This is a genomic window from Niastella sp. OAS944 (assembly GCA_024809215.1).
In the GTDB taxonomy this organism is placed as follows: domain Bacteria; phylum Bacteroidota; class Bacteroidia; order Chitinophagales; family Chitinophagaceae; genus Niastella.
The window spans coordinates 20,337-222,595 of record JANUBW010000014.1 but is presented as its reverse complement, the minus strand read 5'-3'; the positions used below and the strand labels follow the sequence as shown (position 1 = coordinate 222,595).

At 43.7% G+C, this 202,259-nt stretch carries 136 protein-coding genes and 1 rRNA gene; 72 read left to right on the top strand and 65 right to left on the bottom strand.

Going from position 1 to position 202,259, the window contains the following annotated elements; all coding sequences use genetic code 11:
* The 4 genes from rrf to GGD38_RS36090 all read left to right on the top strand — a co-directional run.
* Window positions 1-90, top strand: a 5S ribosomal RNA gene (gene rrf / locus GGD38_RS36105); the annotation flags it as partial.
* Between the two features lie 126 nt (window positions 91-216).
* Entirely contained in the window at window positions 217-1,209 is a 993-nt protein-coding gene (locus tag GGD38_RS36100) for an FAD:protein FMN transferase (protein WP_375303693.1), read from the top strand.
* A gap of 117 nt (window positions 1,210-1,326) precedes the next feature.
* Window positions 1,327-2,529, top strand: a complete 1,203-nt coding sequence (locus GGD38_RS36095) for a Gfo/Idh/MocA family protein (RefSeq protein WP_375303692.1) — start codon at window positions 1,327-1,329, stop codon at window positions 2,527-2,529.
* Window positions 2,530-2,547: 18 nt separating this feature from the next.
* A complete protein-coding gene (locus GGD38_RS36090; RefSeq protein WP_375303691.1) occupies window positions 2,548-3,915 on the top strand; it encodes a DUF1080 domain-containing protein in 1,368 nt (455 codons plus the stop codon).
* Window positions 3,916-4,362: 447 nt separating this feature from the next.
* Here the strand turns inward: GGD38_RS36090 and GGD38_RS36085 are convergent, their stop codons facing one another.
* From GGD38_RS36085 to GGD38_RS36045, 9 genes are all read right to left on the bottom strand, one after another.
* On the bottom strand, window positions 4,363-4,740 hold the full coding sequence (locus tag GGD38_RS36085) for a carboxypeptidase regulatory-like domain-containing protein (RefSeq protein WP_375303690.1): 378 nt from the start codon (window positions 4,738-4,740) through the stop codon (window positions 4,363-4,365).
* A complete protein-coding gene (locus tag GGD38_RS36080) occupies window positions 4,719-5,756 on the bottom strand; it encodes a trypsin-like serine peptidase (RefSeq protein ID WP_375303689.1) in 1,038 nt (345 codons plus the stop codon). The genes GGD38_RS36085 and GGD38_RS36080 overlap by 22 nt, the downstream gene beginning before the upstream one ends.
* Window positions 5,757-6,358: 602 nt before the next feature.
* Complete coding sequence (locus tag GGD38_RS36075) at window positions 6,359-7,234, bottom strand: universal stress protein (RefSeq protein ID WP_375303688.1); 876 nt, start codon at window positions 7,232-7,234, stop codon at window positions 6,359-6,361.
* A 64-nt stretch (window positions 7,235-7,298) separates the two neighbouring features.
* Window positions 7,299-8,675, bottom strand: coding sequence for an HAD-IB family phosphatase (locus GGD38_RS36070; protein ID WP_375303687.1), 1,377 nt, complete (start codon window positions 8,673-8,675; stop codon window positions 7,299-7,301).
* Between the two features lie 662 nt (window positions 8,676-9,337).
* Complete coding sequence (locus GGD38_RS36065; RefSeq protein WP_375303686.1) at window positions 9,338-9,706, bottom strand: RNA recognition motif domain-containing protein; 369 nt, start codon at window positions 9,704-9,706, stop codon at window positions 9,338-9,340.
* A 374-nt stretch (window positions 9,707-10,080) separates the two neighbouring features.
* Complete coding sequence (rplI, locus tag GGD38_RS36060) at window positions 10,081-10,527, bottom strand: 50S ribosomal protein L9 (RefSeq protein ID WP_375303685.1); 447 nt, start codon at window positions 10,525-10,527, stop codon at window positions 10,081-10,083.
* Between the two features lie 12 nt (window positions 10,528-10,539).
* Window positions 10,540-10,806, bottom strand: coding sequence for a 30S ribosomal protein S18 (gene rpsR / locus GGD38_RS36055; protein ID WP_014221276.1), 267 nt, complete (start codon window positions 10,804-10,806; stop codon window positions 10,540-10,542).
* A gap of 4 nt (window positions 10,807-10,810) precedes the next feature.
* A complete protein-coding gene (rpsF, locus tag GGD38_RS36050) occupies window positions 10,811-11,164 on the bottom strand; it encodes a 30S ribosomal protein S6 (RefSeq protein ID WP_375303684.1) in 354 nt (117 codons plus the stop codon).
* A gap of 208 nt (window positions 11,165-11,372) precedes the next feature.
* Window positions 11,373-15,686 (bottom strand): T9SS type A sorting domain-containing protein, encoded by a 4,314-nt coding sequence (locus GGD38_RS36045; RefSeq protein WP_375303683.1) that lies wholly within the window; start codon window positions 15,684-15,686, stop codon window positions 11,373-11,375.
* 676 nt (window positions 15,687-16,362) lie between these two features.
* Here GGD38_RS36045 and GGD38_RS36040 point away from each other — a divergent pair.
* The 13 genes from GGD38_RS36040 (at window position 16,363) to htpG (ending at window position 46,129) form a co-directional block, all read left to right on the top strand.
* The gene (locus GGD38_RS36040; protein ID WP_375303682.1) at window positions 16,363-16,902 is read left to right on the top strand and encodes a hypothetical protein; all 540 of its coding nucleotides are present in this window, start codon (window positions 16,363-16,365) and stop codon (window positions 16,900-16,902) included.
* A gap of 354 nt (window positions 16,903-17,256) precedes the next feature.
* Window positions 17,257-18,681, top strand: a complete 1,425-nt coding sequence (locus tag GGD38_RS36035; RefSeq protein WP_375303681.1) for a hypothetical protein — start codon at window positions 17,257-17,259, stop codon at window positions 18,679-18,681.
* A gap of 65 nt (window positions 18,682-18,746) precedes the next feature.
* Window positions 18,747-23,444: a hypothetical protein gene (locus GGD38_RS36030; RefSeq protein ID WP_375303959.1), complete on the top strand. Its 4,698-nt coding sequence runs from the start codon at window positions 18,747-18,749 to the stop codon at window positions 23,442-23,444.
* A gap of 5 nt (window positions 23,445-23,449) precedes the next feature.
* A complete protein-coding gene (locus GGD38_RS36025; RefSeq protein WP_375303678.1) occupies window positions 23,450-25,636 on the top strand; it encodes a hypothetical protein in 2,187 nt (728 codons plus the stop codon).
* Window positions 25,637-25,645: 9 nt separating this feature from the next.
* Window positions 25,646-29,335, top strand: a complete 3,690-nt coding sequence (locus GGD38_RS36020) for a hypothetical protein (protein ID WP_375303677.1) — start codon at window positions 25,646-25,648, stop codon at window positions 29,333-29,335.
* Window positions 29,336-29,402: 67 nt separating this feature from the next.
* A complete protein-coding gene (locus GGD38_RS36015) occupies window positions 29,403-31,670 on the top strand; it encodes a fibronectin type III domain-containing protein (RefSeq protein ID WP_375303676.1) in 2,268 nt (755 codons plus the stop codon).
* Window positions 31,671-31,681: 11 nt separating this feature from the next.
* Entirely contained in the window at window positions 31,682-34,921 is a 3,240-nt protein-coding gene (locus GGD38_RS36010; protein WP_375303675.1) for a hypothetical protein, read from the top strand.
* Window positions 34,918-35,967, top strand: a complete 1,050-nt coding sequence (locus GGD38_RS36005; RefSeq protein WP_375303674.1) for a PQQ-binding-like beta-propeller repeat protein — start codon at window positions 34,918-34,920, stop codon at window positions 35,965-35,967. The genes GGD38_RS36010 and GGD38_RS36005 overlap by 4 nt, the downstream gene beginning before the upstream one ends.
* Window positions 35,968-36,000: 33 nt before the next feature.
* Window positions 36,001-37,338, top strand: a complete 1,338-nt coding sequence (locus GGD38_RS36000) for a PKD domain-containing protein (protein WP_375303673.1) — start codon at window positions 36,001-36,003, stop codon at window positions 37,336-37,338.
* Window positions 37,339-37,446: 108 nt separating this feature from the next.
* Window positions 37,447-39,135, top strand: a complete 1,689-nt coding sequence (locus tag GGD38_RS35995) for a hypothetical protein (RefSeq protein ID WP_375303672.1) — start codon at window positions 37,447-37,449, stop codon at window positions 39,133-39,135.
* Window positions 39,136-39,178: 43 nt separating this feature from the next.
* The gene (locus GGD38_RS35990) at window positions 39,179-43,462 is read left to right on the top strand and encodes a PKD domain-containing protein (RefSeq protein ID WP_375303671.1); all 4,284 of its coding nucleotides are present in this window, start codon (window positions 39,179-39,181) and stop codon (window positions 43,460-43,462) included.
* 310 nt (window positions 43,463-43,772) lie between these two features.
* Window positions 43,773-44,129 (top strand): hypothetical protein, encoded by a 357-nt coding sequence (locus GGD38_RS35985; RefSeq protein WP_375303670.1) that lies wholly within the window; start codon window positions 43,773-43,775, stop codon window positions 44,127-44,129.
* Window positions 44,130-44,251: 122 nt separating this feature from the next.
* The gene (gene htpG, locus GGD38_RS35980; protein ID WP_375303669.1) at window positions 44,252-46,129 is read left to right on the top strand and encodes a molecular chaperone HtpG; all 1,878 of its coding nucleotides are present in this window, start codon (window positions 44,252-44,254) and stop codon (window positions 46,127-46,129) included.
* A 187-nt stretch (window positions 46,130-46,316) separates the two neighbouring features.
* On the opposite strand, the gene GGD38_RS35975 is transcribed toward htpG, so the two are convergent.
* From GGD38_RS35975 to GGD38_RS35950, 6 genes are all read right to left on the bottom strand, one after another.
* On the bottom strand, window positions 46,317-47,732 hold the full coding sequence (locus tag GGD38_RS35975; RefSeq protein WP_375303668.1) for an efflux transporter outer membrane subunit: 1,416 nt from the start codon (window positions 47,730-47,732) through the stop codon (window positions 46,317-46,319).
* 55 nt (window positions 47,733-47,787) lie between these two features.
* Window positions 47,788-50,970 (bottom strand): efflux RND transporter permease subunit, encoded by a 3,183-nt coding sequence (locus GGD38_RS35970; protein ID WP_375303667.1) that lies wholly within the window; start codon window positions 50,968-50,970, stop codon window positions 47,788-47,790.
* A 207-nt stretch (window positions 50,971-51,177) separates the two neighbouring features.
* Entirely contained in the window at window positions 51,178-52,359 is a 1,182-nt protein-coding gene (locus GGD38_RS35965) for an efflux RND transporter periplasmic adaptor subunit (RefSeq protein ID WP_375303666.1), read from the bottom strand.
* Window positions 52,360-52,675: 316 nt separating this feature from the next.
* The gene (locus tag GGD38_RS35960) at window positions 52,676-53,593 is read right to left on the bottom strand and encodes a helix-turn-helix domain-containing protein (RefSeq protein WP_375303665.1); all 918 of its coding nucleotides are present in this window, start codon (window positions 53,591-53,593) and stop codon (window positions 52,676-52,678) included.
* 241 nt (window positions 53,594-53,834) lie between these two features.
* Window positions 53,835-55,577 (bottom strand): single-stranded-DNA-specific exonuclease RecJ, encoded by a 1,743-nt coding sequence (gene recJ, locus GGD38_RS35955; RefSeq protein ID WP_375303664.1) that lies wholly within the window; start codon window positions 55,575-55,577, stop codon window positions 53,835-53,837.
* Window positions 55,578-55,765: 188 nt separating this feature from the next.
* Complete coding sequence (locus GGD38_RS35950) at window positions 55,766-56,728, bottom strand: polyprenyl synthetase family protein (RefSeq protein ID WP_375303663.1); 963 nt, start codon at window positions 56,726-56,728, stop codon at window positions 55,766-55,768.
* Between the two features lie 204 nt (window positions 56,729-56,932).
* On the opposite strand from GGD38_RS35950, the gene GGD38_RS35945 reads away from it, so the two are divergent.
* The 8 genes from GGD38_RS35945 to GGD38_RS35910 all read left to right on the top strand — a co-directional run bounded on the left by GGD38_RS35945 (window position 56,933) and on the right by GGD38_RS35910 (window position 64,235).
* On the top strand, window positions 56,933-58,591 hold the full coding sequence (locus GGD38_RS35945; RefSeq protein WP_375303662.1) for an OmpA family protein: 1,659 nt from the start codon (window positions 56,933-56,935) through the stop codon (window positions 58,589-58,591).
* Window positions 58,592-58,743: 152 nt separating this feature from the next.
* Window positions 58,744-59,559, top strand: a complete 816-nt coding sequence (locus GGD38_RS35940; protein WP_375303661.1) for an outer membrane protein assembly factor BamD — start codon at window positions 58,744-58,746, stop codon at window positions 59,557-59,559.
* Window positions 59,534-59,875, top strand: a complete 342-nt coding sequence (locus tag GGD38_RS35935; protein WP_081198487.1) for a DNA-directed RNA polymerase subunit omega — start codon at window positions 59,534-59,536, stop codon at window positions 59,873-59,875. The genes GGD38_RS35940 and GGD38_RS35935 overlap by 26 nt, the downstream gene beginning before the upstream one ends.
* A 159-nt stretch (window positions 59,876-60,034) precedes the next feature.
* Window positions 60,035-61,231, top strand: a complete 1,197-nt coding sequence (gene coaBC, locus GGD38_RS35930; RefSeq protein WP_375303660.1) for a bifunctional phosphopantothenoylcysteine decarboxylase/phosphopantothenate--cysteine ligase CoaBC — start codon at window positions 60,035-60,037, stop codon at window positions 61,229-61,231.
* Complete coding sequence (locus GGD38_RS35925; RefSeq protein ID WP_375303659.1) at window positions 61,224-62,147, top strand: DUF4835 family protein; 924 nt, start codon at window positions 61,224-61,226, stop codon at window positions 62,145-62,147. Before coaBC ends, GGD38_RS35925 begins: the two co-directional genes overlap by 8 nt.
* Entirely contained in the window at window positions 62,144-62,737 is a 594-nt protein-coding gene (locus GGD38_RS35920) for a DUF4296 domain-containing protein (RefSeq protein ID WP_375303658.1), read from the top strand. The genes GGD38_RS35925 and GGD38_RS35920 overlap by 4 nt, the downstream gene beginning before the upstream one ends.
* Before the next feature lie 68 nt (window positions 62,738-62,805).
* Window positions 62,806-63,507: a CoA transferase subunit A gene (locus GGD38_RS35915; protein ID WP_375303657.1), complete on the top strand. Its 702-nt coding sequence runs from the start codon at window positions 62,806-62,808 to the stop codon at window positions 63,505-63,507.
* Between the two features lie 65 nt (window positions 63,508-63,572).
* Window positions 63,573-64,235, top strand: coding sequence for a 3-oxoacid CoA-transferase subunit B (locus GGD38_RS35910; RefSeq protein WP_375303958.1), 663 nt, complete (start codon window positions 63,573-63,575; stop codon window positions 64,233-64,235).
* Window positions 64,236-64,278: 43 nt separating this feature from the next.
* Here the strand turns inward: GGD38_RS35910 and GGD38_RS35905 are convergent, their stop codons facing one another.
* From GGD38_RS35905 to GGD38_RS35890, 4 genes are all read right to left on the bottom strand, one after another.
* The gene (locus GGD38_RS35905) at window positions 64,279-65,004 is read right to left on the bottom strand and encodes a hypothetical protein (protein WP_375303656.1); all 726 of its coding nucleotides are present in this window, start codon (window positions 65,002-65,004) and stop codon (window positions 64,279-64,281) included.
* Window positions 65,005-65,142: 138 nt separating this feature from the next.
* The gene (locus GGD38_RS35900) at window positions 65,143-65,799 is read right to left on the bottom strand and encodes a response regulator transcription factor (protein ID WP_081167365.1); all 657 of its coding nucleotides are present in this window, start codon (window positions 65,797-65,799) and stop codon (window positions 65,143-65,145) included.
* A 146-nt stretch (window positions 65,800-65,945) separates the two neighbouring features.
* On the bottom strand, window positions 65,946-66,791 hold the full coding sequence (locus GGD38_RS35895; RefSeq protein WP_375303655.1) for a sensor histidine kinase: 846 nt from the start codon (window positions 66,789-66,791) through the stop codon (window positions 65,946-65,948).
* Window positions 66,792-67,540: 749 nt separating this feature from the next.
* Window positions 67,541-67,927, bottom strand: a complete 387-nt coding sequence (locus GGD38_RS35890; protein ID WP_375303654.1) for a hypothetical protein — start codon at window positions 67,925-67,927, stop codon at window positions 67,541-67,543.
* A gap of 909 nt (window positions 67,928-68,836) precedes the next feature.
* On the opposite strand from GGD38_RS35890, the gene GGD38_RS35885 reads away from it, so the two are divergent.
* Window positions 68,837-69,496: a response regulator gene (locus GGD38_RS35885; protein ID WP_375303653.1), complete on the top strand. Its 660-nt coding sequence runs from the start codon at window positions 68,837-68,839 to the stop codon at window positions 69,494-69,496.
* Window positions 69,497-69,578: 82 nt separating this feature from the next.
* Here GGD38_RS35885 and GGD38_RS35880 read toward each other — a convergent pair whose 3' ends face one another.
* Window positions 69,579-70,241, bottom strand: coding sequence for a response regulator (locus tag GGD38_RS35880; RefSeq protein ID WP_375303652.1), 663 nt, complete (start codon window positions 70,239-70,241; stop codon window positions 69,579-69,581).
* Window positions 70,242-70,282: 41 nt separating this feature from the next.
* A complete protein-coding gene (locus tag GGD38_RS35875) occupies window positions 70,283-71,071 on the bottom strand; it encodes a sensor histidine kinase (protein ID WP_375303651.1) in 789 nt (262 codons plus the stop codon).
* A 306-nt stretch (window positions 71,072-71,377) separates the two neighbouring features.
* On the opposite strand from GGD38_RS35875, the gene pdeM reads away from it, so the two are divergent.
* Both pdeM and GGD38_RS35865 read left to right on the top strand, forming a co-directional pair.
* Window positions 71,378-72,034: a ligase-associated DNA damage response endonuclease PdeM gene (gene pdeM, locus GGD38_RS35870; RefSeq protein ID WP_375303650.1), complete on the top strand. Its 657-nt coding sequence runs from the start codon at window positions 71,378-71,380 to the stop codon at window positions 72,032-72,034.
* Complete coding sequence (locus GGD38_RS35865; protein WP_375303649.1) at window positions 72,031-72,954, top strand: histone deacetylase; 924 nt, start codon at window positions 72,031-72,033, stop codon at window positions 72,952-72,954. Before pdeM ends, GGD38_RS35865 begins: the two co-directional genes overlap by 4 nt.
* 192 nt (window positions 72,955-73,146) lie before the next feature.
* On the opposite strand, the gene GGD38_RS35860 is transcribed toward GGD38_RS35865, so the two are convergent.
* On the bottom strand, window positions 73,147-75,654 hold the full coding sequence (locus GGD38_RS35860) for a DUF5916 domain-containing protein (RefSeq protein ID WP_375303648.1): 2,508 nt from the start codon (window positions 75,652-75,654) through the stop codon (window positions 73,147-73,149).
* A gap of 478 nt (window positions 75,655-76,132) precedes the next feature.
* Window positions 76,133-76,882, bottom strand: coding sequence for an XRE family transcriptional regulator (locus GGD38_RS35855; protein WP_375303647.1), 750 nt, complete (start codon window positions 76,880-76,882; stop codon window positions 76,133-76,135).
* Window positions 76,883-76,989: 107 nt separating this feature from the next.
* Between GGD38_RS35855 and guaB the strand changes: the two genes are divergently transcribed.
* The 6 genes from guaB (at window position 76,990) to GGD38_RS35825 (ending at window position 85,021) form a co-directional block, all read left to right on the top strand.
* Window positions 76,990-78,492, top strand: coding sequence for an IMP dehydrogenase (gene guaB / locus GGD38_RS35850; protein ID WP_375303646.1), 1,503 nt, complete (start codon window positions 76,990-76,992; stop codon window positions 78,490-78,492).
* Between the two features lie 97 nt (window positions 78,493-78,589).
* Window positions 78,590-79,822, top strand: a complete 1,233-nt coding sequence (locus GGD38_RS35845) for a DUF4105 domain-containing protein (RefSeq protein ID WP_375303645.1) — start codon at window positions 78,590-78,592, stop codon at window positions 79,820-79,822.
* Between the two features lie 9 nt (window positions 79,823-79,831).
* Window positions 79,832-80,632, top strand: coding sequence for an alpha/beta fold hydrolase (locus GGD38_RS35840; RefSeq protein WP_375303644.1), 801 nt, complete (start codon window positions 79,832-79,834; stop codon window positions 80,630-80,632).
* 35 nt (window positions 80,633-80,667) lie between these two features.
* Window positions 80,668-83,298: a PKD domain-containing protein gene (locus tag GGD38_RS35835; RefSeq protein ID WP_375303643.1), complete on the top strand. Its 2,631-nt coding sequence runs from the start codon at window positions 80,668-80,670 to the stop codon at window positions 83,296-83,298.
* Between the two features lie 278 nt (window positions 83,299-83,576).
* Window positions 83,577-84,329 (top strand): SDR family NAD(P)-dependent oxidoreductase, encoded by a 753-nt coding sequence (locus GGD38_RS35830; protein WP_375303642.1) that lies wholly within the window; start codon window positions 83,577-83,579, stop codon window positions 84,327-84,329.
* A gap of 386 nt (window positions 84,330-84,715) precedes the next feature.
* Window positions 84,716-85,021, top strand: a complete 306-nt coding sequence (locus GGD38_RS35825; RefSeq protein ID WP_375303641.1) for a hypothetical protein — start codon at window positions 84,716-84,718, stop codon at window positions 85,019-85,021.
* A gap of 318 nt (window positions 85,022-85,339) precedes the next feature.
* Here the strand turns inward: GGD38_RS35825 and sprA are convergent, their stop codons facing one another.
* Both sprA and ruvA read right to left on the bottom strand, forming a co-directional pair.
* Window positions 85,340-92,452, bottom strand: a complete 7,113-nt coding sequence (gene sprA, locus GGD38_RS35820) for a cell surface protein SprA (protein ID WP_375303640.1) — start codon at window positions 92,450-92,452, stop codon at window positions 85,340-85,342.
* Window positions 92,453-92,535: 83 nt separating this feature from the next.
* On the bottom strand, window positions 92,536-93,120 hold the full coding sequence (gene ruvA / locus GGD38_RS35815; RefSeq protein ID WP_375303639.1) for a Holliday junction branch migration protein RuvA: 585 nt from the start codon (window positions 93,118-93,120) through the stop codon (window positions 92,536-92,538).
* Window positions 93,121-93,518: 398 nt separating this feature from the next.
* Here ruvA and GGD38_RS35810 point away from each other — a divergent pair, with 398 nt between their 5' ends.
* The 5 genes from GGD38_RS35810 (at window position 93,519) to GGD38_RS35790 (ending at window position 99,870) form a co-directional block, all read left to right on the top strand.
* Window positions 93,519-94,508, top strand: a complete 990-nt coding sequence (locus GGD38_RS35810; RefSeq protein ID WP_375303638.1) for a beta-ketoacyl-ACP synthase III — start codon at window positions 93,519-93,521, stop codon at window positions 94,506-94,508.
* A gap of 189 nt (window positions 94,509-94,697) precedes the next feature.
* Complete coding sequence (locus GGD38_RS35805) at window positions 94,698-95,930, top strand: trans-sulfuration enzyme family protein (protein ID WP_375303637.1); 1,233 nt, start codon at window positions 94,698-94,700, stop codon at window positions 95,928-95,930.
* A 132-nt stretch (window positions 95,931-96,062) separates the two neighbouring features.
* Window positions 96,063-97,742, top strand: coding sequence for an amidohydrolase family protein (locus GGD38_RS35800; protein WP_375303636.1), 1,680 nt, complete (start codon window positions 96,063-96,065; stop codon window positions 97,740-97,742).
* A 94-nt stretch (window positions 97,743-97,836) separates the two neighbouring features.
* On the top strand, window positions 97,837-98,286 hold the full coding sequence (locus GGD38_RS35795; protein WP_375303635.1) for a GNAT family N-acetyltransferase: 450 nt from the start codon (window positions 97,837-97,839) through the stop codon (window positions 98,284-98,286).
* 267 nt (window positions 98,287-98,553) lie between these two features.
* On the top strand, window positions 98,554-99,870 hold the full coding sequence (locus tag GGD38_RS35790) for a S41 family peptidase (RefSeq protein ID WP_375303634.1): 1,317 nt from the start codon (window positions 98,554-98,556) through the stop codon (window positions 99,868-99,870).
* A gap of 137 nt (window positions 99,871-100,007) precedes the next feature.
* Here the strand turns inward: GGD38_RS35790 and fabD are convergent, their stop codons facing one another.
* The 4 genes from fabD to GGD38_RS35770 form a co-directional block, all read right to left on the bottom strand.
* Window positions 100,008-100,898: an ACP S-malonyltransferase gene (gene fabD / locus GGD38_RS35785; protein WP_375303633.1), complete on the bottom strand. Its 891-nt coding sequence runs from the start codon at window positions 100,896-100,898 to the stop codon at window positions 100,008-100,010.
* 153 nt (window positions 100,899-101,051) lie between these two features.
* Complete coding sequence (gene folE / locus GGD38_RS35780; RefSeq protein ID WP_375303632.1) at window positions 101,052-101,648, bottom strand: GTP cyclohydrolase I FolE; 597 nt, start codon at window positions 101,646-101,648, stop codon at window positions 101,052-101,054.
* Between the two features lie 39 nt (window positions 101,649-101,687).
* Complete coding sequence (locus GGD38_RS35775) at window positions 101,688-102,101, bottom strand: 6-pyruvoyl tetrahydropterin synthase family protein (RefSeq protein ID WP_375303631.1); 414 nt, start codon at window positions 102,099-102,101, stop codon at window positions 101,688-101,690.
* A gap of 17 nt (window positions 102,102-102,118) precedes the next feature.
* Entirely contained in the window at window positions 102,119-102,529 is a 411-nt protein-coding gene (locus GGD38_RS35770) for a 6-pyruvoyl tetrahydropterin synthase family protein (RefSeq protein WP_375303630.1), read from the bottom strand.
* Window positions 102,530-102,724: 195 nt separating this feature from the next.
* Here GGD38_RS35770 and mqnB point away from each other — a divergent pair, with 195 nt between their 5' ends.
* From mqnB to GGD38_RS35745, 5 genes are all read left to right on the top strand, one after another.
* Window positions 102,725-103,378, top strand: coding sequence for a futalosine hydrolase (gene mqnB, locus GGD38_RS35765; RefSeq protein WP_375303629.1), 654 nt, complete (start codon window positions 102,725-102,727; stop codon window positions 103,376-103,378).
* Between the two features lie 128 nt (window positions 103,379-103,506).
* Window positions 103,507-104,337 carry a 1,4-dihydroxy-6-naphthoate synthase gene (locus GGD38_RS35760; protein WP_375303628.1) on the top strand — a complete coding sequence of 277 codons (831 nt, stop codon included), beginning with the start codon at window positions 103,507-103,509 and terminating at the stop codon, window positions 104,335-104,337.
* A 62-nt stretch (window positions 104,338-104,399) separates the two neighbouring features.
* A complete protein-coding gene (locus GGD38_RS35755; RefSeq protein ID WP_375303627.1) occupies window positions 104,400-104,855 on the top strand; it encodes a hypothetical protein in 456 nt (151 codons plus the stop codon).
* Window positions 104,856-105,089: 234 nt separating this feature from the next.
* Window positions 105,090-106,085: a phosphotransferase enzyme family protein gene (locus tag GGD38_RS35750; RefSeq protein ID WP_375303626.1), complete on the top strand. Its 996-nt coding sequence runs from the start codon at window positions 105,090-105,092 to the stop codon at window positions 106,083-106,085.
* 69 nt (window positions 106,086-106,154) lie between these two features.
* Window positions 106,155-106,652: a hypothetical protein gene (locus tag GGD38_RS35745; RefSeq protein ID WP_375303625.1), complete on the top strand. Its 498-nt coding sequence runs from the start codon at window positions 106,155-106,157 to the stop codon at window positions 106,650-106,652.
* A gap of 7 nt (window positions 106,653-106,659) precedes the next feature.
* Here the strand turns inward: GGD38_RS35745 and GGD38_RS35740 are convergent, their stop codons facing one another.
* From GGD38_RS35740 to GGD38_RS35725, 4 genes are all read right to left on the bottom strand, one after another.
* Entirely contained in the window at window positions 106,660-107,973 is a 1,314-nt protein-coding gene (locus tag GGD38_RS35740) for a cryptochrome/photolyase family protein (RefSeq protein ID WP_375303624.1), read from the bottom strand.
* A complete protein-coding gene (locus GGD38_RS35735) occupies window positions 107,954-108,814 on the bottom strand; it encodes an aminotransferase class IV (protein WP_375303623.1) in 861 nt (286 codons plus the stop codon). The genes GGD38_RS35740 and GGD38_RS35735 overlap by 20 nt, the downstream gene beginning before the upstream one ends.
* Window positions 108,815-109,148: 334 nt before the next feature.
* Entirely contained in the window at window positions 109,149-109,820 is a 672-nt protein-coding gene (locus tag GGD38_RS35730; protein ID WP_375303622.1) for a response regulator, read from the bottom strand.
* An 806-nt stretch (window positions 109,821-110,626) separates the two neighbouring features.
* A complete protein-coding gene (locus GGD38_RS35725; RefSeq protein ID WP_375303621.1) occupies window positions 110,627-113,362 on the bottom strand; it encodes a ligase-associated DNA damage response DEXH box helicase in 2,736 nt (911 codons plus the stop codon).
* A 337-nt stretch (window positions 113,363-113,699) separates the two neighbouring features.
* On the opposite strand from GGD38_RS35725, the gene GGD38_RS35720 reads away from it, so the two are divergent.
* Window positions 113,700-115,319, top strand: a complete 1,620-nt coding sequence (locus GGD38_RS35720; protein WP_375303620.1) for a T9SS type A sorting domain-containing protein — start codon at window positions 113,700-113,702, stop codon at window positions 115,317-115,319.
* 110 nt (window positions 115,320-115,429) lie between these two features.
* Here the strand turns inward: GGD38_RS35720 and GGD38_RS35715 are convergent, their stop codons facing one another.
* The 7 genes from GGD38_RS35715 to GGD38_RS35685 all read right to left on the bottom strand — a co-directional run bounded on the left by GGD38_RS35715 (window position 115,430) and on the right by GGD38_RS35685 (window position 123,957).
* Window positions 115,430-116,812: a hypothetical protein gene (locus tag GGD38_RS35715; protein WP_375303619.1), complete on the bottom strand. Its 1,383-nt coding sequence runs from the start codon at window positions 116,810-116,812 to the stop codon at window positions 115,430-115,432.
* Between the two features lie 355 nt (window positions 116,813-117,167).
* Window positions 117,168-118,802 (bottom strand): ATP-dependent DNA ligase, encoded by a 1,635-nt coding sequence (locus tag GGD38_RS35710; RefSeq protein ID WP_375303618.1) that lies wholly within the window; start codon window positions 118,800-118,802, stop codon window positions 117,168-117,170.
* A 128-nt stretch (window positions 118,803-118,930) separates the two neighbouring features.
* Window positions 118,931-119,935, bottom strand: coding sequence for a ligase-associated DNA damage response exonuclease (locus GGD38_RS35705; RefSeq protein WP_375303617.1), 1,005 nt, complete (start codon window positions 119,933-119,935; stop codon window positions 118,931-118,933).
* 126 nt (window positions 119,936-120,061) lie between these two features.
* Entirely contained in the window at window positions 120,062-121,312 is a 1,251-nt protein-coding gene (locus tag GGD38_RS35700; RefSeq protein WP_375303616.1) for an amino acid ABC transporter substrate-binding protein, read from the bottom strand.
* A gap of 152 nt (window positions 121,313-121,464) precedes the next feature.
* Window positions 121,465-123,003 (bottom strand): glutamine-hydrolyzing GMP synthase, encoded by a 1,539-nt coding sequence (gene guaA / locus GGD38_RS35695; protein ID WP_375303615.1) that lies wholly within the window; start codon window positions 123,001-123,003, stop codon window positions 121,465-121,467.
* Window positions 123,004-123,166: 163 nt separating this feature from the next.
* On the bottom strand, window positions 123,167-123,538 hold the full coding sequence (locus GGD38_RS35690) for a hypothetical protein (RefSeq protein ID WP_375303614.1): 372 nt from the start codon (window positions 123,536-123,538) through the stop codon (window positions 123,167-123,169).
* Between the two features lie 44 nt (window positions 123,539-123,582).
* Window positions 123,583-123,957 carry a hypothetical protein gene (locus tag GGD38_RS35685; RefSeq protein ID WP_375303613.1) on the bottom strand — a complete coding sequence of 125 codons (375 nt, stop codon included), beginning with the start codon at window positions 123,955-123,957 and terminating at the stop codon, window positions 123,583-123,585.
* A 193-nt stretch (window positions 123,958-124,150) separates the two neighbouring features.
* Between GGD38_RS35685 and GGD38_RS35680 the strand changes: the two genes are divergently transcribed.
* Window positions 124,151-124,876 carry a head GIN domain-containing protein gene (locus tag GGD38_RS35680; RefSeq protein ID WP_375303612.1) on the top strand — a complete coding sequence of 242 codons (726 nt, stop codon included), beginning with the start codon at window positions 124,151-124,153 and terminating at the stop codon, window positions 124,874-124,876.
* A gap of 31 nt (window positions 124,877-124,907) precedes the next feature.
* Window positions 124,908-125,630 (top strand): head GIN domain-containing protein, encoded by a 723-nt coding sequence (locus GGD38_RS35675; RefSeq protein WP_375303611.1) that lies wholly within the window; start codon window positions 124,908-124,910, stop codon window positions 125,628-125,630.
* Window positions 125,631-125,671: 41 nt separating this feature from the next.
* On the opposite strand, the gene pbpC is transcribed toward GGD38_RS35675, so the two are convergent.
* The gene (pbpC, locus tag GGD38_RS35670) at window positions 125,672-128,059 is read right to left on the bottom strand and encodes a penicillin-binding protein 1C (RefSeq protein ID WP_375303610.1); all 2,388 of its coding nucleotides are present in this window, start codon (window positions 128,057-128,059) and stop codon (window positions 125,672-125,674) included.
* Window positions 128,060-128,452: 393 nt separating this feature from the next.
* Between pbpC and GGD38_RS35665 the strand changes: the two genes are divergently transcribed.
* The 4 genes from GGD38_RS35665 to GGD38_RS35650 all read left to right on the top strand — a co-directional run bounded on the left by GGD38_RS35665 (window position 128,453) and on the right by GGD38_RS35650 (window position 140,810).
* On the top strand, window positions 128,453-133,870 hold the full coding sequence (locus tag GGD38_RS35665) for an alpha-2-macroglobulin (RefSeq protein WP_375303609.1): 5,418 nt from the start codon (window positions 128,453-128,455) through the stop codon (window positions 133,868-133,870).
* A 233-nt stretch (window positions 133,871-134,103) separates the two neighbouring features.
* Window positions 134,104-137,316, top strand: coding sequence for a SusC/RagA family TonB-linked outer membrane protein (locus GGD38_RS35660; RefSeq protein WP_375303608.1), 3,213 nt, complete (start codon window positions 134,104-134,106; stop codon window positions 137,314-137,316).
* Between the two features lie 18 nt (window positions 137,317-137,334).
* Window positions 137,335-138,972, top strand: a complete 1,638-nt coding sequence (locus tag GGD38_RS35655) for a RagB/SusD family nutrient uptake outer membrane protein (RefSeq protein WP_375303607.1) — start codon at window positions 137,335-137,337, stop codon at window positions 138,970-138,972.
* 113 nt (window positions 138,973-139,085) lie between these two features.
* On the top strand, window positions 139,086-140,810 hold the full coding sequence (locus GGD38_RS35650) for an ABC transporter ATP-binding protein (RefSeq protein ID WP_375303606.1): 1,725 nt from the start codon (window positions 139,086-139,088) through the stop codon (window positions 140,808-140,810).
* Between the two features lie 23 nt (window positions 140,811-140,833).
* On the opposite strand, the gene GGD38_RS35645 is transcribed toward GGD38_RS35650, so the two are convergent.
* Both GGD38_RS35645 and GGD38_RS35640 read right to left on the bottom strand, forming a co-directional pair.
* Window positions 140,834-141,376 carry a DUF1415 domain-containing protein gene (locus GGD38_RS35645; RefSeq protein ID WP_375303605.1) on the bottom strand — a complete coding sequence of 181 codons (543 nt, stop codon included), beginning with the start codon at window positions 141,374-141,376 and terminating at the stop codon, window positions 140,834-140,836.
* A 51-nt stretch (window positions 141,377-141,427) separates the two neighbouring features.
* Window positions 141,428-145,333 carry a TraB/GumN family protein gene (locus GGD38_RS35640; RefSeq protein WP_375303604.1) on the bottom strand — a complete coding sequence of 1,302 codons (3,906 nt, stop codon included), beginning with the start codon at window positions 145,331-145,333 and terminating at the stop codon, window positions 141,428-141,430.
* 644 nt (window positions 145,334-145,977) lie between these two features.
* On the opposite strand from GGD38_RS35640, the gene queA reads away from it, so the two are divergent.
* Window positions 145,978-147,027, top strand: coding sequence for a tRNA preQ1(34) S-adenosylmethionine ribosyltransferase-isomerase QueA (queA, locus tag GGD38_RS35635; protein ID WP_375303603.1), 1,050 nt, complete (start codon window positions 145,978-145,980; stop codon window positions 147,025-147,027).
* Window positions 147,028-147,205: 178 nt separating this feature from the next.
* On the opposite strand, the gene GGD38_RS35630 is transcribed toward queA, so the two are convergent.
* Window positions 147,206-147,631, bottom strand: coding sequence for a hypothetical protein (locus GGD38_RS35630; protein WP_375303602.1), 426 nt, complete (start codon window positions 147,629-147,631; stop codon window positions 147,206-147,208).
* Between the two features lie 180 nt (window positions 147,632-147,811).
* Here GGD38_RS35630 and GGD38_RS35625 point away from each other — a divergent pair, with 180 nt between their 5' ends.
* The gene (locus GGD38_RS35625) at window positions 147,812-148,732 is read left to right on the top strand and encodes an alpha/beta hydrolase (protein WP_375303601.1); all 921 of its coding nucleotides are present in this window, start codon (window positions 147,812-147,814) and stop codon (window positions 148,730-148,732) included.
* A 219-nt stretch (window positions 148,733-148,951) separates the two neighbouring features.
* On the opposite strand, the gene GGD38_RS35620 is transcribed toward GGD38_RS35625, so the two are convergent.
* The 3 genes from GGD38_RS35620 to GGD38_RS35610 form a co-directional block, all read right to left on the bottom strand.
* Window positions 148,952-150,277: an aspartate kinase gene (locus GGD38_RS35620; RefSeq protein WP_375303600.1), complete on the bottom strand. Its 1,326-nt coding sequence runs from the start codon at window positions 150,275-150,277 to the stop codon at window positions 148,952-148,954.
* A gap of 183 nt (window positions 150,278-150,460) precedes the next feature.
* Window positions 150,461-151,540: an Ldh family oxidoreductase gene (locus tag GGD38_RS35615; protein WP_375303599.1), complete on the bottom strand. Its 1,080-nt coding sequence runs from the start codon at window positions 151,538-151,540 to the stop codon at window positions 150,461-150,463.
* 994 nt (window positions 151,541-152,534) lie between these two features.
* On the bottom strand, window positions 152,535-153,941 hold the full coding sequence (locus tag GGD38_RS35610; protein ID WP_375303598.1) for a Gfo/Idh/MocA family protein: 1,407 nt from the start codon (window positions 153,939-153,941) through the stop codon (window positions 152,535-152,537).
* Between the two features lie 326 nt (window positions 153,942-154,267).
* Between GGD38_RS35610 and GGD38_RS35605 the strand changes: the two genes are divergently transcribed.
* Both GGD38_RS35605 and GGD38_RS35600 read left to right on the top strand, forming a co-directional pair.
* Entirely contained in the window at window positions 154,268-155,593 is a 1,326-nt protein-coding gene (locus tag GGD38_RS35605; protein ID WP_375303597.1) for a hypothetical protein, read from the top strand.
* Window positions 155,594-155,912: 319 nt separating this feature from the next.
* Window positions 155,913-156,287 carry a winged helix-turn-helix transcriptional regulator gene (locus GGD38_RS35600; RefSeq protein ID WP_375303596.1) on the top strand — a complete coding sequence of 125 codons (375 nt, stop codon included), beginning with the start codon at window positions 155,913-155,915 and terminating at the stop codon, window positions 156,285-156,287.
* 3 nt (window positions 156,288-156,290) lie between these two features.
* Here the strand turns inward: GGD38_RS35600 and GGD38_RS35595 are convergent, their stop codons facing one another.
* From GGD38_RS35595 to GGD38_RS35585, 3 genes are all read right to left on the bottom strand, one after another.
* A complete protein-coding gene (locus GGD38_RS35595; protein ID WP_375303595.1) occupies window positions 156,291-157,166 on the bottom strand; it encodes an NAD(P)-dependent oxidoreductase in 876 nt (291 codons plus the stop codon).
* Between the two features lie 164 nt (window positions 157,167-157,330).
* Window positions 157,331-157,780 (bottom strand): single-stranded DNA-binding protein, encoded by a 450-nt coding sequence (locus tag GGD38_RS35590; protein WP_375303594.1) that lies wholly within the window; start codon window positions 157,778-157,780, stop codon window positions 157,331-157,333.
* A 200-nt stretch (window positions 157,781-157,980) separates the two neighbouring features.
* Window positions 157,981-160,572: a M14 metallopeptidase family protein gene (locus tag GGD38_RS35585; protein WP_375303593.1), complete on the bottom strand. Its 2,592-nt coding sequence runs from the start codon at window positions 160,570-160,572 to the stop codon at window positions 157,981-157,983.
* Between the two features lie 376 nt (window positions 160,573-160,948).
* Here GGD38_RS35585 and mnmA point away from each other — a divergent pair, with 376 nt between their 5' ends.
* The 3 genes from mnmA to GGD38_RS35570 all read left to right on the top strand — a co-directional run bounded on the left by mnmA (window position 160,949) and on the right by GGD38_RS35570 (window position 164,928).
* Window positions 160,949-162,043 carry a tRNA 2-thiouridine(34) synthase MnmA gene (gene mnmA, locus GGD38_RS35580; protein ID WP_375303592.1) on the top strand — a complete coding sequence of 365 codons (1,095 nt, stop codon included), beginning with the start codon at window positions 160,949-160,951 and terminating at the stop codon, window positions 162,041-162,043.
* Window positions 162,044-162,182: 139 nt separating this feature from the next.
* Complete coding sequence (locus GGD38_RS35575) at window positions 162,183-162,959, top strand: hypothetical protein (protein WP_375303591.1); 777 nt, start codon at window positions 162,183-162,185, stop codon at window positions 162,957-162,959.
* 13 nt (window positions 162,960-162,972) lie between these two features.
* Window positions 162,973-164,928 (top strand): S8 family peptidase, encoded by a 1,956-nt coding sequence (locus tag GGD38_RS35570; RefSeq protein ID WP_375303590.1) that lies wholly within the window; start codon window positions 162,973-162,975, stop codon window positions 164,926-164,928.
* A gap of 5 nt (window positions 164,929-164,933) precedes the next feature.
* Here GGD38_RS35570 and GGD38_RS35565 read toward each other — a convergent pair whose 3' ends face one another.
* Both GGD38_RS35565 and GGD38_RS35560 read right to left on the bottom strand, forming a co-directional pair.
* A complete protein-coding gene (locus GGD38_RS35565; RefSeq protein ID WP_375303589.1) occupies window positions 164,934-166,091 on the bottom strand; it encodes an Fmu (Sun) domain-containing protein in 1,158 nt (385 codons plus the stop codon).
* A gap of 120 nt (window positions 166,092-166,211) precedes the next feature.
* On the bottom strand, window positions 166,212-167,621 hold the full coding sequence (locus GGD38_RS35560; protein WP_375303588.1) for a TlpA family protein disulfide reductase: 1,410 nt from the start codon (window positions 167,619-167,621) through the stop codon (window positions 166,212-166,214).
* Between the two features lie 193 nt (window positions 167,622-167,814).
* Here GGD38_RS35560 and GGD38_RS35555 point away from each other — a divergent pair, with 193 nt between their 5' ends.
* Both GGD38_RS35555 and GGD38_RS35550 read left to right on the top strand, forming a co-directional pair.
* Window positions 167,815-170,856 carry a two-component regulator propeller domain-containing protein gene (locus GGD38_RS35555; protein WP_375303587.1) on the top strand — a complete coding sequence of 1,014 codons (3,042 nt, stop codon included), beginning with the start codon at window positions 167,815-167,817 and terminating at the stop codon, window positions 170,854-170,856.
* Between the two features lie 51 nt (window positions 170,857-170,907).
* Window positions 170,908-171,534 (top strand): response regulator, encoded by a 627-nt coding sequence (locus GGD38_RS35550; protein ID WP_375303586.1) that lies wholly within the window; start codon window positions 170,908-170,910, stop codon window positions 171,532-171,534.
* 275 nt (window positions 171,535-171,809) lie between these two features.
* Here the strand turns inward: GGD38_RS35550 and odhB are convergent, their stop codons facing one another.
* Window positions 171,810-173,051 (bottom strand): 2-oxoglutarate dehydrogenase complex dihydrolipoyllysine-residue succinyltransferase, encoded by a 1,242-nt coding sequence (gene odhB / locus GGD38_RS35545; protein WP_375303585.1) that lies wholly within the window; start codon window positions 173,049-173,051, stop codon window positions 171,810-171,812.
* 57 nt (window positions 173,052-173,108) lie between these two features.
* Window positions 173,109-175,865: a 2-oxoglutarate dehydrogenase E1 component gene (locus GGD38_RS35540; RefSeq protein ID WP_375303584.1), complete on the bottom strand. Its 2,757-nt coding sequence runs from the start codon at window positions 175,863-175,865 to the stop codon at window positions 173,109-173,111.
* A 317-nt stretch (window positions 175,866-176,182) separates the two neighbouring features.
* Here GGD38_RS35540 and rpsT point away from each other — a divergent pair, with 317 nt between their 5' ends.
* Window positions 176,183-176,440: a 30S ribosomal protein S20 gene (rpsT, locus tag GGD38_RS35535; protein ID WP_375303583.1), complete on the top strand. Its 258-nt coding sequence runs from the start codon at window positions 176,183-176,185 to the stop codon at window positions 176,438-176,440.
* Window positions 176,441-176,837: 397 nt separating this feature from the next.
* The gene (locus GGD38_RS35530; RefSeq protein ID WP_375303582.1) at window positions 176,838-178,556 is read left to right on the top strand and encodes a M14 family metallopeptidase; all 1,719 of its coding nucleotides are present in this window, start codon (window positions 176,838-176,840) and stop codon (window positions 178,554-178,556) included.
* 20 nt (window positions 178,557-178,576) lie between these two features.
* Here GGD38_RS35530 and GGD38_RS35525 read toward each other — a convergent pair whose 3' ends face one another.
* Window positions 178,577-179,347, bottom strand: a complete 771-nt coding sequence (locus GGD38_RS35525; RefSeq protein ID WP_375303581.1) for an AMP nucleosidase — start codon at window positions 179,345-179,347, stop codon at window positions 178,577-178,579.
* Window positions 179,348-179,520: 173 nt separating this feature from the next.
* On the opposite strand from GGD38_RS35525, the gene GGD38_RS35520 reads away from it, so the two are divergent.
* Window positions 179,521-179,961 carry a type I restriction enzyme HsdR N-terminal domain-containing protein gene (locus tag GGD38_RS35520; protein ID WP_375303580.1) on the top strand — a complete coding sequence of 147 codons (441 nt, stop codon included), beginning with the start codon at window positions 179,521-179,523 and terminating at the stop codon, window positions 179,959-179,961.
* Window positions 179,962-180,011: 50 nt separating this feature from the next.
* Window positions 180,012-182,291 carry a DUF2339 domain-containing protein gene (locus GGD38_RS35515; RefSeq protein ID WP_375303579.1) on the top strand — a complete coding sequence of 760 codons (2,280 nt, stop codon included), beginning with the start codon at window positions 180,012-180,014 and terminating at the stop codon, window positions 182,289-182,291.
* A 78-nt stretch (window positions 182,292-182,369) separates the two neighbouring features.
* Here GGD38_RS35515 and GGD38_RS35510 read toward each other — a convergent pair whose 3' ends face one another.
* The 5 genes from GGD38_RS35510 to GGD38_RS35490 form a co-directional block, all read right to left on the bottom strand.
* A complete protein-coding gene (locus GGD38_RS35510) occupies window positions 182,370-183,779 on the bottom strand; it encodes a Glu/Leu/Phe/Val dehydrogenase (protein WP_375303578.1) in 1,410 nt (469 codons plus the stop codon).
* A 118-nt stretch (window positions 183,780-183,897) separates the two neighbouring features.
* The gene (locus GGD38_RS35505) at window positions 183,898-184,116 is read right to left on the bottom strand and encodes a CcmD family protein (protein WP_375303577.1); all 219 of its coding nucleotides are present in this window, start codon (window positions 184,114-184,116) and stop codon (window positions 183,898-183,900) included.
* A gap of 8 nt (window positions 184,117-184,124) precedes the next feature.
* Window positions 184,125-184,811 (bottom strand): cytochrome c biogenesis protein CcsA, encoded by a 687-nt coding sequence (gene ccsA / locus GGD38_RS35500; RefSeq protein WP_375303576.1) that lies wholly within the window; start codon window positions 184,809-184,811, stop codon window positions 184,125-184,127.
* 224 nt (window positions 184,812-185,035) lie between these two features.
* Window positions 185,036-185,686 (bottom strand): heme exporter protein CcmB, encoded by a 651-nt coding sequence (locus GGD38_RS35495; RefSeq protein ID WP_375303575.1) that lies wholly within the window; start codon window positions 185,684-185,686, stop codon window positions 185,036-185,038.
* Window positions 185,687-185,739: 53 nt separating this feature from the next.
* The gene (locus GGD38_RS35490; RefSeq protein ID WP_375303574.1) at window positions 185,740-186,312 is read right to left on the bottom strand and encodes a thymidine kinase; all 573 of its coding nucleotides are present in this window, start codon (window positions 186,310-186,312) and stop codon (window positions 185,740-185,742) included.
* A gap of 72 nt (window positions 186,313-186,384) precedes the next feature.
* On the opposite strand from GGD38_RS35490, the gene GGD38_RS35485 reads away from it, so the two are divergent.
* Entirely contained in the window at window positions 186,385-187,236 is an 852-nt protein-coding gene (locus tag GGD38_RS35485; RefSeq protein WP_375303573.1) for a hypothetical protein, read from the top strand.
* Here the strand turns inward: GGD38_RS35485 and GGD38_RS35480 are convergent.
* Window positions 187,209-188,636, bottom strand: a complete 1,428-nt coding sequence (locus tag GGD38_RS35480; protein ID WP_375303572.1) for a 3-deoxy-D-manno-octulosonic acid transferase — start codon at window positions 188,634-188,636, stop codon at window positions 187,209-187,211. The two genes, GGD38_RS35485 and GGD38_RS35480, sit on opposite strands and share 28 nt — an antisense overlap.
* 262 nt (window positions 188,637-188,898) lie before the next feature.
* Between GGD38_RS35480 and GGD38_RS35475 the strand changes: the two genes are divergently transcribed.
* The 7 genes from GGD38_RS35475 to GGD38_RS35445 all read left to right on the top strand — a co-directional run bounded on the left by GGD38_RS35475 (window position 188,899) and on the right by GGD38_RS35445 (window position 198,881).
* Window positions 188,899-190,032, top strand: a complete 1,134-nt coding sequence (locus GGD38_RS35475; RefSeq protein WP_375303571.1) for a DegT/DnrJ/EryC1/StrS family aminotransferase — start codon at window positions 188,899-188,901, stop codon at window positions 190,030-190,032.
* A 36-nt stretch (window positions 190,033-190,068) separates the two neighbouring features.
* Complete coding sequence (locus tag GGD38_RS35470) at window positions 190,069-191,397, top strand: UDP-glucose dehydrogenase family protein (protein WP_375303570.1); 1,329 nt, start codon at window positions 190,069-190,071, stop codon at window positions 191,395-191,397.
* Window positions 191,398-191,408: 11 nt separating this feature from the next.
* Window positions 191,409-192,392, top strand: coding sequence for a UDP-glucuronic acid decarboxylase family protein (locus tag GGD38_RS35465; RefSeq protein ID WP_375303569.1), 984 nt, complete (start codon window positions 191,409-191,411; stop codon window positions 192,390-192,392).
* A 77-nt stretch (window positions 192,393-192,469) separates the two neighbouring features.
* The gene (rfbB, locus tag GGD38_RS35460) at window positions 192,470-193,543 is read left to right on the top strand and encodes a dTDP-glucose 4,6-dehydratase (protein ID WP_375303568.1); all 1,074 of its coding nucleotides are present in this window, start codon (window positions 192,470-192,472) and stop codon (window positions 193,541-193,543) included.
* Between the two features lie 68 nt (window positions 193,544-193,611).
* On the top strand, window positions 193,612-194,172 hold the full coding sequence (gene rfbC, locus GGD38_RS35455) for a dTDP-4-dehydrorhamnose 3,5-epimerase (RefSeq protein WP_375303567.1): 561 nt from the start codon (window positions 193,612-193,614) through the stop codon (window positions 194,170-194,172).
* A gap of 9 nt (window positions 194,173-194,181) precedes the next feature.
* Window positions 194,182-195,060, top strand: a complete 879-nt coding sequence (gene rfbD, locus GGD38_RS35450) for a dTDP-4-dehydrorhamnose reductase (RefSeq protein ID WP_375303566.1) — start codon at window positions 194,182-194,184, stop codon at window positions 195,058-195,060.
* 362 nt (window positions 195,061-195,422) lie between these two features.
* Window positions 195,423-198,881: a T9SS type A sorting domain-containing protein gene (locus tag GGD38_RS35445; RefSeq protein ID WP_375303565.1), complete on the top strand. Its 3,459-nt coding sequence runs from the start codon at window positions 195,423-195,425 to the stop codon at window positions 198,879-198,881.
* Between the two features lie 197 nt (window positions 198,882-199,078).
* Here GGD38_RS35445 and GGD38_RS35440 read toward each other — a convergent pair whose 3' ends face one another.
* The 4 genes from GGD38_RS35440 to GGD38_RS35425 all read right to left on the bottom strand — a co-directional run bounded on the left by GGD38_RS35440 (window position 199,079) and on the right by GGD38_RS35425 (window position 201,402).
* Window positions 199,079-199,759, bottom strand: a complete 681-nt coding sequence (locus GGD38_RS35440) for a hypothetical protein (protein WP_375303564.1) — start codon at window positions 199,757-199,759, stop codon at window positions 199,079-199,081.
* A gap of 146 nt (window positions 199,760-199,905) precedes the next feature.
* Window positions 199,906-200,418 (bottom strand): hypothetical protein, encoded by a 513-nt coding sequence (locus GGD38_RS35435; protein WP_375303563.1) that lies wholly within the window; start codon window positions 200,416-200,418, stop codon window positions 199,906-199,908.
* Window positions 200,415-200,753 carry a hypothetical protein gene (locus GGD38_RS35430; protein ID WP_375303562.1) on the bottom strand — a complete coding sequence of 113 codons (339 nt, stop codon included), beginning with the start codon at window positions 200,751-200,753 and terminating at the stop codon, window positions 200,415-200,417. Before GGD38_RS35430 ends, GGD38_RS35435 begins: the two co-directional genes overlap by 4 nt.
* A gap of 64 nt (window positions 200,754-200,817) precedes the next feature.
* Window positions 200,818-201,402, bottom strand: a complete 585-nt coding sequence (locus GGD38_RS35425; RefSeq protein ID WP_375303561.1) for an RNA polymerase sigma factor — start codon at window positions 201,400-201,402, stop codon at window positions 200,818-200,820.
* Window positions 201,403-202,259: the final 857 nt, after the last annotated feature.

Genomic DNA, 202,259 nt, shown 5'->3' with positions numbered 1-202,259 from the left:
TTCACCTCTTCCCATCCCGAACAGAGAAGTTAAGCCCCTCATGGCCGATGGTACTGCACAACAATGCGGGAGAGTAGGTAGCTGCCATATTTATTACAAAAAGCCTCTTGACTTGTGTTAAGAGGCTTTTTGCTTTTATACCTGCCCCAGCCGGACTGAATAATCAGCTTAATTATAAGCCAAAATCCACAACTTCTATTTCCATAAATTTGTAGCATGCGATACTTATGCGTGCTGTTAGTAATCTGTACCGCTTTCATTCAACAACCAGCGTGGCGAAAAATACAGATCAATGGTAAGGCCCAGGGCACTACTTACCATATTACCTGGTATGCGCAAGACAGCACTATAGGTCAACCCCAAATCGATAGTATCCTTGCAAGGATCGACACTTCACTTTCTATTTATAATCCCCAATCACTTATTACTAAATTCAATAATGGCAATAGCGTTGTAATGGATAACCATTTCCGCACCGTATTGAACAAATCACTCGAAACATATCACCAAACCAATGGCATCTTCGATATTACCGTTCTGCCCCTGGTTCAGGCCTGGGGCTTTGGACCCAAAAAAGTAAACGCATTGCCCGACTCGGCTACTATTAAATCAATAAAGGGCTGTGTAACCTCCTTAAACCTCTATACAAAAGGAAATACCCTGTATAAAAGGAAAGCCTGCACTGGCATTGACGTTAACGGAATTGCACAGGGATACAGCGTTGATGTAATTGCCGGTTTCCTGGAAGCACATGGCATAAGAAATTACCTGGTTGAAGTAGGTGGTGAGATCAGAGTGAAGGGACATAAACAACCCGGTAATGAAAAAATGAAAATTGGGATAGAAGCGCCCGGTGAAAATGATTTTGAGCTATCGATGATCAGTAAGATCATTTCGGTAGATAGTGGCGCCATAACTACATCGGGCAGCTACCGGAAGTTTTATGAAAGCGAAGGCAAAAAGATCACACATCTCATTGACCCACGCACCGGTTACCCGACCCAAAATGAATTGATCAGCGTTACCGTATTCGCACCCGACGCCATTACCGCCGATGCCCTTGATAATGCATTAATGGTTATGGGGCTAAAAAAAGCATTACAGTTTACCGAGCAGCGAACAAATATCGCAGCCCATCTTATATACCGTACCCCCGATGGCAAAATTGCCGATACGGCATCGAGCCGGTTTTACAAGCTATTACAATGATAATTGTATTAAATTGTTAGGGGGATGCAGCCGATAAACGGAATTTTTCAACTTATAAAAGGATGGGAGATCTGGTTCCATTTATCGATCAAATAAAAAAACTTTTGCATTTGCTTTATGAGCAGACGTCATTTTATTAAACAGTCTGGTTTACTGGCCGGTGGATTGTTGCTCAACAACCAATTGTTACAGGCCTTTTCCGGTACTACAGAAAAAATAAACATCGGCATAATAGGATGTGGCGACCGTGGCACGGGCATTATGAAAATGCTGGGCGAAATGCCAGACCGCTTTACCGTAACTGCTATATGCGATGTACTCGATTTCAGACTTGAAAGCGCCAAAACCGCCATTCCTTCCGTAACTCCAAAAGCCTATAAGGATTACCGTCAGGTACTGGATGATAAATCTGTACAGGCGGTGGTAATTGCCACCACGCTAAGCGAACATTATCGCATAGCCAAAGATGCATTGCTCGCCGGCAAACACATCTATCTTGAAAAGGCAATGACCTACGCCATCGATCAGACACTCGATTTGGTAAAAACGTCAAAAGCGCGGCCCAGTCAAACGGTACAAATAGGCCATCAATACCGGTCAACTCCCTTGTACTTTAAAGTAAAGGAGATGATCGATAAAGGATACCTGGGTAAAATTACACAAATTGATTCCCGCTGGGACCGTAACTGGAACTGGCGACGCCCTGTGCCTGCAGGTTATACCGATAAACAGGTGAACTGGCGGATGTACAGAGAGTACTCGGGAGGTTTACCTGCTGAATTGTTATCGCACCAGATGGATTTTGTGAACTGGGCTTTCAATACCCATCCCGATGAAGTGATGGGTACCGGTGGTATCGATTTTTATAAAGACGGCCGGGAAACCTACGATAATGTACAGGTGATGTTGCGTTATACAAAGGCAAACATGATAGGCAACTTTGGCGCAACCTGTGGCAATGCGCACGATGGCTATATCTTTAAAATAAAAGGTACAAAAGGCGCTGTGCACCTGCTGATGCACGACGGTATTTATTATCCCGAGGCAACAACCAAAAAAGACTTGCAAACAGTTGACGGTGTTACCGGTGCTACAAAAATAGAATGGAATAAAGAAGGCGGTATCAACATCATGAACGAACCAATGAAAGATGGCACCTGGTATGCCCTGCTTGAGTTTCATGATTGCATCAACAATAAAAAAACACCAGCCTCCAATATTATAACCGGGGCCACTACAGCTATATGTGTTGCCCTGGCCAACAATGCCATATTCAATCATAAAATTGAAGAATGGAAACCTGCATATAACTTAACGTAATCATTTTTTAACTGACATATGAAAAAACTTTCCTGCGCGCTCCTGGCATTATTTTCTGCAACAATTGTTACGGCACAGTCAGACAAAGGCTGGACGAATTTATTTGATGGAAAAACCTTTAATGGTTGGAAGAAGATCACCGGCACGGCTGAGTATAAGATCGAAGATGGTGCTATTGTGGGTATTACCGTACCTAATTCTCCCAACACATTTCTGGTTACCGAAAAAGATTATGGCGATTTCGTACTGGAACTGGAAGTAAAGATTGAGGACACTACCTCCAATTCTGGCATTCAGTTCAGAAGCCATTATGATCCTAAATTAAACAATGGAAAAGGCCGGGTATTTGGTTACCAGTTTGAACTGGACCCTTCTTCGCGCCGCTGGACGGGTGGGGTATATGATGAAGCCCGCCGCGACTGGTTATATCCTCTTTCATTAAACCCAGCTGCGCAGGATGCATTCAAACCCGGAGAGTTCAATAAAGTTCGGGTAGAATGTATTGGAAACAATATCAGGACCTGGGTAAATGGTAAAGCCGCTGCTTATGTTGTAGATACGGTTGATAAAAGCGGTTTTATTGCATTGCAGGTGCATTCTATAAACAAAGCTGAACTGGAAGGCAAAAGAATTCACTGGCGTAATATTCGTATTAAGACCGGCGATCTTAAACCAGAGCCTTTCGCAAAAGGCGTTTATGTCGCCAACTATATTCCCAACAGCCTGGCCACTTACGAAAAAAGCGATGGCTGGAAATTACTGTTCGATGGAAAAACTACCAATGGCTGGGTAGGAGCGTATAAAACCAGTTTCCCTGCCAAAGGTTGGGAAATAAAAGATGGTACCCTTACTGTGCAGTCTTCAGCCGGTGCAGAATCAACCAATGGCGGTGATATTGTTACCAAAGAGCAATACAGTGCCTTTGATCTGTCGTTCGATTTTAAACTTACAGCAGGCGCCAACAGTGGTGTAAAGTACTTCGTAACCCTGTCGGAGAAAAATTCAGGTTCGGCAATTGGTTTAGAATACCAGGTGCTTGATGATACGTTGCACCCCGATGCTAAACTGGGTCGTGACGGTAACCGCACCATGGCTTCTTTATATGACCTTATTAAGGCCGACAAACAAAAACGCTTCATACATCAGCCTGGTCAATGGAATACCGGCCGGGTAGTAGTACTTCCCAACAACCATGTGGTGCATTACCTGAACGGAGTTAAAGTACTGGAGTATGATCGCGGCTCGGCAGCTTTTAGAGAGCTGGTAGCCCTCAGCAAATACAAAGTATGGAAAAACTTCGGCGAGGCGCCTAAAGGGCATATCCTTATACAGGATCACGGTAATGAAGTAAGCTTTAGAAGTATTAAGATAAAAGAACTGAAATAGTAATACAAGCTTTAATGCTGGCACCCTGGTAAGCTATTGGTTTGCCGGGGTGTTTTATTTTGGGGAAATGTCGCTTTTGACGTTCAGGGGAGAAGTTACTTAAAAAAGAAAGGTCGCCTTTTTACAGGCGACCCTACACTAATCAAATACCATTAACCATTAAACCTTATCCTACTGCAAAGTTGCAACTTAAAACTCAAACAAAAAATAGTTGGGCATAAGATTTTGCCGGAATAAATAAATACTCCTAGAAAAAGGTGGAAAAAATTAGGATAATTACGATACTAAGCGGGTAGTTAAGCAAAAAAGAGGTACAAAATTGAGGGAGATTTGTGTGTGCTAAATAGTGCTAAATAATTGCAGTCGCATTTTACTGGTTAAAAAATGCGGGCAACCTTAGAGAAAGTAATGTTGTGAAAGCCTTGTGGAGAGTAATAAATGTCTGTTTTACAATGGTATTTTCAAAACACTGTCTTTGGCGACGTTAATTGTTACTCTTTTCGACTCATTGCTATAGTTAATTAGCAATGTATAGGTGCCCGGAACCTGTATATTAGGCAAAGAAAAATTGCCTTGCTCATCGGTTTGGGCGGCTATATCGGAGTGTTGATAACTTCCTTCGGCGATCATCACTATGGCGCCTTCAACCGGGTTACCGGTGGCTGATTTATATACAACCCCTCGTACACTGGTAGTGCTTTGTGCAGTCATATAAAAATTATTGCTTTTGATCACCCAGTAAGCGATCAAAAAAATGGAAAGGAGGGCTGAGATCAACAGCCATCCTTTCCTGTTTTGTTTATTTACATACCCTGATTTTTCCATGCCTGAATGTTGTTGAATACAGGCTGAACAATTCTGGTAGCTGAATTTCCTGAAACCAATCCGTTTGTATGGATGCCAACTGCATAGCGGGCATTGCCAACTTTTACCCAAACCGGTGAACCACTTTGTCCACCCATAGTGTCAATTTCATAATAAATAACTCTTGGGGCAACAGATTTTGCCTTGCGGGCCATAAACCATTGCTGATTGCCACCTTTGTCGCCTGGGTAGCCACTCAGGTTCAAATAAGCGCTAAGCAAATATGGGTTGTCTTTCACTGCAAATCCAAACACACCCGTTTTATCGCCTGGACGTGATGCGGCTGGTAAAATGATGCAACCATAATCGTATTCTCTTTTCTTATCGTTCACCCAGCCCGAAACGCTTCTGAATGAAGTGCCCACATAAGAACCGTATGGACGTGCCGCATCATTTAAACCAGGTATTACTTCTATGCTCTTTGGCCAACCGCCCTGGTCGTGCATATAAACACAATGGCCGGCAGTAATAACGGTGCGTGGAGCAACCAGCCAACCGGTTCCAATAAAGCGATTACCGTTTTGTGCTGTAATGCGTAGTGAACAAATAGCGCGCCATGGGAATGTTGTAGTTGGGGAAATGCGAACGCGGTCATCGGTCCCGATTATTACTTCAGACAAACTTTTCTCATATAATTCGGGATAGCTGGCAAAGAAAGCGTCACGCATGAATGCACCTTCTCCTTCATTTTCAGAAACCTCAGTACCTGATTCTTCCAGTCGGGATGAAGTAATAAAAGAAGATTCTGATTCATTTTCGGTACTCAGCCTGTTATACATTTCTTTATCTGATTCACCTGGTTTCGACATTTTAAAACCTTCTACCTGTTCAACTTCTGTTTCTGTATCAGATTCCATATATGATTGCCCAGGTAAATTCTCAATCAGGCTTGGATTGGGCGCACCGGGTAATAATGATTCTTTTTCATTGCCATTCTTGGGTGCCCGCAGTGTTTCAGAGAAAGTCTTTGGCTTCATAAATTAATTTTTTTGGTTATTGTAATGAATAGCTGAAGCGGGTAGGGCAAAGCAGTATACCTACGTGCCGGTATAGCGCATGCGCTATGACATCGCAAACAATCCTGTATGTACAGGAGTATGCAACACAAATCCAATAAATGATCGTTCTTAACCTTTCATTACAGTGAAACCTAACCTATAGGGATGCGGGAGATGATTTGTTGAGAGGTAATCAGTTTTTAACAGTTGCCATTACCCGAAATTATTAATTAGCGTGAGAGACTATTCAGAGCTGATATGTATTTCGGATAATGATGGGAGGTGCTTACCTCTATAATACCCCATAGGCCTTAATATGAGGTGAAATCAACACTTTGGACGGTTATGGTTTTCGTAAACTTAATATGCCTTGCAATAATACTACTACCCTCCACTTCTACCATTTAAAGATATAGAGTATATTTTATATTCTTTTGCTTTTCATATAAAATAATTGTGAACCGTAATCTTTTATAACATGTATTAAGTACTATATGGTTTGTGCAATCCTGTTTAAACACGAAAGCCTCCCGATAATTCAGAAGGCTTTCTATATCTAAAAAAACAAAACGAAGAAAAAATTAAGAGGATGGCTGTGATTGTGATGTTTGCTCACTGTTCTTGTCAACCGTAATGACGGGGATCTTTGATCCGTACGACAACAGCTTACGGGTAATTCGGTTCCACCAGCCCGGCATATGGAACTCTTTTAATGGATTGGCCATTATAAGATCGGCATTGATGCGTTTCGAAAAATCAAGCGTGCTCTTGGCCAGGTTCTTACCTTCTAATAAAAAACATTGAACGGGAATGGTGCTTAGGCTTTGTATCACTTCCAGCGTTTTATTCACCACCTGTTCAGCAGCGTTACCATCTTTACGTAAGCTAACAAGGTATACCGTGCTTTGGAATGTACGGGCCAGCAAAGTGGCAAACTTAATGCGGCGTACAGGTACTTCATCTGTTAATGGTAATACGATCTTTTTAAAGTGGCTTACCAGTCCGCTCGATCTGATGGCCAGGGCCGGTACGTTTGTTTTACGCGCCAGCTGGCTAATGGACACGGCTGATAGTATGCGATGTATGAGATTGAACTTCGACAACCCCACTACTACCAGGTCCATATCGTATTGCTCAATGTATTTTACCAATTGCTGACTTGGGCGGCCTTGCAATAAACTGATCTCGATCTTTCCTTCGCCACATAAATGATGTTGATAGGTTTCTTTCAGTACCTCCAGTTTTTTGCGGGCATTGTTAAGGTCGGCAGTAATATCGTAAGGAAGCAGCATACTGGCGTCAACTGGCACCAGCGGCAACAGGTTCTTCGATACCACGTGTACCAGGTGAATATTGCACTGGAATGTATTAGCCAGTTCAATAGCCTTGGAAATAGCCCATTTGCTGCGGCCGGAGAAATCAACCGGCACCAGAATGTTATATAATTTTCCTGGCATAGACGTTTGTTTTAGGTTTACTGATTAGAAATGTGGTTTAAATCGGTTGCTTCCTGCGGCTGGTTTAGGCCAGCGCCAGAAGCGATTGAAAACTGTTCTCCTTTATATTAGTCCCTGCTATCGTTCCAAGTAAATCATCTTTTGTGCGAAAGGCAACGCCTTTGCCGGCATGGCCTACCATACACCGGTCGTCGCGGCTGTCGCCAACCACTATACAACGTTGTAAGGGCACATTGTACTTTTCGCAGGCATATTGCAGGGCATTGGTCTTACAGTAAGAATGCCCGCATACGCTTTCGGGTGAACCAAAGAAATAAGAAGGGAGGTTTATTTCACCTGTTACCTTTCCTTCAAAGAATTCAAGTTGATTGGCATAAGAGAAATCGGCGCCTATTTTTTGCCGAACGAAATTGGTGATAAGCGTATAACTATTGCTGATAATACCAATTACGTAGCCACGGTTCTTTAATTCGCCTACTACTTCTTTAATATCGCTTACCATTTCTATCTGGCTGGCTACATGAAGCAGCTCATCCATTGTTCGGCCCTTTAAAAAAGCACCAATACGTTTCGTTAGAATGATGGCATCTTTTTCGCGGGCGCGCAGGTCTTCGAGCTTGGCAGTGAAACCAAAGGCGGCAGCACACGCATCAATGAAGCGGCCCTGAAGAATAGTATCATCCATATCGAATATGGCCATTTTATGAAAACCCGACAGCTTTTCGCGCAGGGTCTTGTTCATTTCACGGTTAATGGCTTCCAGCGAATGGATCTCTTCTTCACTGATAACATCAGAGTGTTGCAGCTGGGCTTTGCTGATGATGGCCTTGCTCACCTCTTTACTCATTTTACCCAGAGCCTGCCAGGGTTTACTTTTATTTTCTATATAACCAATGTTCACTTCGGTCACCCGCGCCTTCATCAAATACATATCTATCAGGATGCCGATATCGACCCCATAATCATTAAAGAATTCGATCTTTTTGAAATATGATTTTTTACCGGCGATCATACCGCTGAGCGGCTGAGCGAAATGAGAAAGCCCGGGGTAAAAGATGTTGAGCAATGGTTTGGCAACCAGTTCGGTTACCCGGCCGGCATTGCGGGCAAAGCTGCCTTTTACAAAATCAGCTTCGTCGGCCAGCAGTGGCGCTGCCAGATTGCTGATAGTGCCATCGGGATAAGGATCAATATCGCCATCGAGGAAAACGATCAGCTCATTGGTGGTTTTGGCAATACCATCTTTCATGGAAATTCCCTTCCCGCGTACCTGGCTGATTATTACCTCGGCACCGGTTTCCTCAGCTATTTTAACCGTATCATCTTCCGACTTGTCATCTACCACAATGATCTGCGTTACCAGCGGAAATTGCTGGCAAAAGCGGATTACATTGCCAATTGTTTTCCCTTCGTTTAAAGCAGGTATAATTACAGTTAGCATAATTTTCTCCGGTTTATTAAATTTCTACAATGTGTGTAAAGCGTTTGGGGAAAAATGTCTGTGAATGAAGCCTATCAGTATGTGCATGCCAATGCCGCACTAAAAAGGCAAAAGATGTGCCTTTGTTTTAATCAGGCATTAAAATCTGCTTATGTGGGGAAAAATCCACATGTGTGGGCATGGGCAACATAATTTTTCCTATGGTTGAAGGTGCAGTATAGATATTGACTGGGCGTTAAACTGCTATTAAAAGAGTATTAAATAAAAATATATGCCATGTTAACACGCTTTGGGGAGAAATTGTCGGTAGGGGTGGCGATAGGCGTTTTAAGGGGTTTTAAAGGTGGCTGGTGGGTAGTTTGACGAGTTAACAGGTTAACTAGTTGACAAGGAAAGGCAAATGAGTTGTTCAGTAATTGAGTTATTCAGTTCTTAGTTCCTGGTTCGCAGTTCATAGTTCATAGTTCTCAGTTCGGGGTTTCAAGTTCGCGAAGCTGTATTTGCTTACGGTTTGCAGCTGTTTTATTTTACGTTTCACGAAAGCAAGGCTCTGAAATAGGGAACCATTTGTGATTGCCGCCATGGGGGAGGGGTAGACACCACAAATAAAAAATCCTTCCCGACGCGTCGGGAAGGATTTATATAAGTCGATGCGTAGTGTATTAATAATCTCTGTTATATCCACCGCCGCCACCGCCGCGATTGTAGCCACCTTTTTTGTAGCCACCGCCGCCGCCGCTACCGCCACCGAAGCTGCGTTTTTTGAATCCGCCGCCGCCGCCACCTTGTGGTTTTGGTTGTGCTTCGTTAACGATAATCTTACGGCCTAAAACTTCAGACTCGTATAAGCTGGTCAGCGCGTTTTGTGCTTCGCCGTCCTCAGGCATTTCTACGAATCCAAAACCTTTGCTACGACCGCTAGTTTTGTCTTTCACAATTTTAGCAGAAGTAACTGAGCCGTACTGCTCGAACAGGGTTCTTAAATCCTCATCGGTCATTTGCCAGGAGAGGTTCCCTACATAAATGTTCATTGTAACGAAAATTTTAGTGTTCTGAAAAAAAGGATAATGGCAATAGTTGCTACAATGAACTGAGGAAACCGAAAAACAGGTAAGACACTGCAGAACATGAGAACTAAGACATTAATCTAAACATGAAGATAGGAGAAATAATTTGATTTAAACAATAAAAAAAATCCCGGTTCCAGCAAGGGTGCGGGTTTGCACAAAATACTGACATTATCAATGACAAGTACTTACAACCCAATAGGGGTATTTTCTAAAAACCGTATGGGCAACGGGTTTGGGCGCAAATATGGCGAATTTTGAGATGTTCAACTCCTATAAAAGAAAAAGCCTTTTCTACCCGAAGGCAGAAAAGGCCAATTTTATTGAAGCGGGAACAATTACTCAGCTACTACTTCAAATTCCAGTTCGGTTGAATGACCGTTACCGAAATCGATGGTAGCTTTATAAGCACCCAGTTCTTTTACTTCATCAGGCAGAGTGATCTTTTTACGATCTATCTCATAACCCTTTTGCTCGCGGATAGCGCGGGCAAGTTGTAATGAGGTAACGCTACCGAAGATCTTACCGCTGGTACCGGATTTAGCTCCGATTTTCAGGGCACCTTCTTTCAGTTTGGCGATTACTTCATTGATAGCAGAAAGCATTTTCTTTTCTTTCTTCTCTATCTGTTTTCTTCTTTCCTCTAATTGTTTGAGGTTAGAAGGACTGGCCTCTACCGCAAATTTGAAAGGAATAAGATAATTACGGGCATAGCCATTGCGTACTTTAACTACCTCATTGGCTCCACCCAGATTATCTACGTCTTGAATCAGTATTATGTCCATGGTGTCCTCCTCTTATTTTAAAAGGTCAGTTACGTACGGTAATAAAGCCATTTGACGGGCTTTCTTACATGCCTGTGCTACTTTACGTTGGTACTTCAAAGAGTTACCGGTAATGCGGCGGGGCAATAATTTACCTTGCTCGTTCAGGAATTTTTTCAGGAACTCAGCATCTTTGTAGTCAACGTACTTAATGCCATATTTCTTGAAACGGCAGAATTTCTTCCGGGGTTTCTCGGTTTTAATGGCGGTCAGGTACTTAATTTCATTTGCTTTTGCCATAGTACTATCCCTCTACTTTTTCAGTTCCTGTAGGTACACCACTTCTCTTTTTGTTATTGTACTCGACGGCGTATTTATCGAGCACAGTGAACATGTGACGCAACACATTGTCGTCACGCAGCAATTGAATTTTCAATTGCTCATTGAGGCTGGATGGCGCTTTGTATTCCATAACCCAGTACAGACCAGTGGTCTTTTTCTGGATCGGATACGCCAGTGATTTTAGTCCCCAGGGATTTTCGTGCACAATTTCACCGCCCTGACCTTTGATCAAATCGGTAAATTTTTTCTGAGATGCTTTGAAATCATCGTCAGACAGCACAGGGGTAAAAATCACCATCAATTCGTAATTGTTCATTGATCCCTGTTTGTTGGTTAAAAAATTAATTTGGGCTGCAAAAGTATGACAATTATGTCATAAGGGCAAAGAAGAAAGTTGATAAGTTGACGGGGTTTACGAGTTGACAAGGTAACAGGCTGATAAACATATAGATACATTTTTGCTTGTATGAAGAAAACCCCGTTCCGGCAAAGCCGGAGCGGGGTTTTATGAGAAACAATGGTTTTTATTGCACCATTATCTTTTCAGTATACTTTCCTTTGGAGGTGGTGAGTTTTAACAGATAGATGCCTTTACCCAAACCCCTTACATGAATTGGGGTAGAAGCGGTGGCGGCAGCCATATTCACCTGTTTTATAAGCCGGCCATTTACATCCATCAGTTCTATGCGTACCGGTTCGGTATTGTTTTGGCGGTAAATGGTTATGGTTGAATGGGCCGGGTTGGGGCCTGCAACAAAGCCACCCTGTTTATCGGTTATGATCTTAACAATACCCGATAAAGTTGCTTTTTCATCAATATCAACCTGTTTCAGACGATAATAGTTAATACCGTATACAGGTTGCTCATCGGTATAGTTATAATTTGTGGGGCGGTTTGAATTACCGGCGGCAGCTACTTTGCCAATGGCTGTATAAGTGCGGCCATCATTGCTTCTTTCAACAACAAACTCCCTGCTGTTACTTTCCTGCGCGGTGCTCCAGGTTAAATAAACTTTATTGGCAGGGCGATCATACGCTCCCTTAAAGCTGGTTAATGTTACTGGCAATGCGGCATCGTTACGTGTATACCAAATGGGGGCCGTAACTGCTTTATTACCGTCTTCCTGGGTTACCACTGCATAGTAATAAAAGGTGGTATTATCGGGTTGAATGTTATTGACGTCGCCGGCAGTAAAGGTGAGTGAATTACCACTGCCGGTTTTCAAAGTGGCAGCTGGTGATGCGGCGCCTACTTCGCCGCCCCATAGTTCAATAGCAGTTGTGGTTTCAGCGTCGAGGTCGTTAATGCTTAACATCAGGCTGGGTACACCGGCATTTACAACCTGGCTGCCCATTGGCTTACTGTTGTTTTTAAAATCCAATTTCAGATTACAATCGTTCGATGCGTAATAACGCATAGATCGTATGGCTTCCATCAAGCCTTCGCGAGTGTATGTTGAGCTTAATACTACCATGCGGTTTGAGTTGGCCGTACCAAACGTCATGTTATGGTTATCCTGGTCCATTTGCGGCGCTATGTGATAACCCTTCGACAACATATTGCGGTAATAGCTGAGAAAGCTTAATGAAGATGGAAAATCATTATAGGTAGTAGATATTGAAAAGGCAGGGCCGCTTTCAATGGCCTGGCCAACAATAGCGGCATCGGCGGCAGCATTGTATACCGAAACCAGTCCATTGTAATCAGAATTTTTAGGGTGGGCCAGTGTAGCAAAGGCGCCACTGTGATCATTAACCGTACTCCACAATGAACCATAATTGCTTTTTTCTACATAAACATCATAGTTGCCACTTTCCCAACCCAGCAGCTGATCATCGAAACCATAAACCAGTACATGACCACCGCCCGAGATGGTGCCCCATTCCATACCCCATAAGGTTACAAACGGATTACCGCTGGTGCCTATAGAGCCGTTAATAGTATTGGCATCTGCATAACCCAATGCATAATTGGGTTTGCTCATTCCTGCACCGGCATGGTTATGTTCACTTATACCCAGAAAGTCCATACACAAGGCATCGCGTGCAAATGTAAAATCGTCAATAGGCTTTTTGCTGAGGTTATCTTTATTACCATCTGAATAGGATGAGTGTGCATGCAGGTTACCAAACATATACACATAGCCCGATGCCGGGTCGTAAGGTATAATGGTTATTTGTACACCGGCTGAATAACTGGTGCCTTTACGGGTGAACGCTTTGAAATAATAGATGCTGCTGTTGGTAAGCCCGGTAACGGTAACTGTTGGTCCGGTACCACGGTATACAACCTGTTCGCCGCCGGCGTAAGCTGTATTGGCTGGTGCGGTATATGTATCGCCTGTGTTAACTACAGGTGCATTGGAGGCCACTACAATAATTTCATCAAAGCAGGAGGCTGAGGCAGGAAGCGCCCAAAAAACAGTAGCCTGTTGATTACCTGCCGTTCCTGATAATGCAGAAACATTTACCGGGTTGGTGCAAAGCGTTGTGAAGTTACCGGTAAGGGCTGGCGTGAGGTAACAATTATCGGCGCTGTTATATTCATACAACGCCAGGTAATAGGTAGTGTTCTGGTTTAATGAACCATAGGAAAATGATGCTGCCGGCCCATTATAAATGACTGAATTGCCGGTGCCTATTGTTGTTCCTGCCGGGTATGCCACACTGTTGTAGATAACTGCATCTACCGGTGCACCGGTACGCGCTATCACCAATATATTATCACCGCTACCGCGTGTCCACGACAGGTCCAATGAATTGCCGGTAATGCTATTGGCTGCCAGATTGGTAGCCTGTGTAACCGGTGATGTACAGGCAGGTGGTGTGGTGGTTGTGGTATTACCGGTTAATGGCGATATAACATTGTAACAGGTGGCGCCGCTGGTGCTGAATACATAAAAGTAATAAGTAGTAGAAGGTGTAAGCCCGTTGGCATTGAATGACGTTCCGCTTATTGAAACCACTTTTGCATTACCCACTTCATCGTCTATGGCATATACGGTACCGCTGGCGGGCATATCGATAAGGGAAGCTGAAGCAGACATTAATACCAGGTAGTTGTCTGCAGGTGTAGTGCCGCTTGCTGCTGCTGTAAAGCTGCCGCTGATCGATTGTAGCGAAGGTGAAAGATTAAGTGTAGTAGGCTGGTTGGTGGGCGGCGTACAGCCAAGCGTCATAGTGAAATCATCAATACCAAGCCCATCTTCACCCTCAGTGCTTATTAGATCATAGTCCTTCCAGCGAATGCCAAATGACGTTCCGTTAGGTATGGAAAGTCCACTGATCGTATACGTATAAATCGTGTAATTGCCAGGGGCATTACCATCCAGGTTGCTAATGGCACCTGTTGAATGGGGGGCAATAAAGTCAAGCCCGTCAATATCGGTCCAGGTGCCGGCAATCAAACTGGTGGTGTTCAGGTTTAATTGAAAATCGAGCCGGTCTGTTCTGTTAAGTCCGCCCAGTCGCCATTGTTCACCTTTATAGGTAATGGCCAGCGACGTAATGGTTTCGCCTGTATTGTTTATAAAGAACCCGCCTATAAGTGGAATAAGTGTATTGGATTGCAGGGTGCCGAAACTACGTTCTGTTGCTGATGTAATTCCGAAGCTGTAGGTATTACCGGCATTATTAGAACCGTTTGCTGCTGTATACATGCCGTCATTATTACCGCTGATACCCGTTTCCCGCAACGCCCAGCCTGCCGGTCGTGATGCTGAAGTGCCCGATGCTGCCAGCGTATTGAAATCCTGTGAATAACTGCCAGTGAAGGATACAGGCGTTACGTCATCATCGGTTAAAGTGGTTGCGGCAGCAGCTCCATTTACTATATAACCACCTGCAGGGTTCGAAATGGTGAGTGTAATACCCTCTGTTACTTCAACCGTGTTATCATCGGTAGGTATCAATGTAAGTGTAATTGTAGTTGTACCTGCCGGAACTGTAATAGTACCGGTAGCAGAAGATAAAGGAGAAGGTGTACCGGTTGAAAGTGTCGCTGTATAATCGGTTGAAAATGCAGCAGTGCCGGTGAATGCATAATCAAATGTTGTAGCGGTTGTTGTGGCCGGACTGAACGTAAGGGCAATACTGCCGTTAGTTACAGGTTCGGCAGCCGCGGTTGTACTGGTATTTACTGTAACAGTGCTAATGGGTGTATTATCGGCAGAGATAGAAAAATCATCTATGGCCAAACCGTCATCGGCGCCGCTGGCATCCAAATCATTCCACCTGAAAAAAATAGTAGCGTTATCAGGGATGGAAAGCCCGGTTATAATAAAAGAGGTGGCTTTGCTGTTTGCTGCAAGATTTCCATCTAATGCACCGGCAGTACCGGTTGTTATGGGTGCCGTAAAATCGAGGTTATTAACATCAGTCCAAACGCCGTTGGCAAGTGTGGTGGCATTGAGGCTATATTGAAAATCGAGCCGGTCAACGCGGCCGGCGGTGCCTAAGCGCCATTGCTCGCCGGTATAAGAAACGGTAAGTGTAGTAATGGTTGAACCAGTGTTATTGGTAAATGAAACGCCAAAAACAGGAGTAACGCTGTTTGATTGCACACTTCCCAAAGCACGTTCTGTGTTACCGGTAGCTCCATAACTATATGTATCGCCTGTGCCACTTGCGCCGTTATTGGCGGTATATGCGGCCCCGGCAGCGCCGTTCTCAAAAAAGAACCAACCTGTAGGAACTACAGCTGAAGTAGAGGAGGAGACCAGGGAATTAAAATTCTGGTTATACGGCGTATTCAAGGCCGTTATACCAATAGTTTGCGCGTATGTAACAGAGCAAAAAAAACTGGTTACACACACCAATAGAAAGTACAATTTTCTCATTGTGTATTTAAGTTTTGAAGAAACAATAAAGCTGTGTTATGATCAATGGTTTATCAAGCGGAAACTGGGGGCAAGCTGGTATCTGCCAGTTAAAGGATTTATGGGGTGGTGCGGTGTCAAAGGTAGAAGCCCTGTATTATGCAAATGTTACGTTTGTGGGTGCAAAAAAATTATACCAATAAACGTATGCCTAAATATAAGATATAAAAATTAATCTTGGTGTTTTTGTCGGCATTGGTCACTTATGGCGTATTTGTGCATTATTGATTTAACTTTTTTCACACTTATTGGCGAAAACTACACGGTTATTCTTATTTAGTCACGTCTATTCATTTTATTTGGTTTGTGTACTTACTTGTAATTATCTTTATCGAATAATAACTGATACATCTACGTTACAGTTATTTTTTATCAAATATCCTTTACTGAGAGGCCAGATACTACCCCAATTATTAAAACCCAACCTAAATCTGTTTTATGATTTGTAGTCTGGACAAACGCGCCCGATCACATCTGCTTCTATCAATTCCATTTTTTTATTTGCTCAGATAGCATGCTTCAAATAGCATGTTTAACTGTATAGCATATTATGCAATACAGCAAATAATACTATTGTTCAAACTTGAAATAGTATTATAAGGATATTACTTTGCCAAGCAGTTAACTCCATAATAGTATGAAAAGATTTCTATTTTTTGCTTTGTTGATATGTATTGTAAATGGCCTCAGGGCGCAGACTGAATACATATTGAAAGCAGATAGTGTAAAAGTAAAGGCCGGTGCACAGCCCGCAGAATTGATCATTGAAAACAGCACCCGAAACGTTAATGGGTTTTTATATAACAAAGGAGCCGGACGTACTGAGTTCAGAAGGGTTATAAAACTAAATGATTCAACGTTAATATTTGGAGGTGATACCATTGTTATAAAAGGCGCGGCTTTGCCCGCCGGTGCCCGACGGATCACCACGGTTACTACCAGTAGCTATACTATTGCGCCAGATGTGGATGTTGTATTTGTAAGCTATGCTGGCCGGGCAATTATTACTTTGCCAACCGGCATAACCGGCCGCGAAATAACTATCAAAAATTTAAATACTACTAATGACTTAAATATAGTCGGACTGGATGCCAGTGAGTTGAACTATATTAGTGCCCGTCGTGCAATTACTGTAATGTATACAGGCAGCGAATGGGTTGGTATTAGCAGATATTAAGCAATGTTAAAAAATGAGATAACAGGGATAGTAGAAAAATTTTTAAACATCGAGCGGGAATTAAATCTCCCTTAACCAAACTAACCGTTGAGAATACTTAATTCATCTACGTTTAGCAGTTGAATCTCGCCGGTTAATAAATCTTACATATAAGTTTGATCCTGTTTTATCGGATGATAGCTGCAATGGCCTGCAATGCTATTCAGGGGCTGCTGTGCTATGCTATCAGCTTTACTGGAATCAAACTACACTATATTATTATTGTTGCGCAGCTGAGTTTGTGCCACACCGTCAAATTGTGCCCGGTAAACCGGGTTCAGGGTATCTATTATTATATAAAAAGTCGTTATTAATATGTTTTGTAGAAACACCAACCTGCTCGCTAAGTCTGAAAGTTTGATGGCAAATAAAAAAGCCGGTAAAACAAAACTGATATCAGTTTTATTGTTTACCCTGTTGCTGTGTATCGGCAGCACTTACTCGTATGGACAAACTGACGACTCAGCAATTGTTGATTTCAAAACTGACACATCACATCATCTGGTTGTTACAAGAAGTGGCAAGGTTGGTGTAGGAACAGACAAGCCACAAGTGCAGTTTCATACAACTGGATATGCAAGATTTGCCAAGTACAGGAACAATATCCAGGGCGACTCTGTACTTACAACTGATCAGGATGGAAACCTGCGATTTGTTTATATGCCATATGGCAGCAGCGGTGGCGGCGGGGCCTCTTACAGTTTTCAAAACGGTGTTACACAAAACAACGGTAATGTAGCGCTTGGTGGTCAGCTTCAGGATTCTGTAAAAATTAACCTGAGTGGTAACCAGTTCAGTTTCAATAATGGAGCCGATAAGGTTATGCATATGTCGGCTGATGGCAATGTGGGTATAGGCGTCAGGGCACATGCGAACTACAAATTGGATGTATTTGGTGATCTGAACCTGGGGCACCGTTATGATAGTCTTGGAGGTAATGAAAAGTTGGTATTTGGTGGCACCAGCAATACAGACGCCCTGTATTTTCAACGATTCAATACTGCCTTTAATGCAACTGATCTGCGGCTGAATATTGGCGATGATGGCGGCTCAACAGACAGATTTATTGTTGGATATACGCCCTATGGGACAACCAATTGGGTAAATGCCATGGTAGTAGAAGCTGGCGGTAAAGTAGGTATTAGCACCGATCAGGTGACCAGCGAGTTGGCGATTGGAAGAGACCATGGTACTAAACTATCTGTTGGTAATGGTCAATGGGCGCAGGCGGCGATTATAAAAACTGCTTATGGCGAAGGTACAGGAGATTATACTGATATTCTGGTTCCCGGTGCTGCTGCCAATTCAGCTTATATGCGTATAACCCAGGCCGGCAATGTGGGCATTGGTGTACTTGTTCCAGATGCGCAATACAAGTTATCAGTGAATGGCCGCATCCGCGCCAAAGGCTTGCGGGTACAATCTGCCGGCTGGAGCGACTTTGTATTTGAGCCTGACTATAAATTATTATCTCTCCCTGAACTGGAAAAATTCATAAAAGCAAATAAGCACCTGCCTGAAATTCCTTCTACAAAGGAAGTAATGAAAGACGGTCAGGAAGTTGGAGAAATTCAATCAAAGCTGCTGCAAAAAATTGAAGAGCTTACCTTATATACCATTGAACTTAATAAGCAGGTAAAAGCGCTTGAAGATAAAAATAAAAAGCTGGAAACGCAGCAGCAACAAATTAGTACGCTTCAACAACAGTTAGATGAGTTGAAAAAACTTATCGGCAAGTAATAACCTTAATGCGGTAACCTGTCCCTGAAAAAGTATTGTGAAAGAATCCAAACCACACAGCCCCAATGCAGCGAACAGCAATATATAAACGTTTTACATTTATAATAATATTTGTCCTTTATGGATTGGTGTCACTTGCAACGGGTGGCGATTCTTCAGGAAGAACGGGAGCGCCGCTACCGTTTAACGAGATCCTTAAAGGGTATGCTCCAAAGCCTGCCAATATAGGTAACACAGCTAATGCAACCAGCCGGTCGTTTGCAAAGCTTGATGAGTATATAGCTGGGGAGCAATTTTCCTTTCAGGCAACCGGTACTGAGTTTACCGATCAGTATTTTGAAGAGGTAAATACTGCCAACACAACAGCTGAAGAGTATAAAGCGAAGGCCAGGGCTGTGCTGGCTGAGATAGAGAGCAGCAACAGCTATATTGATTACCTGGAGCCTTCGGATATCAATAAATTGCCGATCGGTTTGCGTAAAAGAGCGGGTAATTCCGAAATAACGATTGCCATCAGCAATGCGACTTTTACTGACAAGTATGCAAACCTCACCGTTTTTGCGCGGGTAAAAATTCCGCAGGCCCCCTATGAATTATTGTTTGGAATAAGCGGATTAAAGCTCTCCTATAAAGGCGGTATCATTGGTAACGCCAGCCTGGTGCTGTTGGGAGATGTTGCTATACCCATAAATGGCGATAATGCAGCATTGATCTTAAAAGGCAGCATGGATATGGCAACAGGTGGGTCCACATCAAAGACCTTTATAACTGTTAGTTGTAATGGATTTGAGCAGTTGGGTGTGAATGGAGAAATTCAGTTCTCCAGAAATATGATCGTGCCAAGTGATGCCGCCGGAACAATATTGAACGGGCGGGTAACAGCAGCGCTAGACCAGATATTAGTAACCAACTGGAATGATATGATCATCGATCTTACTTTCCAATCGCCTTTTCAGGTAAACGGGTTGCAGGGATTCAATTTTACTGTAACAAGAGCCGTTTTTGATTTCAGTGATCTTCACAATAGTGAGCATGTGGTGTATCCACAGGGATATCAGCAAAAATACCTCAATGCAGATAATCTTACAGCCTGGCGTGGTGTGTATGTTGAGAAGTTAAGTATTGGTTTGCCAAAGGCAATTAAGAACAGGGATAATCCAAATGCGATCGTAAGTTTTGGGGTAGATGATCTGCTTATTGATAACAATGGTATTTCCGGTGTATTCTTTGGTGAGAACGTTTTACCTATAAACAAGGGAACAGCCAGTGGCTGGCAGTTTTCAATAGACAGTATAAGAGTAGCCTTCGAAGCCAATAACCTGATCCGTGCCGGCTTTGGAGGGAAAGTAGGGCTGCCGGTAAATCAAAGTGATGATGGAAATAATAAAAGAAAGTTTCTGGGTTATTCTGCAGTTATATCGGCCAATTCCGAATATGTACTTCGCGTAACCACACTCGATGAAATGGATTTTGATGTATGGAAAGCGAAAGTATTCTTACAGCCTAATTCATGGGTTCAGATCTCAGGTAACTCCACTACGTTTAAACCGGAGGCCATGCTGCATGGCAAAATGGGGATAGTAGCCCTGGCTACAGATGAAAACCCTGGTCGTGATGCTTCCAAAGCGCCTGTGGCCGATTTTCAGGGTATTACTTTCAGATCGTTGCATTTAACGGTAGATAATCCATATATAGATGCTGAGTATTTAGGTTACGAAGGAGAAGTGAGGCTGGGTAATTTCCCGGTTTCCATCTATAACATTGCCATGGTGAAAGACCAGTCCACCAACAGGGTAGGTATTGGCCTGGGACTGAAGGTGAACCTGCATGAAAATGAATTCAGCGGCAACGCCGGTTTTAAGATCTGGGGGAAATTAAATACTGACCGCGAGCTTACGTCATGGAAGTATTCCAGTCTTGAGATCGGAGAAATAGCGATCAGTGCTAAGATCAAAGAGGTGATAAAACTCGATGGCAGTGTTAAATTCCTCGATGATCATCCAGTATACGGTGATGGTTTCATGGGGCATATAAAATGTGTAGTTGAAAAAGGACTGGGGCCCGACCCCATTACTGTTGAAGTGAATGCTACGTTTGGGAAAACAACTTTCCGTTACTGGTACGTTGATGGGCTGGCTGATTTAGGTACAGGTATTGGCGGCGCTGTTAAGATCCAGGGATTTGGTGGCGGCGCCTATTACCGAATGAAGAAAGAAGGTTTCAGTACTTCATTCTCTGCAACGGGCGCCAAGTATGTACCAGACGAAAACTCCGGCCTGGGTATAAAGGCTGCTGTGATATTCAGTGTAGGATCGAAAAAAATAGTTAAAGGCGAGGCTTCTTTTGAAGCGGCTTTCAACAAGAGTGGTGGCCTTCGTTATTTAGGCCTTTTCGGTTACGCCAAATTTATGGGTGATATACCAGGCCTGGAAAATGTGGCTGACTTCGCAAAGAAAAAATTTGAAGCTGTTGAAACGAAGTTGAATAGCCTTAATATAGAAGCGCTAAACAACATGAAAATAATGCAGCCTTCCAATGCTGCAAAAGAATCTTATCCAACTACGGAACGGCCAGGGCAAAACGGTTTGGCTGCCTATATAGGTATACAATATGATTTTGAAGCCAAATCATTACATGCCACGTTCGATATGTATGTTAATGCTGCAAAAGGGTTGATAACAGGTGCTGCTTCTGAGAACCGTGCAGGATGGGCTGTATTCCACGTCGATCCTAAAGAATGGTATTTGCACGTAGGAACGCCAACTGACCGGCTGGGGATGAAAATCGGAATTGGCAAATTTAACTTAAAAACCGGTTCCTATTTAATGGCGGGTTATAATATGCCCAAATTCCCTGATCCTCCGTCAGGTGTGGTATCTGCTTTACGCAATGCAGGGATTGATTACGAGAATAATATAAACAAGGGAGATGTTGAAGGCGGCCGAGGTATTGCCTTCGGAACAAGTCTCGAATTGGCTACCGGTGATGTACGCTTCCTGTTCTTCTATGCTAATTTTGCCGCCGGACTTGGTTTTGATGTAATGATCAAAGACTGGGGCAATGCGCATTGCGCGGGAAGTTCAGAGCAGATAGGTATCAATGGTTGGTATGCGCAAGGTCAGGCGTATGCTTACCTGCAAGGAGAGTTAGGGGTGAAGATCAAGATACTCTTCGTTAAAAAGAATATTTCCATCATTAAAGGAAGCGCTGCGGCCTTGTTACAGGCAAAATTACCCAACCCAACATGGGTGGGTGGCTACATGGGCTTCTCTGTAAATATTCTAGGGGGAGCTATTAAAGGCCGGTTCAATTTTAAATTCAGCTTTGGCAGTGATTGTGAGATTGTAAGGGATGAAAATATTAGTGAGTATGAGGATCTTGAATTTATTTCCAATATAACACCCGACGATCAGGCTTCAAACGTGAGTGTATTAGCTGCGCCGCAGGTGAAGTTTACGATCAAGCCAGGTGCAACATTAGATGCACCACGTGAAGATGGCAGTGGTAATGACGTGTTCATGCCAATGCTGGAAGCATTTAAGCTGTATGAAGGCAGTACAGAAGTTGCAGGTAGTACTTCATTTAACACAGGTGGAGATCTGTTGACCTTTAAGCCGGATGCTGTATTAAAATCAAAAACAAGTTACAAAGCAGTAGCCCGTATATCTATTCGTCAGTTGATAAATGGTTACTGGGTTCCAATAACAGAAAATGGCCAGGCAGTTGAGCAGATCAAAGAGGCGACATTTACGACCGGTGATGCACCTGATTCAATTCCATATACTTTATTGGACAAGTTATATCCATTCTTCAATCAACGTAATCTGTATAAGAATGAGAACAATAAAGGAGTAATATCTCTGAAAAGCGATTTCCATGAGTTTTTTGAGAAGTTTGGCCGCTGGAAGATAAGGGTGGAAGACCTGAGTGGAAATATGGTTACTACAGTTGATGCGACACATAATGGTTCTACGGTATATAATTTCACTGTTCCAACAGGTTTACAGTCTAATACTACGTACCGAATGAAGTTGATGGGTGAACAACCATTAAAGCCCACTTCTGATGTTAATAAACCGGGTCTTGTGCTTACGTTCACCACCAGCCGATTCAACACCCTGGCGGCTAAAATCCAATCGCTTCATGTAAATCAGGCTATTGTAGAAAAGGTATCATCAGATGTAATCAATCTGCAGGCTGCTGTTGACAAATATGAAGGGTTTGAATTGTATGAAATAACAGGTACTCAATATACAGGCAATAAGGGAATGATAGAAGGCGAGGCAGATTTAACAGATGATGTCTATTATCAGAACTTAATTAAACCAGTGGTCTATCCAAATATTCCTTTGACTGGCGATGACAAGACATTCAGAATTGAAGGTACAGAGGCGTTGTTATATGGTCTCCCTCCCACCAAAGCAATAACCCCAGCCTGGTTCTATATCAATATGCTTCAGTCGAAAGAATACAATGAAGTGCTGAATATGCGGATGCCTTTTGTTCATAATACTAATAAGTATATCAACCTGCAGTTCCTGGAGTATAGGAAGAAGATCATTGCAACGTACCTGGGTGCGAGTTATGGATTCTGGGTCGATCGTACTAAATACATCCAAATAGCCGAGCCATTTAGAAAGTTATGTAATGAAGGCTTCCCCTTTATGTTGAAGGGAAAATATAAAGTTCGCTTTACGCTGGTTCAACTGGATGGCACAAGAGGCACTACATCAGAATTCGTTTACGAAAACCCCATAGAATAATTGATATGAAAGCGTTAGTGAAAATTACCACGTTTATGATAGTGATCGGCAGCTTTGGGGTTAACGACCTGACAGCCCAGGTGAGAAAATCACCAGCAAAAGCCACCGTTCCGGCTCCTAAGAAAACAAATGCGCCAGGAAAAAAAAGCCTGGCGCCTATAAAGGCAGCACCACTCAAGTCGAAAATAGTTTCTGTAGCAAAAGCCACAAAAAATGAAATACTTATTCGTTGGGCTCCCGGCGATGAAGGCGCCTGGACGTTGGGTAACAAATATGGATATGCTTTAGAAAGATTCACTATAGCGCGTGACGGAAAGGTTCTGGACAGAATTCAGGTTAATGTTTCAAAAATGGTATTCAAACCACGCCCATTAGCTACCTGGGATACCATAGCCACTAAAGATGATTATGCAGCCATTCTGGCGCAGGCTATTTATGGGGATGATTTTGAGGTAACAACACCTGATACAAAAGGTGTTACCAAAATGATAAATAAAACCCAGCAGCTTACCCAGCGGTTTAACATGTCGATGTATGCAGCAGATCATAGTTTTGAAGCTGCAGAATACGCTGGTCTTGCCTTTCGCGATAAACAGGTTAAACTAAATGAGAAGTATTTCTATCGAATTTATTCTCTTATACCGGGCAGCCAGCGTATTACTGATACTTCCCTGTTGTATATAGGGCTGGCAGATTATGCGCCCTTGCCAAAGCCTTCTATGATCATTCCCGAGTTTGGCGACAAAACCGCTATTCTTAAATGGGACTTCGATGGGTTTAAGGAATATTATACTTCCTATATTATTGAGCGGTCGGCCGATGGTGGTAAAACATTCCAATCAATTTCTGATAAGCCGGTTACTAATCTAAACGAAACAGATCCAAAGAATGGTAACGGAAGTATGATGTATATAGATGGTTTGCCAGGTAATGATACGGTATATCAGTACAGGATAGCCGGTTTGTCGTTGTTTGGCGAAACAGGGCCATATTCTGATATTGCTCAGGGAAAGGGGAAGACAGAGTTGGCATTGACACCTCATATTTCCGGTGTTTCGCTTGATGAACAGGGCACGTTTCAGCTTGCCTGGGAGTTTGAAGATAGCCTGAACAACGCTGTGAAAGAATTTCAGATAAACCAGGCGCCCAGCATTGAAGGGCCGTATACCGTACAACAAACAGGTATTGCGGCGGGTTTAAGAGCAACAGAAGTGAAGAGTTTGTTTAGTTCCAACTATATAACTATTACGGTGGTGCCAAAAGAAGGCGAAAGCCGCACTTCACAACCCTATTTATTGCAGCCCGAAGATTCAATTGCGCCCGCAATACCAACTGGCTTTAAAGGCACTATTGACAGCAATGGAGTGGTGGTATTGAAATGGGACGCCAATACAGAAAAAGATCTGGCAGGTTATAAAATATTAAAAGCAAATGTAAAAGGGCATGAGTTTACTCCAGTACAGGATTCATTATGGAAAACAAATGAATACCGGGATACTGTAAATCTTAAAAACCTAAACCCTAAAGTGTACTACACTATCAGGGCTGTGGATACCAGGTATAATCAATCTGATTTTACTCGTACGTTGGAAGTTATAAAGCCAGATGTTATACCGCCATCAGCACCTGTATTGGCAGCCTATGATATAATGGAGAATGGTATTCGCCTGCAATGGGTGAACAGCAGCGATTCGGATGTGATTGTACACAAATTGTATCGCCGGTTGATCGCAGATACAGTAACTACCTGGATCCTATTACAGGAATTCAGGCAGGCCGCCACCACCGAGTGGACTGATAAAGACGGGCAGGAAGGCCGCCTGTACAGTTATACGATTATTGCAATGGACAGCTCAAAGCTGGAGTCAGAGCCGGCAAAACCATTAACCGTAAGAGTTCCTGAAAAGCGGGTGAAAGAGGTGGTTAAGAATATGGAAGTTGAGGTTGATCGTAAAGGCCGTACGGTGACCATTACCTGGGAGCAGCTTAAGACGGTAAAGAATATCCGCCGGTTTGAGTTGTTCAGGGGGGAGGCTAAAGAACCCATGAGCCTGTATAAACAAGTGGCTACTGCTGCCAGTAGTTTCATTGATACCGATTTGAGGGTAAATACTAAATATAAGTATGCCATTCGGGCGGTGTATACAAATGGCCAGTATTCCGATTTCGTAACCAAAAGTGTTATTTATTAAACAGTACGTATGCGAAAAGTTCTGCAAGCTATATTATTCTTATTGGTTACTGCACAATGGGCGCAGGGGCAGAGGATCAGGGTAGAACAGTATACTGTACTGATCGAAAGACATGTGTCCAAAACACAGAATCCTGCATATTACCTGAAATATGTATATCATCCGGATGATCCAAATACACCATGGGATGATGGTCCTCCTGATGCCTGGGCTTGTTTGAGATATCCAGGCGTTAGTGCTCCGCCTGAAGATCCCGCTATTGTAGCAGCGTGCCAAGACTATTGCGCAGTCCCGGATCTTGATCGTACAGGAGCTTCGCATAATGCTTTAATTAAATTGTCGTATAAACCAACGGGCAGCTCAAATGAAATTAACATAGGTTCGTCTGTTGAAATTCCTTATGAAACAATTAATGCGCTTCCATGGTATGAAAGCATTGACTATTATGATACACTTCATTTGGTGCAGGGGTTTAATATCGATTATTTTCAATCTCTAGTATTTGAAGAGACCTTTTATCTCTACGAATACTATAATATGTATCAATTAGAGCCCGGTTTCACTGTAAATAAATCCTGGTTAACCGGTAATCAAAACTATAGTAAGTTATATCCCCAGGGAGAGATGGGAGAATGGGTAAATTATTCTAATTCATATGATAATACGTATGTCGTTGAAACAAGAATACGGGTCGTTCCTGCCCAGGATGTTTCATTAAACTTGCCCAGTCACGACAAAATACGTATTGCCTGTACAACAGGTGAACGGGTGGGTTTATCTTTTCATTTTATTCCGGTTCAATGGCAATACCAGGATACAATTGACGCCAAAACAAATACCTGGCGTAATGTACCCAGTAATCTTAAATTGAATGATACTACGTTATTAGTTTCTGGTTACGACCTGTTTGGTGATAATTATGTAAGCCGCCTGAATTCAACTATTAACTTTAGAGCTACAGGCTTGTTAAGTTCAGTTTCTGAAATAGGTTCGTTTACCTTACGTCTCTCTTCACCACATATTACAGGTGTCACTAAAACCGATTTGAATTGTTATGAAAGGCATGAAGGAACTATAAAAATACAATTCGATCGTGCCCTGTTGCCCCAGGAAAAACTAAGTATACTATTATTAAATACCGATAAGCGACTTAACTACTCCGCTTTAAACCTTACTTCGCTGGCCAGTGATAACACATATACATGGCCGAATGAGTTAAGCAAGGGAAACTATTATGTTTCGTTGCTTGGGAAATATGCCAGTGGCATGTTATATGATCTGGATGTTAATACACGTGGGGCTGAAACAAAATATTTGGCCATGAACAGTGTGAATTTTCAGGACGGATTTGTTACACCTGAAACCGACGATTTTGAGTCATATACCGATTATACAGGTTATTCTATGGCCACTTACACCGGCTCTATATACCATACAGCGTTTCCGGAGCTTACACAGCCACGAAAGATCAATTTTGTTGCAGGGGTCCAAAACAATGTACTCTGTAAAGGCAGTGCTACAGGGGCTGTTATGATATATGCAACAGGTGGATTTAATCATAGAACCGGGACCGATATAACTAATTACGTTTATACATCAACATTTAAGTATAGCCTTAAGCGCGAAGGAGACACCGATTATTCACCATGGGTGGAATTTACAAACCACAATCTTACTTCTGGTTATATTGGTAATGTTAACGTAAATCTTACAACACAACTAGTAAATGGCTTAAAAGGTGGTAAATACACGCTAAGGGTACGTGATGAAGTTGATTGTTATGCGAAAGATATCGACGGTAATGAATTGACCTTTAGTTTTACCATCAAAGAACCCGAAAAAGGCATCACACTCGATCTGTATGAGGTTAGTCCAATTACAAGACACGATTTGGCAAATGCGCAGGTAAAAGTGCAGATAAGCGGCGGTACTCCATTTGTAACCACGCCCGAGGTTGCACGTAATCCATATATAGTGACCTTTACAAATAAGGCTACCAATGAAGAACTGCCTGTTACCAATACTATTTTAGAAGCTAACAAACGAATGCAATCTGTAACAGGCTTATTACCTGAAGGCGATTATATCCTACGCATTTATGATGCTTATTATGCCACAAATTCGGCTGATCCTGGCGGATGTAAATTCGAAATGGAAATACCCATTCGCAAACCTCAACCATTGTTGGTTACCATTAAAGAAAAGAAACCGGTAAGTTGTTACGACAGTACTGATGGTAAACTATTAGCAGATGCCACCGGAGGAATAAAGCTTGATAGTCCAAAGTATATGTTTAAATGGTACAAGGTTACCAACGAAGGAAATAGTGTACTCACTGATACTGATAGCCTGCTTGATAATGTAACAGCTGGTACGTACCTGGTTGAAGTAACAGATAAATATAATAACACAAAAGCATCTGAAACATTTGTGTTTGCCCAACCATCGCCATTGCTGCTTAATCCTACTGCTGTACCTACTAATTGCTATTCCGATAGTAATGGGGTACTGAAGGTGACGGTAACAGGTGGTACGCCTTTCGGCGATGGAAGTTATAAATACGAATGGAGCACCGGCGCCCGTACGCCAGTTGTAAATAAAGTACTTGGTGGCGACTATATAATAGTGGTAACAGATAGTAATTTCTGTATGGCACGTGGTAATGTAAGCGTAACCTCGCCTGTAAGAATATTGCCGAATGCGGTAGTTGCTCAGGTTACCTGTAAGGGTAAATGTGATGGACAGATTGCATTGAGTGCAACTGGTGGACAGGGTGTGTATACCTACGCATGGAGTACAGGCGCTACAACTGCAACTATCAGCAATCTATGCCCGGGAAAATACTGGTATAAGGTTACAGATATTGGTGGCTGCTCAGAAAGCGATACCATTGAAATAACCAACCCCGATGATCTAATAGTGAATATAGGACCTGATAGAAAGATCTGTATAGGTCAAACAATTAAGTTAGATGCTACCGCTGCCAGCACGCCGCCGTTAACCTACAATTGGCAAAGTGATAATGGCTTTACAGCAAATATAGCTAAGGTTGCCGTTACACAAGCTGGAACGTACCAGGTATCTGTTAGCAACACTCGGGGTTGCGTTGTGCAGGATGCTGTAGTGATCAGTGCACAGAACAGCATGATAAATACTGAATTTATTGTGAGTACCCAGGCATTCGTAAATGAGAGTGTAACACTGGTGAACTTAAGTCAGCCGCGTACTGATAGTGTTAAGTGGTTAATTCCGTCTGCGGGTAATGTAATACGGCCGGTGCTTGAAACAAATGATAAATGTGAATTGATCTTCTCCGATACAGGCAGGTATGCTATTACGATGCAGGCTTATTATGCCAGCGGTTGTGTAGACGATACTACCAAAAATGTGATTGTCTTAAATCGTAGTGGGGCCGTTACCAGTGGCAGTCAGTCCGATGCCTATTTAAAAGCAGCGGTGATTCGTCCAAATCCTAATAATGGAACGTTCAAGGTTGACCTGAACTTCAGTGAGATTACCAGGGCTCGTTTACGTTTAATAAACTCACTAACCAATGCAATTGTAGACGATAGGGTGATACTGGGACTAAAGGATTATAGCCTGGATTATAATGTAAATGCATTGAATTGGGGCGTATACATGCTGGTGATCGATTCTGCCAAGGGAAGTTTTGTGTATAAAGTAATTATTGCTCAGTGATGATGCAGAAATAAATGATGACCGGATTAGTAAAACAATTAATTAAAACCCGAGACCTTAACTGTTCATGAGACGAATACTCATAATAGCCGCCTTCTTATTATTGCCTGGGATATGCCTGGTGGCGCAACAGTATCCTGTTCAGGTTACACCGCAGCTGGTGCCGCCATATTCGCTACAGGTAAGCGATTACTATAGTGCAATTGGCAGTCCTAAACTGAATTTGTTATTGTTATTGCGTGACTTTAATAAGCCATCGTTACAGGTGCGGTTGCGCATGAGCATTACAAGCCAGAGCGTAGCTATTGTTACAAGGGAAGATGTTTCCTTTACAGCAATCGAAATATTATCGGGGCAGCCGAAGTATATTCAACCAGCCGATTTAACGGAATATTTTAATTCCAACAACCTTACGTTTAGCGGAATTACACAATCACAATACCAGCAAACGGGTAAGCTACCCGAAGGGTTTTATACTTTTTGTTTTGAAGTGGTTGATGTGGCTACCGGCCAAACGGTAAGTAATAAGGGCTGTACAATTGCGTGGTTAACGCTTAGTGAGCCACCATTGTTGAATTTGCCTCGTAAGTCAGAGGCATTGATCCCTGTTATTGAACCGGCGGCTCAGAACGTTTCATTTCAATGGACGCCACGTCATACAGCAAGCCCAACTGCATATACGATCGATTACAATTTCAAATTAGTTGAACTGCCGCTTGGGACTACAACGCCAGAGGCGGATTTTGCGAGTTATCCCGCTATTTATGAAGAAAGTACGGCTATAACTACAATATTGTACGATGGTATTGGCGCTAAACCAAGATTGAAACCGGGTTACACCTATGCCTGGCAGGTACAGGCCAAAGCGAAGAGCGGTACGCAGGATGTTGCTATGTTCCGTAATAATGGGTTTAGTGAAATATTTTGGTTTGTATATCAGAATAATTGTCCTGCTCCAACAAGTATTAATGCAACGGCCCAGGGGCAAAGGGTGAATATTACCTGGGCAGCCAATGCACAACACCTGGAATATAAAGTGGAATACCGGAAAATAAATACTGCAGGTGCTGAGTGGTTTGAGTTGGGTAACACCACCCCGAATGTATCAATAACAGATCTTGAACCATCGACAACATACGAGTATAGAGTTGGAGCAGCCTGTGAAATGGGAAAATACATTTTCTCTTCGTTGCAGCAGTTTTCTACTAATAGCGCAACTGCTACTACTGTTCCTCAGTGTGGCTTTGATCCTAATCCTGCTCCGACTACCGAGCCGCTTTTGCAGCAGTTGAACGTAGGTGACATTGTGAAGGCAGGTGACTTTGATGTGGTGGTTACGCAGGTAAGCGGAAGCAGTAGTTTCAACGGTCAGGGGTATGTAGTAGTGCCATGGCTGGCGAATATGAAATTGGGAGTAAGGTTTGAGAATATTGGGGTGGGTACTGATATGAAGTTGAAGGTGGGAGAGATTATGACGACGTATGATCCTACCGAGGCTGGAATTGTTGATGTGGATGAGGTCATTGCAAACATCCAAGGGCTGGCTGATCTGCTCAATGAATTAATAACAGTGAACATAACAGCTCAATCTTCATATATTAAAAAATTGACGGAGCAGGTAAACGAAATTATAAATGAAGAACTGCCATACAATTTGAAAAATGGGTTTGCTGCTGCCACCAAAACTATTGACAGTGCTAAAAATGCATATGATGCATTAGAGAGTACATTTAATTCATTACCTAACGGCCCTGAAAAAGACGCTGTAAAGGCAGATATGGATTTAGTAAAGAGCAATTTTGAAAATGCGCAAAAACAATTGTCCAGTTTAAATGCGAAAAGAGAAAAATTAGTAACAGACATTGTACAGGTGATTGTTACATCAGTGAGGGAATTGGAAAAAGATTATACGTACACAAGTACATCAAAACTGAAGTCAATTTCAGATAGCCTTAAAACAGAAATATACACTGAGCAGCAACTGGATTCTTTACCCAATACAACCTGGGAATACATACAGCTGGAATCGTTTGCCGACGATTTAAATTCTTACGATGAGGATTATGCTGAATTTAACAGAAAAGCCAACGCCTATCTGACAGAGAAGAAAGCGCTGACCAGCAAGAAATTATATGAAATGTTGTTTAACATTTTTGGAACTAATACTGCTGTTGAAGAAAATGCTAAAGATGATGAACTCTTTAACGGTAAACTACTGATACGGGCCCTGATGGAAAAGTTGGATAAAGGCGAGGAAACCGCTTCCCTGGTAAAATATTCAAAAAAATTCCTGATAGAAGCAATTAGCGAATCCGCTCAGTTATTAAATGATTAAATGAATCAAATATGAGGATAATATTAACGCTGTTATTTTGTTTGGGCGTATGTAATTATGCTATTTCGTCTGATAGCACAATTGTAAAGTATGGCAATACCCTTCATCGCGATATATTAGAACAAATAAATAACAAGGATGCAGGTAGTGGACGTATCATCCGTCTTTCCTATAACGAAAAGTATCGTGATGAAGTTAATGGGCGGGTTCTTGGTTTATTTAGAAGAGAGAGTGATGCAAAAACCTGGAACCAGGATAATATGGGGGTGGCCAAAACTTATTTGAATAAGTTTAAAGATAATAGTGATATAGATTTTTATGTAGTTCTCGCTTCTGTATATAAGTATTTCGATGTAAATGATAAGCCAGAGAATATATACGAGTATCAGGCTCTTAACACTCAAAAGAAATTAAGACAACAAGAGATTAAAGAACTAAAGTTAACCGATGATCTTGAAAGGGGCCGGGCAGGTGATTCAGCCGGATCGTCGAGGAAATTTAATGCGTTTGCAGATAAGGTGTCAAAAAAATATGGCGAATACTTTACTACTAATGCTACAAGCGGAAGAAAAGTTTTTGTACTCATTGTGATTTCATCATTCTATCCTAATGAAAAAGATGGGTCGGTAGGTAAGGTGCTGCATTCGTTTGGTGTTATGCACGATAGGTTTAATTACAATGGATATGAGTTTGAGGAATTTTCAGGAATGTTTTTGGGTACAAGAACAGACTTTAACCTGGGTGTTGTTAACAAAGAAGAAAAGTTGGGAGAGTACATCCGCCTGATGTATCAAATTAAAATGGGCGAGATTGTTCCTGAAAATGGTACTTATAAAAAGTTGGGTTACAGTATTCCTAAAAAAGAAATTTTACCCGGATCATATATCCAACAACTAAAAGATAAAGTTGGCAATCCCCATAATTACAAACCACATCCCCAACAGCCCAATGATATTAATCCTAATTTCTTTGATTATACAGGAGCCGTATCGCCAGAGGAAATAAGTAAAGCCTTAGAGGTATTTCAGCAAGTAAAAACAGACCGCGGATACATTTTGAAGGTATTTGTTACTGATTATGAAACGCCCTATAATATATTAAAGATAATAGATGATTATGTAAAGAGTCCGGGTGATAACGATATGATTATATGGCTGCATTTTAACAAATATGTGGACCCGGTATTTGATTTTTTTTATGGAAAAAATGTTCCTAATCAGGAGGAGTTGAACTGGCTGCAGCAATTTATGGTTCAACTTATGGGTGGGAGTGGGATACAGGTTAACCTGTTGACAATGATTTTGGATGGTCTTGCTCATTTAATAGGCGAGTTGAATATTCCCGCGCGTTATTATGATCCGGAAAGTAAAGACGAAAAAACACAAAAGGATAACTTTAATCCGGTACCAAGTGGATTATTCAACATAATAACCTTAAAGGTAGGAGTTCCTCCAATTCGTTTAGCATTACAAAGTATTCCAGGTTTGGATCCAATGGAAGATCCATATCAGCCTTACAAATGTGAATTTGCTTTTTACTGCGGAATCGCTAATGGGGTAGTAGATGTGCTTAAGGGTGTTCCCGAATTTTCGAGCTTCCTTATAAAATTATTGACTAACGAGAAAGGGAAGGTGAAAGGGGCGCGGACAGAATTTCTTGAAGGATGGAAAGCTATGAAGGATAATGGGATTTGGAAGTCTATCTGGCAAATGACTGTTAAAGCGCATACTGGTAATGCATGTAAAGTGTCTGCGCAAATAGGACATGATGTTATTGATGTAGTATCAGTGGCTATAGCATTTAGTAAAGCTGGAGTAGCAGCCAAAATAGCTACGTTTCTTGAAGTGATCGACCCTACAACTTATGCCATTAATTTCGCAACCAAAGCACTGTTAAAATTACCCAAGGTTGTTGTTGCTTCAGTTGACTACACGAAGGAATTTATCTTTAAGCTGAAAAATGGTTTCATTAAGTTGACTATCATAGACGGAAAGGAATTCATTCAGATTGCAAACGATGCCCTCCAACAGTGGCGAATCCCAAATTGGAATGATTACCCACCGTTAGCGATGGCAGGACCCGGTGGAACCAATTACAATGCAATATTAGATCCCGTAAACAATACTCCAGGAAATGGGGAGTATATTTCAATGATAATTGATGATGGAGCAGGTGGAGGACCTATGGCGGATGCAAATAATATTGTATGTGCTGTGACAAATGAAGGAAACCTTGCATTGCTTCAAAACGCCACTGAAACATTTCTGAAAAATGAGCTTGACAATCTTAAAGAAAGATTCCCTGCACTTATTGATCATTTGAATAATTTAAGAAGTACCCTTAATGAAAGTGATGAATTTTTTCAAGAATTTATAAAAGATTTCAAAAACAAGGATGACCTTTTGCGCCGTTTTCAAGCTGGACTCACAAACCCAGATGAATTACAAATTGATGCATGGGTGATATTATATAATGCAGGGCGGGGAAGACTTAGAAGTAATCCAGATATTCTTAAAAAACTTGGTGATTTATTGAAGGTTAATGAATTCGCTGGTCCCGGGCAGGCTTGGGGAAAGGCGGACTTTGAAAAATTATTTGTTAATCATGCAGAATTGGGCAGGTCTGGTACCATTAAAGATGAATTCGGTATAGCCGTCTCTAAGGCACGATCTACACTCAGTGCAGAAGCTCTTTTAGATGTGTTAATTCTCGCAAAGAAGGATCCCAAGCCTGGTATACAAGAGGTACTTAAAAGGCTGGCGGGTAATGATAAAAAATATTTAATTGGTTCAGAATGGCAACTCAGATATGCAAAAAGCATTTGGAATGATATAGAAAGGTTTGAAGTTAAACTTCCCCCGGAAGCAACCTCTGGTTATAGGATTGTTGATATCCTTTTAAAGAACGGAACAAGGGTAGAAGTAAAATCATGGGACGATTTTTTAACCTCATATGTGCCAAATTTTGTTGAGCAGTTTGCCAAAGACTTAAAAGATGGGGTTAATTTAGATAAAATTAAATGGGTATTTGATAGAAAAGGACAATTTGCTTTGGGTGATAAAATTGGAATTGGTTATTTACATAGTATGGTAATTTCTGCTTTGAGAGAGGAAAATAGTAAGAAATTATTTAAAGATATTCTCACTCCTGAAAAGTTAATTTCACGTTTTGGGACGGATAATATAGATGAAGCTATCGATATCCTTGAAAAGGAAGGGGAGTTTCTAAAAATGTTTAAATTAGCAGAATGAATTATATAGAAATATCTCAATTTAATAATGTTAGGTCTGAATATAAAGTCAGTGGAGATGACCTTTATTTCGTATCCATAGCCAATAATAAGCAATTGCAAAAACTGAATTTAAGTTCACTTGAAATAACTCCTGAATTACTGGAAGGTGTAGATGCTTTTCGAATTGTAGATGATTTGATACTTGCAGGACAGAATGATTGTAAAATCATGTCAGTATATGAATTCAAAAACTCGCGTGTGATTCAGAAAGTTGAGAACGTTCACGTCCTGCTTTCTGTTTTTATAGATAAGTGCAAGGTGTTATATCAAAATAATGTTGAAAAGGCGCTATATATTAAAGATACATGTTTAAGTTCTGATGTTTTTGTAATGCCTGGCAGGTTAGATTATTTTAGCACTTTATCTGAAGATATTTTGATTAGTTCATCGCCTGCTCCTTATCGCCGATCTATTATAGCTTACAACATAAATAGTCGTGCACTTGCATGGGAATTTAATTTACAGGAAATTGGAAAATATTACAGTACAATTGATAAGGAATGGGTTGTAGGTTATGCAATTAATGTTACTATCGCGAATGATAGAGTGTATGTATTAACTTACCCTAGATTAATATGTTTGGATATAAAGACCGGTAGCTTAATATGGCAGGTTGACGTAAAACCTGATACAATCTCAAAGTTTATATATTTAGAAGCCACGAAAGAAATTCTATTATTCGATTCTCATCAATTTCATTTTATAAATGCTATCTCCGGAGCTGTAGTAAGAAGCAGCATGTCAATTTACGAGATAGTTAAGGAAATGGGAATGACCACCTTCAATTCAACCAGTCCTGTTTTAGACGAGAAATACATTTATATCACATTGTGTTATTCTCATACAATGTTAATTTTTGACAAGTATACATTCGAAATGGTGCATGTTATAAATATGAATACCTGCAAAGATGCCATTTCCCCAAGCGATACACCCGTTATTTATGGCAATAAGGTATTACAAAGAAGTTCAGATGGCGTAATGCACGTTTACGCTGATATATAAAATGTTTAATAGAAAGTTATAACCCCCAACCCCTTGACCAAAACCCTAATAACCCTGGCCCTCCTCCTCACCGCCTGTCACCGCCCTATCACAAATGTGGAGGTCACAGCCGATTTCACCTACGAGGTACTGGATAATGATTATTCAGTACCCGTGCGTATTGCTTTCGATAATTCAAGCAAAAACGCGTATGGGTTTAAGTGGACTTTCGAAGGCGGTAACCCTGAAAGCTATGATAAAAAAGATCCGGGGTATGTAGAGTTTAGTAAACCGGGAGCGATAAAGATAAAGCTGGAGGTCTGGAACGATGAGCAGCGTAAGGAAAAAGAGATCATTATTGATCTGGATTCGGTTGTAGCTGCCGGGTTCGATATTCATCCGGTTGTTAACAACTACGGTCCTACGCAGTTTACAATTACCAATAAGTCTGTTGGGGTTAATACCTATAGCTGGTCATTTGAAAATGGAGTTCCGGCAACTTCTGGGGAAAGAAATCCTACGGTGCAGTTTAATACGCCGGGACAGTATGAAATAAAATTACAGGCAGCCAACAGCAGGGGCGAAAAGCAAACCATTTCTAAAAAGGTGTCGGTGCTGCCGGCACTTGAAAAGGCCGAATTTGATATCGTTCCTTCTTTCGATGATGAAGATTATGAAGCGCCGCTGCTTGCTACGCTGGAAAATCATACCACCAGCGCAACTTCTCATAAGTGGACTACAACCGGTGGTGCCATCAGTAACGCTGCTGATTCTATACCAACTGTATCGTTTACTAACCCCGGTACTTATACCATTACTTACGAAGCCAGCAATGGTAAGCAAACGAAAACTAATTCTCAAACCATAACAGTTAAACCCAATAGCAGGCTGCGCAGCTTTACCGATGTACACCTGGGTATCAATACGGCGCATGCCGCCATCGGTTCTTTTTTCAGCACCCAATTGCGGAAGGTTTTTAGGAAAGCCAATGTAACCGTTGCCAATGGGCCAGCCATTGATATTGTTTATTTCGGACTAAGCGAATCATTCAGCTATAACCAATTTATTTCACCTGGCGATGCACAGTCGTTTACATTTGGCGCCATTCCCGGCGCTACCAGAACCAGTTGGGTGAATTTACAGGAGAAATGCAGTTGCTCTTCAACTCTTTCTCCGGCCGCCTTTGACGCTATTACCAATGGTGCGGCATTGGACCCAATATCCTACACAGAAACCACTGCAGCCAACAATTCATTTAACAACAGCAATTTGCCGCGGGTTATTTTATTTCAAAATGCCAGTGGTAAAAAAGGCGCCATTAAAGTTAAACAAATGGTGCAGGCCGGTCAACAGAGCTATTTAGTTTGCGATATAAAAGTGCAAAAAGATTAGCACACACCCATATTATTAAACGTTATGAAAAAGCTAACTGCATATTGGTCCGGGATATCCTGGCGTGCAACGGCCTTGGGCCTTTGCTTTCTTTTGTTTACTTCCAGTATGCAGGCACAGCAGGTTGACCTTGAAAATGTGGGGAAAGACTTTAAGGGAAAGCTGAAAGAAAAGAAACCCATTAAAATAACAGGCGGTATAAGTGCCAATTCAATTTTCTATAAAGGAAATGCCGGCACCGGGCGCGACCCATTCAGCTATTTTATAAATGGTAATGTGAACGTGAATATCTATGGCATTAGTGTGCCTGCTTCGTTTACTTATACCAACCGTGGCTTTTCTTACAATTATACTTTACCAAGAACCCCTAACCGCCTTAGTTTACATCCCAAATACAAATGGGTAACAGCCCATCTTGGCGATGTGGCCACTACTTTTTCGCCTTATACATTAAACGGATTGTTATACACGGGCGGCGGTCTCGATCTTACACCCAAAGGAAAATGGAAATACAGTGTAATGGGGGGGCGGTTACAAAAGGCCGTAGAGTATCGCCCTGATAACGGGCAAACGCTGGCCACCTATAAACGATTCGGATATGGCGCCAAGGTTAATTATGATAACAATGGTTATAAATGGGGCTTTTCTATTTTTAAAGCAAAAGATGTGTTGGGTAGCCTTGAGTTTAAACCCGATAGCCTGCAAATATATCCACAACAAAATACCGCGGTAAGTATAGAAGAGTCTATGCCGCTTGTCAAAAACCTGGTTCTTACCAGCGAATACGCCATCAGTGCGCTTACCCGAGATATAAGAGCGCCAAAGTATGCCGATAGCAACAAGGTAGACTGGCTGGTAAAATTATTTAACGGTACCACAGCTACTAATATTTATAAAGCGTACAAAACCCAGCTCAATTATACAATAGGCAGTTCAATGGTAGGGGTGGGGTATGAACGCATCGATCCCGGTTACCAAACCTTAGGCGCCTATTATATGAACAACGACCTGGAAAATATAACGGCTAATTTTGCCCAGGCATTCTTTAAAGGCAAAATTAACCTGGCCGGCAACGTGGGGTTACAACGTGATGATCTGGATGGGAAAAAAACAGGTGGCAGCCGCCGTACTGTATCGGCAGTTAACCTTAATTGGAATGCGAGCCAGCGCTTTACTTCCAGTGTGTCCTATTCGAACTTTCAAACGTATACAAACGTAAAACCGCAGTTTCAGTATATAAACCAGCTTACTCCATTCGATAACCTCGATACCCTTAATTTCCGGCAACTGAGTCAGAATGGAAATGTAAATGTCAATTACGTGGTAAGCACCAATAAAGAAAGGCCACAAAATTTGAATGTCAATCTTAGCTTTCAGGACTCTTATGATATGCAGGGCGGAATAATAACCGAGGCAAGCGCATCACAGTTTTACAATTTTGCGGGATCTTATAATTTCAACAATATAAAAAAGGCCATGAGCATTACCGGGGCCATGAATGTTACGTATAACACCATCGGTAAAAATGAAATGATCACCCTGGGACCCACTGTTTCTGTAAGCAATCAGTTCTGGAATAAACAGATCAGAACAAACGGTTCCGTTTCATACAATACAACTCCGGCCAATGCTGTGAGTACAGGTCAACAGGTCATAAGCGTTCGGCTTACCGCCGGCTATGTATACAAAAAGAAGCATAATGTAAATATCAGTGCCGTAAGCATGAACCGTACAGCTGGTGGACAAAAAGCTATATACGATTATACGGGCACCATTGCATATAATTATAATTTCTAGCAGGAATATGAGGCGTGCGTACCTATGTATATGGTTGTTATTAATGCAAACAATAGCAGAAGCACAGGATTTTTCAAATAAAGGAAAAGATTTCTGGCTCTGCTTTCCTTCACATGTACCTAATGAAAAGGATGGCGTTTTCTATTATGCCAATATGAGCCTGTTCATTACTGCCGATAAAAATTCTTCAGGCACTGTTTCTATTCCCGGTATTTTTAATACTACGTTTACTGTTACCGCTGGGCAGGTTACTGAAGTGAATGTACCCTATAACCTGGCGCATATTACTTCGGCTGATGCCGCAAAGGTCATTCGAAAAGGTATACGGGTAAAGGTTGATGCAGGAAAGCCTCCTGTAGTTGTATATTCACATATCTATGCCGGCTATCGTAGCGCCGCTTCTCTTATATTGCCAGTGGCTGTACTGGGAAAGAAATATTACAGCATGAATGCACCGCAGGTAAGCATCAGTGGTTCAAAATCGCAATTTGTAATTGTAGCTGTAGATACCAACACTACTGTACTTATAACCCCGGTGCGGGACGGCGTTAAAGGAACGCCCATTACCATTCAATTGCCCTTGCCTGGCGATCTATATGAATTGCAGGATGGTCTCGATCTTAGCGGATCATTAATTGAATCTGTTTCGCCCAATAGCGAAACCTGTAAACCCATCGCCGTGTTCTCTGGCAGTTCGGCCATTCATATTATTACCAATAATCAATGTACGCCGGGCGACTCCTACGATCCGCTTTATCAACAACTGTATCCTGTTAATGCCTGGGGTAAGAGCTATGGCTTTATTCCATTTGAAGGGTATGTAGGTGGTAATCCTTACAGGGTAATAGCCTCGGAAGACAATACAAAAATTACGGTGAACGGTAACCTGGTTACTACGCTCAATGCTGGTCAATACTATCCGGCAAAACCATTGTTTGGCCAGGTTACAACGAACCCCGTTTTCATAAATGCCGATAAACCGGTAAGCGTGGCCCAGTATGCGCAAAGCTCAAGTTGTAGCGGCGCCAACATTCCTGTTGGCTCCGGTTATGGCGACCCCGATATGGTGTTATTGAACCCCATTGAACAACAGGTGAATGATATTACGGTGTTCTCATCCCAAAAAGAAAATATTTACAGCGATGCCAAATTCATAAATGTACTTATAAAGCAAAACGCAACAGCTTCCTTTACCATAAATAGCGTTGCGCCGGCAGCCGTATGGCAACCGGTATTGCCCGCCGGTTCTGGCTATGCCTGTGCTAAAATAAAACTGCCTGTTAACCTTAGTGCCTGTACGTTGAAGGCCGACAGCGCCTTCAATGCCATAGCCTATGGCTTTGGTAATTTTGAATCGTATGCTTATTCTGCCGGTACCAATGTAAAAGACCTGTATAGAACGCTTACGGTAGAAAATGAATTTGGCGCCGGCTCCATTCCCATAGGTTGTAATAACAGTGAGTTTTATATTTCTGTTACGTTCCCTTATCAACCGCAGGCGATCAGGTTTCTTTTCTATGGCCTGTTTGCCGATAAAACCATAAATAATCCGGTGCTAACCGAAACTTTTATGATGAACGGGCAGCTGGTATATCGCTACAGAATAAATGATGCATTTCTTGTAAACCAGGCCGGCAGTTACCCCGTTACCGTAATTGCAACAAACGCAAACAATACAGGCTGTAATAATGGACAAGATGAAATTGATTATGAGCTTACCATTCTTGAACGCCCGAAGGCTGAATTTACGGTTAACCACTCGGGCTGTATTACAGATGCTGTGCAGTTTACCGATGCATCGACAAGTAATGGCCCTATTACTAAATGGTATTGGGAGTTGGGCGATAATAATACCAGCGCACTTTCTTCGTTAACTCATACTTATGCTGTCAGTAATGACTATGTTATAAAACACCGGGTTATCAATGATATTGGTTGTGGCAGCGATACGGCTATCAAAACTATTGCCATTACCAATATACCGGTTGCTGATTTTCAAAGCCAGCTCCCATCTGTTTGTGCCGGTACTGCATTGCAGTTTAAAGATGCTACTACTTTTTCGGGCAATGGCTCAGTGGTTTCCTGGGCCTGGGACTTTGGCGATTTGCAGAACAATATCACCAATAGTGCAACCGATCAAATACATACTTACCAAAGAGAAGGTACATTTACCGCATCCTTATATGTGCAAACCAATTCCGGGTGTAAAAGTGCGGTAGTACAAAAACAAGTACAGGTGTATGCGGTGCCTCATGCAGCTTTTGAAGCCCCGGTATTTTGTTTGCCGGGCGGCACCGGGCAGTTCCTCAATACATCTACTATAAATAACAATGCAACGTTAAGCTCGCAATGGAATTTTGGTGATGGCTATTCTTCTAATATTGCAAGTCCGGTTTATCAATACAATAATGTAGGTCCTTATACGGTTACCCTTACTGTAACTTCACCCGACGGCTGTATTGATGATTCGGCTGTTGTAATAAATTCCATTTACCCTAAAGCGCCGTTGCAATACAATGCTTTGTCTGAAAATTGTTTGAACGATCCCACATCAATAGTGGTTACAACCCAATCGAATGCTTATACTTCGTTAAGTCATTTATATTGGAGCGAAAGCGTTGCGGGTGTTTTTAACGATACAGTACCCAATGTTGTGCTGAGCGAATGCCAGTTGCCGGTGGTTTTCAATACGCCGGGAAATAAAACAGTACGCGTGTTTGGCACTACTGCAACAGGTTGTAATACCGATACGGTAAATATACCAGTGTATATAAATCGATTACCTGTTGCCAATTTTCAACCATCCGCTCCTTTGTGCGCTGGTAAAAATATTTACTTTAATGATCTTTCTTCGGCTATTGATGGTACAATACAAAAATGGAGTTGGGATTTTGGGAATGGTATACTGTCTTCTGAACAACATCCGCAGCTTGCTTTTGGTACAGGTAACATTACAGCATCTTTAATAGTTGAAAGCAGCAAAGGATGTCGTTCAACAACTGCAGTTCAGGCGCTTCCCGTTGCACCCTTACCTGTGGCTGACTTTGACGCCCCGGTAACTTGTGTAGCAGATCCATATGTATTATTTACCAATAAAAGCGCGGGCGGATTGTTATATAAATGGCATTTTGGCGATGCTAATGCCACGCCGGCCAATCCTGATGTTAGCCTTTTGCAACAACCAACGCATAGTTATTCTATAGCGGGCAATTATAACGTTCGGCTACAGGTTACATCTATAGAAGGCTGTGAGGCAGATACAACTATGATTGTAAAGGTGAATGGGGCCAGCGTACAGGCTGCGTTTAGCAGTCAGGCATTTCCTGCCATTTGTAATGATAAGCCTGTTTTGTTGCAAGATGCTTCTTCTGTTGACGCAGGCAGCATTATTCGCCGGGAAATATATTGGAACTATGATAACGATCCTCTGCAAAAAACAACAGATAACAACCCGCAAGCTGCCAGTGGTTATCAATTTCAATACCCCGCAACTACTACAGATATTGCATATCACATTAAGTATGTAGTATATTCAGGCGCTGCCTGTTTACATCAGTTAGATAGCATGGTGATCATCAATAGAATGCCATCTATACAGTTTGACCCTTTAACAGGTGTGTGCGAAGATCACGCTGCTTTTTATGTAAATACGGCAAAAGAGACTTCAGGTATTAACGGCAATGGATGGTATGTTGGTAACGGTGTTTCTGTTGAAGGATTATTTACCCCTGCCCAGGCAGGCGCCGGTGTTCACCCCCTTTCCTATAGCTTTACTGCCAATAATGGCTGCAGTACTGTTGCCCAACAGCCCATTGAGGTATATGCTTTACCGATATTAGATGCGGGACCCGATAGAACAGTGAAAGCCGGAACGGCTATTCAGTTACCGGGCGTGGGAAAAGGGGAACAGTTACAATATCAATGGAGCCCGGCCTTGTTTATAGATGACGTGCATATTGCCCGGCCAATTGCTATTCCCGAAACCGATATTACCTATACACTCACCGCTACCAGCGGCAAAGGATGTATTGCTAAAGATGAAGTTACCATAAAAGTAATAGATAAAATTCCGGTGCCCAATGCCTTTACGCCTAATAACGATGGTAAAAACGATACCTGGAAAATCCCTTATCTCGAAATGTTTGAGAATTGTTCAGTACGGGTATATAACCGTTGGGGCGAATTAGTTTTTAATTCAAACGGATATTTCCAACCTTGGGACGGCACCCGTAATGGTCAACAATTGCCGGTAGGAACATATACCTACATAATTGATTGTAAAAATGGCGCGCAGCCGCTAAAAGGCGTTGTAATGTTGATACGTTAGTAAATTTTCCTTTAAAAAACAGTGCGATATTCGTTTGCACGTTGTTCCTGCAAACGAAAACGGTATGAAAATCGTTTGCACAATATAGCTGCAAACGAAAAACAGCGTGAGATCGTTTGCACAGTGTCCCTGCAAACGAAAAACGGCCTGAAATCGTTTGCACGGTGTCTCTGCAAACGAAAAACAGCCTGAAATCGTTTGCACGGTGTCTCTGCAAACGAAAAACGGTCTGAAATCGTTTGCACGGTATCGCTGCAAACGAAAAATGAGATGAATTCGTTTTATTTTTATCGAATTCTCAACCTATTCTATGGCTTTATTTAAATCGGGCGACCCGGAATACGACCAGTACTCCAGCTATACTACAGAACAACTAATTAAGATTGTTACAGATACAGACGGGTTTTATAATCAGGGGCCATCTGCTGAAACCGCACGTAAAATTTTGCTGGCGAGAGGGTTCGATTACCGCACCCAGGAACAAAAAAATGCGGAAAAGCAGGGAGGAGATTTTGTTCGGGAAACACAATGGGCGCAACAACAAACGCCGCGCGTAAAGCTAAACCGCCCCACTTCGGCCAGTACCGGGTTAAAGTGGTGGCAGTGGCTATGGATAATTTTAATAATTGTACGTGTAATCAGTTGCCTGGCCCGCAACAGACATTAAAAAGCTGACGTTCAACAGGCCCCCAGCCTGACAATTTTGCCGATTTTAAGGTCGTCGGGGCCAATGGCACTCTCTTTGGTGAGGTTCCTTCCATACTATTAAACTGCCAAAAAACGACAAATATGCAAAAAGGGACCATACAGGTACATACCGAGAACATTTTTCCGATCATTAAGAAATTCCTGTATAGCGATCACGATATTTTCCTGCGCGAGCTCATCAGCAATGCCGTAGACGCTTCACAAAAGCTGAAAACGCTTTCGTCAATTGGTGAGGCCAAAGGCGAATATGGCGATCTGCTTATTGAGGTAAAGCTCGATGAAGAAAAAAAGACCATCACCATTTCTGACCGTGGTATTGGCATGACTGCCGACGAGGTGGAGAAATACCTGAACCAGGTTGCATTTAGCGGCGCCGAAGAGTTTGTAAAGAAATACAAAGGTCAGAACGAGAATGCCATCATAGGTAAGTTTGGTTTAGGCTTTTACTCAGCCTTTATGGTGAGCGACAAAGTGGAGGTGTTCACTAAAAGTTTCAAAGAGGGGGTACCTGCTGTTCGCTGGGAGTGTGATGGTAGCCCTGAGTACACTTTAGAGGAAACTGAAAAAGGGGAACGTGGTACCGATATCGTATTACACATTAACGAAGATAGTGCCGAGTTTTTAGATGCTGAGCGCATTCGTGGCATCCTGAACAAGTTCTGCCGCTTCCTGCCTGTACCTATTTACTTCCGTCATAAAGACGAAGAAAAAGAGGCTGGGCCTATAAACAATACACAACCCGCCTGGAAAAAGAAGCCATCTGAGCTTACTGCTGAAGACTATCAAAGTTTTTATAAAGAACTGTACCCTTACAACGAACCGCCGCTGTTTTGGATACACCTGAATGTTGATTATCCGTTCAACCTTACCGGTATACTGTATTTCCCTAAAATAAAACAGAGCTACGAAATACAGAAAGATAAAATACAACTGTACAGCAACCAGGTGTTTGTTACTGAAGAAGTAAAAGATATTGTTCCTGAGTTCCTGATGTTGTTGCAAGGTGTTATTGATAGTCCGGATATTCCATTGAACGTTAGCCGTAGTTACCTGCAGGGCGACCCAAATGTGAAGAAGATCAATAATCACATTACCAAAAAGGTGGCCGACAAGCTCGAAGAGCTGTTCAATAAAGAAAGACAGGAGTTTGAAGGCAAATGGGATAGCCTGGGCTTGTTTGTGAAGTATGGAATGATGACCGATGACAAGTTCTTTGAAAGAGGTAACAAGTTCCATTTGTTTGAATTGGTGAGCACTGATGGTGGTGAAAAGAAATTCAATACGCTGGAAGAATATCGCATGGCTACCGAAACCCTGCAAAAGAACAAAGAGGGTAAACTGGTTATATTGTATACAACCGATATAGTTCAGCAGGATGCCTATATTAAAGCAGCCGAAGCAAAAGGTTTTGTTGTAACCAAACTCGATACCATTATCGATCCTTCGTTTGTTAATCAAATTGAAATGAAATGGCAGGATGTTCATTTCGTTCGTGTTGATTCTGATATTGCCGATAACCTTATTGACAAACAAGAAGACCAGGAAAGTGTGCTAAGCAAAGATGATGAAGCTACGCTTAAAGGATTGTTTGATATTAAAACACCCGGTCTTACCACAACGGTAGAAGTAAAAGGCTTAAGTGCCGATGCACCGCCTGTTGTAGCTACGCGTCCTGAGTTTATGCGTCGCATGAAAGATATGGCGGCTATGAGCGGCCCTATGGGTAGCTTTTATGCCAATATGCCCGATGAAGTAACGCTTACCGTAAATGGTAACCACCCCATTTATCAGCAGGTGTTAAAGAATGATAATAAAGATACCCAGGCTAAACTGGTGCATAACCTGGCCGATCTGGCTTTATTGTCGCAAGGATTACTGAAGGGAGGCAACCTGACCAACTTCATCAACCGCAGCGTTGATCTGTTGGGTACTGAGCAACCCACCAATGTAAAAGCCTAAGTTCAAAAAGCAATACAAACAAAGAGCCCCGACGATTACGCCGGGGCCTTTTTATTTTACCTACTAATCCAATTATCCTTTCGTTACAATTCCTTTCTATAATACTACATCTCCTTTCTATAAAAATCTTAACTGCCGGAACTGTATTTCATTATCACATTAGCCAATTATCACATTATCACATTGACTATTTCCAGCCGCCACCCAGTGATCTGTACAACTCAACCATTGCACTCAGCTGATCACGTTCTACGGTTACCTGGTTTAACTCTGCCTGTAACAGGTTGCCCTGGGCCGTGATAACTTCGAGGTAGTTGGCCATACCACTTTTGAAAAGTAATTCTGCATTGCCGATAGCGCTGCGCAGGGTATTTACTTTATCGGTAGTGAGTTGGTACTGGGTTTTCAGTTTTTCGAGGCTAACCAGTGCATTCGATACTTCGCCCATAGCTGTGATTGCCGATTGGCGGAAGGTGATGGCTGCCTGATCGCGTTGAAGTTTAGCTACTTCAAAATTTGTTTTTAAAGCCTTGCGTGCAAAAATGGGTTGGGTTAAACCTGCCGCGCCGGTTGCAAATAATGAAGCTGGTATGTTAAACCATTTGCTGAACTGGTAAGCATTGATACCGCCATTGGCAGTAATGCTTATGGTTGGGTACATACTTGCTTCGGCAATGCCTACCCGTGCATTGGCAGCTACCAGCGCCATTTCATTGGTACGCACATCGGGACGGCGGCTTATCATAGCTGCGGGTACACCGGTTGGTAAACTTTCCCAAACTTTATAATTGCTCAGTTGTGTACTGCGGGCAATAGTGCCAGGTTGATCACCACTTAAAATACGAATGGTGTTTTCCTGAATAGTTATTTGTTGTTCTATCTGTGGTACCAGTATAGCCGCTGTTTGTTGTTGTGCGGTTGCCTGTTGTACGGCCAGTTCGGTCACCTCGCCGGCTGTTTTTTGCAATTTGATGATCTGCACAATTGAATCGCCCAGGTTCAAATTACGTCGGGCAATGGCCAGTTGAGCATCGAGCATCAGCAGGTTGTAATAGCTGCTGGCGATGTTGGCCACCACGGCTGTTTGTACTGCCCGGCTGGCTTCATATGCCTGCAGATAACTGGCGCTGGCTACTTCACGCTGGCGGCGCAGTTTCCCCCAGATATCAATTTCCCAGTTCAATCCGGCGCCTAATGAATAGTCTTCGATATGGCTTTTGCCCAAAAAGTTCTTCAGGCTTAAACCATTCAAACTGTTCTCTGAAGGGAATGAGGAAGAAACGTTGAGCTGTGCCTGTATGGTTGGCGCCCAGTTCACCTTTGCCTGGTTGGCGTAGGCGCGGGCTTCATCAACCCGTTTTGCTGCCAGCTGTACATCAAAGCTGTTTTGCAATGCATGTTCTATAAGTGATTGCAGGGTAGCATCGGAAAAGAATTTTTTCCATTCCATATCTGCCACGCTGCTATCAGACGGTGCTGTGGTATTGGCAAACTGAGCCGGTAAAGCCAGGTCGGAACGCTGGTAATCTTTACCCATGCGACAGGCTGCCAACAGCGCCATTAATGCCAGGGTGGAATAAATAGTGATATTACTTTTTCGCATTATCTCCTTATTTAGGTTATTAAGTGTGCCGATTGGTATCGGCACACTTTGGTCGTTAATGTTTTACAGTTGCTACTTCAGCATCGGGTAAATTGGTTTGGTCGAACACGGGCCTGCTTTGAACCTTTTCCTGTAAGTACTGGAAGATCACAAACAGTACGGGTATGAGGAACACACCAAGTATTACCCCGGTAAGCATACCGCCAATGGCACTTACACCAATTGAGTGGTTACCAAGGGCGCTGGCACCGTGCGTCCAAACCAGTGGCAACAGCCCTACGATAAAGGCAAATGAGGTCATAAGGATAGGACGAAGCCTGAGCCTTGATGCTTCCAGCGCGGCGTCAATAAGTCCCATACCGCTTCTTCTGCGCTGTACTGCATATTCTACTATCAGGATCGCGTTCTTGGCCAATAAACCTACCAGCATTATCAAACCAATTTGAACATATATGTTGTTATCGATGCCTGCAAAACCAATGAATGCAAACACACCTAAGATACCGGTGGGTACTGTTAAGATAACCGCCAGTGGCAGAATGTAACTTTCGTATTGGGCTGCCAGCAGGAAGTAAACGAACAATACGCTCAACAGGAAGATGAACACCTGTTGGTTACCGGTCTTGATCTCCTCACGCGTTACACCCGTCCACTCATACGAGAAACCTCTTGGCAACACTTTTTGTGCGGTTTCTTCAATAGCCTTAATGGCATCACCGGTGCTATAACCTGGTTTGGGTGAACCGTTAATGGTAACGGCGTTGAACAGGTTGTTACGGGAAACGGTTTCTGGTCCGTATACGCGTTTAAGCGATACCAACGTGTTGGCCGGAACCATTTCGCCCTGGTTGTTCTTTACATATATAGATTGTAATGAATTTGGATCATTACGGAAGGCTGCATCGGCCTGTGCCATTACGCGATAGTATTTACCAAAGCGGTTGAAGTCGGTAACGAAGCTACTACCGTAATAGATCTGCATGGTTTGCATGAGGTCGGTAACCGATACGCCCAATTGCTTGGCCTTTGCATAATCTACATCAATGGTGTATTGCGGGTTATTAGCTGCAAAAGTGGTAAAGGCAAATCCGATCTCAGGTCTTTTCATCAGTTCACCAATGAAATACCAGGCGGTTCCACCCAGTTTATCGAGCGGGCCGTTGGTACGGTCCTGCAACATGAACTCAAAACCGCTCACGTTACCAAAACCCTGTACGGTGGGGAAGTTGAAGAAGAAGGCCTGTGCACCCTTTACCTGCGAAACTTTTCCTACCAGGCCGGCAGCGATCTGGTCGGGATCTTTAACCGCGCCTCTGTCTTTATAATCTTTCAACCGCATAAAACCAGCAGCATAAGGCGATGCGTTCGCATTGCTGATGAAGTTCAAACCGTCGATAACATACAGGTGATTATAAGCGGGGTCTTGTTTAATGATACTGTCAATTTGCAGGGTTGCCTCGTGTGTACGCTCAAGCGAACTTCCGGGCGGGGTATTCACTGCAAACAGTACAAAGCCCTGGTCTTCTGTAGGTATAAAACCGGTAGGGGCGTTTTTAACCAACATGAACGAAGTAGCAGCAATAAGTACCAGTGCGGTAATAGCTACCCATTTGCGGCGCACCAGGAATTTCAAACTGCGTACATACCTGTTGGTCATACCATTAAAGGCTGCATTGAAACCTGCATAAAAGCGGCCCATAAAACCTTTTTTAGGAGCATGTGCATTGCCTCCATTATCGTGTGGATTTTTCAGGAACAAGGCACACAATGCAGGGCTCAACGTTAACGCGTTAACGGCTGAAATAAGGATGGCGATGGCCAGGGTAAAGGCAAACTGCCTGTAGAACACACCGGCAGGGCCTTGCATAAAGCCAACCGGAATGAACACCGCGGCCATTACCAGTGTAATGGAGATGATGGCGCCGGAGATCTCGCTCATTGACTGAACGGTTGCCGTACGTGCCGGCAAGTTGGTTCGTTCCATTTTTGAGTGTACCGCTTCCACTACCACAATGGCGTCATCCACTACCACCCCAATGGCCAGTACAAGGGCAAACAGGGTAAGCAGGTTGATGGTAAAGCCAAACAGCTGCATGAAGAAGAAAGTACCTATAATGGCTACCGGAACTGCTATGGCCGGTATAAGTGTTGATCTGAAATCCTGCAGGAAGATGAACACAACAATGAACACCAGTATAAAGGCGATCACAAGTGTCTCTGTTACCTGGTCAATAGAGGCATCGAGGAACTCTTTCGAGTTGAACATTACGGTTGTTTTGAGCCCTTTAGGTAAGGTTTTCTCAAACTCTTTCAACAACCGCTCTACTTCTTTAAGGATATCATTTGCGTTTGAACCGGCTGTTTGGAATACGGCAAAACCCGATACGGGTGTGCCATCCATTCTGGCGTTGGTAGAGTAGGTATAAGAACCGAATTCAACGCGGGCCACATCTTTTAACCGCAACATAGATCCGTCGGCGTTGCTTTTAATGATCATGTTCTCGTACTCTTCGCCCTGGTTCAGTTTACCCTTGTACTTCAATACGTACTCGTATACTTCTTTGCTGCTTTGACCCAAACGGCCCGGAGCTGCTTCGATGTTCTGATCTTTGATTGCACTCAATACATCCTGCGGCGACAGGTTGTTGGCGATCAAACGGTCGGGTTTCAACCAAACACGCATAGAGTAATCCTTGGTACCGAATACCTGCGCCTGACCTACACCCGGTACACGCTGTACGGCTGGTATCAGGTTGATCTTGATATAGTTTTCGAGAAACAGTTCATCGTATTTGTCTTTATTGTCGCTCGAAAGCGCCACGAACATGATGATACTGTTCTGTACTTTTTGGGTTGAAATACCTGCCTGCACTACTTCTGCAGGTACCTGGCTGGTAGCTTTAGATACACGGTTCTGTACGTTTACAGAAGCGATATCGGGGTCGGTACCCTGCTTAAAGTAAACAGTAAGCGTCATACTACCGTCGTTGCTCGAGTTGGAGGTCATATAGGTCATATTCTCCACACCGTTGATGGCCTCTTCGAGCGGGGTAGCCACCGAACGGGCAACTACCTCGGCATTGGCGCCAGGGTAGAGGGCTGTTACCTGCACACTTGGCGGTGCAATGTCCGGAAACAGCGTAACTGGCAACGTGTACAACGATAGTGCTCCCAATAAGAGCAGTATTATAGAAACTACCGTTGACAGAACCGGTCTTTCAATAAATCTTCTTAACATGAGTGAATGAGTTTGAATGAGAAGAGTGAAATCTGAAGTCTGAGGTCCGAAATCAGAAATCCGAAGTCAGCTGTCTGAGATTAGAAGTCTGAAATCTGGATCCGAATTCGCAAAACAGAAACCGGAAATTTTTAAAGGAGAAAAAACACCCCTTCAGGCAGAGCCGATAAAGGATCTGACTTCTGACTTCCGACGTCCGACTTCCGATTATAATGGTTTCGCTTTCAACAAGCTGTCGGCCGACATTGGTTGTGGCGCAATGGCCATACCTTCCTGCAGGTTGCCAACTCCCTGGAAAACAATTTTATCACCGGCTTTAATGCCATCTTTTACAAAGTAATAGTTGGTTGATTTGCCGGTAATGGTAATTGGCCTGCTGGCTACTTTATTACTGTCGCCCACAACAAATACGAACACTTTATCCTGTACGTCGAAAGTCGATTCTATTGGTACAATAAGCGCGTTATTGTATTGTTGCGGAATACGCACTTTACCTGTATTGCCGGTACGAATGATTCCGCCGGGGTTAGGGAACGTAGCACGGAAAGTGATGGCTCCGGTTGTTCTGTCGAATTGTCCTTCAATGGTACCGATCTTTCCTTTGGAAGGATAGATGCTATTGTCGGCCAGCGCCAGTTCTACGGCAGGTACTGCTTTCACTTTTTCTTCGATAGTGTTACCGGGAAACTGGTTTTTGAAAGCGATAAAATCGGGCTCGCTCAGTGAAAAGTAAGCGTACATTTCACGAATGTCTGAAAGAACGGTAAGCGCATCGCTCTTGCTTACAAGGGCTCCGGTTTTAAACGGAATTCTTCCGATGTAACCATTAGCGGGTGCTTTTACCACGGTAAACCCAATGTTGATCTGTGCATTGCCAATGGCTGCTTTTGCCTGAGCTTCTGCTGCAACTGCTGCATCATAAGCGGCACGGGCAGTTTTAAGCTGCACCTCAGAGATCACCTTGTTATCAACAAGCGGAATAAGGCGGTCAACATCTACCTGTGCTTTAGCAACATTGGCTTTAGCAGCAAGCAGGTTTGAGTTAGCCGCATTCAATTGTTCGTTATAAACACGGGCATCAACTTTGAAGAGAGGTTGACCTGCTTTAACCCAGGCGCCTTCATCAACATAGATCTTTTCGAGATAGCCTTCCACCTGTGGCCTGATCTCAACGTTCACTTTTCCTTCCAGCGAAGCCGGATATTCTTTAAAAGTAGTAGCTGTTGTGGTGGTTACGGGTACTACTGGTAATGGTGGAGCCTGCTGTGGCCCCATTTGGGGGTTTGCTGTGGTATTGCCGCAACTGTATAGAACTGTTGCAACACTGATTGCTGTGATCATCTTTACCCAGCCGTAATTAGACCGATTGGTATCTAAAGGTTTCATCATACATGGTTTAATAGACATACAAATAAATCGTTAAAGACAAGCAAATCGTTCGTTCTGTAATAAACTACAGCGTGCGTCAGCATAAATCTGCGCAGGTTCAGAAAGGCGTAGCAGTATACCGGGATCAGTTGGCGTCAGGTACGTTGAACGATTCCAGGTTTCCGGAGATAATAGATTGTAGAATATTAATAATAATTACCAGATAGCCATAGCCATGCTGTTGGTTAATGCTAAACTAAGATCATAACCTGCCCATTTAAATCATCCAGTAAAAGTAATAACGATTGAGAAGCTGGGGATTTACCTTATTGGGGGATTAATTGTACTTTTCCCGGATTGTCTTTTGGAACAGGGCAGGTGTATTTCCAGTATGTTTTTTAAAGAACCGGTTAAAATAAGCGTCGTCTTCGAAGTTAAGGCGGCCTGCAATTTCTTTTACTGAATGTTCACCCCAGAATAATAACCGCTTAGCCTCTAATATTCTTCTTTCATCAATAATTTGTTTGGCCGTTTTACCGGTTACTGTTTTTATGAGGTCGTTTAAATGCCCTGGTGTAACATACAACATATCGGCATATTGCGTTACCTGGGTAGCGTTTACGAAATTTTCATCAATAAGAGATTTGAATTGACGTACTATGCGGTTTTGTGAGTAGTCCATATTGACAACAGTAGGCACAGGAGGTGCTGGCGCTGTTGCTGTTGTAGCCCTTGTTTCATTTTTACAATTTACCAAACGGCCGGCACAAATAATAAATGCATTTAAAAGGTTCTTGAGGATAAGGCCTTTTTGTGGCTTGTTATCCTTGAATTCCTGATACATCAGTTCAAGATAAACTGATATCTCACGCATTTGTTCGGTGTTCAATACAGGCAATACTACCTGGCTGAACATGCATTCCCAACAGGCAAGAACACCCTGAGTTTCGGTAAGCAGGAATTCTTTATTGAAAGAGATATGCATCATTTTATAATAGGAGTTACCTGTTTGCTGATGCACCTGATCGGGGGCCAGCATTAATAAAGCCGGCGCTTTTATAGTATATTTTTCAAAGTCGGTATAATGCGTTACTTCGCCTTCCTGCAAAAAACTGATCTTATAATCAGTATGACGATGCGGAATAGCCATATAGGATGGTACTGAATTACCTTCGGTTCTTTTAATAATAAAGTTGGTGCCTGGTATACAGGCTGCCATATCATATACCGGAATAAGTGCCTGGTTATTTTTCATACAATCACAACATTGGTAGCAGTGAAAACCAACCCTAAGGGTGGATAGTAAAAGTATTATAATAATGGCAAACTCTTAACGGCTAAAATATTATTGTACCATAAAATTTTAAACAGTAAACCTTTTGCGGGGATGGATTGTTAATGCGGATAGTTAGTGATAGATGGCTAAAAGCCAACTTGATACCTTAAAATCCAAACGAATGTTCATAAACAGGCTGTAGTATTACCTATGGGTAAAGTTACGAACCATTTGCCGGTTTTTGCAAGGTTTCCTGTTGCCCGGCCAGCCTGAAATCTATAACCCGGAGCTGTAAGTGTTTTTCATTGTTCCATTCGTTCTCGTCTAACGTAAATACAACATCAACGGGTTTCTTCGATTCCAGTATATGAAATTTTCGGGCCATACCAAAGCCAATACCATTGAAAAGGATGTTATCCTGGCGCAATGAGAACTTGATATGCTGCTCTTTTACCACGCGCGAATAACCAGAGTCGGTAACATTTCTTACTACGAACAATGGCCTCATATTCTCCGGGCCAAAGGGTTCCATTTGGTGAATGATATTGTAAAAAGGTTGCTTCAGGTCTTTGAACTCCACTTCGGCATCGATGATTATTTCGGGTATAAGCAGTTCTTCCGTTATGGTTGCTGCTACTACTTCTTCAAAGCGTTCGCGAAAGGCTTCTACTTTATCGAGTGCCATCGTCATACCGGCAGCATAAAAATGGCCGCCATAACCTAACAGCAGATCTTTACATTGATGTATGGCTTCGTATACATTAAAGCCGGCTACACTTCTGGCCGAACCGGCCACGTACTCACCGCTTTGCGTTAGTACAATGGTAGGGCGATAATAGTAATCAATAAGGCGTGATGCTACAATACCAACCACTCCTTTATGCCAGTGCGATTGAAAAACAACGGTTGATTTTCGCAGGCGAAGTCCATCGTTGTTCTCTATAATAGCAAGAGCTTCTTCCGTTATGTTCTTATCGGCTTCTTTTCTGTCGGTATTGTCGCTATGCAGCATTTCTGCAAACTGCAGGGCTTCCTGTGGCGTATTGGCAATGAACATTTGCACGGCTTTACGGGCATCGTCCATACGGCCGGCTGCATTGACCCGCGGCGCTATCATAAACACCAGGCTGTTGATGTATAACTCTTTTTGTACTCCGCTGAGTTCCTTTAAAGCCAGTATACCGTAGTTAGGGTTTTCATTGGCTTTCTTCAGTCCATAGAAGGCCAGCACCCGGTTCTCGCCGGTCATAGGAACAATATCGGCTGCTATGGCAGTAGCTACCAGGTCGAGGTATTCAAATGCAATACTATCGTCGAGTTGTAAATGCCGGGTGAGTGCCGAAATAAGTTTGAATCCAACACCACAACCACATAGCTCTTTATAAGGGTAGGGGCAGTTTTTTTGTTTTGGGTTAAGAATGGCTACTGCCGAAGGCAAAATGTCATCGGGCATATGGTGGTCGCATACTATAAAGTCAATACCGTTTTCACTGGCATATTGAATAAGGTCAACTGATTTAATGCCACAGTCGAGCGAAATAATAAGCGTGAAACCATTTTCAATGGCAAAGTCGATGCCCTTTTTTGAAACGCCATAGCCTTCGCGGTAACGGTGGGGGATATAGAATTCAACTTTTTCGGGGTTATATATTTTTTGCAGAAAGCGAAGCATACAGCTTACTGCAGTAGTTCCATCTACATCATAGTCGCCAAACACAAGTATCTTCTCCTGCCGGTCAAATGCGGTGGTAATGCGGGCAATGGCCTTGTCCATATCCTTCATAAGCCAGGGGTCATGAAGGTCGGTAAGTTGGGGGCGAAAGAATTGTTTTGCTTTATCGTAATCGTTTATAGTCCGTTGGGCGAGTACTTTACAAAGAACAGGATGTATTTTAAGGCCGGCATACAATTGCTGCACTTTATCTTCATCTGCGGTCAATATGTTCCATCTCTTTTGTAGCATAAATTGAATAAAATCTCAAATCCCAAATCTCAAATAACAAAAAATAAAATTCCAAATTTCAAATCGCAAGAACCAAATTGAATACAAATTTCAAATCCCAAAAACAAATAATCTCAATGGTTTAGTAGATGCCTGGTGTTTGGATTTTGGTTTTCTTTTTTTGGTTCTTGGTGCCTGGTTCTTGGGATTTAGTACTTTCTATCTGTAGTATACCGAACCAATTCTTCGAGGCCATTACGTATTTCTATATTATCAAATTCGTGTAAAATGGCCAGCGCTTCATCCCTGAAGCTAAACATTTTTTTCTCAGTATAGCTAATGCCGCCGGTTTGCTTTACTACATTAATGACTTCCTGAACCTTTTGGGGATCTTTATTTTGATTTTTGATAATATATATAAGTTTTCGCCGGGTGGCTGCATCTGTATTTTGTAGGGTATATATTAATGGTAGGGTAAGCTTTTTTTCCCTGATATCGTTACCGGTAGGTTTGCCAACATCTTCGCTGCCGTAGTCGAACAGATCGTCTTTTATTTGGAAGGCCATGCCTACTTTTTCGCCGAACAACCGCATTTTTTCAGTGATGGTCTCATTTTGAGTGGTTGACCATGCGCCGGAAGCGCAGGCTGAGGCGAGCAGGGAAGCGGTTTTACCTTTTATGATCTCAAAGTAAGTGTCTTCTTCGAAATTAAGCGACCGTGCTTTTTCCATTTGCAACAGTTCGCCTTCACTCATTTGCCGTATGGCGTTAGATAGTAGCTTTAATATACGATAGTCATCATGGTCAAGTGAAAGCAGCATGCCTTTGGCCAGCAGGTAGTCGCCAACCAAAACCGATACCTTGCTTTTCCACAGCGCGTATGTAGAGAAAAATCCCCTACGTTCAAGGGATTCATCTACCACATCGTCATGTACAAGAGTGGCTGAATGTAGTAGTTCTACCAGCGAAGCAGCACGGTAAGTGGTATCGTTAACGGGCCCGCACAGTTTGGCCGAAAGCAGCACAAACATGGGTCTTAATTGCTTACCTTTTCGGTTCACAATAAACCGCATAATCCTGTCCAGGAGCGGGACCTGGCTCTTTACCGCCTCATGGAATTGCTTCTCAAATTCGGGTAATTCTTCTCGTAATATTGCTAGTGATAACTTCATGCGGTTTATAAGGTGAGCAAATTACTATTTATTAATGTATAACGTAAGAGGCATTTAATTTGCTCTACAATGATCTTACTGTGTGAAAAACAGCAAGATAATGCACATTGTGTTGGGGAAAAAAATTTGGTAGTTAGCTGTCAATTAATATTTTTGCACAGATTCTGAGTTCAGGTTACTTAATCCTTCACATAAAATTTAGTTATGGCAAGCAAAAAGTACGTAAGTTTTCTAAGCTTATTGCTCCTGTTATCTGCTGCCTCCCATGCACAATTGGGAAGTGGTTCGTATGATGTTCAGGACTCTTCAGTTGTACCGTCTAAAAGACTCCCACAGCACACCGAGTTCATGGCAAACAACTATCCTTACCCTGCTAAACCCCGTAATCAATGGGAGATAGGTTTACAGGCAGGTGCGTTCAGCATTTCCGGTGATGTTCGTAATCGTTTCCCTGGTCTTGGTGCTGCATTACATGTACGTAAGGCCTTGGGTTATGTTTTCTCATTAAGAGGTCAATTGGGCTTTGGAACTACCAAAGGTTTGAACTTCCAACCATCTCAAAGCTACTCTAAGAACGATGCTTGGGCACAACAAGGTTATGTAGCAGGTACCGACCCTGTATTCTACAACTACAAAACCAATGTATACGACCTGAGCCTTCAGGGTGTAATAACACTGACAAATATTCGTTTCCATAAATCAAAAAGCAGCTTCAATGTATACGCATTTGGAGGTTTGGGTGGCATGATCTATGACGCCAAAATCGATGCGTTAAAAGATGGCAGTGGCACTTATGCGCAGGATTTCAAAGATGTTATTGCGCAAATCGGCGGCGGCAATCTTAATTACAAGAATAGAAAAGACATCAGAAAGGCTTTGAAAGACAAGTTGGACGGAAAATATGAAACTAAAGTTGTTCCAGATCCAGGCCAACCTACATTATTCGATAAGCCTTTCCGCCCGATCATCAACTTTGGTGCTGGTGTTCAATTCAAATTAAACAAAAAATTCAGTCTTGCACTGGAAGACAAGGTTACCATTCCTAAAACCGACCTGTTAGACGGTCAGCAATGGCAGGAAAATGGTCCTGGTCAACAAACTGCTCAATCAAGAGATTACGATACTTATAACTTCCTGTCTCTTGGTATCAACATGGCAATCGGTAGCAAATCAGTTGAACCTTTGTGGTGGCTGAATCCTTTGGATTACGCTTACAACGAGGTTAACAAACCACGTCACATGAAGCTCCCCAAACCAGTATTGGATGACGCTGATGGCGATGGAATCACTGACCAATTCGACCAAGAGCCAAATACACCTGCTGGTGCTCCTGTTGATAGCCATGGTGTTAGCCGCGATACTGACGGTGATGGTGTTCCTGATTACAAAGACAAGGAACTGGTTACTCCTACACAATGTCAACCTGTTGACGCTGATGGTGTTGGTAAATGTCCTCCTCCTGCATGTTGCGATTCTCTTGCTAGCATGCTGGCACATCAAAATGATTGTGGAATTGGCGACTTGCCAAGCATCACTTTTAAAGCAAAATCAATTACATTAAGCAACGACGCTAAAGCATTACTGGCTTCAGCTGCTACTAAGATCAAAGAAAATCCTAACTGTAAAATTGCAGTTATCGGTTACTGCTCTTCTAGCAAAGCTGAACAACAGTTAAGCTGGGATCGTGTAAATGCCGTTATCAGCTACCTGGTTGATAAAGAAGGTATTGGCCAAGATCGTTTCATCTTCAAATATGGTGAAACCGGTGGTGATTGCAACACAGTAGACCTCCGCGATGGAACTAAAGAAGAAGGTCCTACTACAGTGCCTGCTCCACACCCGAACTTGCGTCGTGGCAGATAAAAAGTACTTTAGCTTAAATTGCTTTAACTAATAGTATAACCTTCCCCCGTTTTGCCGGGGGAAGGTTTTTATATTTATCTTAACGCCTTGTTTTTGGGTTACCGCACCTTTCCATACATATTTGCAGGAAAACCTTAACTTTGCCCACTTTTATGCGTTCAGCTTTACTAATTGCAATAATTGCCCTAAGCGTAGTGTCATGCTCCAAATTTGCCAAGGTGCAAAAGAGTACCGACTATGACTATAAATTGCGCATGGCCGAAAAGTATTATGTAGCAAAGAAGTACAACTATGCCCAGCAATTATATGAGGAACTTTTCCCATTGATGAAAGGGCAGCCACAGTTTGAAGATCTTTTCTATAAATATGCTTATTGTTCCTATTATTTGCACGACTGGCTGCAGGCCGAAAACCTTTTCAAGCAATTTGTTGAGGTATTTCCCAACAGCCCCAAGGCAGAAGAAATGGAATATATGCGGGCTTATACGTATTACAGGCAATCGCCCAAACCCGAACTCGATCAAACAAATACACAGAAAACGATCGGGTTAATGCAAACCTTTATCAACACGCACCCCAATTCACCCAAGAATAAAGAGGCGTCGGAGATAATGGACAAATGCCGGGCAAAACTGGAAGAAAAGGAATACAGCAGCGCCACCTTATATTATAATATGGGGCATTACCGGGCAGCGGCTATTGCTTTTACCAGCCTGATGAACGATTTTCCTGATTCGCAAAAAAGCGATGCTTATAAATTGCAGATCATAAAATCATACTATTCATTTGCTATGAATAGTATTGAGGAAAAGAAAATAACCCGCTTTGAGCAGGTAATTACAGAGTGCCACGATTTTACTGACCGTTTTCCTGAAAGCACTTTTAAAAAGGAAGTGGAGAATTACGAGATATTATCTAAAAACAATATTAAAGCCAACAATAATGAGCAAATTACGAAGACAAATTAGCGCCAACACCGCTAACACGGCCGAAACAAAAGATTTGAATGCCATTAAAGCTAAAACCGGCAATGTGTATGAGTCAATTGCCATTATTGCCAAAAGGGCTAACCAGATCAACATCTCTTTAAAAGAGGAATTGCATAACAAACTGGAAGAGTTCGCCAGCCATACCGATAGCCTGGAGGAGATTCATGAGAATAAAGAGCAGATTGAAATTTCAAGGGCTTATGAGCGTATGCCTAACCCATCGTTGCTGGCTACTCAGGAATTTTTCGATGATAAAATATATTATCGCAAAAATGAAGATGACCTGTTCAGTTAATATGTATTGGTAAAAAATGTATGGAAAGCGACGGTGAACAACCTGTCGCTTTTTATTTTTATAGCGTTTCTCACCTTTGTTGTATTAATGTTATTGTTGAAAAACAGGCCCGGTAGCGAACCATATTGTTTAACCTAAATGACCTAATTTTAACCAATTATGTTCCAGGATAAAAAAATATTGCTGGCTGTTACCGGAAGCATAGCTGCTTACAAATCAATTTTACTGGTACGCCTGCTGGTAAAGGCCGGTGCCGAAGTAAAAGTGGTAATGACACCAGCTGCCGGGGCATTTGTTTCGCCGCTTACCCTGTCAACATTATCAAAAAATGCGGTGGTTACCGAACTGGCTAACAACGAATCCTGGTCGAATCACGTTATGCTGGGGCGCTGGGCCCATGTTATGGTAGTAGCCCCTTTAAGCTGCAACACGTTGGCTAAAATGGCCAATGGCCTGTGTGATAATATGTTATTGGCTACCTGGCTCTCCGCTACCTGCCCGGTAGTAGTTGCCCCTGCTATGGATGAAGATATGTGGCATCACCCCGCCACCCAGGCTAACCTGCAAAAGCTGGAGTCGTTTGGCAACCGAATAATTCCGGTTGAAAAAGGCGAGCTTGCCAGCGGTTTATATGGCGATGGACGTATGGCCGAACCCGAAGCCATTATGCAATACCTGCACGACCATGTTTTCGGTAAAAAAGACCTGGCTGGTAAAAAGGCGCTGGTAACGGCCGGCCCTACCTACGAACCTATTGATCCCGTGCGTTTTATTGGTAATCATTCTTCAGGTAAAATGGGTGTGGCCATTGCAGAAGAACTGGCCAACCGGGGGGCCGAAGTACACCTGGTGCTGGGACCATCGGCAGTGAAAACCACCATGCCCGGCATATACGTTCATAAAGTGCAAACTGCTGGTCAAATGTATGATGCCTGCCTGGCCGAATTCCCAACAGCCGATATTGCCGTGATGAGTGCTGCGGTAGCAGATTATACGCCGGTAGAAACGGCACCCGAAAAAATAAAGAAAACAAGTGGTAGCCTGGTTATAGAGCTAACAAAAACAAAAGATATATTGAAAAGCCTGGGGCAGGTGAAGAAGAACGGTCAATTGCTGGTAGGCTTTGCCCTGGAAACTGCCAACGAACGGCAATATGCACTTGATAAACTGGCTTCAAAGAACGCCGACCTCATTGTGTTAAACTCATTAAATGATGAAGGGGCCGGTTTTGGCTACGATACCAACAAGGTTACTATTTTTGAGAAAGGCGGTAATGAGCATGCCTATGACCGCAAGCCCAAACAACAAGTGGCTAAAGATATCGTTGATAGAATCGTAAACCTGCTATATGTGTAGAAAGATCGTATATACACTTTGCCTGATGATTTTGGCGCCGGTAATACTGAGCGCCCAGGAGCTTAAAGCCCGTATAAGCGTTAACACCCAGGCAGTGGGTACACCCGCTGATAAAAAAGCGTTTCAAACCTTACAGGCGGCGCTCAATAATTTTTTGAACAACCGCAAATGGACAAAGGAAACTTTTCAAAACAATGAGAAGATAGAATGCAACTTCTTATTACAAATTACTGAAACACAATCGGGTAATGTTTATAAGGCCAAGCTTACCGTACAGGCCGCCCGCCCTATTTACAATACCAACTATGAATGTCCGCTGATCAATTTTTTAGATGAGAACGTGACATTTAAATATGTAGAATACCAACCCATTGAGTTTAATGAGAACCGGGTATCGGGGTCAGATCCAATGGTAGGGAACCTGCCTGCCATTCTTGCCTATTATGTAAACGTTATAATGGGACTCGATTTCGATTCTTTTTCACTGCGTGGTGGCGATTTGTATTTTCAGAAAGCCATGAACATTGTGAACAATGCTCCGGAAGGCCGCGATATTTCGGGCTGGAAAGCATTTGATGGTTTGCGTAACCGGTACTGGTTAACTGAAAACCTTACCAATAACCGCTACAATCTTATGCATGATGCTATTTATAGCTATTACCGCCTGGGTATGGATTATATGTACGAGAATGAAACAGAGGCCCGTAGCGCTATACTCAATTCCCTGAGCCTGATCAATACCATGAATAATGATATTCCCAATACCATGATAGTGCCGTTCTTCTTTCAGGGAAAGTCAAGCGAACTGATCCGTATATTTAAAAAAGCTACTCCCGAAGACAAACAAAAGGCAAGGGAAATACTGCAAAAGATAGATATCTCCAATTCCAATACGTATAAACAGGAATTAAAATGAACCGGCTATTACTGGTATGTTTGAGCGCTATAGCATTGTGTGTGATAAGTTGTACAGATAAAGACAAGATCCCTTCCGGTGTGTTACCGAAGGACAAAATGGAAAAAGTGTTGTGGGACATGATACAAGCCGAACGCTACAGGGATACCTTTGTACGCGATAGTGCCAACGACCTCAAAAAAGAGACCTTTAAATTATACGCCCAGGTTTTTGAGATACATCAAATTTCAAAGGACGAGTTTGTAAAGAGCTATAAGTTTTACATGAGTCGCCCCGACATTGCACGCGCCATGTTCGACACCCTGGCCACCAGGGCCAATCGCCGTCGCGAAGAAATGAATAAGCCTCAACCGCTTGATACTGCCACTGCGCATCCTAAGGTTGATTCACTTACTAAAAAAGACTCAACAAATAAGCCTGCAGTTGATACCACAAAGACTGTAAAGCCTGTTAGTACAAATACTGCCAATCCACTATCGCCGTTGACGCCACGTACGTCGACTGAGGAACTTCGTAAAAGATTCAAGCGTGGCCCCATGAGGCGTCTTAATGACGATAGTTTACACCGCATTCAATTAAAGAAGCCGTAAAAAAATCCCCAGTACCATTTTGGCTTGTTGAGGGGTAGTTGCTTATTTTTATCAATAAATTGCTTGCTATGCAAAAAGTTGTTGCCAATGCTGATGAAGCCATTGCCGACATTCAGGATAATGCTACCATTATGCTGGGTGGATTCGGTTTATGTGGTATTCCTGAAAATTGTATCGCTGCCCTTGTACGCAAAGGTGTTAAAAATCTTACCTGTATCTCCAACAACGCCGGTGTCGATGACTTCGGATTAGGCTTACTTTTAAAGACCCGCCAGGTAAAAAAAATGATGAGCTCCTATGTAGGAGAGAACGCCGAATTTGAAAGGCAGTTGTTAACTGGTGAACTGGAGGTTGATCTTATACCCCAGGGTACACTGGCAACCCGTATTCAAATGGCTGGCATGGGCATACCTGCTTTTTATACTCCGGCTGGGTACGGAACCGAAATAGCCGAGGGAAAAGAAGTGCGTGAGTTCAATAATAAAATGCATTTGATGGAGCATGCGCTGTACGCCGATTTCTCCATTGTAAAGGCCTGGAAGGGCGATCGCTATGGCAACCTGGTATTCAGGAAAACAACCCGTAATTTCTCCACCTCTATAGCAAAGGCCGGTACAGTTACCATTGCCGAAGTTGAGCACCTTGTTGAGCCGGGTGAACTTGACCCCGATCATATTCATGTTGCCGGTATATATGTACATCGCCTGTTTCAGGGAACAAACTATGAGAAGCGCATTGAACGCAAAACGGTAAAGATCGAAGGGAAGTGAGCATACAGTCGCGAGTTATGAAGTTCAACGGAACTAAAAACTAAGAACTTAAAACTAAAAACTACATGGCTTTAGATAAATACGGTATAGCAAAACGCATTGCGCAGGAGTTACGTGATGGTATGTACGTAAACCTGGGCATTGGCATTCCCACCTTAGTGGCAAACTATATACCCGATGGCATAACCATTATGCTACAATCAGAAAACGGTATTCTGGGCATGGGTCCTTACCCAATTGAAGAAGAAATAGATGCCGATCTTATTAATGCCGGAAAAGAAACGGTTACCGTAATACCTGGCGGCGCCTTTTTTGATAGTGCAGAAAGCTTTGGTATGATTCGCGCGGGCAAGGTTGACCTTACGGTACTTGGCGCCATGGAAGTATCGGAGAACGGTGATATTGCCAATTGGAAAATACCTGGTAAAATGGTGAAGGGTATGGGAGGCGCTATGGACCTGGTGGCCAGCGCAAAAAATATTATTGTGGCTATGATGCATACCAACCCCAAGGGTGAATCGAAATTACTACCTGCCTGTACCTTGCCTTTAACCGGTGTGAAGTGTGTAAAACGTATAGTATCTGAATTGGCGGTGCTCGATGTATTGCCCCAGGGCGGCTTTAAGTTAATTGAGCGGGCGCCGGGAATAAGCGTTGAAGAAATTCGCAATAAAACATTAGGCAAACTTGTTATTGAAGGCGACATACCGGAAATGTCAATTAGCTAATGTGATAATTAGCTAATGTGATAATGAAATACAAGGGAATGGGTTAATATTTTATTTTGAAGGGTGGCCTGGTAGAGATTGGCGGAAGTGGAGGCGGCGCTTCTTCTATCTTATTGTTGTCTTCTTTATTGTTTTTTCCCGCCATAGTAGCTGCCACAATAAAGAACGCCATTCGTAACATATCGGCAATAGTAATGATCATTTCTTTTTCCTGTTGTATTTGTAAGGGCAGGCCTGTTGGGTTGCCGGCTACCGCTTCCATAAGCACTACCATTCCGTTATAACACAATAAGCCACCCGCGATCCAGAAACCGGGTTCATTAGCTATCATTATTTGCCGGTTGCTAATGAGCTGATACAGGGTTACAATTGCCAATACGGTAAGCAGGCTACTTTGTATTAATGTGATAATACCGGCATAAGCCGCTATGCCTTTTAACGCATAAATAGTTATGATCACTGAAAGAAATGATACCAGCCCCATTTTCATCAGGTCTTTTGTTTGGGCCGAGGTCATCAGTAATTTGAATAAATAAAATGCGAGGGTAAATTCTGCCAGCTTGAAGGCAGTTTGTAATGCGGCAACACCGGGTTGTATAAAGTAAAGAGTGAGGTATTGAAGAAACACAAAAAGACAGAGAGCCCTAAGTACGTTAAGTATGGCTGAAACAGTTACTTTACGAACAAAGAGAATGTACACGGGTAGTAATGACAGTAGCATTACTACCAGCGGAAGGGCAATAAATATACTTCCACCGGTTTTTACCATGGTCAAACAGTTCAGGGCCAAACCGGTTCTTCATAGGGGGCGATGGTGTTCTTAACGCTGTTAAGGGTATCAACATAATGCCGGCTGTTATTCGTTATACAAATTACATTTCATCCCTGGTTAAGGGTTGCCGGGAGTTTAATCAATCAGGTTATTTTTAACTGCAAAAAATACCAGGCCTGCCGTGTTCTTTGCTCCAAAACGTTCCATCAATCGGTCTTTGATGGCTTCAACAGTACGCGGACTCACCTCTAATTTTTGTGCAATTTCATGGGCGGTAAACTCCATGCAAATATATTTTATCACATCGCGTTCGCGGTCGCTCAGGGTTATTTCATTGTTTAAGCTTGGTACAACTTTTACCCGGGCGTGTGATTTTTTTAAAAGGATCCTGTTTACAAAGTTATTCAGGTAGTACCCCTTGCTCATAACCTCCATTATTGCTTTCTTTATTTCGGAGGGGTCTGCACTTTTAAGTAGGTAACCATTAGCGCCAATTTCCATCATATGGCTCACAAACCTTTCATCTTCATACATGGTGAGGGCTATAACGTGGATGTTGGGATACTGGCGGGCGATAACTTTAGTGGTTTCAATGCCGTCTTTTAAAGGCATACGTAAATCCATTAAAATAACATCGGGTTGTTCAGGGGCAGTTGGTAAGTTATCCAACAGTTCCTGACCGTTTTCTGCTTCGAGTACGAATTTTATGTTTGTATAAGGCCTTAACGACAATATTACTCCTTTACGGAATATTTTGTGGTCATCAGCTATAGCCACTTTTATAGGTCCCATCTGTTTATGATATTGGCAAAACTAAATTACTAAAAATCTTCAGTGTTTAGGCATTCAGGGGGTATTGCATCCGTACGTTAGTATAAACACTTAATCCGCCCCACTAATTTACGTTAGTAGCCCTTATCAAAATATGAACCAATTATTTATATCTGTGGTGCTACCGGTTCTTCCTCTACGCGGGGAATTTCGATAGTAACCTTATAATACGTTTGTGAAATATCCTTTTCGAAATAAATGCGTCCATGCAGGAGTTTCAACCTGCTTTGAATATTCTTTAAACCCAGGCCCACATTGCTTTTATTCAGTTTATCAAAATCGGCCTGGGTAATACCCCGGCCGTCGTGATGGAGGCGAATATACAATTTATTACCACTCAGGTTCTGGGTAAGGTGAATAAAACTGGCATTACTGTGTTTCAATATGTTGTTTACCAGCTCCTGTATCACCCTAAAGATGATCAGCTCCTGGTCTGCGTGCAGGCGTTCGCGGTAATCGTGAAAACGGCAGCTGGCATTCATACTACCCGAGCCGCTGATCTTTTGAAAAAGGTCGTTCACGGCCGATTCTAACCCAAAGTTCTTAAGGGTAGGGGGCATCAGGCTATGCGAAATATTACGAATGAGTTGAATGGTATCATCAATGATCTGTTTGGCATTGTAGATACTCTGCAGTTGGGTTGTTTTGTCGAGGTTTACCAGGTTTTCGTTCAGGTACAACCGCGCAGTGGCCAGTAGGGGGCCCGCATCATCGTGCAGGTCGGCGGCAATGCGTTGCCTTTCTTCTTCCTGCAGGCGAATAGAAGCATTGAGCAACATTTTTTGTTGTTCCTGCTCCATATGCTGCAACTGCATTTGATAGCGGATCACCTTTCGTTGGTGAAAAATAATAAAAACAATGAGGCCAATGGTGAGTACCAGCATACCTATTGTACCAAAGTAAAGTACCATAGGGAACTGACTGGTGCCATGATTGGCTTGCAGCAAGATCATTAGTATGTGAGAAGCGGGGTTTATAATGGGTTAAATGGGGTTTTAAAAAAATTATCATATGAGGACGACAGGCTGGAGCTGTTTTTATCCTTTGCTTCTCTCCGCGAAAAAGCTATGCTAAAGAAAATGTTTTTAATGGTATTAAAGATGAATGGGATGAACCAAAATTTTACCCGGTCATCTCTATCCAGATTATCAGCGAAGGTATATATAAAAAAAGACCCCGCTAAATACACCAGGAAACCAAGAATAATCCAGAACATGGAGGTATTATATATAAATAGCACTCTGGGTTTGTTTATTTGCTCGAACAGATAATAAAGGGAAAACGTAAAGATCAATATTGATTCACAGGCTACTGGTACCGAATCGAAAAAATTCCATTTTGTGGTAAAGAAGTAATAGCAGATAAATATAATAAACAGTGTTGAAACTGCAGCAATGACTTTTTTAAACTGCCGGTTGTCAATGATAAGCCAGATAAAAAAGCTGAAAAGGAAAAATTCAACCAATGTGTATGTACTAAGCAAAAGTCTCGTTGTGCTTTTATTGGCCAGGTAAAGTAATATTATATCATTTAAGAAAGAGTAAATAGAGTAAATAAAGATTACCCATAATTCCTTCCTTTTTGTATGCCTTAAAAAGGCGAGAAAGAGAATTACGGGTAATAATGAAGAAAATGTACTGATATGTATGAAATAACTCTCTATATCAGGCTATTTACCTCAAATATAGAGATTCAGGTTTATTTAATCAATATTAAAAAACCAGTCGTCGCCGAAACATGGATCGTCGCCAGAAGGCACAGCTCTGTCGGCAACAATACCTTTTTCAGTTTGAAGTTGAGCATCAGTTGTAACTACAGAATAGTTAACCAGTTGTTTTCCATTTTGATCGAGGCCTACGTAAACCAGGGTTTTTTGGCCCATTTCGTTGATGGCATTGAAGAACTGAATACCAGCGCAACCGGGTTGAGCCAGAATTTGGCTAAGGATCTCTTTTCCAACGATGAATGCTTTAACATCGTTCGGGTGAGCCTTGCGGTAGTTGCTAACAAGTTCAGCGCCTAATTCGTGAGTAATTTCTTCACCAATGGTAGCAATGTTACATTTAGTGGTGAGTTTCGTCTGCATCATAGTAGTAAGTTTTTAGAGGTTGTAAATAGTGGTTCCGGTTAGTAAGAAACCTCCAAAAAAAAAGATATACAACGGGTTGCGTGCAGGCATAAATGGTGTAATTTTGCCCGGAATGCTCTACGGGCCTGCGTTTCGGGGAAATTTACTAGGAAATATTACGATTTAAAATGGGGGAAAATTTCTCGTAGTTTACCGTATATTTACTATAGTGAAAGTTCGTGTGACTTCCGTTTACAGGACGTTTGTTCACAAATGTGGATAAGTGAAAATGCTTAAGTTATGCAGAATTAATGCTTAAGTAGTGTTCGGATTTTAAAAACGGGGCGCAGTTTGTAGCAGCTCTTGCAAAAAATTTCCTTTTCTTATTTACGGCTAACAAGATTGCAAATACAACTGATCAAAACAGTGATCAACTGTACTATATTTTTTACAAGGGTATGATTTCGTTTTGTAGGATGAGGTGGTTATTTGAAACAGGTGTGAATGATACAAAAAGAAGAAGTTGACTGATATTGGATTTGACAGGCGGCATTCATAAGATCGTTGGAAATTATTTTTTAGGACGGTAATCAGAATATTGGATGTTTTAAGGTTGCCATTCCTTACCAATCAACTTCTGAACAAAAGTAGTAGGCCACCCGCCAGTTCGCAATAGCGGAATTGCTCTTTTTTAAAAATTCGGGATTTACCGGTAAACACGTAAAAGCGTCGTAGGTAAAACTGGTACAATTTCTATTGATCCTGGTAAACTAACGTTTACAAAGTGAGTGGAATCGTTTTTTTATACGATATTGCCTGAAGGTTAAGGCCCCGCTAAGATCATACATTGATCGAGGGGTTAAGCGGTAGGGCGTATTGTACCAAAAACGGAACAACTTATAACCCATTAATAAGCCAACCTTACCCATTATGAGCACTGAACTGGTTATTAAAGTAGCACTTGCCGACGATCATAAGATATTTCGCGACGGCATTAAGATGGCTTTGAAAGGTAAAGAGTACCTGAAGATCCTTTGGGAAGCCGAAGACGGTAAAGATCTGATGCATAAGATGCAGATCAAAAAACCTGATGTTTTGTTGATGGATATTCGTATGCCCGAAGTAGATGGGGTGAACGCTATTGGTATACTGCGTAAGGAATACAGTGATGTAAAGATCGTTGTACTTACTATGTACGATGAACAGGAAATGATCACCAAGATGATGGAAATGGGCGCCAATGCTTACCTCACCAAAACCTCTGACCCTGAAGAGATATATCAGGCTATACTTACCTGCATGAATGATGACTTTTACTTTAATGATCTTGTTAATAAAGCTGTACTATCGAAACTGCAAACCAAGAAACAGGTACGGCAGTTTTACCCCAATCCCATAAAATTCTCCGAAAAAGAAATTCGCATACTAAAGCTGCTGGCTGCAGATAAAACCACCGAGGAAATTTCAAAAGAAGTGTTCCTCAGCCCCCGCACTATTGAAACCATTCGCCAGAATATGAAATCAAAAGTGGGCGCCAAAACCATTGCCGGTCTTATTATGTACGGCATGCGCAATAAACTCATTGATTAATAATGAATACTGAATGTTGAATTTCCAATGTTGAAGTAAAATCCCCTTCTACATTCATCATTTAATATTGGATATTCAATATTTAAAAGCTCACCAGCCCATGCCGTATGGCATACATGGCCAATCCTACCCTGCTTTTTACATCTAAACGATTGAATAACTGATCGCGCAATGCATCAACCGCCCGTGGGCTAAGCTGCATTTCAACAGCTATTTCTTTATACGTCAACTCTGAACAACTTAGTTTCAGAAATTGCAGTTCCTGCGTATTCAACAGGTTCTTTTTTTGCGAAAGATCTTCCAGCGTATTACGGAACAGGTTTACCAATTTGCCGGTAACATTATGTGAGTAGTAGTAACCCGATTCCATAACCGACCTGATGGCGAATTTTAATTCATCGGGGTGAACATCTTTTTTCAGAAAGCCCCGTACGCCTGCCTGTAATAGCCTGATGAGTGTAAGGTCGGTATCGTACATAGTGAGCATCAATACATGTATGTTGGGGTAATGCTTTGTTAACCAAACTGAAGTATCGTGACCATCGAGCAGGGGCATATTGAGATCGAGTATAAGTACATCGGGTATTTGATTGCTTTTGATCTTGGTAAGCGTTTCCTGTCCGTTCGATGCAGTAAAGATCACCTTGCAATTATCGAACGTGTTTATTAATGATGCCAGGGCATCGCGTAAAAGAATATGGTCATCGGCCAATGCTACCTGTATGGGAGAATCCTGATTGATCATAATAATATATCGGTCAAAGTCGCTTTAAAATTGTGCTCTTATTAATAAGGTATTTTCAATAGTACCGTAGTGCCTTTACCCGGAAAACTGTTTATCTGACAGCTGCCATCGATATATGCAGCCCGTTTAACAATGTTCATTAATCCTGTGCCCTTGCCGCCCTGGCCATCAGTAGGCCTGCGCGAGAAGCCCACGCCATCATCACTCAATTCAATTTCAACCTGGTTGCTTTGATAATGCAACAACAACGTAATTGCGGTTGCTTCGGCATGTTTTATACAGTTGTTCAATACTTCCTGTATGATCCTGAATATTACCAGTTCTTTTTGGGTTTTCATATACACCGGCGAGCCGGTAACATCGTACCGTATATTGTATATACCCAGTTTTTGAATTTTATTTATTTCCAGTTCAAGCGCTTTCAGTAATCCATTCTCTTCAATAAAGCCCGTATGCAATGCCTTGGAAATATAACTCAGATCTTCAATTGCCCGTGAAATAAAATTTATTGACCCAACTACTTTTTCTTGTGAGTGGGCTGTATTGTTCCAGTCAATGGTATTCAGGTTCAGTTTGGCAAGCGTAAGTGAAAGCCCGATGTTGTCGTGTATTTCGCGCGAGATGCTTTGAAAGGTTTGTTCCTGTATTTCGAGCTGGGTAGTAAGTAAGGTTTTTTCGAAATCAGATTTCAGCACTTCAAGTCCTTTTTGATAAGAGATATGCCGGCGTTGATACAGGAATAAAATGAATACAATAAAAAAGATGAGGATGAGAATAAACAGGCTGGTTATAATGATAAATATAATAATGTTATGTTTCTCCCCGGGCATATGCTGCTGGCTTGGTTAATTACATGTTTGTAACAAAGAAAATTAATGACTCACACATATTCTACCGTACAACTACTGATTTTACGATAGGATTGAGCGATCGTTAGCGGCATGGAATAGAATGACTTATCAAATTCAGTAAGCAGGTTGTCAATATTCAGCTTGATGAGGGCCATTAATAAAGTAAATTGCGGCCCTTAAACTAAGCTGATTTTTAAATTAAGAAATGTGAAAAAGCACAATACGTACTGTTGTTTTTCACACTAATATTGGATTTGCATTATATATTTAATTTTTTAGAAGAGTATGCAGGCGCCGGTTTCATATAAATTATTACGGCAACAACTTTGGTTGTCGGCTCACAGGTGTGTTTTTTGGGAAGAAGAGAAAGCATTGATCGTTTCGGACCTGCACTTTGGCAAAACCGGGCACTTCCGTAAATCGGGCATTGCTGTGCCCCAAGCTGTATATAAAGAAGATCTGCAACGGCTGGTACATTTAATACAATATTTTCAACCACAACAATTGATAGTGGTGGGCGATCTGTTTCATAGTCATCAAAATAAAGAACTGGAGCTTTTTCAGCGTTGGCGCGAAGATTTTTCGGGCCTGCCCATACATTTGGTGAAGGGTAACCACGACATTCTTCACGAAAACTGGTACCGCCAATGTGCTATTCATGTGGCCGATGAAGAATTGCATATAGGTGAGTTCAGGTTCAGGCACGACCTCGATGATGTGGCGCCCCGCAGAAGAGAATATTTTTTTTCGGGCCATATTCATCCCGGTGTTCGTATCAGGGGCGCGGCTAAACAATCGTTGAGCTTTCCCTGTTTTTATTTTGCGAAAGACTTTTGTGTGTTGCCTGCATTTAGCCGTTTTACCGGCATTGCCCTGGTGCAACCCGATTATGAGGAAAATGTATTTGCTATAGTGAACGATCATATTGTACAGTTACAATGAACCCAACGCCGCCTTTATTGAAAATAGCATTTGATCCTATTTATGCGCACCCGTTGCCCGAAGGGCACCGGTTTCCCATGCTTAAATACGAATTGATCCCCGAGCAATTATTATACGAAGGAACCATTACCCCAAACAATTTATTTACACCGTCTGCCTGTGCCGATGAAGTGGTGTTGTGGACGCACGATAAGGAATATGTTCAACGATTGCATCAGCAAACATTATCGGCACGTGAACAACGGCATATTGGGTTTCCGCAATCGCCCCAGCTTACCCGCCGGGAGTTTGTGATAACCCAGGGTACCATCGATTGCTGTCATTTTGCAATGGAGCATGGAGTTGCCCTTAATGTAGCCGGTGGTACACATCATGCTTTTGCCAATAGAGGAGAAGGGTTTTGTTTGTTGAACGATTTTGGTGTAGCGGCTAACTACTTACTTAAAAAAGGCCTTGCACATAAGATCATCATAATTGACCTCGATGTTCATCAGGGAAATGGCACGGCCAGTTTGTTTGAAAAAGAACCGCGGGTGTTTACCTTTAGTATGCATGGGGCACATAACTATCCGTTCCATAAGGAAAAAAGTGACCTTGATATTGGTCTCAATGATGGTACTGATGATAAACTTTATTTAAGTCTGCTTCAAAATACCCTACATACTTTGCTCGATCAGCTGCAACCAGATTTTGCATTTTATTTATCGGGGGTAGATATTTTATCGACCGATAAATTCGGTAAACTGAACGTGAGTATAGCGGGCTGCAAACAGCGCGATGAAATGGTGCTCGCTCAGTTGAAAGCAAAACGAATTCCCTGTGTGGTAGCCATGGGCGGAGGTTATTCACCAGATATTAAAACAATTGTTGAAGCGCATTGCAATACGTTTAGGGCGGCTAAGGACATTTTTAGTTGGTGAGTTGTTACATAGATACTGCAAGGGAGTTGCTATGGAGTAACCATGGAGTTGCCATGGTGCTGCCAGCTGGTTGAATCGCTATAAGGTCGCTATAACATCGCTATAAGGTCGCTATAAGGTCGCTGTAAGGTCTCTATAAGGTCATAGGGAAAATTCCCCCCAACAATTAATAACGAGTGCCGACCCCTATACTCACTTTTTATTCTTCATTCTTATACCGAGCTGCTGATAATTTAAGAAATAAATAAACCTAATAGTAAACTCATTGCCATGCGGCATGCTGAACATTCGGTGAATATTGGTTAAATAGAAGCTGTATACAATGCCATTGATGGCAGTTTCATAGTCTTTGCCCAGCCAGTTCTTCCAGCCAAGAATTAACCGGCTGCCTAACCGAAAATCCCAGGTATAAAACACATCTAAATTAAAGGCATTGTAATTTATATTGTATTTGGGAGGCAGCAGATCTGTTCTTTCCGTCCAGGAGCCATCGGTTTGAATATTATACAGGTTGGTGTTAAACAGGTTGTTCCAAAAGTGGCGGGCCCTGAAGGTAAGGTTCATACGCGAAGTGAAATTGTACACACCACTAAAAACCGTTGTTACATCGGCATATTTGCGCCGGGCCAGTATAGGCGATTTGGTAACCGGATCGCGAACGAACGCATAGCCAAACTGGCCATTATCATATTGGCGTCTGTAACTCAGTTCAAGCATCAGCCGGTCGCTGAACCGGTAGCGAACAGCGCCCTGAAGTGCATAGAACGGATCGTTGGGCAACGGCCCTTCGGCACCACCTATAAGCCAGCTTACGATCAGGGGGTTGCGGTTATCGGTACTGCCATCGATAAACAGACTGTAGTAAGACGAGCGTTTTAATGGTTGCCGTGGGGTTTCGAACAAACTCGATGGTGTTTGCATTTCAAAGAAATCGTTGAACCACCGTGGGGCAACATCGGCGCTTAGTGAAAGGCTCCAAAAGTTTTTTAATAACCACGAAGCGGAGGCTTCAATATTTGTTTTTTGCCAGGTAAATGGTTTAAACAGGTAATCCTGCCTGTACGCGACTTTATACACCTGGTTTAAAAAACACCGGTTGGCCTGGTAAATATTATAACTTACTGCCGCCGTATTTGAAAAAGCGTTTGGTGATAACTGAAAGCCCAGATCGTTGGGATCATATTGCGCCGAGCGTAATTCATTAGTAAAGGAATACTGTAGTTTGCCGCTTACTTTTCCTGCTTCAAAAAAATTGGCAAACCCATCATAGCGGCCCAGGCCTTCGTATACCACACTATACCGGGGTTTTATCATCAGTCCAAACCGGTTGGCTTTATCGTACAATGCCACATCTACAGCTGTAACATTGGCATCGCGTTCATAACCGTTGCGCAGCACATTGGTATTGGTAAGGGTTATATACGAACGGTTCTTTAATGCCTGGTCCAGCACAATAATATTGTAGTTGGTAAGGGGCTCGGTTGTTACTGTTGAATCTTTGCCTGTGTAGCGGTTACGTAGTTTGGCTTTGACATTTTCGGTAACGGCGTTAAAGATACCAATACCCAGTTTATTGCCTGTTCGCCCCGAAAACTTAACGGCATTATATAACCGGGTTACCGATGGGTTCTTCAGTAATTGATAACCATCTAATTCCCCTGAAGTTATTTTGTCCTGTATTGAGTCATAGTAGTCGGGCATTTTACCAATACGGCGCGAATAAAAGATGCCGGCTTTATTGAACAGTTCTGTGCCTTCGGTGAAGAAGGGGCGGTTTTCGCGAAACCTTATTTCAAACGGGCTTAGGTTGTTCACTACATTATCCGAGATCACCTGGCCAAAATCGGGTATTAAGGTGGCGTCGAGGGTAAAGCTTTCGTTAATACCAAATTTAACATCCATACCACCACTTTTCAATGTTTCATATTGCTGGGTACTGTTAATGTGTGGTGTTTGGCGATAGCCTCCGCTTACGTAGGGCGAAAAGCTAAGGCGTAAGGGCGGCACCAGGTTATTAAGGCCTGAAATATTGCCAAACTGGTTGGCAAAGCCATTTACGGCCGGGTTAACAGAATTCCAGAAAGAGGTTTCATTAAACCGGCGGCTAAAACGCATGAACTGTATGCCCCAGTCGTTTTCGGTTTTGCGCGAGAAGCGAATTGAAAAAAGCGGTATACGCATTTCAACTATCCAGCCATCGGTGCGCATTCCTACTTTACTATTCCACACCGCATCCCAGGTTACATCGCCATAAGCTCCATCTTCACCAGAGTAACTGGCGCTTACCCGTGCATCTGTTTGAACATTACGGGCGGTTACCAAAAACTGAAAAGCATTTTGCCGGTCTTTATATGTATCTAAGAAAACAGAGAAGAAGTCAACGTTCGCCCGTTGCTGATTATCGCGGGTTGTGTATTGTTGCCGTATTTCAGCAGGGTCATCGTATAAGTATGCGCCAATGTAAATGGCGTTATTATCATACACAACCTTTACAGCAGTTTTTACTGATGCGGGGTCGCCAAACACGGGTGTATTGGTAACAAAGTCGAAAGCTATGGGTGCCTGTTGCCAGGCGGCATCATCGAGGCTGCCATCAATGCGGGGCGCCTGGGCAACCTGTATGGCCTGCGTTCGTTTGGGCTGAGCATAAAGCCCGGCATAGGCAATTAGTGGTAATATAACAACCAGCCTTTTAAGCATAGGTTATTTTAAGGGGGGCAAAAATAGCCGAATTTAGATTTTGAACCAGAGTCATAAAAAAATACATACACTAACATCATCACTCGCCTGGTGATTGGTAGTCATTCTAATGTTTCATTGAATTTTACGCGCAGGCGGATTAACATACCTTTTTTTGCTAACCATTTTAAAGGGAAAGAATATGTATGGCAAATTACTGGCGGGAATGTCTGGTCGCGCGTAGACAGCCCTTGAATTATTTCCCAAGATAAGAAGTCGTGGCAAATTTGGCAAGGAAATAGTTGCCTGTGAGGGTTTTATTGTACCAACAATCGGGGAGAAGTTATTACTGCAAAGCGAAGACTGGCTGGGCAGATAGCCATTAAGCATGGCTCAGATTGAATGTGACCGGGATCAATCTGGGATTAGCGTCTCGTGAAAGTCCCTTTCAACAACCGGCATACGCCTATTAATTAGGCGTATGCCGGTTGTTGAAAGACTAATTTATTTTCTTCTTTAAATAGCTTACCTGTTCCTGTAATGTATTTACCACATTGGCAAGCTGGTTTACATTCCAGTGTGGTTGGGCGTTGGCTTTACCCAATATCATGGCAGCTTTCCATACTTCAATTATGTCTTCGCCATTTACCTGGTAGGGTTGGTAAGTGGGGTTATCGCTTACAAGTGTGTATTTGTTCTTTGAGCGATTGTTCTTCATTACCCTTTTGTACACAATGCCTTCATTGCGCGATACTACTATATATGTAAAGTTGTTCTTTACATCGTTGATGTCATCTACTTTTTCGCCCACAATAATTGAACCGCTTGGGGTGGGCAGCATAGAGTCTCCCACTATCTCAAATGCGCGGTACTGGCCCGGGGCCAGCATAGGCAATGTGAAGGTGTTCAGTTCATCAATAAATTCAGGATCGGCATAGCCGGCCAGATAACCGGCCGCAGCTTTTACCGGTACAAATTGTATCTCATTAGTGCCTGCCGCCAGCTTTTGCGCTCGTCGTTTGGCGAGGTAGTTACCTTTGGTATCTGCCAGATCTTTCAGCAACAGCTCATCGAGCGTGAGCTTAAACATTTCACCAACTGTTTCCAGTACTTCAATGCGAGGCTCTGCCCGCTCTTCTTCATAAGCGCCCAGTAGTGAACGTTTGATCTGCAATTTGGTGGCAAACTCTTCCTGGGTCCACCCGCGCAGTTTGCGAAGGTATTTCAGATTTTTACCGGCAGTAGACATAGACTAATAAGTTTAGCGCTAAAATACTAATTATTTTATCATTGCGCGCTAAAATGGTCATTAAAATTTCATTTGGAGCGTATTATTTAGCTATTATATCTTTGCACATGGCAACAAGAAATAGTGCTCCACAGAAGAAATCCCCCAATTCAAGTAAGTTTTTTGGTGAAGGCTTAACGTTTGACGACGTTTTACTGGTTCCCGCTTATTCGCAGGTACTGCCCCGAGATGTAGAAATCCGCACCTGGCTTACCAAATCTATTCAATTGAATATTCCCATGTTATCGGCCGCCATGGACACGGTAACGGAAGCCAATCTGGCCATTGCCCTGGCCCGTGAAGGCGGTTTGGGTATTCTGCACAAGAATATGAGCATTGAAAAGCAGGTTGAGCAGGCACGGAAAGTGAAAAGAAGTGAAAGCGGCCTTATCCTCGAGCCCATTACTTTACACGAAGACGCTACTATTGGCGATGCCCAGCGGTTGATGAAAGAAAATCGCATTGGTGGTATTCCCATTGTTGATAATAATAAGAAGCTGGTTGGTATTTTAACCAATCGCGATCTGCGTTTTGAAACTGATAACAAACGCATTGTAAGTGAGGTAATGACCCGCGAAAACCTCATTACCGCTCCCGAAGGCACCAACCTTAAAAAAGCGGAAAAAATTTTACAACAGCATAAGATCGAAAAGCTGCCGATAGTTAAAAAAGACGGTACCTTGTTTGGGCTGATCACCTATCGCGACATTCTGCAGGTGCAAAATTACCCCAATGCAGTAAAGGATTCAAATGGTCGTTTACTGGTTGGCGCAGCGCTGGGTATTACCCGCGACCTGCTCGATCGTGCCGCAGCCTTACAACAAATAGGGGTAGATGTGGTGTGTTTGGATAGTGCACACGGTCATAGCAAAGGTGTTATTGATGCATTGAAAACCCTGAAAAAGAACTTTAAAAAACTACAGGTCATTTCTGGTAACGTAGGTACGGCAGCAGGTGCAAAAGCTTTAGCCGAAGCTGGCGCCGATGCGGTGAAGGTTGGTATTGGTCCCGGTTCTATATGTACAACACGTATAGTTGCTGGTGCTGGTGTTCCACAGATCACTGCCATTATGGAAGCTGCTTCTGTACTGCATAAAATGGGTATTCCATTAATCGCAGATGGTGGTATTCGCTACACTGGCGATATGGTAAAGGCCCTGGCTGCCGGTGCAAACCTGGTAATGATGGGTAGCATTTTTGCAGGTACCGAAGAAAGCCCTGGCGAAACCATAATTTACGAAGGAAGAAAATTCAAACAATATCGCGGTATGGGATCTCTGGGTGCTATGAGCCAGGGTAGTGGCGACAGATACTTCCAGGATGTGGAGGCCGATATTAAAAAATATGTACCCGAAGGTATCGAAGGCCGGGTAGCATTTAAAGGAAGCTTAAGTGAGATCGTTTATCAATATGTAGGTGGCCTTAGATCGGGTATGGGTTATTGTGGCGCCAAAGATATCAAAGCCTTACAGCAGGCTCAGTTTGTACGCATTACCAATGCCGGTATTAAAGAAAGCCACGCGCACGATATTGATATTACCAAAGAAGCGCCGAATTATAGCAGAAGATAGATTCTGTAACATGTTACAAGTTACAGGTTACAGGGCTGCTATTTCTCCTGAAACTTGTAACCTGAAACTTGTAACTTGTATTTTTAAATTCTTGCCGATGAAGCTAAAGCTCCGTTGCATTTTATTGTTTCTTTTTCCGTTCTTCTGTTTAACGGTTGTAGCCCAATCCGGTTCAAGTCGTTTGCGCATTAGTTTACTTACCTGCAGCCCCGGTGCTGAATTATATACCACATTTGGACATACTGCCATTAGAGTTACCGATAGTGTAAGCGGTAGAGATATGGTGTATAATTATGGCACCTTCGATGATCGCGATCCCCGGTTTTATGTAAGGTTCACTGAAGGAATAATGGTGTATTCCCTGTCAAACTATTCCTTTCAGGATTTCCTGGCCGAATACCAATACGAGCAACGGTATGTTTTTGAGCAGAACCTGAACCTTACCAACGAAGAAAAACAGCGCTTATATGCCGCCCTTCGCGAAAATGCACGGGGGCAGAACCGATATTATAATTATTATTTTCATACCGATAACTGTACCACCCGCGCCCGCGATATAATTGTACAGAAGTCGGGCGCCCCGGTAGTTTTTAATAATATTTTACCCTCAGCAATTCCTTCATACCGTAATTTAATTCATTCCTACCTCGATAAAGGCAACCAGCCCTGGAGCAAACTGGGTATCGACTTTTTATTGGGAAGTAATCTCGATAAAAAGGTTACCAATGAATCGGCCATGTTTTTGCCCGATTACCTGATGAAAGGCATTGACAGTGCAACTGTAAATGGAAGACCTTTGTTAGAACAAAAAAGCGTTGTGCTGGCAATTACGCCTGTATCCCCACCGGCTACTTTGTTCACCCCCATTTTTGTTTTCGCAGCTTTGTTCACTTTGATCACTTTGCTTTCGTTTAGCGACAATAAATTTGCGCGGGGTTTTCTGAATGTTTTTGATGCTGTCTTTTTTTTACTTCTGGGTATCCTCGGGCTGGTAATGGTAACCTTATGGGCCATACGCATTGATACTGTTTGCCAAAATAATTATAATCTTGGCTGGGCATTGCCAACGCACTTCTTTATTGCCTTTGTTGTGTATTTAAAAAGAAACTGGATACAGCAATACTTCAGAGTGGTATTTGTGCTTACGTTGTTATTTGCCATTTGCTGGTTGTTCATTCCGCAGAAAATAAATATGGCGGTATTGCCAATACTGGGTATCGTATTAGTTCGCAGTAATTTCCGTGGCAATCTTTTTAAAAAGAAATTAAAATCGAAAAATACCACCAATGTGGTCTTAAGTACTAATACAACGAATATAGAACTTAAGTAACTTCAGGGCATGGTAAAAGAAAGCAGTATTGTTTTGAATGGTGAGCCGGTATATTACCGTGTAGAAGGGAATGGGCGGCCTGTGGTATTGGTGCATGGTTTTTCGGAAGATGGTACGGTATGGGAGAACCAGATAGCTGCGCTGAAAGATAAGTTTCAGTTTATTATTCCCGATTTGCCCGGAAGTGGCCAATCCCCTTTAAACGATGCTGTGTGGTCGATGGAGTATTTTGCCGATTGCATTCGCCTCATTCTTGACCAGGAGAAAATAGAAACTGTTAGTATGATCGGTCACAGTATGGGTGGGTACATTACACTGGCGTTTGCCGATGCATGGCCCAACCGGTTACAATCGTTTGGGTTGTTTCATTCTACTGCTTTTGCCGATAGCGAAGAAAAAAAGACAGCCCGCCGCAGGGGTATTGAGTTTATTCAGCAAAATGGCCCGGCTAAATTTCTTGAGCAATCAATTCCCAATCTTTTTTCAGAAGAAACAAAAAAGCACCAGTCCGAAATGGTGCGTAAAATTCTTGCCCGCTACACCAACTTTATTGGTCAATCTCTCGTAAATTACTATCAGGCCATGATGGTGCGGCCCGATCGTACGCATGTGCTAAAAAACTTTCCCCGCCCAATATTGTTTATTTTAGGAAAACATGATGCTGCAGTGCCCTATGAACACGGGATGCAACAGTGTTATATGCCCGGGTTTTCATATATTAATACACTTGAACATTCCGGACATATGGGAATGTGGGAGGAACCTGTACTTAGTAACAATTTTATTGATGCCTTTTTGATGCATGGTTAATTGGGCTAACGTAAATAACCTTGTGTACCAGCCTAATGAGAAAAGCAATTGCGATAGCTACATTGTTATTCTTTGTAACGATCCAATCCCTGTTTGCTGAGCATATTAAGGGGGGAGAAATGTTTTATGAGTACCTGGGGCCTGCTTCTTCCAGCACTTCGTTTTACCGGGTAACGCTAAAATTATACATCGACTGCAACGCCCAAAGTTCGGGCCAGTTAGATACTGAGATCAAATTAACTGTTTTTGATAAAGGCAATAACAGTCAGGTAGGGGGGAGCCCCTTTAATGCACCCACCATTGGCGACGAATGGTTACGATTTGATCCCGCTTCAAACCCCTGTATCAGTAACCCGCCCCACGATGTATGTTATCGTGTACGTTCTTTTTCCAATACCATCACGCTGCCTGTAAATAATGCGGGTTATGTTATTGCCTATCAACGGTGTTGCCGTATTGACAATATTGTAAACCTGGTACCACGCAGTAATTCGGCAGGTGCTACTTATATGTGTGAAATTCCGGGCACCAATACATTACCCGATGCTTATCAAAACAGTAGTCCGCGGTATTTGCCAAACGATGCCACCGCCATTTGCCGCGGCAGCAATTTTACTTTAAGCTTTGCTGCTACTGAACCCAATGGCACCGATTCACTGGCATATACATTTTGCAGTGGCTTTGTTGGAGCATCAACCAATTCGCCCAATCCGCAAACAACTTCAACTCCACCATTTTCCAATTTAAATTATCAATCGCCATACAATGGTAACTCGCCATTGGGCGGGCAGGTAACAATTGATCCTAAAACCGGTATTATCAGTGGCATTGCGCCTTATTCAATAGGCCAGTATGTAATTACAGTTTGTGTATATGAATACAGGCGGGGTGTACTTATAAATATACATCGTAAAGATGTGCATGTGAAAGTGTCGGATTGTATTCCGCTGGAGGCGCTGTTAAAACCAAATTATTCTTACTGCGACGATTTTCTGGTAACATTTAAAAATGAACAGGTGAACCCCAGCGGTTCGGTGTACACGTGGGATTTTGGTGACGGAACTGCACCTGTAACTACAAATGATTTAGAAGGCAGGGTACAACACCAATATGCCGATACAGGAACGTATACCGTAAAATTAAAAGTAGTGCTGGCTGGGCAGTGTGAAGATGAAACCGTGACGCTGGCAAAAGTATATCCTGGTTTTTGGCCTGCATTTAAAATCACAGGCACATGTGTGTTATTGCCGATACAATTTACCGATCAAACAACTTCGCGTTATGGCGCACCGGCAAAATGGACCTGGGATTTTGGCGATGAAACCACCAATGCCGATGTATCAAATGCACAAAACCCCGGTTGGAAATACAATACCACCGGTATGAAAACGGTGACCCTTACCGTTGAAAGCGATAAGGGCTGTGTGGGAACGGCCACCGCTATAGCCGATGTGCGCGATAAACCACCGATATATGTTCCGTTTAAGGATACATTGATCTGCAGTATAGATACGTTGATGCTTCAGGCAGGCGGGAACGGAATTTTTTCATGGAGCCCCAATTATAATATACTTAATGCAAATACGCCAACGCCGTTGGTATACCCTAAAACAACATCAATATATACCGTTACATTAAATGAAAATGGTTGTGTGAATACCGAAAATGTACGGGTGCGTGTAGTTGATTTTGTAACATTGGATGCGGGTGCCGATAGCACCATTTGCCTTACCGATACATTTCAATTAAACCCCCAAACCGATGGTTTAAAGTTTGAATGGACAGCCAGTTTGCCCGGCTATATCAGTAACCCCAATATAAAGCAGCCCTGGGTTACACCAACAGCAACTACCACCTATCATGTGGTTGCGCATATTGGTAAATGCTGGGCCGAAGATATTGTCACTTATCGTACCATTCCATATCCTACTGCCAGGGCAGGCGCCGATACACTTATTTGTTATCAGGATACTGCCAGTATTAATGCCAGCATGATAGGTTACCGGTTTACATGGAGCCCTGCCAGTACGTTAAGCGATCCCTATAGTTTAAACACCCTGGCCTGGCCATTGCGCACCACTTCGTATGTGCTTAGCGTGTATGATACGTTAGGTTGCCCCAAACCTGGGCGCGATACTATTGTGGTGAATGTTAAAAACGAGATCATTGCCAGGGCAGGAAGGGATACTTCCATTGTGGTTGGTCAGCCGCTACAATTAAATGGACAGGGCTCTGATTTTTATGAATGGCAGCCTGCATTACACCTTAACCGGAATGACATTGCCAATCCCATTGCCATACTTGATGATAATTTCTCGTACGAGTTAAGGGCATATACTGCAGAGGGTTGTTTCGACCTGGACACAATCAATATCAAAGTATTTAAAACTGCGCCCGATATTTTTGTTCCCAATGCATTCAGGCCGGGTAGCGGCCGTAATAATATGTTGCGGCCTATACCGGTAGGTATTGCTACCCTCGATTATTTCTGCGTGTTCAACCGCTGGGGACAAATGATGTACCGGGGCTATTCTTCTGAAGTGGGGTGGGATGGCACCATTAATGGAAAACAACAGGATGCTGGTACCTACGTATGGATGGCGCGTGGAACAGATTATACTGGCAAGCTTGTTATGAGAAAAGGAACGGCTATTTTATTGAGGTAGGGGGAATGGGCTAACAAGTTGACGAGTTAACGAGGTAGTTGAAAAGTTGATGGAGGTGATATCGTTGATAAAGGAATACAACTTGCAACTTCAGCAGGTTAACTAAATCTAGCTTAGTAAAGAGCCCCTCCTCCGCCAGCTGGCGGAGGAGGGGTTGGGAAGGGGGCTGTTTGCCGTTTCACGATTTGCGAGCCATTGCCGATTGCCGATTCACGATTCACGATTGCCGACTCACGTTTGCCGACTTTACTTAATTTTGCGGCCAAATAACCAGCGAAATGAGAACTGTATTAATCACCGGAGCTACTTCAGGGTTTGGAAAAGCTATGGCCGAAAAATTTGCCGCCAATAATTTCAATGTAATTATAACCGGACGCCGCGCAGACAGGCTTAACGAACTGAAAGCGCAATTAACTTCAACTTACAAAATACAGGTGCATACACTTGAATTTGATGTGCGTGACCGTGCTGCTGTTTTTAGCGCTATTGAACAACTGCCGCCGGCTTTCAAAAAAATAGATATACTTATCAATAATGCAGGTCTTGCGCTGGGCCGCGATTACTTCGAAGATGCCAATATCGATGATTGGGAAACCATGCTCGATACAAATGTTAAAGGTGTTATGTATGTAACAAAGGCGGTAATACCGGGAATGATAGAACGAAAAGAAGGGCACATTATTAATATGGGTTCCATTGCAGGCAAAGAAGTGTATGAGAAAGGAAACGGGTATTGTTCTTCAAAATATGCGCTCGATGCTTTGTCGCAATCGATGCGTGTTGATCTGTTGCGGCATAAAATAAAAGTTACCGGTATTCATCCCGGCGCTGCTGAAACAGAATTCTCGATGGTGCGCTTCAAAGGTAACGCTGATGCCGCCGATAAAATTTATGAAGGGTATAAACCATTAAGTGCCGGGGATGTTGCTGATGTTGTGTTTTTTGCGGCCTCATTACCTGCTCACGTGTGTATAAATGACCTGGTATTAACTTGTCTTGCTCAGGCGAATTCTTTCTATTTACACCGGTAAATTCTTTGTTAAAATTACTTAGCTGCGCTAGTAGATTTCCTGTACTGGTATATAAATTGTAATAAGGAATATAGGAATGCGATACATAATTCATTTAGATTATGCGATTTGTTGGTGAAACCATTTGCATCTACCATCATTTTGTGTAGTTTTATGATAGCTATCGAATTCCAGATCCCTATATAAAGCCAATTACTATGTACAAACCCCTATGCGCATGCCTATTAGCATGTTTTTGCGTCCTGTTTTCTTCGTCATTGCACGCGCAAAATGATGTAATAAAACTACAAAATTGCGAAGGAAATCCCTACCAGCACGCAGTTGACAGTATCAAAAAAGCCAGCTCAGAACAAGGATATGTACTACTACGCGAAACGTCGATTCAGATGGAGAGCGAGTATGAAATGCCTGTTGTTTTACCAATGACGGCCGGAACCGTATATCAATTTGTTTTTATTGGTGATCCTTCATCAAAATTGTACGAAGTTCGGATGTATGATTTCAACGAACGCCAGGTAGTGTATAAAAAAAATCAATGGGGCGATGTTGATGGTAGTATTATCAGCTATACTTACACACCTCAGTTTAGTGAATACCACATGATAAAACCCGTACAGGTTAATAAGAAGAAAAAGAATTTATGCGGTTATGTAATGCTGTTAAAGAAACCGGAACCTACAGCAAAGAAATAATTTAGAAAGCTTTATAGTTGAGGGTGAGTCATTCTTTATAGATGGCTCGCCTTTTTTGTTTGGTGCCTTTGCGTGAATCGGCAATCGGCAATCGGCAATCGGCAAACGTGAAACGGCAAACGCCAAATTTCGACGCTCGCGTTTTGTTGGCGATTAGCTATAAATTTAGGGCTGCGTAAGTTCGTAAGTAAGCATAGGAAATTAGCGAGCTATTTCACGTTTCACGTTTGCCGTTTCACGATAGACTGCTTAAAACAAAAAAGCCCTCCCAACCGGGAAGGCTTTTTTTATAACGATCATTAACATTCAACTTTCAAACTACTGCGCCAGTGAGATCCTTATCTGCACCCCGGCTCTTGTTGTGGTTATCGGCGGTGAGGTTGATATTTTCGGTTCTACTCTTCGTTGTTCAAAGTATAACTTAATGTTCACCCGGTTGCTGATAACGTAATCGACCGTTGGATTTATGGTGATCACTTTTTGTCCGTTTGTTGGTAGTGCCTGTGTTTGCTCTAAGCGGCTGTTGGCAGTAATGTCGTCGCGCAGGCCAAGGTCTAACCTAAAGCTGGCATCGTTTTGCAAGGGCTTGCCCTTTATTCTGATCCACGAGAATGCGCCCCGCTTTCTAAACCCGGCGCCAATAGTGAACTCGGTCGACCGTGACTCACTCAATTGGAAGTCGATCAAACTCAAACTCACCGTTCTTGATTTCTTATATTCAAAACGTGCAGTGAGCTGATTGGTGAATTGCATATCCAAATCGATCAACGGAACAAACTGCTCACTAATAGAAATGTTTGGTACCAGGAAGTAAGGAATATAGTTTCCTGTGAGCGAATCAACAAACGCCGGATAACCCAGGTTAAACGAGTCGCGGTACAACAGCGCCGAAGAATAGTTGTTCATACTCAACGTACCTGTATAACCATGCGTAATGGTAAAGTTGGTGAATATCTTTTCCATTCCTTTTATCCGGGTCAATCCATTATAGGTCAGTCGCCAGTTTGGTCTGGGCAGGAAGCCTGAGAACGGATTGGAGCGGATGTTCGGGTTATCCTGTTTTATTAATGAAACGCCCTCGGGGTTCTTACCCGTATAGGCTGCAATAAATGCTGGTAATAATACATCCTGTGCATAACGGCCATAACCCGCATAATAACCATCGGCGGTCATCTGTTTGTTAGGATCAAGCTTTTGCCAGTAAGGGTTTTGTTCTGCCAGCCGCTTCGATAATACCTCCCGATAACTCTGGAACTTCAGGAAGGTACTTGTTACCTCGTTTGGCCTTACCGGTGTGAACATCGTCTTCAGCGCAATATAACTTACACTAAAGCTACCTGACGTGTATGGGTTCAACCGCGCAAAGTGTTGACCGGTACCGGTAGTGTCTTTATATAACTCGCTGTACATTTTACCAAACGTTTTATCCCACGTAAGGTCAATGGTAAGGTCGCGTATGGGATTAAGCGTAGCTGTGATGTTTAACCGCTGCTGGTAATCCTGCCGGTTTTGGTAGTTGAAATTTGAATCGGCAGTAAGCCAGCCTTTGCTTGCCATCATGTTCACAAAGTTGGTATCGGGCTGGCGGCCGAATATAAAGCCAAGACCCGGTGCCATCGATCTAAAGTTCATACCCAGTATGCGGGTGCTATCGGTATAACCATAAATGGTAGCGCTGGCATTTTCTGAATATTGCACGTTCACCCGTTTCAACATGGTGAGTATACGGCCACCGAATTTTACAGGACCGCTTAATTCAAGCGGTGCGTTTTTGTCGCGTTTCTTCTTCTTGCCTGTTGAATCGGTTTTGGCGCCCGGCACTGGTGGCATTCCACCTTGCCCTGCCTGCGGGTTATCTTCATCAAAAGCCCGTAGTAATCGCGATTTTGCGTACAACCGGGTAAAGTCAAATTCGGCAGTAACGTTCTTTTGCTGCGTGTTTGAAAGCGTGTTACCCAATTCCCTGGCAATTAACGAAGCTGCTAACCAGTCGAAGGTGGCTGTATAACCTGCCCTAACGGTTGTCCAGTCGAGCGCAGGTATTTTACTCATGGGCAGCGTATAGGACATTGTTGCCTTGTGGTTGTATTGAATGGTGCGGCCACCTTTCCAGAAGTTATGCCACATACGTTTTTTCTCAGCTTCATCTAAACGACCACTGTCTTCATCGACCCACGCGCGGTTTAAAGCAGTGAAGTCGAGGTTTAGCGAACGGGTAAAGTCCCAACGCAGGTTGTATGTACGATCAAAGGTGAAGTACTTGTCGTAGGTTTCCGGTATCAGGTTTTTAGGTGTACCTACACTGCGTGGGCGGTAGGTGCCAAACTGGCGATTTACATCGGCCCTGAAACCAAGCAGGGTAGGCATGGGGTTAATGTTGAAATCTTTCACGGCCGTTACCCATGGCGATCTTGTTTTGATCATCTTCTTGGCCGGCTCCCAAAACTTAGGCGTGCTGGTATAGTTATAACCCAGGCCGGCACGGTGACGTACCACCTCATTGCTTTCAATAAGCGGGTTGTGCTGTTCTTCTTTATAATAAGAATAGCTTACATCCCAGTTCTCAATACTCCATATCTGCTGCTTTTTACCATTGGTATTGTTCTTCTTCACGTTGGTGAAGTTTATCGTTTTAATGGTTTTTACGTCAATAGCATCGTTACGTATTGAGTCTTTGGCAGCGCCGGAAGCGGCGTTAAGTTTGTCTTTCAGTTTTATATCCAGGTCGTATGGATCGTACTCTGGTGTGGTAACCGTTTTTGAATAACTGGCATATACTGGAATTGATATACCGGCTTTAGCAGGTAACAGTTTACCCAGCTCAAGGTTAGTAGCCACGTCTAACTGGGTGAACGATTCGCGTGAGCGTTCGTTTACACGTTGCTCTAATGTACCCCAACCTGCGCTGCGGGCGCTGGCTGAAAGATACAGGGTACCCAGGTCGGCCAGCTTAATGTCTAAGCGACCGGTAGCAGCCCAGGCGCCATGTTCATCGAGACCCGATAAGCGAAGCTCGTTGAACCAGATCTCTGCACACGCATCGGGACGTTTTACGTTTTGCACCCCAATAAAGAAGGTGCGTACTTCGCCAAGGTTGGGGTTACCCAGTATTGAAAACTGTTTACCGTCGCCATCGGTTTCCTGGTAGTATTGATAAGTGTTGCCATTGGTGTTGCGCGACACTTTTAATTTGGTCAGTCTGTCGAGCGAAAGGTCAAGGCTATTGTTTGCCGGCCATATAAGATCATCGTCAGCTGTTCCCCAGGGGGTCATTTCCAGCGGGATCTTTATTTCATAGAAGTTGCTGATAAGGTCGTTACCCAAACGAACAACAGCATATAATTCGCCATTCCTTACATCGCCGGTGCTTTTCACCGACTCGGCGTGTACATACATCTGCATTTGTTTGTATTGACGCAGATCGAGGTTCAGGGTTTTGAATACACCTCTTGCGTCGTTCTGTGCCAGGTTACAAACCTGCATGCTCAGAGATTGCTCGTTCTGCAACAGGTTCACGTTGTTGTTGCTTAACTGTTGCTGACGAATTACACCTGGCGGCGTTTTGTAAGGAACGGGGTAACGCGATGAATTCTCTTCCACATTCACAGCCAGTTGTTTCACTGTTGTTGGCGTGCTGGCAGGAATGGGAACGTATTGATTGGTAGTATCGAGCAGGTAGTTGAACTGGCGCCATTGGTTACGTACCAGTTCCAGTTTTGCAAAACGCAACACTACCGAATCTTCGAAACCGGTAAGGTACATACGAATGAACCGGATACTCTTAAAGTCGGGAATATTACCAACTTTTCCGTTATACTCCCTGATGGGAATGCGGAACAGGTACCAGGTTTCGTTTGTGCCCTGAACCTGAACACTATCAGTAATGTAGTTGGTGCCCACCTGAAAGTTGCTTTTCCTCAGCTCTACCTTGTATTCGAAATACTCTTCCAGCTCGTTCAATGTATTATCACGGTTAAATTCTTCCTGGTCGGGATACAATGTAAAGGCGCTTACAAATTTATCGCCGCTGCTGGCAACGGGTGAGTTGCCCTGCGGGTTGTTGATGTTCTTGTAACGGGCAAGAATACCGTCGGTTGCGCCGAACTGCGCATTACGGTAGTTGATGTAGTCGTCGCTCGATGGATCGGCAAGGGCCCGTTGATATGCGCCGGGAGCTACAGCTTGCAGCTGGTTTAGATAAGCCTGGAATTTTATTTGCTCGGCTTCATTTGTTAAACCATCAAAACCAGCATCCTGTAAAGGCCGGTCGGCGGGGTCGTTACTAAATGCCTGGGTAACCTGAATGGGGTTGGCAGGCACCTTTCCCCAGCGGGTAGCGGTATCTTCAAGTGCAGTTGTCACTGCACCACTGATACCGTTCTCAAAAAAGCGTTTGCCATCTTTCAGTACGTCTTCTGAAACGTTACCCAGGTTAAAGTATAATTGACCACCCGAGCTACCGGGGTTCAATATATATGGGTCCTGCATCCAGAACTCAATAAATTCTACGTTGCCTGTTTCAAAATCAACCTGGTCAATACCGCGCATAATACCACCCCAGCGTTTTTGCGGGTTCAGTAACCGGCCGTTGGCGTCAATGCTACCTGGTTGTGCATCGTAGTTGTAAGGACCTCTTTCGGTAGGGTAGTAGGCCATGTCAAAAGTTACCAGGCTACCCTGACCCAAATCGGGCGTTTTGTTCTTGAAGATATCTTTAACGTTTACCGAACGGGTGCGGGGGTCAATGGGTAAACCTCTTATTGGGTTATCGGCACTCGATTTATCCTGCAATACAGGCTCAATGTTATACCAGGCCAGCTTGGCGCGGTTGTAACCATAGTTTACGGTATCGCGCATGGAAGCTTCGGGAAACAAATTAGTACTGCTAACAGGCGTTGATGCCAGCCCCCAGCTTACCAGTGGAAAGCGCAGGTCAATGGCATTACGTGCACCTTCAAAATCATCGATGAACACCTGGCTGTTGCTACCCTTACCTATTTGTGGCGGGTGGCCTGGTTTTAGATAAGCCGCTTCGCCATATGCCGTAATGGTACTCATTTCGGTAGTATGGTAAAAGGGAAGTTTATCTAACCAGCTTGTAATGCGGGGCGCCTGGGTCATATAGTTAAAGTCGACGCCGTACATGGTATTGCGAATAGGATCTTCGTTGTAACTCGTTTTGGTAAAGAAGGGGCGTTCGCCCAGCCGTACCAGTGAGGCGCCTATCGACAATTGTTCGCGGGCCGTTTGTTTGGCCATATAGTCGAGCCGCAGTCCCATAAAGTTTCGCTGCTGCATGCCATAGCCGGCATTATTCTCAAACTGCACATTTACAGGCAGGCCGGCATTCAATATGGCCTGGTTAATGATCTTAACGGTACCCAGATTGTAATCCACCACATAATCCTGGTTCTCTACAAGTACCTGGCCACCTGCCGTTACGCTTACTGAACCCTGGGGTACGTTAAAGGCGCCCAGTGATATTTCAGATGTGCTTTGGCCTTTTGCATAACCGCTGATGATATACCTGTCGAGGTTGGCGTAGGTTTTTGCGATTTCTTTAATGGTATCGTAAAGCGGGTAGTAGATGTACTTCTGCTTAATATCTGGCGTACTGGTTGAAAAGGCAACAGAGTCCAGGTCGCGCCCGAACGGTTCAAGGTAAGGGAAAATGATACGTGCCTGCTGCGATTGTATGGTAAAGCCTTCAATATAGTCAAACACCCCATCGGGCAAAGGATCGTTTCGTGCATTTAACCGGTCGAGGTTTAACAGAGAGATTAAAGGAACACCCGGTTGATTGCCTTCTGGTAAAAAGCGTTTCTGGCCTAAGCTGGGTTCTTCGTACAATACGTTCAACTTAAAATCTGCCGGTTGTACTCCCGATAAGTAGCTGCCATCTTTTGTTTTGAGCGTGTACACGTTCTTCATCATCAGGCCCCACAAAGGCAGGTTGGTACGTTGCGAAGTCGCTTTCAATAATTTCAGGAACAGTACTTTTTGCGTTCCCGCAGTCCTATTGGTAGTATCGGGTGGTACATCCTGCGAAAACTCACCCACCTGGTATTGTCTTCCGTTATACGTGTATTGATAGGCTACCGCCAACACCTCATCGGGTTGCAGCGGTTGGTTGATAGATATGAAACCAACCTGCGGGTTGAAGTAGTAATCGCTGGGGTTGAGCTTACGGGCAAATGTTTTTTCAAAATCCTGCACCGGGCGCAAATTTAACGACGATAACTTGCTGGTGATGGCAGAAGGGCTGCGGCTGCTGGGGTCGTTAACGATACGGCGGTACAGGTCGTTGGCGTCATTATTTGGCAGGCCATTGGGGTTGCCCGGGTTGGGGCGTTGGTAATATGGACTTGGCTCGCCGAGGTCCATCAAACCTACCACGTCCCTTGTTTCGGTTGTGGAACCATTACGGTTAGTAACCCATACTTCCATGCGCAAGATCTGCACCTGTGACGAAACCACCGGCAGTTTCGACATGGCCTTATTGAAGTTATTCTTGAAATACTGTGCTAACAGGAAGTGCCGGTTCTCCTCATAGTCGTTGGCCTTGAACTCGAAATAGGTATTGGCCGAACCGCCCTGCAAACCAAGCGACTGTCGTTGCGAACGCTGGTTGGCAAGTACGCCGGTGATATAGAGCTTGCCGAACTGCAGCTGGGTCTTTATACCGAATATATTTTGGGCGCCGGGAATGAGCGTACCTTTTGATGAGAAGGAGATGTTCCCCGCCTCAATTTTTTTGATGATCTCATCATCGTTACCGGTATAATCGAGCTTGAGCTGGTTATCGAAATCGAAGTTGGCCAGGGTGTTATAGCTGATGGGTAGTTTTAGCTTATCGCCAATGTTGCCAATCACGCTCAGGTTGGCATTCATGTCGAAATCAAAACCACCATTGCGTCGGGCCCTTTCGGGTAGTGCGGGGTTTTTGATATTCTGACCCTGGTAGCCGGCAATGATGTTTACTTCCCCCTGGGGTTTGATCTCAATTTTACCATTCCCAAAAATGCGGTTGAACAAATTATCGCTCATGGACATCTTGGGCCGCAGCATTTTGCGGTTCAGTCCACTAAGGATATTTGCCCTTTTCTTAAAGTAGTCTTCTTCCTGCCTACGGGCCATAATAGCCATGAACTCATCAAAGGTGAGATAGGTAGGCTTACGATAGTAAGTATTACCTATTTTTTCAATGATGAAGTACTGTCTTGTTGTGGGATCGTAAACAATGGAGTCACGAATGTTGGCCGGGTCTTTAAGTCCCAGTGAATTTCGTTGAGGAAAGGTAAATTTATCGCCCCGTCTGTCGTGCAGGGGATACTTCAAAGTGTCAGAGCCGTGCTGTTGGGTAGAATCCTGCCTGGGAGCCTGAGCTTTTACGGTAGAACACATACCTACGCATGCAGCTACTACGAACACAATGGGTGTTATTCGGTTTCTGTAAGGTGCGCGTAACAATCTTCTCTCGAGAATTAGTTAGGTAGAGTTCCGATCCGATAGGCTTAAATGGTTTTTAAAGCTTTCTTAATAATTTCTTCAACTGCACTAAGAGAAGGTTCCGCTTTTATTACGCGTTGAATAGCCTGTTCTGCAGCTGAGCGGGCTATTCCCAGTGCAATTAAGGCATTTAACGCATCCTGCTCCAATGTATTGTTTATCAGGGGCGAAATATTCAGGCCTGGCTTGCCTTTGCTGAGTTTATCCTTCAGTTCCAGGATGATCCTTTCGGCCGATTTTTTTCCTATCCCCTTAATTGATTCCAACTGCTTCGTATTCCCCTGTACGATGGCCCGCGATAACTCATCGGGCTTCAAACTAGACAGCATCATACGTGCAGTAGCTGCACCTACCCCCGATATGCTTATCAGTTGTAAAAACAGCTCTTTTTCAGCCACTTCATAGAAGCCATACAACGTATGGGCATCTTCCTTTATGTGCAAATGCGTATATAGCAGCCCTTTGTCGAGCCCCTGAATGAATGAATAGGTATGCAGACTAATTTGGAGCTCGTATCCCACGCCGTTAGCTTCAATATGTACAACAGCTGGTGTCTTCAATACGAATTGTCCCCGTACGAATGCGATCATAAGGCGAAAATAATGAAAGGTTTCTGCTTTCTAATTGAAGATTATGGAATGTGATTAAAAGGTTGAAGTTGTTCCGCCGCCAACAGGTGGGTATATAACAATTACTTAATGAGAGCGTTATAGGAATACAAAATACAGCTTAAAGCTATAAGCCGAAAGCTGAAAGCAAATACAGAATGCACGTCAGTACGGCAACCTGAAACTTGAAACCTGTAACCTGTAACTGGTTTTCGCGAGGTTGGCAACGGGAAACAGGCGACTGGTACCCGGCTTTGCTTCGCTGAAGCTTCGCGAAAGCGCAGTAACCGGTAACTCCTTATCTTTGCCAGCTTATTTGCTCTTTTAGTAATGACTTTGAACTCAAAAATGATTCAATATCAAACTTGTATAATAGTAGCATGATGCAAAAAATTACTGCTGCCATCACAGCTGTTGGCGGCTTTGTTCCTGAAGACAAGCTGACAAATGCAGACCTCGAGAAAATAGTAGATACCAACGACGAATGGATCAGGAGCCGTACCGGTATTGAAGAAAGAAGGATTTTGAAAGGTGAGAAAGGTACTTCAGACCTAATTACCCCAGCCGTTCTGGAAATATTAAAGAAAAGAGGCGTTGCTCCCGAAGAGATTGACGCTCTGGTAGTTGGAACCGTTACCCCCGATATGATGTTCCCCTCTACCGCTAACCTGGTATGCCACAAAGCCGGCCTTAAAAATGCATTTGGCTTTGATATGCTGGCAGCCTGCAGTGGTTTCCTGTACGCACTTACCGTTGGCGCTTCCCTTATCGAAAGCGGCCGCTATAAAAAGGTGATCGTTGCCGGTGGCGATAAAATGAGCGCTATTGTTGACTATAGCGATCGTACCACCTGTATCATCTTTGGCGATGGCGGTGCAGCTGTATTGCTTGAAGCCAATACCGAAGGTTATGGCGTACTCGATAGCATCTTAAAAAGCGATGGCAGCGGATGCCAGCACCTGCATATGAAAGCGGGCGGTTCATTACGCCCCGCATCAGCTGAAACTGTTGCCAATAAAGAGCACTTCATATACCAGGAAGGCCAGCCCGTGTTCAAAGCTGCGGTAAAAGGCATGGCCGACGTAAGCGCCGAACTGTTGGAAAGAAATAAACTGACCGGTGATGATATCGCCTGGCTGGTTCCACACCAGGCAAATAAACGCATCATCGATGCTACAGCCGATCGTATGGGCCTTACCCACGATAAAGTAATGCTGAACATTATGCGTTATGGTAATACTACCGCAGGTACGCTTCCCCTGTGTTTGTGGGATTGGGAAACCAAACTGAAAAAAGGCGACAACATTGTACTTGCGGCTTTTGGCGGTGGCTTTACCTGGGGCGCTACCCTGTTAAAGTGGGGATACTAAAGAGTAATGTGATAATGTGATAATATGCTAATGTGATAATGCTTCAATTTCGGGGCTCGCTACTGTTGGCGGGTGCGTGATTTTGCGGGTGCAATAGCAATTACTAAATATTCTTCCATGCCGGATAATGAAGTAAAGAAAGTACTTCATTATTCGGCATTTTTCATTCTATATTCAATATTTTTAACCATGGCAAAGAAAGAATTCCCGTTCACAGGCTTTACCTCACTGGCCATTCATGCCGGTCATGAACAAGATCCCAAATACGCGCACCTTACGCCCATTTACGCTTCTTCAACTTTTGTATATGATAATGCTGAACAGGGCATGCGCCGTTTTAGCAAACAGGAAGAAGGATACATTTACAGCCGTTGGGGCAATCCTACATTTACTGAGGCCGAAAAAAAGATAGCGGCCATGGAGTGTTTTGGCGTTACCGATGCTGCCGGCAAGCCATTGGTGGCAAAAGCATTGTTACATGCATCGGGCATGGCGGCTATTTCAACGTTGTTTATTTCAAACCTGAAAGCAGGCGATCAAATATTGTCGCATTATTCGTTGTACGGCGGTTCGCAGGAAATGATGGATAAGATATTACCGGGCCTGGGTATTGAAGCCGTAATTGTTGACTTGCGCGATTTAAGCAAAGCCGAAGAAGCTTTAAAGGCGAATCCCAATATTAAGATGGTGTACCTCGAAACACCTGCCAACCCCACATTACAGTGCGTAGATATAGAAGCGCTTACCAAACTGGCCCGCAAATACGGCAAGCTGGTAGCCTGCGACAATACATTTGCAACACCTTACCTGCAGCAACCATTCAGGTTTGGTGTTGATTTTATTATTCATTCTACTACCAAGTTCCTGAACGGTCATGGTACAGCGATCGGTGGTGTACTTATTGGCCGCGATCTTGAATTCATGACCAGCAGGGCCGAAAAAACAATTCAACTGTTGGGTGGTAACAGCAATCCCTTCGATGCCTTTTTGCTTATCAACGGTATGCGCACATTAGAGGTTCGTATGGAAAGGCATTGTAATAATGCTACAGAAGTTGCCAATTACCTCCAAGGGCATAGTGCTGTTGCCAAAGTAAACTATACCGGTTTACCATCGCATGCAGATCACCAGCTTACTTCAAAACAAATGCGGCATCCCGGCGCTATCATGAGCATTGAACTGAAAGGCGGTTTGCAGGCCGGTATTCAAATGATGGACCGCTTGCAACTATGCACCCGTACAGTGTCGTTAGGTACCTGCGATACCTTGTTGTGTCACCCGGCATCTATGACGCATTATGGGGTGCCAAAGGAGCAACGGGAAAAATATGGTATTACTGACGGCCTTATACGCATGAGTATTGGCATGGAGAATGTGCAGGATATACTTGTTGATCTGGAACAGTCTTTAAAAGGGCTATAATTCAAAATAAAATTCCAGTTGCAGGTTTCAGGTTGCAGGGCTTGTACTCTGAAAGCGTTTGTTTCCAGTTGTATTCCCTGCAACCTGCAACTTGTAACCTGTAACAGTTTAAAATCTGTAACATTTTCCAATATGAAGCACTTTCTTTGGTTATCCGCTGTTTGTTTTACAACGTGCCTTTCATGCAAACTTTCATCCGATAATAAGTATGAGCTTATCATTCGCAATGGAATGATCTTCGATGGCAGTGGCAAAAAGCCTTACAAGGGCGATGTGGCCATTAATGCCGATACCATTGCTTTTGTTGGTGATTTAAGCAATGCATATGCGCAAAAGTTTATTGATGCCAAAGGAATGGCTGTTGCCCCCGGTTTTATAAATATGCTAAGCTGGGCCAACGAATCGCTTGTACAGGATGGCCGCTCGCAGAGCGATATAAAACAAGGTGTAACCCTGGAGGTAATGGGCGAAGGAGAAAGTATGGGGCCATTAACACCAGCCATGAAGAAGGAAATGGAGCAGTACCAAACTGCTGTTAAGTATAAAGTAGAATGGAGTACATTGGGCGAATACCTCAACTATCTGCAACATAAAGGCGTAAGCTGCAATATCGCTTCTTTTGTAGGCGCCACTACAGTTCGCCGTTATGTGGTGGGTGAAGTTGACCGGGCGCCTACGCCTGCCGAATTGGATAGTATGAAACAGCTGGTAGCGCAGGCTATGCAGGAGGGGGCACTGGGTGTTGGTTCTTCCCTTATATACCCACCTGCATTTTTTGCAAAGACCAATGAGCTGGTAGCATTGTGTAGTGAAGCATCGCGCTATGGCGGTTCGTATATTTCGCATATGCGCAGCGAAGGCACGCAATTATATGAGGCGTTGGAAGAACTGGTCACCATTGCCAAACAGGCTAATATTCACGCTGAAATATATCACCTGAAAGCAGCCGGTAAAAGCAACTGGAATAAAATAGACAGTGTCATTAGCCGCATAGAAAAGGCGCGCGCCGATGGGTTGGATATTACCGCCGATATGTACAATTACGTTGCCGGTGGTACCGGACTAACGGCTTGTTTGCCACCCGCGTTACAGGATGGTGGTTTTGGAAAACTGCGTACCCGCCTGCAAGACCCCGCCATTAGGCAACAAACTATTCGCGATATGAATACGCCTACCACGGCATGGGAGAATTTTTATGTAGCTGCCGGTTCGCCCGATCGTATTTTGCTGGTTGGCTTTCGCCAGGATAGTCTTAAAAAATATACTGGTAAATCGTTGGCCGATATTGCCCGCATCAGGAACAGGCAACCCGAAGAAACGGTGCTCGACCTGGTGGTGCAGGATAGCTCACGTATTGAATCAATATATTTTTTAATGGATGAGGCCAATATTAAAAAGCAACAGCAGTTACCGTGGATGAGCTTTGGCAGTGACGAAGGTAGCTATACACCCGAGGGCGTTTTTCTGCAATTCAACTGTCATCCCCGGGCCTATGGCAATTTTGCACGTTTGCTGGGAAAATATGTACGCGATGAAAATGTGCTTTCATTGGCAGAAGCCATTCGCAAACTCACCAAACTGCCGGCAACAAACTTACGTATTGTCCGCCGTGGCGAACTGAAAAAGGGTAATTATGCCGATGTGGTTATTTTTGACCCTGCCACTATTGCAGACCACGCCACCTTTGATAAGCCGCACCAGTTTGCAACAGGCATGGTGCATGTACTGGTAAATGGGGTAGTGGTATTAAAAGATGGCGAACATACCGGCGCCAAACCTGGCCGGTTCGTGAAAGGTCCCGGTTACCGGTAAGCCGGTTACCAGGCCCCGGCAACTGGAAGCCGGTAACTGGTAACGAAAGACTCTTTAAAACGAAAAATGTCTAACATTCACTATTAAAACATATATGGATATAAAGATTCGTCGTGCTGTAAAAGAAGATTGTCCCCGGTTATTGGAGTTAATAAATGAGCTGGCTGTATATGAAAAAGCGGCTCATGAAGTAACGGTTAGTATGGAGCATTTTGTTGAAAGTGGTTTTGGAAACCAACCGGTTTGGTGGGCTTTTGTGGCCGAAGCCAACGGACAGGTTGAAGGATTTGCCATGTATTACATTCGCTATAGTACCTGGAAAGGACAGCGTATGTACCTCGAAGACCTGATTGTTACAGAAAAAATGCGGGGCAAAGGACTGGGTAAATTGCTTTTCGATCAGTTGATCGTAGAAGCTAAAGAAAGGAATTTCAACGGTATTACCTGGCAGGTGCTTGAATGGAACGAGCCGGCCATTAACTTTTATAAAAAGTATAAAGCCAGCTTCGATCCTGAGTGGATCAATTGCAGTATTACGGTTTAATTTAATAGAAGTAAGAAGCAGGAGATACGAAGTCTGAAGATCCTGAATTTTTGTATTTCCTACTTCTTACTTCCTACCTCATACTTCGGCCTTCTGCCGCCACCTGTTTTCCCATATAAAACTTAACTTTCACTTTTCACGCTGTTCCCCTAAATATTTGTAACTTGTTAAAGTTATCTGGTTTATGTTTTCCGCTCTATGAAATGTTCCATTGAATGATCATCTTTATAGCAGATAAGGTCACATAGAAAAAGTTCGGGTTATTGTATGAAAGCTATTGTAGCAGGAGCTGTAATTTTTATAGGGCTTTCTGTGGTAAGCTGCAGAAAAGATCACGACATAGTTAGCAGTGAAGTGAAGAACGACACGGCGGCAAACTATGCACGGGATATTTACCTGTGGCACAATAATATTCCCGGAACCTTCAATGCACACAGTTTCACAGATCCTAATGGCGTTATGCAGGCAATACGGGCCTTTAGTACTGAGCCCGGTTTCAATATGCCGGTTGACCGCTGGAGTTTTGCCATGCTTAAACGCGATTGGGACGCTCTAAGCTCAGGCGTTGGTGGCGATTTTGGAATGAACATCTTTTTTCTTACCAATACCGATCTGCGGGTGTCGTATGTTGAACCTGAGTCACCTGCAGGCAAGGCAGGTATCAGACGTAGTTGGCATATTAAACAGATCAATGGTAACCCCAATATAAATTCCACCAATGCCGATGGTATTGTACAGGCGGTTTATAACAGTTCCGTTGGTTCGTTTTTGTTCGAACGGCCCCATGCCACCGATACTACCATTACACTAAAAGCGTCTTCATACAAAGAACATCCCCTGTTGTTTGATTCAGTATATACAACAGGCGCCGGTAAAACCGGTTATTTTGTATTCAACTCCTTCCTGGGCGATACTGTTGAGATCAAAAATGAGTTTACCCGTATTTTCAATAAGTTCAGCAGCGAGCATGTGAATGACCTGGTAGTTGACCTTAGGTATAACGGTGGCGGATATGTTTCGGTACAAAATATGTTGGCCAATTACCTGGCGCCGGCAGCGGCAGACCATAAGGTAATGTTGACCGAGGAGTTTAACGATCACTATAGCTCCTACAACGTTACCCAGAACTTTACAAAAAAAGGTACGCTCGATCTTAACCGTCTTTTCTTTATAGTAAGTCAGAATACCGCTTCGGCCAGTGAATTGCTTATAAACAGTTTAATGCCTTATATGGATGTTCACCTCATAGGGCCATCGAGCACACATGGTAAACCTGTGGGCTTTTATCCTATTTCGGTATTCGATTGGTATATATTCCCCGTATCGTTTCGTACAGTAAATAAAAATGGCGAAGGCAATTATTTTAATGGGTTAAGTCTTAGTCACCAGCAAGCAGATGGTTTAGATAAAGACTGGGGCGATCAAAGTGAAGGATGCTTGAATGCCGTATTGTTCTTTATAAACAACGGCAACTATGCGCCCCGCATGGCGGTGAGCCCACAACAACGCATGGCATTAACCGAAGAAGTGCTTGGGTTGAATGAACGGGTTGGGCGGCCCAGGTTTAAAGGAATGATTAGATAATAGATATATTATAAAAAAGAAAAGAGCCGCGATTGTATCGTGGCTCTTTTCTTTTTAAGCATTTTAGGGGGTAACGATCTGTAAAGCTGTTATATTTCCTAGTTAACTCGTCAACTAGTTAACATGTCAACCAGCCTTTAACTTACTCCGTCGGTAGTTACTTTTTTGTCGATCTTGCCTATAAGGCCTTGTAAAACTTTACCGGGGCCGCATTCAGTGAAATGAGTGCCCCCATCAGTGATCATGGTTTTAATACTTTGGGTCCATTTTACTGCGCTGGTAAGCTGATCGATGAGGTTTTGTTTAATATCTTCTTTGTTGCCCACGGCTTTAGCCACAACGTTTTGATAAACAGGGCAATTAGGATGATAGAAAGTGATAGCTTCAATAGCTTTTGATAATTCGGCTTTGGCAGGTTCCATCAAAGGAGAGTGAAAGGCGCCGCTTACTGGTAATACCAGGGCGCGTTTGGCGCCGGCAGCTTTCAGCCGCTCGATGGCAACTTCAATACCTTTATTGCTACCACTAATTACCAACTGCCCGGGGCAATTGTAATTGGCCGGCACAACCACTTCATTGGTTTCTTCCTGAACAAGTGCGCAAATTTCTTCTACTTTGGCATCTTCAAGACCTAATACTGCTGCCATGGTCGATGGATTGCTTTCGCAGGCTTTTTGCATGGCCTGTGCCCTGATGCTCACCAGTTTTAATCCATCTTCAAAGCTTAATACTCCGTTGGCCACTAATGCCGAAAACTCACCAAGTGAATGACCGGCAACCATTTCGGGGCGTGCATTATCAATACTTTTAAACGCAATAACGGAATGAAGAAAAATGGCGGGTTGGGTTACCCTGGTTTGTTTCAAGTCTTCTTCAGTACCGTTAAACATGATATCCGAAATACGAAACCCCACAATCTCGTTCGCCTGTTCAAATAATCTTTTCGCAAAAGCACTGTTTTCATAGTGGTCTTTTCCCATCCCCGGAAACTGAGAGCCTTGTCCCGGGAACACAAAAGCATGTGTCATAATGTTAAAAGGGGTTTAAAAAACAAAAATGCCACAAAGGTTTTAACTATCCAAAAAGAATAAAGAAACCTTCGTGTTAATAATATGTCCTACTTTTTTTCTTACGCGCTGTGGCTGATTTCCAAAGGCGCACCGCTGACTAATAAATAATTATTAATGTAAGCGCGATGATATAAGTTTCATAAACTCACTTCGGGTTTCGTTTCTTTCAAACTCGCCCCAAAATGCCGATGTGGTGGTTACGGAATTTTGTTTTTGTACTCCACGCATCATCATACAAAGGTGCGATGCCTCAATAACCACTGCTACGCCAAGGGGTTGCAGGGTTTCTTTTATAGCATCCAGAATTTGAGTAGTAAGGCGCTCCTGTACCTGCAAACGGCGGGCATACACATCAACTACCCGGGCCAGTTTGCTAAGACCGGTAATATACCCATTAGGAATATAGGCAATATGCGCTTTTCCAAAAAATGGTAATAAGTGATGTTCGCACATGCTATATAATTCAATATCCTTCACCAATATCATTTCACTTACACTTTCCTTAAACTTGGCCGAAGCTAAAATAGCCCTTGCATCCATTTCATACCCTTGTGTAAGATATTGCATAGCCTTGGCCATACGTTCAGGCGTTTTTACCAGGCCTTCTCTGTTAGGGTCTTCACCCAGCAGCGATAATGTTTCGCGGTAATGATGCATCAGCTCCGGCATTATCTTTTCATCGTATTGGTCAACTTTATTATAAGCCATTTCCGTTGTTTTAAATATTTTCTTAACGTTTATGCGGAACTAAGCAGGATACTCTACAAAATTTCTTTCCGTTTCATACAACCGCACCTGCACATCGAGCCGGTGATCAATTTTTTCCCTCAGCAGATCATAGATCACCAGACAAATATTTTCTGCTGTTGGATTCAGGTTCCTGAAGTATTCAGTATCCAGGTTAAGGTTCTTATGATCGAACTTTTCAAGCACCTGGTCCCTGATAAGCTCACTTAGTATTTTCATGTCCATCACATAACCTGTTTCAGGATCGGGCTCACCGGTTACTTTAACCACTACTTCATAGTTATGGCCATGAAAGCTGGGATTATTGCATTTGCCAAACACGGCATCGTTTTTAGCCATATCCCAGGCAGGATTATATAAGCGATGGGCCGCATTAAAATGTTCCTTACGGTAAACAGCTACTTTTCTGCTCATGTTATTTTTAATAAAACTTATTCTCCAAAATACTCCACAAAAATGCGTGGTGTTTCATACAGTTTAATACCATGTAATTGCGCACCAGCCGGTATATGTGGTTGTAGTTGCTTCCAGATGGCAATAGCCAGGTTCTCGGTTGAACAAAGCTGGTCCTTCATGAAAGGCACATCTACATTAAGGTTTTTATGGTCTAATTGTTCTGTTACGTATTGGTTTATTATACGGCTTAATTCTTTTACATCACACACAAAACCGGTATCGGGGTTGGGCCTGCCTTTAACGGTTACATAAAGTTCGTAATTATGGCCATGCCAGTTCTGATTGGCACATTTTCCAAAAACCAGCTCATTTTGTTCCTTGGTCCACTGGGGGTTATACAATTTATGGGCTGCATTAAAGTGTTCAACACGAGTCAAATACACCATTGTTGTCGTGAAAATTTGCCGCAAAGGTAACGCTTACTTTAGTTTGGCAGTACTATTATAGGCAATTCTCCGCTTTGCAGGGTACCGGTTACCAGTTGCCAGGTAATAAGCCTGCTATTAATTGGCAGTCCTGGAGTTAAGGCCAGGCAACCGGTAACTGGTGACCGGCAACCTGTATTCCCTTAGTTTTGCACCATGGATATTTTGTTAATAGCTGCAACGAACTTTGAAATTCAACCTACTATAAACCTTTTGGCCGAACGGGACAGCATAATTGGCAACAACCGGTTCAATGTGCTGATAGCCGGAATTGGCAGTATGAGCACCACATACTGGCTTACAAAGACCATAGGCAATAAACGGCCCGATATGCTGATTCAGGCAGGTATCGGCGGCAGTTTTTCTGCCAGTTATCCACCGGGAAGCATTGTATTGGTAAATGAAGAAGTGACCGGCGATCTGGGGGTAGAAGAGAATAATGAATTTAAAGATGTATTTGATATGGGGCTGCCACAGATCACCGGCCCATATACTGGCAAAAGCCTTGTAAATAATAATCCTGAATTACTGCAACAACAAAAGCTGCCATTGGTGAAGTCTGTAACCATAAGTGAAATAAGCACCCGTCCCGAACGTATTCAACAATTGCAACAAAAGTACCAGCCGGTTGTTGAATCGATGGAAGGCGCTGCTTTTCATTATGTAGCGTTAACAGAAAAGATCCCATTTATACAATTACGCGCTATTTCTAATTTCGTAGGCGAACGCGATAAAACTAAATGGAAGATGAAAGATGCTATAGGAGTGCTTAATGAAAAATTAGCACAGATTGTAACTGAGAATTTTTAATTGACTATTCAATTGTTACAAGTTACATGTTACAGGTTGCAGGGAAAGAAAAAAAAGTTAAGAGAAAACCTGTAACCTGAAACCTGTAACAGATTATTAGAACCACATAATAAAGTAATTATACCGCTATGACCTTTAAAATAGGCTTTTCTCCGTGCCCGAACGATACATTTATCTTCGATGCACTTGTGAATAATAAGATCGATACTGAAGGATTGAGCTTTCAACCCGTGTTGGAAGATGTGCAAACGCTTAATGAATGGGCATTGCAGGGTAAGTTAGATGTTACAAAGATCAGTTATGGCGTATTACCGTTATTGCTAAATAAATATATAGTATTAAATGCAGGTGGCGCGTTAGGCAAAGGGGTAGGGCCTTTGTTAATAACCAAACAGACCGGTGCTGAAAATAAAGATGTGAATGAAATGACCATTGCCGTACCGGGTGAACATACGACCGCACATATGCTATTTTCACTGGCGTACCCCAAAGCCATAAAAAAGAAATTCATGGTGTTCTCTGCCATTGAAGATGCTGTGCTCAATGACGATGTTGATGCCGGCGTTATTATTCATGAAAACCGTTTTACTTATCAGCAAAAAGGGTTACATAAGCTGGTTGATTTGGGCGAATACTGGGAACGACAAACAGGTAATCCTATTCCATTAGGGGGAATTGTAATGAAGAGATCGTTCGATAGTGCCCTGCAACAAAAAGTAGATGGCTTAATAAAGCGCAGCCTCGAGTATGCATTCGAAAATTACCCGCTTATTACTGATTATGTAAAACAACATTCGCAGGAAATGAGTGAAGCGGTAATGCGCCAGCATATAGATCTGTATGTTAATAACTATTCTTTACAATTGGGGGCCGATGGTAAAGCAGCAGTGAATACTTTTCTTGATATTTACAGCCAATTAAAACAGGTAAATCCAACTACCGAAAATATCTTTCTATAGGTTGGGGAATATGGTATACCCTTTGCAGAATTACCGGGTTGCCATACTGTAAAAGTTATAATATGAAAAATGTTTCCCTTGGTTTAGCGTTTTTAACAATGGTCTCTTGTAGCAGTATCTCACACAAAAACAAAGGCAAAAAATATTTTGCCGACCTGTTAAAGGATGTAGATAAAGTTCAATTGAAGTTCTTTAATCATGGCGATACTCTGGCTGAAGCAGTTACAGATGAAACAGAAATTAATATTTATAAAGATCTGATCACAGGTAAGCGCGATCCCAAACAAAGGGTTAAATGTGATTCTACCGGCGAAATACTTTTCCTCAACAAGAATGAAATTATTTTGCACGCTTATTTTTCTTCCCGTGCATCGGGCAGTAAATATGACAAAGCCTGTGTTACTTATTCAGTTGAACCCGATAATTACGGTTCTGCACTAACGGTTAGGTCGGGGCAGGATATTGACGACTATTACTATAAGCTGCGTAGCACTGCCAATAGAATGGCGCAGCACTAGAAAATATCGAATGTCGAATACTAAATGTCGAATGTAGAAGTGAAAAACACTTTTGCATTCGATATTTTTTTGTTAGAATGATTATACTATTTATATTCGCGCCCCGATTTTAGTTCCCGGGAACAACCACTAATCGGTCTTCTGCACGCTGCCTATTCTTTATCAGCCTCTGCTCCAGATCCCGCTTCAAGGGATTTTTCTTTTCAATTAGCTGATATTAAAAATTAAACAATTATGCAACCTTTTCCCGTTGTGTGCTCAACACTGAGTGCCTCACATTTAGCTGCGTACCTGCAGCAACAATATCATTTGGGGGCAGGCACTACCTGTCGTTTATTGCGTGCAGCCATTAACCATGTTTATTTGGTAACAGATGATTTACAGAAATATGTTTTTAGGGTTTATAGTTTAAACTGGCGGTCTGAAAAGGAGATCGCCGAAGAACTCAGGTTGTTAGATCTGTTAAGGAAAAATGATATCCCCGTTTCCTATGCTTTGCCCGATCCGCAGGGTAATCTTATTCAATACATAACTGCACCTGAGGGTATGCGTATGGGTGTTTTGTTCTCCTATGCAAAAGGCGAGAAGACGCTTAATTTTTCTGAAGCGCTTCATTATAAGCTGGGCCAAATAATGGCGCGTATGCATCAGGTAACATTGGGCCTCACGTTAGAGCGGGTGCAATATACACCCCGGGTAATGCTTATCGATTCTTTTGAGTTACTAAAACAATACCTCCCCCCCGATACCGAAGAAGGGCAATGGATGCAAAAGGTGCAACCATATTTGTTACAGCAATACCTAAACGCACCGGCGCATTTATTACGGAAAGGTGTCCTGCATCTTGATATATGGTTTGATAACCTGAATATTCATAACAATGAAGAGGTTACCATCTTTGATTTTGATTTCTGTGGTAATGGCTGGCTGGTGCACGATCTGGCTTATTATATAATGCAGATCTACAATACCGAAAGAGAGCCTGGAATGTACGAGTTAAAGCTCGATCACTTTTTGAAGGGATATGAATCTATTACACCTATTCCCGAAGAAGAAAAGAAACTGATACCTGTTATCAGCGTAAGTTTTTATTTCTTTTACCTGGGGGTTCAATGCAGCCGCTTTGAAAACTGGACCAACTCTTTCCTGAACGAAACTTACCTGAAGCGGTATGTTAATTTGGTAATAAAGAAACTGTATAGTTTTCATCAGTTGCCCGAACCGGTATAATAAATTAGCGGCTCTCTTTGCGGAGAGCCCACCTTTTTTATTATAGCCTGGATTAATATATAGCTATTCATGTTGAAAACTACTCTTAGCTGGACAATGCATATAAACACTGATAAGCGGCGGTTTGAAGATGCGTTATATAAGGAGATTAAATACCGGAACTCTTTCCATAGTTTCGAGCATAGCGCTCATTACGAGGGGCGGATGTTTTCAGAGTCTTCATTCTTTATTAGTAAACAAGAAAGCTATAATAAAGTGGACCGGCTAAATGGGAAAATAATAGAGGATGCCGAGGGGCTTTTAGTTGAACTGGAGTTGCGTCCTTCATTTCACCGCGTTGGATTCTATACAGCTACTTTTGTCTTTTCTGTGCTCGCATGCTATGGAATTGGTGGGCTTATATCAGATTTAATACAGGATTTTTTTCTTTTAAGTATTGGGGTTATGCTTTTGCCGGTGTTCCTTGGTATTTTATGGTTGGCGCAAAAAGTAAGACGCATTACCGACCTTGGTTCAAAAGCCATTTTCATTGATATGCTGGCCGATATTGAAAAACAGGCCTTATAGGTATTACTTACTCCCCCTTCAACGCCATTTTATACGTCTTCAAACAACGCTTGCGCGCCATTTCATGATCAACCATTGGTTGGGGGTAGGTGAGCTCCTCAAATTCAGGTACCCATTTTCGTATATACTTTAATTCGGGGTCAAACTTCTTTGTTTGTAAATACGGATTGAATATTCTGAAGTAAGGCGCCGCATCGCAACCGCAGCCTGCCGCCCATTGCCAGTTACCATTATTGCTGGCCAGTTCAAAGTCGAGCAGCTTTTCGGCAAACCAGGCTTCGCCCCAACGCCAGTCAATTAGTAAATGTTTGGCCAAAAAGGAGGCTGTTATCATACGAACACGGTTATGCATAAAACCTGTTTCGTTTAACTCACGCATACCCGCATCTACAATAGGATAGCCGGTATTTCCTTTGCACCAGCGCGCAAATTCATCTTCATTGTTCCGCCACTTTATAAAATCATATTCTGCTTTAAATGCCAGCCCCTTACCTACATGCGGAAAATGCCAGAGGATCATTTGAAAGAAATCGCGCCAGATAAGCTCACCCAAATAAGTTTCATTCAATTTCATGGCTTTTTGCGCCAGCGCTCTTACACTAATAGTGCCAAACCGCAGGTGCATGCCAAGGTGGGTAGTGCCTTCAATGGCCGGAAAGTCGCGTTGTTTGTCGTATTTTTTAATGATGCTGTTATCAATGTCATCCGGAGGAAATAAGGCAGCTGTTTTATTAAACCCCATCGCTTTTAATGAAGGTATTGCCTTTGCTGCCACCTTATAAAAATTGTTATGATACTTTTCGGTAGGGTAGCTTTTCAAATAGAATTTATTCAGTGTGGCCTTCCACTTTTTACTATAGGGAGTGAATACAGTGTAAGGTTTGCCATCATCTTTCACTACTTCATCTTTTTCAAAGATCACCTGGTCTTTATAGGTATGAAGCGTAATGCCGTTCTGTAACAAAAAGCCGGCAATAGTATTATCGCGTTCAAGGGCGTAGGGTTCATAATCGTGATTGGTGAATACCTTTTCTATTGTATACTGCTGCACCAGCTTTTTAAAAGCATCCATGGGTGTACCATGAAATACCACAAGGGTTGAACCCAGTTCATTCAATTGTTGTTGTAGCGTAGTAAGGGTATTATGAATAAACTCAACCCGGCGATCGTCCTGTGAAGGCAGCTGATCGAGGATGTTGGTATCGAAAATAAAAATGGGCAATACCGGGTTGCTGCTTTTCAGTGCATGGTATAAACCCGCATTGTCAGTTAATCTCAGATCTCTTCTAAACCAAAATATATTAATGGGTGTGTTGGCCATTGTTCAATGGATTGATTATCTCTTTAAACAACCGGGCGGTAAGTTGATTGGAATAGGTTTTATTACGGAACTCACTTACCCATCGAATACCATAGAGGGCATTGGTAAGAAAAATTTCAGTGGCGGCCTCCAGGTCTTCGGCGGTGCATATTTTTTCCTGTACCGTATAGCCGGCCTTGGATAATTGCATAAGCAAATATCGCCTCATTACGCCGCCAACACCCCCTTCGGTAAGGGGCGGGGTGTAAATAGTGTTATTGTGTATGCGAAAAACGTTTGCAATGGTACCATCGCATATGCGGTTATGTATGTTCAACACCAGGCTATCGTTCAATTGATGTTGCCGGGCGTGTTGTGCAGCCATAACATAAGGCAGGTAGTTGTTAGATTTAATGTTGGCCAACTGATCGCAGCTTTTTTGTATACCCGGGCAAACATCAATCTTCAATCCGGTTAAATTAAAGGCCAGGTACTCGCTTGCCAGTGGTTCGGCCTGAATAACTATTGAAGCATGTGCATCATCAGTGGTGAACAACGTACCGTTACCCCGTACAATGGTTATACGAACCCTGGCGGCGCCATTGATGTTGTTTTGACTACACAGGTCGAGGATCATTTGGGAAATATAATCTGGCGTATAATGCTCTTGTAGCTTCAAACCCAAAATAGCCATTCCCTGGTTCATACGCTCCATATGTAAATCGAACAGGGGCATTCCTCCATGTACCACTTTAATGGTCTCAAACAATCCATCGCCAAATCGAAGGCCGCGGTTGCCGGCAGTAAAAATGGGCGTGCTATCGGGTATTATTTCCTCATTGTAAAACAGCCAGTTGTTCATATGGTGAAGTTCTGGAAAGAATACAAATGCACAAAAGGACAATATGTCTTATTTGTTTGATTAAGGTCAGCTTCGGGTCTTGTTATTGCCAGTATGCAGACAAATACATTTTTAACGAGTATGTTTCACATACAAAACAAAGCTCAAACAGAACGTTTCCCTGGGCTTGGTCTGCGTTTGGTCTGGGTTTGGTATGGGGTTGGTCTGCGTTAAACTATAAGAAGACCCAAAGAAAACTGCAAGGAGGTATGAAGTAGGGGCAAAAAAAATCCGATCCCGAGAATATCGAGACCGGACTTTTACAGACATTTTGACTGATGGAACGTGAGCTATTTTAGTCTTGGGCTATTATACCATTTTTAACCGCGTACATAACCAGGCCGGCCATTGATTTGGCGCCGGTTTTGGTTTTGAGTTTGTCACGGATAGCTTCCACGGTACGGGGGCTGATCTCTACGATATCAGCGATTTCCTTGGTGGTTTTCTCTTCGCACATCAACTTAAGCACTCTGATCTCTTTTTCGGATAAGTTTACATCCTGGGGCCCGGCCACATCAGTGCGTTTTGTACGCAAACCGGTGAGCAATGCCTTGTTGGTAAGCTCATTAAAAAAGAACTCCTGTTCGAAGCACGTTTTAATGGCCTGGTAAATGGTTTCCGAATCAGAGTTTTTGGTGAGGTAAGAGTTGGCACCAATTTCCATAAGCTTACTGATCATTGAATGATCATTGTGCATGGAGAGAATGATAACTTTTGCTTCTGGCCGAAGTTTGCGAATCTCAGGCAGTGTTTGAATGCCATCCATAATAGGCATTTGAATGTCCAGCAAAATAATGTCTGGTTCGATGTGTCTGAGCAGGTTTAAGAGCTGCATGCCGTTGTCGGCTTCGGCTATCAGCTCTACATCCCTTTTAGCAGCCAGGGCTGTACGGACTCCTGCCCTGAATAGGGCATGGTCGTCGGCAATGGCTACTCTAATAACGCCTTCGGTGTCAGGTTTTTTCATGCGGGTTGTATTTTTTTATAAGATAAGGGATTGAAAATGTCTGTTTACACCTTTCCAATTTCGCCCCCAAAGTCTTAAATTTTCGTGACAAATACTATAGCAGATTTACGAAATTATATTATTTCGGAATATACGTAAAACAAATTGCAAGGTAAGTTTACGACGTATATGTGTATTTCACCTGCTGCGAGTATGTGAATCTTACTAAATCCTTCGGTAAATACTGAATAAATTAAATAGGGCGTTTCTGCTCTTGTCCACATAGTTATACACACCTATTTTTGGATAGAAGTTGATTGACGGGGATTGGCAACCTCGTATCGTCCAAAGTCCTTATAATTCAACCGTCCAAAAGTCATTCTGATATCCAAGAAAAACCGGCAAAATCCAATGTCAATCAACTTTTTGCCTTTTACTTTTAGTCAATATAACGTCCCTGTAAAAACACGCGCACATCCGTTCTCTCTTTATCCTTCGTAAACCTTTGAAAACAGCGTACCCGTAATCAATTCCTGGAAAGGCCTGGCTGTTTTTGGCTCGTATTAATCCCTAGCTTATGGAATCAATTTCAGAGAACCTTGTCGAGAACCTTTTGATCCTCTGAAAAGTATTTTAACTGTTGTTGGTTAGAGCTGTGTGTAAAATTTACTATGCCTGCTTTTTTTTTCGTGCATAACGGTACGGCAAAATAAAGGCAGGCATTTTTCTTTCCTTTTGTGGGAAACGCTGTGAATAACGTTGAACGTCATAGATTTATTTAGAATAAATGTAAATGTGTATAAATATCAGGGTTTCATGTTTCACCGCTATTGGGAATTCAGCTGGGCCTGCATTCTTTTCACCCGGTCTTCGAGTTTTTCCGATGTAAGGTTTTCGCGCATACTATCTACCTTAATAGGAAAACAGAATGGGGTTAACTGCTGTGGAAATGTGATTATGATCTTCGATTGCTGTACCCGTTCTAACATATTGCGTAGTCGTACTTCTTCCATTTGTTGATCGAACACTTCCTGGTAGCTTTGGCGTAATAGTAGATTACCCGGTTCATATTCTGAAAATACATTGAATAACAACGATGCGGAAGATTGTAAATGCCGCGCCTTCTTTTGCTCGCCGGGGTAACCCTGAAATATCAATCCACCAATTACTGCAATATCCCTGAACTTTCGTTTTGCCATTTCTGTTGCATTGGCGCTGCGCTGAATATCGGCCAGTAAATTATGAGGAGTGAACAATTCGTAAACATTGGTGTCGTCGACCGGTATAGGTTGATCGCTCAACAGTTCGAACCCATAGTCGTTCATGGCAAAAGAAAAAGTAATAGGTGTTATTTTACTTATACGCCAGGCCAGTATGGCGGCCATAGCTTCGTGTACCAGCCGCCCCTCAAAAGGATATACGAATAAATGGTAACCGTCTTTGGTTTCAATGTGTTCTATTAATAGTTCATTGGCGCCTGGAACGTGTGATAGTTGTTCCTGAAGCTGGAATAAGGGTTTTAGAACCTGGAGTTCAATATCCGGCAATCGTGAATCGGTAATCGGCAATTGGTCGTGAAACGGCAAACGTGAAACGTGAAAGGATTCCCGCAGCGGCGTTTCCCCTACTGATGGCTTCTGATCTGTTTTCTTGGATTTTTTTTCTCTTATTTCTGATTTCTTACTTCCTACTTCTGCTTCATGACCTCGCCTACACTCTTTCAAATTCCTAGCCTCTTCAAATTTTTCACGAAGTTTCTTACCCAACTTAGCGCTCAGCGGCATACGGCCGCCCTGCCAACTGGGGACTATCGACTTTTTGGCGTTTGATTTACGCACCAACGCCGTCATATCTTTAATGGTCACCAGCTCCAGCTGCCGGCCCGCCAGGGTAAATACATCGCCGGGCGACAGGCGGGTAACAAACCATTCTTCTATAACCCCAATAAATCCGCCGCTTACAAATTTCACCTTCATCATTGATTCGCTTACGATGGTACCAATATGCATGCGGTGCCGCATAGCTATGCGGCGGCTGGTAATACGATACAGGTCGTCAATGATCTCTACTTTTTTATATTCATCATATTGCGCCAATGCATTGCCGCCGGTGGTAATAAATTCCAGAATGGCCATCCATTCGTTGTGTGTTATATCGCGGTAGCAGAAGGTAGAGCGTAGTTCTTCGAGAATTTCATGGGGCCTAAAGCCGTCTGAAATGGCCAGGGTGCTCAGGTATTGTATCAGTACATCAAAACACAACACCATGGGTTCGCGGCTTTCAATAAATGTTTCCTCCACGGCGCTTTTGAGGGCAGCGGCTTCAACCAGTTCGAGCGAATGCGTGGGCAGAAAATAGATCTTACTTACATCGCCGGGTGCGTGGCCGCTTCGGCCGGCGCGCTGTAAAAAGCGGGCAACCCCTTTGGGCGAACCAACCTGTATAACAGTTTCAACAGGCCGAAAGTCAACGCCCAGGTCAAGACTGGCGGTACAAACCACTGCTTTTAACTTACCGGTATGCAGGGCTTCTTCAACCCAAATGCGTAATTCCTGTTCAATACTGCCATGGTGCAAGGCTATGGCGCCTGCCAGATCGGGGGCCGCTGTTAATAATGCCTGGTACCATTGCTCGCTCATGCCCCGGGTATTGATGAATATAAGGGTGGTGCGGCTTGTATTTAATATGGGCAGCACTTTATGTATGAGCTTTAAGCCCAGGTGGCCGGCCCAGGGATATTTTTCAATTTCATCGGGGATGATAGATTCTATGACAATGTCTTTGCGGATGTTGGCTTTTACTGTAACGGCGGCCTCGTCCCGGCTGGCCTCCCCCCGGCCCCCTCCGGTGGAGGGGGAGCTGGCAGACTCGCCACTAATCTCTGTCTGTCTCTCTCTGCTTATTGCTGAATTGTTATTGAGTATTGGTGATAGCAAAACTTCTTTTGCCTGATCGAGATTACCTATCGTTGCAGAAATACCCCATACTCTTAATTGCGATTTGCAGATAGCCACCAATCTCGAAACCGCCAGTTCAACCTGTACGCCTCGTTTTGAACCAATAAGCTCATGCCATTCGTCAACCGCCAGTATTTGCAGGTTTTCAAAAACAGCTGGGTACCCTTTTTGCGCTAATAGCAGATGCAGGCTTTCGGGGGTAATGATAAGCACTTCGGGCATTTTGCGTTTTTGGCGCTGCCGTTCGCTTATGTCGGTATCGCCGTTGCGAATACCTACTTTCCACTCCATATTCAGTTCGTTGATCACTTCATCCATGGCTCGGCCAATATCCTTGGCCAATGCCCGTAATGGGGTTATCCATAACAATTGCAACCCATTATTGCCTTTTGATTGCCAGTTATCGGGGTGTTTATTAATAAAGTCAATGATGGCGCCCAGAAAAACGGAAAATGTTTTTCCGCAGCCGGTAGGTGCATTTACCAGTCCGCTTTTACCATTAATAATATGTTGCCAGGTTTCTTCCTGAAAGGTGAACGGATGCAGGTTTTTATTAGCCAGCCAATTAGCGATGATCTTATATCCGGTAGAATTTTGAAGCCTCATAACACAAGGGCATGTCAGCAACACGAACCGTGTATTGAATGCCTTTTCCTTTGCGAAGTAATTTAGCACTTTTTGGCTGGAAGGGGGAGGGGAGTTTATAATAGGGTAGTCTCTGATTGGGAAAAAATTTCCTGTACAGGGAATTAAATAGGTATTGGTATATGTTTTCCCAACATGCCTAAGTGTATTTCATTAATGATGGCAAATGGATGTAAGTGTAATAAATACAGATAATTAAGCGGTGGGGGAGAAAAGACAACCGGCTCAGGTATGCCCTGTAATTGTAAACTGGCCTGCGATTGGTTAATGTTTGCACGCAACTTAACCCCTGACCCGCATGAAACTATTTTGTAACCCGGCCAATATTCGTTGGTTATTGGCAATTAATATGGTGGTGTTTGCCACCAGGGTGGCTACCGCCCAATGCCCGGCCGGCAGTACGGCCAATGCTACCGGAACAATTAATAACGGACAAATCACCTGTATCACAACAGGTGTAACCAGTGACATTACTTTAAACAATGGCGCCAAAATGGTGATCATTAGTGGAGGCACTTACTCAGGAAACATTTCTACCAATAATGGATCTACTATAGAAATTCAAATGGGTGGGCAGTTCTCTCCTAACCAGGCGAATACTTTTTCTGCCGCCGTAACCAACAATGGCACCGTTACAATAAATAACATTTCGCTAAGCAACGGCGCCTCATTCGTTAATAATGGCACTTTTAACTGGAACAGTAATTGGAACCAGGGTAGCGTTACACTCGCCATGACAAATAGCGCTTGTGGCACCATGACCTTTGCGCAGGGTACAACGGTAGCCAATAACTCAACGGTTGATAACTATGGCGTAATGAATTTTACAAATAGTTTTGGCATCAGCAGCGGCTCTAAAGTCACTAACCGGGGAAGAGTAAACGTAGGGGGCGACCTTAGTTTAACCGGAACTTTCTACAATGAGAATATAGCTGTATTCAGGGGCAATAATAATAACATAAGCAGTAGTACAGTTTCTGATTCACTGGTAAATACCGGTAAGATCGTTATTACAGGCGCGGTAACTTCTTCTATTCGTACCCGTAACGATGGGTTGTTTAAAGTGAATGGTTCATATACCATCAATGGAAGTACTTTTAATGTTAATAACAGTACTGCCCAATTGCGGGTAGGTGGTTCATTCTCTAATAATGGAACACTAACGGGAAATGGTAGTTTATATGTGGCTGGTGGTATTGGTAACAACGGCGCTATTGCCGGCTACGGCGCAGGTGCACAACGACTCACGGTTAATGCAGCCAGTGTGCCTGGCACGCAGAGCAACCTGATCTTTAATACTTCACTGGCTGCTGTTGATACAACTTTGTACAATCCACCATTAGATAATCCGGCATCATGTGCTGTGTTGCCCATAAGACTATCATCGCTGCAGGCGGTTTATAATAACGGCCGGGTACAATTGAACTGGCAGGCCCTGATGCAATTTGATGTACGTTCTTTTACCATTGAATATAGCCAGGATGGCAGTTTGTTTACTGAAGTAGGTGAGCTGGCTAAAACCGGCGCCAATGATGCGGCCACACCGTATGTATATGCACATACGCCGGCTGTAACAGGCACCCTTTATTACAGGGTGCGCGAAACCACTGTTGATGGCGCTGTGTATTACAGTAATATGGTAACTGTAAAAACCGGGAATATGCTTTTGACAAACACAGAAGTGTTCCCCAATCCTTTTAAAGATAATTTGCAAATAAGTATGCAACTGGAGAAAGCCGGAATGATTCAGGTAGCGCTGTACGATGCCAGTGGCCGGTTGGTAAAAAGGTCTCAGCAGACAGGACTGGTGGGACGTAATACCATCGCTATTGGTAATTTGTCGGCGCTGCTACCCGGTGTTTATCTCTTGCAGATAAAAGCAGGCGAACATATTGCAATGCAGAAGCTGACTAAATGATGTTACACGAGGGTTATTTTGCACATCAGGCCCCGCTTATGGCGGGGTTTGTTTTTTGGGGCCTTTTCAACTCCTTGTCAACTTGTTAACCTGTTAACTCGTCAACTTCATCACAACGTCTTCATATATTCTATCACCGCCTTCCTCTCCTTCTCCGTTAATTTATCACCAAACGTATGACCATAATTGCCATAGCCGGGCAGGTTGGTATTGTAAATATGTTTGCCGCCTGGTTTTTCTTCTTTGGTATACTTCCAGCCAATTTTTTCATAATCATATTCCTGTTTGTTGAAATCGCGGCTCCAGTATTTGGGACGAAGGTCGCTGTTAAGCAGGGCTTCAAGCGTTGGTACAGATGCGTTGTGCAAATAAGGCGCTGTAACCCAAATACCATCGAGCGGTGGTGCAATGTATCCTTCAAATGGCTCCAGCCGCGCAGGGTGATCGCCAGAAGTAAACCAGCTTTGATTAAACCAGTTCACAAACTGCGGACTGCTATAATTGCTTTTATATAACAGCGAATCGGTTTGAATGATTGCTTCGGGAATCAGCAGGTTCGGATATTTTTCTGCAGCGCCATAGGTGCCATGGCAGCTTGAACATTTTTTATTAAAGATCTTTTCGCCTTCGCTGGCAAGCTCGGCATTTATAGTGCCGGGATATTTAGGAGGCTCCAGCGAATAGATATATGCGAGCAAATCGGGCATATGGCTATCTACTTCGTGCGATTCGGCAGTATCGTTCACCGTTAGCAGGTTTGAAGCCATTAAGAAGCGACCGAAATCGCCACGCCCAAAGCCATTATAGAACATGGCGTTCTTTTTCTTCAGCAACCACCATGGTGGTACATCGGAAGGAACAACCCCGTCAGGGATCTGCAATTGCGGTTCTGCATTCCATTTAAAAGTAACGGGGTCGCGATGCGCTACCAGCACGGCTGCCAGCCTGTCGGCTGTGTTAACACCCTGTACTTCGGCATGAAGGTAGGGAGTGATGGTTTTAGCTACGTCGAAAAATGGTTTAGCAGCTTTGTATTTATTGGGCGCAGTCAACTTTAACATGCTCTCTGCGGTCTTCAGCCGGCTGACGTTCAGCTTTTCGTTTTCTGTGAAATCACTGAAAGAATTACCAAGACCCATTATCAGTTTGTTGTCGAACACCTGGGCATGGCATTGCATACAATTAGGTGCTACCAGTATTTCACCGTTGGCAGAAGTAATAGCTGTGTATTCGTGGGAAATATCTTCGTTTTTCCCTGTGCGTTCAAGGTAATTGGTTCTGCTTTTACCCATACCCAGTTTGAACATGTTATACGGGATGCCCCCTTTTACATAATCGCCGGTTGTAAGGTACTCATAACCTTTTTGCACGTTGCCACCGGTGCGTTGTGCACTGGGCGGAACAGGAACAGGCTCATATATGCCATTAGTGAGCACAGTTGTAAATGCTACGCCGCTGATGACGATCAGCGTCAGAACTAACCATTTCTTCATTCGAAAATCCCCCTTAATTGATACTCTAAGTTACAAAGTAAGTTTTTTACATGCTGGTTACTGATTGCTTTTAAGAATAAGAAGTACGATGTAAGAGGTAGGAGGTATGAAATTGAAGTAAGAATCAAGGAGTTAGTGAGGTGCTTTGGATTGAAGAAAATGTTAAATGGTGAATTACGTGAAACGTGAATCGGCAATCGGCAATCGGCAATCGGCAATCGGCAATCGGCAATCGGCAATCGGCAATCGGCAATCGGCAATCGGCAATCGGCAATCGGCAATAAGTTTCGGGCGGTGCAAGGTCGTAAATAAATCTGAACACTCGCGAGCCACTCACCACTCACCATTCACGCCCTCACTTTCCATACAACTCAAGCATTTTCTTCAGATCCTCAAGCGTATTTATATCTGTAGGCAACTTATCAGTTCTCCAACGACTTATGCGGGGGAAACGTAATGCCACGCCCGATTTGTGGCGATTGCTGGCTGCTATTCCTTCAAATGCTATTTCAAACACCAGTTCGGGTTTTACGGTGCGTACTGGCCCGAACTTTTCGAGTGAATTCCTTTTTACAAATGCATCTACCTGTGCAAATTCTTTATCGGTCAACCCGGAATAAGCTTTGGTAAACGGCACCAGTTTGTCGCCATCTTTTACTGCAAACGTGTAATCGGTATACAGGTTACTGCGTCGGCCAGCGCCTTTTTGTGCATATACCATTACAGCATCGATGGTGAGGGGATCGATCTTCCATTTCCACCAATCGCCGCGGCGGCGGCCAACCTGGTAAGCCGATGCCTTTCTTTTCAACATCAATCCTTCGCTATTGATGTTGCGGCTTTGCCCGCGTTGGGTGGTCAATTCATCCCAATTGCTGAATGTAACAATAGGGGATAGTTGCAACCAGGGGATCTGCAAACCGGTGATGAGTTTTTCCAGTTTGGCGCGGCGTTCTGATAAGGCGAGGGCGCGCATGTCTTCGCCATTCAGTTCAAGCAGATCATAGGCGAACAATCCAACGGGCGCCTCCTGCAGATTCTTTTTAGTGATATTCTTACGGCCAATGCGGGTTTGCAGTACATTAAAGTTTAGTACCTGTCCGTCTTTATAAGGAAGAATTTCGCCATCGATAACAGTGCCGTTTGGCAGTATACTTTGCAATATGCTGTACTCGGGAAACTTGTCGGTAATAAGATCTTCGCCCCGGCTCCAAACAAACAGCTGATCATTTCTTTTTATTACCTGGCCGCGAATGCCATCCCATTTCCATTCAGCCTGCCAATCGGCCGGCTCGCCTAATTCGATGAGCGGCGTTTCAAGCGCATAAGCCAGGTAGAAAGGGTAGGGTTTTGAATGATCTGTTTGGGTAGCCTGCTCACTTAGCAATTGTTCAAATGTGGTGGTGGCGGGGTCCCAATTACCACTGATGCGATGGGCAATAATATTGGCATCGAGTTTAACCGTACGGGCCAATGCATTCACCATAAGCTTTTGCGATACGCCCACACGAAAAGTACCTGATAATAATTTGTTGAATACAAACCGCTCGCGGCTGCTCAGTTCCTGCCACGATTGTATGATAAATGTTTTCTTTTCTTCTTCGGTTGCTTTTTCTAATTGCTGGAATTTTTCAACGTAGTAGTGAAGTGGTTTGGCGCCCTCCCGGACCTCCCCCTGGCCCCCTCCAAAAGAGGGGGAAAAACAACCTTTTGTTTCTGGTATCAATAGGGCAATGGTCTCCGACAGATCGCCTACTGTATGGTAACATTCCTGAAATAGCCATATGGGCAGGTTCACCATTTCGGTGCACCACACTGCCAGCTGGGTGCCGCTAACGGTACGGCGTGGCCGTCGGCCACTGAAAAGGGCAATCACCCATACTTTATCTTTTTCATTACCATGCGTGAAGTATTCAGCCAAGGCCTGAAGCTTTTCATTTGTTTTGGTGCTACCACTTAGTGTGTATATTAGTTGAGCAAATAGATGCATAAGTCATAATGTGATAATGTGATAATTTGATAATGTGATAATGCCTCTGTGCGGCCTTCCATTTAAATAGGAGGGCCTGCAATTACTTAGCCTGTTGCACATAAGGAATTGTCACATTATCACATTAGCTAATTAGCTAATTGTGCTTCCTCTTCTTCTGTTCCAAACTCTGTTTTTACCTCCGCAGCCTCTATACCTATTTCATTCAAATACCTGCTGAACACCGATTGAAAGCCATGGGTAATAAATACTTTTTGTGCACCGGTGGCTTTAACGGCCTGTAACAATCCATTCCAATCGGCATGATCACTAAGTGCAAAGCCGGCATCGGCATTTCTGCGTCGCTGGTGGCCGCGCACCTGCATCCAGCCACTGCAAATGCCCGTGCTATGTGGAGTAAAGCGCCGCATCCATACACTGCCATCTGCCGATGGGGGTGCAATAACCACACTGCTTTTAAATGTTTCTTTAGGCATTTCGGGTGTAATGCGTTGTACAGCTGGCAACTTCCAGCCCGCCTTCAATAATGTTTCATGCACATTCCAAATGGCGCCGTGTACATAAATATTGCCGGTAACTTCTTCCAGTGCTTTTAAGATGCGTTGCGCTTTGCCAAGACTATAACCTATCAATACAGAAGTTTTACCGGCCACTTCATTGCTGCGCACCCAGTTTTGTATATCGTGAAATATTTCGTGCTGCGGTTTCCAGGTGTAGATGGGTAACCCGAATGTTGATTCTGAAATAAACGTATTGCAGGCAATGGGTTCAAACACGCCACTGAATCCGTCATCTTCAATTTTATAATCGCCACTCACCACCCAAACCTCGCCTTTGTATTCAATCCGTATTTGCGAAGAACCAATGATATGTCCGGCAGGATGCAGCGATACCGTAACCTCATTCATATACACTTTTTCGTTCCATTCAACAACCTGGTAGCTGTTGGGCCCTAGTCGCAGTTGTAATAAAGGCAGTGTGTTACGATGGCAAAGGTAGGCCTGGCTGCCGGGACGGGCATGGTCGCTATGGGCATGGGTGATCACCGCTTTTTCAACCGGTTGCCAGGGGTCTATATAGAACTTGCCCTGCTCACAATAGAGTCCTTTATCTGTAAAGGTTATTAGTGGCATGAGGAAGCCAGTTTTGAGTTCTTAGTTCTTAGTTCCTTGTTTCAAGTTACTGTAAAAAAAGTTGTGCCATCCCGATTTATCGGGATGGCACAACTATATATTTAACTAAGAACTTAAAACTAAAAACTAATAAACAGCCTTCAACGCCCCATCTAATTTCTTAACAAAGTACAGTTTTTTGTTTTCGAAATAATCGAGGGTCATGGTAGCTCTGTTGATCACTGGTTGTATATCAAACTCACCACCAAAGAGCATATATTTTTTATCGCTCAGGCTTGAACCCAGGTTGTGGCCGTACAGCTTTAATAAATGCGCAAAATGGTATAGGGTTTCGTAACCACGGAAAACCATATCCGATGGGCGTGAGTAGAACGTTGTCTTGAAATTCTCATATACCGTTGACGCCTGTTTACCAGCGGGTGCAATATAGAACGCGGTGCTGTAAACGATCTCCAGATTCTTGTATTGCGATTTGTCGAAGTCAACCTGGTCCCAGGTTGGCATACCAATAACCACATTAGGGCTACCGGCTTTACTTAACAATGCCAGCTGTTGACAAAGTGGTTGAGCAAAGGCAGGATCTATGCTTCCGGCCACACAAATATTCGGTTTTTCATCATCGAGATATATCGACAGTTTATCCTGTGTAAAGTTATCTTCGAGGGTTACGTATTTTATTTTCAGCTTTACTGCGGTTGTTTTTTCAAACTCTGTAAAGTAATTCTTTACGCGATCATCGCCTTTCTTTCTGAATACGATAATGTCCTGTAAAGAATAATTCTTTTGCAGGAACCGGTAAATGCCTACGCAGTGCGTTTGCAGGGTTGGGCTAAGAATAACATAGTACGGGTTATTTGTAATACCCTGGTCGTTCGGCAGGCTGGCATTGATAAACGGGATATTTAATGTAGCAGCAAGGGTTGCAAACTTTACCGCTTCTGTTGCGTCTTTTACCTGTCCGATCATAAGATCGGTTGTTTTGAATTCTTCACTGGCAACCAGGGAGTCGAACTGTTGCTGTGGCGCTCTGGTATCATATACATGAATATCGAGTTCGATACCTTCTTTTCTTAAAGAATCGATAGCCAGTTCTGCGCCTTCCCAAAATTCGAGGCCTGCGCTAGCAATGCGGGGAAAGGTTTTAGCGTCGTACCGGTAATTGCCAGCCACATCAAAGGCTGAGTCGAGATACAGTGGTGTAAAGATCGCTATGCGTTGACGACCGGTGGTATCTGTTGGCTGTGCCATTACAGGTTGCACCGTTGTTGTGGTTGTAGTAGTTGCAGGCTGTGTAGTTGGTGTAATTTGAGCAAATACAGGCGCTACCAGAACCATAACAAGGCATGAAAGCGATAATACGATCCATTTTTTCATCATAGGGAATGCTTTATAGACTAACTGTTGTAATGTCATTTATATATTCACACATCCCATAATACAGCATTGGTCATTCAAAGATGTGCCACGTTTATCTTAAGCAGAGCTGGAAAAACGTGGCACACATTATTATATTATATAAACTTAGACGTTTACTCCCATTCTATCGTTGCAGGCGGCTTACTGCTGATGTCGTAAACCACCCGGTTAATGCCTCTTACGTTGTTAATTATATCAGTCGAAATATGTGCCAAAAATTCATAAGGGAGGTGAGCCCAGTCGGCAGTCATACCATCAACCGAGGTAACGGCACGTAAAGCTACGGTGAACTCATACGTTCTTTCGTCGCCCATTACGCCAACACTTTTTACGGGCAGTAAAATAGCGCCTGCCTGCCAAACCTGGTCGTACAGTTTATGTTCTTTCAAACCCTGTACATAGCGGTGATCGGCTTCCTGTAGTAATTGTACTTTTTCGGGCGTTATTTCTCCCAGAATACGAATGGCCAAACCGGGGCCGGGGAACGGATGGCGGTTCAACAGATCGGCGGGAATTCCCAATTCGGCGCCTACGCGGCGAACTTCATCTTTGAACAGGAAACGCAAAGGTTCTACCAGTTCAAGATGCATGATATCGGGCAGGCCACCTACGTTGTGGTGCGATTTGATGGTTACTGAAGGACCATGTACAGAAACGCTCTCGATCACATCGGGGTAAATAGTACCCTGTCCCAACAATTCAACACCTTCAAATGATTTGGCTTCCTGCTGAAACACTTCAATAAACAAACGGCCGATGGTTTTACGTTTTGCTTCAGGATCGGTTTTCCCTGCCAGCTGATCGTAAAACATTTGTTTGGCGTTAACGCCTTTAACGTTCAGGCCAATGGTCTTGTAAATGTCGAGCACCTGCTCAAACTCATTTTTACGCAGTACACCATTGTCGACAAAAATTCCGTAGAGGTTGTTGCCGATGGCTCGGTGTATAAGGGTTGCGGCAACAGTTGAATCAACACCGCCACTCATAGCCATGATCACTTTGCGGTTGCCGATCTGTTTTTTCAGGGCGTTAACGGTGTCGGTGATGAAGTGGGCGGGCGTCCAGCTTTGCTGGCAGCCGCAGATATTTACGAGAAAGTTCTTAATGATCTTTTTACCTTCTACCGAATGGTATACTTCGGGGTGGAACTGTACACAATACAGTGGGTTGGCGTTTGCTGCGCCATTCTTTTTAAAGGCGGCGAAAGGAATGCTGTCGGTAGTGGCCAGTACATTGAAACCGTCGGGCATTTGCAGCACGGAGTCGCTATGGCTCATCCAAACCTGCGATTGGTCCATCACATCTTTCAGCAGAACGTCGTCGGTTTGCTTATGCATCAGGGCGCGGCCGTACTCGCGTTTGTTACTTTTGGCCACCTGTCCGCCAAATTGTTTGGCAGTTAACTGGGCGCCATAACAAACACCCAGAACGGGCAGTTGCTGGTGCAGGGCTTGTACGTCTACTTCCGGGGCATTGGGATCGTTCACCGAGAAGGGGGAACCCGACAGGATTATACCTTTCAGCGAAGGATCAATTTCAACTTTTTTGTGATAGGGAATTATTTCGCAATACACGTTGGCCTCCCGGACGGCCCTGGCAATCAATTGAGTATACTGACTGCCGAAATCGAGAATAAGAATCTTTTCCGTCATGGTGGTGCGAAGGTAAGAAAATACAGCTTAAAGCCGAAAGCTGAAAGCCGAAAGCCAAAGGCAAATACAGAATACGGCCTAAGGATGAAGGCTGAAAGCCAAAGGCCAATAAAAGCGTAAAGCGAATACGACTGCAAGCCGTAAGCCCAGGGAAAAGTGTCCGCTAATTGGTGAGGGATACATTGTACTCCTCGCACCAGGCATTGAACCATACTTCCACATCTCCTTTTTCCCTAAAGTTTTCTACAGGATTTCCATTTAAATTGAGCACACCATCTGACTCACGATCAAAAGTAAACCTAACGCCATACTGTCCGCCATTGCCATTTGTGCTACCATGGTAAAATGGAAAAGTGGGATTCTGGTATGTGGTAGTTATGCCCGAAGCAATGTTAATAACCTCTACATAAAAAACGCCGATACCGGCGGGGTTGTCGATGGTGATGTGCGGACCACATTTTTTAAAGGGCGCAGGTTTTCCAGAAAAGGACAACATGAAGATCCCAAGCAGGATGGGAAGGATAAGTTTATTCATAATTAAGATTTTGATTTCTATAAGGCCCGGCTGTTCCTGCCAGGCTAATTGGTAATGTTTACATCGTATCCTGAACCGCACCATGCATAGAAGGATGTTTCCACGCTTCCTTTTTCCCTAAAATTTTCTATCGGATTGCCATTTAACTGTAGCACACCATCTGAGTCATGATCGAAAGTAAATCTGATTATATACTGTCCCTGCATGCCCTGAATTTCAACATGGATAAGAGGAAATGTTGGATTATAGTACGTGTTACTTACACCCGCAGAAGTGTTTATTATTTCTACCATCCTAACGCCCATACCTGCAAGGTTATCAAGATTGATACCTGGACCGCATTTTTTTACGGGAGCTGTTGTGCCGGAAAAGAACATTGCAAAGATCCCAAGCAGAATGGGAAGGATAAGTTTATTCATAAATAAGGTTTGATTGAAAGTTACGGCAAACTATTAAACTGTATGTTAAGAATTGATATCTGTGCCAATATTGGCGATAAGTGTGCAGAAAGCGCCAATAACTGTGCATCTCCGTAACATTTTCTGCCTCTACTGCGTCAAATAACGCAAAAACCGGTTAATTTGAACCACTTAACAATTTAAACCTGTCACAATGAGAAAATGGACTTTACTTTTTGTATTCACCTCCCTGCTGGCCGCAAGCTGTGGTTCTATCGGTAACCGCGAAAGCGTAAACGGAAATGGCCAGGTAACTTCAGAAAACAGAAATCCGGGCAATTTTACAGGGGTATCAACATTGGGCAATTTAAACTTATATGTTGCTATAGGCAGCACCCCCTCGGTAAAAGTTGAAGCCGAGAGTAACATTTTACCTTATATAGAGACTTATGTTGAAAACGGCAGCTTAACGGTAAAGGCGAAAAATAATGTTAACCTGGTTAACATTAAGCCAATTAAAGTGTACATAACCGCACCGCAGCTTAGTAAAATACATTCCCAGGGCATGGGCGACATTGAAGGACAAACCGCCATAACCGACCCGTCGAAACTGGAAATTGAATTGCAGGGCGATGGAAATATAAACCTCGATGTAGATGCTCCGGAAATAAAAGCTGTTGTTACCGGAATAGGCAATATTCAGTTAAAAGGGCAGTCGAAAAACGTTGAATGTAAAGTGGTGGGCGAAGGAAATATAAAAGCAATGGATCTGCTAGCAGAGGAAGCAACAGTTAGTATATTAGGTGATGGTGATGTTGACGTAAGTACCAGTGTAAAGCTCGATATAAATATCACCGGCAATGGTAACGTAAAATATAAAGGGAATGTAACCCCCAGTAAAAGCGTAACCGGTAGCGGCAATATAACTCAGGTACAATAAAATATATTCAACAATATAACCAAACTATTTTATGAAGAAGATCACTGGAATTGTATTAGCCATCGTAATACTGGGCGCATCCTGTATGATGGATGGGCATAGGGTAAAAGGAAATGGTAACCTGACCACCCAAAGCAAGTCTATCAGCGATATCAATGGCGTTGAATTACATACCTCATTTGATGTAATACTTAGTGAAGGCAGCCCCTCAAATGTTAAGATAACGGCAGAAGAAAATATCATTCCTTATATAGACCTGCAGGAAGAGAATGGCGTTTTGAACATTCGAACGAAAGACAACACCTGGCTGCGTACACATAAGGGCGTGAAAATTTATGTTACCGCCCCTTCGTTCAGCCGGGTTGCCAATACGGGTTCGGGCGATATAACAGCCGAAACAAGAATTTCGAATGATTCGAGAATTACTATCAATTCAACGGGCAGTGGTAATGTGAAGTTGGATGTTGATGCGCCCGAAGTGGAGGCCAGTATTAGCGGCAGCGGCGATGTAAAACTCTCCGGAGAAACAAAACAATTCCATGGCAAATGTACCGGCAGCGGCGATATCAGGGCCATGGACCTAAGGGCAGAAGAAGCAAACGTTCGTAGCAGCGGTAGCGGCGATATTGATGTATTCTCCAGTGTTAAAGTAACTTCCAGCATCAGCGGCAGTGGCGATATTCGCTACAAAGGCGGCGCCCAGGTAGTTAGTAGTAGTAAGAGTGGGAGCGGCGATTTAAGAAAAGTTGATTAGCGATCATAACCGTGCCAGGGTTTCAAACCGTGGCACGGTTACTATAGATCAACATACTTTACCTTTATCCAAATATCCCTGTTCCTGCCTTTATCATCCGTACAGGAAATCTTCACCGGTCCTTCTTCCGGAATAAAGAACTGGCGGTTGTGCGCTTCATCTGCTTTATAGAACTGGTTATTTATATACCAATACACTTTATGTACATCATTGCCTACATTACAGGAAAGCTGTAATGGCTCGGGGTGTTTTTTACTAATGAAATATTCCGAACCATTGCGGGGCGATGTAATGGCAGGTCCGCCTTCTTTAAATACCCGCTCACAGGCGAGGTTATGCGGCGGCATCTTTTCATAAACAATGTGCCTTTCTTCATAATAACGTTGCATTTCGGGCGACACTGTCCTGTACCATTTCTTTTTATAACCACTGGCCGGCTGACAGGTTTTACAATACGAGATCTTGTCATCGGCCGATATAGCTACTTCCTGCATGTTATCGCATAGCTTACTGGTTGAGATCAATGGAATAAAATAATCGGTCACCGTATTGGGGCAACGGTCGCCAGGCGGCATACCGGTTTCGGAACATACCATTCGTATGTCGCAATCTTTGGGTTGGGTAAACCATTCTTCATCGCTATCATAATCAATTGTATTAAAGATCTTGAATAGTAATGGTGTGGCTATATTGGCGCCGCTTAATTCGGGAATACCAAGTGCCGAGAAGTTGCCCGCCCAAATACCTACTGTATATTTCTTATTATAGCCAATACTCCAGGCATCGCGGCGGCCATAAGAGGTACCGGTTTTCCAGGCTATCTTTGGCATATGCTCGGTGCTTGCCCAGTTCAAAGGAAAATCGGGCCGGTTTACTTTTGATAATATTTCATTGATCATAAACGTGGCGGCCGGCGTTAAGATCTTTTCCCCTTCACCCGGTTGGGTAAAGTCTTCCTTCAAATACTTTGGTGAAACAAAGCGGCCATTGCTGCCAAAGATGGAGTACATTCCGGTGAGTTCTTCAAGCGTGGCGCCGCAACCACCCAATACCATAGACAATCCTAACTTGCGCTGGTCTTTTTTCACCTGTTGAAAATTACAGGCGGCCAGTTTATCAATAAAAGGAGTTATACCCAGCCATTGCAATCCTTTTACTGCCGGAATATTCAATGAATGCTCCAACGCATATTCCATAGTTACATAACCGTTGAATTGTTTATCGTAATTCTCGGGTGCATAGCCGTTATAATTTACGGCCACATCGGTAATGATGGCCTTGGGTGTCATCAAACCTTCATCTATACAAAGCCCATATAACAATGGTTTTAAAGTACTGCCCGGCTGGCGAATGGCTTTGGCACCATTTACCTGCCCTGCATCGATGGTATCGGTAAAATTGGCCGAGCCTACATACGTGATCACATTATGGGTTTGGTTATCTATTATGATCACGGCCGCATTGCGAATATTTTTAAGGGTGAGAATGCGGGCATAGTCTGCCACCAGTTTTTCTGTTTTTAACTGGGTATTTAATTCAATATTGGTCTTGATAATATCGCCGCCCTGTTGTTTTAGTTTCCAGGCAAAGTGTGGGATCAGTTTTGGCACTTCGCCCCGGGTAGCAGTAAGTGGTTCGCTAAGGGCATCGGCAATTTCTTTGTGCGTGAATACTTTGTCGGTAGCAAATTGTTGTAACCAACGATTACGTTCCTTTACAATACGATCGTTGTGTTTACCCATTACCAATGATGAAGGGCGATTGGGTATAATAGACAATGCAGTGATCTCAGCAAGCGACAGGTGATCGGGGTTCTTTTTAAAGTAAAGAATAGAAGCCGATTTTACGCCTTCAATATTACCGCCATAGGGCACCAGGTTCAGGTAGAGTTGAAGTATTTCGTTCTTACTGTATTTTAATTCCAGCTGAAAGGCCCTGAATATTTCAACCAGCTTGTTTAAATAGGTGCGGTTTTTAGGCTCCAGGGCGCGGGCAACCTGCATGGTTATGGTAGAAGCGCCGGAAGTACGTTTGAAGCGGAAAATATTTTTTACAAAAGCGCGACCTACGGCCAGAGCATTTACACCGGGGTGGCGGTAAAAGTACTTGTCTTCTTTTTCAACAATTGTTTTACGAAGCAGAGGTGATATTTCTTCCAGCTCAGTTTTCATGCGCCACTTTTGGTCGCGGGTAAGAAATGCATGCACTACTTCACCCTTGCTATCGGTAATAATAGTTGAGTATTCTATTTTATCGGGAAGCGGAAATACCCAGTTAAGTGTAAAAAAAATAATGACCAGCGCTGTTACGGTGATCAACAGGCGTTTGCTGTATTTAAATACTTTTCTTTTTGCGGGTGTGCTACGGCTCCAAACCGTGGCGCTCCTAATAAGGGTTTTTAGCTTTTCGGGTATATACTTTTTCAACATTTATTCTTTGTGAATTGCTTCACTTTTAACTACCCCCAAATATCCTGTTTAGTAAATTATCATTATCTATTATTTTGTAAGAATCTTTATTAAAATATTCCGGGGTATGTTATAATAACTAAAAAGTCAACTCTTTATTACAAAGAGTTCCGTTTCGGACACCTAAAATAATTGCGGCTTTAATAACAAATTAACAGGTAGCATGAATAAAATGAATGTAACTTTCCTCCACAATTAAATATACGTATGGCTTCCTCAAGCCTGCCTCCGTAACGAATTTAAAATATAATGCAGCGTATTTAAAACGGTGCATACTTAAAACTTCCATATTTCATTCCTTTTTGTATTTTGTCGATTTATTACCAAAACCCTTTATAATAACTTTAACCCTATATGCGCAAGTCCCTGTTTGCACTGATTACGTTAGGGGTGGTTGTGTTGTTTGTAATAGCCGCCTGTAATCGAAGTGCAGTTTCTCTGAGTTATACCAATGCGAAAGGAGAGGTACAATCTCTCGGCAACCTGGTATTCCGTTTCGATAAATCCCTTGTTCCCGATTCTTTACTGAACCAATGGGATTCTACTGAGTATATTTCCTTTGAGCCAAAAATTCAGGGCCGGTTCCGTTGGGAACATCCCGATGAGCTGGTGTTTTCGCCGGCACAGCCTTTATCGCCCGCTACCAGCTATCAGGCCAGCTTACGGGGCGATCTGCTTGACCATAGTAAATATGGTAAGCTCGACAAAGGCGAAGAGATCAGTTTCTTTACACCTTACCTGGCACTGGATAACAGCAATGTGACCTGGATGTTGCCCGACCAACATTCCACTACCGCCTATCCGCAAGTTGACCTCTATTTTAACTATGCCATCAGCCCGGCAGTTATTAAAGACAAAATGAAGCTGGAACTGGGGGGTAAACCGCTTAGTTATAAAATTATAACTGAGGGTACCGATAGCAGGGTATCATTACGTATTTCGGGTTTAAAAATGGAAGACAAAGACCTGGATGCTAAAGTGAGCTTTGAAAAAGGACTGGTGCCCGATGGCGGTGTTAATGGCACTAAAGAGGAAATTGAAAACAAAGTGTTCATTCCTTCGCCTTACAACCTTACCATCAACGATGTGCATGCAGAACATGATGGGGTAACCGGTACCGTATTTGTTCGCACCAGCCAGCAGGTGGTAATGAGCAATGTGGCTTCGCTTGTTAGGTTTAGCCCGGCAGTAAAGTTCAACGTTGAACAAACCGATGATGGTTTCCTGATCAAGAGCGATGAATTTAATGCCGATAAAAGTTATGTATTCACTATTAATAAAGGATTGAAAGGCCGTATTGGTGGTGAACTGCGCGAACAGTATGATAATAATGTTGCGTTTGGTGAGCTGGAACCTTCATTAAAATTCGGTAACAGCAAAGCTGTTTACCTGAGCGCCCTGGGTAACCAGAATATTGAAATACGCGTTACCAATATTCCCAGGGTAAAAGTGATCATCTCAAAGATCTATGAAAGCAATTTGCTGGCCGCTCAACGTTATGGTTACAGTCCTAAAGATGACAGAGGTGAGAGCAGCGGCGATGGGGAAGAGTATTACGAGGGTGATTATTACGATAACAGCGATGTTTCTTTTGGCGATGTGATCTATGAGCAGGAAATAGATACCCGCTCATTACCTAAATATGGCAGCAGCCGGTTGTTCACGTTTAATGTTGAAGACCGCCTGCCCGATTTCAAAGGCATTTATCATATTAAGATAAGGTCGGCAACTGATTACTGGCTTAGCGACAGCCGCTTTATTTCAAAATCAGACATTGGTTTAATTGCCCGCGAAGGCAAAGACAAAATGTTTGTATTTGCCAACTCCATTAAAACCGCACAACCGGTAAACGGAATGAATGTAGTGGTGTATGGTAACAATAACCAGGTGTTGGGAACCGGCGCTACCAATGCCGATGGGGTGGCTGAAGTTGTTTTCTCCCGCAAAGAGTTTGCAGGATTTAAACCAGCCATGATCATTGCAAAAACAGCAAACGACTTTAACTACCTGCCTTTCAGCAGCACCAAAGTAAATACATCGCGGTTTGAAGTAGGTGGTAAACGTATTAACAGCACCGGGCTCGATGCATTTATTTATGCTGAAAGAGATATTTACCGCCCCGGTGAAAAGGTGAATTTCGCTGTTATCCTGCGCGACCGTCAGTGGAAATCGCCTGGTGAATTACCGGTGAAGATGAAGTTCCTGCTGCCAAACGGTAAAGAGTTGAAGAACTTCCGTAAAACATTAAATGCACAAGGCGCTACCGATGGCGATGTAGATATTTCTGAAGCAGCCATCACCGGTAGCTATACGCTGGAAGTATATACCTCAAACGATGTATTACTGGCCAGTAAGAACTTTAGTATTGAAGAGTTTGTGCCCGATCGTATTAAGGTGTCGGCAGCGCTTGATAAAACAGCACTGGAACCGGGGCAAAGCGCCAGCCTGGCTATCAATGCGGTTAACTTCTTTGGTCCGCCGGCAGCTAATCGCAATTACGAATCGGAGATACAAACAAGCGCTGCTTACTTTGGTCCAAAAAAATACAGCCGTTTCTCTTTTGCTATAGATAATCAGGGTATGTCGTTCGACAAAGTAGTGGCCGAAGGCAGTACCGATGAAAATGGTAATGCAAAGCAAGTATTTGAAGTGCCTGAATTGTTTGCCAACAAAGGTTTATTAAAAACAACCTTTTATGCTACGGTGTTTGATGAAACAGGCCGCCCGGTAAGCCGTAGCGCTACTGCAAATATCTATACGCAAAAAGTGTTCTTTGGTATTGGCAGCGATGGTTACTGGTATTATCCTTTGAACCAGGTGGTGAAGTTCCCGCTTATTGCATTAAATAAAGATGAGCAGGTATTAAGTGGTGCAAGGGCCGAAGTGAAAGTGATAAAACACGAATACCGTACCGTACTTACCAAAACCGGTAGCTATTTCAGGTACGAATCGCAGAAAGATGATAAAGTGGTGGCCGATCAAACCATTACTATCAGTGGTGAAAGCGCTTCTTATCCATTTGTTCCGCGTTCACCTGGTGAATATGAAATACGGGTAAGTATTCCCGGCGCCAACAGCTATGTAAGCAAAAGTTTCTATAGCTATGGCTTCTGGGGTGGCGAAAACTCTTCATTTGAAGTAAATACCGAAGGTAATATTGATATTGAAACCGATAAGTCTTCTTACGAGGCAGGTGAAAACGCCAGGCTGTTGTTTAAAACACCATTCAGTGGCCGCATGCTGGTAACCCTGGAAACCGATAAAGTGGTTTCGTACCAATATGTAAATGTTGAGAACCGTACCGCTTCGGTTGATCTGAAAATGACCGCCGATCATTTACCGAACGTATATGTTACTGCAACGCTCATTAAACCACATGAAGTAAGTGAAATTCCATTAACGGTGGCGCATGGTTATAAGAGTGTAAAGGTGGAAGAAAAGAGTCGGAAGATAAATGTAGAAATAGTGGCGCAAAAGTCGGTCCGTTCGCGCACGCACCAAAAGGTAACCGTAAAAGCAGCAGCTAATAGTTATGTAACACTGGCTGCAGTTGATAATGGGGTATTGCAGATCACTGATTTTGATACACCAGATCCATACAATCACTTCTATGCAGCCAAAGCGCTTGAGGTTAATGGTTACGATCTGTATCCGCTATTGTTCCCTGAGTTAAAAGCAACGCTGAGCAGCACGGGTGGTGACGGTGACCTGGAAATGAACAAACGTACCAATCCCATGCCGGCCAAACGCTTTAAGATCGTTTCTTACTGGAGCGGCACCAAAAAAGCGGGCTTTGGCGGTGATGTGGATTTTGAATTCGATATCCCACAGTTCAGTGGCGAAGTACGGTTGATGGCAGTAGCCTATAAAGATGAGAGTTTTGGTAGCGCTGAGGCCAATATGACGGTTGCCGATCCATTGGTGTTAAGCACTGCATTACCAAGGTTCTTAAGTTCGGGCGACACAGTGAATGTACCTGTTACCATTACTAATACCACAAAGAACTCAGCATCGGCCACTGCTTCATTAAATGTAAGCGGACCGTTAAGTGTGCTGGGCGATAAACAACAATCTGTTTCTGTTAACAGCAACAGCGAAGGACAAGCCATCTTCCAGGTGGTAGCTGCCAATGTGGTGAATGTTGGTAAAATAAAAATTGAAGTGCAGGGATTAGGTGAGAAGTTTACCGATGAAACCGAGATCAGCGTTCGCCCTGCTGCTCCGTTACAGGTTATTACAGGTAGCGGTTCATTAAATGGCGGAAGCGTTCAAAAGGTAAATATTCCGTTGAATGATTTCTTGCCTAACAGTACTGATTACCAGTTGGTAGTTAGCCGTAACCCGGGCCTGGAATTAGGCAAACAGCTTCGTTACCTGGTAGAGTATCCATACGGTTGTACCGAACAAACCATTTCAATTGCCTTCCCGCAATTGTACTATGGCGACCTGGCCGATCAAATGAAAGGCGATAAAGGAAAATCGAATGCCAACTGGAATGTACAGGAGGCTATTCGCAAAATAAAAATGCGTCAATTGTATAACGGCGCAATTACCCTGTGGGATGGCGAAGGTTCTGAACATTGGTGGGCTACGGTATACGCAGGCCATTTCTTACTGGAAGCACAAAAGGCCGGGTTTGAAGTTGATAAGAGTGTGTTAAGCGGTATTCTCAATTACCTCAACAACCGGTTGAAGAATAAAGAAACCATTCTTTACTATTACAACCAAAGTCAGAATAAGAAGATAGCACCGAAGGAGGTTGCTTATAGTTTATATGTGCTGGCACTGGCAGGTAAGCCAAATGTAAGCGCCATGAACTATTACAAGTCGAACCCATCGTTGCTGAGCCTCGACTGTAAATACCTGTTGAGTGTGGCTTATGCGGTGGCCGGTGATAAAGCGAAGTTCCGCGAGTTGTTGCCAACTTCATTTAGTGGTGAAGTATCTGTAGCTCAAACCGGTGGCAGCTTCTACTCAGATATTCGCGATGAAGCTATTTCATTGAATGCGTTGTTAGATGCTGATCCAAGCAATCCGCAGATACCTGTAATGGCAAAACATGTGGGTGATAAGTTAAAACAACGCCAGTGGTATAGCACACAGGAATGTTCATTCAACTTCCTGGCGCTGGGTAAAATAGCCCGTGCTGCAAACAAGGCCACTGTTTCTGCCGACATCAAAGTGGGTGGTAAAACAGTAGGTTCGGTAGAAGGTGGTGCTATTAAGTTGAATGCAAAACAACTGGGTGGAACCAATATCGAGATCGCTTCTAAAGGTGAAGGCCGCCTGTATTATTACTGGCAAAGCGAAGGTATAAGCGCAAGCGGTAACGTTAAGGAAGAAGATAACTTTATTAAAGTACGCCGCCGCTTTTTCGATCGTTATGGCCGTACGGTAGATGGTAATTCATTTACACAGAACGACCTGGTGGTAATACAGATAACAGTTGAGAAAAGTTATAACGGCAGTATAGATAACGTGGTGATCAGTGATATGATACCGGCCGGATTTGAAATTGAGAACCCACGCACAAAAGAGATCCCCGGTATGGATTGGATCAAGGATGCTACAACGCCAGTAGCCCTCGATGTGCGCGACGATCGTATTAATTTGTTTGATGATCTGAGAAATGGCAGGCAAACCTATTATTACGCCGTACGGGCAGTTTCTCCGGGTAATTACCACATGGGACCTGTAAGCGCCGAGGCTATGTATAATGGTGAGTATCACAGTTATAATGGAGCCGGAGTGATAAGAGTGAGTAAGAAGTAGAAAAATTTTGCATATAAAGAAAAGGGGCCGCCTCAACGAAAGTTTGAGGCGGCCCTCTTATTTAGGGCAATTGTAGAAAAATAAAATTATCATGACTTTGCCGTTGAAATGTAAAAAAAGTTAAATTGAGTGAACGATTGCCCGCCTGTTAAAAACACTTCATCGATTGCAAGCCGTATAGTTAGCTCGTTTTTACCCGTATCTCTTCTTATTAAAACCAAAACTAAAGTCACATGAGAAAAGCAAACTTGCTTACGGGCCTTGCTATGCTCCTATGCAATCTTCTCTTAGCCCAACAAACCGGTATCACCGGTAGAATTACCGATTCAAAAGACGGAACTCCCATTCCTAACGCCACAGTGAAGATCAAAGGCGGCGGCGCTACTGTTACCAATGCCGATGGCATATTTACGCTGCCCAATACAGCTGCGGGCGTAACACTGGAAATTACCTCGGTTGGTTATTTGTCAAAAATGGTAAAGTCTGTACAGGGCAAAAACATGAGTATCCTGCTGGAGTATGATCCCCGATCATTAAGCGAAGTTGTAGTGACAGGTGTGGGAGTGGCTACCAGTAGAAAGAAGGTGGGTATTTCGGTTGAGTCAATTACAGCCGATAAACTACCGGCGGTACCATCCGGCTCCATCGATCAGGCGCTGGTGGGCAAAATAGCCGGTGCGCAAATCAGCAGCATAGATGGTACACCCGGTGCGCGTACGAATATTCTGTTGCGTGGTATCAACTCCCTTCAATTGGGTACAAGGCCAATGATACTGATCGATGGCCTTGAGGTAAGAGCTACCGACCTGAGCGCGCTTGACCTTAGTAATGTGGAGCGGGTTGAAGTGGTGGAGGGCGCTGCATCGGCCACTATTTATGGCGCACAAGGCGCAAATGGCGCTATACAGATCTTTACAAAAAAAGGTAAGGCCGGTAAGATCAGCATCGATGTATCGAGCAGCTATGGTATTGGTTCCTATCTCAATACGGGTAACCTTCACAAACCTGCTACCCACGGGTTTAAAACCGATGCCAATGGTAATGTAGTTGATAAAGATGGGGTGATCATTCAGGTTAAACCCGATGGCACTTTTACGGCCGGAACGAATATAGATGGTATAAACCAAAGCGGCATTGTATGGAACAGCACTTCGCCTAATACAGATGGCAGTATACCCTATGGCCAGAACCTGAAATACTATGATCATTTTAAACAGTTGTTCCGCTCCGCGGCCACTATTAATAACAGCATCAGTATATCGGGCGGTGCAAACAGAACAGATTTTGCCATTACTGCTTCCCGTTCGTACCAGGAAAGCGCTATAAAAAAGAATGGCGCACTCAACCGCTACAATTTTACCTCTAATGTAGGTACAGAGGTTTTTAAAGGCTTCAAAATACGATCTATTACGCAGACAATATACCAGAAGAATAATTTCAATCCGTTCTATGCAGGCGGTAGCGACGCCATTTACCAAATGCTCAACAGTTCACCTTTCTTTGATCTTGATTGGAAGGATGCCAATGGCGACTATGCCTACAGGCTCAATGCATCGCCGGTAAGTATCAATGGCGCCAACCCCAATTATTATTTCCAGTATTCAGAAGGTAAGGATGAAATAGTAGATCTTATTCAGAATATTCAGGCCTCGTACCGTATCAATCGTTTTGTTGACCTGGAAGCGAAGTATGGCATCAACTATGAAAAAGAAGATATCGCTTACATTTATAAGAACCAATCGAAGAATATAAATGCGCTTAGCAGAAGCGCTTTTATAGGCAGCTTTAGTTCCAATGCCGGCGGGCTTAGCAATACCACTAACACCACTACCTTCCAGAATGCACTAACCTCGGCCACTGTTCATCTGGACTTTGCTAAAGACTTTCATTTGAAGGTGCCCATTACATCAACCACCTATGCCGCTTATGATTATAGAAAAAATGTATTTAAACAATACACTACCACGGGCGATGGATTACAGCTGTACCCGGTATATAATATGCGGCAAACCAATACGCAGCAGGTGACCGTTGATCTTAAAAAGCCATTTGTTACATTTGGCTGGCTTATAGATCAGGGATTTGATTATGGCAATATCGGCGGTATTAGAGCAGGCTTAAGAAGTGATTATTCATCAGCATTTGGCGGCGGTTCAGCGGCGCAAACATTTTACCACGGCAACGGGTATTTGCGCATTTCTCAATTTAATTTCTGGGAGGGCATTTCTCCCATTATATCTGAGTTCAAACTGCGCGGCGGTTATGGTGAAGCAGGTATACAGCCAGATGCGTTCGACAGGTATGTAGTATTATCTACAAAAAGTATTGGTAATGCACTCGCTTTCTATACGTCTTCAACCCTGAAAAACCCCGATCTGCGGGTGGAGGTATCGAAGGAAACCGAGATTGGAACAGATGTTACCGTTAACTTAAATAAAGGCGAATGGTTCTCCAATGTGGGTATAAGCTCTACATTCTGGAAAAGAAATAGCAAAGCTGTAATTTATGCAGTAGATGCACCGCCCACCTCTGGCGGCGCCAGCTACCTTAACAATGCATTCTCGCTCTCCTCCAAGGGATTTCAGTTCTCTTTGAACCTGAGTGTGGCTTCTACAAAAAACTTTACCTGGGACTTCACCACTACATTCGGACATCAGTCATCAAAAATTGATGATGTTTCAACCAATCAGGATATTGTTTTAACGGCTTCTGCCGGCAGTACCAACCTGGTGTTAAAAGCGGGTGATAAAATAGGTCAGATCTATGGCCTGAAAGCATTCACCAGTATAGAGCAAACCCGTAAGGATGGTACCCCATACATCAGTAAAAATGATGCAGGAAAGTATGAAATAGTAAATGGCAGGGTAGTAGATACTGCTACCCGTGGCATTATGTTCACCAACGAAACGTATGCTATTGGCGATCCAAATCCTAAATTCAATGCTTCCTTTATAAACAGCCTGCGATATAAAGATTTTCTCACCTTATCATTCCAGTTCGACTGGATCTATAAAAGCCATTTGTATAATCAAACCAAAGAATGGATGTACAGAGACGGTATTCATGGCGATTTTGGTGACAAAGTAACCGTGAACGGACAAACAGCCGCTTTTTCAAATTATTACATCAGCGCATACTCCGATATGTGGGGAAGTGTAAATGGTGCACGCAATTCAACAAAAGATTATTTCTACGAAGACGCTTCTTTTGTACGGTTACGTAACGTGTCTGTTGCAATAGATGCAGCCAGGTTTTTACATATCAAATATTTTCAGAAACTGCAGTTGGTATTGTCGGGCAGGAATTTGTGGACAGCTACCAGGTACACCGGCTTCGATCCTGAGATCAATGCAGGTACCAGTAACTCGTCGTACGAACGAGGCATCGATCATAATTCAATGCCCAATATTAAAACCTACCAGGTTGGCCTGAACCTTGGCTTTTAAATTAAAACTAATCTTACAATGAGAACAACAATATTATACTTACTCTGCGTGCTGCTTATTGTACAAACGGGGTGTAGTAAAAAAGAACTGGACGTGAAAAATCCGAATTCGCCTACACCTGAGAGTGCCAAAACAGAAGCCGGGATCTTATCGTTATCACTCGGTGCTGTTTATCAAACCGGGTTTAATGGCATTACTGATACAAAATATTCAGGTTCATTTCTTGGAAGCAGCTTCTGGTTCCTGGCGCCGGCCTATCACGATCTTATGGCTGATGTTATATCTGCCGAAGCTGCCAATAACATCATAAACCAGGTAAGCGTACCCGATTATGTAATATATGACGATGGTTCAAAAGTGATAAATTCAGCGCCTGCGAAACAGGTAACACGCCTTAATAACTCACGTACAAAAGCAGGTAGTAATATGTTCTATTTTGAATGGACCTGGATGTATTATTTAAACAATGCCTGTAACCTGGTACTTGAAACGGTAGATAATGTTTCTTTTACCGGCGATGCCACCACTAAAAAGAATGCATTAAAAGCATGGGCATATTTTTGGAAGGGCTACGCCTACTCCAGGATCGGCTCCATTTATTATGCAGGTATTATCAAAAGCGAATCTGCCAAAAACAATGGCCTGTATAAATCGAGCGCTGAAATAATTGCCGAAGCAGATGCCAATTACAACAAGGCAATAGAGGCATTGAATGGCATTACCACACTGGCCGATTACAATACGGTGGTAAAAGCACTGATCCCAACGCAATGCCAGGCGGGTAAAGGCGGTGTGCTAACACCCGCCATGTGGATCCATACTATCAATACCATGAAGGCGCGTAATATTCTTGTGAACAAAAGAGTGAAAGATATGACCTCCACCGACTGGAATAATATTCTCACGTTAGTGAACAACGGCGTTAGCAGCAGTGACCTGGTGTTTACCGGTCGTTCAGCATCGGCAGGCAGTTTTCTCAGCGCTACCACTGGCAGTGTAGCTGCCATGACAACCGGCGACCCTACCAGCACCACCTATAAGATCAGCGAACGCCTGATACAGGAATATACAACAGGTGATAAAAGACTGGCTAATAATTTTTCGCAGGTAACAGCCTACCTGAACCAAAAGGGTGGATTTACTTTCAGCACGCGCTACAGGCTATTAGATGGTGGCAACGCCATGAGCGGTGTGCAGGTTGTAGCCAGCAGAACAGTTGGCGCTTATGAATTATATGTTGCAGGCACCTATGAAGAAAACGAGTTGATGAAGGCGGAGGCTAATATAAAACTCAATAATATTTCTGCCGGTCTTGCCAGTGTGGATGCTGTTCGCACTTACCAGGGCGCAGGCGTTTCGGCCGTATCGGGTGTTATTACAGACCCCGCACAGGCTTATGAAGAATTACGCAGGGAAAGAAGAACTGCATTACTCTTCAGAAATGTTTCACTGTACGACTATCGCCGTTGGGGTTACCTCGATGATGTTGCATCTGGTGGGGGAAGGACCAACGCCGTAGTGGTAAGCAGTACGGGCGTATTGAATACCAAAGCAACCATCAATTATAATTTTTTAGATTACTGGGATGTTCCCGAAGATGAATTGGCATTAAATCCGCCTGCCGATGGCAGTGCGCCAATCCGCAACCCTAAATAACCATCATTTTTTCTCATGAGTATTTTCTCATATCTACACCGGGGTTGTATCTACAACCCCGTTTCTTTTATAGTGTAGTTTTCCCGATATTTGTTTGCACCCATACCACAAAAATGTCAGCGCCTTTACTTCAAATAAATAACCTGCAGGTTGATTTTGTTACCGATATTGGAACTACCACCGCGGTGAATAACATCACGCTCAGCGTACATCGTGGCGAAATTGTAGCCATAGTAGGTGAGTCGGGTTCCGGTAAATCGGTGACCTCATTGTCGGTTCTGCAGCTACTTCCCAAACCGCCGGCGCGGTATACCAATGGCGAAATTCTGTTTTCTGCGGGTGGCCAAGAACCGGTGAACCTGTTAACGCAAACGCCGGAGCAAATGCGCACCATTCGTGGTAACCAGATAGCGATGATCTTTCAGGAACCAATGACCTCACTGAACCCCGTGTTCACTTGTGGCCACCAGGTGCAGGAGGCATTACAGTTGCATTTGAAAATTGGGAAAAAAGAAGCAAAGCAAAAAACGATCGATCTGTTTAATCAGGTGCGGTTGCCTAACCCTGAGTTATTGTTTAAGCGTTACCCGCATCAATTGAGTGGCGGACAAAAACAAAGGGTGATGATCGCCATGGCTATGAGCTGTGAACCCGCCTTGCTCATCTGTGATGAACCAACCACCGCCCTCGATGTTACTGTACAAAAGACCATTCTTCAACTGATAAAAGAACTGCAGCAAACACGGCAGATGGGCGTTATTTTTATTACGCACGATTTGGGTGTGGTGGCAGAAGTGGCCGACCGTGCAGTTGTAATGTACCGGGGCGAAATTGTTGAACAGGGCCCGGTAGCCAATATTTTCACTGATCCCCAACATGCGTATACAAAAGGGCTGTTGGCTTGTCGCCCGGTTTTGCATCCCAAAGGCGAACGATTGCCTGTAGTAAGTGACTTCCTTGAAAATAACCGCACGTTTGATTTACACCGTTATGCCCGGCCCGCTGTGCAACCGGTTATAGAAGAAAAGCCAGGGATCGTTCGGCCGCCTTTTATTCAGGTATCGCGATTGAATGTATGGTTCCCCAGTAAGAAAAGCCTGTTAGGAAAACCGCTTGAATATACAAAGGCCGTTGATAATCTTCGGTTCGAGATCTACAAAGGCGAAACGCTGGGACTGGTGGGTGAATCGGGCTGTGGTAAAACAACGCTGGGCAGAACCTTGCTGGGACTTATTAAACCCACTTCAGGTTCGGTGTATTATGATGGTACCGACCTGTCGAAGATAGATGCGGGAACCATGAAGGAGATGCGGAAAGACATTCAGATCATTTTCCAGGACCCATATTCATCTTTGAACCCGCGCTTAACCATTGGATCGGCCATTGCAGAACCGTTAAAAGTGCATAACATCATTAATGGCAGCACACAGCGTAAAGACAGGGTAGTGGAGTTGTTGGAAAAGGTGAATCTTAAAGCAGAACATTTCAACCGTTACCCGCATGAGTTTTCGGGTGGTCAGCGGCAGCGTATTGTTATTGCGCGCGCCCTGGCATTGAACCCTTCGTTTATTGTTTGCGATGAATCGGTATCTGCGCTGGATGTAAGCGTTCAGGCGCAGGTGTTAAACCTGTTGAACGATCTGAAAGCCGAAATGGGTTTTACTATTGTATTTATTTCCCACGACCTGTCGGTAGTACGATATATCAGCGACCGTATTATGGTGATGAATAAAGGCAAGATAGAGGAAATAGGGGATGCGGAGCAGGTGTATTTCAATCCTCAGAAGGAATACACGCGGCAATTGATTGCTTCTATTCCCAAAGGAATTAGTTTGTAGTTTGTAGTTTGTGGTTTGTCGTTTTAAAGGCAACTATCCCTAAGCATTTTCATATAAGCATCTCCCTTCTCGCGAGCGAATTGAACATTGCGTTCAGGTATTTCCCCGGCATTGCCATAGAATTCCACGGCTTTGCGCACCTGATCTTCACGTAACAGATGCAGCATTGGGTAAATACTCCGGTTGGTGTAGTTGGCCGCATCGTTGGGGTCGCTTCCTTCAAACTGATATAAGGGATGAAAGGTGGCCAGCTGGTAAATGCCTTCGTAACCCTTTTGTTTTAACAGATTTTCGGCAAATGAAACAAATTGCAGATAGATGTCGAACTCCTGAAAGGCATTAGGAAAAATAAGCAGGGTAGTGGCAATATTTTTATCTCTGTCGAGCCGTTTGCATTCTTTTAATAAAGTTTCCCGCGCATCTACACGTTTAGGGCTATGCTCTATTTGGTAATGAATGGTGTTATTCTTAAACTCCCGGTTGGCAAAGGGACAGAAGTTGAGGCCTATTACTATTTTTTGTATCCAGTTTTTTGTTTGATCGATTATTTGTTCATCATTAACCATAATGCGAAGGTAAGTTGAAAAGTTGACGAGTTAACTTGTTAACTACGTCAACTAATCGCGATAGCGTTGACTCTTTACCATCTCCGATAAATAATTCCTATACAAACTATACGAGCGGGCGTCGTAAAATACCGAAGCGCTGGCGCGGCGGGCGTACAACATTTCTTTCAGCATTTTTTGCAACTGCTCTTTTACCGGTTTTTCGCTATCGAGTTTACGCTCTTCTTCTGCTGTTGTAAAATCATCATTCTTCACATCAATGGCATCTGCTTTTTCGGGCTGCATGCCGGCAGTTGCTATTTGCCAGTTTACATCATCGCGCAGGCGTTTGTATTTAAAGAAGTATACAAACCCTTTTTTATGTTCGTACGCTACCGGTAGTTTATCGAGGAAGATAAGGGTGTCTATTACCTCAGAAGCGCCAAGCGTTTTTACAACCAGGCTTCTTGCCATATCGAGCTGGTTCCTGTATTGCTTCGGAAATTTATCTGCCATCTTAATGGTGTCAAGATCGGTGTACAGTTCGCTGCGATACTCATCGAGCTTCGCATATTTTGTGAACAGCGAATCGGGCACCCGGTGATTATTGCGAAGCAATAGTATAAACGTGTTGTACATTAAACGCCGGTCCTGCGTGGTTTGCAATTGTTCAAAGAAACTTTGTACGCCGGTGTTTTTATTATAGAAAGGCAACAGCAGGATCGCATATCGATCGAGCTCGGCATTACCGGCGTCGGAAGCGCCAGCTTCTTCGTCGTCATTTGGGCCGGGGTATAATGAAATAGCAGGGGCCGCATCTTTGCGGGCCGCCTTTTCCATTTTTATTTTGTTCTCTTTAGCCAGTTGTTTCTTTAATAATTGTTTGGCTTCGAGATATATTTTCGGAAAGCTGGTCTCATAATCTGCCGCTTTTAAATAACCGCTGTCGACCATAGTTACCAGCAGGTTCATGATCTCGGTACGATAGTCGTCGATATTCATGAGTTGCAGAATATCGGGGAAAATAGCTTTGGTGAGCGACAGGGTATCAAACAATTGGTACCAGCGGCCATAATAACTGCTTTTCCTGTTGTTTCTTCCCGAAGGGTTATAATCGAGGTACAGCGATGATGCCCTGAATGGCCGGCTGTAAGTATAACCTTCATCCATAATGGGCGGTTCCTGCAACACCAGCTCTTTAAAGGTAAGGAACGATGCTTTGGTGCGTTGATTGAGTAACGCATTCAAAATAGACGCCTGCCAGTCGGCTGTATCCTTTACTTTCCAATATAGTTTTTGCAGGTAGGGGGTAATGGTAGAATCCTTCAACCGGCCCAGGTTTTCGATAAAGTATTTTTTAATGACCAGGTAATCTTTGATTTTCCAGTTGAGCGAATCGATGGCTTTTTTGAGTAACGGTGCATCGAGCGAATCGAATACCATTTGGGGTAATGCGCTACGAGCCTTTTTAACGGCCAGGGAATCTTTGCTGAAGAGGTCTTTTATAAACTGTTCCGATTTGCGGGCAAACAGCGATTCGCCTTTAAGTGTATCTGCCGGTTTAAAGCTGCTGAAGAAATTAGATAGTAATGCGCTTTGTTTTGTAAGTGTATCGGTTAAGGTTGAAATGCTAAAGAAGTGTCCCTTGTAATAAAACAGTTTGGCAATAATGAGGCGACTGCTGTTGGTATCGCTCAATTGCAGATCGCGGCAACTGATGCCATTGGGCAGAGTATATTCCTTGTTTTGTTTTATTATTAAAGTGCTGTCGCCAAACCAGGTGTTTACCGATGCGTTCTTCCAAAGTTTTAAGCTGTCGTTGCGGTAGCTGTATTTGGGTGTTTTAAAATGCGTTACCAGCACCTTCTCACCAATGGTATCATTACCTATGAGGCGGGTATTGAACATGGGTAGTCCATAATCTTCCAGGTCATCGTCAGTAATGCCGCTGGATAGTTGAGCCCATTCTTCCATGCCCGGCCCATCGCCTTTCTTATCTGCATCGGCATAGATAGGTGATGTTACCGAAATGTTCAGTAATGTATCTATACGCGCTTTAGGCGCAGGGTATATGAATGGGGTAATAGCAAAAGATTGCAGAAAGCGCTGCACATTGGGATTGTCGTTTTTATAATTTACAATAGCGGCATAGTAGAGTGGTCCCTGTATCACATATTTTACGCTGCTAAAGCTGCCGTCTTTGTGTTTGAATTTACTTTCAAGACCGGGATAACCGTTGATGTTTACAAACCGGCGGTTCAACTGTTTATCAATAAAATCAGAATAGGCGTAGCTTTCATCCATCAGGTTCAGCTCAAAGCTGTCTTCTTCAATAAATGAATAATTATGAATGTTGGCCTTCATAATGAGATAGCTATTGCCGGTGGCCTCGTCGCGGGCCGCATATTCAAGCCTGTTGGTGCCAAAGCCATTGTCTTTTAGCAGTGAGGGTACATGTGGCACCTGTACACTGAACCCGCCGGTAGCCGGTTGCCAGGTTTGCCAGTTGGTGGTGGTAAATTCTTTCAGCTTTATAGAACCGAAGAACTCCTGCGCCTCGTTGCCGGTATTTGTGTAGTCGCCGGTGCCGCTCATTTTAAACAGCACCACTTCAAATGGTGTAACAAATATTTGATAATGCTGATGGTCGCCGCGGCGTGTACGATTGATGATGTCGATCCCCTTGTACCCGTTCTTCGTAATGCTTGTTTTTTTCAGGATCTTTCCGGGCGTGTTCTCATACAAAAGGCTGTCTATTTTTTTGAACACCTGGTCGCTGCTATGGCCCCACGAAAGGCTGTTGGTCTTTATACGGGTCACCATGTAATATGCGCCGTTCACCATATCGGCATATTGTACAACATCCATCCCGTTCCAGTCGGTAAAGCGATAGAACTTTTTACCGGGGATAGAGACCGTGTAAAAGCCATCGTCGGTGGTTTGACTGGTGAAAGGGGCGTTGATCCTGATCTTATCAACAGTTTCTTTTTGCTGGCTGTTACGGTCGTCCATACGCACCGGGCGCATGGTATAGCCTTTTTGGCGTAACAGCTCTATAACGCCCCGTTTGCCGGGCAGGTGAGCGGCTCCCACGCCAACAAAAAGCGACATTTTCTTTATGATGGAATCTATGGAGTTGGCCTGGATCTCATTTCGTTTGTACAGGAATTTTTCCTGAAAGGCATCTGAAAAAACGGTGAGGCTTTCCAGTGAGTCCAGCAGGTCGAGATCGCCTTTGCGATAAGCATCTTCCACTTTTTTAGGGTTGGTCATCATGCCTTCATAGTCGTAGCTTCTTCTCTTCTTATTCTGATCGCGCATCATGGCCTTATAGGCTTCCATTACCAGCTTTTCGCTTTCCTGAAAGTTTTCTACCCCGCTAACCCTTTTGCCCAGTTTTTTACCGGTTTGAAAAATATACATATCGAGGAAGGTATCCTCTTCAAAGTCTTCGGCCTGCCGGCCGTAGGTGCGGTACAACATACCATTGATCATAGATGGTTCAACGGCCAGGGCTGCTTTTATAGCTTCTTCATAACGATCGATGGCAAAGGATGTGATGCGCATATGATCTGCGGGCCATTCCCAGCGGTTGGCATATGGGTTCAATAGGTTATTGCCATCACGGCGGCCGCGGTAGAAAACACTCTGGCTGTAATCATCCTGCCAGCTTTCGGGATTGGTTTCAAGCGCTACCACATCGGCGCTTTTAATAGCGGTGTAAAAGGAATCGCCGAGGTGAAAGGCCAGTTTATCGCTAACGTGCATGGTACCGAAGAGGTAGGAAGGCTTTTTAAGTCCGTTACCGCTTATCTCCCATAAAAGGCTATTGTATTTTTTGGGTGCGGGTTTGGGCGTGGGAGTGATTGCAACCGTACGTGGCGGCGCCAGTTTGGGCTTGTGGCCCGGCTGTTGTGCCAGAGACGGCATTACAATCGCCAGTAGCAGGACAGGCAGCATGGGGATACATTTTCTCATACTAGTTCAATAATTAATGACCGGTGACTATGTATTAAATTCCAGGCTATTTTAAAGGCGCGATGAGATATTGGTTGGCAGGTTCACATTTCCCTGTTATAAATTTCGTAATTATAGTTCATAGTTCCGCGGGAAGAAAGTTATTCTGAGAAGTTAAAATTGGGTTGCAGGTTACAGGGTGAAGGTTACAGGGTACAAGGCGCCGGTTACCGGTTTCCTGTTGCCGGGCTGGGAAGTCATTCTTTTTAAAAGCCGTTAAAGGTTACAAGGTACAGGTTACAGGGCCCCTCTGTTCAGCAGTCGTCACTTTACGCCACCTCGCCAATCACTGTATTCCCTGAAACCTGAAACCTGCAACCTGAAACAATAGTAGGTGCCGACGTATGATCCTGGTAACCTGAAACCGGCAACCGGTAACTGCTAAGCACTTCTATGTACTGCCCGGCAATTCTATCATATGGTCAATTTTTAAATTTGGGTTCGGCGTATTTTTTAATTACCTTTGCCCGCTCGAATTTTAGCTTACATGATATCAAACCTGGTGCCGTAAGACCTCGTTTGTGTCGGAATAGAACCCGATGTACCCTGATCTTACTCCCCCCTAGTTGAATCATGTGGCTTCTTATAACAGTTTAAAAATACACATGAAACTTTCGCAGTTCCGGTTCGATTTACCACTTAACCTTATTGCCCAACACCCTACAAAAAGACGTGAAGACGCTCGTTTAATGGTAGTGCATCGCGCCACCGGCCAAATCGAGAACAAACACTTCCGCGACATCCTGGATTATTTTGATGACAAGGACGTGTTTGTGGTGAACAATACAAAGGTGTTTCCTGCCCGTATGTACGGACGCAAGGAAAAAACTGGGGCAAAAATTGAGGTTTTCCTGTTGCGTGAACTAAACAAACCAAACCGGCTGTGGGATGTGATCGTGGACCCCGCCCGTAAAATACGTGTTGGTAATAAACTTTACTTTGGCGAGAACGATGAGCTGATCGCTGAAGTTATTGATAATACTACCAGCCGCGGCCGTACCATCCGCTTCCTGTGGGATGGCACCGACGAAGAATTCCGCAATATGCTGGAGTTCCTGGGTGAAACACCGCTGCCCAAATACATCAAACGCAAACCCGAAGCAGAAGATAAAGAACGTTACCAAACAGTATACGCAAAGCATGAAGGAGCCGTAGCCGCGCCAACCGCCGGTTTACACTTCAGCATCGAGCTTATTAAACGTTTGGAAATTAAAGGTGTTCGTTTTGCCGAAGTAACCCTGCATACCGGTTTGGGTACCTTCCGCCCTATTGAAGTGGAAGACCTGAGCAAACATAAAATGGATGCTGAATACTACAAGATAGATGATCTGAGCTGCAAAATTGTGAACAAAGCCATCGAAGGCAAACACCGCATTTGTTCTATTGGTACCACTACCATGCGGGCAATTGAAAGTTCATACACTGCAGAAAAGCTGTTGAAGCCTTCTGAAGGTTGGACCAACATCTTTATCCACCCGCCTTACCAGTTCAATATTGCCGATTCTTTGGTAACTAACCTGCACCTGCCTAAAACCAGTCTGCTGATAATGGTTTGCGCATTTGCCGGTTACGACCTGGCTATGGAAGCCTACAAAAAAGCTATTAAGGACAAATATCGTTTCTTCAGCTATGGCGATGCGATGTTAGTTATCTAAGTTTTTAGTTTTAAGTTCTTAGTTAGTTCCCTAACTTCTTAACATATTAAAAGCTGGCGACCTCGCGAGGTTGTCAGCTTTTTTGATTTTCTGCAGAACCTGCGAACTGTTTTAGTTTATAGCGAGTCTCAAAGCCAATGAACTAAAAACTAAGAACTAAGAACTAAGAACTGAATAACTATCTCTTAAACTTAAAGGTATAAGTTCTATTCCCCGTATTCACAAATGCCTTAAAACGATTGGTGCCGGTAAACTGCATATCGTCGAAATACTCTGAGATCATTTGCTGGGTTTGATAGTTGATCACGCTGATGTACAGGGTTTGCAGCCTGTTCTCACCCTGCCAGTAATTCCGTATGTCCCAACTGCCGGTAAAAGTTTCCCCCTGATCGTTTACATAAGTAACATCGCCCGACGACTCAAAGGTGAATTTCCCATTGGTAAACCGGGCATTGTAGCGGCTGCCAACGCCAAAGTTATTTATATCATATAACTCCCAGGTGCCGCCAGTAATACGGCGGTCGTATGATTTTAGAAAGTCTTTGCTACAGGAAGAAGCTATAAGTAGTAAGATGGGAAATAAAGTAATGTAAATTTTTTTCATATGATGGGGTGTTTGTTTACATCAAAGTTGGTTCTATTGCCGGGGATAGTAAGCGGGGCGGGCGCCCATTTAACTTAATATTCAGCTAAAGTGAATAGCTTCCGATAATTTGTTTACCATGTAAAAGAATGGTGGTAATTCTTAATGCAAACAAGTAAATTTGGTTATAAGTAGCCGTGTATGAAAAAACTACTCACTTTATTCGTAAACTTAACCTGTATTGCTTTGATCAGCACTTCACAAACCGTAATTCCTTTGTATCCCGATTCTATCCCAAATTCGAAAGCGGTACCGGATGAAGAAAAACAGGAAACGAATGCCGCCAATGGGCGCATCAATATCACTAAAGTGAGCCGGCCTGCACTCACTGTTTATTTACCGCCGAAAGAAAAAGCGAATGGTACTGCTATCATTGTAGTGCCCGGTGGCGGTTATCGAGCAGAAGCCGCAACACATGAAGGCAGCGATGTAGCCAAACGCTTTAATGAAATGGGTATAGCCGCTTTTGTATTGAAATACCGTTTGCCCAGTGATGTAACCATGGTAAATAAAGAAATTGGCCCCGTGCAGGATGGGCAGCGGGCCATTCAACTGGTACGCGAAAGAGCTAAAGAATGGGGTATTGATAAAGATCGGGTAGGCATTATAGGTTTTTCTGCCGGCGGGCATCTGGCTTCTACGGTTGGTACGCATTTCAATCACCCATATATTAATGTGGGCAGGAAGGTGAACCTGCGCCCCGATTTCATGATACTTATATACCCCGTTATAAGTTTTGCCGATACCATTGCGCATATGGGCTCACGCGAAAACCTGTTAGGAAAAGATCCCTCGCCTGAAAAGATAGCTGCATTCTCCAATGAACTGCAGGTAAGCAAAAAAACACCGCCTACCTACCTGGTTCATGCCGAAGACGACAAAACCGTAAAGGTGCAGAACATGCTGTTATTTGCTACCGCCCTTCAAAAGTATAAAGTACCTTTCGACTTTTACCTGTACGAACAGGGCGGACATGGTTTTGGTATGAACAACGCTACCAGTGATGTGAAGTGGATGGACCTGTTACAGGAATGGCTGGTTAAAAATAAGTGGATCAAATAGCTATAAATATTCATTATGGTCAACGAATATCAACTGTTGCTATTATGCAAATGTGATAATTAGCTAATGTGCTAATGTGATCATGAGAAATGGAAGTATAGTCAATAAGAAAGCCTGTAATCTCTTTCGAAATTACAGGCTTTTACTATTAATAGCGTTTGCTGGAAATTCGCGAGTCCACTCACCACTCACCACTCACCATTCACCACTCACCACTCACTATTCCAGGCCAAACAATCCTTTATTCAACAACTGTAAAGTTTGCGTTTTGTAAGAAGAGGGCACCAGCATAGATACGTTGTGTTTGCTGCCGCCATAACTTACCATACGAACGGGTATGGGTGTTAAGGTTTCGAACAGTTTGCTCAGCATATCTTTGGTTTGGGCAATTTCATTACCAACTACAGAAATGATGGTGTTGTTATCTTCTACTGTGATGGTGCCAAATGGTTCCAGTTCTTTAACAATAGAAGTTAAGTTGCCGCCATGGTCGATAGTAACTGATACCGCTACTTCCGAAGTAGTGATCATATCGATTGACGTGCGGTACTTTTCAAACACTTCAAATATCTTTCTTAGGAAACCGTAAGCCAGCAGCATACGGCTACTCTTTATATTTATTACAATGATGCCATCTTTTGCGGCAACGGCTTTAACGCCAACTGAACCTGCTTCCTGTGTAATGGTAGTACCCAGTGCTTCAGGCTGCATGGTGTTCAGCAATTTCACGGGAACTTTCATTTGTTGCGCAGGCCAAATACAGGTTGGGTGTAAGATCTTGGCGCCGAAGTAAGCCAGCTCTGCAGCTTCTTCAAAACTTAACTGTTCAATAGGCAATGTTTTCTTAACGATACGGGGATCGTTATTGTGCATGCCATCGATGTCGGTCCAGATCTCACAAACAGAAGCATTGGCAGCAGCAGCTACCAGTGAAGCGGTATAATCGCTACCACCACGTTTCAGGTTATCAACCTCACCACGTGAGTTGCGGCAGATATAACCTTGTGTGATAAATAATTTCTTATTGCTGTTCTGTTGCAGAATAGCTTTCAGCTTTACTTTGATGGTGCTCAGCTGAGGCTCATCCTGTGCGTCGATGGTCATGAATTCCAGTGCAGGCAACAGCATATGGTCAATACCTTTTTCTTCGAGGTATACGCTGAATAATTTGGTGCTCAGCAATTCGCCTTGTGCAAGTATGTCTTTGCTAAGGGCTTCGCTGAAAGAGATCTTTAAGATGATATTCAGAAATTCAAAGTGCTCAGATACGATGCTCTTCGCCTTGGCATAGGCCTTATCGGTCTTCACCAGTTCCTTTATAAATGACTGGTAGTGTGCTTCCAGTTTGTCAATGGCTTCTTTGGCCTGGTCGCGTTGACCGGCTGCCATGGCATCGCCAATAGCTACGAGTGAATTGGTTGTACCGCTTAATGCGCTTAATACAACAATACGGGGCTCACTCTCGTCTTTGGTTATCAGTTGCGCTACCTGGTGCATCCTTTCGGGCTTGCCTACAGAGGTACCGCCAAACTTCATGATTTTCATCTCTGAATATTTATTTATTAAGGGCTGCAAAGATAAGGCACAGAAATTTGTTTGGGCCTTGTATTTGCGCTATTCTGCGGCCGTTTCAGGACGCTACGGGATGGAGGGAAGCCGGTTTCAGGTTGCAAGTTTCAGGTTACAGGTTTTCCCTGCAGCTTGTAACCTGTAACTTGTAACTGGTTCTTATAACTTTACGCCAAGTTTTTCACCAACAGCCGATAGATCCGTCACCACCGCATCTAACAAAGGAATACCTTCCTTCATACGCAGGGCTTCCATATCGCGTTCGGGATCGCCGGGAATGATCACTTTCTCTTCACCCTCAATGGTTTTGGCGCTTCTGAAGCGGCGGATCCAGTTGTCCATATGTTGTTTGAAATCATTGGCCGGGCGAAAAGCATCCACCCGCATAGCCCCAAAAAAATGTCCAATGCCTTTGCCGGGCATACCGGTTGGCATAGGTACATAAGCTGGGAAGGGGGGCACCCAGGGCCCATAATTGGCGCCGCTTAGTACGGCGGAGAAAATATCTACTACCGCCCCCAGCGCATAACCTTTGTGGCTGCCATGTTCCCGGTCGCCACCCAGTGGCAGCAGGGCGCCGCCGGTTTTTAATTCATGGGCGTTGGTAGATGGGTTGCCTTCTTTATCCTGGATCCAGCCCAGGGGGGCTTCTAAATTCTTTCGTTGCAATATTTCCAGTTTGCCATTGGCGGCAGTAGTGGTGGCCAGGTCGGCAACAAAAGCCGGTTCTTCCCCAGCCGGTATGCTTACACAAATGGGGTTGGTACCCAACATGCGTTCAATTGAAAAAGTAGGGGCAACGAGCGGACTGGCATTCGTCATGGCCATTCCGATCATTTCATATTCCAGCGCCATCATGGCGTGGTAGCCGGCAATGCCGAAGTGGTTACTGTTTTGTACGCTTACCCAGCCGGTGCCTACCTTTTTTGCTTTTTCAATAGCTACCTGCATGGCAAAGGGGGCTACTACAAGGCCAAGACCACTATCGCCATCAACCACGGCGGTGGAAGGCGTTTCGTGAATGATCCTGATTAAAGGGTTGGCGTTCACCCTTTTGGCTTCCCACAGGCGAACATAACCGCTGAGGCGGGCAACACCGTGAGAATCAATACCCCGCAGGTCGGCGCTCAAAAGCACTTCCGCAGCAAGCTCGGCCTGTTCTGTAGGGCAACCTATTTGTTTAAATACCTGGGTGGTAAAATCGAATAAATGTTGGTACGAGTATATTTTTTCTGCCATGGTGCAAAGAAACAAAAGTTTGTAGTTCGCAGTTCTTAGTTTTTAGCTCACAGTTCTTAATGCATGACTCGCTATTGTTGGCGTTGTTTGACTGCGGCGTAGCGTTGTTGGCTTGTTATGTCATTGTTGCAAGCTGATGGTACCTGTCTCCTTGTAGCAATGTGGCATTGCGGTGTCGATAGGTGATGGCGCAGGCTTGTTCCGTCGCGTTACAGTGCTGCAACGACACATTGCCGCGCTGCAACGTCACGTCGCAGGCTTATCCCATTGCGTTGCAGTGCTGCAGTAACGCATTGCTGCGCTACAGGAACGCATTGCTGCACAGCAGGAACGCATTGTTGGGCTGAAACGTCACATCGCAGGCATGATCCGTTGCGTTGCAGTGCTGCAACGATGCATTGCTGCGCTGCAACGTCACGTCGCAGGCTTGTTACCTGGTGTACCCAACCTGCAAGAGCGCATTGCAGTGCCGGGCAAACGAGGAAACGCGTTGATACGATGTTGTGCCGCGCTGAAACGTCACGTCGCAGGCTTGATCCTTCGCGTTGCAGTGCAGCAACGATGCATTGCTGCGCAGCAATGAGTCATTGCAGTGCGTTATTTGGGAGCACGCGCGCGGCTAAACACAGTAGCGTAACTGCAATGTCAGCAAACGCGTTGCAGCATTCACGTTCCGGCGCGATGACTGCCTTGTTGCAGACTGCGACGTCAGTTCCCGCGCCGACACGATGAAGTAACGCGCCTGCAAGCTCACGTAACGTGCCTGCAGGCTCAGGAAACGCGTCTGCAAGCTCAGGTAACGCGACTGCAACGTCGAGAAAACATCAAACAACGTCGCGGGAAAAAATACCGATAGGTATATTATGAGGTATACTTCAACGTTTTGTTTAGCAAAACGATTTTCTATCCCAAACTAAAAAAGGCCGGTAACCATATGAGGTTACCGGCCAGTTATTATGCTAAAAATTAGGCGGTTTTATGCGGACGCTTGCGGTCACGCTTTCAATCGCATATTCACCGGGTCCCAGTGAATTACTCTTTTTTGAAAATAACTGTCGTTGGCAGCCAGGCAGGGTGCTGCGGCCCTAAAGGCAAACTCGGCGCCTTCATTGGCCTGGGTGCCATTGCGAATGGCATCGAAGAAATTGGTGAAGTGATCGAGATGCTCATTGTAGCCATCGTGCATCTTATATTTTACCGGCGCTTTCTCTGGCCGTTTCTTATCATCGCTCGACCAGCGGCCATCGTATTGTTTTCTTAGTTCTTCCTGCATGGCAGTGGGGTAGGTGTTCAATGCATCGTAACCACCAATGCCCGGCGCTTTGGGCAACATGCTATGTGTTACTGTAAAACCATTGCCTTCCATTTCCATCATACCTTCGGTACCATATAATCTTATGGCGCTTTTGTCGCCCCCGCCACTGATGAAGTTCACCCGTAACATTACCTGAAACGCAGGATGTGCTTTGGTTTGCGGATAATCCATAATGGCCGTCATGACATCGGGTACATCTCTTCCATCTTTCCAGTAAGAAAGTTGTCCGCTCGAAACAATGCGCACCGGGCCAAACGAATCGGTGATCATATGTATACCCGATAATAAATGCACAAACAGGTCGCCGGCCATACCGGTACCAAATTGTTTGTAATTGCGCCACCAGAAAAACTTTTTGGGATCGAACGCTACCTGGGGCTGACCGGTAAGATAGCGGCGCCAGTCAACAGTTTTCGGCGAAGCATCGGTAGGCATAGTATATTCCCAGGCGCCAATAGCGCTTTGCCGGTCGTAAGTAGCCTCCACACAATTGAGCTGACCAATTTCACCGGCCTGATATAATTCTTTGGCTTTTATATAGGCAACACTGCTTACCCGCTGGCTGCCTACCTGCATCACTTTTTTGCTGAGGCGCGCAGCGCCTATCAATGGTAAGCCTTCCCATAATTTGTGTACTACTGGTTTTTCGCAATACACATGTTTGTTTTTGCGAAACGCATCGGTAGCAATACGGGCATGCCAGTTGTCGCTGGTAGCAACGATAACCGCATCGATGTCTTTTTTATTCAGTAGTTCGCGATAGTCCTGTGTAGTATATAATGTGCTGCCGTATAATTCTTTCATTCTTTCGAGCCGGCCGGTGTACAGGTCGCAGGCGCCGGCCAGTTCAACACCGGGCACTTGCAGGGCGGTCCTTAGGTCATTGTGACCCATAATACCGGTGCCTATAATGCCTATTCGAATGGCGTCGTTGGGGCTAATGGGCCGTTGATAACGAATGATGCGTTCTTCCAGCTTTTCTTCATTAGCTAATGAGGCAAACGGGCCTGCCGCCAGCATAGCGGTGGTAGTAGTTAGCTGCTGTAAAAACTTACGACGGGTTGATGCGTAATCTTTTTTTGACATAGAGTTAAGGTAAAGTTGACTGGTTAATAAGTTGACGAGTTGACAAGGCCTCACAATCGAGGCTCGCGCTTATTTCGCGGCCGGTCGATCAGGCACAATTCAGGGGTAATAAGGGCTGCTTTGACTTTTGATTCAACGGGGATATTGGGCACGGGCAGGGAGCAAAAACCAAACCACAAACAAAAAATATATTTAAACTAATTAAATTAATAACTGCACGTTTCTTGCTGAGTACCCGCCATTAAGCTATTTGAATCAAAAGCTCGTTGCCCAAGTTACAGATAATTAAAGATTTTTTTTCAGGAGGTAAAGTATATTTGACAACTATGAAGGTTAGGGCCGTACTTCTGTGTTTACTTATTTTTTTACAATATGTAACTGATGCGCAACCGCGCCGCGAAGATATTTATAGTGATTTTGTTCTATATAAGAAGCGGCAATCGTTGTTGAAAGACCTGCACGAAAATGTTGTTGGCAAAGCCTTTTTAGCTCCACTCGATAGTAATACCGAATACAGGTACGAAGCGGCCTGCCGGGCCATTGTTCAATTCATGATCGATAACGATACTGCGCAACAGGGTATTACCCAATTGTTTGTTCAATACGAAACATTACAATACGATACCAAACGCGCCATGTTGGAGACCATATATGGGTTGTACCCCGATCAATATATTCAAAGTATTCAATTACTGCTGGCCAAGGAAACCAATCCCATATTGTTTGCCATTGCTGCAGCCTATAGCATCCGGTACGATTCTTCTGCTGTAAATGCTGCAACCATCAGAAAAAGGCTCAAAGAACAGTTCCCTAATTATGGAGCCATAACTGTATTGCTGGAGTTAGATAAATACCTCACCGATTATACACGCTATAAACCGGTATCATCAAATAGTATCATCGAGTTATTCGGTTACCAACAGGTGCTAAAGAAAAAAGTGATCTATTCATTCCAACGCCATAACCGCGATTACCCGGGCCTGGCCATTGTACAAAATGCCGACGGCTCATTTATGCGTACTGCCGAAGGCCGGCTGCTGGTGTTTGAACAACTGGCTCGCTCTGCATCGGGACTGCCTTATTTTATACCCGATGGCAATACCCCGCAAGGTGTTTACAGTATACAGGGCACTGCTACTACTTATAATAAACTCATAGGCCCTACGCCCAACCTGCAACTGGTGATGCCCTACGAAAGAAAATGGACCACCTTTTTTCATGCCGGCGATACAACCGTGTGGGCGCCTAACAATGATATGTTATGGGCGTATCAGCAACTGTTACCTCCCTCGTTACGAAATACAAATTCATTTAGCGAATCTTATTATGCGGGCAAGCTTGGCCGTAACTCCATCATTGCACATGGTACTACCATTGACCCGGAATATTTTAAAAACAAACCCTGGTATCCGCTTACGCCTACCATGGGTTGTTTATGCGCCAAAGAATTATGGAATGTATCGAATGGAAAGTTGCTGGTAAGCGATCAGTATAATTTAATGAGCGCTTTTATTTCTACTGCCGGTAACAGAGGTTTTTTGTATGTGATAGATATTGATGATCAAAAGAAGGCGGTTAGCCGGTTGGAAGTGGAGAAGTTTGTTAAAGAGTTTGAGGCGAAGAAATTACAGGCTTCAGGGAGTAGGTTATAATTGACACGTTAACAAGTTGACAAGTTAACAAGGAGTTGAAAAGGTGATAAAGGTGATATAGTTGATAGAGGAGAAGACAAAAGAAGAGGTAGATGATAGGTACCAGTAAGAGGTGCAAGAAGAGGTAGGAAGAGCGCCGATTCGGAAATCCTTTCACGTTTCACGTTTGCCGTTTTACGACTCGCGTGCCCCTGAATTTCGGAAAATAATGTCCGTTCTTTCATAATTAAACATAAGATGACTTTAGTAAGGACAATTTTATCCGTATTTAGATGGTAAATTTATTACGCTAATTTTGTGCGTAAGAAAGCTTAGTAATATGTACGAGAAAAAAATACCCAAAAGTTTCGATTGCGGAATGTCCATACTTATGGAAATCATTGGTGGCAAATGGAAAACTTATTTGATTCATCTTATTAACAACGGTAAAATTAGACCTAACGAACTGCAAAAAGCAATTCCATCAGCAAATAGGCGAGTATTAGATCTGCAGTTGCGTGAACTTGAGTTTCATGGTATTGTAGAACGCACCATTTATCCGGAACTGCCGCCAAGGGTGGAATATCGTTTAACAAAATTTGGAAAAACTATGTTGCCCTTATTGGAAGCAATGGATAAATGGGGCGAATCTTATTTGGATGAATTTGAGCAATTAATGAAGCAAAAAGAAAGCGAGCTTTCAAATCAAAATTGATTGTTAGTTTTTTATCACCTCTACCAAAGCAGAAATATCATCGTCGCCAAATCCTTTGTTATTGGCCTGCAACAGCAAGTTCTTAATCGGCTGCATTAAATCCGTTTTTAAGCCCTGTGTTTTGCTTGCTTCTAAAATGTTTTCAAACGATACGACATTCATGGCTAAGTTAGAAACCACGCCGCCCAACTTATAGTCTTTAGCATCTATTTGCGCAGCAAAATGTGGAAGTGCCGTAATCATTGCGTGCAACCAGTTTGTTACCATCGGTATAAAATCTGCAGCGCTTATACTGCCACTTTTTGCGAGCGCAACGGAATGAAAATATCCGCCAAACATTCCGTACATCGCACTAAGTAATGCGAGGTCAATCAGCGAAGCTGTTCCGGCATTCGTTCCCATAAACTGCGCCGTACCAAATGCGGCAGTTACCGCTTGCGTTTTTTCAAATGCTTTTCCATAACCACTGTACAAAATAAAAGCTTCGGGCATACCAATCATTGGTGGAATAGCCATAATGCCGCCATCCAAATATTCTGCTCCTGCTTCTGTAGCAAATTCCGAAACGGCTGTTGCCTGCGCTGGGGTTCCGTTGGTAAGATTGATAATTGCTTTTCCTTGAAGTTCCGATTTAAATGGAAAGAGTATTTCTTTTACCACTTCATAATTCAGGACACATATAACTATCACATCACTCTGCCTGATGGCTTCAGCAATTTCTGACACTGCTCTTGCACCATTTTCCGATAACGCCTCTGCCTTCGAGTGTGTTCTGTTCCAAACAAAGGTTTCAAAATTCTTTTGCAGCAATGCTTTCGCCAATGCTGTTCCCATTGTTCCCAAACCTACAACAGATACTTTCATTGTTTCGCTTCCCATAAAATAATTTTTAATTTCTATGCAAAGCAAGAATTTATAATCAAACGAGGCAATAAAGGAAAATTTATTCGGGTACTGAAGATATTATCCGTAAGCAGGGCGTTTTACGAAAAAAGCCCTCCCGGTGTATCGGGAAGGCTTCCTAATTAGATTAATCTCAAAAATTAGAATGGCAAATCATCAACCGGCTCATTAAAACCGCCACCGCCAGAAGAAGCCGGTGTGCTTGGTCTTTGTGCAGGTTGTGAATATTGATTACCGCCGCTGCTAAAACCTCCTTCACCGCCGCCGCCTTCAGGACGACCACCTAATAATTGTATCGATACTACGCGCAACGTAAGTGAAGCGCCATATGTTCCGTCCTGTTTGGTAAATGTTCTTATTTCGGGGTTGCCTTCTACATACACCTGGGTGCCTTTGCGCAGGTAAGGCGCAATCCCCGTACGGTCACTCCAGTAAGCACAATCCACCCAAATGGTCTTGTCTTTCTGGTTACCCTGGGCATCACGAAACCTTTCTGTGTGTGCTACCGTAAAGTTCATTACTGTTTTTCCGTTCACATTGTTGGTAACACAATCCTTACCCAGGTTGCCGATTACTTGTAACTTAATCATACTTAATAGATTTAGCGTCGTACTTAATATTGTTTGGTCCGGCAAATTAAAGAATAATGTGATAATTCGATGATTAGCTAATGTGATAATGAAGGGGAAGTTTTCCTAAATTATTAACATTTTGAAATGCGTAGTGTGTACGAATTTATTTGATCGCTTCATCTGTATTTAATTATCACATTATCAAATTATCACATTAGCTAATTACGCCCTGAACCCGCTTCTATCAACCTTCCAAAGAAAATAGAATTCATAAACAACTTGGTGCCACCAAGCCAGAAGGCCCTGAAATTGGGATTGTCGGCAATGGAAATAACACGCCCGTTGCCCAGCGTATTCACCAACACCGCCGCTGAATTCTTAATAGCGTCATAATTTTCTTTTGTTACAAACCCGCTTTGTAATGGTTTATCGCCATATACCAGCGGATTGGAATATGGGTTTTTATTTCTTTCAGGATAAACTGCATTGGCTTTGAAAAGATCAACGAAAGGATAGTTGTAGCCGTAAGCAAGCGGATGACTTAAATCGGTAATGGCCCTGAAAATGGCGCCGTTCATTTTTTGCGCACCCAGCCGGTATTCGCGTTCAATGTATGGTATTTGTTTGGTGGTGTCTTCCTTTATCTTTTTAAATGTAACATTGGTAAGCCCGTTCTGCGCAGCCCATTGAACCGCTTCTTCGGTAACAATGAATGTACCGCCGCTTTGGATCCAGTTGCGCAGTTTTTCTTTATCGAGATTATTGTAAGCGGTGCCCCCCACCATAATAATGGTATTGTATTTATTGAGGTCGGTGCGGTTAAATGCCGGCACTTCAAGGTGGGTTGAAGGAATATTGAACTGCTGATCGAGCAGGAACCATATTTCCCCGGCATCGGTTGCATTTACACCGGTACCGGTAAGCATGGCAATGGATGGCTGCGGTACCAGGCGCATTTTATAACTGCCCAAATCGCTGCCGCTGCTGGCGTTGCCGGTATTGATGGCGTACACGGTAATACCGTTTTGTTCGGCAATGTTTTTTACAAGCTGATATATTTTATCGGCATCATGGGTTTGTGTTCTTACCGGAATAAAAATTGCGCCGTAGTTGAATTTTCGGGTGCCATCCTGCACGGCAATATCAAATGGAGCAGAGGCGGTGCGCGTAAGCACACCTGCTTCCTGCAAAGCATACAGGGCGCGGGGCGCATAATATTCATCCCAGTCAAACAGGTAGGCATAATTGCTTTTACCACCAGTTACTGTACCAATTGGTTTCGCTGCATTTTCAACCTTTGCTCCCATTAGCGTGGGCGCAAAACGAACGGCATTCAATTCTGCATATGGCAGGCCGAAAGCTAAAGGAAGTGTCCAGGCGGTAATGTCGTAAAACAAACTGTCTTTATAACTGAGGGTTTTATCAAAAATAGCCCTGATCACTTTGTGCTGGGTTTGATTGGCCGGCACTATAAAACTGCTGCCTTTTTCAAAAGTAAAACCATCGGCCTGCATCGATGTGCTCAATTCATAAACATCTATTTGCTGGCGGCGTAACATCTCAATAAAGATGGCTGTTTTGCTTTTATCACGGGCGCTGCCAAATACATAACCTTTTACAGTTGCAGCAGCAGCTTCGGTTTGTACATTTTTAAAGAAGTCGCGTTGATAGGTAAGAAATTCTTTCCGTAATGCTTTGGCGCCTTCGAGGGTAGAAAGGGTAGTGGTGAACTGGTTTTTGATGGTGAACGGAAAACGCAAAATGCCGTGTTCCGTTTTTTGCGCATGACCACGTGAAGAAGCCTGTTCAAACAAAATACCAATAGCGCCATTGATGTCGGGGTAGGTAGAACCTTTACCGTAATAAAAATCATCATAGTTCTCGCGGGTGAAATAGAGCGAGCCAATACGATCGAGAAAGGCGGCATGAAATGTTGCCAGTTTACCAGTTAATTCCTGGTTACCGGCCGGCGTTAATGGATTTACCCGCGAAGGCACGCCGGGTTGAAAAAAGAAAGTGGCGTTGGTATTCTGTTCGTGGTGGTCGGTTAAAATATTAGGTTTCCATTTATGAAACCATTGCAGTCTGTTGCGGCTTTCAATATGCACCAGGGGCAGCCAGTCGCGGTTAAGATCGAACCAGTAATGGTTGAACCGCCCGCCGGGCCATACTTCATTGAACTCGCGGCTATCGGCATCGGTTACCAGCGTTTTGCTTTTATGCTGGTTCACCCAGGTACTAAAGCGTTGCAATCCATCGGGGTTGAATGAAGGGTCGAAAAGGATCACGGTATTTTCAAGCAGTTCATCAATTTGTTTTCCCTGGGCGGCAGCCAGGTAATAAGCACTGATAAGGGCGGCATTGGCGCCGCTCGATTCATTGCCATGGATGGAATGGCCTATGTACACTACTATCGGCATGTGTTCTATATTGAGCGAGGCAGATCTTTGCGGGTCGCACAACTGCACATGTTGTTCCCTGATAGCTTCGAGCCGCTGGTGGTTTTGGGGTGAAGTAATGATCAACAATACCTGCGGACGGCTTTCATAAGTAAAGCCCATCACTTCCAGTTTTACCCGGTTAGGGGCCGCCGCTGCAATGGCCTGCATATAATTTACCAGCCGGTCGTGGGTAACATGCCATTCGCCGGGCTCATGATAAATAATGTCTTTGGGTTTGGGAATAGCCTGATTATAAGTGACGCTATCGGGCAGGTAGTAGGTAAGGTCCTGGGCAGTGGTAGTTTGCAAAATAAGCAGCAGGCATAGCATAAAGGGCCATACCCGGTTCAAGGAATCGGTTTTTCTCATAATGACTCTGTTTCTGTTTGGTTGTTAAGAGTTAAAATGAAGATAGTGTAAATAGGAGAGAAATCGTGAAACGTGAAACGGCAAACGCCCAATTTCGAGGCTCGCGTTTTATCTCTACAGCCTTAATTTTCGGGCGGCAAACAATTTTAAGGCATTTGTGTTGTTAAGTCTGCCAGGAATGCAGGGGGAAACGATCAGTTATCAGGCTCGATTTTTAGCGAGCTATTTCACGTTTCACGTTTCACGTTTTACGATTCGAAGAAGCAGCTTCCTTTTGGTTGAATAGCAACGTTTTATATGCGAGTGCTATCTGCTGAAGGCACAAATTCCCCTTTGAAGCATTAATTGTATATTTGCACTCTTATTTTAAAAGGTTATGAGCCGGAATGGAAAAGTTTTAGTGGCAATGAGCGGCGGTATCGATAGTACCGTTACGGCCCTGATGCTCAACGATCACGGATATGAAGTGGTGGGTATTACCATGAAAACATGGGACTATGCAGCCAGTGGCGGCAGCAAAAAAGAGACCGGCTGTTGTAATATCGATTCTTTCAACGATGCCCGCATGGCTGCCGTGCAGCACGGGTTCCCGCATTATATTCTTGATATCCGCGATGAATTTGGCGATTTTGTTATCGAAAACTTTGTTGAGGAATACCTGGCCGGGCGTACGCCCAATCCCTGCGTTATGTGTAATACACATATCAAATGGCGGGCGCTGCTGAAACGGGCCGATGCGCTGGGTTGCGATTTTATTGCTACCGGCCATTATGCCAACCGGCATCAGCACGAAAACGGCCGCTTTTACCTAAGCAAGGGAGTTGACGAAACCAAGGACCAGAGCTATGTGTTGTGGGGCCTGCAGCAGGATCTGCTTAGTCGCACCCTGTTACCTTTAGGTACCTATCATAAAACAGCCATTCGCCAAATGGCGCTCGATTATGGTTACCCCGAGCTGGCAAAAAAGAGCGAAAGCTATGAGATCTGTTTTGTGCCCGATAACGATTACCGCGGATTTTTAAAAAGAAGGGTAGAAGGGCTGGAAGAAAAAGTGACCGGCGGCTTCTTTGTAGATAAAACGGGTAAAGTGTTAGGCAAACATAAAGGCTACCCATTTTATACCATTGGGCAACGTAAAGGCCTGGATATCACGTTTGGTAAACCTGTTTATGTTACCAATATCATTCCAGAGACCAATACGGTTATGCTGGGTGAAGAAGATGATCTGAACCGCCAGGAAATGGTGGTAAGCAAGATAAACTGGATCAAATATGACGGCATTACCGATGGTACCGAAGCCATTACAAAGATCCGTTATAAAGACAAAGGTGCATTGGCCAGCCTGTACAACCATCCAAATGGGGTTGAGGTGAAGTTCTCACATTACGCCAAAGGCATAGCGCCGGGTCAAAGCGCGGTGTTCTATGAAGGGGACGATGTAATTGGCGGCGGCGTGATCCAACGCGGATAAATAGCCTGATTTTCAGGCAATAAATACTTATTAATCAACGTTACCAACCTCCCGGCTCAACCGGGAGGTTTTTTATAAAAGCAACAAAAACGCCCCCTGGGTTGTCCTGTAACAAAGTAGCTGTTTTTCAAATTGTTGTATGAAGAAATTTTTTATCTCCGTAATTACCGTTGGTTTACTGTTTGTTGGTTTTCAAATAACCAGTTGCGGTAAAAAAGATAGTGGATTTACCTCTGATAAAATCGAAGATTACCTGCAATTGGAAACAGGTAAATACATACGCTACCGGCTCGACTCACTTAGATTTACTGCATTCGGTCAAAAAGATACCATTGTATCATACCAGGCAAAAGATGTAGTTGAGGGACCAACCACCGACAATATGGGACGTGCGGGCTGGCGCATAATACGTTACCTGCGCGATTTTAACAGCACCAATGACGGCGACTGGAGCCCATTGATGACCTACTCCATAACGCCTACCAGCAATAGCATGGAGTTAAATGAAAATAACTTTCGTTATATAAAACTTACCACGCCTATAAAGGATGGCGCCAGCTGGCGCGGAAATGGTTATTTGCCCAACAATCCTTACCAGGACCTGTTTGAATTCAGTAACGATGAGGATATTCAGAAGTGGGACTATACTTACGAGAATGTAGGCGCTTCACTCACATTTAACAACATAACGTACGATAATACCATCTCTGTTTTACAGATTGCCGATTCGGCCAATACAACCAGCAACGATCCAAGAGTACCCGCTTCAAAATCTTATTGGATGGAAAAATATGCAAAAGGAGTAGGCCTGGTGTATAAGGAAGTTGAGATCTGGGAATACCAGCCGGCCACCACTTCCCAATCGGCATATACGCACGGATATGGCTTGAAACTGACTATTATTGATCATAACTAGCCAACTCTTTTTCATGAAAAGAATAACTACGCTGACACTGTTGTTGATTGTCTCTACCGGATTGATACAAGCGCAGTTCAGTCGTTACATTGTTCAATTCACCGATAAAAAAGGAACGCCTTATACGCTCTCGAACCCGTCGGCCTATTTGTCGGCAAAGGCATTAACCCGAAGGACCAATCAGAAATTAACCATTGATTCTACCGACCTGCCGGTGAACCCCGCTTACGTTGAAAGTATTCGAAATATAGCCAACGTTACTGTTATCAATACTTCCAAATGGTTGAACCAGGTTTGTATAAAAACAACCGACCCTAATGCGTTGACCACTATAAATGCTTTGCCATTTGTAAAGAAAACAAATGTCATTGCGCCCCGCGTTGGCCGCAATACGCTTACCACTGAAATGGCCGATGAAAACAACCAGTTACCCGTTTCGGTAAAACAAACCAGCGGGACTACGGCCTTTGATTACGGACAATCATTTACCCAGATACATATTCACAATGGCGATTTTTTACACAGGCTCGGATTTTCTGGCCAGGGTATGACCATTGCTGTACTCGACGCCGGTTTTGCAAATTACCTTACCAACCCGGTTTTTGATAGTGTGCGTTTGCAGGGCAGGGTTTTGGGCACCTGGGACTATATAAGCAACAATAATAACGTTAATGACGATCATGCGCATGGGGCCAGTGTTTTTTCGCTGCTGGCATCAAACCGGCCGGGTGTTCTCATTGGTTCTGCCCCACATGCCAGCTACTATTTATTGAGAACGGAAGATGCAGCCACCGAATACCCCATTGAAGAGCAACACTGGGCCGTGGCCGCAGAGTTTGCCGATAGCGTTGGGGTTGATATGATCTCTACTTCACTGGGATATGCCGATTTTGATAATTCCATGTTTAATTACTCCTACGCTCAACGCAATGGTAAAACCGCTATGATAACCATTGCAGCTAACCTGGCCGCCAAAAAAGGCATTCTTGTAATGGTAGCTGCGGGTAATAGCGGGGCCAATTCAGGGGAAGCAAAATACATCTCCGTTCCGGCTGATGCCGATAGCGTGTTCACTATTGGGTCTGTTGATAAAGACAGGAATATTGCCAACACCAGCAGCTGGGGACCCAATGGCGCCGGCTTGTTAAAACCCAATGTAGTATCACTTGGGGCCAATGCCTTTGTTGCCACTTCAACCGGAAACCCAACAACAGGCAGTGGTACATCGTTTTCGTGCCCTAACATAGCAGGCCTGGTTGCCTGTTTGTGGCAGGTATACCCCGAGCTTACGAACATGCAGGTTATGGATGTTATTCAGCAAAGCGCCGATAGAACTGCAAACCCCGACTTTAGGTTTGGTTATGGTATTCCTGACTTTAAAAAGGCAGTGGTACAGCTTACAAAACAAAATGCCACCGCAAGCAGTTCGTTCAACAATTGCATTGTTACCATAAACTGGAAGAGCAAGGACGATACCAGTACCGTATATTCAATACAAAAGCGAATGCCGGGCGAAACCAATTATATAACTATTGGCGACATAGCTTCTTCTTCGGTTTCGTTTAAGGCAAACAGCTATGTATTCAATGATACAATTAAAGCGGCGGCCAACAACGCTATTCAATACCGTATTGTGCAGAACATGCGCTCGGCCGATACCACTTTTGAAATTGCCAGTCTGCAGCAAACGCTCAATTCAGTTTGTTTTCCCGATAATACTTTACTGGCATTGCCCAGCCCCTTCGATCAGGAGTTAAATGTGGTAGTAAACGTGCCCGAAGCTATTTCGAACATGGGTATTCAAATAACCGATATGATGGGCAAGGTTATGTATGCAATGAAAACCAACAAGCCCGCCGGGTTTTACAGAATGCCTGTGTTTACCGGCAGCTGGCGTCCCGGTATATACGATGTTACTGTATACGACAATAGTAAACATGTGTACAAACGTAAAGTGCTTAAGAAGTAGCGGCCTTATTGTTTTTGAAATACTGCGCCAAACAAGGTATCGGCCTTCATAGTATACCCCGTAAATAATGTTGATTGTTTTAATTGCAGCGAATGCTGTTGCTGAATAAAATCTACCACTTCTTCATTTTCTTTTTTAAATACCGAACAGGTACAATACAGTAAAAAGCCACCTGGTTTAAGGTAGGGAATGGCATTGCTGACGATATTTTTTTGCAGGGCGCTGTATTTGCTTATTTGTTGTGGTTCGAAATAATACAACTGCTCAGGTGTACGGCTCCAGGTGCCGGAACCGCTACATGGAACATCGGTTATTATAATATCGAATGCTGAATTTCGAATGTTGAATGTAGAAGTTGAAAGATCACCTACAAATGCATGATAGTTTTTGATACCCGCAGTAGCGAACCGTTTCTCTAAATTGAAGAGTATAGATTGCCTTATATCGGAGACCGTAAGATCGATGTGTTTGAACGTATCGAATGCCAGAATTGATTTGCCACCGCTGGCTGCACATGCATCCCAGATTTTAGGAGACCTTACAATAATACCCTCCATTAACTCCCCAATTCGTTGCGAGCTATGGTCCTGTATCACCGCTTCTTTATCGATCTCAATCACCGCATCTATTTTCGAAGCATTGGGCAGGGCTAAACAGGAATTGCCTAACTCCTGAAATGTGATACCAGCGCGTTGCAGTTTTTCTTTTACCGTTGATGCTTTACCTGGTCGCATACGCAGAAAAAGATCGGGTTGGGTGAGAAAGGATGAACAAAAAGAGGTGTAGTCTATTTCACTGCTTAATTCTTCTTTCCAGGGGAATACATCGTGAATGGATTGGTCAATACCTAACAGTTGTACTTTTTCATTAAATGCAAGCCTGGTATTGTTGTTCCACTCAGGTCTTAAATTTTGCAGCAATTCATTGGGTTCATAACTGCAAAGGAACAGCCCGGTCAGTATCCGTTCTTCTTTCCCTAATTGCGGTAATGCTTTGCCCAGCCTGAAAAAAGCATAACATAAATGCGAAATGTTTTTCCGGTCTTTTGAGCCATATTTTTTATGCTGGCTGAAGTACTGTTTAATAAAACTCCCAAACGGCTGGCTTCCGTTGTATTGTTGCAATAGCTGTACTGCGGTGTTTAAATGGGAGTAATACTTCATAGGGTGCAAGATAACACAATGTGCTAATGTGCTGATGTGCTGACATGCAAATAGCTGATATGAGAATGATCCTCGATCTTAATAAAAAGGGCCCCGGTAGTATCGGGACCCAAATCGTATTTATTGTAGCCATTCGTTTATTACGGCCGCATCATACTCGGCTATGGCCGCGGGCGGGAGTTGATTATTATTTATGTTCCCTGCTTTGTCTATCAAAAATGTGCGGGGCAATTCATCTGCCTGATAGTCTTTGCAGATGGGAAGGTTGGTCCATCCCTTTGCTATTACATTAACACCGCCGATCTGTAGCTCGTCCACCTTTTTTCGCCATTTATTGGCATCTTCTTCAAAACAGATGTTCAGGAAAACGATGTTTTTGTCTTTATACTTTTCGTTGATGGCTGCACTATACTTCATAAAATCAATAATACAGGCGCCGCTGGTTACTGCCCAAAAGTCGAGATAAACCCATTTGCCTTTAAAGTCGGAAAGGGAAATTTTGTTGCCGCTCATATCTTCCAGGGTAAAATCAGGAGCCTGGTTGCCGTTCTTTAGTTTGGCGAATGACAGGTCCATTCTTTTTATCTTTTCCTTAATGGCGGCATCACGGCAAAGCGGTTTGTATTCGTCAGATAACCGGAGTGCATCATCAAAGGCCCCTTCGCGGTAAATATCCTTAATGTAGTTCATGATCAGCCAGTCCCTGATCTGTGGAATTTGAACTTCGCCAATGATCGTTTGGTAACGTGCCTGATGATTAACCGGGCGGGTACTGTCTGATTTTATATTTTTTGTAAAGCGCGGCTCTTTATTCTTAAAATTCAGCAGAAATGTGCGGTAGTGGTTCGATGCATAAAACAACGGTTCGTTGAGGGTAAGATATTCCTGTTCTGAAGGAATAAGGGACGCGAATTTGGTATAGAGTTCTTTACCAATTATTTTTTCATTGGGTTTTAGTGCGCACACCGGGTTATAACCAAGCCAATACGTAAGATGCCTGTAGTATATTTCCTGTATTGTTTCTTTAATATACGGCGAGGGCTGTTGAATTCGATGCAGAAAGTCTTTTAACTGCTGATTGTAAATTACATTCAGTAAACTGTCTGAACCTTTTTCGGCGGCAGCATTAATTTCCTCGAGCCGCCCTTCGAACAGGGCCGAATTGTCTATCACCGCTGTTATTTCTCTTTTTCGTTGCGCATTGTTCGATGTGAGGTTGTACGTCAAAAGCGATTCGTCGAGCGTAAGCTCTATGGTATCGCCGGGGGCCGCAGGAAAACGCAATTCCTGGCTTGCAAATGTAATTGTTACGTAGTTGCCTGTTCCTATGGTAATCTCCTGTTTGAAGAAGCCCTGATCGCTCACAAGCACTGAATCTGTGTTGTTTTGGAGCAAACCATCTACTGAAACGATGATGAAATCATTTACGGGGTGAAGTACTGTTCCTTTTATAACTGTATTTGTTTGGGCTATTCCGGAAAGCAATAATAGCTGCATGCCGGCAAGGAGCAGAAGGCATTGGGTACGCATATTTTCAATCAATTTAGGGGAATGCGATTGTGCATTTCGGATAAATAACGGAAATTTTTTACATATTCCCCCAGGAAATATGTGTTTTTATAACATTTAAAGTAAAAAAGCTTATTGTAAGTGTTAAAGACCGGCTTTAGTTCCATTTCCCAAAAAAATAATAACTTAATAGCTTAACACCGCTTTTTTCGGCATGCGCAAATGGTTACTGATATCATATGTGCTTTTAACGCATTCGATTGCACAGGGCCAGTCTGTGCCATTTTCCTTCCGCAACCTAAGTATCAATGAAGGCCTTTCGCAAAGCAGTGTAGTAGATATAGCCACCGATGAGGCCGGTTTTTTATGGCTGGCAACACAGGACGGCCTTAACCGCTACGATGGGCGCGAACTGGTGATCTTCAAAAAGAACTTCGACGATATTACCACCACAACCGGCAGCCGGTTGGGAAAGATCGTGAACGGACTGAATAATTCCCTATGGCTCATAACCAGTGGCGGGCGGTTGCAGAAGCTTAACCTGTATACCGATACGTTTACATCTGTTCGTATAATAGATACAATGGTGTTACCACCGGTTAGTTGTTTGTACCACGATCCTTCGAATATGCTTTGGGTAGGTACAGAAAGAAACGGTCTTTATTTATTTGATCTTACAGCTAATAAACTGATAAAACATTACGAAACAGGCCCTGTTCATTGCATTTTCAAAGACAGCCGGCAAAAGTTCTGGATCTTATCCGATCGTAAGTATGTTGTTATTTACAGAAAGCAGCTGCCGTATTTCGAAACTTCAGAAACCATAAATTTTGGTGCTTCGTGTAGCGCAATTGATGAGGGCAATGATCATAAGATGTGGATGGGTACTTATGGAAATGGGTTGTATGTAAAAAGAGACACACAGTTTGTTGCTTTCACTGGTTATGGTGGCCAAAACAGTTTGCCTGCCAACCTGGTAATTGAAACCGTAAAAGCCGATGGGGCCGGTCGAATTTGGGTGGGCACTTACGGCAATGGTTTGTATGTGATCGATGATGCCAAAGCCACCGTCAATCATTATGTGAATAATAAGGAAGATCCATTTGCCATCAGTTATAACGATGTGTTATCAATAAAGGAAGACAAACAGGGTGGCATTTGGATAGGCACTGATGGCGGTGGGGTAAGTCATTACGATAAACGCCTGAATAATTTCGCCCTGTTTACAAGTAACAATGTGCCCGATAAAGTTTCTATAGAACAGGTAAGGGCCATTACCACCGACCGGCAGGGTGGTGTTTGGATAGGCACCAGCAGCATGGGGCTCACTTTTGCCAACAGGCGAAGCAATACATTTAACACCTATCATTATCCACCGGCGCCCAAAGCTGCGGGTAACTATGACCGGGTAGTATCGTTGTACACCGATGCGCAGGACGATATTTGGGTTGGTACCCAGGGCAATGGTTTGCTTGTGGTTGATGCAGTTTCAAAAAAGGTAAAGACGCGCTTTTATCCCGATGGAGCCAATGCCCACCATATTCCTGATCACACCATTTGGTGTATGTTGCCGGCGCAAAACAACCAGGTATGGGCTGGTACCCGTAGCAGTGGTTTGTGTTTGATTGATAAACAAAAAGGACTGGTAAAGAATTATAATACCAATGATGAAGGTGATAATCGTACGCTTGAGAATAATGTACGCTCGCTTTCGCAGGTCAACGATTCAACGCTTTGTATTGGGTACGAAAAAAGGGGCATTCAGTTCCTGAATACCCGCACAGGTAATTTGTTTGTGCAGCCGAATGCAACCGTTGATAGTTTGATTGCCCTTGAAACTATTTTCAAATGCGTGTGGTTTCGTTATCCTTTATTGTGGATAGGTACGCTGGGGCGGGGAATGGTAGCGTACAATGTGAACACTGGTGAAACGAATGCCATAAATGATTTGCAGGGGTTGCCCAATAACACGGTGTATGGTATTTTGCCCGGTGAAGAAGATCATTTATGGTTGAGTACAAATAAAGGTATTTGCCGTTTTGATCCGCCTGTTGATCTAAAGACGATAAACCGTTCTAACTTCACGGTCTTTTTGGTTGAAGATGGTTTACAAAGTAATGAGTTCAATACCGGTGCTTATCATAGGTCCGCCGATGGTACATTGTTGTTTGGTGGCATCAACGGGCTTACGATCTTTCATCCTAAACAGGTAGCGCTGGCCAACCGACCGGCCCATGTGGTAATAACCCAGGCCATGGTGAATAATCAGCCGCTGGATAGTGATACAGGTATGGCTTATAAAAAGATATTGCATTTGCCGTACAGGCAAAACTCAGTTTCTTTTAATTTTTCGGCACTTGATTTTGTATCGCCCCGGCGGTTCAATTATTATTACAAACTTTCGGGGTATGATACCAGGTGGATAGATGCTGGAAATAGAAACTACGTAGCTTATACCAACCTGCCGCCGGGCCGTTATGTGTTTAAAGTAAAAGCTGCCCTGCATTTGCCAGATAATAGTGCGGTTACCGAACTTGTCATCATCATAGATCCGCCTTACTGGCGAACGGCCTGGTTCATTGCATTGTGCATACTGGTGTTGGTTGGGGTGTTGTATGCTATTTACCGCTACCGTATAAACGAGTTATTGCATTTGCAAAAGGTGCGCAACCGTATTGCTACCGATTTGCACGACGATATTGGTACCACCCTTACCAACATCAGTATCCTTTCTGAATTAAGTAAAAAGAACCTGCAGAAGGAAGAAGCCGGGACTTTTCTCGATCGCATTGCAGAGGAAGTCCATAATTCGAGCCAGGCGTTGGATGATATTGTATGGAGCATCAATACCAAGAACGACACCCTGGAGCAAACTGTAGCGCGCATGCGCCGGTATGCTGCTGAAGTATTTGATGCGGCAAATATTACCTATACGCTGCAGTTGGATGAGCAGTTTGAGAAGTATAAGCTCAATATGGAACAGCGGCGCGATTGTTTTTTGATCTTTAAAGAAACCATTAATAATATTTACAAACATGCGCATGCAAAACATGTTGAAATAAAGGTGTGGATCGAAAAAGGGCATTTACATATGATCATTCGCGACGATGGAAAGGGATTCGATACCACTACATCAACGCATCGTAATGGCATCAAGAATATTCATAACCGCATTGAAAAATGGAACGGGAAGATCGTTGTTGATTCGGTGCAGGGGCAGGGAACGGTGACTAAGGTCAATTTCCCACTGTCTTGATACCCCAAATGAGCTATATAATTTAATCATACAACCTAAGTACATTTGTATATGGCACCTAAGATCGTTTTATTTGAAGATAACGACCGTTTGCGTGAGTCGCTGGCCTATCTGCTCAAAATGAACGGGTACGATGTGGTGGGCGATTACAACCAGTGTTCCGATGCGGCCAATATTGCCAGGGTGTATACACCCGATGTGGTGCTGATGGATATTGATATGCCTGGTGATAATGGCATAAAAGGGGTGCGATGGATAAAGGAGGCGCGCCCGCAAACCTCGGTGATCATGTACACCGTATTTGAAGATGATGAAAAATTATTTGAATGTTTATGCGCCGGCGCCAATGGGTACCTGTTGAAGAAAACACCGCCGGCAAAATTGTTCGATGCTATACAGGAGGTGCTGGAGGGTGGGGCGCCCATGAGCCCGGTAATTGCCCGCAAGGTGTTAAATACGTTCCAGGTAAAAGAAACATCTAATAAGTATAATTTATCTCCCCGCGAAATAGAAGTGTTGCAATGGCTTATAAAGGGCTATAGCATCAAGATCATTGCAGCTGAAATGAACCTCGCATTCGATACTGTACGTTCACACCTGAAGAATATATATCAAAAACTGCATGTGAATTGTGGCAAGGAAGCTATTGCCAAGGCGCTGAGTGAGCGGATAGTTTAGTTAATGTGATAATTTGCTAATGTGATAATGTGATGATGAATACAGAATGGCAATCGGCGTAAAACGTGAAACGGCAAACGTGAAAGCCTAACATTCGGCCTCATAATTAATTGTAGATACTCTAAATGGGCATTCAGTAGTAATTTCAGGTGGCATCAGATTACATATTATACTGAACTATCGCGAGCCAATTTCACGTTTCACGTCTGCCGTTTTACGAAAAGAAAAAGCCTCCGTTATTCACGAAGGCTTCTTATATAACTACAGTTTCATTATTACAATTCCAACAACGCTTTCACCGGATCTTTTCCGAACAGTAACAATTCAGGATTTTCAAGCAGGTCTTTCACCCTTACCAGGAAGCTTACAGACTCGCGACCGTCGATAATGCGGTGGTCGTAGCTTAAAGCCAGGTACATCATGGGTTTAATAACTACCTGTCCGTTGATAGCCATGGGGCGCTCCTGAATTTTGTGCATGCCCAGGATGGCGCTTTGTGGCAGGTTGATGATAGGTGTGCTCATCAATGAACCAAACACACCACCATTGGTAATGGTAAAGGTTCCGCCGGTGAGCTCATCCATTGATAATTTGTTGTCTCTTGCTTTGCCAGCCAGCTCAATCACTTTTTTTTCAATATCGGCCATGCTCAGGCTTTCTACGTTGCGAATCACCGGTACGGTTAAACCACGTGGTGTAGAAACGGCAACAGAAATATCGGCATAGTCATGATAAACCAGTTGGTCGCCATCGATGTAGGCGTTTACTGCCGGCCATTCCTGTAAAGCAATGGCACAGGCTTTTGCAAAAAAGCTCATGAAACCGAGGTTTACACCATGGCTTTCTTTGAACTTGTCTTTATGCAGTTTGCGAATGTCCATGATGCGGCTCATATCAACCTCGTTAAAGGTAGTGAGCATGGCAGTGGTATTCTTAGCTTCTACCAGGCGGCGGCTGATGGTTTTGCGCAGCTGGCTCATTTTCTCTCTTCTTTCCTCACGGCTGAACAGTGGTTTGCCGCCAGTTACTTTGCCAGGGTTCGATAATGCTGCCAGCACATCGCTTTTCACGATCTTGCTGTTAACACCGCTGGGGGTAACCGATTTGGGGTCTACTTTTTTGTCGGCAATGATCGCTGCTGCAACCGGTGTAGCTTTAATATCGTTCGATACTGCTGTTACCGGAGCTTGCGATGTTTGAGCAGCGGCTGTTTCTTTTTTAGGTTCCGCTTTCTCTTCTTTCGCCGGCGTTCCGTTGGAGCCTGCTGCTTTTTCTGGTTTGGCGGCTGTTTCATCAATAGATGCCAGAATATCGCCGATCTTAAGGGTGTCACCCTCCTGGGCCGATTGTTTCAGCACGCCTGCCTGTTCGGCATTTACTTCAAAAGTGGCTTTTTCGCTTTCCAGCTCAGCTATCACTTCATCACGTTCCACATAATCTCCGCTGTTCTTTACCCATTTTAATAAAGTAACCTCGCTAATGGATTCTCCAACTGTTGGAACTTTTATATCTATCATAAAAAACGTTTCTTGTTTAACGTGTTAAGTCTGGCAGTCGTCGTTAGTTTGTTGGCCTTATATTGAAAAGGCAGTATCGATGATCTCAGCTTGTTCCTGTGTATGTACTTTAGCATAACCGGTGGCGGTAGCAGCGCTTGGCTGGCGGCTGATAACACCATAGTTAATGCTCTTCAGGTTCATTTGTAAGAAAGAAGCGGCACCCATGTTCAGCGGCTCTTCCTGTACCCAGAACCAGGTTGCTTTATTGTATTTGGCATACAAAGCTTCCAGTTGTTTAACAGGTAAAGGATATAACTGTTCAAGCCTTACAATGGCGGTATCTTTCTTGTTCTCTTTTTGCTGGCGTTCTGCGAGGTCGAAGTATACTTTACCGCTACAGAATAAAACTTTTCTTACGCGGCTTGCATCATCTGCATACGTATCATCGATCACTTCCTTAAAGCCGCCGTTAATGAATTCCTGTGCCGGTGAATAAGTTCCAATGTGGCGCAGGTTGGCTTTTGGTGCAAAGTTGATCAGCGGCTTGCGGAAAGGCCATGCCAGCTGACGGCGCAGTGCGTGGAAGAAGTTGGCGGCCGTAGTGATGTTGGTGATCACCATATTGTTTTCGGCGCACATTTGTAAGAAGCGTTCCATACGGGCGCTGCTATGCTCAGGACCTTGTCCTTCATAACCGTGCGGTAACAACATGGTTACGCCGTTCATGCGTTGCCATTTTTGTTCGCCGGCCGAAATGAACTGGTCTATCATGGTTTGGGCTCCGTTACAGAAGTCGCCAAACTGGGCCTCCCATAATACCAGGGCGTCGGGGTTGGCCATTGCATAACCATATTCAAAGCCCAGTACACCATATTCACTTAACAGTGAATTGTATATTCTGAACAAACCTTTTGCGTCGGGGATGGCGCTTAACCTGCTGTATGCTTTGTCGTTGTTCTCATCGCGTAAAACAGCATGGCGGTGCGAGAAGGTACCACGGCGAACGTCCTGTCCGCTCATGCGTACATCTTTTCCTTCAAGCAACAGGCTGCCGTAGGCCAGCAGTTCTCCGGTTGCCCAGTCGATCTTATTCTCGTCCTTATATAATTTTACTTTATCGTTGATGATCTTTTCTACCTTTTTCAATGGCTTGAAGTCGGCAGGCCATTTCATCAGGGCGTCGAACACCTTTTTGAAATCGCCTTCGCTTACAGCGGTAACAGGTGATTTGTCGAAGTCTTCGTCGGTAGACTGACGCAGGTTCTTCCACGCAATTTCCGGCTGTTGATAATGGTAAGGCAGTGGTTTCTGCTTTATTTCATCGAGGCGTTCCTGAAGGTCGCCCCAGAATTTCTTCTCCATTTCTTTTGCCAGGTCTTTGGCGTCAGATTCACCATGCTCCAACAGGTAGTTGGTATACACTTCACGCGGGTTGGCGTGTTTTTCGATCAGTGCATACAGGTGAGGCTGGGTGAATTTTGGATCATCGCCTTCATTGTGACCGTGTTTACGGTAACAAACCATGTCAATGAACACATCTGAGTTGAACTCCTGACGGTAGCGGGTAGCTATTTCAACACATTTAACTACTGCTTCGGCATCGTCGCCATTTACGTGCAGTACAGGCGCCTGTATCATAGCTGCGAGTGAAGTACAGTAGTCAGAGCTGCGGGCGTCTTCAAAATCGGTAGTGAATCCAATTTGGTTGTTGATCACGAAGTGAATGGTACCGCCGGTATAGTAACCGTCGAGGTCGCTCATTTGCAGTACTTCGTATACCACACCCTGGCCTGCTACTGAAGCGTCGCCATGGATGAGGATGGGTAATATTTTGTCGAAATCGCTATTGTACAGTACATCGGCTTTAGCGCGGGCAAAACCAACCACAACCGGGTCAACCGCTTCGAGGTGCGAAGGGTTGGGCAACAGTTTCAGGTGAATGGTCTTTCCATCGGCTGTTTGCACTTCACTGCCATAGCCTTTGTGGTATTTAACGTCGCCGCTACCCATGGTTTGGTCGGGTGTTGCGGTTCCTTCAAACTCAGTGAAGATCTGCTCATAGGTTTTGCCCATGATGTTGGCCAATACGTTCAGGCGGCCGCGGTGAGCCATACCGATCACTACTTCCTGCACGTCGTTATTGGCGGCGGTGGTAATGATCTCGTCAAGAGCGGCTATAGTGGTTTCGCCACCTTCAAGCGAGAAACGTTTTTGACCAATATATTTGGTGTGGAGGAATTTTTCGAAGATAACACCCTGGTTAAGTTTTTCCAGAATGCGTTTTTTCTTGTTGATGGCCAGCGATTTGGTGAAGTTGCGCTCCATTTCGTTGGTAAGCCAGTCAACCTTCTTTTGATCGCTGATGTACTTGAACTCGATACCTACATGCGATGCATAAGTTTTTTGCAGGTGCTCAAGGATCTTGCGCAGGGTAGTGGTACCCAGCCCAATCATATTGCCGGCATGAACGGTTTTGTCGAGGTCAGCCTCAGTAAAACCATAAAAGCCCAGGTCCAGGTTGGCACCACGGTCTTTACGCTGGCGGATGGGGTTTGTTTTCGCGATCAAATGGCCCTTATTGCGGTAGCCCAGAATAAGGCGGTAGGCGCCTACTTCTTTTTTCCAGTCGATACTATCGGCGGAGGCGCCGGTTGTTTCGGTAGCTACTGCGGTTCCGTTTGTCCCATTTTTGCCTTGTCCCACGGCAAAGTCAAATCCTTCAAAAAATTTTTTAAGGTCGGGATCAACGCTGTTCGGGTCTTGTAAGAAATCCTGATACAGGTTTTCAATAAAGGCCGGGTGGGAATTGGTGATATACGAAAAATCCTTCATGAGGATGCAATTGAAACTTAAAGTGTATTGAGTTATTTAAAATCGGGGTACAAATATCGGTCAAAAACGGTAGGAATAGAACTCAAATTATCTGAATTTGTGTTTTTTGACCTCATTTGTGAAAAGAGCCGGCTAAAACCTGCAATGGGCGGGCATTCTATGGTAAATTGGTGGAAAAAAGAAGTGTTAATGAATTGTTTTTCATACCTTGATGAGCCGGAGGAATTTTTTTCTGGTTTTATTTTTCATTTTATGGTGCAAATCCCTACCTTTGCATCCCCGAAAATTATTCGGGTCCTTTAAATTTTCGTAAAGAAATGGCAAATCATAAAGCTACCAAAAAAGACGTGCGTCAAGCCGCTAAAAGACGTGAAAGAAATAAGTATTATGGTAAAACTACCCGTAATGCTATTCGTGATCTGAAAGCTATTAAGACTGGCGCTGAAGCTACGAAAGAGTTTCCTGAAGTAGCTTCTATGATCGACAAATTAGCTAAAAGAGGTATTATCCACAGAAATAAGGCGGCTAACCTCAAAAGTAAGCTGGCTAAGAAGGTTAATGCCTTAGCGAAATAAGCGTATAATATTATTATTTTTTTTGTTTTTTTCCTCCCGTTTGCGCGGGAGGTTTTTTTATTTGAAGTAAGGTCTCCTTTTGAAGGAGGCATTCCGGTAAAGACATGCTTAGTTGATATTATACGACTGTTACAGGTTGCATGTTGCAGGTATTCCGGACTCGCTATTACCTTGTCACCGGTTGCCGGTTGCCAGGGAATATAAATGTAATTTCTCCATCTTGCAATCCTGAACACGAGACCTGAAACCCTTTTATCGCGAATACCGGAAAAAAGCCATGCAACCTGTAACTTGAAACCTGCAACAGTTCCTTCAGTAGTTATACCTGCCTTTTCCTGGCACCCGGTACCTGATACCCGGTAACTTCTCCGTATATTTAAGTTCCAACAGTCACATTATGAGAATATTGCTTCTGGTTTTATTCCCTCTTTCCCTCTTCAGCCAAAGTATTTCAACCAAATTTGAACAAACCCAGGGTAAGGAAACGCCCACCTACCAGGAAATTATTACCTGGTGGAAAATGATGGACGCCCGGTTCGCCACCATAAAAATGCAAACCATGGGGCCGTCCGATGCCGGCTTTCCCCTGCACCTGGTAGTAGTATCAAACGACGGCGATTTCGATATGGCCAGCCTGCGCCGGAAAAACAAACGCATCATACTTATTAATAATGGTATACATCCCGGCGAACCCGATGGTATCGACGCCAGCATGTTACTGGTGCGCGATATTGCCACCCGCAAAACAAAGCTGCCCGATAATGTGATACTGGCCATTATTCCGGTATATAATATTGGCGGATGTTTGAGCCGCAGTCCCTGGTACCGGGCCGATCAGAACGGGCCGGCTGAATTTGGTTCCCGCGGCAATTCCCAGAACCTCGACCTTAACCGCGATTTTATAAAATGCGATTCCAGAGAGGCCCGCTCCTTTGCCGCCATCTTTCACCAGTGCGATCCTGATATATTTATAGATAATCATGTGAGCAATGGGGCCGATTACCAACATGTAATGACCCTGCTTACCACCCAATACAGCAAACTGGGTGGGGTAATGGGTAATTACCTGCATACTGAGTTTGAACCGGCTTTATATAAATTGATGAAAGAAAAAGGGTACGACCTGGTGCCCTATGTTGATTTTGCCGGTAATACCCCCGAAGCTGGTATGACGGCTTATTTCGACGGCCCGCGGTACAGCAGCGGTTATGCCACCTTGTGGCACAGCTTTGCCTTTGTGCCCGAAACCCATATGTTGAAACCTTATGCCCAACGGGTGGCAGCCACCCAGGCTTTTATGGAATCGATGATTGCTTTTGCCACTAAGAACAGCGCCGTTATTCACCAGTTGCGCGAGCAAACCAAACAAAGTGTACAACAACAACCCAGCTTTGCGGTTAGCTGGAAGCTCGATACCACCCAGGTTGACCAGGTTCTGTTCAAAGGTTATGAAGCGGGGCATAAACCAAGCGAGGTATCGGGGCTGCCACGGTTGTATTATGACCGTAGTAAACCGTATGAAAAACAGATCAGGTATTTTAATTATTATGCCCCCCGCCTTGCTATTAATAAACCGGTAGGGTATATCATTCCACAGGGTTGGTACAAGGTGATCGACTTGCTAAAGCTCAATAAAGTGAATATGCAGTCACTGGCAAAGGATACCAGTATTGAGGTGGAGATTTACCGCATCGATGATTATAAGACCATGGCGCGTCAGTTTGAGATGCATCATGTAAATACCGATGTAACGGTGAGTAGCCGAAAACAGGTAATACATTTCAGAAAAGGCGATTATTATATTCCGCTTAATCAACCGGCCAACCGGTTTTTGGTTGAGGTGTTGGAACCGCAGGGCGATGACTCCTATTTCGCCTGGAATTATTTCGATGGTATTTTGGGCAGAAAAGAAGGGTATAGTGCCTATGCGTTTGAAGACCTGGCAGCACAATACCTTAATGAACATCCTGATGTTAGGCAACAGTTGAACGCTCGTAAAGCAAGCGATACGGCCTTTGCCAAAAGTGCTTCGGCCCAACTGGATTTTGTTTATAAAAACTCGCCTTATTTTGAACCGGAGTATTTACGTTATCCGGTGTATAGAGTTGTTAGGTAGGAGAGGGGCATTTGAGGTTATTAAAACTTCAAATGCCTTACTGTTAACCCATCGTTGATGAGCTGTTTCAGCGAATCTATTCCAATGCGAACATGGCGTTCAACAAAATTGGCAGTCACTTTTTTGTCGCTTTCTTCGGTTTTTACTCCTTCAGGGATCATGGGCGAGTCGCTAACCAGCAACAGGGCGCCGGTAGGGATCTTATTATAAAAACCTACCGAAAAAATGGTGGCTGTTTCCATGTCTATGGCCATGGCGCGGATCTTTTGCAGATATTCTTTGAAATGTTCATCATGTTCCCAAACCCGGCGGTTGGTTGAATACACGGTGCCGGTCCAGTAATCGACTCCATAGTCGCGAATGGTGGTAGAAACAGCTTTTTGTAGGGCGAATGCCGGCAGGGCGGGCACTTCGGGTGGAAAGTAGTCATTGGAAGTACCTTCACCGCGAATAGCTGCAATGGGTAAAATAAGGTCGCCGATATTGTTGCGCTTTTTCAAACCACCGCATTTGCCCAGGAACAAGGTGGCTTTTGGCTCAATAGCCGTTAAAAGGTCCATAACGGTAGCCGCAGTAGGGCTGCCCATACCAAAATTAATAATGGTAATGTTTTCTGCAGTGGCGCATTGCATGGGCCGGTCGATGCCGATAATGGGAACATTGTTCCATTCGGCAAACATTTTCACGTAACCGCTGAAGTTGGTGAGGAGGATGTATTCACCGAAATTTTCCAGGGTTTCGCCTGTGTAGCGGGGTAGCCAGTTTTTGACTATTTCTTCTTTTGTTTTCATCTTCTATTCTGTTTAATTGGATCAATCGTTATCCCGGTTGGGGGAGTTGCCGTGAGGGTAAACTGGTTATAATACCTGGCCGGTCAGTTGCGATGATTTAAGATAGTCAATAAATTTCGTTTATTTTAAGCAAACCGGGTTGTTTTTTAGTTACGGATAGTAGTTTTGACATTATGATCAGGATCGAATATCCCCGCTTCCCGTTTCGCATGAAAGAGGAAGAAGGGAAAGAGTTTATTTTTGATGAGCATCGTCGCCAGTGGTTAAGGCTTACCTCCGAAGAATGGGTACGGCAGAATTTTCTGCAATATTTATTACAGGTAATGAAGTATCCCGCTTCTCTTACCGCCGTTGAAAGGGAGATCAGGCTGGGGGAGTTAAGAAAACGGTTCGATATACTGGTATATGATAAACAACATCAGCCCTGGCTAATGGTTGAATGCAAGGGAATGGAAATAGCATTAAATGATGCTGTGTTACAACAGGTGCTACGGTATAACATAGCCGTTCCCGTGCCCTACCTGGTGATCACCAACGGTTCTTCCTGTTTTGCTTATATTAGAAAAAATAACCAGCTGCAACTGCTTGAGGTATTGCCGGAATTTGGAATTTAAGTTGTTGTTAACGATTTAATGCTTTTTTTAGCTTAACCAACAACCTGTTTATGGATAAAGCTATCCATGAGAAGATCGAAGAATTAACCCGGCGAATACAACAACTGGCGCAGCAACAAACAACCATCAGCAACCAGTTGGTGCAGTTGATCAATGAGCTCGACATCCTGAAACAACAGGTAAGCATCACCACTACTGTTACGCCGCAACCGGTAGAAAGGGCAATGGAAGTGATTCCATCACCCGTGCCACCAAAATTGGCAGCACCTCCATTACCGCCCCGCACATCCTCTTCCTTCGAAGAATTTATTGGAAAGAATGTTGCCAGTAAAGTAGGTATACTGGTTACCATTGTAGGTATATTTATTGGCGCCAAATACGCCATCGATCATGAATTAGTAAGTCCGCTGGTACGGGTTATTAACGGATACGTTTGTGGTACCGCATTAATTGGGGTTGCCATTTGGCTAAAGAAGAAATACGAGGCTTATAGCAGTGTGCTAATGGGGGGCGGACTGGCTGTATTATATTTCATTACCTACATAGCTTTCGGTTTTTATGATATGCTGCCCTTAGAGGTGGCTTTTGCCATGATGATGGCGTTTACCGCCGGTACTGTATATGCGGCCTTGTTATACGACCGGGTTATTATCGCCCACCTGGCATTGATAGGCGCCTATGCCATTCCATTTTTACTAAGCGACAACTCAGGCCGCTATGCCGTGTTCTTTGGTTATATAGCTGTGATCAATACCGGTATACTGATTGTATCGTTACGCAAACACTGGAAATCGCTGTTCTATTCATCCTTTGCGCTTACCTGGATCATTTATATCACCTGGTTCTTTTTCAGTTTTCGATACAGTTCGCACCAATTTATAGCCTGGACTTATTTATGTATTTACTTCCTTGTTTTTTATACAACCTTTCTGGCTTATAAGATCATTAAGAAAGAACAATACGGCATCGACGACGTAATTGTACTTTTAGGTAATGCATTTATCTTTTATTTGGTTGGGTATAAATTGGTTGGTTATGAAACGGCCACCAACTATGCCGGCTTGTTTACGATCATTAATGCCATCATTCATTTAGGTGTGAGCCAGGCTATAAGGAGGTTGAAGCTGGCCGACAGATCGTTGTACTTTCTGTTACTTGGCCTGGTGATCGTATTTTGTACAATAGCGGTGCCGGTGCAGCTGGATGGCAACTGGGTTACGCTGTTATGGACCGCCGAAGCAGTACTGGTATTTTGGATAGGCCGTACAAAGCAGGCTTCTGCTTATGAGAAACTGGGTGCTGGTTTATCGATCCTGAGTTTTATAAGCCTGGTGCAGGATTGGTTCAATCATGCTGATCAATTCACTTACCCCGATGCGGGTGCAGTGCATCCTTTTATCAATATCGTGTTTGCTACCGGAATATTGGTAGCCGCAGCACAAGCGGCCATCATCTATTACAACCGAAGTAAAAAGTATCAATCGGCACTGAGTGCCATAAGTTCTTACCTGCTATTTTATAATTACATCCTCCCGGGTATATTTCTGTTTACCCTTTACTTTGTTTTTCAGGTTGAAATAAACGGCTGTTTTCTGCAGGTAAATAAATCAATACACCCAGCCATCAGTGGGTATAGCTTTCTCGACAGCGGCGTTGGCGCTTTTGGGTTTGTTGTTCTAATGATTTACTCAATGTTGTTTATAACAGGTTGTATGTGGGTTAACCTGCAATGGGTTCGCAATAAGATACTGGCAACATTTTCAACAACCGCTATTGTGTTAATGATGGTTGTATTACTTTTTCAGGTATTGGAGATATTGAATGATTTAACAATTAGCTATTTCAACAAAGGTGATGCTTATTTTGGTGCGCTGGAGTTTGCGATCAGGTATGTAATAATTGCCGTAGTAGCCATTTTATTATACACCGGCAGGCGAACCATACATGCATTTATAACCGATGAATGGGTGCAAAAGGGTTGGCCGCTGATGGTGCACACGGTTACGCTGGCTTTTTTAAGTACAGAATATCTGTGTTGGACAACAGTAAGAGGTTCAGATAATCAGTATAAATTAGGGTTGAGTATTTTATGGGGGTTGTATGCTATGATGCTGGTGGTGCTGGGTATAAGGAAAAAACAAAAGCACCTGCGCCTGGCAGGTATTGCTTTGTTTATGGTAACATTAATAAAGCTCTTTCTGTACGATTTGGCCGGCGCCGGCACCATTACCAAAACGGTTTCATTTATTTCGCTTGGTGTTCTGTTGCTGGTGGTATCGTTCCTGTACAATAAGTATAAGGATGTGTTGTTTGGTGAGGGGGACAAATAAAATATAATTTAAAAACAAAATCCCATCCGTCTTTTACAACGAATGGGATTTTCTATTTTAAAAGCTTTATTTGAACTACTATGGGAATATCCCCAGCTCAGCATAGCTGGTGCCCACCTTATTGATGGCTACCACGTAAGCGGCTGTACGCATATCGGGGATCTGTGGATTTTTCTTCCATACTTCCATGATCTCGCGGGTGGCGGTGATCATAGTTTCTTCCAAACCACTGCGTACCAGGTCAACTTCTTCAGGCCCGTGAAGGATCAGTTCTTTTTCCTTGCTCTCTACCTTTTTACCGGTAAGGTCTTCAATTTGTCCCAGTATATGTGTGTTCAGGTTTTCTGTAAAGCGTTTTTCCATGCGGCCATAACGCACATGGCTAAGGTTCTTCAGCCATTCAAAGTACGATACGGTTACACCGCCGGCATTAAGATACATATCAGGCACAACCAGAATACCTCTTTTTGCAAAGTTTTCGTCGGCTTCAGGTGTAAGCGGTCCGTTGGCGGCTTCACCAATGATCTTAGCTTTTACATTTGGTGCATTTTGTCCGTTGATCACATTCTCCAATGCTGCAGGGATCAGGATATCGCACTCCATTTCCAGTGCATCGGTGTTCTTGGCAAAATTGGTGCTGCCGGGGAAGTTCAAAAGTGAACCTTTTGTTTTCCGGTGCTCAACTACTTTGTCTACATCCAATCCGTCCATATTGTAAATAGCGCCTTCGTATTCACTTAAGCCTACGATCTTGGCGCCATGTTCCTGAAAGAATTTGGCAGTATGGTAACCCACATTACCCAATCCCTGAACCACTACGCGTTTGCCTTCTACACCAACTGGTAAACCGAGTTTATCCATTACGTCTTTCATTGACAGTACTTCACGTAAGCCAAAGAAAACGCCGAGGCCGGTTGCTTCGCGACGACCGCGAACACCACCTTGTGTAACGGGTTTTCCGGTTACGCAACCCAGTCCATCAATTTCGCCGGGGCGCATGCTGGTATAGGTATCAACGATCCAGGCCATTTCGCGCTCGCCTGTACCATAATCAGGAGCAGGTACATCTATGCCGGGGCCAATAAAATTCTTTTTAATTAATTCTGAGGTATAGCGCCTGGTGATCTTTTCCAGTTCGTAGGGCGTATACTTTTTAGGGTCAATGGTGATACCGCCTTTGGCGCCGGCAAACGGAACGTTTACGATAGCGCATTTGTAGGTCATAAGGGCGGCCAATGCCATTACTTCATCGAGGTTAACCGAAAGGGCAAAACGAATACCGCCTTTACAAGGCAATTTGTGATGCGAGTGTTGTACGCGATAAGCTTTAATAACTTCTACCTTATCGCCGATCTTAACGGGGAAATGCATGCGGTAAACGGCATTGCATTGTTTGATCTGTTCCAGGATACCGGGATCCCAGGTAGTGAATTGGGCGGCTTTGTCGAAACTCTTCTCCACCGCGCCAAAAAAACTGTAATCTGACATGACTAAGCTGTTTTTGTTTATGTTTTGAGCAGTATATGACAAGCTAGTAATAAATGGTTAGCAGTTAGCGGGGCTCATGTTGCACCCACAGCTGCCAATCATTTGCATCGTTAAATAGTTAAGAGCTTTGTTTCTCGATCATAGATATTTTTCTGTCGAGCCGGATTACATACAGGAATAAACCAACCAGTATGGTTATGGCAACCGCCATTACAACATATATCTTGTTACCTGCCGCTAAACCGGTAGGTGTTGGCGCTACATGGTTTGCAGAATCCTGGGCCTTTGCCAGTAATTGGACAAATAAAACGATCAGGGTTACAATTAGTTGCTTCATACTAAAAATTATACGGAATGTTTTTTCTCTTCTATTATTCGTACACGTAGTCTTAGGGTGGTGATCCAGGCACCTAACAGCAGCCAGCCCAATACCGCGGGCCAGAAAACAAGTCTCAGTTTTGCATCAAGGCTGTTGCCGCCCATGCCCGGGTTGCCTTCGGAACCCTGACCACCGGGGTGCAATGATTCAGTTAACCGGGGTAAAATGAGGATCATGGGTATGTAAATAAAATAAGCGAATATGTTATAAACCCCGGCTACCCTTGCTCTTTTGTCAAGATCGGGCATTGAATTACGTAATACAAAATAGGCTACATAAATAAGAAGGGCTATGGCCGCTCCAATTTGTTTGGGGTCGTTGCTCCAGGCTGCACCCCAGGTATAATTAGCCCAAATGGCACCAGTGATAAGTCCCAGTACGCCGAAAACAGTTCCCGTACGGGCAAACTCAGTGGCGTAAATGTCGTAAGTGGGATTGGGTTTGCGTAAATACATTATAGAATAAACCAGGGAGATAGTAATAAGCCCTAATTGAGCGAACCACATAGGCACATGAAAGAAGAAATTGCGCATGCTTTCATACAGGTTGCTGTTTAAATAAGCTGTTTCGTATGGAAGCGGAACTAAAAATCCTGCAATGAAGGTGTATATCAGTAATACGATACTTAGTATTTTCCACCAGTACTGGCGCATAGAGTCCTGTAGTTTGTTGAATGATTATTGGTACCCAAAAGTGATCGTTTGACCCAATAATCCTAAATAGGTGGGGCAAAATTAGGGGAAAAGAGAGTATAACAAAGGGAGAATGTCGTTTGCAGGTAAGTTATGTGAATGAATTGTTCCTTGCTGTGTCAATTTGTTACCGGTTTCCGGTTCCCTGTTCCCGGGGCCTGGTAACTGGCAACCCGGTAACCGGATCAATCCTTCCACAGAAAAGGGAAAAGTATGACAGCCAATGCTATAACCAATACATCCAGCGCCACCAGTAACAAAATAATTTGCACCAGGCCAGCCTGAATTACATCGGCAAAAGCGGTGTTCGACATTTTCATCAGCAGTAATACCTGCGGGATAATTAAAGGAAAGCCTAAAATTGCCATTAGGGCGGCGCCCTGACGGGCACGGGCGGCAATGGCTGCCAGAAAGCTGAATACCAGGCTTAAACTACAGCCACCCAGGCAAACAAAACCAATGAACCGAACAGGGTTATGCAATGGATTGCCCAATAGTAACTGAAACAGTAACAGGCTAACGATGCTCATGATGATCATTAAGCCGGCATTGAAAAGTAATTTGGAAAGAATAAAATCTCGTGCACCGGCTACTGTATAGAAATATAACATGCGGCCCTGGCTTTCCTGTAGAAAACTTTTGGCAACTGCATTTACACAAATGAATAATTGGATCATCCAAAACAGGCCATTCCATACTTTTTCTTCTGGCTGGCCCATGGCTAAGTATAACACGAATATGGTAGACGCTACATACAATACAATTCCGTAGAAGGTGTATTGTTGTCTGATCTCGAGCAACAGGTCTTTTTTTATCAGCGCCAGTATGTGGTTCATATTAAAGTCACTTCTTTGTATTTAACTCGTCAACTTGTTAACTCGTTAACCTGTTAACCTTTCTCATAATAACACTTCCTGCATCTTGGTTCGTACAGATCTTTTTCACCAAGCAGGAATTGTGCATTGTTATTCTGCTTTTTGCGATACGAATAATTGGCAATATTGCCGCATTTTACGCAAATGGCGTGTAGCTTTGTAATGTAATCGGCTTTAGCCAGCAGAAAAGGAATTTGTCCAAAAGGTTTTCCGGTAAAATCCATATCCAATCCGGCTACTATTACACGTATACCCTTTAATGCCAGTTGATCGCAAACATCGGGCAACTGATCATCGAAGAACTGGGCTTCGTCAATGCCTATCACATCGGCATCGCCGTGCAATAATAAAATAGTTTGAGAGTTATCTATAGGAGAACTCAAAATGGCATTAGTATCGTGTGATACGATGTTTTGAGCATCATACCGCACATCCAGTTTTGGCTTAAAGATTTCTACCCGCAGGTTGGCGATCTTTGCCCGTTTTAGTCTCCGGATCAATTCTTCCGTTTTTCCGGAAAACATAGACCCGCAAATTACTTCAATACTGCCCCGGCGCTCACCCGATATATTAGGTTCTATAAACATGTTAACGGAAATAGGTACAATAATTGTTAACTTTATCAATTAACTCTAACCATAAAAAAGTACCCGCTTATTATGGAACGTTTAGCACAACTTATTGGCAAATTAAATGAACAATTTGCACAAAACGCCGATCCTTTTCAACTATTAGTCACTACCCAATTAATTGAAACAGAATTGGTACAGATGTCTACGTCCACACATCGAACTGTACACTCTTCAAAAGTGGCAGTTGTGATGCCTGCGGCTACGGCGGCTAATGGTCATAGCTATCATCCATCTCGTAATATAAAGGAAGAAACAGTTACCCAAACACCTCCAAAAATAGTAGCCAAACACGTTGTAGTGGAAGCTCCGCCGGTTGTGGTAGAAGAACCCCCGGTTGTGGTTGAGCCTGCGCCTGTTGTGATTGAAACAGTACCGGAAAAAGAGCCTGTTATGGCAACAGCTCCGGTAGCAGGAGTGAATGGTGTTAATGGAACTGTGGATAAAAATGGCAATGGCCATCATCATCCTGAAATTGAACAAGCCGATAATGGTTGGAAGATAGATCCACTGCGTGAAGTGCCTACGCTTGCTCATCAACAAGCTGTAAAAGAGCTGAACGAAGTGATGGCTTCCAAAGAAGCTTCCCTTAATGAAAAGTTAAAAGCTGAGGTGAAGGAAGTTGCACATGTTCTTAACGATGCGCCTGTACGCGATCTGCGTCGTGCCATTGGTATCAACGACCGGTTTGTGTTTATCAGCGAACTTTTCCGCAACGATGAAGTAATGTACGAACGCAGTATAAAAACCATCAACAGTTTTCGAATTCTTCCCGAAGCCCAGTACTGGATCGAACGTGAGCTGAAAGTAAAACTGGGTTGGGATGAAAATAAAGAAAGCACCCGCCATTTTTATCAACTGGTTAAAAGACGGTTCTCCTGAATGTACTGCATAACACTGTCTGTTGCTCCTTTATTATTATATACATAGTTACGGGCGGCCTCACAGCTTTTCTGCCAGGCGCTCGTATCTTCCATTAAGTCATTAAAGGTTTTTTCAAGCTCCAACGCTGTATCTACTACAAATGCGCCACCCTGTTGAACCAGTTCAACTGCTTCAACATATTTATCGTACACAGGGCCAAACACCACCGGTTTGCCATAAACCGCTGCCTCAAGCACATTATGTACGCCATCGTCGCCAAAACCGCCACCTACATATGTAATAGTGGCATACTTATACAGCTTCGATAACATACCTATATTATCAATGATAAGCACATTGGGCTTTACTTCGTTGTCGAGTTGACGGCCTCTTGAAACAGGACGAGGGGCATCGGGATTGGCGGGTAACCGCGAAAACCGTACAGTATGTTTGAATAACTTCTCTATCCCTTTTAAATGGTCTTCGTTTATTTCGTGTGGAGCAATAATGAATTTTATTTCAGGATGCGTATTGGCATAGTGGTCCAACTCTTCTTCATCTTCGGGCCAGGTGCTACCGGCCACAACTACCGGGCTATCGCCACAGAAATGAGTAATAGGGTCAATGGGTTTAAATTGTTCGGCTATTTGCACCACCCGGTCGAACCGGGTATCACCGCTGATGCTTACGTTATTCGTAAACCTAATGGAACCCAGTAGTTCTTTTGAAGTTGGTGTTTGAACAAACAGGTGGTTAAAACTTTCCAGCATATACCAGTGCAGGCGGCCATACCATTTAAAAAAGGGCTGATCTTTCCTGAAAATACCCGAAACCAGCAACAGTGGGATATGTTTTTTCTTCAATTCGGTTAAATAATAGAACCAGTACTCGTATTTTATCCAAATCACCAGGTCGGGCTTAACAATGCTGATGAATTTACGGGCGTTGGCTTTTGAGTCAAGAGGCAGGTACATCACATAATCGGCCCCCGAACTGTTTTTTCTAACTTCATAACCGCTTGGGGAGAAGAAGGTAAGCAGCACTTTTATATTTGGGTATTGTTGCCTGATGGCCTCCATTACCGGCCTGCCCTGCTCAAATTCACCGAGGGATGAACAGTGCATCCATACGAGTTTCCAGTTCCCGGTTCCCGGTTCCCGGCTGATTTCTTCAGTTTGCGGTTCTTCGGCTGCGGGTGTGGCGTCTCCAATTTTAGGCTTTCTTACAACGCGCTTTGTATCTGGCTTTTTGTCTTCGCCATTGGGCGTTGGACGTTCAGCGTTCAGCGTTTTCTGCAGCTTCTCCCAGATATTTTTCCTGCCATTGCGCCATGCACGGGCCTTGGGGTTCCAGAGGGATGTAATACGGATACCTAATGAATATAAAAACAAAAAAATATTATAAATAAACAGGTGCACGGTAATAATTTGAATTCAAAAAAAACAAATGTCGTTTTTATACGAGAATTGTCAAAAGCGCAAATTAGCGGTTTAAAATATGTTTTATTGTGTGGTTTTAGAACCTTTTTTACTTCTACGCCCTTGCCGTATCATAAAGTGCAATTGTAAGGCCCCGGTTTTACAGCCCAATTTCCTTGAATATGTTGGTTGGCTGTAATCTGCTTGCTTACACCATTTTTTTGCTGTACGTTTGTGCCCGTTTTGAATAAAAAAATTAGGTATGCAGCCCATACAAATGGTTGATTTAAAGCAGCAATACGCGAAAATTAAAACTGAAGTTGATTCTGCTATTCAGGAGGTTATAAACAGTACGGCTTTTATTCATGGTAAAGCCGTGCAGGACTTTGCTGCCGGGCTGAGCAAATACCTGGGTGTTAAGCACGTAATTCCCTGTGCAAATGGTACCGATGCCCTGCAGATCGCTTTAATGGCATTGGACCTGCAGCCGGGCGATGAGGTGATCACACCTTCTTTCACCTTTATTGCAACTACAGAGGTAATTGCCTTATTGCGTTTGACCCCTGTGTTTGTAGAAGTTGATCCCAAAACATTCTGCATCGATCCTGCCGCTATTGAAAAGGCCATTACGCCTAAAACAAAAGCAATTATCCCTGTACACCTGTACGGCCAGGCTGCCAATATGGAAGCTATTATGGAAGTAGCCAACAGGTATAATATACCTGTTATTGAGGATAATGCACAGGCCATTGGTGGTGATATTCAATTAAGCAATGGCACTGTAAAGAAAACAGGCACCCTGGGTACCATTGGTACCACTTCTTTCTTCCCCTCAAAAAACCTGGGTTGCTTTGGTGATGGCGGCGCTATCTTTACCAATGATGATACGTTGGCAGAGGCATTGAAAATGGTTGCCAACCATGGCCAGGCAAAAAGATATTATCATGACCGCGTTGGCTGTAACAGCCGGCTCGATTCTGTTCAAGCTGCCGTTCTGAATGTAAAACTGCCTCATTTGGATGAATATATAGCCGCACGTCGGAGTGCAGCCGATTTTTATGACAAGGCTTTTGCCGGAAATGCAAAGATCACTGTTCCATACAGAGCCTCTTACTGTAACCATGTATTTCATCAATACACGCTATTGCTTGAAGGGGTTGACCGCGACGCCCTGAACCAGTTTCTTGCTGGTCATGGCATTCCTTCTATGATCTATTATCCGGTTCCGGCCCATCGCCAGAAAATGTTTGACGCTTTTGGCGGTGCAAAATTTGAGTTGAAAATTACTGACTGGCTTACCGAACGTGTATTATCCCTGCCTATGCATACCGAACTGAGTAATGAACAACTCCAGTTTATTACCAGCAAAGTATTGGAGTTTATTAATAAATCATAACCTTATTATAATAAGGCACTATAAAACATCCCAAAAATGAAAATCGCAGTAGTAGGTACTGGCTACGTTGGTTTGGTAACAGGAACCTGTTTTGCTGAAACAGGTAATGATGTTACCTGCGTAGACATCGATAAAAAGAAAGTGGAAAAACTTTCTTCCGGTCAGATCACTATTTATGAGCCCGGACTGGAAAAATTATTTCTTCGGAATGTTAAAGAAGAGCGTTTACATTTCACTACCAGTTTAAATGAAGGTATAAAAGATGCCGAGATCATTTTCCTGGCATTGCCCACTCCTCCTGGTGAAGACGGTAGTGCAGATCTGAAATATATCCTGGGTGTAGCCAAAGACCTGGGCGAGTTGATGACCGATTATAAAGTGATTGTTGATAAAAGCACCGTACCTGTAGGTACTGCTGAAAAAGTATATGCTGCCATTGCGAAAACCTATGTAGGTGATTTTGATGTGGTTTCGAACCCCGAATTCTTACGTGAAGGTGTAGCGGTGGAAGATTTCATGAAACCCGATCGCGTAGTGATTGGCGCTTCTTCTGAAAGAGCCCGCAAAGTGATGGGTGAATTATATGCACCATTTGTTCGTTCGGGTAACCCTGTTATTTACATGGATGTTCGCTCTGCCGAACTTACCAAATATGCCGCCAACTCCTTCCTGGCTACCAAAATATCCTTTATGAATGAAGTTGCCCAGTTGTGCGAACGCCTGGGTGCCGACGTTGATATGGTGCGCAGGGGTATTGGTAGCGACGAACGTATTGGCAAACGTTTCCTGTTCCCTGGCATCGGCTATGGCGGAAGCTGTTTCCCTAAAGACGTTCAGGCCCTTGTTAAATCATCAACTGAAGTAGGTTACGATTTCCAGATCCTGAATGCAGTTATGGATGTGAATGAGAAACAAAAGCTGCACCTGCTTCCCAAGATCAAAAAGTATTTCAAAGGCGATCTGAAAGGCAAACGCTTTGCATTATGGGGTTTGGCGTTCAAACCAAATACCGATGACATTCGCGAAGCGCCGGCATTATATATTATCGATGCATTGTTGAATGAAGGTGCAACTGTTTGCGCGTATGATCCTGAAGCGGTGAATAATGTACGTGCATTATTAGGCGATAAAATTCAATTCGCCGAAAACCAGTACGATTGTCTGGAAGGTGCCGATGCGCTGATCATTGCCACCGAGTGGAATGAGTTTCGCACACCGAACTTCCTGAAGATCGTAACTGCGCTTAAGAACAAAGTCATCTTCGACGGACGTAACCTGTTTGAAGCAGATGCTATTAAAGAATTAGGATTTTATTACGAAAGTGTGGGCCGGGCTATTGCTGATCCTGCTGTTAAACATAAATAACCCTTTTTCCCATGTCAAAGAAAAGAGTACTCATTACCGGAGCAGCCGGTTTCTTAGGTTCACACTTATGCGACCGCTTTATTAAAGAGGGTTTCCATGTAGTTGGTATGGATAACCTCATTACCGGTGACCTGCGCAATATTGAACATTTATTCAAGAAGGAAGAGTTTGAATTTTATCATCACGATGTATCAAAATTCATTCATGTTCCTGGTGAGCTTCATTATATTTTACACTTTGCTTCTCCTGCAAGCCCCATCGACTATTTGAAAATACCTATTCAAACATTGAAGGTAGGTTCGCTGGGTACCCACAACTGTTTGGGTCTTGCAAAAGCAAAAAATGCACGTATTCTTGTAGCCTCCACTTCCGAGATCTACGGCGATCCAATGGTTCACCCGCAAAACGAAGAATACTGGGGTAATGTTAACCCGGTTGGTCCTCGTGGTGTGTATGATGAAGCCAAACGTTTTCAGGAAGCAATGACCATGGCTTACCATACGTTCCATGGCGTTGAAACCCGCATTGTTCGCATCTTCAATACGTACGGTCCGCGTATGCGATTGAACGACGGCCGCGCCCTGCCTGCATTTATTGGTCAGGCATTGCGTGGCGAAGACCTTACCGTTTTTGGTGATGGTTCGCAAACCAGAAGCTTTTGTTATGTTGATGATCTTATTGAAGGTATCTATCGTTTACTGATGAGCGATTGTGCTCAACCGGTAAACGTAGGTAACCCCGATGAAATATCGTTGAAGGATTTTGCCGAAGAGATCATCGCTCTTACAGGCACAACACAAAAGATCGTATATAAACCATTGCCGGTTGATGATCCCAAGCAACGGCAACCAGATATTACACGGGCAAAAGAGATACTTGGGTGGTCGCCCAAAGTAAGCCGTAAAGACGGTTTGAAAGTGACCTACGAATATTTCAAGGCATTGCCAAAAGAAGAGTGGTTTAAACAGCCCAAGGAATTTGCGACTAAAAAATAATCGAAATCGCCAGACGTTTTACGCTATGACCAGCGTATGCGTCTGGCATTTTGCTGTTAGCATTAACATAACCTTCTATGAGTAAACATTCAAAGACGATCATGGTTACCGGTGGGGCCGGTTTTATTGGCTCACACGTGGTGCGGTTGTTTGTAAATAAATATCCCGATTACCTGATCGTTAACGCCGATGCATTGACCTATGCAGGTAACCTCGAGAATCTGAAAGATGTAGAGCAGGCGTCTAATTACCGGTTCGAAAGAGCCGATATTACCAGTGAAGCAGCCATTGAAGCACTGTTTGAGCAATATGCATTTGATGCGGTAATTCACCTGGCCGCAGAAAGCCATGTAGACAGGTCGATCATCGATCCGCTGGCTTTTGTAAAAACAAACGTGCTGGGTACGGCTAACCTGTTGAACATAGCCCGTAAATTTTGGGCCAAGTCGGAAACCAAAATGGAAGGGAAACGCTTCATGCACGTATCAACCGATGAGGTATACGGCTCCCTGGGCGAAGAAGGATTCTTCACAGAAGAAACTGCTTACGATCCCCGCTCACCATACTCCGCTTCCAAAGCATCATCAGACCATTTTGTAATGGCCTGGTACCATACCTATAAGTTACCAGTGGTTATGAGCAACTGTAGCAACAACTATGGTTCATATCATTTCCCTGAGAAACTGATCCCATTAATGATCAACAATATCGTAAATAATAAGTCGCTCCCCGTATATGGTAAAGGCGATAATGTACGCGACTGGTTATTTGTTGAAGATCATGCCCGTGCTATCGACACCATCTTTCATAAAGGAAAGACCGGCGAAAAGTATAATGTAGGTGGCTTTAATGAATGGAAAAATATCGACCTGGTGCATTTGTTATGTAAAATAATGGATAGCAAACTGGGCCGGGCCGAAGGAACTTCTGCCAAACTTATTACCTATGTTACTGACCGCCCTGGTCACGACATGCGGTATGCCATCGATGCCACTAAATTGAATAAAGAACTGGGCTGGACTCCCTCTCTTCAGTTTGAAGAAGGCCTGGAGAAAACAGTTGACTGGTATCTGAATAATGAAGACTGGATAAAGCATGTAACTTCTGGCGACTACCAGCATTACTATCAGGAGCAATACGCTAAACGCTAATTAGCTAATGTGCTAATGTGATAGTTGAAGGTCACTGTTAATGTAAAACTTTAAATCTTAAGTATCTAATGCCTTTTTTAGAAACAGGAATTCCTGATCTGTTGGTATTTGAACCAGTGGTGTTCGACGATAGTCGTGGATTTTTTTACGAAGCTTATAACGAGAAAATATTTGGCGGCGCAGGTATCATATGCCAATTTGTACAGGATAATCAATCCCGCTCAACATATGGCGTGGTAAGAGGCCTTCATTACCAGGTGGCGCCCTTTGCCCAGGCAAAACTGGTGCGTGCGCTGGTAGGTACTATACTCGATGTGGCCGTTGATATAAGAAAAGGCTCACCTACATTTGGTAAAGTATTCTCAATTGAATTATCGGCTGCCAATAAAAAGCAATTATTTATACCGGCAGGTTTTGCACACGGCTTCTCTGTGCTGAGCGAAGTGGCCGAAGTAATGTATAAATGCGATCAGTTCTATAGCAAAGCCAGCGAACATGGCATTATATACAACGATCCCACGTTGAATATCGACTGGAAGGTGCCGATGGACAAAGCCATTGTATCGGAAAAAGACCTGGTATTGCCTCAAATAGCTAATTGTGTAAACCCATTTGAATACAAAGGATAATAATAAAGTATGTCGCAACCAGTTGTTATAGTGACCGGCGCCAATGGACAGGTAGGACAGGAGTTACGTGTGTTGGCGGCATCATATCCGTCATTTGAGTTTATTTTTACTTCGCATGATACCATGCCGGTGAACGATGAAGCTGCGGTGCAGAAAATGTTTGCAGCCCACCGGCCGGCATATTGTATAAATTGTGCCGCATATACGGCTGTTGATAAAGCTGAGTCGGAGCAGGATATTGCCTACCAGGTAAATGCAGAAGGCACCCGCATACTTGCAGCTGCCTGTAAAGCCAATAATACCCGGTTTATTCATATTTCAACTGATTATGTTTTCAACGGTCAGTCGCCAGTGCCATATACTGAAGATGCGGCTACAGACCCGGTAAATACTTATGGCGCTTCCAAATTAAAAGGGGAGCAGCTGTGCCTGCAGTATGATCCGCAAGCTATAATCATTAGAACGGCCTGGGTATATTCTTCATTTGGTAAGAACTTTGTGAAAACCATGATGAAGCTGATGCAGGACCGACCGGCCATCAATGTAGTAAGCGACCAGGTTGGTGCGCCTACCTATGCAGCCGATCTGGCAAAATGTATGATGCATATAGTGGTAGAAAATGAGTTTTCTTCAGGTGGCAGTTGGGTGCCAGGTATATATCACTACAGCAACCAGGGCCGCATAAGCTGGCACCAGTTTGCGGTAGAAATAAAAGAGTTGACCGGCAGTAGCTGCACGGTGAACCCAATTCCAACAGAACAATATCCCACACCCGCAAAACGCCCTTCATTTTCATTACTCGATACCAATAAGATAAGAACTACTTTTAATTGTACCATTCCTGATTGGAAAGAGTCTTTGGTGCAATGTATTAAACTGCTTTCTTAGCGTAAAACGGTAAACGGCAAACGGCGTGAAACGTGAAACGGCAAACGTGAAAGTCCTATGCTCGTGATTAATAAGTAACAGCAAGCTAATAATCCGGTAATCGGTCCCGATAGAAATCGGGAGCAATCGGCTATCGATTTTTTGGCGCCGCAAATTAATTATTAATCTCAAAGCCCGCGAACCCTTTCACGTTTCACGTTTGCCGTTTCACGATTCGCGAGGCCACTCACCACTCACCACTTCCCATTCTAATCACCACCTCCTACAATTCAATACATCAATTCCGCATTCCATGTTGAAGGCTCTATAACGCCTGCCGTCAGCAGCTACATTTGCTCTCATTATAAAATTATAGTTGACCCATGAGACAAATATGTACACTGCTGTTTTTGTTATTAAGTGTATTGGTTAATGCACAAACCACGCCTACGGTGCCGGCCAGTAACATCCGTTTCACTTCCATCGATGGCGGCAGCTTTTCTTTAGCTTTCGATATAGGCAACGGAACAAATCGCCTTATTGTAGTAAAGGAAGGAAGCGCAGTTACCGGTTTGCCGGTAGATGGCAAGGATTATACTACCAGTTCAAATTTCGGTACGGCAGGCACTGAGTTTACTAACCCCGGCGAATATGTGATACAGAAGAACAACTGGAATTCTGCAACGGTAAGTAAATTAAAAGCCGGCACAACCTACCATGTAGCCGTGTTTGAGTACAATGGCACTGGTACCAATACAAAATACCTGGCAATTCCGCTATCAGGCAGTCAGGCTACTGTTATAGCGCCCGACGTTCAAACCAGTATGGGTGTTTTCACTGAAATAATAGGTAATTCGGTGAAGCTTAGCTGGAAGAATGGTAACGGCGCCGGCCGGTTGATATTTGCCCGTAAAGCGGCGGCGGTTAATGCAGAGCCCGAGGACCTGAAGTTTTACCAGCCATATAACAACGGTGAGTTTGGAACAAGCACTGCCATAAATGGCGACAATTATACAGTATACAAAAGCACTGGTTCAAGCGTAACCGTGTATAAACTGGAGCCCAATACTACTTATCATTTTGCATCATTTGAGTACAATGGGAATACCACCCCCGTATATTTAAAACCGGCCGCCACCTGGAATGTAACTACCAATACCGGCCCCACAAAACCAACGCAAACGTTACTTTTCGGAAGCATCGAAGGCAACCGGCTTACCACCAATTCATCTATAGGTAATGGAAGCAGAAGAATACTTATAGCCCGTAAAGGCGCACCGGTTACCGCTTTACCTGTAAACGGCACGGTATATACGCCCAGCGCGGCATTCGGTTCCGGTACTGAAATTAAACCCGGTGAATTTGTGGTAGGCAGTAGCGGCGCCAGCAGTTTTACAGTTACCAACCTGGAGCCGTCAACTGTTTATTACTTCCGCATAATTGAGTATGATATTACCAGCGATAATGTTCCCTATTACTTAAATACACCGGTTGATGCCAGCAGAATCACAGCTGTTGCACCCACTACAATAGCCACTAACCTGGTAGTGAAGAACATTACCGGTTCTACCGCTTCGGTAAGTTATACAAATGGCGGTGGCAATTATCATATGGCAATAATAAAAGAGGGAAGTGCTGTTGACGCCATTCCACAAGACCTCGTTTTGTACCCGGGAAATTCAAACTTCGGTCAGGGAACTGAGTTAACACCTGGTAACTATTCAGTTGCGGGACAAATGAATGGCTCTGGATTTTCGCTGGCTTCACTTAAAGCCGGTAAAACATATCACATTGCAATATTCGACTATAACGGTACCAACTATCCTGTTTATAATAAAACAGGGGCCGTTACCAGCTTCTCTGTTCCGCTTGAACCTACAGCGGCGTCTACTACCTTCTCGCAACAATCGAGAGATGGCGATCGCATGCGGATCTTATGGACAAGTGGCAATGGCGGCAAAAGAATTGTGGTAGCACGTAAAGACCAGGCAGTTACTTACAAGCCGCTTGATGGCAGCAACCATACCGGTAATTCAGTTTTTGGTACGGGTACCGAAGTGGCCCCGGGAGAGTTTGTTGTATACGATGGAACTGGTAATTATTTTGATTTAACAGGTTTGGATAAAGCCGCTACTTACCATTTTGCGGTGTACGAGTACAATACTTCCGATGCCGGTGTAAATGACTATTTAACTACTGCTTACTTAACTGGTAGCGCGGCTACCAATCCCTGGCCAACTGTACAAACAAGCGGGTTAAATGCAACGGCCATTCAGGGAGCGCAGGCAACGATCTCTTATGTGGCTGGCAATGGCAGCACCCGCATCTTCTTTATGAGGGCCAATGCGCCGGTAAATGCGCAGCCACAGGATGTATCGGTATATGCAGGTCACAATACGGCTTTTGGTTCTGCCCAGGTAGGTAGCAGCGATAACTATTTTGTATTTAAATCAAACGCGGCCAACGGAAACTTTACGGTAACCAACCTGGCGCCTAATACAACCTACTATCTATCTGCGTGGGAGTACAATGGTTCTGCAGCGCCTACCTACCTGGTGCCTGGTAGTACTTACAGCTTTACCACCACCGATTTGCCTGGCGCCACTACACCAACAGTTGCAGCTTCTGCACCGATCATTTCGGGAGTAGACGGCAATAAGTTAACTTTTAAATGGACGAATGGAAACGGCATCGGCCGCATAGTTGTAATGCGGGCAAATAATGCGGTAGCCTTTACACCGGCCAATGCTACAAATTATACCGCCAACAGCGCATTTGGCAGCGGTACCAACCTGGGTAGCGATCAGTATGTGGTGTTTAATGGAACGGGTAATACCGTATCGGTTACCAACCTGTTGCCGTCCACTACATATCACCTTACTGTTTTTGAATACAATGGTACTGGTTCGTTACAACGTTATCTTACCAGTAGCGTATTAGCCACAACGGGTGCAACCTCAGCAGCGCCAACTGTTGCTGCAAGCAGTGCAGTGGCTTCCACTTCTGCCACCAGCATGACGCTTAACTGGATCAATGGTAATGGCGAGGGCCGCCTGGTAGTTGTAAAGAAAGGAAGTAATGTGCTGGCTTCGCCTGCCGACCTGGGTGTTTATCCTGCCAATGCAGTATTTAAGAGCGGATCGCAGATTGCGCTCGATGAGTATGTGGTATTTGCAGGCACCGGAAGCAATGTTACCGTAACCGGTTTAAATGCAGGTAATGTATATTACTACAAAGTATTTGAATACAATGGTACTACCGCACCCGTGTATAATACCAGTGCTGTATTAAGTGGCAGCGTAGTTACCGGAACATTGCCTGTTACCTGGTTATACTTTAATGCCACTCAAAAGAGTGATAAGGTGGCGCTTACCTGGGGAACTTCGGCAGAAATGAACAGCGCTTACTTTATTGTTGAAAGAAGCGCAAATGGAATTGACTTTAAAGAAGCAGGCCGGGTTGCAGCAAGTAACAATAGTGTTGTTGATCAGCATTACAGTTTCAATGATGCAGTTACTGCCGATCAGAAATTATATTATCGCCTGAAACAAACAGATAAAGACGGTACATACAACTATTCGAAAATTGTAACCGTACAAACTGTTGATCAGGGAACAGCACGCATACAGCCTAATCCGGTTCAGCAAAGCTTCCGCGTTCAGTTGCCCGATAATACACAAAATGCGTTGCTGGCAATTTATAATGCAGCCGGTATTATTGTGCATAAACAAAACATCAATCACATGCAGCAGATAAATGTGCAACAGCTTGCTGCCGGAGTATATTACTTAAACATACAGCAGGCTGGCAAAAAATATAGTTTAAAGATGGTAAAACAATAGTCAGTTACATGAGATAATAAGTCATACATACACAAGTAAACACGGGGCCATTTTTATGGCCCTGTTTGTTTTTGGTGAATCGTCAATGGTGAATGGTGAATAATCCGCGATCGGCGAATTGACCATTGACCATTCCCCATTGACCAATAAAAAGTCCCCCATACAGGGGGACCTGGTTTCCGTACTGAGGATATTACTTATTTGATGGCCGTAATGGCTGTGCCGCCATGTTTGCTTTCTGTTTTTACAATGCCGAATCCCGGTGCAAACCATTCTGTTCCTTCAATGTTGAATGGCATTCCAATGCCCATCGTTTTTATTGTGATCTTGCTTTTATACGTGATCTTGAAACATTCCCAGGTTCCCGCAGTTGTTGTAACACTTTCTTTACCGGCCACAGTGCGATCGCTGGTAACCATATTTACGTTCTGTTTCATGCCAGAGTTGTCTATGTTCATATCTAAAGTGGCATCTTTTAATTTATCGCCCACTTTCATATCGTTCGGGTATTCTATATAGATCTTTTCTGCCTTCACATCGGCTTTGGCAAACTGCTCCTGTTGCGCTTGCGGTAGTTGCATGGTCATATCAACCATCATAACACCGCCAGTGCAGGCAATTTCGCTATGGCCTTTGGCTATAGATTTTCCTTTTTCACTGAACATTTCTGAATTAACGGTAGCTGTGGTGTTGCCGCCATTCTTGGTAACATTTGAAACTGTATACACCTGCTTGCCATTGGGATTGCCTTTTTTATTGTAGATGGTCATTTCAATGGTCTTGTTCTGTTGCAGGAAGTAGTAACCATTGCAGTCCTGGCCAAAGCTGGCATTGGTAACCAGGCCGAATAAACCGGCTATCAGGTAGGTTGTTCGCATAAACAATTTTTTGGTGTGTTACAGGATAGGGCAAAGTAACAACCAAAATAAGTATAGCGATATACCCTTTTCGTGGTAAAAATGAATTGATGAAACCCTTTACTATAGTGGGTTTTGGGTAGAACTAAATGCTTAAATGATTTAGTTTATTTCTTAAAAGTAGAGTCTCCCTGGCGGTTCCTACGGAATGGTGTCATTCTGTTTACGATCTCTTTAATGACCGTATCGAATTTTTGTAATTGATCGGGCCGACAAATAGCGCGTACGTTTTTGAAATGACGGAATGTAGCGATGTCGAGTTTCTTTTGCAGATCGGCTATTTCATTGCTGCGGGCAACGAGTATGGAATCTGTTGTTTCAGCCTGGTTCAACAGGTCGAAGAATCTTTTTTTAGCATTGCGAATAGAATCCATCACTGGCTTTTGAACAACCATCATAGAGTCTCGCAACTTCCAGTAAGCGGCTTCCTGGGTAGCATCGAACTTCATTTGATCAACCATGAATTGTCCCATTCTTTTTTCCCGGTTGCCACCATCGCGGCCCGGGCCACCTTCATGGTCGGGTTTTTTAAACCAGTAAATGGAAAGAGTGGCTATATTGGTCAACAGTAAGATCGCTACAAGTATCAACAGCCATTTTTGACGGGGAGGTCTATTCATGGTTCCAGGGAATTTTCATTATATACGGGGTAAATACCTGCCGGGTATTCGGCAGCTACTAACTGACCTGATTCTGTATTAGTATTTGAATGAGTGCTTTGCTCCCACATTTTTACTACGGTGGTGGCGTTTGCAATTAAGATAATTGCGGCAATCGTTAAAGCCAGCACGGGCCTGGTAAGCCAGCGGCCGAGTGGGCCGCCCTGGTCAAACTCCTGCTCCATTCTGCCCTTCAACCGGGTATACATAAAGTCAGGCGCTTTGGCCCGCTGTATACCCTCCAGGCTACTCAGCACCGAATCTATCCGGGAGTCGTTATTTGAATCGATTGACATATATCTAATTTACGATGTAAACTTATACATTTGACGCTAATAATTCGCAATTCCTTCGAACGCCTTACTTGTCTTGTGAATTATTCTGTTGATAATATTTTTCCAGCAGCTTACGCAGGTTCTGCCGGGCCCTGAATAACAGCGACTCCACCGCCGACACCGATAACTGCATAACGTCGGCAATTTCCTGGTAACTAAGTTCCTCCGTTTTGTGTAAAGTAAATGCTACCTTCTGATTTTCAGGTAATTGAGCAATCATTTGGAACAATAATGCGGCTTGTTCCTTTCTGTCGAGCGCCACTCCGGGGTGTTGAAAATCAACGGGTTCATGCACCAGCTCATCATTGGCGCCGAAAAGGCTGGTAATGAAGGCAAAGCGTTTTTTTCGTTTCCGGCTGCGAATATGGTCGAGTGCCTTGGTGGTGGTAATGCGGTAGATCCAGGTAGAAAGGCGGGCGTCGCCTTTGAACTGGTCAATGGACCGATATACCTGAATAAATACTTCCTGGGCAACGTCTTCAGCATCCTCACTGTTTTGAACGATACCCAGTGCCGTATTGAATACCAGGTCTTGATAGTTCGTTACCAATGATTTGAATGCCTGTTCGTCTCCTTCCCGGAGTTTTTGTATCAGATCCAGTTCGTTCAAAAAGACGGCCGTTTAATGTTTGAATTTGAGGCTACAACTTACGAAATCATTCGATATGTATATATAAAAGGAGACAGACCGGTGAAATGTGTAGATGAGGCTTCCATTTGTTGGCCGGAACGGTCTGTAACTACTCTGTGGGACGTAAGAAGTATGTTTTTATTTACATTAATTTTTCATTGATTCTCCATTCATCTTCCATTCATCCTCCATTATATAATGGAAGATAAATGGAGAATGGATGGAATTATGATATAGGTATAAAGGAGGTGAAGTAAGAAATAAGGCGTAGGAGGTAGGAAGAAACAGGTTGGTTTATATTACCAATGGCGCCTGCATGCTGGGCTGCTGCCAGAAATATAGGGAGGGAGCTAGATTGGCTAAGCCGATCCAATGCCGCTTTGTATTACCCAAAGGCCCTTCGCCCGCTTCGCGGTCGGGGTCTTTTTATTTGTCCGCTTTGCCGAGCGAGCTCGGCACGCTGGTAAATAGCGGAGAACTGGATTGGCTACGCCGATCCAGAAGCGCTTGATATTACCCAAAGGCCCTTCGCCCGCTTCGCGGTCGAGGCCATTTTGTCTGCGTCGTTGGGCGACTTCGGCGAACTGTTAAATAGGGGAGACCTGGATTGGCTCGCCGATCCAGAAGCGCTTTATATTACCCAAAGGCCCTTCGCCCGCTTCGCGGTCGGGGTCTTTTTATTTGTCCGCTTTGCCGGGCGAGCTCGGCGAGGTGGTATGTAGGGAGACCTGGATTGGCTTCGCCGATCCAGAAGCGCTTTATATTACCCAAAGGCCCTTCGCCCGCTTCGCGGTCGGGGTCTTTTTATTTGTCCGCTTTGCCGGGCGAGCTCGGCA

Coding starts and splice junctions, on each gene's coding strand:
- GGD38_RS35700 (WP_375303616.1), bottom strand. CDS start 121,312: ATGATGAAAAAATGGATCGTATTATCGCTTTCATGCCTTGTTATGGTT.
- GGD38_RS35960 (WP_375303665.1), bottom strand. CDS start 53,593: ATGAAAAATAACCAGGCACTTATTCCGGTATATGATATGGCAGCCTGT.
- GGD38_RS35605 (WP_375303597.1), top strand. CDS start 154,268: ATGAAGGTTAGGGCCGTACTTCTGTGTTTACTTATTTTTTTACAATAT.
- mnmA (WP_375303592.1), top strand. CDS start 160,949: ATGAGCCGGAATGGAAAAGTTTTAGTGGCAATGAGCGGCGGTATCGAT.
- GGD38_RS35920 (WP_375303658.1), top strand. CDS start 62,144: ATGAACCGGCTATTACTGGTATGTTTGAGCGCTATAGCATTGTGTGTG.
- GGD38_RS35430 (WP_375303562.1), bottom strand. CDS start 200,753: ATGTCAATCGATTCAAATAACGACTCCCGGATAGATTCGGTGCTGAGT.
- GGD38_RS35795 (WP_375303635.1), top strand. CDS start 97,837: ATGGATATAAAGATTCGTCGTGCTGTAAAAGAAGATTGTCCCCGGTTA.
- GGD38_RS35440 (WP_375303564.1), bottom strand. CDS start 199,759: ATGCGAACAACCTACCTGATAGCCGGTTTATTCGGCCTGGTTACCAAT.
- GGD38_RS35790 (WP_375303634.1), top strand. CDS start 98,554: ATGAAAGCTATTGTAGCAGGAGCTGTAATTTTTATAGGGCTTTCTGTG.
- GGD38_RS35810 (WP_375303638.1), top strand. CDS start 93,519: ATGATGCAAAAAATTACTGCTGCCATCACAGCTGTTGGCGGCTTTGTT.
- GGD38_RS35900 (WP_081167365.1), bottom strand. CDS start 65,799: ATGGGACCTATAAAAGTGGCTATAGCTGATGACCACAAAATATTCCGT.
- rplI (WP_375303685.1), bottom strand. CDS start 10,527: ATGGACATAATACTGATTCAAGACGTAGATAATCTGGGTGGAGCCAAT.
- GGD38_RS35855 (WP_375303647.1), bottom strand. CDS start 76,882: ATGTCTACTGCCGGTAAAAATCTGAAATACCTTCGCAAACTGCGCGGG.
- GGD38_RS35685 (WP_375303613.1), bottom strand. CDS start 123,957: ATGAATAAACTTATCCTTCCCATTCTGCTTGGGATCTTTGCAATGTTC.
- GGD38_RS36035 (WP_375303681.1), top strand. CDS start 17,257: ATGTTTTGTAGAAACACCAACCTGCTCGCTAAGTCTGAAAGTTTGATG.
- rfbD (WP_375303566.1), top strand. CDS start 194,182: ATGTCGCAACCAGTTGTTATAGTGACCGGCGCCAATGGACAGGTAGGA.
- GGD38_RS35640 (WP_375303604.1), bottom strand. CDS start 145,333: ATGAGAAAATGTATCCCCATGCTGCCTGTCCTGCTACTGGCGATTGTA.
- GGD38_RS35650 (WP_375303606.1), top strand. CDS start 139,086: ATGTCAGCGCCTTTACTTCAAATAAATAACCTGCAGGTTGATTTTGTT.
- GGD38_RS35880 (WP_375303652.1), bottom strand. CDS start 70,241: ATGATCAATCAGGATTCTCCCATACAGGTAGCATTGGCCGATGACCAT.
- GGD38_RS35915 (WP_375303657.1), top strand. CDS start 62,806: ATGCAAAAAGTTGTTGCCAATGCTGATGAAGCCATTGCCGACATTCAG.
- pbpC (WP_375303610.1), bottom strand. CDS start 128,059: ATGTTGAAAAAGTATATACCCGAAAAGCTAAAAACCCTTATTAGGAGC.
- coaBC (WP_375303660.1), top strand. CDS start 60,035: ATGTTCCAGGATAAAAAAATATTGCTGGCTGTTACCGGAAGCATAGCT.
- rfbB (WP_375303568.1), top strand. CDS start 192,470: ATGAGTAAACATTCAAAGACGATCATGGTTACCGGTGGGGCCGGTTTT.
- GGD38_RS35680 (WP_375303612.1), top strand. CDS start 124,151: ATGAGAAAATGGACTTTACTTTTTGTATTCACCTCCCTGCTGGCCGCA.
- GGD38_RS35890 (WP_375303654.1), bottom strand. CDS start 67,927: ATGATGCAGACGAAACTCACCACTAAATGTAACATTGCTACCATTGGT.
- GGD38_RS35970 (WP_375303667.1), bottom strand. CDS start 50,970: ATGTTAAGAAGATTTATTGAAAGACCGGTTCTGTCAACGGTAGTTTCT.
- GGD38_RS35965 (WP_375303666.1), bottom strand. CDS start 52,359: ATGATGAAACCTTTAGATACCAATCGGTCTAATTACGGCTGGGTAAAG.
- GGD38_RS35690 (WP_375303614.1), bottom strand. CDS start 123,538: ATGAATAAACTTATCCTTCCCATCCTGCTTGGGATCTTCATGTTGTCC.
- GGD38_RS36025 (WP_375303678.1), top strand. CDS start 23,450: ATGAAAGCGTTAGTGAAAATTACCACGTTTATGATAGTGATCGGCAGC.
- GGD38_RS35735 (WP_375303623.1), bottom strand. CDS start 108,814: ATGAACAACTGGCTGTTTTACAATGAGGAAATAATACCCGATAGCACG.
- GGD38_RS35755 (WP_375303627.1), top strand. CDS start 104,400: ATGAAAAATGTTTCCCTTGGTTTAGCGTTTTTAACAATGGTCTCTTGT.
- GGD38_RS35745 (WP_375303625.1), top strand. CDS start 106,155: ATGTTGAAAACTACTCTTAGCTGGACAATGCATATAAACACTGATAAG.
- ruvA (WP_375303639.1), bottom strand. CDS start 93,120: ATGATCGCATTCGTACGGGGACAATTCGTATTGAAGACACCAGCTGTT.
- GGD38_RS35740 (WP_375303624.1), bottom strand. CDS start 107,973: ATGGCCAACACACCCATTAATATATTTTGGTTTAGAAGAGATCTGAGA.
- GGD38_RS35940 (WP_375303661.1), top strand. CDS start 58,744: ATGCGTTCAGCTTTACTAATTGCAATAATTGCCCTAAGCGTAGTGTCA.
- GGD38_RS35860 (WP_375303648.1), bottom strand. CDS start 75,654: ATGCTTAAAAGGCTGGTTGTTATATTACCACTAATTGCCTATGCCGGG.
- GGD38_RS36080 (WP_375303689.1), bottom strand. CDS start 5,756: ATGAAGCCAAAGACTTTCTCTGAAACACTGCGGGCACCCAAGAATGGC.
- GGD38_RS35470 (WP_375303570.1), top strand. CDS start 190,069: ATGAAAATCGCAGTAGTAGGTACTGGCTACGTTGGTTTGGTAACAGGA.
- GGD38_RS36090 (WP_375303691.1), top strand. CDS start 2,548: ATGAAAAAACTTTCCTGCGCGCTCCTGGCATTATTTTCTGCAACAATT.
- GGD38_RS35435 (WP_375303563.1), bottom strand. CDS start 200,418: ATGAATAGACCTCCCCGTCAAAAATGGCTGTTGATACTTGTAGCGATC.
- GGD38_RS36010 (WP_375303675.1), top strand. CDS start 31,682: ATGAGGATAATATTAACGCTGTTATTTTGTTTGGGCGTATGTAATTAT.
- mqnB (WP_375303629.1), top strand. CDS start 102,725: ATGGATATTTTGTTAATAGCTGCAACGAACTTTGAAATTCAACCTACT.
- guaA (WP_375303615.1), bottom strand. CDS start 123,003: ATGACGGAAAAGATTCTTATTCTCGATTTCGGCAGTCAGTATACTCAA.
- GGD38_RS35910 (WP_375303958.1), top strand. CDS start 63,573: ATGGCTTTAGATAAATACGGTATAGCAAAACGCATTGCGCAGGAGTTA.
- GGD38_RS35540 (WP_375303584.1), bottom strand. CDS start 175,865: ATGAAGGATTTTTCGTATATCACCAATTCCCACCCGGCCTTTATTGAA.
- GGD38_RS35840 (WP_375303644.1), top strand. CDS start 79,832: ATGGTAAAAGAAAGCAGTATTGTTTTGAATGGTGAGCCGGTATATTAC.
- GGD38_RS35625 (WP_375303601.1), top strand. CDS start 147,812: ATGAAAAAACTACTCACTTTATTCGTAAACTTAACCTGTATTGCTTTG.
- GGD38_RS35505 (WP_375303577.1), bottom strand. CDS start 184,116: ATGAAGCAACTAATTGTAACCCTGATCGTTTTATTTGTCCAATTACTG.
- GGD38_RS35750 (WP_375303626.1), top strand. CDS start 105,090: ATGCAACCTTTTCCCGTTGTGTGCTCAACACTGAGTGCCTCACATTTA.
- GGD38_RS35775 (WP_375303631.1), bottom strand. CDS start 102,101: ATGAGCAGAAAAGTAGCTGTTTACCGTAAGGAACATTTTAATGCGGCC.
- GGD38_RS35925 (WP_375303659.1), top strand. CDS start 61,224: ATGTGTAGAAAGATCGTATATACACTTTGCCTGATGATTTTGGCGCCG.
- GGD38_RS35630 (WP_375303602.1), bottom strand. CDS start 147,631: ATGAAAAAAATTTACATTACTTTATTTCCCATCTTACTACTTATAGCT.
- GGD38_RS35665 (WP_375303609.1), top strand. CDS start 128,453: ATGCGCAAGTCCCTGTTTGCACTGATTACGTTAGGGGTGGTTGTGTTG.
- GGD38_RS35520 (WP_375303580.1), top strand. CDS start 179,521: ATGATCAGGATCGAATATCCCCGCTTCCCGTTTCGCATGAAAGAGGAA.
- GGD38_RS36095 (WP_375303692.1), top strand. CDS start 1,327: ATGAGCAGACGTCATTTTATTAAACAGTCTGGTTTACTGGCCGGTGGA.
- GGD38_RS35865 (WP_375303649.1), top strand. CDS start 72,031: ATGAACCCAACGCCGCCTTTATTGAAAATAGCATTTGATCCTATTTAT.
- GGD38_RS35895 (WP_375303655.1), bottom strand. CDS start 66,791: ATGATCTTGCTGCAAGCCAATCATGGCACCAGTCAGTTCCCTATGGTA.
- GGD38_RS35805 (WP_375303637.1), top strand. CDS start 94,698: ATGGCAAAGAAAGAATTCCCGTTCACAGGCTTTACCTCACTGGCCATT.
- rpsR (WP_014221276.1), bottom strand. CDS start 10,806: ATGGCAAAAGCAAATGAAATTAAGTACCTGACCGCCATTAAAACCGAG.
- GGD38_RS35600 (WP_375303596.1), top strand. CDS start 155,913: ATGTACGAGAAAAAAATACCCAAAAGTTTCGATTGCGGAATGTCCATA.
- GGD38_RS36100 (WP_375303693.1), top strand. CDS start 217: ATGCGATACTTATGCGTGCTGTTAGTAATCTGTACCGCTTTCATTCAA.
- GGD38_RS35675 (WP_375303611.1), top strand. CDS start 124,908: ATGAAGAAGATCACTGGAATTGTATTAGCCATCGTAATACTGGGCGCA.
- pdeM (WP_375303650.1), top strand. CDS start 71,378: ATGCAGGCGCCGGTTTCATATAAATTATTACGGCAACAACTTTGGTTG.
- GGD38_RS36045 (WP_375303683.1), bottom strand. CDS start 15,686: ATGAGAAAATTGTACTTTCTATTGGTGTGTGTAACCAGTTTTTTTTGC.
- GGD38_RS35950 (WP_375303663.1), bottom strand. CDS start 56,728: ATGAAGTTATCACTAGCAATATTACGAGAAGAATTACCCGAATTTGAG.
- odhB (WP_375303585.1), bottom strand. CDS start 173,051: ATGATAGATATAAAAGTTCCAACAGTTGGAGAATCCATTAGCGAGGTT.
- GGD38_RS35595 (WP_375303595.1), bottom strand. CDS start 157,166: ATGGGAAGCGAAACAATGAAAGTATCTGTTGTAGGTTTGGGAACAATG.
- GGD38_RS35445 (WP_375303565.1), top strand. CDS start 195,423: ATGAGACAAATATGTACACTGCTGTTTTTGTTATTAAGTGTATTGGTT.
- GGD38_RS35615 (WP_375303599.1), bottom strand. CDS start 151,540: ATGGCAGAAAAAATATACTCGTACCAACATTTATTCGATTTTACCACC.
- fabD (WP_375303633.1), bottom strand. CDS start 100,898: ATGACACATGCTTTTGTGTTCCCGGGACAAGGCTCTCAGTTTCCGGGG.
- GGD38_RS36040 (WP_375303682.1), top strand. CDS start 16,363: ATGAAAAGATTTCTATTTTTTGCTTTGTTGATATGTATTGTAAATGGC.
- GGD38_RS35485 (WP_375303573.1), top strand. CDS start 186,385: ATGGAACGTTTAGCACAACTTATTGGCAAATTAAATGAACAATTTGCA.
- GGD38_RS35465 (WP_375303569.1), top strand. CDS start 191,409: ATGTCAAAGAAAAGAGTACTCATTACCGGAGCAGCCGGTTTCTTAGGT.
- GGD38_RS35655 (WP_375303607.1), top strand. CDS start 137,335: ATGAGAACAACAATATTATACTTACTCTGCGTGCTGCTTATTGTACAA.
- GGD38_RS35495 (WP_375303575.1), bottom strand. CDS start 185,686: ATGAACCACATACTGGCGCTGATAAAAAAAGACCTGTTGCTCGAGATC.
- GGD38_RS35975 (WP_375303668.1), bottom strand. CDS start 47,732: ATGCGAAAAAGTAATATCACTATTTATTCCACCCTGGCATTAATGGCG.
- GGD38_RS35490 (WP_375303574.1), bottom strand. CDS start 186,312: ATGTTTATAGAACCTAATATATCGGGTGAGCGCCGGGGCAGTATTGAA.
- rpsT (WP_375303583.1), top strand. CDS start 176,183: ATGGCAAATCATAAAGCTACCAAAAAAGACGTGCGTCAAGCCGCTAAA.
- GGD38_RS35550 (WP_375303586.1), top strand. CDS start 170,908: ATGGCACCTAAGATCGTTTTATTTGAAGATAACGACCGTTTGCGTGAG.
- folE (WP_375303632.1), bottom strand. CDS start 101,648: ATGGCTTATAATAAAGTTGACCAATACGATGAAAAGATAATGCCGGAG.
- GGD38_RS35885 (WP_375303653.1), top strand. CDS start 68,837: ATGAGCACTGAACTGGTTATTAAAGTAGCACTTGCCGACGATCATAAG.
- GGD38_RS35555 (WP_375303587.1), top strand. CDS start 167,815: ATGCGCAAATGGTTACTGATATCATATGTGCTTTTAACGCATTCGATT.
- GGD38_RS35560 (WP_375303588.1), bottom strand. CDS start 167,621: ATGCGTACCCAATGCCTTCTGCTCCTTGCCGGCATGCAGCTATTATTG.
- GGD38_RS35510 (WP_375303578.1), bottom strand. CDS start 183,779: ATGTCAGATTACAGTTTTTTTGGCGCGGTGGAGAAGAGTTTCGACAAA.
- GGD38_RS35525 (WP_375303581.1), bottom strand. CDS start 179,347: ATGAAAACAAAAGAAGAAATAGTCAAAAACTGGCTACCCCGCTACACA.
- GGD38_RS35905 (WP_375303656.1), bottom strand. CDS start 65,004: ATGGTAAAAACCGGTGGAAGTATATTTATTGCCCTTCCGCTGGTAGTA.
- GGD38_RS35565 (WP_375303589.1), bottom strand. CDS start 166,091: ATGAAGTATTACTCCCATTTAAACACCGCAGTACAGCTATTGCAACAA.
- GGD38_RS35710 (WP_375303618.1), bottom strand. CDS start 118,802: ATGCATCTATTTGCTCAACTAATATACACACTAAGTGGTAGCACCAAA.
- GGD38_RS35530 (WP_375303582.1), top strand. CDS start 176,838: ATGAGAATATTGCTTCTGGTTTTATTCCCTCTTTCCCTCTTCAGCCAA.
- queA (WP_375303603.1), top strand. CDS start 145,978: ATGAAACTTTCGCAGTTCCGGTTCGATTTACCACTTAACCTTATTGCC.
- GGD38_RS35610 (WP_375303598.1), bottom strand. CDS start 153,941: ATGTCAAAAAAAGATTACGCATCAACCCGTCGTAAGTTTTTACAGCAG.
- GGD38_RS35720 (WP_375303620.1), top strand. CDS start 113,700: ATGAAACTATTTTGTAACCCGGCCAATATTCGTTGGTTATTGGCAATT.
- GGD38_RS35875 (WP_375303651.1), bottom strand. CDS start 71,071: ATGCCCGGGGAGAAACATAACATTATTATATTTATCATTATAACCAGC.
- GGD38_RS35830 (WP_375303642.1), top strand. CDS start 83,577: ATGAGAACTGTATTAATCACCGGAGCTACTTCAGGGTTTGGAAAAGCT.
- GGD38_RS35660 (WP_375303608.1), top strand. CDS start 134,104: ATGAGAAAAGCAAACTTGCTTACGGGCCTTGCTATGCTCCTATGCAAT.
- GGD38_RS35825 (WP_375303641.1), top strand. CDS start 84,716: ATGGAGAGCGAGTATGAAATGCCTGTTGTTTTACCAATGACGGCCGGA.
- GGD38_RS35985 (WP_375303670.1), top strand. CDS start 43,773: ATGGCTTTATTTAAATCGGGCGACCCGGAATACGACCAGTACTCCAGC.
- GGD38_RS35715 (WP_375303619.1), bottom strand. CDS start 116,812: ATGAAGAAATGGTTAGTTCTGACGCTGATCGTCATCAGCGGCGTAGCA.
- GGD38_RS36020 (WP_375303677.1), top strand. CDS start 25,646: ATGCGAAAAGTTCTGCAAGCTATATTATTCTTATTGGTTACTGCACAA.
- GGD38_RS36085 (WP_375303690.1), bottom strand. CDS start 4,740: ATGGAAAAATCAGGGTATGTAAATAAACAAAACAGGAAAGGATGGCTG.
- GGD38_RS35705 (WP_375303617.1), bottom strand. CDS start 119,935: ATGCCACTAATAACCTTTACAGATAAAGGACTCTATTGTGAGCAGGGC.
- rpsF (WP_375303684.1), bottom strand. CDS start 11,164: ATGAACAATTACGAATTGATGGTGATTTTTACCCCTGTGCTGTCTGAC.
- GGD38_RS35590 (WP_375303594.1), bottom strand. CDS start 157,780: ATGATTAAGTTACAAGTAATCGGCAACCTGGGTAAGGATTGTGTTACC.
- GGD38_RS35475 (WP_375303571.1), top strand. CDS start 188,899: ATGCAGCCCATACAAATGGTTGATTTAAAGCAGCAATACGCGAAAATT.
- GGD38_RS36070 (WP_375303687.1), bottom strand. CDS start 8,675: ATGCTAACTGTAATTATACCTGCTTTAAACGAAGGGAAAACAATTGGC.
- htpG (WP_375303669.1), top strand. CDS start 44,252: ATGCAAAAAGGGACCATACAGGTACATACCGAGAACATTTTTCCGATC.
- GGD38_RS35730 (WP_375303622.1), bottom strand. CDS start 109,820: ATGAAAAAACCTGACACCGAAGGCGTTATTAGAGTAGCCATTGCCGAC.
- GGD38_RS35760 (WP_375303628.1), top strand. CDS start 103,507: ATGACCTTTAAAATAGGCTTTTCTCCGTGCCCGAACGATACATTTATC.
- GGD38_RS35645 (WP_375303605.1), bottom strand. CDS start 141,376: ATGGTTAATGATGAACAAATAATCGATCAAACAAAAAACTGGATACAA.
- guaB (WP_375303646.1), top strand. CDS start 76,990: ATGGCAACAAGAAATAGTGCTCCACAGAAGAAATCCCCCAATTCAAGT.
- GGD38_RS35575 (WP_375303591.1), top strand. CDS start 162,183: ATGAAGAAATTTTTTATCTCCGTAATTACCGTTGGTTTACTGTTTGTT.
- GGD38_RS35725 (WP_375303621.1), bottom strand. CDS start 113,362: ATGAGGCTTCAAAATTCTACCGGATATAAGATCATCGCTAATTGGCTG.
- rfbC (WP_375303567.1), top strand. CDS start 193,612: ATGCCTTTTTTAGAAACAGGAATTCCTGATCTGTTGGTATTTGAACCA.
- GGD38_RS35800 (WP_375303636.1), top strand. CDS start 96,063: ATGAAGCACTTTCTTTGGTTATCCGCTGTTTGTTTTACAACGTGCCTT.
- GGD38_RS36005 (WP_375303674.1), top strand. CDS start 34,918: ATGAATTATATAGAAATATCTCAATTTAATAATGTTAGGTCTGAATAT.
- GGD38_RS35995 (WP_375303672.1), top strand. CDS start 37,447: ATGCAGGCACAGCAGGTTGACCTTGAAAATGTGGGGAAAGACTTTAAG.
- GGD38_RS35620 (WP_375303600.1), bottom strand. CDS start 150,277: ATGAAAATCATGAAGTTTGGCGGTACCTCTGTAGGCAAGCCCGAAAGG.
- GGD38_RS36015 (WP_375303676.1), top strand. CDS start 29,403: ATGAGACGAATACTCATAATAGCCGCCTTCTTATTATTGCCTGGGATA.
- GGD38_RS36065 (WP_375303686.1), bottom strand. CDS start 9,706: ATGAACATTTATGTAGGGAACCTCTCCTGGCAAATGACCGATGAGGAT.
- GGD38_RS35585 (WP_375303593.1), bottom strand. CDS start 160,572: ATGAGAAAAACCGATTCCTTGAACCGGGTATGGCCCTTTATGCTATGC.
- GGD38_RS36030 (WP_375303959.1), top strand. CDS start 18,747: ATGCAGCGAACAGCAATATATAAACGTTTTACATTTATAATAATATTT.
- GGD38_RS36075 (WP_375303688.1), bottom strand. CDS start 7,234: ATGCCAGGAAAATTATATAACATTCTGGTGCCGGTTGATTTCTCCGGC.
- ccsA (WP_375303576.1), bottom strand. CDS start 184,811: ATGCGCCAGTACTGGTGGAAAATACTAAGTATCGTATTACTGATATAC.
- GGD38_RS35845 (WP_375303645.1), top strand. CDS start 78,590: ATGAAGCTAAAGCTCCGTTGCATTTTATTGTTTCTTTTTCCGTTCTTC.
- GGD38_RS35945 (WP_375303662.1), top strand. CDS start 56,933: ATGGCAAGCAAAAAGTACGTAAGTTTTCTAAGCTTATTGCTCCTGTTA.
- GGD38_RS35515 (WP_375303579.1), top strand. CDS start 180,012: ATGGATAAAGCTATCCATGAGAAGATCGAAGAATTAACCCGGCGAATA.
- GGD38_RS35570 (WP_375303590.1), top strand. CDS start 162,973: ATGAAAAGAATAACTACGCTGACACTGTTGTTGATTGTCTCTACCGGA.
- GGD38_RS35835 (WP_375303643.1), top strand. CDS start 80,668: ATGAGAAAAGCAATTGCGATAGCTACATTGTTATTCTTTGTAACGATC.
- GGD38_RS35990 (WP_375303671.1), top strand. CDS start 39,179: ATGCAAACAATAGCAGAAGCACAGGATTTTTCAAATAAAGGAAAAGAT.
- GGD38_RS35770 (WP_375303630.1), bottom strand. CDS start 102,529: ATGGTGTATTTGACTCGTGTTGAACACTTTAATGCAGCCCATAAATTG.
- recJ (WP_375303664.1), bottom strand. CDS start 55,577: ATGCTACAAAAGAGATGGAACATATTGACCGCAGATGAAGATAAAGTG.
- GGD38_RS35935 (WP_081198487.1), top strand. CDS start 59,534: ATGAGCAAATTACGAAGACAAATTAGCGCCAACACCGCTAACACGGCC.